Consider the following 166,133-nt stretch of genomic DNA (forward strand, 5'->3'; position numbering starts at 1 on the left):
CTGGACCGCGTTGGGATCGCCGGCCGCCGGCGCCGAGAGGCGCAGCGTGGCCGGGAGACGGAACGTCTTCGTCACCGACTTGCAGCCGAGTTCCTGGCCGCTGATCGCCACGCTCGCCACGCCGCTCCAGCGACCGGCAGGCACCGGTACCGGCCGCGGCGACTCGGACGGGGTCGTGGTGGGCCGTACCGACTCGGGCGGGGGGCCGGGGGCCAGCGCGCCCTGCTGGGAGTTCTGGTCGACGGTCACCGAGGTGGACGGCCATACCGTCGGCGCCTGCTGGTTCGGCCCCTTCTCCGCGAGCAACGGCCCGCGCTGGTCGCGCATGGCGCCGATCTGCCACCCGGTGAACGTCAGCACGGCGGCGAACACGACGGAGACCAGGACGATCCCGCCCCCGGTGCTCTTGCTCGAACCCAGCTTCCACTCACCCAGCACGCCCGTAATGGTACATAACCACCATTACGGGCGCACTGCGGTGAGTCATCGCCTGGCGACCGCCACCCGGATCGGGGAACCCTCCCCCACCTCCGCGGAGTGCACGACGGCCACGTCGCCCAGCGGGCCGTAGACGACCTCGGACGCCAGCACCTCGGCCACCACGAACTCCTCGTGCGCCTTGACCGCCGCCACGACCTCGTCCGGAGCCTCGAGCCGGAGCGTGATCCGGTCCGACACGTCCAGCCCGGCATCCTTGCGGGCTTGCTGCACGGCCCGGACGACGTCCCTGGCCACGCCTTCGGCCACCAGCGACGGCGTCAGGTCCGGGTCGAGCACGACGACACCGACGTTCCCGGGCAGCGCCGCCGACCGGTCCGGCTCCGCGGGCACCAGCTTCAGGTCGTACTCGCCCTCGTGGAGCGGCACCCCACCGGCGACCACGGTCCCGCCGGACGACGACCAGTCGCCCGACTTCACCGCCTTGATCACCCGCTGCACGTCCTTGCCCAACCGCGGCCCCAGTGCCCGGGGCACCACGTTCAGCACGGTCGAGCAGGCCAGGTCGACGTCCGGCTGGAGCAGCACCTCCTTGACGTTCACCTCGTCCGCGAGCAAGTCCCGGAACGGCTCCAGCGCCGCCGCGTCCGGAACCGCGACGGTCAGCGACGCCAGCGGCAGCCGCACCCGCAGCTTCTTCGCCTTCCGCAGCGAGAGCGCCGCCGAGGCCACGTCTCGCACCCGGTCCATGGCGGCCACCAGTTCGGCGTCCGCCGGAAGCTCCGACGCGGCCGGCCAGTCGCACAGGTGCACCGACCGTCCGCCGGTCAGCCCCTGCCAGACCTCCTCGGTCAGCATCGGCAGCAACGGCGCCGTCAGCCGGGTCACGGTTTCCAGGACCGTGTAGAGCGTGTCGAACGCGTCCGGGTCGCCGGCCCAGAACCGGTCGCGCGACCGGCGGATGTACCAGTTCGACAGCGTGTCGAAGAAGCTCCTGACACCCGCGCAGGCGCCGGAGATGTCGTAGACGTCCATGGCCCCGGTGGTGTCCGCGACCAGGTCGTGCAGCTTGGCCAGGATGTACCGGTCGAGGACGTTCTCCGAGTCGGTCCGGGGCTTCGCCTCGTACGCCGAGGCGTTCGCGTACAGCGTGAAGAAGTAGTACGCGTTCCACAGCGGGTTCAGCACCTGGCGGACGCTGTCCCGGATCCCGCTCTCGGTGACGACCAGGTCACCGCCGCGCAGGATCGGCGACGACATCAGGAACCAGCGCATCGCGTCGGCACCGTAGAGGTCGAACATCTCGTAGACGTCCGGGTAGTTCCGGCGCGACTTGCTCATCTTCGTGCCGTCGTTGCCCAGCACGATGCCGTGCGAGACGCAGGTCCGGAACGCCGGCCGGTCGAACAGCGCGGTGGCCAGCACGTGCAGCGTGTAGAACCAGCCGCGGGTCTGCCCGATGTACTCGACGATGAAGTCGCCCGGGTAGTGGTTCTCGAACCACTCGGTGTTCTCGAACGGATAGTGCACCTGGGCGAACGGCATCGAGCCCGACTCGAACCAGCAGTCGAGCACCTCCGGCACGCGCCGCATGGTGGAGCGTCCGGTCGGGTCGTCCGGGTTCGGCCGGGTCAGGTCGTCGACGTACGGCCGGTGCAGGTCGGTGGGGCGGACGCCGAAGTCTCGCTCCAACTCGTCCAGCGAGCCGTACACGTCGACCCGCGGGTACTGCGGGTCGTCGGACTTCCAAACCGGGATCGGTGCACCCCAGAACCGGCTCCGGCTGATCGACCAGTCCCTGGCGTTCCCGATCCACTTGCCGAACGAGCCCTCCTTGACGTGGCCGGGCACCCAGGTGATCTGCTGGTTCAGTTCGACCATCCGGTCGCGGAACTTCGTGACCTGCACGAACCAGCTCGACACGGCCTTGTAGACCAGCGGCGTGTCACAGCGCCAGCAGTGCGGGTACGGGTGCTCGTAGGAGTCTTGACGCACGAGTACGTCGCCGCGTTCGCGCAGGTCACGCACGATCGGCTTGTTCGACTCGAACACCTGCAGGCCCTCGTACGGCGGCACCAGCGTCGTGAAGCGGGTGTGCTCGTCGACCGTGACGATCGTCGGGATGCCGTTGGCGTTGCAGGCGTTCTGGTCGTCCTCGCCGAAAGCCGGCGCCATGTGCACGACGCCGGTGCCGTCCTCGGTCGTGACGAAGTCGCCGGAGAGCACGCGCCAGGCGTTCCCGACGTCGTCCCGGCCGACGAGGAAGTCGAACAGCGGGGTGTACCTGCGCCCCACCAGCTCGGCCCCGGTCACGGTGCCCACCTGCTCGTAGCCCTCGAGTTCCTTCTCGTAGGCGCCCAGGCGGGAGGCACCGACGATCACGGTCTCGGTGCCGTCGGAGAGCTTCGCGTACTCGATGTCGGGCCCGACCGCGACCGCCAGGTTGCTCGGCAGCGTCCACGGCGTCGTCGTCCAGACCCACAGCTTCTCGCCGGTCTCGAGCGCGAACGCGACCGTGACCGCCGGGTCCTGCCGGGCCCGGTAGACGTCGTCCATCCGGGTCTCGGTGTTCGACAGCGGGGTCTCGCAGCGCCAGCAGTACGGCAGCACCTTGAAGCCCTCGTAGACCAGGCCCTTGTCGAACAGGGTCTTGAAGGCCCAGAGGACGCTCTCGGTGTAGTCGATGTCGAGCGTCTTGTAGTCGTTCTCGAAGTCGACCCAGCGGGCCTGGCGGGTGACGTACCGCTCCCACTCGCTGGTGTAGCGGAGCACCGAGGCCCGGCAGGCCTCGTTGAACTTCGCCACACCCAGGTCGAGCACCTCGGCCTTGGTCGTGATGCCCAGCTGACGCTCGGCCTCGACCTCGGCGGGCAGCCCGTGGGTGTCCCAGCCGAACCGGCGCTCGACGTGCTTGCCCTGCATCGTCCGGTAACGCGGGACCAGGTCCTTCACGTAGCCGGTGAGGAGGTGCCCGTAGTGCGGCAGGCCGTTCGCGAACGGCGGGCCGTCGTAGAAGACGTACTCGTTGGCGCCGTTCTCGCCGGCCGGGCGGGCGTCGATGCTCGCCGGGAAGGTGGCGTCGTCGCTCCAGTGGTCGAGCACCCGCTGCTCGAGTTCGGGGAACGACGCGGCAGCCGGTACCGGCTTCTTCGGGTCGTTCTGCGGATACGCCATGGTCGGACGCTTCCCTTCGCACACGGTCGCTTGTACGTGTGCGAGGACGAGCTGCAGTAGCCCGCGGTACCACCTCGCTTGACCCCCGGAGGAGCCCGCTCGTTCACGGCTGTGACGGGCCTACCCGTCCGGTTCTACTGAGCCGCTCGCGCGACCGTTCTTCCGGAGGCTCGCCGGTGATGGCCGGGTCGATGCCTGTGCACCCAGCGTAGCGCGCGGCGCCCGTTCCTCCGAACCAATACGCGGCCGGCCGGATCCGGCCGCGGCAGCAGTGCCGACGCCGCCGGGGAGTGAGACGCGACACAACTGGTCGGCGCGGAACGGGCCCCGGGAACGTGCCCCGGCCTACCGGTTGCGGAAGCCCGGCAACTCCGCACATAGACTGGGGTCCGGAACGACGGAATCGGCCGGCGCGATTGTCGGTTGGGTGTGAAGGCACGCAAAGTGGCGAGCCATCGACGCGAGAGGTTTCGTCACCGCGCGAACGGCACCACGTCGGTGCCGTGCGGCCGCTGCCCGCCAGCCGGGACCTGCGCGGCCACGCCGTCGTCTGGAAGGACTTCGTTGCTCTCACCCGAGCAGTCGCACGCCCCTGCCCGTACCGCCCCCCGCCGTCGGCGTCCGCGCCGTTCGGCTGCCGAGACCCAGGCCGGGACCGCGCAGCCCACCGTTCCCCAGCAGTCCGCCGCGCGTTCGCAGCGCCCCGCCACCGCCCAGCCGGCGGTCGCGGAGGTCGCCGCGCCGGCCGACGACCGGTCCTTCGCCGAGCTCGGCGTACCCGAGGTACTGCTCTCGGCGCTGGACGCGCAGGGAGTCCGGGATCCGTTCCCGATCCAGTCCGCGACGCTGCCCGACACGCTGACCGGCCGGGACGTCCTCGGCCGGGGGCGCACCGGCAGCGGTAAGACGCTCGCCTTCGTGCTGCCGATCGTCACCCGCCTGGCGGCCGCGCCCGCGCGGCGCGCCGCCGGACGTCCCCGCGCGCTCGTCCTGGTGCCGACCCGCGAGCTGGCCACCCAGGTCCACGCGGTCCTGCGTCCCTTGGCCGACGCGACCGGGCTGACCACGACGACGATCTTCGGCGGCGTCGGCCACGGCAAGCAGATCAGCGCGCTGGCGGCCGGTATCGACGTCCTCGTCGCCTGCCCCGGGCGGCTCGAGGAGCTGATCCGGATGGGTCACTGCGACCTCGGCGGCGTCGAGATCACCGTGCTGGACGAGGCCGACCACATGGCCGACCTCGGCTTCCTGCCCTCGGTCAAGCGTCTGCTCGACCGGACTCCGCCCGGCGGCCAGCGGATGCTGTTCTCCGCGACGCTCGACAACGGCGTGGACGTCCTGGTCAAGCGGTACCTCAGCCGGCCGGTGACCCACTCGGTCGACCCGGCGGTGGCACCGGTCTCCACGATGGTGCACCACGTGTTCCTGGTCGCCGCCGACGCCAAGGCCGACGTCGTCCGGGCGCTCGCCTCGGGGCGGGAGCGGTCCGTGCTGTTCACCCGCACGAAGAGCGGCGCGCGCAGGCTGGCCCGGTCGCTGACCGCGGCCGGGGTGCCTGCGGTGGACCTGCACGGCAACCTCGCGCAGAACGCGCGCGAGCGGAACCTGGCGGCGTTCTCGTCCGGTGACGTGACCGTGCTGGTCGCGACCGACATCGCGGCGCGCGGCGTGCACGTGGACGACGTGACGCTGGTCGTGCACGTGGATCCGCCGGCCGAGCACAAGGCCTACCTGCACCGGTCCGGGCGGACGGCCAGGGCGGGCGCGGCCGGCGCGGTGGTCACGATCGCGACGCCCGAGCAGCGCGCGGACGTGCAGTTGCTGGCCCGGAAGGCCGCGATCTCGCCGACCGTGACGCCGGTGCGGCACGACTCCGCCGAGATCCTGGCCCTGACCGGCCCGCCGGCCGACTACGTGACTCCGCCCGAGCCGGCCACGCCGGTCCGGGCCAATGCCGGGGCCGGAGGCCGCCGCTCGCGCGGTGCCGCCGCTCCGGGCCGCGGCACCGCGGCTGCCGGTGCGGCGACCGGTGGCCGCCGTGGTGCGGACCCGGCCGCCTCGGCCGGGCGCGGCGACGCCGGGCGCGGATCCGGTGGCCGGGGATCCGGTGGCAGCCGGGGCCGGGCGGGCGGGCGCTCCGCAGGCGCCGGTTCGCCGGGGCGTGGCTCGGGCCGCTCCGGCGGGGCCGTCTACTCGTCCAACAGCGACGGCACCAGCGGCTACACCAGTGGCGGCGCGGCCGCCCACAGCGAGCGCAGCGGCGGCGGACGCCGTCGCCGGGGCCCCCACCGCGCGGCCTAGCGACCGCACCGCGAAGCGTGGAGATTCCGCCGGGGCCGACCCGCCCGAATCTCCACGCTTCCGCGGCGATCGGCTGGCAGAACCCAGGTCCTGGTGCCACAGTGGCGGATAACGAATCGGCATCGGACGAAGGTCTATGGTGGATACAGGCGATCTGGCTCCGGAGTTCGAGCTGCCCGATCAGGAAGGCGCTCCGCGTCGGCTCACGACGCTGCTCGCCGAGGGTGGCCCGGTAGTTCTGTTCTTCTATCCGGCCGCGATGAGCCCCGGCTGCACCGCCGAGAGCTGCCACTTCCGCGACCTCGCCAAGGAGTTCGCCGCCGTCGGCGCGCAGCGCATCGGCATCAGCAACGACCGGGTCGACGTCCAGCACGAGTTCGCCGACCGGCACGGGCTCGACTATCCGCTGCTCTCCGATCTGGGCGGCACCGTCGCGGCGGAGTACGGCGTCAAGCGGCGGCTCGGTCCGCTGGCGGTGAAGCGCCACACGTTCGTCATCGACGTCGACCGCCGCCTGCTCGCGGTGATTCGGAGCGAACTCCGCATGTCCGTCCACGCCGACAAGGCCCTCGAGGTACTCCGGCAGCGTTCCTGACCGGTTGCCCGTCCGGTCCGGCGGGAACGAGATTCGGGTCACTCGCCGCGCCGTTCCGGTGCGGTAACCGGCCTGGTCAGGCTGCGGCGAACGGGCCGCTCCCGAAATGCCCCCGGATCCTCATGCTCCCCTCATGGAGAGCGGCCAATGATGTTGGCTGTGAGTCTTCCCAGGAAAGCCCGGAACCGCGATCTGTACCTCGACGCCCTGCGAACGGCGGCGATCGTCCGGGTCGTGACCTACCACACGTTCGGTGGGTCGTGGCTGAGCTGGGTGTTCCCGGCCATGGGCATGATGTTCGCGCTCGCCGGCGGCCTGATGGTGCGCTCGCTCGACAAGCAGCCGCCGCTCACCGTGATCCGCAACCGGTTCCGCCGGTTGCTGCCCGCGCTCTGGCTGTTCGGCCTGGTCATGATTCCGGTGATGATCTGGCAGGGCGGGGCGGTCAGCGGCTGGACCGACCCGAACACCGGCTCGCCGGTTCCGATCTGGAAGCTGGTCTTCTGGGTCGTACCGGTCCTCAACCCGCCGGGCAACGAGTTCGGCGCGGACGCGACCGTCGTCCTCTGGTACCTCAAGACGTACCTCTGGCTCGTCGCACTCTCACCGCTCCTGCTCAAGGCGTTCCGCAAGTACCCCCTCCCCACGCTGGTCGCCCCGCTGACGATCGTCGTCCTGCAGTCGTTCAACGTGCTTCCCGGCCCGGGCGCGGGCGAGATCTGGGATCTCCTGTCGGTGCTGGGCATGTTCGCTCCGTGCTGGATGCTCGGATTCGCGCACCGCACCGGCAAGCTGGCGAAGATCCCGGCACCGGCGCTGCTGGGCATCGCCGCCGCGTGTGGCGTCGCCGGCGCGGCCTGGGCGTTCACGCACCCGGTCGAGGGCGACCCGGCCTCGACCTACGACCTCAACGGCATCCCGCTGGGCGACGTGCTGTGGTCGTTCGCGTTCATCCTGCCGCTGCTGCGGTTCGCGCCGGACGCGAGCTGGATCGGCCGGACACCGTTCCTGGGCCGGTTCGTCGCGCTGGTGAACGCCCGGGCGGTCACGATCTACCTCTGGCACAACGTGATGATCGACCTGTCGTTCCCGATCGACGACTGGCTGGCCGCGCGCGTGCCGGCGCTGTCGAACGTCGTCGAGAACCAGTTCTGGGACTTCGTCGTCATCTGGGTGCTGGTGGCGATCGCGGTCGTGCTGTTCGGCTGGGTCGAGGACTTCGCCGCCCGGCGGAAGCCGCGGCTGTTCCCGGTCGGACCGTCGGCGGCCGAGCGTCGCGCGGAGTACGAGGCCGAGAAGGCGGAGGCCGCGGCCGACGCGGCCGGGGACCGGTCGGAGGAGCCGACGGCTCCGGTGCCGGTCGGCTCGGGCAGTTACGCCCAGCCGACGATGGCCGGCCACGATCCGTACGCGGCCGGCCACCGCTACGAGGAGCACACCTACGGCGCCCCGGCGGGGCGCGAGCAGGACCCCTACGCGGGCCGGCCCTACGACGACGGCGGCTACGGGAGCCCGCAGCCGGGCGCACCGGGCGCACCGCACCGCGGAGCGCCCCACAGCGGAGCGCCCTATGACGAAGCGCCCTACGGCGGGGCACAGAACGACGGCGGCCGGTACGGGGACAACCGCCACCGCGGCGTCCACCACCCGGACGACCGCTACCCGGACGACCGTTACCAGAACGACCGCTACCCGAACGACCGTTACCCCGACGACCGCTACGGGCGGGAGGCGTACGGCGATCCGCGCAACGGCGGGAACGCTTACACCCCGGGCACGTACGGACGCGAGCCGTACCCGCCGGACCCCCGGCGGCCCGAGGGCCGTCACTCCGGTGGTCCCGACGGCCGCCGGGATCAGGGCGGGGCCCCGCGAGGTGGCTACGACCACCCGACCCAGGACTACTCCGCGTCCTACCGCCCGCACCCCGACGACCCGGACCAGCCCAACGGCACGGTTTACGGCGAGCGCCCCCGGCACGCCGCACCGTACGACCGCGAGACACCGCCCTATCGCGGACAGTGAGCGTCGTCTCCTGAAGTGAACAAAGCGCAGAGAAAAGAAGGGCCTTATCCGATTTCCGGATAAGGCCCTTCTGGGTCGTGGATCGAAACGCTTCCGAAACACTAAGTAGGATGTTCATTACTACCAGTTTGTTGCGCGCTCAACCAGCCTACGAGTAGCCGTAATCGACTCACCTAGTCGGGTCGAGTTCTGCACGACACACCGTTTGCACGGGAGCCAGGCCCCCGGACGACGGGCCGCCTGGGTCAGAATTACTACATGTCTTTGTCGGCGTCAGCGACACCGAACGGCACGAGACAGAAGGGGCGAGACAGATATCTCGACACACTCAGGGCATTAGCCCTCTTCCGGGTGGTCGCGTATCACGCGTCCCCGGTGATGTGGTTCAAGTGGCTTCCGTCGATGGGCATCATGTTCGCCCTCGCCGGCTCGCTCATGGTTCGTTCGATGGACAAGTCCGTCCACCGCACGATCGTCAACCGCTTCCGACGGCTCCTACCGGTCCTATGGGTATTCGGCGCTATCTGGCTACCAGTGATGATGTGGCACGACGGCCCGCCCAGTCAATGGACGAACGCCGACGGAAGTAGCGTCCCGGCCTGGCAGCTCGTGTTCTGGCTGGTACCGGCCGGAAACCCGGTCGGCAGCGCCTGGGGCGTCATCGGCTGGGGCGTCCTCTGGTACATCAAGACGTACCTGCTGTTCGTCGCGCTCTCCCCCCTTCTGCTCCCGGTGTTCCGCCGGCTGCCGTGGGTCACGATGGCGGTTCCGTTCGTGCTGCTGGCCCTGATCGAGACCAACGCGCTGCCGGTCCGGGACTGGTGGGGCTCCTCGATCAGCGACGCGCTGACCTACCTCGGCTGCTGGCTCATCGGGTTCGCCCGCGCCGAAGGCATGCTCGAACGGATGAGGCTGCGGACGCTGCTGACGGTCGGCGGCGTGGTCGCACTGGCCGGCGTGGCGTGGCTGCTCGGGCCCGGCAACAACGATGCCGCCGCCCTCGGCGAGAGCCCGTACTCGCTACTGAACAGCAATCTGGCCATTGGCCTTTATTACTTCGGCACCGTATTCGTCCTGATGAGATTCTCGTTCCGGATGGAATGGCTCGCCCGGCTCCCCGCCCTCGACCGGACGATCACCGTGCTCAACGCCCGCGCGGTGACGATCTTCCTGTGGCACGGCGTCGCGCTGGCACTCGCCGTGATCGCGCTCCGGCAGATCGGCGTCTACCAGGCCTACCTCTGGTTCCCGTTCGCCTGGGTGCTGATCGGCGGGTTCGTGCTGGCCTTCGGCTGGGTCGAGGACGTCGCCGCGCGCCGGAAGCCGCAACTGCTGCCGGGCCGGGCTCCGCGCCCGTCGCCGGCAGTGGCCGCCGACGCCGCCCTGCTCGCGATCGAACCGGCCGTACCCGAGGCGAGCCCGACGTCGCCCGCCCCTCCGACGTCCCCGGCGTCCTCGTCGAGCCGCCCGGACGATTCGGACGGAGAACGCGGGGCGCCCTAGGGTCGGCAGCCCGTTACGGCGCAGATAGCGCGGCCCGGTGTTCGAATTCGAACACCGGGCCGCGTCGCGTCTCGACCGGAACGGTCAGCGTCTCGACCGGAACGGTCAGGGGAACCAGATCTTGATCTCACGGGACGCCGACTCGGCCGAGTCGGACGCGTGCGCCAGGTTCTGCTGGTTGGAGAGCGAGTAGTCGCCGCGGATCGTGCCGCCGGCGGCCTTGCGCCCGTCGGTGGCGCCGAGGAGCGTCCGCACGACCGAGATCGCCTGGTCGCCGCTGAGCACCAGCGCGACCAGCGGGCCGGACGTGATGAAGTCGCGCAGGCCCGGGTACCAGGGCTGCTCCACGTGCTCGGCGTAGTGCTCGTCGGCGTGCGCGGCGTCGATCGTCCGCAGGTCCAGCGCTTCGATCGAGAGTCCCTTGCGCTCGAACCGGCCGAGCACCTCCCCGACCAGGCCGCGGCGAACGGCGTCGGGCTTGATCAAGACGAGCGTGCGCTCGGACACAGGTATTAACCCCTCGTTCGGCGGAGGCGTAGCTCCACCCCGCGGACAGCAAAAGGAGCCTACCCGGCGGTGACCCCGCTCTCATACGCCCCCACCCGGGGAGCCATTTGGCCAGCTAAAACACTGTTTACCCGGACAACTAAGAACGGTTTTCGAGACCCGGACGCGCACTGCCGAAATTCGTGTTCCCGGACCTCACACAATCCTCATCTCTCTCACGGAATATATGTTCGTGTCCGTGACTGCGCCCGCACCTGCTCCAAAGGCCGCTTCGCCCAAGGGTCGAGACCGTTATCTCGACACGCTGCGCGCGCTCGCGATCTTCCGGGTGGTCACCTACCACGCGTTCGGATTCGCCTGGTTCCCCTGGATGCCGGCCATGGGCGTGATGTTCGCGCTCGGCGGCACGCTAATGGTGCGTTCCATCGATAAATCGCCGAAACAGGCGGTTATAAGTCGATTCCGGCGTCTACTGCCGGTGCTATGGGTCTTCGCGGCGATCTGGATCCCGCTGATGATCTGGCACGACGGCGCACCGTCGAATTGGGCCTACGGCGAGAACTCCGATTCCCCGCTCTGGCAGCTGGTGTTCTGGCTGCTCCCGGTCGGTGACCCTCCGGGCAGCGACTGGGGACAGGTCGCCTGGGGCGTGCTCTGGTACCTGAAGACGTACCTCTGGTTCGTCGCGCTGTCTCCGTTGCTGCTGAAGCCGTTCCGCAAGGTGCCGTGGCTCGTACTGGCCCTCCCGTTCGCGCTGCTGGGCCTGGCCGAGATCAGCGTGCTTCCCCTGGACGACTGGTGGGGCAGCACGGCGAACGACGTCCTGGTCTACCTGGGTTGCTGGCTGATCGGGTTCGCGCACGCCGAGGGGCTGATCAAGAAGCTCCCGATGCCGGCGCTGATCGGGATCGGCGTCGTCATCGCCGGGTCGGGCGTCGCCTGGCTGATCGGACCGGCGCACGAGCAGATCGTCGAGGCGGGCCGGAGCACGTTCTTCCTCGAGGGCAGCTCGCTGTCGCTGGCGCTGTACTCGTTCGGCGTCGTCTTCATCCTGATGCGGTTCTCGTCACGGATGGAGTGGCTGAACAAGGCGCCGGTGGTCGACCGGATCATCACGATCTTCAACTCCCGCGCGGTCACGATCTACCTCTGGCACAACGCCGCGCTGGCGCTCGCGATGGGCCTGGCCGACCGGGTCGAGATCTACCCCTGGTACTTCTGGTTCCCGATCACCTGGGTGCTGGTCGGTGGGTTCGTGCTGCTCTTCGGCTGGATCGAGGACGTGGCCGCGAAGCGCAAGCCGGAGTTGCTGCCGGGTAAGCGGAAAGCCCCCGCGATCTCGCTGCAGCCCGGCTCGGCTTCCCCGGCACCGGCGTCACCGTCGGAGCAGCCGGCGGGCCGCGCCTCGCCCGCGCCGACCTCACCCGGTCAGCCGCCCGTCGCCCCGGCCGGGGCCGGTGCGCCGGTCCCACCCGGCCCGTACCCGCCGGCCGGCCCCTACGCCCCCGCCGCCGCCGGTTACGGCGATCCCCGCTACGGCGGTTCCCAGCCCCAATACGGCGGTCCCCAGACCCAGTACGGCGACCCCCAGTACGGCGACCCGCGGTACGGCGACCCGCGGTACGGCGACCCCCGGTACGGGGATCCGCGCTACGGCACGCCTCCGTCGGATCAGCGGTACGCGAACGTGTCCCAGCACGACCCGTACCGCCCCCCGCCCCGCTACGACGAGCCCCGGCACGACCAGCCCCGCTACGACGAGCCCCGCTACGACGAACAGCGCTACGACGATCCCCGGTACCGGCAGCCGGACCAGCGGCAGCAGGACCAGCGGCGTCCCGAGTCAGGTGGCGGCACCGTCTACGGACGACCGTCGGCCGCACCAGAAGCTCAGCACCCCTACAACGGCGACAATACGGACGATCACCCCGGTTACCGACGGTAACCAAAAATACCAGGTAAGATGCGCAGGCAGTTGTTTGGCGTTTCCTGCGAGAGCGCTGAGTAACTGTAGTGAACAAGACACATCGCGCGCTCATCTAACTCACCGAATCAACCCTGCGCGCCCGATCAGAAGGCGATCATGGTCCGGTGACCGCACAAACCACGCCCGCGCGCGCCGCAACCGGAGGGCGTGATCGTTACTTCGACGTCCTCCGGACCGCCTGCATCGTGTGGGTGGTCGTTTACCACATCTTCTCCGACCAGTCCTGGTTAGGGTTCTGGCCGGCGATGGGGTTACTTTTCGCCATTTCCGGCTCACTCATGGTCCGCTCGCTCGACCGGGGTGCGCTCAAAACGATCAAGAACCGCCTCCAGCGGCTGCTGCCGGTCCTCTGGCTGGCCGGCCTCATCGGCGTTCCGCTGATGTTCTGGCAAGGCTGGTCCGGTGACGAGCGTCCGCCGCTGTGGCGGCTGATCTTCTGGATCTTCCCACTGTCCGACCCGCCGGGGTCGCCGTGGGCCGAGTCGCTGACCGAGCCGCTCTGGTACATGCGCAGCATCGTCTGGTTCATCCTGCTGTCGCCGGTGCTGCTGATCCTGTTCCGCTGGTACCCGAAGACGATGATCCTGATCCCGCTCGGGGTGATGGTCGCGTTCGGCGTCGGGAAGATCGGCTTCGGCTGGAGCGGTGAGCTCGGCGAGGGCGTGCTCACCGACGGCTTCACGTTCCTCTCGCTCTGGTTGCTCGGCTTCGCCCATCGCGAGGGCATGCTCAAGAAGATCCCGGTCTGGGCCGTGGTAGCGATGGGCCTGGTACTGGCCGGCGTCGCGACCTACTGGGCGCTGACCCACCAGGAAGAGGGCAGCTACGACTTCAACCTGATCCCGGCCGGTCAGGCGATCTACTCGTTCGGCATCGTCCTGATCCTGCTGCGCTTCGCGCCGAAGTTCAGCTGGGTCGGCGAGCACAAGGTGCTCAACCGGCTGATCACGATCATCAACGGCCGCGCGATGGTGATCTACCTGTGGCACAACGTCGCGATCGAGCTGAGCTACCCGCTCGGCGACAAGATCAACGTCTGGGGCATGGGCGAGAAGATCGGGCTGGGAAACCACGGCGAGGCCGTCGGTACCGCGATCTGCGCGGTCATCGCCGTCCTGCTGACGATCGTCGGCATGCTGGCGTTCGGGTGGATCGAAGACGTGGCCGCTCAGCGGCGTCCGCAGCTGCTTCCGAAGGACCTCGGGAAGAAGAACGCCGCGGCGGAGCCCGCCGCGCCTGCGGGTGACGGCGGCCAGGGCGACGGCCCGGGCGACGGAAGCCCGGCCCCGACGAGCCCGGCGCCCGCGCCGACGCCGGGGATGAACGACAGCACGGTCACGTTCGCCGCGGTGCAGGACCCGAACGGCTCCTACCCCGACCGCCGTCCGGGCTGGCCCGACGAGCGCTACCAGCCGGCCGCGTACGGCTCCCCCGCCGTCCCCCAGCAGCCCGGCGCCTACGGCTCCCCCGCCGTTTCCCCGCAGCCCGGCACCTACGGTTCCCCCGCTGTCCCCTCGCAGCCCGGCACGTACGGCTCCCCGGCCGTCCCTCAGCAGCCAGGCGCCTACGGCTCGCCCGCGGTCCCCGCGCAGCCGGTCGCGTACGGCTCTCCCGCCGTTTCCCGGCCGCCGGACGGCAACCGCTACGAGCGCGGGTACGACGAGCGCGGCCGCGACGACCGGGCCCACGGCGACCGAGCCAGCGGCGATCGGGGTCAGAACGACCGCCGGTACGACGATCGCGGGTACGACGAGCGCGGCCGCGACGACCGTCGCTACCAGCCCGGTTACAACGAGCCTCGGCACGATGACCGGCGTCCGGATCCGCGGTACGCCCCGTCCAACTACGACGACCGCCAGGCGGACGCCTACCGCGCCGCACCGCACGACGGTGGACGAGCTCCCGACCCGCGCCGGGCCGCACCGGCCGACCGGCGGCCCAACGGCGGCGCCGCGGTACCGCCCGGCCGCCAGTACGGCGCACCGCGTCGCGCGTCGGACCGGGACGACAACATGGCCTGGAACGCCTACTCCGACGACCAGCCGCCGCCCGGCAACGTCAGCTCGTTCGAGCAAGACCGCCGCCGCTGACCCGGCCGGTGCCGGCCCGGTCAGCGGCCGGTGCAGGCCCTGGTCAGCGGCCGGTGCTAGCCCCGGTCAGCCGGTAGCGAGAAGTCGAAGACCGCGCCTCCACCGGGACGCTCGCCCACGCTGAGCGAGCCGCCGTGCAGATCGGCGGCCCACAGCGTGATCGACAGCCCGAGCCCGATCGAGCCCCCACGGCTCTGGAACCGGCCGAACAGCGCCGACGCGACCGCCGGATCCACGCCGGGGCCCCGGTCGCTGACCGAAATCCGGCCCGGCCGGACCACGGTGACGTCCACCGACGCCGGGACGCCCGGCCGGTGACCGTGCCGCAGCGCGTTCTCCACCAGGTTCGAGACCGCCCGGGTGATCAGGTGCGCATCGGCCCGCACCGTGCACTCCTCGGCCTCGAACGTGACCTGCGCCTGGGCGCCGGGGCCGCCCACCGGGTCGGCCAGCTGCTCGACGATGCTCTCGACCAGCAGATCGAGCCGGAGCAGCTCCTTGTTCAGGTGGTGGACGCCGGCGTTCAGCCGGGCCCGGGTGAGCAGGTCGTCGATGATGTCGCCCATCCGCGCGGACAGCGTCACCGCACGAGGCAACAGGTCCGACCGCTGCGACGGGTCGGCCAGCGCCGCCTCGGCGAGCGTCCGCAGCGTCGCCACCGGCGTCCGGAGGTCGTGCGCGGCGTCGGCGAGGAACGCCTCCTGCCGTTCCAGCGCGTCCACCGCCGGGCGCATGCTGCGGCCGGAGAGTGCGTGCCCGGCCAGGGCGGCCAGCGTCACGAGCGTCACGCAGCCCAGGAGGAGCGCGGCGACGAGCTTGTCGTGCTCCTCCCGCCCGTCGGCCGGGTCGCCGACCACGATCACCGCGCCGGCGACCGCGCCCTCGTCGCCGTACACCGGCGCGGCCAGGATCCGGATCGGCTGCCCCTCGTCGGACTCGCCGTTCTCGCGGACGATCGTGCCCGCGTCGACGGCGAGCTCGGCGATGCCGTTCAACCGCCCGGCCCGGACCGGGATCACCGGGGCGCTGCTGGCGAACACCTGGCGTCGTGGCGGGTTGCCCAGCAGCACGGTCAGCTGCGGCGATCCGGTCGCCACCTCGTCCTGGCGGATGTCCTGGAGCTGGATCCCGTCGTCGGTGAAGTACAGCAGCGCGACCGCGGTCCGCGCGCGGGTCTCCATCGCGTTGTCGAGCCGGGTGTCACGCAGGTGGTTGTCGGTGTTGATCGCCAGCGCGGCCAGCGCGACCAGCCCGCACCCGGCGACCACCGTGTACAGGATCGTCAGCCGCCAGCGCAGCGCCCGCAGCGAACGCCGGACGCCGACACCGACCGCTCCCTTACCGGCGCGGCGCAGCTTCCCCCGGCGCGACGAGCGCTTCCCGGCGGCTCGCGACGACGCAACGGCAGGAGTCGTCGCCACGGTCAGCCGTAGGCCCGCTCGGCGGCGCTCGCGGCCGGATCGAGCGCCAGCACGTAACCGGCGCCCCGGATGGTGTGGATCAGCTGGGGGCCACCGAGCTTGCGCCGCAGCTGGCCCACCAGGACGTCGACCACGTTGGACATCGGCTCGGCCATCGCGTCCCAGCAGTGCTCGATGAGCGTGGTGCGGCTGACGACGTCCCCGGCGTGGGTCGCGAGCAGTTCGAGCACCGCGAACTCCTTGGCGGTGAGCGTGAGCAGCACGCCGTTGCGCCGCACCTGCCGTCGCGGCACGTCGATCTCCAGCCCGGCCACCGTCAGCACCGGTGCCGCCGGCGGCCCGGTGGCCAGCGAGCGGCGGCCGAGGCTCAGCACCCGGGCGACCAGCTCGGCGACCGCGAACGGCTTGACCAGGTAGTCGTCACCGCCGTGCTCGAATCCGGCGACCCGGTCGGCGACGCTGTCGCGCGCGGTCAGGAACAGCACCGGGGTGGTCCAGCCGGACCGCCGGCGTGCGGCCACGTAGTCGACGCTGTCACCGGCGGGCAACATCCGGTCGAATACCACGCAGGCGTACGCGTTGATCAGCACCGCCTCGTCGGCCGGCGGAATGTCGTCCACCAGGTCGACGGCCAGGCCCGCGCCGCGGAGCGCAGCCGCGACGGCGTATCCCAGGTCGGCGTCGTCTTCGACCACGAGCACCTTCACGCGGACACTCTCCCACGCAGGGTCGGCGGAGAACGCCGAAGGGCCGGTCTGCCCGAGACCGGCCCTTCGAAGAGACGTCAGCCGGGCGTGGTTCCCGGGGCCGTGAGGCCCGTGCGGTGCAGCTTGTGCCAACGCAGGCGGGCGCCGGTGAGCGCGGTGACGACCGACTGGATCATGACCGCGTACATCAGCTGCCGGTAGACGAACTGCTGCGCCGGGAGCGACCAGAGCGGCCCGAGTTTCTCCTTGTCGAGCTTGAACGCGAACACCGCCAGGAAGAACTGGAGTGCCAGCATCCCGGCCCAGGCGCCGGCCGAGAGCGCCGCGTCGTACGCGACCAGGCCGTACAGCGCGAACACGTCGATCAGTGGCGCGAACAGCGGCAGGCCGACCTGGAAGATGCCGAGGAAGACCAGGCCGAAGCGACCGAACCGGCCGGACGGGCCGCGCTCGAACACCGCCTTGCGGTGCTTCCACATCGCCTGCATCGTGCCGTAACTCCAGCGGTACCGCTGCTTCCACAGCTGCGCGATCGTCGAGGGAGCCTCGGTCCAGGCCCGGGCCTTCTCCTCGTAGACGACCTTCCAGCCGGCCCGTCCCATCGCGATCGTCAGGTCGGTGTCTTCGGCCAGCGTCTCGTGCGAGACCCCGCCGACGTCGTTGAGCGCCTCCCGGCGGAACGCGCCGATCGCACCCGGGATCGTCGGCATGCACTGGAGGATGTCGTACATCCGCCGGTCGAGGTTGAAGCCGATCACGTACTCGATGTGCTGCCAGCGCGCGACGATGCTCTGCCGGTTACCGACCTTCACGTTGCCGGCCACACCGCCGACCCGCGGGTCGGCGAACGGCTGCACGAGCTCGTAGACCGAGTCGGGCTCGAAGATCGTGTCGCCGTCGACCATGACGATCACGTCGGCGCGGGCCCAGGCCGTGCCGATGTTCAACGCCGCCGGTTTACCCCCGTTGGGGACCCGGACCACCCGCACGTTGGCGAAGCCCAGCCCCTCGGCGATCTCCGCGGTGTTGTCGGAGGACCCGTCGTCGACCACGATCACTTCGACCATTGGATAATTGCTGGTCGCCAGTGATCTCACGGCGGCGGCGATGCCCTCCTTCTCGTTGTAGGCGGGCACCACGACCGAAACCGGTTCCAGGAACTCCGGACCCCAGCGGAACGTCTTTTTTCGTCGTTTCCGGGCGTGGACGGTCGCCAGCACGAGCATCAGGATCAGGCGGCCGAGCGTCAGCACACCGACGACCGTCAGCAGGCCCACCAGGCCCTTGACGAAGTAGCCCGAGGCCTGGACGACCCAGATCATCGCCTTGCCGCGCCAGATCTCGGCCGACGTGGCCGGCTGCATCGCCGAGAAGTTCGCTCCGGTTTGCTGGTTCCAGCCCTTGGAGCGCCGGAGACCCTCGCTGATGGTGACGAAGTTGTAGCCCTCTTGTTTGGCGAACTGGGGCAGCATCACCTTGAGGGCCGCCACGGTCTGGGCCCGGTTACCACCGGCGTCGTGGAACAGCGCGACCTCGCCCTTGCTCGGGCTCGGGCGGGTCTTCTTGATGATCGCCGGGATGCCGGGCTTGGCCCAGTCTTCACTGTCTTTGTCGTTGACGACGTTGAGGTAACCGAGACGTCCGGCCTCCTCCACGATCGGCCAGTAGACGTTGTCGATCGCGTCCGGCTCCGACGAGTACGGGAACCGCAGCAGTGACGTCGTGACCCCGGCCGCGCCGACGATCGCCATCTGGGTCTGGGAGTACTGCAGCTGCCGCTCCCAGGCGCTCATCTCGGACATCTCGGGGTGGGTGAAGCTGTGGATGCCGACCTCGTGCCCCTCGTCGACCATCCGCTTGATCAGACCGGGATATTTGGTGACGTTCGAGCCCAGCACGAAGAACGTCGCGTGGACGTGGTTCTTCTTCAGGACGTCGAGGACCTGGGGCGTCCACTTCGGGTCGGGGCCGTCGTCGAACGTCAGCGCGATGTCTTTGGGACGCAGCGAGTACGACACCGGGTCGTCGTGCGTCGTGTCGATGATCGGGCCACCGTTTGTGACGTTGTCCGGAACCTCGTCCGAGTTACCGGACAGGTGGACGTTCTGCGGAGTGGCGATCTGGGCCTGCACGTACGCCTGCACCATCAGCACCGCGACGAGCACCAGGAGCAGGAAGCCGACGAACAGGAACCGCGGGCGCGGCGGAACCTTGCGGGCCGGATCGGGCGCGCCCTCCCCACCGCCACCACCGCCACCACCGGCGTTCGGGGGCGGGTTCGGCGGACCACCGGGGCTGCCGAACGTCGGCGGCGCCGTCGGCTTCGACGGCGGGCGCTGCTGCGGGAACTGCGGCGTTCCCCCGGCCGGCTGACCCGGCTGGGGGAACCGCTGCGGCGTGTGCGTCGGCTGGGGGTACTGCGTCGGCTGAGGGACGCGACCGTAGTGCCCAGGCTGCATGGTCAGCTCTCTGTACTCGAACTCGGGGACGTGCCGTCGGCCGGCGGCGGGTCGTTCTCGGCGCCACCACCGCCGGCGCCCGGCGCGGTGCTGCCGCTACCGGCGCCGGTACCGCCGGCGACGGGCGTCGTGTTGCTCTCCTGCGGGACGACGGGCGGCGACTGGCTGACCGGCGGCGGGTCGTTCACCGGCGGCGGGCTGCTGGACGGAGGCGCAGGCGGCGACGATGACGGCGGCGCGGGAGGCGAGGACGACGGGGGCGCCGGCGGCGTGGTGGTCGGTCCGCCGGTGACCGGAGGCGCCGGCGGAGTCTTGCCCGACGCGCTCGGGGACGGCGTGCCCGGCTTGACGCTGACGCTGGTGCCGGGAGCAGGAGTCGACGTGCTGCCGATCTTCAGTTTGCCGTCGTCGCCGCGGGTGAGCTGGCCATCACTGGCGGGGGAGACCGACGTGTTCGGTTCGGCCGCCCGCTCGAGCGGGGCGGTCGACGGAACACCGGGGAGCGGCAGTAACGAGTTCGGCGTGAGAGGCCCACCGACGAAGCTGAGACCGAGCATGGCGGAGTACGCGACCGCGATACCGCCTCCGATGAACCCGAGTGTCCGAAACCGCCGACCGCGTTTGCCGGTCGAGTCGACGAAAACCGGAACAGAGACGATGTCTTCAGGTAAGACCTCGACCTGCTGTGTATCGGAATTCAGCCCTGATTCCACGTGTGCACCTTAAGCGATATCTCAAAGACGTCAACGAAACCGACAAGAGAGACTTCGGACCCACTTCGAGGCTTTTCCGGCGGACAGTTCCGTTCTAATCGGATATTGGGGACAGTAATGTTAAGAGGAAGTCACCAACCCGACATAGAACCTCAACTGTTCGACCGAGCAGACCTCGGCGATACAGCTCCGCCGCAGGTCAGCGCCTTAAAGAAGCACGTATCGCGAGGCGGATCGGTTCGCGCTTTCCGGCAGGAAAATCACCTGGAGTAGCGGCGAGATAGCCCACGCGTCACGCGACCTACCTCACGCCTTATAGACGTTATGGAGACCGTTCACGTTGCGACGTCCGGCGGAATTTCTTGACTGAGTGTAATGAACGACAGACAGCTACCCGGTAGATACCAGAAGCTACCGGGCGCCCCGAAGAATCGTTTTACGGACATTCAGTACATAGAGCCATACAGCAAGAAAGATCAGTCCGACGACCGCGAGCATCCAGTGCACCAGGCCGCTCACGATGAGCAGCACCTGCAGTGCGACCGTCCCGGTCCAGACCCACCCGTGCTTGAGCAGCCCGGCGGCGGCCAGACACAGCACCGCGAGACCCAAGGCCAGACCGGTCGCGAGGCCCGCGCGTTCGGGGAGCAGCATCCGCAGGGGCTGAACCGCCAGCAGCAGCACCAGGAACTCCAGCAGCAGCGTGGCGGCGCCGACCCCGCGCACCGCCGCACCGGGGTTCTTCAGGCCGGACGGCGGCGGTTCGGGTGCGCTCATCGTGCCAGCAGCTTCCTCGCGTCGGCGGCCGTGACGACCGAACCGGTCACGACCACACCGGCGCCCGCCAGTGGCGTGTCGCCGTCGTCGTCCTCCTCGGCGATCGTCACCGCGGACTCGATCGCGTCGTCCATCCGGGCGACGACGTCGACCCGGTCGGGGCCGAAGATCTCGACCGCCGCCGCGGCCAGGGCGTCGACCGACAGGGCCCGGGGCGACGAGTTCTGCGTGACGACGAGCGCGTCCGCGACCGGCTCGAGGATCTCGAGCATCCCGCGGTGATCCTTGTCGTCGAGGACCGCGACGACCGCGACCAGCTTGCGGAACACGAACGCCTCCGCCATCGCCTGCACGGTGGCCGTCATCCCGGCCGGGTTGTGGGCCGCGTCCACCAGAACCGTCGGCGACGTCCGCAGACGCTCCAGGCGACCGGGCGAGGTCACCGCGGCGAATCCCTCGCGCACCGCCTCGGCGTCCAGCTGACGCCCCGGCTCGGCTCCCAGGAACGCCTCGACGGCCGCCAGTGCCAGCACCGCGTTCTGGGCCTGGTGCGCCCCGTACAGCGGCAGGAAGATCTCTTCGTACTCCCCGGCCAGGCCCTTCAGCCGGAGCTGCTGGCCACCCACCGCGATCGCGCGCTCGAGAACGCCGAACTCCACGCCTTCCCTGGCCACCGACGCGCCGACCGAGGCCGCCCGCGACAGCAACGGCTCGATCGCCTCGGCCGGCTGCACCGCGGTGAGGACGTTCGCGCCCTCGTGGATGATGCCGGCCTTCTCGGTCGCGATGCTCGCGATCGTGCCGCCGAGCAGCGCGGCGTGGTCGAGGCTGATCGGCGTGATCACCGCGACGCCCGCCTCCACGACGTTCGTCGCGTCCCACTGGCCGCCCAGCCCGACCTCGACCACGGCGACGTCGACGGGTGCGTCGGCGAACGCGGCGAACCCCATCGCGGTGACGAACTCGAAGTAGGTGACCGGGTCGCCACTGCCGCCGGTCGACAGTTCGGCCTGTTTGTCGAGCAGGTCGGCCATCGGCGCGACCTCGTCGTAGGCGGCGGCGAACTTGCCGGCCGGGATCGGGGCGCCGTCCAGCGAGATCCGCTCGGTCACCGACTCCAGGTGCGGGCTGGTGTACCGGCCCACCCGCAGGCCGTGGGCCTTGAGCAGGCTGTCGATCATCCGGGACGTGGACGTCTTGCCGTTGGTGCCGGTCAGGTGGATCGCCGGGTAGGCCCGCTGGGGGTTGCCCAGCAGGTCGAGCAGCGCGACGATCCGGTCCCGGCCGGGCACCATCCGGCCGGGCCCACGCGCGTTCAGACCGGCTTCGGCCCTGGCGAGTTCGGCGGCGTCTTCCGCGGCCCGGTCGTTGGCCATCAGGCTGAGGGCAATGCGGCGAGCTGGGTCTGCAGACGGGCCAGATCGGCCTCCGCGGCCGTCAGCCGCTCCCGAACCTTCGCGACGACCGCGTCCGGTGCCTTGGCCAGGAACGCCTCGTTGCCGAGCTTGCCGGAGTTCTGCGCCCGTTCCTTCTCGGCTGCGGCCAGATCCTTCTCCAGCCGGCGACGCTCGGCCGCGACGTCGATCGTCCCCGACGTGTCGAACTCGACGGTCAGCTCGGCTCCGACCTGCACCGAGCCGGTCGTCGTGAACGTGTCGTCGGCGGCCTCCAGCCGGGTCAGCGACCGGATCAGCGACTCGTGCGGCGCCAGCCCCAGTGCGGCCAGCCCGTCGAGCCGGGCCGGCACCCGCTGGGTCGGGCGCAGGCCCTGGTCGGACCGGAAGCGCCGGACCTCGGTCACCACCCGCTGGAGGGACTCGATCTCGGCCTCCGCCGCCGGGTCGTGCCGGGACGCGTCGGCCTTCGGCCACTCGGCCACGACCACCGACTCCTGCCCGGTCAGCTCGGTCCAGAGCGCCTCGGTGACGAACGGCGTCACCGGGTGCAGGACGCGCAGCAGGCGGTCGAGCACGTGCCCGAGCACGGCCCGGGTGGTGTCGGCCTGGTCGCCGGACAGTTCGGACTTCGCCAGCTCGACGTACCAGTCGCACACCTCGTCCCAGGCGAAGTGGTAGAGCAGGTCGGTGAGCTTCGCGAACTCGTACCGCTCGTAGTGGTCGTCGACCTCGGCCAGCACCGTGTTCAGGCGGGAGAGGATCCACCGGTCGGCGGTGGAGAGCTCGTTGGGCAGCGGCGCGGCGGCGTCGGCCCCGTTGAGCAGCGCGAACCTCGTCGCGTTCCAGAGCTTGTTGCAGAAGTTGCGGGCACCGGCCACCCACTCCTCGCTGGACGCCTGGTCGGAGCCCGGGTTGGCGCCGCGCGCGAGCATGAACCGCAGCGCGTCCGACCCGTAGGCGTCCATCCACTCCAGCGGGTCGACGGTGTTGCCGCGCGACTTCGACATCTTCTTGCCGTACTTGTCGCGGACCAGGCCGTGCAGCGCCACCACGTCGAACGGCTGCTTGCCGTCCATCGCGTACAGACCGAACAGCATCATCCGGGCGACCCAGAAGAAGATGATGTCGTAGCCGGTCACCAGCACGCTGGTCGGATAGAACTTCTGCAGGTCGGCGGTCTGGTCGGGCCAGCCGAGCGTCGAGAACGGCCACAACCCGGACGAGAACCAGGTGTCGAGCACGTCGGCGTCTTGCGTCCACTCCGGACCCGGGGGCTGCTCGTCCGGGCCGACGCACCGCACGTCGCCCTCGGGCGAGTACCAGACCGGGATGCGGTGCCCCCACCAGAGCTGGCGGGAGATGCACCAGTCGTGCATGTTGTCGACCCAGTCGAAGTACCGCTTGGCCAGCTCCGGCGGGTGGATCGTCACCCGGCCGTCGCGCACGGCGTCGCCGGCTTCCCGGGCGAGCGTCTCGACCTTCACGAACCACTGCAGCGAGAGCCGGGGCTCGACCACCGTGTCGCAGCGCGAGCAGTGCCCCACCGCGTGCAGGTAAGGACGCTTCTCGGCGACGATCCGGCCGTCTTCGCGCAGCGCGCGCACCACGGCCGGGCGGGCCTCGAACCGGTCCATCCCGAGGAACGGACCGTGCGCGGTGATCACGGCCTTCTCGTCCAGCACCGTGATGTTCGGCAGGCCGTGCCGCTGGCCGATCTCGAAGTCGTTCGGGTCGTGGGCGGGCGTCACCTTCACCGCACCGGTGCCGAAGCTCGGGTCGACGTGCGCGTCGGCCACGATCGGGATGCGCCGGCCGGTGAGCGGCAGCTCCACTTCGGTGCCGATCAGGTGCTGGTAGCGCTCGTCGTCCGGGTGCACGGCCACCGCGGTGTCACCGAGCATCGTCTCGGCCCGGGTGGTCGCCACGACGATCGAGTTCTCGCCGTCTCCGTACCGGATGCTGACGAGCTCGCCCTCGTCGTCGGAGTGCTCCACCTCGATGTCGGAGAGCGCGGTCTGGCAGCGCGGGCACCAGTTGATGATGCGCTCGGCCCGGTAGATCAAGCCGTCGTCGTAGAGGCGCTTGAAGATCGTCTGCACGGCCCTGGACAGGCCTTCGTCCATCGTGAACCGCGACCGCGACCAGTCGACGCCGTCGCCGAGGCGGCGCATCTGGCCGGTGATCTTGCCGCCGGACTCTTCCTTCCACTGCCAGACCCGGCGGACGAACTCGTCGCGGCCCAGGTCGTGGCGACTCTTGCCCTCGTTCTTGGCCAGCTCGCGCTCGACCACGTTCTGGGTCGCGATACCGGCGTGATCCATGCCCGGCAGCCACAGCACCTCGTACCCCTGCATGCGGCGGCGGCGGGTCAGCGCGTCCATCAGCGTGTGGTCGAGCGCGTGACCGAGGTGCAGCGTGCCGGTCACGTTGGGCGGCGGGATCACGATCGAATACGGCGGCTTGTCGCTGGACGAATCCGGGGTGAAGTAGCCCGCCTCGACCCACCGCTCGTAGAGCGGTCCCTCTACCTCAGCAGGCGTGTACTTGGTCGACAGCTCTGTCGACGGCGTCTGCGGTGCCTGGGTATCGGGCTGTGTGGTCACGCTGTGAATCCTAGTTCGGGCGGCGAGCGCGTTAGCACCCGGTGTTGCGCCGTGGCAGGGTAGGGGGGGCATGCAATTCCGATTCGGGCGGCGGGTGGGGGGCGAAGCGGGACGGTGGACTTGGTTGACCCGTTCTGGGGCTCGCTGCTCGGCCTGCTGGTGCTGGCGGCGGTCATCGCGGCCGGTATCCGGATGCGCGGCCCGGGTCAGGCACCGATGCGCCGGGCGATGCTCACCGTCGGCGGCGGCATCGTCGCCGTCTTCCTGATCGGGATCGCGGCCGAAGGCTGCGCCGGTCCGTCCACGGGCGCACCGGGCACGGCCGTCGTCCAACCGTAAGCGTCCGTGAAGCGCGACAATCCCCGCGTGCGATGTGAATTACTCCGTGGAGCGATCGGTCTGTCGGCGTTCGCCCCCGCCGCTGCCGCGTGGCTCCGCCACGATCCGGTCCGCCACAACCACCTCGCCACGGTCGTCAGCCAGCGCGCCGACGGCATGCTCCCGACCGAGCCGGATTCCGTCTGGGCCCTGATCCGGCGTGCGCCCGGCATCCCGCCGGACTGGGTCGCGACCTGGACCCCGCCGCACCTGCCGCTCGTTCCCGAGTTGGACGCCCCGGCCGCCGACGCGTTGGTGGACGCACTGCTCGAGGCCGGTGAGGAGCTGCCGGGTGTCACCGGGATGTCGCCGGGGCCGAGCGCGGTCGCCGAGGCGTGGGCGGCCCGCACCGGGGGGACGGTCCGGCCGGGCACGGCCACGAAGCTGCTCGTCCTGGACGCGCTCGTGCCGCCGGACGGCGTCCCGGGGCAGCTGATCCGAGCCGACTGGAGCTACCGGCCCTGGCTGATCCGAGCGGTCCTGGGTTTCGAGCGGGACACCCCGTCCGACGAACCGGCCCCGTTCACCGAGGCGGACGCCGCCCGCACCGTCGACCAGTTGCTCGCGGCCGGGCTGGCCTGGCTGTGGGAGGTCCGCGGCGAGCCGGTCGCGCTCGTCTCGTTCCGTGGACCGGCGGGTGGCATCTACCGGATCGGGATGGTCTACACGCCGCCGAAGCAGCGTCGGCACGGTTACGCGGCTGCGGCGACGGCCGAGCTGAGCCAGCACCTGCTCGACATCGGCGCCGGAGGTGTCGTCCTGTTCACCGACGCGGCCAACCCGACGTCGAACGGCGTCTACGAACGGATCGGTTACCGAGCCGTCGCCACCGGCGAGACCTGGACCTTTATCCCGTCCTGATCCGGCAGCCGCCGGTTGGCCAGGCTGGGCAGCTCGGCCCGCAGCGTCTCGACGCGGTCGAGGTCGAGGTCGAGGGTGACGACACCGACGACGTCCGGAGCCTGCGCGACCACCGTGCCCCAGGGGTCGACGACCATGCTGCGGCCGAAGCAGGTCCGCCCCGGCTCGTGGTCACCGATCTGACCGGCCGCGACGACGTAACACTGGTTCTCGATCGCCCGGGCCCTGAGCAGAACCTCCCAGTGGTCCCGCCCGGTGTGGGCCATGAACGCCGCCGGAACGACGAGCACCCGGGCCCCGGCGACGGCCAGCGCGCGGTAGAGCTCGGGGAAGCGCAGGTCGTAGCAGATCGAGAGGCCGACCGGGACGCCCTCGACGTCCGCGACCACGAGCTCCTCCCCCGGCGCGATCGTCTTCGACTCGGCGTAGGACACCCGGCCGGGGATCTCGACGTCGTAGAGGTGGATCTTGCGGTAGAGGGCGATGCGCTCGCCGGACCGGTCGAACACCAGGCTGGTGTTGTAGGCCCGCTCGCCGTCTCCGGCGCGCTCGCGGAACGAACCGGCGAGCACGTTGAGGTTCAGGTCCCGGGCCGCGGCCGCGAAAAACTGGGCGAATTCTCCGTCGGCCGCTTCGGGTTCCGGCTCGCCCCGGCGCCGGCCGAGGTAGTCGACGAACTCCGGCAACACCGCGAAGTCGGCGCCGCCCTTTGCGGCCTGTTCGAGCAAGCGCCGCGCTTCCGCGAGGTTCGCCGCCCGGTCGTCCTGCGAGTTGATCTGGCACACCGCTACGCGCATGGGTACCAGTGTTATCCCGTGGCGGCCAGGAGGGCCAGGGCCGTTCCGGCCAGGCCCAGGCCGAGGAGCTGCCAGCCGCGGACCTTTTCGTGATCGAGCACCAGCGCGAGCACGACCGTGCTGGCCGGGTAGAGCGACGCCACCGGTGCGACGATCGCCAGCTGACCGGCGTTGTTGGCCACCACGTAGAGGACGTTGGCGATCGTGTCGAACGCACCGGCCGCCACCGCGAACGGCAGCGCGGCCCGCGCCACGGTCAGCCGCTCCCGCCCTACCAGACTCGCCCCGAGCAGCGCGACCAGCGCGGCCGCGTGCGCGACGACCAATGGCCACTGCCCGGCCCCGGCGTCGACCCGGTCCAGCAGGACGAAGAACAGCCCGAACCCGAGCCCGGAAACGGCGGCCAGCCCCACCAGCGCGGGGGTGACGATCGCGCTGGTGTCCGCAGGCCGGCCCCCGCCGGCACTCACCAGCGCGATCGCCACGATCGCGACCCCCACGCCGGCCAGCGGCAGGGCGCCGGGCGAACCGTCCACCACCAGCCCGACGACGACCGGCAGCACCGCCGACGCGGCGGCGGCGACCGGAGCGACCACGGCCATCGCCCCTACCGACATCGCCCGGTAGAACAGCACCACGGCCCCGACGCCGGCCAGCCCGGCCAATGCGGACCAGCCCACGTCACGGACGCTCAGCCCGTGCCCGGCGCCGAGGAGCAGCGCGAGGACGAGCAGCAGCGGGAACCCGCACAGCTTGGCCACGAACGACACCGCGACGGCCGGCGCCCGCTTGCCGGCGGAGCCACCGCAGTAGTCCGCCACACCGAAGACCAGCGCGGAGCATCCGGCCAGCAGCGCGGGGATCAACGGGGGCTCCAACCGGTAGCGTTCAACGAGGTCACGTTCCCCGTTGTATCACTTCATTGACCGGAGAGGCCAATATATTGACCGCCGCTCGTGATGACGCGCGCCCGGCGATCGCCTCACTCGTAGGCGGCCGCGTCCGGAGCCTGCGCACCGCGCGCCACTGGTCACTGGACGAGCTGGCCGGCCGGTCCGGCGTCAGCAAGGGCATGGTCGTGCAGATCGAGGGCGGCCGGACCAACCCGAGCATCGGCACGCTGGTCCGCATCGCCGACGCGTTCGGCGTCACGGTGGCCCGTCTCGTCGAGGAGCAGCGCCCGCCCGAGGTGCGGGTGAATTCGCCCGAGGACTACAGCCTGCTCTGGGAAGGTCCGTCGGGCGGCCGGGCGACGCTGCTCGCGGGTATCGACGATCCGGAGTTCGTCGAGTTCTGGGAGTGGGTGCTGGAGCCGGGCGAGGAGCAGATCTCCGACGACCACGCGGCCGGCACCCGCGAGATCGCCCACGTGCTGGCCGGGACGCTCACGCTGGTCGTGGGCGCGGCCGAGTTCCGGGTCGAAGCCGGACACACCGCGGTCTACCCGGGTGACGTCCCGCACCGGTACCGGAACGTCGGCGCCGAGCGGACCCGCGTCCACATGGTCGTCACGATGCCACCGGGCGAGTTCGACCGCCGCTCCCCCCGGCGCTGAGCCACGTGCCGCGCCCGTCGATCGGGTTCGACCTGGTGTCGTGGTCGGCCGAGGTCAATTCCGACACCGCGGCCTGGGTCGACGAGATCGATCGCCTGCGGTCCGTCGGCGTGGATCGGGTGACGCTCGTGCCCTACCGGTTCGTCTCGGCCGAGACCGGACGATTGAGCGCGCAGAGCGCCTACGGTCTGAACACCGGTCCGAGCGACGCCGTGCTGGCGGCGGCGATCCGGCGCGCGCTCGCGCACGGCCTGGACGTCGGCCTGATGCCGCTTCTCGAGCTCGATCAGCCGGAGGGGATCGGACGTCAGTGGCGCGGCACGCTGACGCTCTCCGGAGAACCCGCGGACGAATTCTTCTTGGGCTACGGCGAGTACCTGGCCGGGCTGGTCCGCCTGGCGCCACCGGGCGGCCCGCTCCGGATGAGCATCGGCTCCGAGTTGCGTGGCCTGACCTCCGATCGGGCGCTGGCTCCGCGCTGGCGGGCGTTGATCGCCGGGTTGCGGCCGACGAGTCCCCTCAACTACTGCGCCAACTGGGACGAGTTCGACCGCGTCCCGTTCTGGGACGACCTGGACGGCATCTCGGTGAACGCCTACTTCCCGCTGGCGTCGCCCCGCGCCGCGGAGGGCGTCGGAAACCCGAGCGCCGCCACGTTGAGGAAGGGCTGGGGTCCTCACCTGCGGACGCTGCGCGCGTTGGCCGAGTCCCGGCGCCGCCCGCTCACGATCAGCGAGTGGGGAACGGTCCCGTACGACCTCACGTCGACCGCCCCGTGGAACTGGCGCCCTACCGAAACGCCTGATCCGGCCGAGCAATTCAACGCCTACGATGCGACCTTGCGGGCGATCACCGACCAGGGGGCCTGGCTCGCGGCCTGCGATTTCTGGCACTGGCGCATGCCGGGCTCGGAAGGCAGCGCCTACGCGGTCGGCCCACCGGACGCCGTCGTCGACTTGATCCGTGCCTACGTGCGAGGTGAGGGCTGAATGCCCGGCCATGACGTGTTTCTGAGCCACAGCGCCTGGGACAAAGAGATGGCGCGGCGGCTGAAGACCGATCTGGAGGTCTACGGCTACACGGTCTGGCTCGACGAGTCGGAACTCGTGGTGGGCAGCTCGCTCTCGCCGGCGATCCAGGCCGCGATCCGGGGCTGCCGGTTCCTGGCCGCGCTGTACTCGGTGAACACGATCGAGTCGGTCTGGGTCGGGCGAGAGCGACGGCTGGCGGCCGACGCCGGGATTCCGGTCATCCCGATCGCGCTGGACGCGGCCGATCCGGCGCTGATCGACAGCGGATCGTTCTACGTCGACCTGACCCGGCCCGACGACCAGCACGCTTACCACCGGGCGTTCCACGACCTCTTACGGCGGTTGGGCGCACCCACCGAAGTGCCGTCGCGCCTGCAGGTCTACTCGGACGGGTTGTGCCGCGGCTGGCTGAATTCGTCGTGGCAGGCGTCCTGCCGGGAGCGGGTGTCCTACGACGGCCGATCCGTGGCCTTTCGGGCCGAGCTGCGGCCGTTCGGCGGAATCGCATTCGTGTTCCGCAGCGGAATCAGCACCGCGCCGTTCAGCAGCCTGCGGTTCTCCCTGCACGGCGGCGACCCCGGCGGACACAAGATGAAGGTGTTCGTCAACGACCGGATCGGAAACGGCATCCGGAATCCGGTCGCGCTCGACCCACTGCCCAGCGGTCAGTGGTGTGACTACACGCTCTCGCTCGAGGAACTCGACGCCGAGAACACGATCATCTTCAAGGTGAACTGGTCGCACGAGCAGGACGAGCTGAGCGGCCCGCTGCATCTCGCGGACGTCGAGTTCGTCAGCGGGAGCTGAGACGTCCCCAGGCCAGGACCGCGCAGAGCGCGAACCCCACCGCGTTCAGGATCCCGTGCGTTGCCGCCATCCAGGTCAGGCTCAATGCGGGGACGCCGACCGCGTTCCCCAGCGCCCAGTCCAGGGCCAGCACCATCGTGACGACGAGCACGGCGGCGGAGGTCGCCAAAAGCACGCGGGTGACCCGGTCCGGCGTCGCGGAGCGGGCGTGCCAGGTCAGTGCACCGACCACCCACATCCCGAGCGTGAGCACGGCCGCTCCGGCCAGCTCGACGTAGTCACCGAGGAAGAATCCGGCGAGCACCAGCAGGGTCCCGACCGGCACGGTGAGCGCCGCCGCGGACGCCGCCCGCCCGGCGTCCGGGAGCCGGCCGACCAGCCCGGCGACGAGGGCGGCGGCGAACCCGGCGAAGTGGAAGTGGGCCACGGTGAGCAGCAGGATCTTCGGCCCGAACCCGAGTAGCTCCCAGCCGCCCCGCTCCGCCACCAGCGAGATCCCCGCCACCGCGGGTGTGACCAGCGCGGTCGCCGCCGCCACCTCGGCCGGCCGCAGCACGCTACCCCCGCCCGCAGCGGTCAGGCGGCGGGCGGCGGTCGCGGCGAGGGCCACGGTGGCGGCCGCGTAGAGCACCGCGATCGCGGCGGCCGGCGGACCGGCCGGTAACAGCAGCGCGACTACCCCGGCGGCCGCGGCCGGCCGCCACCACCGGCGCACGCCGCCCAATCCGGGCGCCTCGAGCAGGCGCAACCCGAGCGGCACGATTACGAGCATTCCGAGCGCGATCACCGGCACCACGATCCAGCGCAGCATCGCCGACCTCCTGATTGAGCGACTGCTCAAACGGTACTCCCCGCTTGAGCAGTCGCTCAACTCCCGGTCAGCCGATCTTCACCAACCGGCCGTTCTGCCAGCGCCAGACCTCGTCGGACGGTCCGTCCCTCCCGGCCGGCGTCCGCCTCACGAACATCACGTCGACGCCGTTCTCCCCCGGCCCGATCCGGCACCGCAGATCCGCGAGTTGTGGCGCGGTCACCGCCCCGAGCAGGCGTGGTCCGCCCTTCTCGTTCTCGGTGTAGACCACGATCGCCGCCCCGGACTCGCTGGTGGCCAGACCGCACCGGACGAGAACCGCCGCCTCGTCGACGCCGTCACCGGTCAGGTCGCCGTACGACGGCTGCACCCCGGCCGGCAGGATTTCGTAGCGCAGGGCTCCGTACGTCGGGTTCTGCCCGGTGGCGACTCCGCCGGAGAACCGCAGCCGCTTTTCCACGCAGACGGTGGCCCACTGCGGCAGGTTCAGGATCGCGTTCTTCCAGTCGGTCGCCCGCAGTGACGTGATTTTCCCCGGCGATGGCGATCCCGACGACGATCGCCGGCCCGACGGCGACGACCCGGGAGAACCGGACGGCGACGAGGACGCGGGCGGCGAGTTCGACGGCGTCGGCAGCACCGTCGGCGACGGGCCGGCCGGCGGGATCGGCCGGAGCGTGTCCGGCTCCGACGCCCCCCACGCCGCAAGGCCCCCGGCGGCCAGCATCACCGCCGCGGCGGCCGCGACCACCGCCCGCCGGCGGGTCCGGCGGTGACGGCCGGTCGCCTCGGCCGCATCCGGCCCCGGGCCGTCGAACGACCCGGCCGGATCCTCCCGCAGGTCGGCGAAGAGCGCCGACAGCCGGTCCGGTTCAGTCATCGGTCCTCCTCCCACTCACTACGCCCGGCACCTGCCGCACTGCTCCGGAAATCGGTTCCTCCGGCCAGGTCGACGTCGTTCCCGCCCAGTTGTTCGGCCAGCGCCGCCCGCCCGCGGTGCAGCCAGGACTTGACGGTTCCGACCGCCACCGATTCCTGGGCCGCGATGTCGGCCACCGACAGATCGGCCAGGTAGTGCAGGACGATGGCCCGCCGTAACCTCGGCGACAGCGTCGCCAGCGCTGTGACCAGCGTCAGGTGCTCGACATCGGGCGGCTCGACGTGCTGTTCGCGCTGCCGGTACCGGTGCGCCAGCGCGGTGCGGGCCCGCCGCCATCGGCTGACGGCCAGACGCCAGGCCACCCGCCGCACCCAGGCGAGCGGCTCGTCGTAGCGGGAGACCGTCGACCAGCGCATCCAGGCGCGGGTGAACGCCTCCTGGACCAGGTCCTGCGCCTCCGCGCGGTCACCGTGGTACGCGTACAGCTGTTTGCAGAGCACCGGGAAGTGCTCCGCGTAGAACTGCTGGAAGTCGCGTCCGGGATCGGTCACGGCCCTCCTCCCCGTCGCCGGCCCGCGTGCCGGTTCGCCCGTTCACACGCCTGGGGAGACCGGGAGGTTGCAGCCTGCCCCGGTGTACGGGCACACGACGACGAAGCCCCGCCCGGAGATCCGGGCGGGGCTTCGGCTTACCGGCTCAGGCCGACTTTTCCCGGCGCTCGCGCTTGGGGACGTCCCTGGGGACGATCGTCGGAAGCACCTTCTCGAGCACGACCTCACGGCTGATCACCACGCGGGCGACATCGGGCCGGGAGGGGATCTCGTACATGACCGACATCAGGACCTCCTCCATGATCGCGCGGAGGCCGCGGGCACCGGTGCCCCGCAGGATCGCCTGATCGGCGATCGCCTCGAGCGCGTCGTGGGTGAAGTCGAGCTCGACGCCGTCGAGCTCGAACAGCCGCTGGTACTGCTTCACCAGCGCGTTCCGCGGCTCGGTCAGGATCTGCATCAGCGCACGCCGGTCGAGGTTGCGCACCGTCGTGATGACCGGGAGGCGGCCCACGAACTCCGGGATCATCCCGAACTTCAGCAGGTCTTCCGGCATGACGTCGGCGAACACGTCGTCGGTGGTGCGCTCGGACGCGGAGATGATGTTCGCGGCGAAGCCCAGGCCGTTCTTGCCGACCCGGTTCTCGATGATCTTCTCGAGCCCCGCGAACGCCCCACCGACGATGAACAGCACGTTGGTGGTGTCGATCTGGATGAACTCCTGGTGCGGGTGCTTGCGACCGCCCTGCGGCGGGACGCTCGCGGTCGTCCCTTCCAGGATCTTCAGCAGCGCCTGCTGGACGCCCTCGCCCGAGACATCGCGGGTGATCGACGGGTTCTCGCTCTTGCGGGCGATCTTGTCGACCTCGTCGATGTAGATGATGCCGGTCTCGGCCCGCTTGACGTCGTAGTCCGCGGCCTGGATCAGCTTCAGCAGGATGTTCTCGACATCCTCACCGACGTAGCCGGCCTCGGTCAGCGCCGTGGCGTCCGCGATCGCGAACGGGACGTTGAGCAGCTTCGCGAGCGTCTGCGCCAGGTGCGTCTTGCCGCATCCGGTCGGGCCGATCAGCAGAATGTTCGACTTGGCCAGCTCGACGGGCTCGGGACCGGAGTTGCGGTGCCCCGCGGTCTCGGCCTGAATGCGCTTGTAGTGGTTGTAGACCGCTACCGCCAGCGCCTTCTTGGCCGAGTCCTGCCCCACGACGTATTGGTCGAGGAACTCGCAGATCTCGATCGGCTTGGGGAGCTCGTCCCACTTCAGCTCGGAGGACTCGGAGAGCTCCTCCTCGATGATTTCGTTGCACAGGTCGATGCACTCATCACAGATGTACACCCCTGGGCCCGCGATGAGCTTCTTGACCTGCTTCTGCGACTTTCCACAGAAAGAGCACTTCAGCAGGTCTCCGCCGTCACCGATCCGTGCCACGAACGACCATCTCCCTGTCCTCGCCGGACCGCCGGCCGACTGACTCCTCGACGGTACATGCTCCGCGCCCTCGCTGAAGCCTGGTCGTGAGGGCGCGTCGCCTTACTTCGTCGCTCAACCCGCCGCGACCGGAAGCTTCTTGCGGCTCTCGAGCACCTGGTCGATGAGGCCGTACTCCTTGGCCTCCGCCGCCGTCAGAATCTTGTCGCGCTCGATGTCCTTGCGGACCTTCTCGATCGACTGACCGGAGTGCGAGGAAAGCATTTGTTCCAACTGCGTGCGCATGCGCAAGATCTCACGCGCCTGGATCTCGATGTCGGAGCCCTGGCCGCCACCCTCGCTGTACGGCTGGTGGATCAGCACCCGGGCGTTCGGCAGCGCCAGACGCTTGCCGGGCGAGCCGGCCGCGAGCAGCACGGCCGCGGCGGACGCCGCCTGGCCCATGCACACCGTCTGGATGTCGCACCGGACGAACCGCATGGTGTCGTAGATGGCCGTCAGCGCGGTGAACGAACCACCCGGCGAGTTGATGTAGATCCAGATGTCGCGATCCGGGTCCATCGACTCGAGGCAGAGCAGCTGAGCCATGACGTCGTTCGCGCTGGCGTCGTCGATCTGCACGCCGAGGAAGATGATGCGCTCCTCGAACAGCTTGTTGTACGGGTTCATCTCCTTGATGCCGTACGACGTGCGCTCGACGAACGACGGCAGGACGTAGCGGCCCTGTGGTGCGGTATCGCGGTTGTACAACCCGGAGCCCGGGAAGCTTAGGTCACTCATCGTCTGGTTCCTCCGGACGTGAAAGGCGCGTGGAACGGGCGGTCGGCTGACTCACGCTCAGTGAGCGCCGGTGGTCGCCGCCACGTCGGAAGTCGTAGGCAGTACCTGGTCGATGAGGCCGTACTCCTGAGCCTCGTCGGCCGTGAACCAGCGGTCGCGGTCGGAGTCGGCCTCGATCTGCTCGACCGTCTGGCCGGTGTGGTAGGCGATCCGCTCCTGCATCAGCCGCTTCGTGTACAGCATCTGCTCGGCCTGGATCGCGATGTCGCTGGCCGAACCGCCGATGCCGCCGGAGGGCTGGTGCATCATCACGCGGGTGTGCGGGAGCGCGTACCGCTTGCCGCGGGCGCCTGCGCACAGGATGAACTGCCCCATCGACGCGGCCAGGCCGAGGCCGTAGGTCGCGACGTCGTTCGGGATGAACTGCATCGTGTCGTAGATCGCCATACCCGACGAGACGCTGCCGCCCGGCGAGTTGACGTAGAGCGCGATGTCGCGCGTGGGGTCTTCCGCGGAGAGGAGCAGCAGCTGGGCGCAGATGCGGTTGGCCATCTCGTCGTCGAACTGCTGACCGAGGAAGATGATGCGCTCCTTGAGGAGCCGGTTGAACACCGAGTCATCGAAGCCCATCCCGCTTCCGCTCGGCCCTCGGCCGACGGGTCCTGCCGGTGTGTGCAACTGGGTCACGATGCCTGCCTTCGAATTTTCGAGCACGGGTTACGAGCACTGGCGCTGCTGGTGAGCGTCCGAAGATCCGCTCCGTACGCCCGACACTAACGCGGGCCCGAGGCCCCTGACGGGGCCTCGGGGGGGTGTTCGCTGTGAGCGCACGATTGCCGACCGGAAGGCTGAGCCGTCAGGCCTGCGCCGGTGCGGCGTCGGTGTCGTCAGCGGCCTCGGCGTCGGCCTCGTCGAGCTCCGCCTGCGGCGGCGTGATCTCTTCCTGCAGGGCCTTCAAGTCGATCGGGTTGCCCGCCGAGTCGACGATCTTGGCCGACTCGGTGACCAGGCCCAGCGCCTTGCCGCGACGCAGGTCGGCCACCACGATCGGCAGCTCGCCGCCCTGCACGAGCTGGTCGGCGAACTGCTGCGGGTTCACGCCCGACTGCTGCGCCCGGCGGACGACCTCGCTGGTGAGCTCACCGTCGTCGATGCCGACCTCTTCGGCGTCGGCGATCGCGTCCAGGACGAGCTGCGAGCGGACGGCCTGCGCGCAGTCTTTGTCGAGCTGCTCGTCGAACTCTTCCTGGGTCTGGCCCTCGTTCTCGAGGTACTGCTCGATCGTCAGGCCGGCGTTCTCGAGCGCGTGGCTGAGCTGGTGCTTGCGGTACTCGATCTCGTCCTGGAGAACCTTCTCCGGCATCGGGACCTCGACCGCGTCGAGGAGGGCCTCGAGCGTCTTGTCGCGGGCCGCGACGGCCTGCTCCAGCTTCTTGACCCGCCCGAGCCGGGTGCGGACGTCGTCGCGCAGCTCGTCGAGCGTGTCGAACTCCGACGCGGTCTGGGCGAACTCGTCGTCCAGCTCGGGGAGCTCCTTCTCCTTCACCGTGCGGATCGTGACCTTGACGTCCGCGTCCTGGCCCGCGTGCTCGCCGCCGGCCAGCGTGGTGGTGAACGAGACCTCTTCGCCGGCCGAGTGACCCTCGATCGCGGCGTCGGTGCCCTCGAGCAGCTGGCCGCTGCCGACCTCGTAGGAGACGTTCTCGGCCGAGCCGCCCTCGATGTCGACGCCGTCGATCGTGGCGTGCAGGTCGAGCTGGACGAAGTCGCCCGGCTGCACCGCGCGCTCGACGCCCTTGAGCGTGGAGAACCGCTGGCGCAGGCTGTCGACCTGGCTGTCGATGTCTTCGTCGCCGACCACGGCCTCGTCGACCGTGACCTCGAGCGTGGAGAAGTCGGGGATCGTGAGCTCGGGCCGGACGTCGACCTCGGCGGTGAACGAAACCTTCTCGCCGTCGGCCAGCTCGGTCACCTCGACCTCGGGACGGCCGATGACCTTGATGTCGTGCTCACGCACCGCGCTGGAGTAGTGCGTGGGGATCGCGTTGTTGAGCGTCTCCTCGAGCACGGCGGCCCGGCCGATGCGCTGGTCGATCAGGCGCGGCGGGACCTTGCCCTTCCGGAAGCCCGGGATCGAGACCTGGTTCGCGATCGAGCGGTACGCCTCGTCGAGGTTGGGCTTCAGCTCCTCGAAGGGCACCTCGACGGCGAGCCGCACCCTGGTGGGGCTCAGGGTCTCGACGGTGCTCTTCACGTGTGTGCTCCTCAGCGCTGCAGGTGTAGTGGGATGTTCGATCTCCGTGAGATAGAGCACCCAGTCTATGCGACTGCCCGGCTCGCCGAGAGGCGGGCCGCGTGGCGGTCACGGCCGGCGGACGATCAGCCCGGCTGACGAATATTCCCTGGCCGGACGCCCGGGGCGAGCGCCGGGCCCCGGGGCGGGTACCCGGCGGTACGAGACCCGCTCCGGGAGGTGGTGGTTCGCCGCTGGACCGTGTCCGGCGGTGGTGCCGAGGGCGGCGTGGATACAGATGGCCGGGACCGCCGGAGCGGGGTCGGCCGACCGACCGGATCAGCCCTCGCGGACCCGGGTCGTCCATCATCGACGGTCCGGCGAGGCCGGGGACGGGGATCCGGCGAGGCCGGGGACGGCCTTGTCGCCGAGGCCCAGCATGATGAACAGCGCTAGCAGGATCACGGTGCTGCGGACCGGCCGGCCGGACTCCGTCGAAAGGGGATCGATGTCGGAGACGGTGGGTTCGGGAATCGTCTACGGGGAGACGTTCGGAGCTCGGCGGGTCGAGTTCGGGATCGTCGACGGGCTGGCGATGTTCGAGGGTGACATCGTGCTCGGGCCCGCTTCTTCGGTGGCCGCGCGCTCGGCGGTGGCAATTGGGGGCCAGTCGTTCCGCTGGCCGGACGGAGTGATTCCGTACGAGATCTCACCGTCGTTGCCGTCGGCTCAGCGGGACGCGGTGGCCGCGGCCGTGGAGCACTGGAACTCGTCGACCCGGTTGTCGGTGGTGCCGCGGACCTCGGAGGCGGACTACGTGCGGTTCGTGCCCGGGAGCGGGTGCTCGTCGTCGGTCGGGCGGCAGGGCGGGGTGCAGGACCTGAACCTGGGGACCGGGTGCCAGTTCGGGCAAGCGGCGCACGAGCTCGGACACGTGGCCGGGTTGTGGCACGAGCAGAGCCGGGAGGACCGCGACCGGTTCGTGCGGATCGTGTGGGAGAACATCGATCCGGCGCTGCGGCACAACTTCGACCAGCACGTCACCGACGGGGACGACGTCGGGGCCTACGACTACGGATCGATGATGCATTACCCGGCGGTCTCGTTCTCGATCGACGGTCAGCCGACGATCGTGCCGCTGGAAGCCGGGGTCTCGATCGGGCAGCGGGAAGCGCTGTCGGCGCTGGACCGGGCGGCGATCCGGGTGCTGTACCCGGCGCTGGAACCGTCGTTCACCTCGACCTGGGCGACGACGTCCGGGGTGCTGTTCCGGCTGCGGGATCGCTGGCAGCTGGGGACGCTCGAGCCGGGCGCACTGACCTGGTCGGTCGTGGGATCGGGCCCGGCGGCGGTGGCGGTCGGAGACTTCGACGGGGACGGGGTCTGCGAAGTGCTGTCGGCCTCGGGGGCGCTGGGACGGGTGGAGGACGGGGTGCTGCGCTGGTCGGGTGCGGGCCCGGTGCGGCCGGGGACGCTGATCGCCGTGGACGTGGACGGGGACGGGCGGGACGAACTGCTGGTCTCGGACGCCGGCGAGTGGTGGTGCGGGTCGCTGTCGGGTCCGGCGTTCTCGTGGGCCCCGGTCGGAGCGTCGTCGCCGGGGACGCGCGCGGCCGGGATGCCCACCGGGTTGCTGGTGACCGGTGACGAGGAGACCGTGCGCGGGACGCTCGAGGACGGCACTCTGGCGTGGGAGTGGGTCGGCGATCCGGCGCCGGAAGGGCGGCTGATCCCGGGCCTGTTCGTCGTCGGGACGGACGAGCTGTGGGCCGGCTCGTTCGATTCCTCGGACACGCTGACCTGGGAGTCGCTCGGCCCCGCGCCGGGTGAGATGGTCTGCGGGCTGCCGGACGGCCGGGCGCTGTCTTACGGCTCGCTGGAGGCGTCGTGGCGGCTGTACTCCCCCGGCGCCGGGTGGTCGTTCGCGGGGACGTTCGAGGCGTGATGCCGCGCCGCCGCTGACCCGGGGCGTCAAGGAACCGTCAAGGAAACCGCTGCGGCCGTTAGGGCGGTGTCAACGACGGCGGAAGCGGTGTTTCGGCGGCGTTCACTTCCGGTGCGGGCATCGAGACCGGTGTCCGTGACCTACCGGACCTGGAGTGTCCCCATGCTTGACCTGGCCTTCGTGGCCCTCGTCGTCGCGTTCTTCGCGCTCGCGGCACTCGTCGCACGAGGGGTGGAACGGCTGTGACCGCCGAGAACGTGGTGGGCTTGATCGCCTCGGTGCTGCTGATCGGCTACCTGCTGGTCGCGCTCGTCCTTCCGGAGAAGTTCTGATGAGCGACGTCGCAGCCGGACTGCTCCAGATCCTGGCGCTGGTCGTCGCGCTCGGATTCGGCTGGAAGTACCTCGGCGACTACATGGCCCGGGTGTACGAGTCCCCCGGACACGGCCGGGTCGAGCGTCTGCTCTACCGGACGGTCGGGGTCGACCCGGACGCCGACCAGCGGTGGCCGGTGTACCTCCGCAGCGTGCTGGCGTTCTCCGCGGTCAGCGTGCTGGGCCTCTACCTGCTGCAGCGGCTCCAAGGCCACCTGCCGCTGTCGGTCGGTTTCGCGGGCATCGACCCGGCGCTGGCGTTCAACACCGCGGCGAGCTTCGTCTCGAACACGAACTGGCAGGCCTACTCCGGCGAGGCCGCGATGGGCCACCTCGTCCAGATGGCCGGTCTGGCGGTGCAGAACTTCGCGTCGGCGGCGGTCGGCATGACCGTGGCGGTCGCGCTGATCCGCGGGTTCACGCGCAAGAGCACCGAGCGGCTCGGCAACTTCTGGGTCGACCTGTTCCGCGGGTCGTTCCGGATCCTGCTGCCGATCGCGGTGATCGCCACGATCGTGCTGGTCGCGTCCGGTGTCGTCCAGAACCTGGCTTCACCGCACGAGGTGAGCACGCTCGCCGGGGGCACGCAGTCGGTGACCGGCGGCCCGGTCGCCTCCCAGGAGGCCATCAAGGAGCTCGGCACCAACGGCGGCGGCTTCTACAACGCGAACTCCGCGCACCCGTTCGAGAACCCGAACGCGTTCACGAACTGGTTCGAGATCTTCCTGCTCCTGCTGATCCCGGTCGCGCTCACCCGGACGTTCGGCCGCATGATCGGCGACCGTCGCCAGGGCCTGGCGATCCTGGGCGTCATGACGACGATTTTCGCCGGCATGCTGGCGATCGTCTGGTCCTTCGAGGCGCGCCACCCCGGGCTGGCGTCGCAGGTGGCCGGCTCGGCCATGGAGGGCAAGGAGACCCGCTTCGGTGTGCCCGGTTCGGCACTGTTCGCGGTGGCCACGACCGGCACGTCCACCGGCGCGGTGAACTCGTTCCACGACTCGTACTCCGCGCTCGGCGGCGGCGCGATCCTGCTGAACATGCTGCTCGGCGAAATCGCGCCCGGCGGCGTCGGCTCCGGCCTCTACGGCATTCTGATCATGGCGATCCTGGCCGTGTTCATCGCCGGATTGATGGTCGGACGCACACCCGAGTACCTGGGCAAGAAGATCCAGAGCCGGGAGATCAAGCTCGTCTCGCTCTACATCCTGGCCACCCCGATGGCCGTGCTGGTCGGCACCGGGCTCGCGATGGCGTTCGGGTCCACGCGCGGCTCCATGCTGAACGACGGACCGCACGGCTTCTCCGAGGTGTTCTACGCGTTCGCCTCCGGCGGCAACAACAACGGCAGCGCGTTCGCCGGCCTGTCGGCGAACACGCCGTTCTACAACACCGCGATCGGTCTGGCGATGCTGATCGGCCGCTTCCTGCCGATGGTCTTCGTTCTCGCGCTGGCCGGCTCCCTGGCTCGGCAGCAACCGGTGCCGGTGACCGCCGGGACGCTACCCACCCACAAGGCGCTGTTCGTCGGCCTCCTGGTCGGCGTGATTCTCATCGTCACCGGTCTCACCTACTTCCCCGCTCTTTCTCTCGGCCCGCTCGCGGAGGGGCTCTAAGCCATGACTCTCGTCCAGGAACCCCCGGTTCAACTCCCTCCGTCGCAACCTCGCCGGGTCCACAGCGGGCTGCTCGACCCGAAGCTGCTGCTCACCTCGCTGCCCGAGGCGGTGAAGAAGCTCGACCCCCGGGTCATGGTGCGCACGCCGGTGATGTTCGTCGTCGAGATCGGCTCGGTCATCTCCACGGTCTTCGCGATCATCGACCCGAGCGTGTTCTCGATCGTCGTCGCGGTCTGGCTCTGGCTCACCGTGATCTTCGCGAACCTCGCCGAAGCCGTCGCCGAGGGCCGCGGCAAGGCGCAGGCCGACACCCTGCGCCGCACCAAGACCGAGACCGTCGCGCGCAAGCTGCTCGAAGACGGCACCGACGTCGAGGTGCCGGCGACTTCGCTGGTCCCCGGCGACCTGGTGGTCGTCGAAGCCGGACAGTTCATCCCCGGTGACGGTGACGTCGTCGAAGGTGTCGCGAGCGTCGACGAGTCGGCGATCACCGGTGAGTCCGCGCCGGTGATCCGGGAGTCCGGAGGCGACCGCAGTTCGGTCACCGGCGGCACCCGGGTGCTGTCCGACCGGATCGTCGTGAAGATCACCGCGAAGGCCGGCGAGAGCTTCATCGATCGGATGATCGCGCTGGTCGAGGGCGCGTCCCGGCAGAAGACGCCGAACGAGATCGCGCTGAACATCCTGCTCGCGAGCCTCACGATCGTGTTCCTGCTCGCGGTGGCCACCCTGCAGCCGTTCGCCGCCTACGCGGGCGCCGAGCAGCCGCTGATCATCCTGGTCGCCCTGGTCGTCTGTCTCATTCCGACGACGATCGGCGCGCTGCTCTCCGCGATCGGTATCGCGGGCATGGACCGGCTCGTCCAGCGCAACGTGCTCGCGATGTCCGGCCGCGCGGTCGAGGCCGCGGGTGACGTCACTACGTTGCTGTTGGACAAGACCGGGACGATCACCCTGGGCAACCGGGAAGCGACCGAGTTCATCCCGGTCGGGGAGGTGGCGCCGCGGGAGATCGCGGCGGCCGCCCAGCTCTCCAGCCTCGCCGACGAGACACCCGAGGGCCGGTCGATCGTGGTGCTGGCGAAGGAGGAGTACGCCCTTCGGGGAACGACCGTCGCCGACGCCGCCTTCGTCCCGTTCAGCGCGGAGACCCGGATGTCCGGTGTGGACCTGTACCCGGCGGGCGAGCGCGAACGGCCCGAGCGGCTGATCCGCAAGGGCGCGGCGTCGGCCGTGATGAAGTGGGTCCGCGACAACGGCGGCCACCCGACCGACGAGGTCGGACCGACCGTGGACGCGATCAGCGCCTCCGGCGGCACCCCGCTGGTGGTCGCGGAGAAGGTCGGCGACTCCCCAGCCCGGGCACTGGGCGTCATCCGTCTGAAGGACGTCGTCAAGAGCGGCATGCGTGAGCGGTTCGACGAACTGCGCCGCATGGGCATCCGCACCGTGATGATCACCGGCGACAACCCGCTCACCGCGAAGGCCATCGCCGAGGAGGCCGGTGTCGACGACTTCCTCGCCGAAGCCACCCCGGAAGACAAGATGCGGCTCATCAAGTCCGAGCAGGAGGGCGGCAAGCTCGTCGCGATGACCGGCGACGGCACGAACGACGCCCCGGCGCTGGCCGCCGCGGACGTCGGCGTCGCGATGAACTCCGGAACCTCGGCCGCCAAAGAGGCCGGCAACATGGTCGACCTCGACTCCAACCCGACGAAGCTCATCGAGATCGTCGAGATCGGCAAACAGTTGCTGATCACCCGGGGCGCGCTGACCACGTTCTCGATCGCCAACGACGTCGCGAAGTACTTCGCGATCATCCCGGCGATGTTCGTGGTCGCGTATCCCAGCCTCGACGCGCTGAACATCATGCGGCTGCACTCGCCGGAGTCCGCGATCGTGTCCGCGGTCATCTTCAACGCGCTCGTGATCATCGCGCTGATCCCGCTGGCGTTGCGCGGAGTGCGGTACACGCCCTCGTCCGCGTCGGCGATGTTGCGCCGCAACCTGCTCGTCTACGGCGTGGGCGGGCTGATCGTCCCGTTCATCGGGATCAAACTCATCGACCTCGTCGTCCAGTTCATTCCCGGCCTCTCCTGAACCCGGCCGCCCGGGGCCGCACGGCCCCGGGCACCACGCTCGAAAGAAGAAACCCGTCATGGCATCACGAGCACCGGCCGCGGTCCGGCAGTACGGCGCCGCCCTCCGGGCACTCCTCCTCTTCACCGTCGTCCTCGGCCTGGCCTACCCCCTGCTGATGACCGGCATCTCCCAGGTCGCGTTCCCGCACCAGGCCAACGGGTCGATGACCGGGCACGGGTCCAGCCTGCTCGGTCAGTCCTTCGCCGACGCCGACGGCAACCCGCTCGAGCAGTGGTTCCAGCCCCGCCCCTCGGCCGGCGGCTACGACCCGCTCGCCTCCGGCGCCTCCAACCTCGGCCCCAACGCCGAGGACCAGGTCAAGGCCGTCGAGAAGCGCCGGGTCCAGGTCGCCGAGTTCGACGGCGTGGCACCGGCCGACGTGGCACCGGACGCGCTCACCGCATCCGGCAGCGGCCTCGACCCGCACATCAGCCCCCGGTACGCCCGGGAGCAGATCAACCGCGTGGCCGCCGCGCGCGGGCTGCCGGTCGGCGAGGTGCGCAAGCTGGTCGACGACCACACCCAGGGACGGATCCTCGGCTTCCTCGGCGAAGACCGGGTCAACGTCCTGGAACTGAACAGCGCGCTGGACAAGCTCTGATCGTGGGCAGCCCCGGGACGTTGCGGATCTACCTCGGGGCTGCCCCCGGCGTGGGCAAGACCTACAAGATGCTCGAAGAGGGACGCCGCCGGGCCGAACGCGGCGCGGACGTCGTCATCGGCTTCGTCGAAACCCACGGACGCGCCGAGACGGCCGCCCAGATCCGCGGCCTGGAGGTCGTTCCCCGGCGAACCCTCACCTACCGTGACGTCCCTTTCGACGAGATGGATCTCGACGCCGTGCTCGCCCGGCGCCCGGAGATCGCGCTGGTCGACGAACTGGCCCACACCAACGTCCCGGGCAGCAGGCACGAGAAGCGCTGGCAGGACGTCCGGGCGCTGCTCGACGCCGGCATCCACGTCTTGTCGACGGTGAACGTCCAGCACCTGGAGTCGCTCAACGACGTCGTCGAGGCCATCACCGGCGTCCCGCAACGCGAAACCATCCCGGACGCCGTCGTGCGCGCCGCCGACCAGGTCGAGCTCGTCGACATGGCCCCCGACGCCCTGCGCCGCCGGATGGCCCACGGCAACATCTACCAGGCCGACAAGATCGACGCCGCGCTCGGCAACTACTTCCGCGTCGGCAACCTCACCGCGCTCCGCGAGCTCGCGCTGCTGTGGACGGCCGACAAGGTCGACGAAGCGCTGCGCAAGTACCGCGACGAACACGACATCGACAGCGTCTGGGAGGCCCGCGAACGGGTCGTCGTGGCGGTCACCGGCGGCCCCGAAGGCGACACGCTCATCCGCCGGGCCGCCCGCATCGCCGCGCGGTCGCAACAGGGCGAACTGCTCGCCGTGCACATCTCGCGCAGTGACGGGCTGACCGGCGCCGATCCCGTGCGCCTGGAGAAGCAGCGGGACCTGACCGAAAGTCTCGGTGGCACGTTCCACGCCGTGGTCGGCGACGACGTGCCCACCGCCCTGCTCGACTTCGCCCGCGGGGCCAACGCCACCCAGCTCGTCCTCGGCACCAGCCGGCGCCCCCGCTGGCAACGAGCCGTCTCCGAGGGCATCGGCACCCGGGTCATCACCGAATCCGGCCGCATCGACGTCCACATGGTGACGCACTCGCAGGCCGGCGGGGTCTGGAAACCCCGGCTGCCGAAGCTCACCGGCGGCCTCACCGCCCGCCGGCGCTGGTACGGGTTCGCGCTGGCGCTTCTCGGGCTGCCGCTGCTCACGCTGGTGCTGAAACTCGCCGAGGGCCACCTCGACCTGTCCAGCGAACTGTTGCTCTACCTGGGCTTCATCGTCCTCGTCGCGCTCGTCGGCGGCGGCTACCCGGCGGTGTTCGCCGCGGCTGCCGGCACGCTGCTGGTGAACTGGTTCTTCACCCCACCCGTGCGCACGTTCACGATCGCCGAGTTCGACAACCTCGTCGCGCTGGGAGTGTTCGTCCTGGTCGCTCTGTCGGTCGCGTGGGTGGTCGATGTCTCCGCCCGGCGGCGCAGGCAGGCGTCCCGGGCCCAGGCGGAGGCCGAGATGCTGTCGGCGTTGAGCCGTGGGGTGCTGGCCGGCGGCCGGGCCCTGCCGAGCCTCCTCGAACAGGTCCGGGACGCCTTCGGTCAAGAGTCGGTGAGCCTGCTCGAACGGGTCGGCAGCCGGTGGGAGGTGGTGGGATGCGTCGGCGGGCCGCCCTGTCTCGCCCTGGACGAAGGTGACGCCGACATGGCCGTCACCGACACCCTCCACCTCGTCCTGCGCGGACGACGGCTACCGGCTTCCGACCGGCGGGTGCTTGCCGCGTTCGCGGCCCAGGCCGCGGTCGTCCTGCGGCAGTCCCGCCTCAGCGCCCAGGCCGCCGAAGCGGCCGACCTCGCCGAAGGCAACCGCATGCGCACCGCGCTGCTCGCCGCGGTCAGCCACGACCTCCGCACGCCGCTGGCGTCGATCAAAGCGTCGGTGACCGCGCTGCGCTCCCCCTCCGTCACCCTCGATGACGACGACGTCGACGAACTGCACGCGACCATCGACGAATCCGCCGACCAGCTCAACGCGCTCATCGACAACCTGCTCGACATGAGCCGCCTGCAAACCGGCGCGGTGAACCCGCTGCGGCGCCTGATCAGCCTCGACGAGGTCGTGCCCGGCGCCGTCGCGGGCGCGGACCGCCTCACGCCCGCACGGCACCCCGAGGTCGCCGTCAACATCTCCGAGTCCCTGCCGCCCGTCCTCGCCGACCCCGGGCTACTCGAACGGGCGCTCGCCAACCTCGTCAGCAACGCCGTCCGGCACGGCGGCGGGAGACCGATGGCCATTCGCGCCAGCGCCCTCGCCGACCGCGTCGAGATCCGCGTCGTCGACACCGGGCCGGGCGTGCCCGAAGCCGACCGCGACCGCATCTTCGGCGCCTTCCAGCGCCTCGGCGACCGGCCCGACGGTAACGGCGTCGGGCTCGGCCTCGCCGTCGCCCGGGGTTTCATCGAGACGATGGGCGGCACGCTCGAACCCGAAGACACCCCCGGCGGAGGCCTGACCATGGTCGTCTCCCTCCCCACGAAGAACCCGCCCGCGGAGGGCCGATAGCCCTCATCGGCAGGTGGGGCGCACGAGGTCCTCCGGAGTCGGGTCGTTGATGGCCCGCTGCCCGCCGGTCCGCAGGTCGACGCCGGGCTGCCCGGACGACGTCGACCCCAGCGCCACATAACCGTTCCGGGGGGTCACTACCGCCAGCACCACGCCGGCGGGCGAGTCCGGACGGCTGGTATCGAACAGATCGACCGGGGTGTGCACGATCTGCCGGCCGGAGCGATCGCCTCCTGGCGCGTCCACTTGCACCTGGAACTGGAGTGCTGAGGCGGTCGGCCGGGAGTCGCCGCCGCCGTATCGCACGAGTACCAGCACCAGTTCGCACGACTCGGGAACGTCCGGCAGCTCACGGCCGCCTTCCCAGCCGACGTCGCTGAGGCCGGCCGGCTTCACCCCGACCGCGACCCGGGACACCAGCACGTCATACGTCCGGCCCCCGACGAAACCCAGGTCCGGCGAGACGTCGACGAGCGGCACTCGGGCCAGCCGGCCGAATTCGGCGACGTCGCCGCCGCGGCAGCACGTGAGCACGAGCATCGGCGGCGAGGACGACGACGTGCGGTCGCGAGGCAGCGCGAACAGCGCGAAGCCGCCGAGCACCACGAGTAGGACGGCGACGCCGGCCGCGGCTCGCGTCCCTCGGCTGTTCCACTTCACGGTCCGCAGGCTGCCGGGGCCCGATATACGGGCGCTACACAGCCGGCCCTGGTGGCTCCGCGGCGCGGCGTCCCGTCCACCGGAAACGCAACCAAGGGTTGCGCCTCGACGTGGTGTTCGCTACGGTCGTCGCAACCAAAGGTTGCAGGAAGTCGTCGATCGGAGAGGAGCAACCAGGTGGACGACGATCAGCCCGCCCGGGCGGCGGCTCCGCTGACGGCGGTCGAATCAGCGTGGGACGCCCGGCTGGAACGGATCAAGCGCATCGCCGAGGCGATCCGGTGCCCACGACAGCACTGACGGAAGGAACGCCATGGAGTACGGAAGCATCGAGCGTGAGCTGCACATCGACGCCACCCCCGAGGTGGTCTACGAGGTGATCAGCTCCCCGGAGCACCTGCGCGAGTGGTGGCCGGACGACGTCGACCTCGACCCGGTCCCCGGCGCCACCGGCTCGATCACCTTCGGCGACCCGGCCTCGCCGGACGCGAAGGTCGAGGAGCTCACGATCGTGGACGCCGACCCGCCCCGGCGGTTCTCGTTCCGCTGGGTCTACGACCAGGGACCGGCCACCGAGGCGAACTCCCTCCTGGTCACCTTCGACCTCACTCCGAACGAGGGCGGCACCCGGCTGCGTTTCACCGAGACCGGTTTCCGGGAGATCGGGTGGGAGGCCGCCGTGCTGGAGGAGGCCTACCTCGACCACGTCCGCGGCTGGGACCACTTCCTGCCGCGCCTGGTCACGTGTGCCGACCGCCTGGTCGCACAGCGGTGACGACCCAGATCGACGACGACCTCTGGTCGGCGATCGGCGACCCCACCCGGCGGCGGATGCTCGACCTCCTTCTGGCTGAGGACGGCGGCACCGCGACCACGCTCAGCCGGCAGTTGCCGGTCACCCGGCAGGCGGTGGCCAAACACCTCACCGTGCTGGACGCCGTCGGCCTGGTGCGGATGACGTCGGCCGGGCGGGAGCGCCGCTACGAGATCGACCAGGCGCAGTTCGCCCGGGCCGTCGCCCAGCTGACCGCCGTCGGCGCGACCTGGGACGCCCGGCTCGGACGCATCAAGCGTCTCGCCGAACGAATTCAGCGCGACGTTCAGCAGTAGTTACCCGGAAGGAATCTCCGATGACCACAGTGCACACCGAGCGGGGCTACTCCACGTCGTACACCGTCGAGCAGCCGGCGGAGGACGTCTACGCCGCCGTTCTCGACGTCCGGGGCTGGTGGACCGGTCGGATCGACGGGCCCACCGACGAACTGGAGGGCGAATTCACCTACCGGCACCCACCGCAGCACTACAGCCGTCAGCGCGTCGTGGAGCTAACTCCGGGACGCCGCGTGGTGTGGCGCGTCACCGACAGCCGCCTCGCGTTCGTCTCCGAGCCGGGCGAGTGGACCGGCAGCGAGATCGTGTTCGACATCGCGTCCGTGGCCGACGGCACCGAACTGCGCTTCACCCACCTCGGGCTGGTGCCGGACGTGGAGTGCTTCGACGCGTGCTCCACGGCCTGGCTGCATTACGTCAACGGCAGCCTGCGCAGCCTGATCACCACCGGAACGGGTCTGCCGGATCCCTGGTGAGGCTCAGTGGCCCGGCGCGGCCTCGCCGTGGTGGGTGGGTCCGTCTTCGGAGTTGGCCTGATTCAGCCGCAAAGCCTCCTGCAACTGATCCTCCAACACCAGGATCCGGCACGCGGCATCCAACGCCACGCCCTGATCAACAAGCTCCCGAGCCCGCGCCGCCAGCCGCAACTGCGACCGCGAAAAACGCCGATGCCCACCCGCCGAACGCATCGGCGTAATCAACTTCAATTCACCCAAACTACGCAAAAAACCCTGCGACGTACCGAGAATCTCCGCCGCACGACCCATCGTGTACGCCGGAAAATCCTCATCACCGAACATGTCCCCGGAATCTCCGGCCATGCCACCTCCACGTCTGGGCCCCGGCGCTACAAGCGCCGGGGCCCAGGAAAAACGGGTCAAATAACACACCATCTACCGACTAAGAACGTCGGCCTACTTATCCGCGCCCTACAACGGGGCGTGAGGATCGCGTCAGCGTGACCGGAGACCACCTCTCGTTCGATGGAAACAACGGTGTCCGCCCTCGACCGATGGCGGGCGATCCAACGGTGTCAGACCCCTTTCCTCTCGACTGTGCTGAACTCTGATCCCTCGGCGCCCGCGGCCTCACGCGACTTCACCGGCCCGGACGCCCATCCCTGCACGGTTGGGGTCGCCTCCGAGACGAATCCAGGCTTCCCCACTTGCCGCACGTGCTTTCTTTCTGCGTTCTCTTCTCTCGACGTCAGGAACATTAACCGGCGAGCGGGAGCATGTCTAGTCTCGTCGCCATAGATTTTCTCCGCGCCGGATCGAGATCCGGGTCCGGGTCAGCTCGACGCCGGACTCCTGTGCTCTTCCGGCGCGACGCTGTTCGCGGTGACGGCCGTCGTCGCCGGGCGGACTCGACACCGCAGGCGCCCGGCCCGCGGTCGCGGTCGGCGGTCGCGGTCGCGGTCGAAACCGAGAAGACAGCGCTGAGACGATCAAGCGATGGACACGGAAGAGCCGGTGAAATGGGCGCCCGGACTCCGGCTGTCGGCGGACACCGGTCCCGCGGCATGGATCGAGACGGCCCTGGCCGCAGCCCGGCCGGGCACCGTGGCGGCGATGGTGCCGACGGTGTTCGCCGCCTACGCCCGGGTGCTACCGCCGACGTACGCACCGGACGACGAGGGCCGCTTCCGATGGTCCGAGATCGCGGCCGGCCGAGGCGTCGCCCTCACGGCCGAAACCCGCTTCGACGACCTGGTCGCCGGCGACGGGCGCTGGGGCCGGCCCTCGGACGGCGGACTCGACGCGCGAGAGACGACTCTGCTGGCCACGGTGCTCTCGGACTTCACCGACGCCTCGGACGAGGCGTTCTTCTGCCTCTGGGAAGGCCTGGGCCTGGAAGAGACCGAAGCACTCAAGGATCGCGCGACCCGCGTCCGGACTCCGCACCGCGCCTACCACCTGCTCACCGGCCCGGTGTCCGCGGCGGCGGTACTGCCGGGTTCGGTCGAATGGAGATGCGCCGGCCTGTGGTGGCCCGCCGATCGGGCCTGGCTCGTCGCGACCGACATCGACGGCTACCTGACCTACGTCGGCGGCAGCTCCGAGGCGATTCGGGCCCTCAGGACCCACCCCGCTCTCGACGTCGTCGGCGTCGAGAGCGCGACACCGCTCGATCCCAGCTACGGCTGATCCCGCCCGATCCCGACTTCGAGGCGGCACGCGCGTCGGGTCTGGTCACGCCCGCAGATGCCTCGTTCGGGTGGCGCATCCGTCCGCGGCCAACGCCCCGGTGGCGAGAGCGGCCGCCAGCAACGTTCGGCGCGAGTAATTATTCGTCATCATGATTAAAAAAATCCACTGCAGGTGTGAACGACACGACCTCTCTCGGAAATCGGGGCCCTGGACGGCCCACCGTGGCCGCCACCAGGCGGCAGCAGATCGTCAGCGCCTTCCTCGCGCTGGTCGGAGAGAAAGGGCTCGCGACGGTGAGCCTGGACGACATCGCGAGCGCCTCCGGGGTACAGCGCTCCGTCATGCGCCACTACGTGGGCAACCGCGCGCAGCTCGTGCGCGCGGCAGCGGCGGACCTCGTGGCGCGCTACACCGAGTTGATCAGGACCGCGGTCGGGGAGGAGCCGAGCGCGCAGGAAGCCATCCGCTATCTGTTCAGCCGGCAGTGGGTGGCCGCGAACGAGGTCGAAGGCCGCGCCTTCGACGAACTCTTCCACGAAGCCATGCGCGACCCGGACCTCCGTCTACAGCTACGCGACGCCTACGGCCTTCTGGTGGACGAGCTAGCCGCGGCCATCCGGCGAACCCGCCCCGCCGCGCCCGCGGACGAAATCGCGTACCAGATCGTCTGTCTGGCCGAACACAGCTCCACCATGCAGCAACTGGGATTTGCTCCCGAACAAGCAGCGGCCGCGGAAGCGCTCGCCCTGCGGCTCATCGGCTAGCAAGTACTGGGTCGTGGGGGGGACGAGCTACGGCTCCCCGAGCTCGACGGGCCGGTACACCCCGGCGATGCGATCCACATTGACTGACGCTCGCTCAGTAACTAGGTTCGCAACCCCTGGCACCGACCGATCCTCAGAGCCGCGCACCACCCCGGGGCCAGGAGACGGTTCCGCTGCCGCGCAGTGGCAGATGCACCTGATCGTCCGAGTTGAGCAACCGCACCACGGCGACGCGTCAGCACGCGGGCCGCGGAGGAGGTCAACGATGATCAAACGGTTAGTGGTAATGCTCGTCGTGGTGGTCACGATCGGCGCGGTCGCGAGCCCCGCTCGTGCGCAGACGCACTACACCGGCACGTTGACGAGCGGCGCGACTTGGGTCGCGGACGTCCCGGCCGGCTGGAACGGGACGATGATCCTCTACAGCCACGGCTTCGGGCCCCTCACCGCCCAGAACGCCCCCGACGACGAGACCCGTTCGGCGCTGCTCGCGGAAGGGTACGGACTCGTCGGATCGTCCTACTCCGGCCGGTCCTGGTGGGCCCTCTCGAGCGCGCTCGACGACCAGTTCGGCGCGCTCGCCGCGATCGAGAAGAGAGTCGGTGACGCCCGCCGCACCATCGCCTGGGGCACCTCGATGGGTGGACTGATCAGCGCGCTGCAAGCGGAGCGGGGCGCCGGGCGCATCGACGGCAGCCTCACCACGTGCGGGCTGGTCGGTGGCGCACTCAACCTCGGCAACTATCAACTCGACGGCGAGTGGGCACTGGTCCGGCTGCTCGACGCCAAGGCCCGGCTCGTCGACTACCCGACGTCCGCGGCCGGCACCGCCGCCGCGACAGCGCTCAGCTCGGCGATCACCGCCGCGCAGCGCACGCCCGCCGGCCGGGCCCGCGTCTCGCTGGCCGCGGCGCTGTTCAACACACCCGGATGGTTCACCGGCGCCACGCCACCCGCTCCGACCGACTACTCCGGTCAGCAAGCACAGCAGGCCGCTGAACTCAGCCAGTTCGTGCTCGGCTTCATCGTCCCCGGCCGCTACCAGATCGAACTGGCCGCCGGCGGCAACAGCTCGTACAACGCGGGCGTGAACTATGCCGCTCTGCTGCACGGGAACCCTCGCGAACAGCAGGTCCGCACCCTCTACCGCCACGCCGGACTCGACCTCTCCGCCGACCTCGCGACGCTCACCCGAGACGCCACTGTCATGGCCGACCCCCACGCCGTCGCGACGCTACGCCGCACCTCGGTGCCGACCGGGCATCTCCGCGTGCCGGAGCTGAGCATCCACACCACGGCAGACCAGCTCATCCCGGTCGAACACGAAAACTGGTACGCGCGGACCGTCGCACACGCCGACAAGACCCGGCTGCTACGGCAAGGCTACGTACGCGCGACCGGGCACTGCGCGTTCCGTCCCGCCGAGACCATCGGCGCCCTGCACGTCCTGGAGAAACGGATACAGACCGGCCGTTGGGCGCCGACCACCGCGGCCGCGCTGAACCGCGCCGCACGCGCGACCACCCTCGGCGAGGGACGCTACGTGTCGTTCCGTCCCGCACCGCTCACTGGGGCGCGCCGCTGACCGAACGCCACAGTCCAGATCGGGTCGGCCCGGGCCCCGATGCAGCTGATCCACCTCCCGGCGTCAGGAGATCGCGGCCAGCACGTCGACGCGCGCGGCCCGGAGAGCGGGCCACACCGACGCGACGACGCCCGCGAACGCGGCCAGGCCGAGGTAGCCGGCGAGCTGCGGCCAGGGTACGGCCAGCGTAGTCACGCCCTGGCCGGCGAGCGCCCGGACCGTGGCCGCACCCAGCCCGGCGCCGACCAGCACCCCGAGCAGGGCGCCCAAGGCCGAAACGAGCGTGGCCTCCACCATCACCATCCCGATGGTCTGGTCACGGCGGAGCCCGACCGCCCGCAGCAGGCCGAGCTCGCGACCCCGCTCCAGGATCGAGAGAGCCACGGTGTTCACCACGCCGAGCACCGCGATCAGGATGGCCAGCGCCAGCAGGAGCTGGACCGTGCCGAGAACGGCGCCGGCCTTGGCGTTCTGCTGTGCGCTGTACTCGTGCCGGTCGAACACCCCGGCCTCCGGGTTCGCGGCGAGCAACGCGGCGAGGCCGGTGCGGGCCGCGGCGACGTCGGCCCCGGGGCGCAGCGTGACGAACGCCTGGGTCGGCTGAGCGACGCGGAAGCCCGGCGCGGTCGAGGCCGGCAGCAACCAGCCGTTGACCAGGTCGGTGTCGGTGTAGACGCCGGCCAGGGTGAACCGGCGGACACCACCCCGGGGTAGCTGGACGCTGACCGGATCGCCGATCCGCAGGCCGGTGCCCGCGACGGTGCGCTGGTCGGCCACGACCTGGTGGTCGCCGAGCGTCCCGAGCCGGCCCTGCGCGGCCGTGAGGCTCAGCGCGTCGCGCAGGGCCGGCAGGTCGGTGACCGCCTCGACGTAGGCCCGCTGCCCGTCGACGAGGCCCGCACCCTCGTACAGACCGGTCACCCCGGCCACCGACGGGAGCGTGGACGCCTTGGTCAGCACGGCGGGATCGAACGGTGCCCTGGTGTTGCCGCCCGACGCTCCGGTCACGATCAGCTCGGCCGTGATCTGACGGTCGACCAGCCGGCCGACGCTTCGGGTGGCGGACACGATCACGGTCGAGACCCCGGCCACCAGCGCGACGGTGACCATCAGGGCGGCCGCGGTGATCGCGGTCCGGCGGGGATTGCGGCGCGCGTTGTGCCGGGCCAGCCGGCCGGGCACCGACCAGCCCACCGCCCGGCCGAGCAGGCCGACCGCGGGCCGGGTGATCTGCGGGGTGAGCAGCGCCGTCCCGAGCAGCGTCAGCAGGACACCGGCGAAGATCAGCGCCAGCGAGTTCTCGCCGGGCCGGGCCAGGCCACCGCCCAGCAGGCCGGCCGCGGCCACGGTCGTCAGCGCGCCGGCCACCGTCAGCCGGGTCAGCGGGCGGTCCGGAGTCGCCGCCTCGCGCATCGCCGCGATCGGGAGCACCTTCGACGCGGCCACCGCCGGGATCAACGCCGCGGCCACCGTAACGACCAGGCCCACCGCGAACGAGCCGGCGACGGCGGAGGCGGGCACCCCCACCTGGACGGAGTCCAGCCCCCTCCTGGCGCCGTATCCGTAGGCCAGACCCGCGCCGACCGCGATCCCGGCGACCAGCCCGGCCACCGAGGCGAAGAGCCCGACCACCGAGGCCTCCACCACGAGCGAACCGACGAGCTGCCGACGGCCCGCGCTCAGCGCCCGGAACAGCGCCAGCTCCCCGGTCCGCTGCGCGACGAGGATCGAGAACGTGTTCAGCACCAGGAACGCGCCCACGAACAGCGAGACGCCCGCGAAGCCGAGCAGCAGCGAGCTGAGGAACCCCATCGTCTGCTGATACTTCGCCGCGGACTCCCGGCCCAGCTCGGCGCCGGTGCGCACGGTGTACGCCGGGCCGAGCGTGGTGGCGAGCCGTTCGCGGAGGGAAGCCACGGAGACCCCCCTCGCCGCGGTCACCGACACGGACGAGTAGGAGCCCGGTTCCCCGACCATCAGCGCCTGCGCGACCGGCCGGCTGAACGCGACGATCTGTGTACCGTTTCCGCCGCCGTCCGGCGTGAAGAGCCCGACCACCGTGAAGACGCGCCGCGGCCGGAGCGTCAGCACACCGGCCCGGTCCCCCACCTGGATCCCGGCGGCGCGGGCCAGCGCCGCGTCGAGGGCCATCTCGGAGTCCGCCCGCGGTCCCCGGCCCGCCGCGAGCCGAACGCGGCCGGCCTCCGACGGCCAGTCGACCCCGAGCCGCGGCATCCCGGAGGACGCCACCACCTTGCCGTGCACGCCGATCAACCGCGCACCGTCGACCGACACCACCCCGACCGCCCGCGCCACCCCCGGCACGGCCCCGATCCGCGCGACGGCCGATGCCGGCACCGGCCCCGCTCCGAGCGGCCCCCGCACGCCGACCGACACGTCGGGCTGCCCCGGCAGACCGGCGAAACGGGCTTCGGCCGAGCGACCCAGCGTGTCGGTGAGGACGAACGACCCGGACACGAACATGACCCCGAGCACCACCGCGAGCCCCGACAGCACCAACCGGCGCCGTCGCCCCAGCAGCCCCTTGAACGTCGCGCGCAGCATCTGAGTCCCTTGTGTACCAACGGTCAGCAACACGCTCATCCTCGGTGCGGCGGGGCCGGACGGCGTCCGCCCCCGGGTGGAGACCCCACCCAGGGGTCGACCGGAGCCGCCCTCAGGGATCCCCCTGACCGACTGCTGCCCGGACCTCCCGCCGGCGCGTCAGCGGGCGGCCTCCCTCAACGCGTCGACGAGAACGCCGATCGTCACGTCCACCTGGTTGAGGACGACGTCGTTGAGCACCTCGAAGTCGGGACGGAGCGCGTCCGCGACCGACCGGGCGTGCGCAGGAGCGCTCCACCAGCTCCGCCACTCCCCGGCGGCGAGGCTGCGCAGGGCGGCGTAGACCCCGAAGCCGCACGCCCGGCGGGAGCACCGCACGCCCGGCGGGAGCACTCCGAGGAGACGTTGAGCCACTTTGTGCCCGCCGGTGGCGAACGAGTGGGCGCGCTCGGTGCCCGCGGTGCCCGCGCGACCGTCTTCGCGCGCTCAGGACGCGCCTGCGCCCGGGTGGATCTCCGCCAGGTCCGCTCCCGGCCGTCGTCATCCGCCGAAGGAGCCCCCATCGCGGGGCGCTGGTCATCGCTCCAGCGCGACAACCAGCCGTCGACCAGCCAAAACACGGTCGGGGTGGCGGGATTTGAACCCACGGCCCCTCGCTCCCAAACCGCCGGGCGCTTCCGACCTACGCGCCCTGCCGGGTTTGCCGCAGCTCAGACGAGGTCGGAGCCGCGGTGCCCTTGAGTCCGCCAAAAGCCACGCCCCCGCCCTGCCCCCGCCGGAGGCGCTGGATAACGCAGCGACCCGACCAACGTGATATCGTGATATCACCGATCAGGTCGGAGGTACGACATGCCCAACATCCTCATCCGGGACTTGACCCAAGAGGCCGTCGACCGCATCGACACAGCGGCCTCCAACCTCGGGCTCTCCCGCAACGAGTACCTTCGCCGCAAGTTCGAGGAAGACATCGCCTCCGCGGGCAAGCAGGCAGTCACCGCCGACGACTGGCACCGCTCCGCCGAGGTGTTCGCCGATCTCGCCGATCCAGCCGTGATGGATGCTGCGTGGCGGTAACGAGCTGGTTGATCGACAAGTCCGCCTACGTCCGGCTGCAACTCGACCAGGCCGCCAACCGTGATGAATGGAGCGCGCGGATAAGCCGCGGGCTCGTTCGGCTCTCCACGATCACCCGACTCGAGCTCGGTTTCTCTGCGCGTTCTGGGGAAGCCGCCCACGCGCAGTTTGCCCTTCCGCCGCTGTCGTTGATGCCGATTGAGCACCTGACGCCCGCGATCGAAGACCGGGCCTTCGAGGTACAGATGCTGCTGGCCGACCGCGGCCAGCACCGCGCCCCGTCGATCCCTGATCTCTTGATCGCAGCGACCGCCGAGAAGGCAGGGTTGACGGTCCTCGCCGTCGACAAGGACTTCGATCTCATCGCCACCATCACCAACCAACGTGTCGAAACCCTGAGCGGCTGAACCAGGCTTGCCTGCTCGCCAGCCAGCAGCACTTCGATTCCGCTTCTGGACCGATGAACTGTTTAGCCCCGGGTTTCATAGAGGGCCATCGCCGACGAAGGCACATTGACCTTGATCCCGACTATCCGCACCACCGGCCGCACGGCACGGCGGGTCCTAGCCGCACACAGCAACGTACTCGTGCGGGGCGTCGAGGCAGGACGTTACCTCGGCTTTGGAGATAATCCGGTCGAGGCGTTCGGTGAGTTCGCCGGGGTCGGGTTGCAGCTGTTCGCACAGGTGGAGGTGGACCCGGCGCACCCTTTCACCCATCTCCTCCGGGACGCCGTCGTAGTGTTCCCAGTCGTCGAACAAGTGGGCGGCCAACCCATCCCAGAGGCCTGCGGCGTACTCGGCCAGGAGCATGGCCGGTATCGACGCCGGCCGCTCGGCGACGGTCTCCAGTTCGCCGATGAGCTTTTCACCCGCGGTCACGACATCGTGCATGTCCCACCTGCCGGTGATCGCCTCGGCGGCGATGGCGCTCAGGCTGCGTCGTAATTGATCTGCGTCGGCCTGAGTCAGTGGGCCCAGCTCACCGGCCTCCACCAGCAGCCGGGTCCGCAGCCGGGGGTCGGCCGCGGCGAAGGTCGCCACCAATACCGCCAACCGACGACGAGACAGCTTCTCGGCGACCTCGGTGAGCTCGCGAACCTGAGGAGCGAGTACCGCCGCTGACGGTGGGACTGCCGCCGATGACCAGGCGAAGCCGCCGCGCAACGCGCGCAGGGCCACGGCCACCGCGTGGATGCACAGGTCCTCACGGCCGGCGAAAGAGTCGGCGCGCTCCACGTCGCACTCGCACTCGGTGCTCAGGCAACCATCGACCACACCGACCCACACGTCCACGCCGCGACCCCGCCCCGCCCGGACGCTGGCCGTCGCGCCCCCACCTGCCTCGCTGACCTCGCCGACCGCAGCGGAAGACAACAACTGCTCCGCCGCCGCGAACGCCTCAGCATCGACCGCACTGGCTACCATGCTCTCGTTCAAGCGCACCGCCACCGGGACATTCAAGCGCATCGAGCACACGGCCTAGCACCCACCGCGTTTGCGAGCGGGAGGTCTGCCGAGGCAGCAACGCAAGAGGACATCAGAATGTTGCCGGGCGCAGAATTCCGTGCGCGAGGTCGCAGGCCGCCATCGGCGGATGAACGCACATGATCCGCACCTACCCGCCGTACGACGCCTGGATGCCCACCCCACCGCAACTACGGCGCGCGGGCACTCCAAGAGACGGCGGACGCGATTCAGCGGGCCCAGCGGCGGTATGCCTCGATCCAGTCCGAGCCGGCCGGTGGGGGGTCGGGGAGCGGAAGGTCGAGCACACCGATCGTCTGCCGATCCGCACCGCGCGAGCAGAGCCCTCTCTGCCAGGTTGGTGTGAGACACCTCGTGTGAACAGGGTGTTCCTCCCTCTCTGCCAGGTTGGTGTGAGACACCTCGTGTGAACAGGGTGTTCCTGGCCGGAGGCTGATCGGAGATCCTGTGTCTGTGTCCACCTCCTCTGGCAAGCGCCCGGGCCCGGCCGGTCCGGGCGATCCGGATCCAGCGCCCCGGCCGACCCGTCCGGTGTTCAAACCCGAATACAAGCTGGCGATCGTCGCGGAATACGAGAGCGCTCAGAACGGGGAGAAAGGCGCGATCCTGCGCCGGGAAGGCCTGTATTCCTCTCATGTCATTGAATGGGCGCGTGCCCGCGACGCCGGTCTGCTGACTGGCCGACCGCCCGAACCTTCCTCGAACACAACAAAAGATTCGGGTAAGCCAGCACCGCGATCGCAGCGCAACGCCGAAGCCCTCGAACTGGAAAAGCTTCGCCGGCAGAACGAAAAACTGCGTTCTGACCTTTCCAAGACCCGGATGGCGCTCGACATCATGGGAAAAGCGCACGCGCTCTTGGAAGAACTCTCCGAGAGCGACCCCGGCGAGCCCGGCGATCGGCCGTCGAAGAAGTCCTGACCGACGCCTTCACCGAACTGCGCGAGGCGGGTGTCTCGGTGCAGAAGACGTGCGCGTTGACCGGAATCGCCCGCGCCACCCACTACCGGCGGGCCGAACGTATGGGGCCGCGTCACGGGCGGTGGCCGGCTCGGACCCCGCCGCCGTCCACGCTCAGCACCGGTGAACGTGCCGCGGTCCTCGAGCTGCTCAACAGCCCCGCCTACCAGGACCTGGCCATTCCGCAGGTGTGGGCCCGTGAGCTGGACGAAGGCCGCTACTGGTGTTCGCTGTCCACGATGTACCGGATCGCGCGAACGGCCGGGCAGAGCCGGGAACGCCGCGCTCAGGCGACCCATCCGGCCCGGGTCCGCCCGGAGCTGGTCGCTCACGGCCCGAATGAAGTCTGGACCTGGGACATCACCGCGCTGAAAGGACCGAGCAGAGGAATTTGGTACAAGTGTTACGTCATCATGGATATCTACTCCCGGTATGTGACCGGGTGGCTGGTCGCCGCCGCTGAAGACGCGGTCGTCGCGAAAGATTTCCTCGCCACCGCGATCACCGCCAACGCCACCGCCCCGCACACCATCCACGCCGACCGTGGCGGAGCGATGAACTCCAAACCCGTCTCCGCACTGATGACCGACCTCGGAGTCTTACGGTCGCATTCCCGGCCCCGGGTCTCCAACGACAACCCTTACTCCGAAGCGCAGTTCAAGACCATGAAATACGTGCCCGACCTCCCCGAACGATTCGGATCATTAGCGGACGCCCGAACCTTCTGCGACGGGTTCTTCACCGCCTACAACCACGAACACCGGCACTCCGGAATCGGAATGCACACCCCGGCCTCAGTCCACTACGGCACCGCGCAAACCATTCACGACCTGCGTCAGCACACCCTCGACCGCGCCCACGCCGCTCACCCCGAACGATTCGCCCGACGGCCACAACCACCCAAACCACCCACCGTCGCGTGGATCAACCAACCCCTCGAACCCGCTACCGCGACCTCACGGGCACCAACCGTCTCAATTTGACTTGACAACTACCGGATCGCGTCGAGTTGGCTCGGTGGTTGCGTGCGCCGTCGTTGCGCGCGGGGCTGGCGCAGATCGTGTTAGTTGGCCGCTGACGGGATCGGCACGAACGAGATCGTGACGCGTGTCGGGGTATCCAAGCCGACGGTGATCGCGTGGAAGAAGCGGTATGCCGCCGAGGGCATCGCGGGGCTGGCCGACCGGCCGAAACCGGGCCGGCCTGCGCAGACCGACGAAACGGCCGTAGTGCTGGCGACCTTGGAGCCACCACCGGAAGCCCCCGGGGTGACGCACTGGTCCAGCCGCTCCTCGGCGAACAGCTCGGGATCTCCAACGTGTGGATCTCGCGGATCTGGCGCAAGTGGGGCTTACAGCCCTGGCGGCGAGAGACGTTCAAGTTCAGTAACGACCCGCAGCTGGAAGCCAAGGTCCGCGACGTCGTCGGGTTGTACCTGAACCCTCCGGAGAAGGCCGTAGTGCTCTCGATCGACGAGAAGTCCCGGATCCAGGCCCTCGACCGGACCGCGCCGATCCTGCCGATGCCCCCGGGCCTGCCGGAGAAAGCCACCCATGACTACGTCCGCAACGGCACCACCACACTGTTCGCCGCCCTCAAGGTCGCGACCGGGAAAGTCACCGACGCCTGCTACCCCCGCCACCGGCACGAAGAGTTCCTGAAGTTCTTGAAGCAGGTAGCGAAGGCCTACCCGCAGGTGAAGCTGCACCTGGTCGTCGACAACTACGCCACCCACAAACACCCCGACGTGCAGAAATGGCTGGCTCGTAACCCCCGGATCACCATGCACTTCACCCCGACCTCCGGGTCCTGGCTGAACATGGTCGAGATCTTCTTCGGGATCATCACCCGCCAGGCCATCTGCCGCGGCACCTTCACCAGCGTCAAAGACCTCATCACCGCGATCGAGAACTTCATCGACGGCTGGAACGACCGCTGTCAGCCCTTCACCTGGACCAAAACCGCCGACCAGATCCTGACCAAAGCCACCAGCGGTCAACGTTCATCGTTCACGCGACACTAGAGTACCTATACAGATATGGGCGGAATAAAGATAAAGCTCGCCCGAGCATCGCTATTTGCTGGCGGCACAAGGACGATATCAAAGTGGCCGTCGTGCTCGACAGGAGCGACCGAACGATCCACCTGAGCCTCCGGAAAGTGAATCCTTCGGTATCCGAGTAGGACAGATATCCCATTTGCAACTATCGACAGCGGCTGGTCGACAATTATCTGGAAGACTTCGTCCGTCGGCTCGTCCGACGCGTGAGCGAGGAATGATGTCCACTGGATCGGCAATGACCCGTCGCGCAGGAGGGCCGCGATCTCAATGAGCGTCCGCACTTCGCGCATGTCGATCTGGCTCAGATCCGGCACCTGAAGCTGAACAGTCGTGTAGTTCTGGATGACTGCGAGAGATGATACAACAGCCAGCACGGCTTCCAGATCATCGATTTGTTCTGCCTCGTCAGGTATCGGTTCGCCCGCGTGATAGACCGGGCCGTATGGCGATGCAAACCGCAAAAGGTTAGGCGCTCGAAAATTACTCAACAGTTTGAGGCCAGGCAATACAACCTCTGGCACCTTGCCAGTTAGCTCCTTCATGCCAATCGTAAAGCTAAGTCGTTCGGTTTCCAAATCCGTCAAAAGTTCGATCGAAAAGACACGTTCCTCGTGGACTCCGTAAGCTCGGACTCCCCTACCGCTCAAACCTTGAGAAACCGGCTCCATGTCAAGCATTGCCGCAGCTATCACATGCCCAGACGGATCAATTACTTGCATCCTTAGGCGATAGGCATCCTCCGGACGAGAGACCGGGGTAATCGAAGCCGATCCGCCGCTCAGGTCAAACTCAAAGCCGCCCGGGAACCGGGCAATACCGGACAGCACACCCTGCCCTTGAGTTCTGAGCGGCTGACCATACTTATCAAACGCATCGATTTTGCGTTCGAGATCACTGCCTGGGTCCGCCAGAATGGAAATCTGGATCGGAATCGGTCGTTCTATCACCGACTGCTTACACCGAGCGAAAATCTTAACAGTCACACACCGCTGCGGGGTGGACTTTTGCACTGCGGCGACCAGCCAAGGCTCCTCCGCTACGTCCGGCCTATCATGGCTGACCGCTATATCGTATCGATAATGCGGATCATCTCGATTGATAGCTTCATGGATAGCCATAAGGCCCGGTACCGCGTCGCTCGGTCCGTAGGGCTCCGCACCTAGCGATCGGTCTATGCTATCTCTCTGACGGAGAATCTCGATCAGAGCGGTCATACTCCGATCGAGCCGGTCCTTACCGTCCTTCAGATAGTAGTCAATGACTTCCGGATACTTGCTAGCGAGGCCCTCCAGGAACGCCAGGCCCCGCCATTCGCAACGAAAGGTAGCACCGACCTCAGTCGCCGTATCGGCCAGCCAGTCAAGATAGTCATTCGTTCGACTAAGTGGCATGGTGGCGTACCAATTCCGGATTCGATACTTTTGATCTGTCGCAAAGCTAACCAACCGCTTGAGTGACGACTTGACCTGACCCTTTTGGTCTGTCGTCAGATTCGTTGCAAACTTCTTGACCTGGTATACATCGATGAAGCGGTCATCCTGCTCAATCGGGATGAGCACATCAATGCCGCCGTCGCCCTGCGTGGGCCGGATGAGTTGGGCACTGGGATTCTCGCGACAAAGCAAGATCCCGATCAAGTGCTCCATCGCCCCACCATCGAGGAGCGACCACTCGACTCGGCTCAACCTACGTCGCCTCCCTAATCCTGACTTGCTGTAGCCCATTGCGATTACGCGGCACGCAGAACTAGTACAAGGGTCACACCATCATCGTCGGTCCGGGAGATCTTCCAGCTGCTTCACAATTCGCTTCCAGAGCTCCACAAAGAATTCTTCTTTTGTGAAGGTCCGACTCTGTCCGGTGCCGTTGCCGAGGATGGACAAGTCCATCATGTCGAGCTTTGCCGCACCTGCGTCCTTGTCAAAGTACGGCTCGGCCCAGCCGTTGATGCCCCCACCGCCAAGGCGATTCTGGTCAAGTGCAAACTCCAGCTTGTCGTCACCCATGTTGCCGCCGCGGTTGATGTCGAGCGCGTAGACCGTCTGGCCTGAACGCTCAATGCGGATTATCAATTTCCGTTCCAGCTTTTCGACCGTACCCACAAAACCGTGCGCATTGAGTTGCGCTACCGCACGCTCGAATTGAGCAGCGAGGAAGTCAAAGACCACCCGCAGCTCCTTATACTTGCTGAAAGACTGTGGTACGACATTTGGCATAGGAAGCGCCAACACCTCGTTGACAACTTCCACGATCTCCCGAGCCGGCTGCGCCGCACCAGCACCGCCGAGCCGCTGCTGCATCTGCTGCGCCAACTGCTCGGGTGAGTAGTCGTCCGCCTTCAGATAGTGGATGTGCGGGTGCAGCAGCTCCACCGGCACCTCGACGTTTCCGATCAACACAGGGAGGATATATCCATCGCCCTGCTTGACCGCGGTCATCATGGCAGCCTGGAACTCGTCGGTCGGAATCGGCTTGGTTAGATACTCGGTCGAGATGAACGGCACGAAGTACTTCGTCCGCGACCCGTAGACCTTACGCTGCTCAACGATGAAGTTCTTGCCCCACCACTCATTATTCATGTCACGGTCGTAGAAGACCTTAAGGCCCAAGGCCTCACAAGCGTTCCTGGTGGCCTCTACATACTGACGATGCTCGCCAGCAAACGAAAACGCAAAGTCATAGAGATCGTCGTCGGCCATGTGCAAATACTACAATGGGGCTGCCCAACAACCGAGTGAGGCCACCCCCGACCGATGGACAGCATGTAATTCCGCGGCTCAATACCTCTGATGCGGAGCCGGTGCCAGCGCCGGATCGGCACCCCGAGCCGAAGACCACGCAGGCATCCGAGGCTCGCGGGCATCAATGAGGTCGAGCAGGCCGCCGGCGCTGTGGACGGTCGTTAGCATCACCCGGCGGCGCGCAAAGTGATCCCACGTCGGGATCACGTGTCCTGTATCTCTTGGCGATTCGGGTGCCCGGTTACGACACGCTCTGCCAGCAGCTCCGGACCCGGTTCGACGCCCGGATCTCCGCCCACAGCCCCGCTAGCCCGCCGCATCCGGACACTGACGTGCTGTTGGTGCCCTACAACTTCCGGCGGTCGATGCGCCAGACCGCGGGCCGGCTCGACGAGGCAGTGGGCCACCAGCTGGCCCTCTACCCGGCAGGCGAGCGTCCGCAGCGGGTGATCGTGGTCGCGCACTCGACGGGCGGGCTGGTCGCCCGGTACTGGATCGGGCAGCTCGGCGGCGCCCGCTGATGCCGGGCATTGCTGACGATCGGCACGCCGCACCGGGGAGCACCGAAGGCGTTGGACTGGCTGGCCAACGGCGTGCACCTCCGCCGCTGGGTAGAGCCCCGCGCCATCCGGATACTACGCAGCTTGGCCCTCGATGTATGAACTGCTGCCGCAGTACCCGGCTATTCAGGACGGCGCGACCGGTCAGCTATTGGAGCCGACGGAATGGCCCGGCACCTACGTCCGCGCCGGTGGCACGCTCGCCGCCTCGGCCGCGATGGCCGGCGCTGGCGCGATCCGCCGCGGACTCGCCACCGCCGACGTCGAGGTCCACGAGACCTCCCGGATCGAGGTCACCGAGATCGCCCAGCTACTCAACCGCTATCGCCCGAGCACGCTCCACGTCGCCGCCCACGCATCCATCGGGCAGGTCTGCCTCTCACTCGACGGCGACCTGGCTGGGTCCTGCTGGCCGACCTCCAGCAAGCGATCGTCCGCGCCGCGTGCATGCCCGGGCTCGTCGTCCTCAATTTCTGCGACTCCGCGCCGCTCGCCCGGCGAATGCTCCCCCACATTCCGGCCACCGTCGGCTGGACCGGCCTCATCGACGACGCCCAAGCCGAAACCTTCGCCGCGCAGTTCTACCGGCACCTCGGCGCGGCACGCGCACTCCATACCGCCATGGACGACACCACTATCACCGTGACCGCCCGCTACCCCCAACTCCACAAGCCCGTAGCATTCGGCGCCCGGCACACCCTGATCTTCCCGACGACCGGCTAAGCCGGCGACGATCCGACACGTCAACTGCGCTATTAGCCCCGCGCCGACGCCTGATACTTCTCCACGACCTCGCCCGGGATCCGCCCACGCTCACTGACCTCGAGCCCGTTCGCCTTGGCCCACTCCCGGATCGCCTGGTTCTGCTCACGGTTCGCCGCCGAGGACTTCGACTCCGCCGCGCCCCGCGCTCGCGCCGGCTGCGCGGCCCGACCGGCCTTCCGCGCAGCACCCACGTACCGCGCCAACTCCTCGCGCAGCGCACCCGCGTTCTCCGCCGACAGATCTATCTCGTACGCGCTGCCGTCCACAGCGAAGCTGATCGTCTCCGCCGCCACACCGCCGTCGATGTCATCGACGAGAAGAACCTCGACCTTGCGCGCCATCTGAACCTCAATTACTCGTATGCCCGGAACGTGTCGGCGCAGTGTATTCACGCCGGTCTCGATCAGAGCGAGCGGGCGGCCGCGACGATCCCTCAGTTACCCACTCACCACGGAGATGCGGCCAGGCGCGAGGTGCTCATCAGGCCTCGAGACCCGAGATTCGGCCACTCCGGTCCACCCCCGCACACGGAAGTCCGCGTGGATCCTGCTAACAAATTGCTAACACGAGCCCTCCGGGCGGCCTGGTCAGCGCGTTCCACAACGCGCTGACCAGCACAAACACTGTCGGGGTGGCGGGATTTGAACCCACGGCCCCTCGCTCCCAAAGCGAGTGCGCTACCAAACTGCGCCACACCCCGCGGCACTGCCGGTCAGTCTAGGCGGTGACAACTCGAGACGGTTAGTCGGTGGCAGACTCGGCCGCCGATGCCGTTAAGATGGGCGAGCGATGCCCCGCGGGTGTAGCTCAATGGTAGAGCCCCAGTCTTCCAAACTGGCTACGCGAGTTCGATTCTCGTCACCCGCTCCACACCCGGAAGCCCAGGCCAGACGGCCTGGGCTTCTGTTCGTACCCGCGTCGAACCGGCCCGGGTACGCACCCGTGTACCCAGGAGTCGTCCGAGGAGAAGGGGCCTCCCGCAGTGTCGTCGTTACGTGACCGGGCCCGGGCCGTCCCGCCCGCGGAGTGGCTCCTGCTCGGCGGACTCGTGCTGCTGGCCGCCCTGATCCGCTACGCCTGCCGGAGCTACTACACGTCCGACCTGGTGGTCTTCGGTCAGTGGTACGACCAGCTGCAGGAGCACGGATTCCACCGGAACGTCGGCAACTACAACGCCCCGTTCCTGTACCTGCTCGAGATCGCCAGCTGGCTGCCCGGCGCGACGCTGATGAAGATCAAGCTGGTGCTCGTCGCGTTCGACGTGCTGCTGATCTTCTTCGTGTTCCGCACGGTGGCGCTGTTCCGGCCGGGTAAGCCGGCGATCGCGGCCGCGCTGATCGCGGCATTCACGCCCACGGTCGTCGTCAACGCGTCGATGTACGGCCAGTGCGACTCGATCTGGGCCGCGTTCTGCCTCGGCGGCCTCTACTACCTGATCAGGGACAAACCGTGGGCCGCGATGGCCCTGTTCGCGACCGCGTACGCGTTCAAGCCGCAGGCGATCTTCCTCTTTCCGGTGATCCTGCTCGCGGTGCTCGCGGGCAAGGCCAAGGCCAGAACCCTCCTCGCGCTCCCGCTCACCTACCTGCTGCTCGACCTGCCCGCCGTCTTGCTCGGCCGCAACCCGGTCGAGCTGCTGACCCTCTACGCCGACCAGCTCGACGAACCCTCCGCGCTCCGCCGCGGGGCGCCGAACGTCTACCAGTACCTCCGCGTGACGGTCGGTCTCGACGTCCTCAAGAACCTGGGCTACCTCTTCGCGGCCGCGCTGGTCCTCGGCGTCTGCTACGTCCTGATCGCCAGCCGGGCCAGGCTCGACGCCACCCGTCTGGTGACCGCCGGGGCGTTTTTCGCGATCGCGATCCCGTGGCTGCTCCCCGGAATGCACGAGCGGTACTTCTACCTCGCGGACGTCCTCACGCTCGTGCTCGCGTTCTACCGCCCGCGGCTCTGGTTCCTCCCGCTCGTCGTGCAAGCCGCGAGCTTCCTGGCCTACCTGCCGTTCCTGTTCCGCACCGGCCCGGTAGGCCCGCTGCTCGATCCGCGGCTGCTCGCCACGCTGATGCTCGCCGCGCTCGTCCTCACCGGTTACTCCCTTCTTTCCGACGTCACTCAGCGCACCACCGTGGGCGAGGTAGCCGAGCCGACTAGCGTCCGAAGCAGAGAAGCAGTGCGGAAAGACCGGCGGGACGGCCTCGATCCGTTCGAGGAGCCACCGGAAACGAAGCCGGAAAAGAAGGTGGGTCACACAACTGTCGGCTCCCCGACCTGAACCTTCGAGCGGAACCGGCCGTGACGCATTTGGCGACGCGGAGAGGCCGCGGTGGCAGTGACTAAGGGGCATTCGGACATGACGCTTGTGACGGGAACGCACGAGCCACCGACAACGGTGGGGGACGAGCCTCCTACCTCCGTGCCCCCTGCCTCCGGGTCCGGGTCTCCGCGGCCGAACCGTCCGCTCTGGCGGCGAATCCTGTCCTGGACGCTGACCGGCCTCGCGCTGGTGCTGGTCTACGGGGCTCTGCTGTTCCCGAACCGGGTGTTCCTGCTCGACAAGCCGGGCGCGTTCACGCGGATCCCGGTGGAGGGCGTGGTCGGCGCCGCCGTGCTGCTGGTGCTGCCCGGCCGGCTCCGCTCGATCGTGGCCACGGTGGCGGGTGTGCTGCTCGGGCTGATCACGATCTTCAAGTGCCTCGACATGGGCTTCTTCGAGGTGCTGGCGCGGCCGTTCAACGTCATCTTCGACTGGAGCTTCTTCGGCAACGGGTACGACTTCGTCAACGGCGAGTACGGCAAGGCCGCGGCGATCGGCGCGACGGTCGGCGTCCTGGTGCTGATCGTCGCGGTGCTGACGCTCATGACGCTGGCCGTGCGGCGGCTGGCCTCGGCGCTGGCAGGCTTCGAGCCGCACTCGACGAAGCTGGTCGCGGCGGCGGCGGTCGTCTGGTTCGTGGCGGCCGGCTTTGGCACCGTGATCCCGGGCCTGCCGCAGAACAGCAACCTGACCGCGCCGTTCGCCTACAACACGCTCAAGGGCGTGCCGGTCGCGCTGGCCGACCACCGCGAGTTCGCCCGCGAGCTGAACCAGGACGCGTTCGCGGGTCAACCGCTCCTCGCCGGGCTCAAGGGCAAGGACGTCACGTTCACGTTCATCGAGAGCTACGGGCGCAGCGCGGTCGAGATGCCGGACTACGCGCCGCAGGTCGACGCGGTCCTCGACCAGGGCACCGCGGAACTGAAGCAGGCCGGGTTCTCGGTGCGCAGCGGCTGGCTCACGTCGCCGACGTACGGCGGTGGCAGCTGGCTGGCGCACTCCACGCTCTACTCCGGACTGTGGATCAACAACGAGGCCCGCTACCGCAGCCTGGTCGGCAGCGACCGGCTGACACTCACCGGCGCCTTCAAGAAGGGCGACTGGCGCTCGGTCGGGGTCATGCCGGGGCTGACCGGTTACTGGCCCGAGGGCAAGTTCTACGGCTTCGACAAGATCTACGACGCCCGGAACCTGGGATACGGCGGCCCGAAGTTCTCCTGGGCCTCGACTCCGGACCAGTGGCTCTACTCGGCGCTGCAGAAGAACGAGTTGGCCAAGACCGGCGACCGGCCGGTGATGGCCGAGATCGAGACGACCACGAGCCACGCGCCGTGGTCGTACACGCCGAAGCTGGTCGACTGGGACCGGCTCGGCGACGGCACGTCGACCCGGGGCGCCAACCCGAACTACGTGCAGGGCAGCACCGCCCAGGTCCGGGAGAAGTACCGGAAGACGATCGAGTACTCGCTGAAGACGTTCGTCTCGTACGTCCACGAGTACCTCGACGAGAACCAGGTGATCGTCATGCTCGGCGACCACCAGCCGATCTCGCTGGTCAGCGGCCAGAACGCGAGCCACGACGTGCCGATCACGATCATCGCGAAGGACCCGAAGGTCGCCGAGAAGATCGCGTCCTGGGGCTGGACCGACTCGCTGAACCCGGGCCGGAACGGCCCGGTCTGGAAGATGGACGCCTTCCGCGACAAGTTCCTCACCGCGTTCAGCTCGTAGGCTTCCTCACCGCCTTCAGCTCGTGGGCCAGATTTCGGAACACCCGGAAATGGGAGGACGTTGCGTCGAGCGGGTATCAAGGAATCGCCGTCTCGACCATCTCGGAGGTGTCACATGGCTCGCACCGGAAGTGGGTCCCTGCGGCGTAAGACGCGTCTCGCCGCCGCGGCGAAGGTTGCCCGCGAAGCGTCCCGGCCCGGCTCGCCGTCGATCGGGTCGCGCATCGGCGCGATCCCGCGGATGATCTCCGCGTCGGCGTCCGGCCGCTACCCGGGTCTGTCCCGGCTGAAGCTGGCACTGCTGGGCGTCGGTGTCGCGTACGTGGTGTCGCCGATCGACGCGGTGCCGGAGGCGTTCCTGTTCGTCCTCGGGCTGGCCGACGACGTCGCGGTCGCGGTGTACCTGGCGGGCGCGCTCTTCGCCGAGACCGACAACTTCCTCGAGTGGGAGCGCATGACCGCGCCGCCCACGATCAACGGCCAGGCCTACTGAGCCGACCGCATCGGCCGGCGGACCCTACTCGACCTGCTCGAACACCCGAGCGACGACGGGACCGCCGGCCGCGCACGTCCGCACCTCCGCCGTGGACCAGCCCGCCCGCACCGTGACGAGCGCACCCTCCATCCGCACCCGCGTGACGCCCTCGCCGAGCACCGATACGCCCAGCGGAGCGAACGCGTCGAGCGCGTAGTCTCCCGACGCCATCCGCGCGTAGTGCTGAGCGGCCTGCACGGCGGGGGCGAACGTCGAGCGGCCGCGCAGGTACTCGGGCACGACCCGGCCGGCGTGGTACGCGTCGGCGACCGCTACGGCGGAGATCGGGTCCAGCGTGCCGTAGTAGAACCCGTGCGGCAGCAGCACGACGTTCGCCGCGAACCGGTCACCGCCGACGTGTGAGCATTCCCAGGTCGTCCCCGGGCGGGCCGCCTCGAGTGCCGCGGCGACCGGCCGGCCCTCGATAGCACAGCACGTGTCGTGCCTCCCGTGCGCGCACACCAGCGCCACCGGAGGACCCGAGGACCCCGATGCCGCCAACGGCACCGACAGCAACTCGTCGTAGTCCGAGAACGACGACCACCACACGCCTTCGACGCCCGGCCGGGCGTCCACGAACGCGTACGAGAGGGAAGCGGACGCCACCTGCCGCCCGGGACGGCGGATCAGTACCGCCCGCACTCCGGCCGCGGTCGCCCGTTGCGCGATCCGGGTCAGCACCTCGGACGCCTCGAACGCACGCCGAGGCCACGGGCCGGGGTGCTCGACGAGCAACCACCGCTCGCCCGGAGCGGCCGTACCGAAAATCTGGTCACCGCGCGCCCGGGCCGCCACCGCACAGCGAAACGTCACCCGGGCACGCACAACCCTTCGCGCAACAGGCGACGGACGAGCACCACCTGGTCGTCCGCGTCGAGATCGGGCAGTTCTGCGACCCGCACCGGCGCACCGGTCAGCAGCGTCTTCACGGCGGCGGTGGTGATCGGCGGCAGCGTCAGCGTCCGATCGGGCAGCCTGAGTACCGACCCGTCCCAGACGCAGCGCAGGTGGCGGCGCAGCCGCACGACGCTGTCGGGCCCGAGCCCGGCGACGAACGCGGCCTGCGCCAGCGGTGCGACCGGCTCCGGACGGCTCTGCGGCCAGACCCTCTTGCGGACCTCGTCCGCGACGACGGCCGGGTCGGCCTCCCGCAGCCACGACGACAACGCGTCCACCACCGACGACAGCCCGAGGCCGGTCGGATCGGCGAGATCGACTCCGAGCGGCAGCGACTCACGCAGCGCGGGGACGTCGGCTGCCAGCGCCGCCAGCGCTTCGACCAGCGCGTGCTTGGTCGTCGGGTGCACGCCGACGGTGAGGTGCACCGAGGTCTCCCCCAGCGCCTGCGCCGAGTGCAGCCAGCCCCGCGGCAGGTAGAGCGAGTCGCCCGGCCGCATCACGGTGTTGATGACCGGCGCCTCGGTGGCCCGTTCGGCCACGGCATCGGCGTGCGAGGTCCACGGCTGCGTCCGCAGCGGCGACGCGATGACCGGCTCGTGGATCAGCCACCGCTTCTCACCGGCCACCTGCAGCACGAACACGTCGTGGACGTCGTAGTGCGCGGCGAAGCCCTGGTTCTGCGGCGGCGTCACGTACGCGTTGATCTGGACCGGGTGACCGAGGTCGGTGGCGAGTTGCTGTCCGAAGTCGACCAGCGGCGGCCAGGTGCGGTGCAGCGCCTGCAGGACGATCGTCGCGCCGTCGGCGAACAGCCGGGCGACCCGCTCGTCGACGACCTGGTCGGCGATCTCGGCTCCGGCTCCGGCGCCGCTGGTGTAGCGGCTCGGATCGACGACCGACCCGTTCTTGGCCAGCCGGATGAACGGCGTCCGGAGCCCGCGGCGGGTGAGTAGTTCGTCGACCGCACCGGTACCGAACAGATCGGCGAAGTCGCCTCCGGTGCTCAGGCGCGGTGACGTTCCCCAGTCCGGCCCGGTGAAGCCGGGGGCGCAGCGTGCCAGCGCCGGACGACCGGCGGTGAAGCCGGTCGTCCTGAGCGCGAATTCAGCGGTCACAGGCGGGATGCGCCACCATCTGCGCCACCGTCGGCACCGCCGTCGTGGCCGCCCTGGTTGGCGCCGCCGTCCGCGGGGCCTTCGGCACCACCGTCGGCACCGCCATCAGCGCCACCGTCGTGACCGCCGGGGTTCGCCCCGCCGTCGGCCGGGCCTTCAGCGCCACCGTCGGCGCCACCGTCGGCACCGCCGTCGTGACCGCCCGGGTTCGCGCCGCCGTCCGCAGGGCCTTCTCCTCCGCCGGGTCCGGAGGTGACGATGTCGTCGTCGTTGAGCGCCATAGGGCGTTCCTCTCTGTACGGGGCCGGCCTTGCTGCCGGCCGGACGTCGAGGCATATGCCCAGCTCCACGGCCCCCAAACAGCGCGCGTCGGTTAAGCCGCCGGCGCCACGGACGGCGCGCCGTCGAACGGCACCGGAGGCTCGGCCTCGAGCTCCAGCAGCCATCGCAACGCGTGTTCGACGCCGTTCACGTAGTGAGGATCGGTGCGTCCCGGCTTCAGCGCGAGCGTCGGCCCGGCCAGCAGGACGTCACACATCTTGATCTGGGCGGCGATCGTGTCGGGATCAGCCGGGCCGGTACCGGGGCCGACCGGGGCGGCGCTCACCGTGCCGATGGCCCAGTCGAGCGCGGCGCCGGCGCCGCGCAGAAACGAAGTGAATTCAAGGGGCCGCTGGTTGGTCGAGTAAGCCGTCAGGGCCCTGCGTTCGCTTTTGACGATGACGTGGTCCCGCATTCAGAAATTTCCTCTTCTTCCGGGGCGAGCCGTGAACACTCACCTCACGTGCTGACACATGGCTACCCATGAGTCTCTCCGAGAGAACGTCGGTCAGGTTTCGTATATGTCACATCCGCATCCGTACCGTTCAAGAGTCTCCGTTTCGCGAGGTTCCGCAGTCCGTCAGCTATAGGCAACCACCCCGGGGTGCCGGGTATATGACAAAACGGCACACTAGGAACGAACGGTTGACCCCGCGCAGCCTCGCGCGCGGGCTGGAGGAGGAGGTGCGCGATCCGCGCTCAGATCGAGCTCGAAGCCGTCGCCCGCAGCCCTCGGCTGGCCCGCCGGTTCGTCTCCGACACGCTCGGGCGCCATGCCGACTCCGACCTCGTCGACGCCGCCGAACTGCTGGTCACAGAGCTGGTGACCAACGCCGTGGTGCACGCCCGGTCGCGCGCGCGGGTCCTGATCATCACTACCGGCGACCGGTCGGACGTCCGGATCGAGGTGCACGACGACGCGTTCGAACCGCCCCGGCTGGGAGCGTTCGACCCCGATGCGGTGTCCGGTCGCGGCCTCGCTCTGGTGGACGCGATGGCCGAGCGCTGGGGCGTGGAGCCGGATGGCCCGGCTCGTCCCGGAAAGCGTATTTGGTTCGAGCTGCGGGTCAGGACTCCCGAGCCGGTGTGCCAATAGTCACTTCTGGCAGACCGGGCACCAAAAAAGGTTCCGCCCCTCGACCACCGCGGTCAGAATCGGCGTCCCGCAGATCCGGCACGGCAGGCCCGCACGGTGGTAGACGTACCGCCCGGCACCGCGGTTGCGCCGAGTCGCTCGCGGCTCCCTGGGGAACCCCGGACGCAGCGTGACGATCCGCCCCAGCCGCACCCCGTCGGTCATCAGCAGCACGAGGTCGTCCCAGACCGAGCGCCACTCGTCCGCCCCCAGGTCCCGGCCGGGACGGTACGGGTCGATCCCGTGCCGGAACAGCACCTCCGCCCGGTAGACGTTGCCGATCCCGGCCACTACGTCCTGCCGCATCAGCAGCGCGCCGATCGACGTCCGGCTGCGACCGATGCGCTGCCAGGCGACGTCCGGATCGGCGTCCTTGCGGAGCGGGTCCGGCCCGAGGCGCGCCAGCAACGCGTCCCGCTCCGGGTCGTCCAGGACCTCGCAGGCCGTCGGGCCGCGGAGCTCGGCCCACGCCGGTGCCACCACTCCGTGACGCGGCCGGCCGCCGCTGAGCAACAGGCGGATCTGCCCGCGGTTCGCGGGCGGCTCTCCGCCTCCGTCGGCGAACGTTCCGTACAGACCCAGGTGGACGTGGAGCCAGCGGTCACCGTAGTCGTGGAACAGGTGCTTGCCGTGGGCGTCGGTGCCGCGCAGCACGAGCCCGTCCAGTGCCGCCGCACCGGCCTCGAAGCGCCCCTGCGGACTCGACGCCCGCACGGGCGCACCGGCGAACAGGCGCTTGTGCCGTCGGGCCAGGCGGTGGATCGTATGACCTTCGGGCACGCTCTCGGGCTCTCCTCGATCGGGGTCGCGACCATGGCGGAAGATCTCCATCGTCGCCGGGAACGGCGGCGGCGCAACTCGGCGGAGGCCGAAGAGGCTCCGGTGCGCCGCGTCCCCGACGGGCCCGAGGCCGACAAGGTGCTCCGGAGCCTGGTCGGTGCCGGGCCGTCACAGCTGCGTCCGGACGCGGCGATGCGCGCCCGCGACGCGTCCCGCCCCACGGACGAAGACATCGCGGACGCCGAGCAGAACCTGGTCATCGTCCGGCGTCAGTACGTCCCGACCGAGACACTCCCGCCCGGAATCCGACCAGCCCCCACCCGCCCCGATCCCTGACCCGAGGCGCCCCGGAGCCGCGGCCTCGCCCGACGAGGCGAACCGCGTTCCGGCCAGTGAGCGGCCCGCTACGGGAGAGGGGGGAGGGTTCCGGTTTTTTCGAATTCGGTCAGGATCGCGATGCGGCGGGCGTGCCGCTCCTCGCCGCTGAACTTCGTCTCGAGGAAGGCGTCGACGATCGCGGTGGCGTCCTCGGCCGAGTGCATCCGGGCCCCGATGCCGACCACGTTCGCGTCGTTGTGCAGCCGGGTCAGCTGCGCGGTCTCGATGTTCCAGGCCAGCGCCGCGCGGACCCCGGCGACCTTGTTGGCCGAGATCTGCTCACCGTTGCCGGACCCGCCGATGACGACGCCGAGGCTGCCCGGGTCGGCCACCACCTTCGCTGCCGCGGCCAGGCAGAAGGCCGGGTAGTCGTCTTCCGGGTCGTACGTGTGCGGGCCGACGTCGACGACGTCGTGGCCGGCCTGCGTGAGGTGCTCGACGAGGTGCTGCTTCAGCTCGAATCCGGCGTGGTCGGAGCCAAGGTAGACGCGCATGCCTGGCATCCTCTCAGGCCTGTACTACCGGGAACGCGATCGGGTCGAGCACGTCCTTGACCGCGATCGCCACCTGGTCGACCGCGAGGGTCGCGGCGTCGTACACCGCGAGCCGGCGGAAGAAACCGTGCGGCACCCCCAGGTAGCGGGTCGTCACGACCGGCACACCGGCGGCCGCCAGCGCCTCGCCGTACGCCTCCGCGCCGTCACGCAGGACGTCGTACTCGGCGGTGACGATCAGCGTGGGCGGCATCCCGGCCAGGTCTTTCGTCCTGGCCGGGGCGATGTCCTGGTTGTCGGGGTCGGCGCCGTCGAGCCACTTGTTCCAGGCCCACGCCATCTCGCCGACCGAGAGGCCGTGCTCGGTGCCGGTCTGCGGGTCCGGACCCAGCGGCGGCTCCGCGAACGGCTCCACCGGCGGGTAGATCAGCGCCTGGAAGTCGAAGCCCGCGTGGGCGTCGCGCGCCCGGCGGGCCAGGATCGCCGCCAGCGTCCCGCCCGCGGAGTCCCCCACGACCGCCGTCCGGCTGACGTCCAGACCGAGGTCGTCGGCGTGGTCGCGCACCCAGGCGAGCGCGTGCACGGCGTCCTCGACCTGGGCGGGCCAGGGATACTCCGGCGCGAGCCGGTAGTCGATCGCGACGACGGCGCAGTGCGAGCGGTGGGCCAGCCGACGGCAGGCCTGGTCGTGGGTGACCAGGCTGCCACCCACCCACCCTCCGCCGTGCAGGTAGAACATCACCGGCGTGCCGCGGCCACCGCGCGGGTTGTAGAGCCGGATCGGGACGCCGTCCGCCTCCAGGTCCACGACGATCGCGACCGGGACCGGCGGGCCGCCGAGCGCGAGCGCGCTGTCGTTCTCGGCCGCGCGCGTGGCCGCGATGTCGGCGGCGGTCGGCTCCGGCACCGGGCCCTGGGGAATGGTCTCGCTGGCGAGGTCTGCAACAGCTTGTGGGTGCAGGTTCATCGCGACGACGCCTCCGGTTGAAAGTCTGCGTGAACATCGGCGAGCACCAGCCCGGTGCGCGCCTTCGGCGTGAACCAGGTGCTCTTGCGCGGCATCACGGCCCGGTCGAGGTTCACCTCGACGAAGTCCGCGACGGTCACCGGCGCGAGCAGCACTGCCAGCGCCGCTCGCCCGGCGTCCACCTGGGCGGCCAGCCAGCCGGCCGGGTAGTCGCCGCCGATGTAGGAGATGGAGGGGTCATCGGGGGTGAGTCCGAGCACCTGCCGGATCAGCAGCTGCTCGACGATCGTGTGGTCGAGCCGGTCGGCGGTGGTGCCGACGGCGCGGGGCAGCGTGACCTCGTACGTCTGTCCGTCCGCGTACAGGACGACAGTGCCCCGCGCCGGGGTGGCCGGGCGTCCGTCCACGGCCTGAACACCAGCGCCCGCGGCCCGCAGCCCGTCCAGCACCTGGCTCAGGTCGGCGGTGCGCAGCAGACGCTGGTACGGCTGGATGCTCGCCGACTCGGCCGGCGCCACCACGGCGAGGAACCGGGTCAGCCCGGCCTGCTGCGCGGCGAGGCTGCGGTGGTTCCCGTCCGCGACGACGAGCTCGCCGACGTCGGCGGCCTCGAGAACCCGGTCGCGGTCCTCGCCCGGCCCGAGCAGCCAGACCGCGTGGGTCAGACCGTGCTGGTCGACGTCGGTGACGTCCGGCCGGCCGAGGTCGAGCTTCTCGAGTTCTTCCCGGAGCGACCCTTCCGCCTGTACCAGCAGAACCGGGCTGGTCAGCGTGCCGAGCGTCCGGATCAGCGCGGTGCGCTCGGCGACCTTGGACGCGAAGACTTCCTCGTTCCGGATCACCCGCCCGGGCTCACCCGGCCCGGACGCGATCTCGGCCGTGTCGACGAGGCAGAAGAGGGCGAGGAAGTCGGCCCCGATCCGGTAGACGGCAATCGCGTCGGTGAACGGCTGTAGCGCACCACGATCGATCATCCCGGCCAGTCGCGCGGACGCGACGGGCAGCGCACCAGCGAAGTCGAGTCCGTCGGCGACCGCTTCCGGCGTGCGGTGCGGCATCTCCACCCCGAGCATCGATTCGGGGTGGTCGGTGACCAGCGCGGTGATTTCCGCGTCGTCGGCGAACTCGTCGTAGTTCTGTGCGCCAGTTTTCCCGGTCGAAACCCATCCGACCGGTATCGGGTGAAGTGCACTCATCGCGACCACGCTACCGCGCTGAACAGCAGGGATCGGGTCGTGGGACGCGGCGCGTCGTCCGCCACAGGTTTCTCCTCGGTAGGCGTGGGTTCGGCGCGTGCGGGGGACGTGCGCTATGGCTTACCCCGACATCCACGCGGTTCAACCTGGGGAGGATTCCGATGGGTGGCAGGTCTAGCGTCGCGCCCCGTACAGCGCCGGTGCTCTATTCAGCCCGTACCGGGCAGGCCCTGCGTCAGCTCGTCGGCGATCTGATCGCGGTCGGGTTGATCTGGTGGGCGGTCCGGCTACAGGGTTGGGTGGATCGGCAGATTTCGAAATTGGCCGCACCCGGCGAAACGTTGCAGTCGGCAGGTAGCGGGTTCAGCGACGGGTTGTCGAGCGCCGGGGACAAGGTCGGCCGGATTCCCGGGGTCGGCGGCGGTCTGCGGGAACCGTTCGACAAGGCGGCCGGTGCCGGCGATCAGGTGGCGGAGGCCGGGAAGACGCTGCACGACACCGTCGAGCAGGCCGCCCTGGTCACCGGTCTGGTGGCGGCGGCGATCCCGCTGCTGATCGTGCTCTGGTGGGTGCTGCGCCGGTCGCGGTGGGTGCGGGAGGCCACCGCGGCCCGGCGCTTGGTGCGTGGCGGTGCGGACGCGTCGTTCTTCGCCCTGCGGGCCCTGGCCCACGCCCCGCTGTCGGACGTCATCCGAGTGGCCCGCCGCCTGGAAGTCGACCCCGGCGAAGCCTGGCGAGCCGGCCACCCCGAAGCCCTGGAAGCCCTGTCCCGCCTAGAACTCACCCGCCTAGGCCTGCGCTGAGCTCCCCGCTCTGACCTGGGCCCGCTACACCCGCCTACGCCTCCGCGAGCCCCCCGGTCCTGACCTGGAGCCCGCTACTCCCCGTAGCTGACCCGCCTACGCCTCGGCGAGGCCCCCGGTCCTGACCTGGAGCCCGCTGAGAACGGCGCTGACATCCGCGCCACTCGACGCCTCGTACACGCTCGTACTCAAGTCGTGTGGCGCGGCTGTCAGCGCCGTTCTCAGCGGGGCCGCCCACCTAAGAAAAGATGGGGCCTGCGGTTCGGGTTCGCTTGAGTTCGTAGAAGCCGGGCACCGAGGCGACCAGCACCGCGCCGTCCCACAGGCGGGCGGCGGCCTCGCCCTTCGGGGCGGGCGTCACGACCGGACCGAAGAACGCGATCGTCTCGTCGTCCGGACCCGGCACGTGGATCACCGGCGTACCCACGTCCATGCCGACCAGATCCATGCCCTCGTGGTGCGACTTCTTCAGCGCGTCGTCGTACTCGGTCGACGTCGCCGCCTCCGCGAGCTCGACCGGCAGCCCGACCTCGCGCAGCGCGTCGGTGAGCAGCGCCGGGTCGTCGAGCCCGACCTTCTGCAGGTGGATCCGGTTGCCGAGCGCGGTGTACAGCGGCAGCACGATCTCGTTGCCGTGCGCCTGTTCAGCGGCGATGACGACCCGTACCGGCCCCCACGCCTTCTTCATCATCTCGGCGTACTCCTCGGGCAGGTCCCGGCCCTCGTTGAGCACCGCCAGGCTCATCACGTGGAACGTGATGTCCAGCGGGCGGACCGTGGCTGCCTCCAGCACCCACCGTGACGTCATCCAGGCCCACGGACACAGCGGGTCGAACCAGAACCCGACCGGCGTCCTCTGCTCACTCATCGGTGCCTCCTCATTCGGCGCTCGGACCTCATCCGGTGGCAGCACGGACGGCCGCTCCAGAATTCCCACCGGCCCCGCACCGGGTTACCCGCAATCCCCGTGGGTAGGGTCGACCGAGCCCTCTGAGAACTGCGTAAACGCCAGGTACCAACGGGGCTGATCAGCCGATCAGCGGACCCACGCCTCGACTTCCTCGCGTGGGAGACTGGTCGGAACGGAGTACCAAACCGGAGCGGCGAAGGAGTACCCGACAGTTGGCCGGTACCAATCTGACCCTCGGCGAAGCCAGGGCACGCGGAGATCTACTCGACGTCGCGTCGTACCACATCACGCTGGACCTGACCGACGGCGCGGGTAAGCCGGGCGTCGACACGTTCCGCTCGGTCACCGAGGTGAGGTTCAGCGCCCGCACTCCCGGCGCCTCCACGTTCATCGACCTGATCGCGGCGGGCGTCCGCCGGGCCACGCTCAACGGCGCGGAGCTGGACGTCACGAGCTACGACCCCGAGGCCGGCCTGCCCCTCGAGGATCTCGGGGCCGAGAACGTGCTGGTCGTGGACGCGGACTGCAGCTACATGAACACCGGCGAGGGCCTGCACCGGTTCGTCGACCCGGTCGACGACGAGGTCTACCTCTACTCGCAGTTCGAGACCGGCGACGCCAAGCGCGTCTACGCGTGTTTCGACCAGCCCGACCTCAAGGCGACGTTCACGCTCGAGGTCACGGCGCCGGAACACTGGGAAGTCGTCTCGAACGGCGTGCCCGACCGCCAGGGCCCGGTGACGAAGTTCCCCCCGACCCCGCGGATGTCCACGTACATCACCGCGCTCGTCGCCGGTCCGTACCACAAGGTCACCGACCAGCACGACGACATCCCGCTCGGGCTCTTCTGCCGTCAGTCGCTGAAAGACTTCCTCGACCCGGACGAGATCTTCGAGATCACCAAGCAGGGCTTCGACTTCTTCCACGAGCACTTCGGCGTCCGCTACCCGTTCGGGAAGTACGACCAGCTCATCGTCCCGGAGTTCAACGCGGGCGCGATGGAGAACGCCGGCTGCGTCACGATCACCGAGAGCTACATCTTCCGCGGCAAGGTGACCGACTACGTCCGGGAGAACCGGGCCAACACGATCCTGCACGAGATGGCCCACATGTGGTTCGGCGATCTCGTCACGATGCGCTGGTGGGACGACCTCTGGTTGAACGAGTCGTTCGCCGAGTGGGCCGCGCACTGGGCCGCCGCCGGTGGCACCCGCTTCACCGACTCGTGGGCCGCGTTCTGCACCGACCGCAAGGGCTGGGGCTACCGGCAGGACCAGCTGTCGTCCACCCACCCGATCGCCTGCGAGATCCCCGACATGCAGGCCGTCGAGGTCAACTTCGACGGCATCACGTACGCGAAAGGCGCGAGCGTCCTCAAGCAGCTCGTGGCCTACGTCGGCGAGGACGACTTCGTCTCCGGGCTGCGGAGCTACTTCAAGGCCCACGCGTTCGGCAACACGACGCTGGCCGACCTGCTGACCGCGCTCACCGAGGCCAGCGGCCGCGACCTGTCGAACTGGTCGGCGCAGTGGCTGGAGACCGCGGGCGTCAACACGCTGCGCCCGTCGTTCACGCTCGCGCCCGACGGCACGTACGCGTCGTTCGCGGTCGTCCAGGAGGCGCCGCCGGAGCACGGCACGCTGCGGTCGCACCGGATCGCGATCGGCCTCTACGACTTGTCGGGGTCGACCGGCGAGCTGGTCCGCCGCCGCCGGGTCGAGACCGACATCCACGGTGCCCGTACCGAGGTCGCCGAGCTGACCGGCGAGCAGCCGCCGGCCGTCGTCCTGCTCAACGACGACGACCTGACCTACGCGAAGATCCGGCTCGACGAGCAGTCGCTGGCCACGGTCGTGGACCACATCGGCGGCTTCACCGAGGCACTCCCCCGCTCGCTGCTGTGGGCGACCGCGTGGGACATGTGCCGCGACGCCGAGCTGGCCGCCCGCGACTACATCCGCCTGGTGCTCAACGGGCTGGCCGCCGAGTCCACGATCAGCGTGGTCGAGACGCAGCTCCGGCAGGCCAGGGCGGCGCTCTCGTCGTACGCCGACCCGGCGTGGGCGGTCGAGGGGTACTCGCTCGTGGCCGACGCCGCGTACGAGCGTCTGCGGTCGGCCGAGCCGGGCTCCGACGTCCAGCTCGTCTGGGCCCGGACGTTCGCCGGCACGGCCCGCACCGAGGCCCACCTGTCCTACCTGCGCGCGCTGCTCGACGGCACCGAGCAGGTGCCCGGCCTCCAGGTCGACACCGAGCTGCGCTGGGACTTCCTGCAGTCGCTGGTCGGAATGGGCGCCGCGGGCGAGGCCGAGATCGCCGCCGAGCTCGAGCGCGACCCCACCGACCAGGGCAGCAAGGAGGCCGCCACGGCCCGTTCCCTGGTGCCGACGGCGGACGCGAAGGCGAAGGCCTGGCACCTCGCGACCGAAGACGACCAGCTGCCCAACCAGCTCGGTCTCGCGGTGATCAGGGGCTTCGGTCACCCGAACCAGATCGCGCTGCTGCAGCCCTACACCGAGAAGTTCTTCGAGGTGGTGGGTGAGGTCTGGGCCCGTCGCACGTCCGAGGTGGCGCAGAACGTCGCGGTGCTCCTGTACCCGGCCTGGGAGGTCACCCAGGAGACCGTCGACCGCACCGACGCCTGGCTCGCCGGAGATCATCCGCCGGCGCTGCACCGCCTGGTGGCGGAGGGCCGCGACCGCCTGGTCCGCGCTCTGAAGGCGCGCGACCGCGACCGCGCGGCTTCGTAGGTTCTTTACGCCTGCACGGCGAAGGCCGGCCCCTTCCGGGACCGGCCTTCGCCGGTTTCGGCCGAACCGTCCCGCCGCGCCGTAGTCGGTTGCGCGCCCACCCTCCGGTTTCCGGGGGTGTGCCGGGCGCGCGAGTTACTTGCGCGCGCGGTCGGCCAGCATCCGCAGGCCCTCGACGATGCCGCCGGCCAGATCGCCGCCCTGGAACGACGCGCGCATGCTCATGCCGGCGAGCTCGCAGGCTCGGTCGGGGATGCGCTTGGCGGCCCGCAGGCCGGTGACGATCTCGAGCGCACGCTGGTTCGGCGACACCGCGAGCAGCACCGAATCCGACGGGTCGGGCAGCGCGTCGAGCAGCGCCTCGGCGTTGTCGCGCAGCGGCTCTTCGAGCGCCCCCACGTACACGCTGAACGTCAGCCCGGTCTCGCGGTCGGCGGCGGTGAGCGCCTCGTCGATGCGGAACAGCTGCCGCGAGCTGAACGGACCGGCCGCGGCCGCGCCGTTCGCGATCGAGGTGAGCTGGCTGGACGAGAGCTTCGAGGCCGGGATCTCCGACGATTCACCAGGTGCCACGAGCGCCTCCCTTCGGGCCGGAGTTGGGCACGGTCACGGCCTTCCCGTCCGCGACCTGCTCCGGAGCGGCCTGCAGCACACCGCGCGCCGGAGCCTGCTCCAGCGCCGGGTGCTGGCCGTTGACGGACAGCGCGGTGGGCGGGGCCGCGAGGAACCACACCGGGGTGAACTCGAACGGCATCCCGGGGCGGTAGCGCGGGGTGCGGTTGCCGCCGGCGCCGAGCGTCAGCAACGCCAGGACGCCCGCCACCGCCAGGGGGACAACGACGAAGACGAGCGTGGTCTCCAGCACGGACATCGGGAGCTTCTCACTCTCTCGATCGAGCGAGCGGACGTGTGGACGCCGCTTACGGTAGCGGAGGACCGACGTGCCGCATGTCAAAGGGTGTCCGCCGTGGTACCCCGGTTCACCACTTTCGCACGTCCTCCGGCCCACTCCCACCTGCGGTGAGTCAGGATGGGGCGTGCTCAACTCGCCGACCGCGCTGGACGCCGCCGACCCGCTCGCGAGCTTCCGCGATCGTTTCGTCCACGCTGATGAGGAATTGATCTATCTCGACGGTAATTCGCTGGGAAGGCTCCCCCGGACGACCGCCGGCCGGGTCGCCGCCGCGATCACCGAGGAGTGGGGGCGCGGGCTGATCCGGTCCTGGTCGCACTGGATCGACCTGGCTCGCGGGATCGGCGACGAGATCGCGACCGGCGTCGTGTCGGCCCGCCCGGGCGAGGTGCTGGTCGGCGACTCGACCACCGTCAACCTGTACAAGCTGGCCGCGGCCGCGCTGGACGCCCGGCCCGACCGGCGGGTGATCGTCCTCGACGACGACAACTTCCCGACCGACCTCTACGTCCTGCAGGGCCTGGCCGCGGCGCGGGGTCTCTCGCTGCGGACGGTGCACACCGACATCGATGCGGGCCTCGACCTCGACGTGCTGCGGGCCGCGCTGGACGAGGACGTCGCGCTGGTGTGCCTGTCGCACGTCGCGTACCGGTCGGGGGCGCTGGCCGACATGGGCGCGGTCACCGACGCCGTCCACGCGGTGGGCGCGCTGATGCTGTGGGACCTCTCGCACGCGGCCGGCAGCGTCGAGGTGCCGCTGGATTCCTCCGGCGCCGACCTGGCCGTCGGGTGCACGTACAAGTACCTCAACGGCGGGCCGGGCGCGCCCGCGTTCGTCTACGTCCGGCGGGAGCTCCAGGCGTCGTTGCGGCAGCCGATCTGGGGCTGGTTCGGGCAGCGGGACCAGTTCGCGATGGGTCCGGAGTACCGGCCGGTGGACGGCATCGAGCGGTTCGCGGTGGGGACGCCGCCGGTGCTGGGGTTGTACGGGGTCCAGGAGGGGATCCGGCCGGTGATCGAGGCCGGCATCGGCGCGATCCGGGCCAAGGGGATCGCGCTGACGTCGTACGCGATCGAGTGGCACGACGAGTGGCTCGCGCCGCTGGGTTTCCGGGTCGCGTCGCCGCGGGACGCCTCGCGGCGGGGCGGGCACGTGAGCCTCCACCACGAGGACGCCTGGCGGATCTGCCAGGCGCTGATCGCCCGGCAGGTCGTCCCCGACTACCGGACACCGTCCCGCCTGCGCCTGGGCTTTTCGCCGCTCACGACGAGCTTCCAGGACGTCCACGACGGCCTGTCGCGGCTCCGCGACCTGGTCGTCGCGGGCGAGCACCGCACCTACGACGCGACCCCCGGCCGAGTCACCTGACGCCGGTCACCGGAACGCGGCGGCGTTCGTGGAACGCGGCGGCGTTCGTAGCGGCCCGGACGGCGAAGCCGCGGGGCTCGCGGCCGAGGATCCGACCGACGGCCGGGCTCACGCGCTGCTCGTCCGGGGTCGGCTCGCCGATCGCGTCCCCGAGCGCCTCGGCCTGCTGGTGGGGCGTGATCGCGGCCGGCCCGGTCAGGTCGTAGGCACGCCGTTCGTGGCCGTCCTCGGTGAGAACCGCGGCCGCGACCGCGGCGACGTCGGCCGGGTCGACGACCGGCAGGGCCACGTCCGCGAACGGCGCGGCGACGACCCGCTCGGCGCGGACCGACGGCACCCAGGCGTACGCGTTGGAGATCCCGCGGGCGGAGAGCGGCCGACGTCGCCGGTGGCACCGGTGAGAACGATCATGCCCGCGGTGGAGCGGGCCCGCGGGGAGTACGACGCCCGTCAGAACGGCCAGATGCTGTCCCAGAGGTTCGACCACCAGTCGCTGATCATCCCTCCGACGTCGGAGAAGTTGCCGGTCGCCCTGGTCAGGAACACGGTGGCGCAGAGCAGGATGAACGTGCCGGTGGCGATGTTCTGCAGAAGCGTGCTGCGCCGCGAGCCGCGGTCGAGCGTGCTGCGGATCAGGTGGCTGCCCAGGCGCATGAGCCACCAGACAGCGAACGCGCCGGCGACGACGAGGATCAGCGCGGTGATCGGTTCGCCGGTGTCGGCGCCGCTGATGATCGCGACCGTCGCGAGCCAGAGCAGCCAGGCCGCGGCCGCGATGACCACCGCGAACGTCGTGTAGGCCTTGCCCTTGCGACGGGTCGGGCCGCTCTGCTGCTGCGGCGCCGGAGCCTGCTGGCCGCCACCCTGGCCGTAGGGGTCGTTGCTCTGGCCGTAGGGGTCGCTGCCACCCCGCGGCGCGGAAGGCTGCTGCGGCGGGTAAGGGTAGTCGTCCGGGCTCGGCTGACGCGGGCCGACCTTGGCCACGCCGCTGGGGATCTTCGGACCGCCGGGGGCCGGCGGGCCGGACTGCGGAGCCGCGGGGGGCCCGGAGCGCGGGGCGGGCGGGGCCGACGACGGGGCGCCGGGGTAGTCGGGCAGCGGTGCCGTGGCGTTGGGCCGGCTTGGCGCCGAGCCACCCCCGGCGAGGTACTCGGGCATCGGGGCGGTCGCGTCCGGCCGGGGCGACCGGCCCGCCGACGCGGACGCGAGGTACTCCGGCATCGGCGCGGTGCCGTCGGGGCGCGACGGCCGCGCGGCCGCCCGGCCCCACTCGGGCGCGGACGGGGAGGAGTCGGCGGCGGCGCCCCAGACCGGCGCGGCCGGCGGTGCGCCGGCCGCGGAGGCCGCGGCACCGACGGCCGCGGCTCCACCGACGGCGGCGGCTCCGACTCGGGCGGCGCCTCGGGCCGCCGGAGCCGAGCCGCGGGCGGGCTGGGCCGAGCCGCCGGGCTGGACCGAGCCGCGGGCGGGCTGGGCCTGCTCGACGCGGGTCGGGGTGGCCACCCGCGTGGGCACCGCACCGGCGTGCCAGTCGACGTGATTGCTCGCCGGCGGGACGGCCGCGGCCAGACGGCCGAGGGTGGCGACCCAGCCGAGCAGTTCGGCGCTGCGCGGACGGTTCTCGGGGTCGTCGTCGAGCGGTGCGAGCAGGTGGGCGGCGAGTGCGGGGTTGGCGTCCAGCAAGGGGTGACGGCGCAAGGCACCCGGTGCCACCAGAGCACCGTCGTAATGGGAGGTGGCCCGGTCGGCGCGGGGCAGCCAGCCGGTCACCAGGTGGTAGGCGACCGAACCGAAACCGTGCACGTCGTACGACGGACCGACGACGCCGGTGAACGCCTCCGGGCCGGCCGACTCCGGCGTGTGCGCGATCGTCGTGATGTGCATCGGGTCGTGGTAGCGGGCCGCGGTGAAGTCGATCAGGCGGATCTCGCCGGTCGGCAGCACCAGGACGTTCGCGGGCTTCACGTCCATGTGCAGTACCGGCGTGTCGCCGCGGTCGGCCGGCTGGTGCAGGAGCGCGATCGACTTGGCCAGCGTGGTCAGCACCGTGACGCCGTCGAGGCGGGGGACGCTCTCGCCACCGGCCTGCTTCGCGACGTGCTGGAGCAGCGTGTGGCCGGGCAGGTAGTCGAGGACCTGGTACGGGATGCGGCGGTCGGTGTCGGCGCCGAGCACGGACGTGGCGTCGGGCCGGACCGGCGGGGCGCCGTAGAAGCCGTCGACCCGCAGGCAGATGCCGGGGACGTCGCGGGTGTTGAGGTCCATCAGGACCGCGTCGCCCTTGTCCCAGGAGCGCATCTGGTCGAGGACCGGGCGGCGGTGGTCGGCGCGGAACACCTTGACGGTCACCGGCGCGGAGCGGACGCCGCTCGAGAGCCGGACCCCGCGGAACACGTCGGCCTGACCGCCGGAGCCCAATCGGCCGGTCAGACGGTAGCGCTGACGGCCTTCGGGAAGCGGTCCGTCAGGTCCGCAGACCAGGTCGACGGTCTCGGCTCCCGCAGTCGTCATATCGCCGTCCTCTAGTTCGCCAGGAACCCCCAAGGTACCCGTGCGCCCCTAAGGACTGGCCCCGTTCGTCGCCGAGCCGTCAACCTCAGGGATAACCCTGAGAGCCCCCGGGCGTAGCTCTGACCGGGAGCCGGCTCGGCGTCGTTCTCAGCTGGCCGCGCTCTCCGGCATGTCGAGCCAGGTGCGCCACAGGGGATCCGGGGTGCGGTGGCCCAGGACCCGCCAGGCGACGCCGGTCGGGGCCTGGGGGCGGCGGCGGAGGCGCCAGCCGAGCTCGGCCAGCGTGCGGTCGGCCTTGATGTGGTTGCACCGCGTGCACGCCGCGACGACGTTCTCCCACACGTGACGGCCACCGCGGCTACGGGGGATCACGTGGTCGATCGTCGTCGCCGACGTCGTGCAGTAGGCGCAGCGACCGGCGTCCCGGGCGAACACCGCCCGGCGGGTCAGCGACACCTGGCCGCGGAACGGGACCTTCACGAAGCGGGTGAGCCGCACCACTGCGGGCGCGATCACGATCGTGGTCGTGGAACGAAGAAGGCCGTCCCCCTCGGTGACCGGGACGGCCTTGTCGGTGAGTACCAATACGGCGGCACGCCGTACTGGTACCACGCACAATGGTTCGTACGTGGCGTTGAGTACCAGCGATACGGCTGTACCGGGCATCGGATCACCTCCGCTGCGGCAATGATCGCTCACCGGCGCCCGTTCTGCACGCATGATCTGGGAGGTACTACGATCCCAAGTTCGTCACACTCGAACCCAGGGACCAGTTCGTCCTAGTCCGTCCCGAGGGGGGTGGACCCGCGTCCGAGCGGCATACGGTACGAAGAGCACGTGAGTCTCCGTATTGCCGCCGCCGTCCCCTCCTGGTTCGAGGAGTGGCCCAGTTTCCTGCGCGACGACGTGACCCCTGGCTGCGCCGCGGGCAAAGACAACGAGGGTTCGGTCTGCAAATGGGTGTGGGACTCAACCGGTAGCCGCTGGCTCTCGAACGCGGTCGAGTGGCTGCTGGCCAAGCCCCTGCTGGTGCTGCTGATCGTCGTCATCGCGCTGCTGATCCGCTGGTTCCTCTACCGCATCATCAACGGCGTCACGTCGGTCGGGAGCGTCGACAGCGGCACCGACAAGGACGGCAAGCCGAAGAAGAAGCCGCGGATCCTCCGGCCGTTCCGCGAGAAAGCGTCCTCGGCGCTGCTGGCCAGCGGCCTGATGAGCGAACGGCGGGCGCAACGGGCGAGCACGCTCGGCTCGGTGCTCCGCAGCGTGACGTCGATCATCATCTTCGTCGTCGCCGGCTCGTCGGTACTGGGGCTGTTCGACATCAACCTGGCGCCGCTGGTCGCGAGCGCCGGTATCGCCGGTGTGGCACTCGGTTTCGGGGCGCAGTCGCTGGTCCGGGACTACCTGTCGGGGATCTTCATGATCCTGGAAGACCAGTACGGCGTCGGCGACATCGTCGATCTGGGCGAGGCCGGCGGCACCGTCGAGACGATCGGTCTGCGCGTGACGACGGTCCGGGACGTCCGCGGGGTGGTCTGGTACATCCGCAACGGCGAGATCCTGCGGGTCGGCAACAAGAGCCAGGGGTGGGCGCAGGTCGTCATCGACGTACCGATGCCGTTCGGTACCGATCTCGACAAGGCGCACGAGGTGCTCACCGAGTCCGCGGCCCAGCTCACCGAGGAAGACGCGTTCAAGGACGATCTGCTGGCGCCGCCGGAGGTGCTGGGCGTGGAACAGCTGACGCAGACCGGCCTGATGCTGCGGGTCACGGTCCGGACGACGACCGCGGCGCAGTGGCGGGTGGCCCGCGAGCTGCGGGCCCGGATCAGCGCCGATCTCGATGCCGCCGGCATCACGTCCGGCATCACGCCGATGCCGGCCCCGCCGGCCTGACCACCAGCCCGGGGCGGCGAGCTTCGGCGCCGGCGGCCGGCCGCAGCGCGAGTCTCCCCGAGCCGGGCGCGGAGGGAGCTCTGAGCGACCGGCGGACCGTCGGAGGCGAGTGGCAGGATGGAGGTATGACTGCTCCAGGCCCGTCCGTCGACTTCTACGAGGCGGTCGGCGGGGGCGAGACGTTCCGGACGCTGGTGGCGGCGTTCTACCGTGGCGTCGCCGTCGACCCGGTGTTGCGGCCGCTGTATCCGGAGGAAGACCTCGGGCCGGCCGAGGAGCGGTTCCGCCTGTTCCTGCAGCAGTACTGGGGCGGCCCGCGCACGTACTCCGAGCAGCGCGGGCACCCGCGCCTACGGATGCGGCACGCCCCGTTCCGGGTCGGGATCCCCGAGCGTGACGCCTGGCTGCGCTGCATGCGCAACGCGATGGACGAGGTCGCGCTCGCACCGGAGTACGACGCCGCGATGTGGGAGTACTTCGTCCGCGCGGCCGACTTCATGGTGAACCACCTCGAAGATCTCCAGCAGGGACGCGCGCCGCAGCTTTGAGCCGAGCCTGCCGGGGTAGTCAACGTGACGCCCATTCAGGTTGCCCCTTGCGGGCCGATGAACCGCTCGGCAGCATGGGGTTCTCTGAAACGATTCGGTAACCCTGGGGGTCGATCTTGGCTGGCACGTGGTGGCGCGACGCGGTCTTCTACCAGGTCTACGTCCGAAGTTTCGCCGACTCCAACGGTGACGGCGTGGGCGACCTGGCCGGTATCCGATCCCGGTTGCCCTACCTGGCCGAACTCGGCGTCGACGCTCTGTGGCTGAACCCGTTCTACCGGTCCCCGATGGCCGACCACGGGTACGACGTGGCCGACCCACGTGGCGTCGACCCGGTCTTCGGCACGCTCGCCGACTTCGACGCGATGATCGCCGACGCCCACGAGCTCGGCATCAAGGTCACCGTCGACCTGGTCCCGAACCACAGTTCCGACCAGCACGAGTGGTTCAAGGCCGCGCTGGCGTCCCCGCCGGGCAGCCACGAGCGGGAGCGTTACATCTTCCGGGAAGGCCGCGGCCCGGACGGCGCCGAACCGCCGAACAACTGGACGTCGGTCTTCGGCGGTCCGGCCTGGCACCGGGTGATCGAGGCCGACGGCCGGCCCGGGCAGTGGTACCTGCACCTGTTCGCGCCCGAGCAGCCCGACCTGAACTGGGACAATCCCGAGGTCATGGCCGACCTCGAGAAGACGCTCCGGTTCTGGCTCGACCGCGGCGCCGACGGCTTCCGCATCGACGTCGCCCACGGGCTGGCCAAGCCGCCCGGCCTGCCGGACATGCCGGCCGAAGCCGACACCCTGGACGGCGCCAGCCAGCCGCGGTTCGACTTCGACGGCGTCCACGAGATCCACCGGCGCATCCGCAAGATCCTCGACGAGTACCCGGACGCGATGGCGGTCGGCGAGATCTGGGTCCAGGACGTCGAGCGGCTCAAGCTCTACCTGCGCGCCGACGAGTTGCACCTGGCCTTCAACTTCGTGCTCGTGCAGGCCCGCTGGCGCGCCGACGAGCTCCACAAGGCGATCGACGACTCGCTCGACACCGTGCGCGGCACGCCCGCGCCGCCGTGCTGGGTGTGGTCGAACCACGACATCGTGCGGCACGTCTCGCGGTTCGGCGAAGGCCTCGTCGGTGAGCGTCGCGCCCGGGCGGCCGCGATGCTCACGTTCGCGCTTCCGGGCGTCGTCTACGTGTACTACGGCGACGAGGTCGGCCTGCCGAACGTCGAACTGCCGGACGAGGTGCTGCAGGATCCGACCTGGGAGCGGTCCGGGCACACGGTCCGCGGACGGGACGCCTGCCGGATCCCGATGCCCTGGACGCCCGGCGAGCCGCCGTACGGGTTCTCGCCCGAGCCGGTCGACACCTGGCTCCCGCAGCCGGCCGGGTGGTCACCGCTGGCGGTGTCGTCCCAGGCCGGGGTCGAGGGCTCGAACCACACGCTCTACCGGGAGGCGATCGCGCTCCGGAAGACGCACGAGGCGTTCTCCGGCGACATGACCTGGCTCGAGGCGCCGCCCGGGTGCCTCGCGTTCGCGCGCGACGGCGGGCTGGTCTGCCTGGTCAACCTCACCAACCACCCGGTGGCGGTTCCGCCCGACCGCACCGTGCTGCTCTCCAGCGTCCCGCTGGTCGACGGCAAGCTCCCCGGCGACGCGACGGTGTGGCTGATCTGAGCTGCTCCTATCGCTGGACGAGCGTGACCGTGAACCAGTCCTCCCGGTCTCCGGACAGGGTCGCGGACACCAGCAATCCCGCGCGCTCGCACATCTCGCCGAACTCAGCGACCTGGTAATAGGTGAACCACCGTGGATGCGGAAATCTCGGCGTGGTCCGCCAGCCCTCCCCCCGTCCGAGCTTCATGCTGACGAACGCCCTTCCGTCCGGGGTCAGTACGCGCCGGATCTCCTCCAACGCCGGTTGGCAACACCGCCGTGGAAGGTGAAGTAGTACGCCGCTGGCGATGAGCGCGCTGAAGGATCCCGATCGGAACGGGATCCTCAGCGCGTCGCCGCATACCGGGCTGCCTGCCCGGTCCGCGAAGCGCGACCGCAGGATCCCGATCGACGCGTCGCACGACAGGACCCGGCGCCCGGCTTCCACGGCGAGCCTCGAATCTCGCCCCGAACCCGCGCCCAGGTCGAGGACCCGTCCCGAGGGGGCCGCGGCGAGGAAACCCCGCACCTCGTCTTCGAGCCCGGGGAACGACGAATAGCTACTGGTGCCGCGCACGTATTCGTCGGCATGCCGGGTGTACGTGCTGCGGACGACCCGGCAGATCGAGTCGCAGCTGTCGTCAGGGCTGCGCATCCGGTACGAGCGAACTGATGTCGGACTGCTGGTGGCGCCAGGCGACGCCCGGAAGGGGACGCGTCGAACCTCCGGAAACGACGACGGCCCGATCACCCGTCACTGCCTCACCGATGACGTCGAACGCCAGGCCTTCGCGGTCGAACTCGTCCCGGCAAGACCCGATCAACGCTGGATCGACGGTGAAGGCGAGCTGGAAGTCCGAGGAGGCGCTCATGGCTAACGCCAGCGGCTCGACACCCAGTAGCTCGGCAACCTCGGCGACCGCCGGATCGATCGGCACTCGATCCCCCTGAACGCGGAACCCGACACCGCTGGCCCGGACGAGTTGCTCGATCGTCGCTTTCAATCCGTCGGACGTGTCCTGACACGCGGTCGCATACGGACGCCGCGAGAGCACGCGTCCCTCCGCGATCCGCACTCTGGGTCGCCTCCATCCGTCCAGCAGACGCGCCTCGGTGGCCGGATCCAGGGCCCATCCGTTCGCGGCCCGCTTCGGGAAGTAGGCGACCGCGGCTCCGAGCAGGCCACACGCCCCGGTCACGCACAAGAGATCACCCGGGCGGGCCCCCGAACGCAGAAGGACGCGCTGCGGGCTCGCCACCCCGATGGCGGTGCCGGACAGGATGAGCCGCTCGGCCGATCCGATGTCCCCGCCCACGTTCAAGGTTCCGTAGTCGGTGCAGGCCTGGTGGATCCCGGCCATCACCGTCCGGAAGCCCTCGTCGTCCAGTGCGCTCGGATACCGGACCACGCTGAGCACCCCGATCGGGGTCGCGCCCATCGCGGCGATGTCGCTCAGATTCGCGGCCACCAGGTAGTACCCGATGTCGTAGTCCGTCAGATAGCCGAGTTCGTGGAGGACGAATTTCGGGCCGCGGACGTAGTCCGACCCGACGACGAGGGTAACGGGCGCGCCGATGTCGTACACAGCGCAGTCGTCCCGTCGGTCCGCTCCGACGGTGAGAACCACCTGGCTCGCCTCGTCAGCGACGGCCGAACCCGATTGCCCCGAGAGAAAGGTGCGGACGAGGGCCTCCACCCGAGCGGGCTCGTCGGAGTATGCGCCGGCGGCGGTCATCCCCGGTTCCCCGGAAGCCCTCGCAGCACACGGGAGAACACGGCGTCGGGCGGCAACCCGGTGGAGTCGATCTCCAGTGCCCCGGGCCTCGCCTTGATCGCCGCTCTGGTCGCCTGATCACGCGGTGTCTCCGGTCCGACGGCGATCGAACGGGCCGGGTAGGTCGCGTACTGCGCACGGCGTCGTTCCCGTCGGATCGGGAGGCTCGCCGTCAGGTAGATCCAGAGAGCGTCACCGGGAAGCAGGGTGAGGGCGACGTCACGCCCGACCACGACGATCCGCGGATGATCGGCGACCGCGTCGCGATGCAGCCGGAGAATCTCGTCCCGCCATCGCTCGTCCGCGGCGACCTTTTTCAGATCGGCATCGAGCGAGGCGTCCCAGATGTCGCCGGTGATGTCGCGCCCGTCGTAGAGGATGGCTTCGTGCTCGGTGACGCCGGCGGGGTCGGGTGGGCTCATCGGCCGGTGCTCGATGAACGAGCGCCAGTCGTCGGTCGGCTGGACCACATCCTTGGCCAAGGCGTAGGCCAACGCCCGGAAGGTAAGACCCGTGTCCAGGAACGCTGCACCCAGGTGAGCGGCGAGCGCGCTTCCCAGCGTCGTCTTCCCGCTGGCCGTCGGGCCGTCAATAGAGATCGACAGGGGCTGCATCAGAGCCCTTTCGGTTGTCGGGATCCAACGCCGGGGCCGGTCAGGCCGCGAGCTCGCACCATCGTGGTGCGCAGGTCTTCCTTTCGAACCACCATCGAGTAGTCCCACAACGGATCCTCGATACCGAGCTGCCGTCCGGCGATCGACCGGAGGTACTGGCTGCGCATTTTCCGGCCGACGCCGTAGACGGAGCCGATCGATCCGTCTGAACAAAAGAAGTAGGACGACCCGGCGTAGCGGGCCAGATCAGAGATCTGGTCCAGCCGCGTGGGCACGAGTCCGTCCTCGACGAGGAAGGCGTTGATTCGATGCACGGGTACGGGCAACAGGTGCCAATGTGCATGCGTGACGCACGCCGATGTTTCCATCTCGGACGACGAACCGTGCTCCAGGATGGCCAGTTGGCCGAAGGTCGCCCGATAGCGCGGCAGGACACGGTCGAGAAGCTCCGACAACTCGTCGCCATGGCTCACCACCAATGACGAGAAGCTCAGGCGATGCTCGAGCGGAACAACGAGCAAGTGACCCACGCACAACGGGGAAAGATCAGCGAGGATCCGGAACGACGGTGTGCCACCGAGATCCCGACTCGGCGGGTCTCCCTCGTAAGTCAAAGTAAAACTCGTATCAGACGAGCCCCGCAACTCGTCACAGAGATCAGCCCCCACACACTGGACGGCATCCGGCATGGCCCCTCCCCACCCGCCCGACTTTCGCGACAATTTACCGTCCGGCCGGAGATCCGAAAAGGACCTGCACCGGCCGATATTCAAATCCCTCTGTTACCGACGTCTAGAAAGCACCCGTCAAGAGCATCGTGATGCCGTTCGGCCCCACGACTGCTCACATCCGACACGGAATCCGACTGAGGACTCTGCACCCCAAGCAGCACAGGAGGTCCATCAACCGAGTGGCCCATGCGCGTCCCGGCGAACGATCCGAGGGCATCATCCACATCGACGACCACCGGAACATGCACCAATTAGTTAGCATCCGAGAATGCGCCCTCGGACCGCGCAAACAGTCGATCGACTCGTCCTGCTCGTCGCCACCGTCGGCCTCGCGGCCCGCCAATACGGAGCGCCCAGCCGGGCGTTCTGGGATGACATCCCGATCGATCAGGGTTACGTCGTCATCACCTTGACGTTGACGATAGGCCTGTTCGGCGCGCTGACTCCCTTCCACACGGTTTCGCTGCGCCGACAAGCGAAACGGAAGGACCTGCTTCGCCAGCAGATCCTCAGTCACTTCGGACGGCTGATCGCGATCGCTCTCCGGTCGAACGCCGGGATCGATCCCGGTGACCTGGGACTCCACGTGTGGCGGGTCGGGCGCATGATCCGCCCACCGTGGCGGCCCCGACTGATACGCCTCGCGACCTATCGGCTCGGAAGCACCCCCGCTACACGCACCTTCAAGCCCACCAGGGGCATGGGCGTCGTCGGCCTCTCCTGGAAGCGAAACGAGGAGACATCAGTAGATGTGACGGCACTGTCGGCCAGGCTGACCAACTCGAAAGCTTTCGCCGACTACCGAGCCCAGCAAGGCGATGATGCCGTGATGGGCCTGAGTTGGGAGGACTTCAACCGGGTCAAACATCGGGGCGCGGTCTTCGCGAGCCCGATCCGCGACGGTGGCGGAGAATTCGTCGGCTGCGTCAGCGTCGACGCCAGCCACGGATATTCATCGCTCGACACACCGGAACTCTGGCACGAGATCAACGCATTGTGCGCGGAGATCGGCGACGAGAACTTGCCTTACCTCTGACTGCTTCTCTCCCCGCCGGCTGCCGTGGCGGCGAACACCTGGGTAGACGCCGCCGGGGAGGCCCAATCATCCGCGTTCCACCGGTCTGGCACGACCTTGCGTACCCCGCCACGCGGATCGGCGACGTCGCGCAGGTAGCGCGGAATCAGATGAATATGCAGATGATCGATAGTACGCCCGGCGGCGCGGCCTTCGTTGATCCCGATGGTGAAGCCGTCCGGCGCGAATTCTGTTGCGAGCACATCGCGTACCGCGAGGACCAGGCGGTGGGCATCCACGAGTTCTCGCTCGGTCAAGTCGAAATAAGAAACGACATGGCGCTTCGGCACGACCTCGACATGGCCGTCCGACGCCGGAAAGTTGTCGTACCGTGCATAGCACGTTTCGTTCTCGACAACGATCCGGTGCAGCTCCGCGTCATCTCGTTTGCAGAAGATGCAGTCCGGCGACATTCCTCGGCTTCCCGTTCTCGATGACACTTGCCCCACCGGGGCTATTTTCGCAGGCCACGGAAGTGAAGTGTTGGCTATCGCCCGGAACTGGACTGATCCAGAATAGCGGATTCCGTCCGGGCCGTTGGTCCTGCAACGGCCACACGCCGTCGCAGGTCGATCGAGTTCCACCCGATAGAGGTTTCGTGAGGAAACGGGAACGTTCCGCCATCGGACAAACAGGCCTGACTAGCCGGAACCCGTCTCGTCTGCATTACAGCACGGTACACGCGGGTACAGGAGCCACACCAGCGCTTGTCGAACACTGTGGATATCACACAAAGACTCGTGGGCTGACGACTTCTGGCCCCGCTAAACACTCCGGCCCTACAGCGTCGCAACGCTGGCCAGTGGTTTCCGCCGATAGACGATCCCGTGTTCGGCCGCCAGGCGTAGCCACGGGCCGACGACCGCGACCGTGACATCGCGCTCACCCAGGAACGCCATCCGGGCCAGGGCGACCAGTAGCCGGAACGGGACCGTGGTCTCGTGCACGTCCCCGACGACGCGGAGCGTCTCGTGATCGAGCAACAGTTCGCCCGCTTCGGGGTTGCGCTGGAAGGCCTCTTGGCCTGCGGCGATCAGACCTCGCACGACGTCGACGGGCACGGTGTCGAGGGGGTGCCACCCGCGGTCGGGCGGTAGAGAGCCGCGCCAGTCGGCGTCCCGGCGCCGGGGCAACGTCACCGTGCCGCCGGCGCCGACCGGCACCGCCTCCAGCAACGCCGAGGCTCCGAGCGTCACGTCGTCCGGCCAGGTGCCGGCCACCGTGCGCGCCGCGAGGACGTCGAACGGCAACTGCGCCCAGAGCGTCAGGTGCGACGCCCCGGCCGGGCGCACCCGCACCAGCGCCCCAGGGTCGAGCCGCACGATCCGCCCGAGGAACACGGCCACGTCCCGCCGTTGATCGGCCGGGACGTGCGCGGAGCTCATGACCCGAGCCAGGCGTCGAGGAACTCCCGTTCCTCGGGCGCGAGCCGGCGCGGGCGCCCCGACGGCAGGGAGACCGGACTCAACCGGCTCACTCCCCGGGCCGCCGGCGAGCCCGCGTGATCGAACAGTTCGTAGCCGACGCCGAAGCTGGCGTGGCGCACCTCGGTGACCCAGCACGCGATCGCGATCGGCTCCCGCGCGTACGTCACCGGCCGCAGGTAGTCGATCTCGTGCCGGATGATCACGCAGCCGTCGAGAAGCCCGGACAGCGCCTCTCCCCCGTCGAGGATCAGGGCCGTCCGGGCTTCTTCGAACAGCGTCAGGAACCGGGCGTTGTTGACGTGACCGAACGCGTCCATGTCCGACCAGCGGACCTGGCACTCCTTGACGTACCGCGGCACCCGTCTACTCCGTCCCGGGCGGGCGTGGCGAACACGCAGCCGAACCCGACGACATCAGTCGCGGGTGAGCTTCCGGTACGTGACCCGGTGCGGGCGGGCCGCCTCGGCGCCGAGCCGGTCGACCTTGTTCTTCTCGTACGACTCGAAGTTGCCCTCGAACCAGTACCACTGCGAGTCACCCTCGTAGGCGAGGATGTGCGTCGCCACCCGGTCGAGGAACCACCGGTCGTGCGTGATGACCACGGCACAGCCGGGGAACTCCAGCAGCGCGTTCTCCAGCGACGAAAGCGTCTCGACGTCGAGGTCGTTGGTCGGCTCGTCCAGGAGCAGCAGGTTGCCGCCCTGCTTGAGGGTCAACGCCAGGTTGAGCCGGTTGCGCTCACCGCCGGACAGCACGCCGGCCGGCTTCTGCTGGTCGGGACCCTTGAAACCGAACGCACTGACGTACGCGCGGGAGGGCATCTCGACCTTGCCGACCTGGATGTAGTCGAGCCCGTCGGACACGACCTCCCACAGCGTCTTCTTCGGGTCGATGCCGCCACGGCCCTGATCGACGTACGAGATCTGCACGGTCTCGCCGATCTTGACCGCGCCGCTGTCGGGCTTCTCCTCGCCCATCAGCGTGCGGAACAGCGTGGTCTTACCGGCGCCGTTCGGGCCGATGATGCCGACGATGCCGTTGCGGGGAAGCGTGAAGCTGAGGTTGTCGATCAGGACCCGCTCGCCGAAACCCTTGGTGAGCTTGTCGGTCTCGATGACGACCTGGCCCAGACGCGGGCCCGGCGGAATCTGGATCTCTTCGAAGTCGAGCTTGCGGTGCCGGTCAGCCTCGGCCGCCATCTCTTCGTACCGGGCCAGACGCGACTTGCTCTTGGCCTGGCGGGCCTTCGCGTTCGACCGGACCCACTCGAGCTCTTCCTTGAGCCGCTTGGCGCGCTTGGCGTCCTTCTGGCCCTCGACCTTCATCCGCTCGGCCTTCTTCTCCAGGTAAGTGGAGTAGTTGCCTTCGTACGGGTAGGTCCGGCCGCGGTCGATCTCGAGGATCCACTCGGCCACGTTGTCGAGGAAGTACCGGTCGTGGGTGACGGCCAGGACGGCGCCGGCGTACTTGGAGAGGTGCTGCTCCAGCCACAGGACGCTCTCCGCGTCCAGATGGTTCGTGGGCTCGTCGAGCAGCAGCAGGTCAGGCGCCTGCAACAGCAGCTTGCACAGAGCGACGCGGCGCCGCTCGCCACCGGAGAGCACCCGGACGTCGGCGTCGCCCGGAGGGCAGCGCAGCGCGTCCATCGCCTGCTCGATCTGGGAGTCGAGCTCCCAGGCGTTGGCGGCCTCGATCTTGTCCATCAGCTCGGCCTGCTCGGCCAGCAGCTTGTCGAAGTCGGCGTCGGGCTCGCCCATCGCCTCGTTGACCGCGTCGTACCGCTTGAGCACCGCGCGGATCTCGGCGACGCCCTCTTCGACGTTCTCCCGGACGTTGAGGTCTTCGCTCAGCGGCGGCTCCTGCAAGAGGATGCCGACCGTCGCGCCGGGGGCCAGCAGAGCGTCGCCGTTCGAGGCGGTCTCCAGCCCGGCCATGATCTTGAGGACGGTCGACTTGCCGGCGCCGTTGGGACCGACGACGCCGATCTTCGCGCCCGGCAGGAACGACAACGTGACGTCGTCGAGAATCACTTTGTCGCCGTGCGCTTTGCGCACCTTGCGCATCGTGTAAATGTACTGGGCCATCAGGGGGTCGTTCCTCCGCGGATCGCGTACGTCCTTTCATCCTCCCAGGTCTGATCGATGCGGCGAAATCGCCGTCCCCAGGACGGATACACGGGAAGAGCGCTCCGCCACGTCCCCGTATTCCGGCGGACGCGACGGAGCGCCGGGCCCACGGTGCTGGACCCGGCGCTCCGGGGTCAGCCCTTCAGTCCTCCGGCCAGCAGACCCCGCACGAAATACCTCTGCAGCGAGAGGAACACGATCAGCGGGATCGCCAGTGAGATGAACGCACCCGCGGTGAGCCGTTCCCACCGGTCACCGCGCGAACCGGCCATCTCCGCCAGCCGCACCGTCAGCGGCGCGACCTCCTTCGTCCCCCCGGTGAACGTGAGCGCGACCAGCAGGTCGTTCCACACCCACAGGAATTCGAAGATGCCGAACGAGGCCAGCGCCGGAGTGATCAGCGGAAGCATCAGCTTCCGGAAGATCGCCCCGTGGCCGGCACCGTCGACGCGGGCCGCCTCCACCATCTCCTTGGGAATCTCGGAGATGAAGTTGTGCAGCAGGAACGTCCCCAGCGGCAGACCGAACGCGGTGTGCGCCAGCCAGACCGTCGCGAACGAACCGGTGAGGTTCAGATCGGGCACGATCGTCAACGAGCCGATGTGCGCACCGTTGGAGAACAACTGGAGCAGCGGGATCAGCGCCATCTGCAGCGGCACGATCTGCAGCGCGAAGATCCCGATGAAGACCCAGTGCCTGCCCTTGAAGTCGATCCAGGCCAGTGCGTACGCCGCCATCGCGGCCAGCGTCAGCGTGAAGATCGTCGCCGGGACCGCGATCACGATCGAGTTGACGAAATAGCTGGCCAGCTGCGTGGACGACGTACCGAACAGCACGTTCTGGTAGTTCTCCAACGTGAACGACGGGTTCGTGAACGCCGTCCACCACCCGGTCGTCTTGATCTCGCGCTCGGGCCGGAACGACGAGAGGAACAGACCGAACGTCGGGATCGTCCAGAGCACCGCGATCAGCAGCGAGACGACCGACGCCGTCCGGGACGTCATCCGCTTCTTGACCCGGGCCGCCATCGGCTCGACCAGGGGTACCGCCGAGGGCTGCGAACCCGACGCGGTGGCAATAGCGGTCATCGGGTCTCCTCCCGCTGACGAAGAATCCGGATTTGATACACGACCAAGGGAATCACCAGGACGAACAGGAACACCGCCAGCGCGGCACCGCGGCCGGGCTCCCGGAAGCGGAACGCCTGGGTGTACATCTCGTTCGCGATGACGCTGGTGTCGAAGTTACCCCCGGTCATCGTCCGGACGATGTCGAAGACCTTCAGCACCGCGATCGTGATCGTCGACAGCACGACGATCACCGAGGCGCGGATCGACGGCAGAGTGACCTTCCAGAACATGCTCCAGGCGTTGACACCGTCGATGCGGGCGGCCTCGATGATGTCGGTCGGGATGCCCTTGATCGCCGCCGAGAGCACCACCATCGCGAACCCGGCCTGGATCCAGACCATGACGACGAGCAGCAGCAGCGTGTTCACCGGTGGATCGAGCAGCAGCTGTTTGGGCTCGCCGCCGAACCACACGATGATCTGGTTGATCAGACCGATCTGGTCCGAGCCGCCACCCCGGTAGGCGTACATGAACTTCCAGATGATGCCTGCACCGACGAACGAGATCGCCATCGGCATGAACACCAGCGACTTCGATAGCGCCTCGGTACGGGCCTCGTTGATCAGGATCGCGTAGATGAGGCCGACGCCGGTCGACAGGATCGGCGTGAGCACCACCCAGATGACCGTGTTCCGGATCGTGGTGAGCGCTTCGTCCTCGCTGAACAGCCAGCCGTAGTTGTCGAACCCGACGAAGTCACCGGCCGCGTTCGTGAACGACAGCACGGTGGTACGCACGGCCGGGATCAGCAGGCCGACCGTGAGCATGAAGACGGCCGGCAGCAGGAAGAGCGCCAGTTGGTACCGGTCGTGACCGCGCTTGGGCGCCCGGTCGACCACGATGAGAAGAAGCCCGATGACCGCGCCGAAGACGGCGACGACCAGCAGGGCGTTGAACAGTTTTGGGCCCCAGTCGATGAAGTTGTCCACGGCCCCACTCCTTCCTCCGATGCAAGGAAGACCCGGGAGGCGGCATCACACCGTCTCCCGGGCCAAAGGTCGGAATCAACCGACCCCGTGGATTACTTCGGCCAGCTCTTCTCGACCGAGTCGAGGGCCGACTTCGTGGTGCCGCCGTTGAGCCAAGCGACCATCGCCTTCCAGAACGAACCCGCGCCGACCGAACCCGGCATCTGGTCCGAGCCGTCGAAACGGAAGACCGCCTTCGGGTCACGCAGGATCTCAACCGAGAGCTTGTCGATCGGGCTCTTCAGGTTGTTGACGTCCAGGCCCTTGTTGGCGCTGATCCAGCCGCCGTCGCCGATCTTGGCCCGGCTGTTCGCCCACTCCGGCGTGGAGAGGTACTCCTGCACGGCCTGGACCGCGGGCTTGTCCGAGAACGCGCCGACGAACTCACCGGCACCGAGCACCGGCTTGCCCTTCGAGGCGTCGATCGGCGGCAGGTAGAACGCGTAGACGTCCCCGTCCTGGGAGACCTTCGTGCCTTCCGGCCACTGAGCCCCGTAGAAGGACGCCTGGCGGTGCAGCGTGCACTTGTTCTCGAGGATGGGCAGGCCGCCCTCCTGGAACGAGGTCGTCACGATGCTCTTGGAGTCGCCGTAGCCGCCGTTGACGTACTTCGGGTTCTTCAGGATCTTGCCGACCTCGTCCAAGCCGGCCGAGATCTGGGGCGAGTTGAACGGGATCTCGTGCTTGACCCACTTGTCGTAGTCCTCCGGCGTACCGGTACGCAGCAGGACGTCCTCGAGCCAGTCGGTGGCCGGCCAGCCGGTCGCGTCTCCCGACTCGATGCCCGCGCACCACGGCTTCTCACCGGTGGCGGCGATCTTGTCGGAGAGGGCGATCATCTCGGCCCACGTGGTGGGGATCGTGTAGCCCTTGTCCTTGAACGTCTTGGGCGAGTACCAGACGAAGGACTTCACGTTCGCGCCCAGCGGGGCGGCGTAGAACTTGCCGTCGACCGTGCCGTAGTTGATCCAGTCGGCGGAGTAGTTCGCCTTGGCCGACGTCTCGACCGCGGCCGGCGCGGGCTTGACCTTGCCGGCCTTGGCCAGCGAGGCCAGCAGGCCGGGCTGCGGGAAGAATGCCAGGTCGGGGGCGTTGCCACCGTCGACCCGGACGTTCAGCTGGGCCTCGAACTCACCAGAGCCCTCGTGCTCGATGGTGATGCCCGTGCAGTCCTCGAACTGCTTCCAGGACTCTTCCAGCCGGTCCGCTTCGACGTCACGGATCGACGAGTACGCCGTCACGGTCGCGTCGCTGTCCTGCGCCCACTTCTTGTAGGGCGCGCACTCGGCGGAGTCCTTGTCCGCCCCCGACGAGCCGCTCGTGCTGCAGCTTGCGAGGAGGAGCACCGCTCCCACCGTCGCGACGGCCTGTGTTAAGGCTCGTCGGCGCGGCACACCAAACACCATCGTCTGTTACCTCCTTCTCGGCGAGGGACGGCGTAACGCACAGCGAGCCGCTCCACCGGCTGCCGTGTGACCTACGCCTCGAATTCCCCCGGGCGGTGGAACGATGAAAGCGCTTTCGTAACTCGAGCGCAACATCCTCGGAGATCAAACAGGTAACGATCGGGAAGCGACGGAACCCTGGCCCCGGAAACGGGGGGTTCGGGTGGTCCGTGAACTGAATCGTGAGAGGTTCGCGACGCGGGAGAGCGGGTAACCGACCGTCCGCTACCGGACTCCGGGGGCACAGCCGTACAGAACGTGACTGATCCCTCCCGGAGGGTCATCGGTAAGGCTCGTGGCTCTGGTTTGACCATGTACGAAGCCCGATAGGATGACGCTCGTACGGACAACCCGAGGGGGTTTCGCCCGTGTCGGACCGCAGCTCGTTCGTCGTCGTCGCCAACCGATTGCCCGTCGATCGCGAGGTCAGAGACGACGGATCCGTCAATTGGAAGCCCAGTCCCGGTGGCCTGGTCACCGCGCTCGAGCCGGTGATGCGAAAGCGGGAGGGTGTCTGGGTCGGGTGGTCCGGCGACGCCGGCGACGCGCCGGAGCCGTTCGAGGCCGGTGGCATCCAGATCCACCCGGTACCGCTCTCGGCCCGCGAGGTCGACTCGTACTACGAGGGCTTCTCCAACGCCACGCTCTGGCCGCTCTACCACGACGTCATCGCCGAGCCCGAGTACCACCGCAGCTGGTGGGACGATTACGTCACCGTGAACCGGCGGTTCGCCGACGCGGCTGCCGAGGCGGCGCCGGAGGGTGCCGTCGTCTGGGTGCAGGACTACCAGCTCCAGCTGGTGCCGCAGATGCTCCGCGAGCGGCGACCCGACCTGCGGATCGGCTTCTTCCTGCACATCCCGTTCCCGCCGCAGGAGCTGTTCATGCAGCTGCCCTGGCGGACGCAGGTGGTCCGGGGGCTGCTGGGCGCCGACCTGATCGGGTTCCAGCTGCCCGGCGGCGCCGCGAACTTCGTGCGTCTGGCGCGCCGGCTGCTCGACCTCAAGCCCCGCGGCAGCGAGGTCGACTTCGAGGGCCGCACGGTCCGCGCCCGGGCGTTCCCGATCTCGATCGACTTCGCCCGCATCGACGCGATCGCCCGTGAGGACCGCATCGCCAAGCGCGCGGCGGAGATCCGCGACGAGCTCGGCAACCCGAAGACGGTCCTGCTCGGCGTCGACCGGCTCGACTACACCAAGGGCATCGGCACCCGGCTCAAGACGTTCCACGAGCTGCTGCAAGACGGCACGCTCGCGGTTCCGGACGTGGCGCTGGTCCAGGTCGCGACGCCCAGCCGCGAGCGGGTCGAGCACTACAAGGTGCTGCGCGACGAGATCGAGCTCCAGGTCGGACGCATCAACGGCGACTACGGCATGGTCGGCCAGCCCGCGGTGCACTACCTGCACCAGTCGTTCAGCCGCGAGGAGCTGACCGCGTTCTACCGGGCGGCCGACGTCATGCTGGTGACGCCGCTGCGTGACGGCATGAACCTTGTCGCCAAGGAGTACGTCACGGCCCGCGTCGACCACGGCGGCACGCTGGTACTCAGCGAGTTCACCGGTGCCGCGGCCGAGTTGCGTCAGGCCTACCTGGTCAACCCGCACGACATCGACGGGGTCAAAGACAAGGTGATCCAGGCGATCAACGCCGACCCGGCCGACGCCCGGCGGCGGATGCGCCGGATGCGCCGCCAGGTCGCCGAACACGACGTCTCCCGGTGGGCCAGCGACTTCCTCCACGCCCTGGGAATCGACGCGTGAACGACGATCTCCGCGCCGCGGTCGGCCGGCTCGCCGCCGCCGGGACGCTTCTGGTCTCCACCGACTACGACGGCGTGCTGGCACCGATCGTCAACGACCCGGCGAGGGCGTTCCCGCTACCGGCCTCGGTGGACGCGTTGCAGGAACTCGCCGCGCTGCCCTCGACCTCGGTCGCGCTGCTCTCCGGCCGCGCGCTCGTCGACCTCTCCCGACTGTCCGGGCTGGCCGGCGAGGCACTCCTGGTCGGAACGCACGGGGTCGAGTTCGACGACGGTTTCGCGATCCCGCCCGAGGCCGAAGCGCTCCGCGCGCGCCTGCTCGCCGAGCTGCGGCCGATGGTGGCGGCCGTCCCGGGCGCCGCACTGGAAGAAAAGATCGCGAGCGTCGCGGTGCACGTCCGGAACGCCGATCCGGACGCCGGGGAGAAGCTGCTGATCCAGGTGGCGGACGCTCTGGGCCGCGAGCCCGGCGTGCAGTCCACAGCGGGCAAGAAGGTGCTCGAACTGGCCGTCGTCGAGACCAGCAAGGGCACCGCGCTCGACGTCCTGCGCGACCGCACCGCCGCCGACGTCGTGCTGTTCGCCGGCGACGACGTGACCGACGAGAAGGCGTTCGCGGTGCTGCGCCCCGGTGACGTCGGCATCAAGGTGGGGCCGGGCGACACCGCGGCCGGGTACCGGGTCGACGACCCCGAGCAGATGGCCGGGGTGTTCGCGCTGCTGGCCGAGGAGCGCCGCCTCAACGTCGGGACCTGACACGACCGTCGCCCCGCTCCACCGAAGTGGAGCGGGGCGACGGTTGGGTCGCTCCTGGTATGCCGGGTGGCGGTCCGGCCTCAACCCAGGGTCAGCGTCCCGGCTGACTCAGTAGCCCCAGTACGTGTACGGGTAGCCGTTCCAGCCGTAGCTGTACGGGCTGTACCAGTAGAAGTCCGGCTCGTCGTAGTAGTAGTACGACCCGCCGTAGTAGTAGTCACCGGCCCACGGGTACCGCAGCCAGTCCGGGTAGCGGCAACCGTACGAACGGTAGCCACCACGACGTCCGTCGCAGTACCGGTAGTGGTGGCGGCGGTTCGTCTGCACGCCCGCCTTGGTGGCGGCCGGCGCGGCGGCCGTGGCCTGGGCCGGGGCAGCAACCTGAACCACTGCCTTGGCTTCTGTCGTGGTCGTCGCGGACGCGGGCGTCGCGAAGGTGGCCAGGCTGGCGGTCGCGACGCCTGCGAGAAGTGCACCGCGAACGAACTTGGTGAACAAGGCGAAAGACCTCCTTTCGAGTGAACGGCATTTATCGATGTGCGCAGCGAAAAGCTCGCTCAACTGCGAATAGAGATTCGCGCCAAAGGAGCTGCCACCGTTGGGGTCCACTCCGGATCGGACGTCGAACGGCGGCTTCCGCACTGCGCGAGCGATCTGTCCGCCGGTCGCCACCACACTGGAGGGCGGCGCGACCGGGTTCGTGCTACCTAGAGTATGCACCGCCGAATCGGACAAAGCAACGTAAAACACCCGTGCGGCCATTGCCGCCTATCGGCCGGGGAATGCACCGGAAGAAGCCGGTGCCGGGTCAGCGGAAAAGCTTCATGATTTCCCGGAATCAAACGGCAAAAACATTTTGTTCAGGCGTTCACCGATTGCCACGACCTCGCCGACGACACAGATCGCCGGATGCGACAGCCCGGCCGCGAGCGCGTCGGCCGCCACCGTGCCGAGCGTCGCCGTCACCTGCCGCTGCGAGCCGGTGGTGCCCTCCTGGATCACGGCGGCGGGCGTCACGGCCGGGCGTCCGTGGGCGATCAGTGCGGCCGTGATGGCCGGCAACCGTTCGACGCCCATCAGGATCACGAGCGTGCCCTTGAGGCGGGCGAGCGCGGCCCAGTCGACGAGCGAGCGCGGGTCCTCGGGTGCCACGTGCCCCGAGACCACGACGAGCTCGTGGGCGATCCCCCGGTGCGTGACCGGGATCCACGCCGACGACGGCACCGCCACCGCGGACGTCACGCCCGGCACCACCTCGACCGGCACCCCGGCCGCGAGGCAGGCCTCCAGTTCCTCGCTCCCCCGCCCGAACACGAACGGGTCGCCACCCTTGAGCCGCACCACGAACTGCCCGGCGACCGCGCGGGAGACCAGCGTCTCGTTGATCGCCTCCTGCGCCATCGCTCGGCCGTAGGGCACCTTGGACGCGTCCACGACCTCGACGTGCGAGGGCAGCTCGTCCAGCAGCAGCTGGGGCGCCAGCCGGTCGGCCACCACGACGTCGGCCTGGGAGAGCAGCCGCCGGCCCCGGACCGTGATCAGTTCCGGATCACCGGGTCCGGCACCCACCAGCGCGACGCCGGGCACCGGGCCGCGGCCGCGCCGGGGTGCGGCGTCCAGGGAACCGTCGGAGAGACGCTCGACCAGCGCGTCCCGGAGCAGGGCGGCCCGGCGGGGGTCGCGATCGGCGTGGACGGCGACCGTGAGCTGCCCGTGCCTGCCGACCGCGGGCGTCCAGGCGCTCGAGACCGTGCCGTCGTCCGCGCGGGTGCAGAACGTGTGTGCGGCCTCGGCGGCGTCGGCGATCCGGGCGTTGACGTCGGCGTCGTCGGTGGCGGCCAGCACGTACCAGGCGCCGTCGACGTCGCCGTCGGTGTACGGGCGCGGCTGCCAGGTCAGGCGTCCGGCCGCGGCCAGTGCGTCCAGCGCCGGGGTGACGTCCGGCGCGACCAGCGTGATCACGGCACCGGCGTCGAGCAGGCCGGACACGCGTCGCTGGGCCACGGTTCCGCCACCGACGACGAGGACCCGCCGGCCCGCGAGACGTAGACCGACCGGGTACGTCACTGCTTCTCCGTCACGCCGGCCGAGTCGAACGTCGCGACGTCGCGCAGCGCCCGTACCGCGGCCTGGACGATCGGCAGCGCGAGCACCGCGCCGGTGCCCTCGCCGAGCCGGAGCGAGAGGTCCACCAGCGGGGTGAGGCCCAGGTGGGTGAGGGCCACGCCGTGGCCGGGTTCGGTCGAGCGGTGCCCGGCGACCATCGCGTCGAGGCCGGCGGGCGCGAGCGCCGCGGCCACCAGTGCGGCCGACCCGGCGATCACACCGTCGAGGACGACCGGAACCCGGCGGGCCGCGGCGCCGAGCACGAACCCGGCGATCGCCGCGTGCTCCAGCCCGCCGATCGCGGCGAGCGTGCCGATCGGGTCGGCCACGCCGGGCGCGGCCGAGCCGCTGGGGGTCGCCGGGCCGCCGGGCGTCGCCGGGCCCTCGGGCGTCGTTGCGAGGCCGTGCGCGGCCAGCGCGCGGCGGACGACGTCGGTCTTGCGGGCCAGGGTCTCGGCGTCGATTCCGGTGCCGGCTCCGGTCACCGCCGCGGGGTCGGCACCGGTGAACGCGGCGATCAGGGCCGCCGACGCGGTGGTGTTCGCGATCCCCATGTCGCCGGTGAGCAGCGCCCGGTTCCCGGCGTCGACCAGGTCGTTCGCCACCGCGATGCCGACCTCCAGCGCGGCCACGGCCTCGTCGCGGGTCATCGCCGCCTCGACCGTCATGTCCCGGGTGCCCCGCCGAACGTTCCGGTCGAGGAAGCGAGGGCCGCCCCCGGCCGACGGCAGCGGAGCCGCGACGCCGACGTCCACGACCGTCACCGACGCGCCGATCTGCGCGGCGAACGCGTTGACGACCGCCCCCTCGGCCAGGAAGTTCGCGACCATCTGGCCGGTGACCTCCTGCGGCCACGGCGTCACGCCCTGGGCGTGCACCCCGTGATCACCGGCGAACACCGCGACCGCGGCCGGCTCCGGCACCGGCGGCGGGCACTCGCCGGCCAGACCCGCGAGGCGGACCGAGAGATCCTCCAGCACCCCCAGCGACCCGGCCGGTTTGGTCATCCGAGCCTGCCGGTCACGGGCCTGCGCGGCGGCATCGGCCTCCGCCGGGCGGATCGCCGCGAGCGTCTCGGTCAACAGGCTCATGCCTTTATCGTGCACTGCCGGGGCCGGGGCCTGCTCCCGCCCCTCCCCGGCGTGATCTCAGCTACTCCGATGTGCGGCCACCGCGACCGTCGCGACCGCCGACCGGCGCTTCTCCACGACGAGCGTCCCGGTCTGCCGTCCGACCGCGTCCAGCATCGCCGCGGCCTCCGCCACGCTGGACGTCCCCGCGACCTCACCGACCAACGCGGACGGCGTGGGCACGAGGACCTGGGCGAGCCGCGCCGCAGGCCAGGTCACGACCCGCCAGCCGCGGTCGGCGGCCACCGTCCGGATGCCCTCCTCGTAGCCCTTCGTGTCGACGGTGGCGAGGTGGGCCACCGCGTCGGGGCTGATCCGGGCCTCGGCGAGCGCGCTGTCGACGAGCGCGCCGACCTCGGCGGCCGACGCTCCCCGTCGCGCTCCGACGCCGACGACGTAGACCGTTAACGCACTCACTGGGCTCCGCTCCGCACACCGGTCCGCCGCGCCGGGACCAGGACCGACGACAGGTACGGCGCGGTGTTGCCGTCGGCGGACGCCAGCGGGCGGACCACCTCGCCGGGCAGCCCGAGCCGGGCGCCGTAGAGGGCGCCGTGCAGCCGGCCGGCTCGCCGAACCGCTTCCTTCACGCCGATCAGGTGCCGCCCGCTCTTGTAGACGACGACGCTGCCCGGCCGGTCGAGCGCGTCCGAGAGTCCGCCGACGCCCTCGCCGAGCGGCAGCAGCGTCAGCGGTTCGCCGCCCTCCACCAGCGGCACCCGGCAGCGGCTGGCCAGGTCCTGCGCCGCGGTCACCCCGGGCACGGTCTCGACCGTGACCTCGGGCAGGTACGAGCGCACCGCGGACGCCAGCGCGGTGAAGGACGAGTAGACGTTCGGGTCGCCGATCGTGGCGAAGACCGCCGAGCCGTGCGGGCCGATCCCGTGCAGGTAGCGCGCCACCGCCTCGGCCGCGGCGTCCGGCTCGTCCGGGTGCGACGGTGGCGCGAACACCAGCCGCTCGATCCGGTCGTGGTCGACGTGCGTGCGCACGGTGATCTCCGCGTACCCGGTCTCGTCGGCGGACAGCACCGGCACGTACACCCGGTTCGCGGCCCGCATCAACCGCACCGCCTTGACCGTGACCAGCTCCGGGTCACCCGGTCCTACCCCGACGCCGATCAGCTTCATCCGTTGCTCCTCCCAGCCCGGCTCGACCCTGGCCGGTGAGCTTTCATGATCCGTCGGGATCCTTTGCGGGCGCCGGACCGTCGCTCTGCGACACGCGGGTAGAACTTTCCGTTTCGTCCTTCTTATCGCTCTCGTCGTCGTCCGGCTTCGCGTCGGCCGGCTGCTCCACCGCCTCGGCTTCCACCTCGACCGGTTCGGTCGGCGCGTCGCTCGCCGCGACCGGCACGGCCGGTTCGGTCGGCGCATCGCTCGCCGCGTCGGCGGTCCGCGCGTCCTCGACCAGCGTGGGCGACGCTGCGGCGGCCGGCGCAGCGTCCACCAGCGTGGGCGACGATTCGGCGGCCGGCGCGAGGGCCACCAGCGTAGGCGACGCTGCGGCGGCGGGCGCAGCGTCCACCAAGGTCGGAGACGGCGTTGCACGGCGCTGCAGACGGGCGGCGGCGTCGACCAGCCGGCGCGCGATGCCGGGGTGGGCGGCCCAGTGCAGGTGCAGGTAGGAGGCGTGGACGCCGCCCTGCACGAACCCCTCCGGCGGACGCCCCTGCCACTGCCACGCCGGACGCGCGCCCGACCGGGGCTCGATCTGGGTCCGGTGGAAGACGTGCCCGTGGACGCGGGTGCCCTCGGGCAGCAGGACGGAGTCGGAGATCGCCACCGCACTGCGGTAGCCGAGCGTGAGGCTCGCGGTCATGCCGGCCTCGGCGTCGAGGACGCCACACATCGGCTTGCCGTCGAGCGACTTCGTCAGCCAGAGCAGACCGGCGCACTCGGCCGCGATCGGACCCCCGGCGGCGGCCAGTTCCCGGACCGCCTTCTTCATCGGCTCGTTCGCGGCCAGACCCTCGGCGTGGACCTCCGGGAACCCGCCCCCCACGATCAGGCCGGCGGTCCCTTCCGGCAGCGCGGAGTCGTGCAGCGGGTCGAACGGCGCGACGACGGCACCGGTCGCCTCGAGCAACTCGACGGTCTCCGCGTAACCGAACGTGAACGCGGCCCCGGAGGCGATCGCGATCACCGGACGCTCCGACACCGCGCCACCGACCGCATCGGACGGCGACCACGGCTCGGCCGACACCGGCGGAGCCGACCGCGCGAGCCAGAGCAGGCGGTCGAGGTCGACGCCCTCCGCGACCGCGACGCCCATCTTCGTGACGGCCTCGGTCGCTTCCGGGCTGCGCTCGGCGACCGGCACCAGCCCGAGGTGGCGGGACGGCGTCGAGATCGAGTCCTTGCGGCGCAGCGCTCCGAACACCGGCGTGCCGATCTCGTCGAGCGCCTCGCGCAGGATCTGCTCGTGGCGTTCGGACCCGACCCGGTTGAGGATCACCCCGGCCAGCCACACCGACGGCTCGTAGGTCCGGAAGCCGTGGACCAGCGCCGCGACGCTCCGGCCCTGCGCGGACGCGTCGACGACGAGGACGACCGGCGCGCGCAGAGCCGCCGCCACCTGCGCGGTGGAACCCAGGTCACCGTGCCCGACCGCGCCGTCGTACAGGCCCATCACGCCCTCGACGATGGCCAGGTCGGCACCGGCGGCGCCGTGCGCGAACAGCGGACCGACGAGCTGCGTCCCGACCAGGTAGGGGTCGAGGTTGCGGCCGGGCCGGTCGGACGCGAGCGCGTGGTAGCCGGGGTCGATGTAGTCCGGACCGACCTTGTGCGGGCTCACCCGCAGGCCACGGGCCTTGTACGCGGCCAGCAGGCCGGTCGCGACGGTGGTCTTGCCGTGACCGGACGCCGGAGCGCCGATGACGAGCCGGGGGACGACGGTCACCACTCGATTCCCTTCTGGCCTTTCTGCCCGGCGTCCATCGGGTGCTTCACCTTGGTCATCTCGGTGACCAGGTCAGCGGCTTCGAGGAGGGACGGATGGGCATCACGGCCGGTGATCACGACGTGTTGGCTGCCGGGGCGGTTCCCCAGCGTCTCCACCACATCATCGACGTCGACCCAACCCCACTTCATGGGGTATGTGAACTCATCCAGGACATAAAGGCCGTAGGACTCGTTGCTGAAGTCCCGTTTGATCTGTTCCCAACCCTCGGCGGCGTCGCGAGCGTGGTCCTGCTCGGTGCCGGGACGCTGGATCCAGGACCAGCCCTCGCCCATCTTGTGCCAGGTCACCGGGGCACCCTTGCCGCTCTGGGCGTGGTACTCGCCCAGCGCGGTGAGGGCGTCCTCCTCGCCGACCCGCCACTTCGCACTCTTCACGAACTGGAAGACGCCGATCGGCCAGCCGGCGTTCCAGCCCCGGAGCGCGAGCCCGAACGCGGCCGTCGACTTGCCCTTCCCCGGGCCGGTGTGGACGGCCAGGATCGGACGCCGTCGGCGCTGACGAGTGGTGAGGCCGTCGTTCGGGACCGTGGTGGGTTTTCCCTGTGGCATCAGGCTGCTCCTCGGGCGATCTGGGTGAGCCCCTCGGCCGAGAGCTCGCTGAGCCGCAGTGCGGGGGCGCCGAGATGGGCCGCCAGGTCGGCCGCCAGGCCCAGGCGGATCGGCCCGTCCTCACAGTCGACGACGACCGCGGCGGTGTGGTCGGCGGCCAGGTACGCGGCGGCTCGCCGCGCTTGTCCCCGGGGGTCCGGCCCGTAGGTGGCGCGGCCGTCGGTGACGACGACGAGCAGCGGGCGACGGTGCGGGTTGCGCCTTCTCTCCAGCCGGATGACCTCGGCGGACTTCGCGAGGCCGGCGGCGAGCGGGGTGCGGCCGCCGGTCGGGAGCTCGTCGAGGCGGCGGGCCGCGATCTCGACGCTGCCGGTGGGCGGAAGTACGAGCGTCGCTCCGTCCCGGCGAAACGTCACCAGGCCGACGGTGTCGCGGCGCTGGTAGGCGTCCAGGAGCAGGGAGAGCACCGCGCCCTTGACCGCGGACATGCGCGTGCGCGCGGCCATCGAGCCGGAGGCGTCGACGCAGAACAGGATCGTGTTCGACTCGCGGCCGCGGCGGACAGCGGCGCGGAGATCTTGCTTCTCCAGCACGAGACCGGCGGTGCGGCCGCGGGATCGCTGGTGCGGCGCCGCAGCGAGCAGGGTCGCGATGAGATGCACGTCCTGCACCGGCCCGTCCGGCCGGGTGGAACGCACGACCCGGCCCCGGCGGGATTCGGCGAGAGACCGCCGTCCGGTGGCGTCCGACCGGGAGCGCCCCACGCCGGGGACGGTCAGTAACCGGGTGCGGTACGGCGCCGTCGCCGCGACCGCGGCCTGCTCGGCGGACGCGCCCGGGAGCCGGGGCCGGTCGGCCGACCGCGGACCGGACGCTTCCCCGGTCGGCGGCGGCGCGGGGGCTTCGACGCTGTCCACGCCGGGTGGCGGATGGTCCGCGTCGCGGCCGTCGACCGGCGTACCGGCCTCGGCCGGACCGCTGTCGGGGTCGCTGCCGTCGGGGCCGCTGCCGTCGGGCCCGCTGCCGTCGTCGGGGCCGGGGCCGTTGGGGCCGTTGGGGTCGGTGCCGTCGGGGTCGGTGCCGTCGGGGTCGGGGTCGGGGTCGGTCGGGTCGGGGTCGGTCGGGTCGGGGTCGTCGGCCGCGGCTTCCTGGAGGGCCTTCTCCAGCCGGTCCTGGTCCAGGCCGGGGGCGTCGAACGGGTTCCGGCGGCGGCGGTGCGGCAACGCCAGCTCGGCGGCTCGGCGGATGTCGTCGTCGGTGACGTGGTCGCGTCCGTGCCAGGCCGCCAGTGCGACCGCCGTCCGGGCCGTGACCAGGTCGGCCCGGAGCCCGTCCACGTCGAACGCGGCGCACACCCCGGTGATCCGGCGCAGGGCGGCGTCGCTCAGAACGACGTCCGCCAACCGGGACCGGGCCTCGACGATCCGCGTCGCGAGCGAGGCGTCGGATCCGGCCCAGCGGGCCGCGAACCCCTCCGGATCGGCCTCGTAGTCCAGGCGTCGCCGCACGACCTCGGCCCGCTCCGCCGGAACCCGGCTCGCGGTCACCTCGACGGTGAGCCCGAACCGGTCGAGCAGCTGCGGACGCAGCTCGCCCTCCTCCGGGTTCATCGTGCCGACCAGCAGGAACCGGGCCGCGTGCCGCACCGAGACCCCGTCGCGCTCGACGTACGCGCGCCCCATCCCGGCCGCGTCGAGCAGCGTGTCGACCAGATGGTCGGCGAGCAGGTTGACCTCGTCGACGTACAGGACGCCCCGGTGCGCCGCCGCGAGCAGCCCCGGCTGGTAGGCCCGGACGCCCTCGGTCAGCGCCCGCTCCAGGTCGAGGGCGCCCACCAACCGGTCTTCGGTGGCGCCCACCGGGAGTTCCACCAGCCGGGCCGGCCGCGTCTCGGCGAGCCCGCCGGAGTGGGGGTCGTCGGAGTGAGGGCCGACGGAGTGAGGGCCGATGGAGTGGGGGCCGATGGAGTGGGGAGCGCCGGAGTGGGGAGCGCCGGAGTGCGGGCCGTCCGGGCACTGGGGATCGGGCGAGGCCGGGTCGCACGCGAACCGGCACCCGGCCACGACCGCCACCGGCGGCAGCAGCGCGTGCAGCGCGCGGACGACCGTCGACTTCGCGGTGCCCTTCTCACCCCGCGCGAGCACACCGCCGATCGCGGGCGAGACGGCGTTGAGCGTCAACGCCAGACGAAGGTCATCGAGCCCGACAACAGCGGAGAACGGGTACGGCGGCGTCACTCCCGGAACTCTGACTTATCCCCCAGCCCGCGTCAAAGGTGCCCCCCGCGGCGGAGACGCGCGTCACCCGCGGCGGAGACGCGCGTGACCCGCGGCGCGGCGGCGCGCCGTGGCGCGGCGGAGGGACGCGGCACGCCGTGGCGCGCGGCGGAGGGACGCGGCACGCCGTCGCGCGGCGGAGGGACGCGGCACGCCGTCGCGCGGCGGAGGGACGCGGCGCGCCGTGGCGCGCGGCGGAGGGGTGCGGCGCGGCGCGGCGGAGGGGTGCGGCGCGGCGCGGCGCGCGGTGGCCGGGGGCGGCGGCCGGGGTTCAGAGTCTGAGCGCGGCGGCGTCGTGCCGGGCCGCGCGCAGCTCAGCCATCACCTCGTCGTCGGTGAGCTGCGGAAAGCTCCGGTAGAAGTACCCGACCGCGCGGAACTCCGGCGGAGCGCAGACGCAGAGCACCTCGTCCGCCTCGGCCCGCAGGATCGCCACCGCCTGGGGTGCACACACCGGGGCGGCGAACACCAGGTGTCCCGGCGACTCCGCACGCAGTCTGCGCAGCGCCGCGCGGGCGGTCGCCCCGGTCGCGAGCCCGTCGTCGACCACGATCACCGTGCGTCCGGCCACGGTCGGAGCCGGCCGGTCGTCCCGGTACAGCTGGGTCCGGCGCCGGGCCTCCTCGCGCTCGCGCTCGACATCGTCCGCGAGGTCCGCCAGCCGGATCCCGACCTGGGCGAGCAGCGCCTCGTCGAACAGCGCCGGGCCGTCGACGGTGACCGCGCCGACTCCCAGTTCGCGGTGCCACGGAACCCCGATCTTGCGCGCGACCACCACGTCCAGCTCTCCGTGCACGGCGGCGGCGACCTGACGCGCGATCGGGACACCACCGCGCGGCAGCCCGAGCACGAGGGGAACCTCGTGCGGGTCGCGCCGCTCTCCCAGACTCTCCGCGACCAGACGCTCCGCGACGGCGGCGGCCAGCGCGCTGCCGGCTTCCGCGCGGTCCGTGTAGAACACCGACATGTCTCACCTCCGAGGCCGATAACTCCGGTTATTTCCGTTTACCCATTGCGGGGTACCTCACACCCGGCCACGTCGGCGTCCGGAGTTCCGGGCCGTTCAGCCCGAGTTCCCGGACGATCTTTACGCTGGTACCCATGGCCATGGCGACCGCGGCGCACACTTGGACCACCGACGTCCTCGGAGCTCCGTACGAGCAGCTCACGATCCCGCTCGGCACCGACGACCAGGGCGAAGTCGTCGCCACGCTGGTCCGGCGCCGAGCTCGGAACCCCACCGGGCGCGCGGTGCTGCACGTCCACGGCTTCGTCGACTACTTCTTCCAGACGCACCTGGCCGACCGGCTGGTCGAATCCGGGTTCGACTTCTACGCGCTGGATCTGCGCAAGTACGGGCGCAGCCTGCGTCCGCACCAGACGCCCTACTTCTGCCGCAGCCTGACCGAGTACTTCGCGGACCTGGACGCGGCGCTCGAGATCATCCGCGCCGACTCGAACGAGACCGTCCTCGTCCATGCGCACTCGACCGGAGGCCTGATCGCCCCGTTGTGGGCGCACCGTCACCGCCGTGAGCGGCTGATCGACGCACTCGCGCTGAACAGCCCGTTCTTCGACATGAACCAGCCCCGGCTGGTGCGCAACGCGATCGACTGGGTCGGCGCACCGGTCGGCGCGTTCCGCCCGTACCAGGCACTGCCCGCGCCGTCGTCGAACTTCTACGGGCGCAGCCTGCACCGAGATCACTCCGGCGAGTGGGACTACGACCTGGCCTGGAAGCCGATGTCCGGGGTGGCGATCCACGCCGGCTGGCTCCGCGCGATCCGGGCCGGGCACCGCCGCATCGATGCCGGTCTGGCGATCGAGGTCCCGGTCTTCGTCGCGTGCTCGACGGCCACGTTCCGGTCGTCGGTGTGGGACGAATCGGTGCTGAGGACCGACGCCGTGCTCGACGTCGAGCACATCGCGTCGCGGGCCCATCGGCTGGGCAGTCAGGTCACCCTGGTGCGGATCGAGAACGGGGTGCACGACCTCGCACTCTCCGCGGAACCGGTGCGCGAGCGGTATCTGGCCGAACTTCTACGCTGGGTAGAGACTTACGTTTGAGCGGGAGTAGCGTCGGGGCGTGTACCGCTTCCTGCTGAGCCCGAAGTGGGTCGCCTCGTTCCTGTTGTGCGCCCTGGCCGCTCTGGTCTGCGTACGGCTGGCGCACTGGCAGCTCCACCGGCTCGAGCAGAAGCGCGCGATCAACGCGGAGATCACCGCGGCGCGGAGCGCGTCGCCCGTGCCGGTGGGTCAGGCGCTCGAGACGTCGTCCGCGCCCGGCAAGCGTCGCGAATACACGAAGGTGCAGGTCACCGGGGAGTACGACCCCGCGGCCGAGGTGCTGGTCCGCAACCGGACGCTGAACGCGACGCTCGGCTACTACGTGCTGACCCCGCTGCGGACCACCAACGGCCCGGTGTTGTGGGTCGTCCGCGGCTGGGTCGAAGCCTCCTCGGCGGGTGCCACCGCGGTCCCGGCGTACGGTCCGGCGCCGAGCGGAACCGTGACGCTGATCGGCCGGGTCCGGGCTCCGGAGAGCGGGTCGACCGGCGCGGTGCAGCTCAGCGGTCATCGGCTGATCACCCGGATCACGCCGGACTCCCTGCAGACCGACGGCAGCGCCTACGACGCCTACGTCGAGATCGTCTCGTCGACGCCGTCGTCGTCCGACGCGTCGCTGACCGCGCTTCCCGCGCCCGACGATCTCGACGAGGGTCCACACCTGGCGTACGCCGTTCAGTGGTACCTGTTCGCGGTCATGTTCCTGGTCGGGTACGTGGTGTACGCCCGCAACTACGCCCGTCGGGACGACGCCCCGCCCGCCGCCGCGGTTCCGCACTCCGGTGCGCCTGAGGGGCCGCCGGCCGCGGCGGCGTCGGAGGCGGAGGCGGAAGGGGTGGCGGGCGCGGCCTCGGACGGGCCCCCGGGCACAGCCCTGGACCGGCCGCCGGGCACGGCCCCGGAGGCGGGTCGCAGTGGGGTGCCAGCCGGGGCCCCCGACACGGTACAAAGTGGGGCGCCGGAGGCGGTACAAACTGGGGCGCCGGAGGCGGCGCAACCTGAGAAATCAGGGGCTGCGCAGCCCTAGGCTGCCTCCATGGCGCCGACGCTCGACGGTTTCACTCAGTTTGCGTTCACCCATCACGGCATCACCCACCCGGTGTACCGCGCCGGCAGCGGTCCGGCCGTGATCGTCATCGACGAGCTCCCCGGGATCACGCCGAGAGTTGAGGAGTTCGCCCGCCGGGTGATCGACATCGGCTGCACCGTGTACCTCCCGTCGCTGTTCGGGATCCCCGGTCTGCCGAAACAGAGCAACAAGGCGATGCTGACGTCGATCCGGCAGGTGTGCGTGTCGAGAGAGTTCACCAGACTCGCGCTGCGCAAGGTGTCGCCCGTGACCGTCTGGCTGCGGGCGCTGGCCAAGCAGGCGCACGAGGAGTGCGGTGGCCCCGGCGTCGGCGCGGTAGGCATGTGCTTCACCGGCGGATTCGCCCTCGCGATGGCGGTCGATCGGCGCATGCTCGCGCCGGTGATGTCGCAGCCCTCGCTGCCGTTTCCCTTCGGTGCGGCCCGCAAGTCCGACGTCGGCCTGGACACCGCGTCGCTCGCAAGGGTGAAGGAGCGGTGCGTGGACGAAGGCCTGTGCGTGCTCGGCGTCAGGTTCACCGAAGATCCGATGTCGCCGGGCGAGCGGTTCGCCCGCCTGCGGCGGGAACTCGGTGACGGGTTCCTCGGAATCGAAGTCCCGTCGTCGTCGGTATCGGACAGTGACGCCCCGGGAGGCAAGCCGCACTCGGTACTGACCGAGGACCTGCGCGACGAGCCCGGCCACCCGACGAAGGATGCCTTGGAGAAGGTGCTGGATCACCTCCGTAAACGTCTGCTCATCTGACCCCGGCCTGCCGTGAGGGGCCGACTGCGAGGGGGCGCGAGGTCGGCCGAGCGGCTGCCTGGTTCCTGGTGGGGTGTGGGCTGGTGGGTGCCGAGCGGCGGGCTGGGGGCCCGCCGCCCGCTCGTGGTCGACGCCGGGATCAGCGCCCGCTGTTCCCGTTCTCGTGCATCACGTCGCCGGCCGTCCGGGCATCCCAGACGAGCGTGGGACCGGCCCGGAACGTCGTGGGCTGATCGTCCGGGTCGTCGTAGCCCTCGCGGGGGTCACGCGGCCCCCGCTCCCGAGGGTCGCCACCGAATGGGGCGCGGCCCCGCGGGTCGCCCTCGAAGGGGCCGCCGTCTCGCGGGTCGCGCGGGTCACCCCCGAACGGCCCACCCTCACGCGGGTCCCGCGGGTCACCCCCGAACGGCCCACCCTCACGCGAGTTCCGCGGGTCACCCCCGAACGGCCCACCCTCACGCGGACCGCGAGGGTCAGCGCCATCGCGCGGGGCGCGCGGGTCGCCGCCGCGCGGGGCTCGGGGGTCGCCGTCCCGGGGATCGCCGCTGAAAGGTCCGATGTCGCGCGGATCTCCGCCGAACGCGCCGCCGTCCCGCGGACCGCGCGAGCCGCCACCGAATCCACCGCGGTCGCCGCCGAACGGTTCGCTGTCGCGTGGGTCCCGGAGGTCACCGCCGAACGGATCATCGCGAGGATCACGGAGGTCGCCGAAGAACGGTCCGTCGTCACGAGGATCGCGCGAGTCCCGGTCGAACGGATCGCGAGGCGCCCGCTCCCGGCCGTCGCGCGAGCCGGTCGGTTCCATCGGCCACTCCGGACTACCCGGCCACGCCGGTGCCGATGGCGACCCGTACGGCTCCCCGAATCCGCCCGGCCCACCAGCAATGGGACCTCCCGGAATCGGACCACCCGAACTGCCCTGACCACTCGACCGAGGCCCGCCTGGACCACCGGGACCGCCACTGGGACCGCTGAAGCCGGGACCACCCGGACCACCCGAGCCAGGACCACCAGGACCACCAGGACCACCAGGGCCGGGACCACCTGGACCACCTGGACCACCAGAGACGGGACCACCCGGACCACCGCGACCGCCGGAGCCGCCCGGACCGCCGGAGCCCGGACCGCCGGAGCCCAGACCGCCGGAGCCCAGACCGCCGGAGCCCGGACCGCCGGAGCTGCCCGGACCACTCGGGGCACCCCGACCACCGGAACTACCCAGCCCCTCGGGACCACCCAGGCCATCGGGACCAACCGGCCCACCATGACCAGTCAGACCACCCGGACCGCCCGGAGCACCCAGCGCACCGGCTCCGCCCGGACCGAAGTCACCGGGCATCTGACCGGCACCGCCCGGGCCGAAGTCACCGGGCATCTGACCGGGGCCACCGGGCCGCGGAACCCCGGACACCGGAGGCGCAGAGACCGGACCACCGGGCACGGGCTCACCGAACGGCCCCGGTACGGCCGACAACGGCCGTCCCGGCATCGGATCGCCGAACGCACCCGTACCACCCGGTCCGCCAGGCATCGGGCCACCGGGCAGTGGGCCACCGGGCGTCGGACCACCAGGCATCGGGCCGCCGGAACCGCCGAAACCCCCGGGCCCCTCCGGTCCACCGAACGCCCCGGGTCCACCGCGACCACCAGGCTCGCCTACACCACCACGCCCCGGCGCACCGGGACCGCCGAAGAAGCCGGCTCCGTCCGGGCCACCGAACTCGCCCGATCCGCCACGACCGGGACCGCCGGGAGAGCCCGGCCCGTCGAAGTCGTTCGGTCCACCGCGACCCGGACCACCGAACTCGCCGGGGCCGCCGCGTCCACCGGGGCCGAAGTCACCAGGCACCGGACCGGGGCCCCCGGGGCGCGGAGCGCCCGACACCGGAGGCGCGGAGACCGGGCCACCCGGCACCGGCCGCGAGCCGCCGGACACCGGACCGTTCTGCATCGGACCACCGGACGCCGAACCACCGGACCCCGGCCCACCGGGCATCGGACCACCAGGCGGGGGACCGCCCGGAACCGGCCCCGGCCCACCCAGACCCGATCCACCCGGACCAGATCCACCGGGCCCGGGCCGCCGGTCGTCGTACCCGCGACGACGGTCGTCCCACTCCGCCGGCGGAGGCGGCGGCACTTCCCACTCGCTCCCGCCGAACCCGTCCGGCCGACGGAACGGTCCCTCTTCACGCGGGCCGCCGAACTCGCTCGCCTGCGGCACCGGCCCACTCGGGTTGGGCCCGAACGCCGCCGGGCTACCCGGCACTCCCGCCCCGGGTCCCTCCGGACCGCCAGGACCGTTCGCCCTGCCGGGCCCACCGAACCCGTTCGGCCCGTCGGGGCTGCCGCCAAATCCGCTGGGGCCGTCTGGCCCGCCACCGAACCGGTTCGGGCCACCAGGCCCGCCGCCCGGCCCGGCCGATCCACCACCGGGTCCACCGGGCCCACTAGAGCCACCGCGACCGCTTGGCCCACCAGGGCCACCAGGACCCCCACGGCCACCGCGGCCGTTCGGGCCACCAGGCCCACCAGCACCGCCCGGCACCGCGGCCGGGCCACCCGGTCCGCCGAAGCCGCCCGGGCCGTCACCAAATCCGTTCGGGCCGCCACCGAAGCCGCCCGGGGCGTCACCGAGACCACCGGGGTCACCCGCAGCGTTCGGCCCGGGAGCCCCGAACGGACGCTCGGCGGGCGGCGAGAACGGGGAGTCCCCACCCGGGAACGGCGGCATCGCGTGCGGACCGGTCACGCTGACCCGGCCGGTGTTGGCCGGACGCCCGTCCCGGGGCCGGCGCAACGGGATCTCGCTCGTCGAGTCGTCATCGTCGAACGGCTGCCGTGACGCGGGCGCACCGGAGCGCGACGCACCAGAGCCCAAGGCACCAGAGCCCGACGCCGAGGGACCACCGGCCGGCCCGCCGCCCGGGCCATCGGCAACCGGCGAGAGTTCACCGGTCGGACGCTCGAATGCCCAACTGCTGCCGGGCGGTCGCGGCCCCTGCGGCTCGCGTCCCTGACCGGGACGCCGCTCGGACGGATCCGGCCCGGCAGTCGGCGGCTGTCCGGGACGACCGTCCGCGAACTCGCGGAACTGGTCCGGACCCCGGCGAGGGTCAGCGCTCGGCTCGGGTCGATCACCGAACCCACGACGCCCGTCACGCCCCGCCGCCTCGAACGCCCCGCCATCACGCGGACCGCCTTCACGCGGACCGCCTTCACGCGGACCGCCATCACGCGGACCGCCATCACGCGGGCCACCGGCGCGAGGACCGTCGGAAGGGCCGCCATCCCTCGGCCCACCGTCGAGCGAACCGCCGTCCAGCAGGCCGCCCCCACGAGGACCACCGGCGCGAGGACCGTCGGGCGGACCGCCGTCGCGCGCACCGAACGGCTGCGGCCCGCTGTCGTGAAGTCCCAGCTCACGCGGTCCGCCGTCCGGGAGACCGCCGAACTCGCGCGGGCCGTCGTGCGGGGCACTGTCGCGCGGCGGGACCGGGGCGTCCGGACCGGTCGCGAACAGGCGACGCGGTCCGTCGGTGGAACGCTCGCCACCGGACGGCGCCGGGCGACGCGGCTGCCCGAGCCGGACACCCTGCGGTTCGGCCGGTGCGTCCGCGGCCGGCTGGCCGTGCCGACCCGTCGGCTGCAGAGGCGGGAACGGCTCCTCGTCGACGCCGGTCAGCGTCGCGATCGGATCGTTCAGCGGATCGATCGCCCGGACCTCGCTCGGCCGCTCGGACAGCGTGTCGTCGTCGATCGCCGAGTGCGACCCGGCCGCACCCAGTCGCCGCACCGAGGGGTCCTCGCCCGAGCGCCGTCCGCCCTCGGACCTTCCGGCGTCGAGACGTCCGGGCTCGAAGCGCACCGCGTCCGGACGACTACCGTCATGACGCCCGGCCCCATCGCGCCCAAGGGGCCCGTCCGGAAAACCAGGAGGTCCGTCCGGAAAACCAGGAGGCCCGTCCGGAAAACCAGGAGGCCCGTCCGGAAAACCGGGAGGGCCGTCGGGAAGACGGGTGCCTTCGGAGTGGGCAGGCGTTTCCCGGCCCGGGCCCTCACTACGCGTCGGTGCTCCAGGACGGACCGGGATCTCGCCTCGCGCGCCCGGCCGGTCGGGTGTCTCGCCGCCGACGACGCTCAGGCCCGCGGCTTCCGCTCCGGCCCGCCGGGCGGCACGACCGCCACGGGCGGCCGGGGTTCCCGACGGACGGTCCGACCCCTCGGTCGGGGCCGAGGCCCCGGACTCCGCAGCGACGGACGACGATCCGCCCGGAACACTCGCCGACGCCGCTGGACGGGTGACCGGCGGCGGACCAGCGGCAATGCCTGCCGACGGCGAACCCGCCGAACGGGGGGCGGGCGACGGAGCAACGCCCACCGGCGACGACTCCGCCGGACGAGTACCGGGGGACGACGATCCCGCCACCGCACTCGACGCGGCGGGGCTCTTCGACGCGGCCGACTCAGTGGTCGGCTTCCGCTGGCTCACCGGCGCCCCGCTCAGCGGCGAAGGCTCACGGGGCGGCGGGTCCAACGGCGAGCGGCGGCGCACCGGCGCGGTCGATGCGGCCACGGGCTGCGGGTCGAGCGGCGAGCGGCGCGGCGCGGGAGTCGGCGGGAGCGGCGAGGGCATGACCGGTGCGGTCACCGGCTCCACCGCAGACACGGCCGAAGCAGCCGGCTTGACGTCCGAGGTCGAAGGAGCGGTCGAGGCGGGCCGCCCGATCGGCATAGCGCCGGCGACCGGCGCGGAGGACGGTCTCGCCTCAGCCGACAGAGTCCCGGGGACCGGGATCTTCCCCGCCACCGGCAAGCCGCTCGCCACCGACCCGCTCGCCACCGACGCGCTTCCGGGCTCGGACGCCAACGGTGGAGCGGGCTCGAGCAGCGACGCGCTCGGGAACGGCACCGCCGAGAACGGGCGGCTCTCGGCCACGTCGGTCTCGCTGCGTCCCGAAGACGTCAGCCCGAACGACAGGGCCTGGTCACTGATGTCGAGCAACAACCCGCCGGTCGACGACCGCCACACACCCAGCGTGGCCACGGTCAGCGGCAAGCCATTCTCGACCAGGAGCTTAAACGTCGCGCCGGTACGGTCGGCCACTTCGCCGGCGACCAGCACGAGCTTGGGGTTCGGCGCGAGCTTGCTGATGCCCTCGTCGTCTGCGAACCGCTTCCAGTCGTTCCAGAAAACCTCTTCGCCGCGCCAGTAGAGAGAGGCCAGCTCCTCCAGGCTCGCAGCGCGCGCCCACCCGAAGTACTCGAGGCATTCGGCGAGCTCATTCCGGTCGATCCGCTGCCGCGCGTGAACAACCACGAGCCGCCCGTCACCATCAACAGCGAGGAGCGTAGGGTGACCCCCACCACTCAGCGTCGGTCGCTGTTGAATCCGGAGTAATCGGGAGCCGTAAACGGGATCAGGATCACGCCACAACGCGTCCTCGATCTGCCGGTCGAAGTTCCCGACCGCTTGGTCCAGACGCTGAAGCGGGACCAGGCCATCGGGTCCGACCTCGAAGAGCGGCATGAAATCCTAACCTCCTACATCGGGCCGACACCGACGAACGCCCGAGGGTGAATCGTCGCGCCGCACCTTCGCAGCCTGCCACACTCCCGGGAATCATGGTGCTCCCGGTGCAATGAATGGCTGCCCGGCTGGTGCTCCCTCACCGATCAGTCTGATCAGTGCACCGGTATCCAGATGTTGCTCGATCAGATCAGCCAGAACGTCCAAAGCCTGGGCTCTGACCTGCAGGTATTCCGTATCGGACGGAACCACGAAGCCTGACATCCTACGTTGGCGCGCAACGTCGGCGAGCAGCGTCCGGCGGAAGCCGTCGGACTCCAGGACCCCGTGCCAGTGAGTGCCGTAAACCACGCCGGACCCCTCCGACCAGCGGACCCCCTCGCCGTCACCGGAGGCGGTCGTGATCCAGCTCGGCACACCCCGTGCACGGCCGGTCACCTGACCGTAATGAATTTCGTAACCCGACACCGGCACGCCGTCACTGGTCCCGTTCGGACGCCCGAGCGTCTTCTCGGCCGCGAACGTGACCTCGATCGGCACGAGCCCCAGCCCCTCGACCGTGCCCGCGCCACTCTCGACGGTGTCGACGATCGTCCGCGACAGCATCTGGAACCCACCGCAGATGCCGACGACCGGCCGGCCCGCCGCGGAGTGCGCCCGGATCGCGTCGGCCAAGCCGGTCTGCCGGAGCCAGGCCAGGTCGTCGACGGTCTCCCGCGTCCCGGGGATGACGACCAGGTCGGCGTCGGTCAGCGCGCCCGGGTGCTTCACCAGCCGCACCTGCACGCCGGGCTCCGCCGCCAAGGCGTCCAGATCGGTCACGTTCGACATCCGCGGCAGACGCGGAACCGCCACCCGGAGCCACGCCGAGCCCAGCGGCGGCGCGCCCCGGCCGATGACCCCGTCGGGGGCGTAGGAAAGAGAGTCTTCGGCGTCCAGCCAGAGACCGTCCGCCCAGGGCAGCGTGCCCAGCACCGGCCGGCCGGTGAGCGCGGTCAGCTGCTCGAGACCGGGCGCGAGCAGCCGGGCGTCGCCGCGGAACTTGTTGATGACGAACCCGCAGATCAACGCCTGATCTTCGGCCGAGAGCAGGGCGAGCGTGCCGAACAGCGACGCGAACACACCGCCGCGGTCGATGTCGCCGACCACGATCGTCGGAAGCCGGGCCGGCTGCGCCAGCCCCATGTTCGCGATGTCGGTCGAGCGCAGGTTGATCTCGGTCGGGCTGCCGGCCCCCTCGCAGATCACGACGTCGTACTCCTGCCGGAGTTCAGCGAGCGCCTCCAGCACGATGCCGTGCAGCTTCGGCTTGACCTCCCGATAGGACAGTGCGCTCACGTCGCCGGCCGCGCGTCCCTGCACCACCAGGTGCGACCGGCGGTCGCTGCCCGGCTTCAACAGAACCGGATTGAAACGGACGCTCGGCGCGAGGCCGCACGCCTCCGCCTGGAGGGCCTGCGCACGGCCGATCTCCCCGCCGTCGGGGGTGACGACCGCGTTGTTGCTCATGTTCTGCGCTTTGAACGGCGCCACGCGGACGCCCTGGCGCGCGAGCCAGCGGCAGAGCCCCGCGGTGACCAGGCTCTTTCCGGCATCGGAGCTGGCCCCGGCGACCAGCAGCGCACCTTTCATCGCGCACCGCGCCCAGTAGTGGGCCCAGTAGGGCCAGTAGCGCGCCCAGTAAGTGAGGTGGTGGCGCGCAGAGCCGGTGCGGCGGCCCCGAGGATCGCCGCGGCCGAGCCGATCAACAGCGAGAGGCGCGCCGCCGGCGGGATGTCGTCGGGACCGACCTCACGGCCGTCGCCGAGCACCGGACGCTCGTCGACCGTGCCGCCGTAGACGTTGCGGCCCCCGAGCCGGACGCCGAGGGCGCCCGCGGCCGCGGCCTCGCACTGGCCGGCGTTCGGACTCGGGTGCGCACCACCGTCACGCCGCCAGGTGCGCCACGACTCGGCGGCAGCCCCCGGACGCACTGCCGGTGCGACGCCGACGGTGAGCAGAGCGGTGAGCCTCGACGGCACCAGGTTGACCACGTCGTCGAGACGGGCGGATGCCCAGCCGAAACGCTCGTAGCGCGCCGAACGGTGACCGACCATCGCGTCCAGGGTGTTGACCGCGCGGTAGCCGACCAGGCCCGGAACCCCGGCGACGGCGCCCCAGAACAGCGGTGCGACGACCGCGTCGGCGGTGTTCTCGGCCACCGACTCGACGACCGCCCGGGACAGCGCCGGTGCCTGGAGACCGGACGGGTCGCGCCCGCACAGGTGCGGGAGCCGGCCCCGGGCGCCCGGCAGGTCGTCGTCGGCCAGCAGTTGATGCACGGCACCGGCCTCGCGCCGCAGTGACGCACCGCCGAGGACCGACCACGTCGCGACCGCGGTGGTGAGCGCGCGCAGCACCGGGCGCCGCCGGGTCAGCCGATCGGCCGCGACGGCGGCGGCCACCGGAGCGCCGGCCGCGAGCGCGGCGAACAAGACGCCCCGCGTGCGGCTCGGCGCGTACAGCCGCCGCTCGAGCCCGGACGCGAAGCGCCCGAACCCCGCGACCGGGTGGCCGCGGCGCGGGTCGGGGACCACGTGATCCAGGACGGCGCCGAGGGCCATCCCGGCCGCGGTGGCGAGGAGATCGATGCGGTTTCGAGCGGGCACGGCACGAGATTAACCAGGAGGTGTGACACGACCGGTGGCCGTCCACAGGGTGGCTGGTTGTCCACAGATCGAGGTCCGGCCCCTGCCGCCGGACGGGCCCGTACCCGACCGTGAAGGGGCGTCCGACCGGGCGTCACGACTGGCGAAAGGTCAGAGATGAACGAGACAACCACGACGATCGTCGGGAACGTCGTCGATAGCCCGAGCAAGCGCGTCCTCGATTCGGGCATCAGCGTCACGTCGTTCCGGGTGGCGTCCACCTCGCGGCGGTACGACCGGGTGACGAACGGCTGGGCCGACGGGGAGTCCCTGTACCTGAAGGTGACGTGCTGGCGCAATCTGGCCGAGAACACCGCGGCGAGCATCGTGAAGGGCGATCCGGTGATCGTGCACGGCCGGCTGTTCACCCGCCTGTACGAGGTGGCGGAGTCACGGCGGGCCGCATACGAGCTCGAGGCCACCGCTGTCGGCTTCGATCTCAACCGCGGCAGCGCTCGGTTCAAGCGGAGCGTGTCCTCGCGGGCGTCGACCGTCGACGAGGTGGGGCCTGACGGCCTGCCGACCGGCGGGGCAGTCGACGCGCACCTGGAGACCGGCATCGCGACCGAGGCGCCGGTCGAGGACTCCGAGCACGACGACGCCGTCGACGACGCGGTGAGGGAGCACGGCGACACCACGGTCGACGAGTCCGAGCCGGTCACCGAGACCACGCAGGACGCCGGGGCGGGCACCGCGGAAGCCGCGGCCCCACCAGCGAACGAGGCTGCGCCGGCGAACGGAGTCACGCGCAAGACCGCGGCCCCACCGGCGAGCGGAGCCACGCCGGAGACCGAGGCCCCGCAGGCGACCGGCGCGACGTCGGCGACCGGCGCGACGCCGGAGAGCGGGACCACACCGGAGAGCGGGGCCACGAGCGCCAGCGGCTTCCGGATGCCCGGACGCCGCCGCGGCCCGACTCCGGCGCTCGCCTGAGCGTCCCGAACCGGCGGCCCGGCCGGAGCCCGGCCGGCCGGGCCGCCCCTGACCCGTCCACCGGGTGACGGTGATGGTCGGTGCGCCCCAGGGGAAACGCTCAGCCTGGCCGACCGGGTCGAGCCGTTGCGGCCGGTCCACGACTAACGGGCCACCGCGGTCGGCCTACCGCGCGCACACCTCAGAACCCCGCACGGCCCGCGCCCCGCACGGCCCGCACCCACACCGCCGGCGCCCCACAGGGCCCCGGTCACCGCACCCCGGTCACTGCACCCCGGTCACCGCACCCCGGTCACCGCACCCCGGTCACCGCACCCCGGTCACCGCACCCCGGTCACCGCACCCGGGTCACCGCACCCCGGTCACCGCTAGATCCGGGCGGCCCGGTGGACCACCGGGCGGACGCCTACCTCAGGCTCGGACGCCGGCAGCTCCGGCTCGTACGGCAGCGGCACCCGGGTCACGAGCAGGTCGCCGGTGTACCGCGTCCGCCCCTCCAGCCCCAGCCGGTGCAGCATCGCCCGCAGCGCCTTGTTCTCCGGCCCGCCGAACGAGACCGCCTCGCGATACCCCAGCTCGTACGCCACGTGCAGCGCGTGCCGCACCAGCATCGCCCCGAGCCCCCGCCGGCGATGGTCTTCCCGCACCAGCACCCCGACGTCGGCCACCGGGCTGTGCCCGACCACCTGCGCTACCCCGACCAGCCGGAACCCGGTGAACGCGACGATCGTGCAGGTGCCCGGCACCGACCCCAGGCACGACTCCGGATCGGTCAGCGCCGGCGGCGGCGAGCCGGGATAGCGGTCACGCAGCGATCCGGGCGTCGCCCGCCGGTGCAGCTCCGCCACGGCGGCGGAGTCGCACGCACGAGCCGGCCGCAGAGCCACGACCGCCCCACCACGCAGTGCGGCGTGCGCGACCGTCCGAGTGGACGGGAAAGGACCCGGGTGCACGACGTCACCTCCGCGTACCGATGCGGGTTGACGCCAGCCTCCGTGGTCACTGTTTCCACAACGTCACAACTGGGTGATATCACTCGGTCGGCACGGCCCGGGTCAGCAACGCCTCGATCGCGGTGCCGCGCGGCAGCGTGCCGTACGCGTACCCGCCCTCGCCGCCGAGCCGGGCGCCGCAGAACGCGCTCGCCACCTCTTCGGGCGCGTGCCTCACCAGCAACGAACCCTGCAGCACCAGCGCGAACCGCTCCACGAGCCGCCGGGCCCGGTACTCCCACTCGTGCGTGTCGGCGAGCTCGTTCTTCAGCGACGTCCAGGCCGCGTCGAGGCGGCTGTCGGCCCCGAGCGCCAGCTCCACCTCCTCGGCGTAGGCGGCGAACGTGTCCGGCGAACGCCCCAGCGCGCGCAGGACGTCGAGCGCGTTGACGTTGCCCGAGCCCTCCCAGATGCCGTTCAGCGGCGCCTCCCGGTACAGCCGGGGCATCCCGCTCTCTTCGACGTACCCGTTGCCGCCGAGGCACTCCAACGCCTCGGCCACGAACCCGGGCTGGCGCTTGCAGACCCAGTACTTGCCGATCGCGGTGGCCAGGCGGCTGAACGCCCGCTCCTGGTCGTTGCCCAGAGACGCCCGGTCGGCGGCACCGGCCAGCCGTAGCGCCAGCGTCGTCGCCGCCTCCGATTCGAGTACCAGGTCGGCCAGCACGTTGCCCATCAGCGGCTGGTCGACGAGCCGCCGGCCGAACGCCGAGCGGTGCCGGGTGTGGTGCACAGCCTGGACGAGCGCCGCCCGCATCCCGGCCGCCGAACCGACCACGTTGTCGAGCCGGGTGAGCGACACCATCTCGATGATCGTCCGGACGCCACGCCCCTCCGCCCCGACCGGCCAGGCCACGGTGTCGTCGAACTCCGGCTCCGAGCTCGCGTTGCTGCGGTTGCCGAGCTTGTCCTTCAGCCGCTGGATACGGAACACGTTGCGGGTGCCGTCGGGCAGCACCCGCGGCACCAGGAAGCACGACAGACCGCCGGGCGCCTGCGCCAGCACGAGAAAGAGGTCGTTCATCGGCGCGCTGGTGAACCATTTGTGCCCGCGCAGCCGCCAGGTGCCGTCACCGGCGTCGCGCGCGACCGTCGTGTTCGTCCGGACGTCCGAACCGCCCTGTTTCTCGGTCATGCCCATCCCGGCGAGCAGGCCGCGCTTGGCTGACGGCGCGCGCAGCCCGAAGTCGTAAACCCGGCTCGTGAGCAGCGGTTCGTATTCGGCCGCCAGCGAGGGCGTCGACCGCAGCGCCGGAATCACCGCGTACGTCATCACCAGCGGGCACAGGTGCCCGGCCTCGACCTGGCCCTGGATCAGCACGCCCGCCGCCCGTGCGACGTGTGCGCCGACCCGCTCGTCGGCCCACGGCGCCGCGCCCAGGCCGGCCCCGACCGACACCTCCATCAACCGGTGCCAGGACGGGTGGAAGTCGACCTCGTCCACGCGGTTGCCGTAGCGGTCGTGGGTGCGCAGCACCGGCTCGTACCGGTTCGCCTCGTCGGCCCAGGTCTGCGCCTCGGCACCACCGGCGAACCGGCCCAGCTCGTGCAGCTCGGGCAGGTACCAGGACGCACCCTCCCGGACGAGGGCGGCCAGCAGCGCCGGGTCGTTCGCCGCGTCGTACCCGACCAACGGCGGCGGCTGATTGGTCACCTCGTGCGTCGGGCCCCCCGCCGCTGGGACTACCGCCTCGTGCGTCGGGCCCCCCGCCACCGGCACAACCACCTCGGGCGTCGGGCCGCTCTCCTCCGGCACAACCGCCTCGGGCGTCGGGCCACCCTTCACCGGCACAACTACCTCGGACATGCGGCCTCCAGAACAGTTGCTCCGGCGCAACGGAGCGCGAGCGCGGTGAGTTCGTCGACGAGCGACCGGGCGACCACACCGTCGACCGGGGCCGAGAGCTGGCCGACCAATACCTCGGCGACACCGCCGGTGAGCGCGGCCGCGGTGACCGTCGCGTCCTGCGGAACCATCTCGCCGGTGCGGACGCCCTCGACGATCAGCGCGGCGAACACCTCGTGGTAACGCCGCCGGTAGGCGAGCCGCTCGGTGACGACCAGCGGATCGGCCGGCTCGGCGATCAGCGCGTAGGCGAGCTGGCGCCCGACGATGGCCCGCTGGGCGAACAGCCCCACGCCCTGCACGAGCCGCTCCGGCGCCGGCCCCGGGCCGGCCAGCACGGTGGCCAGGACGTCGATCTCGCGCTGGGTGGCGCGCCGGAACACCTCGGCGGCCAGCGCACCCTTGTTCGGGAAGTGCTGGTAGACCGCACCGGTCGAGATCTCGGCCGCGGCGGCGACCGCCGCGACCGTGGCACCGGTCCAGCCCCGGGACGCGACGATGCGCGTCGCCTCGACCACCAGCCGTTCGCGCACCGCGGCGAGGCGGCGCGCTACCTGGGGCGGCTGGCGATACGGCACGAAAGTAGTGAACCAGAGTTCAGAGCTTCAGGAAACCTGTGAATTCTGTTGCCAGACCGGTGTCTACGCATCGTAGAATTTGCGACATGATCCCGCCCCTGTCCGGTGCCGGCGCCGAGGCCGTCGATCGGGCGCTCGAACTGCTCCGGATCAGTCTCCTCGCGGCCGCCGCGACGCGCAGGCCCGCGGCCGGTTCGCCCCGCGAACACTGCCGCAGCACCGGCACCCCGCGCCACCCGCGGGGCACCGGTACGGCCGCTTAGGGCCGGGCCACCCGGGCCACTTCCAGCGTCCGGACGACCTGGTCGACGAAACCGTACTCACGCGCCTCGTCAGCGGTGAACCATCGGTCGCGGTCGGAGTCCTCCTCGATCCGCTCGAGCGGCTGCCCGGTGTGCCTCGCGGTCAACGACGCCATCGTCTTCTTCGTGTGCAGCATCTGCTCGGCCTGGATCCGGATCTCGGTCTCGGTGCCACCGAACCCTCCGTGCGGCTGGTGCATGACGATCCGCGAGTGCGGCAGCGCGTACCGCTTGCCGTGCGTCCCGGCGCACAGCAGGAATTGCCCCATCGACGCCGCGAACCCGAGCGCGACCGTACAGACGTCGTTGCTGACCCACTGCATCGTGTCGTAGATCCCCATTCCGGCCGTGACCGAGCCGCCGGGCGAGTTGATGTAGAGCCAGATGTCGCGCGACGAATCCTCGGCGTTCAGCAGCAGCAATTGCGCACACACCGCATTAGCAGATTCGTCGGTCACCTCGGTGCCCAGAAAAATGATCCGGTCACGCAACAGGCGTGAATACACCTGCTCGTCCAGGCCCGAGCCGCAGCCACCCGCCGGCGCCGACGAATATTCGCTCCTGATCACCGGGCCCGACACCGACGCCCAGGGCGGCATCGTATCCGCCGCCCGACGCTTCTGCCCGGGCGTCCAACTGATTGTTTTTCGCATTACCCGACGCTATGCGGTCACCACTGGAGCGAACAGAAATGTTCGCTCTGAGCAATTTCGCGGAAAGCGTCTACGCCTACAGCAATATTCCTGCGGCGTTCACGTGGGGCGACTCCGCCGGTGGGCACCTCCGTCCGTAAACTTCGAACAGGCTCGCGACGGAAGGGACCGGGAGATGTCAGATTTCCTCTATCTCACGTCGATGGAGCCGCGCTCCGGCAAGTCGGCCGTGGCCCTCGGGCTGCTCGACCTGCTCGCCGCGGACGTCCGGCGGCTCGCGGTGTTCCGCCCGGTCGTGCCCGACACCGGCCGGCCCGACCCGATCGTCGAGCTGGCCCGTTCGCGCTACGAGCTGGATCTGCCGGAGAGCGACGCGGTCGCGTTCACGTACGCGAGCGCGGCGGAGATGTCCGGCAGCCCGGAGAAGCTGATCTCCGCGATCGTCGATCACGCCGCCCGGCTCCGCGAGCGCTACGACTTCGTGCTCTGTGTCGGCACCGACTTCACCGGACCGTCGCCGGCCGTGGAGCTCGACCTCAACGCCGAGCTGGCGGCGAACCTCGGCGCACCGGTGCTGCAGGTCCTCTCGGGCCATCAGAAGACACCCGACGCGGTGGCCACCGCACTCCGCGAAGGCTCCGCGGTCCTGAAGACGCACGGCTGCGACATCTTGGCCACGATCGTCAACCGGGCCGCGCCCGGCCTCGAGAACCTCGAATGCGCCGATCCCCCGGTCTACGTCCTGCCCGAGCTGCCGATCCTGGGCGCGCTCACGGTCGCCGAGGTCGTCGCCGCGCTCGACGGAACGGTGCTCTCCGGCGACGGACCGGCGCTGCAGCGCGAGGTCGACTCGTATCTCGCCGGTTCCGGTTACCTCCAGACCGTGCTGCCGCTGCTCAGGGACGGCACGCTGCTGGTCTCCTCCGGCGATCGCCTCGACCTCGCGGTCGGCGTCGCGGCGGCCGCGATCAGCCCGGAACTGCCGACGCCGGCCGGCATCGTGCTCACGGTCGGGCACGTCCCCGACGAGCGCGGCCTCGCGCTGCTCGAGCCGTCGGGCCTGCCGGTCATCGCGACGAAGTCCGACACTTACACCACGCTGCACAAGCTCGAAGGCCTCACCGGTCAGCTCCGAGCCGACAGCGCCCGCAAGGTCGCCGCCGCGCTGGGGGCGTTCGCCGACCACGTCGACGTCGAGACGCTGCGCAAACGCATCCAGCTCGCCAAGCCCGACGTCGTCACCCCACTGATGTTCTCGGCGCAGCTGATCGCGCACGCACGCGCCGACAAGCGGACGATCGTCCTCCCGGAAGGCACCGACGACCGCATCCTGCTGGCCACCGAGGAACTCACCCACCGGGGTGTGGCCGAGCTCGTTCTGCTCGGCGACGCCGACGAGATCAGGACCAAGGCCACCCACCTCGGCGCCGACCTGTCCGGCGTCCGGATCATCGACCCGCTGACCTCACCGCTGCGGGAGCAGTTCGCCCGGTCCTATGCGGAACTGCGGGCCCACCGGGGCGTCACGCCGGAGATGGCGTACGACATCGTCGCCGACGTGTCGTACTTCGGCACGATGCTCGTGCACTCCGGCGAGGTCGACGGCATGGTCTCCGGCGCCGCGCACACCACCGCCCACACGATCCGGCCCGCGCTCGAGGTGATCCGGACGCTGCCCGGCGTCTCGCTCGTCTCCAGCGCGTTCCTCATGTGCCTGCCGACGAAAGTCCTGGTCTTCGCCGACTGCGCCGTAGTACCCGATCCGGACGCCGCCCAGCTCGCCGACATCGCGTCGTGCGCCGCCGAGACCGCGGTCAAGTTCGGCGTCGAACCGCGAGTGGCGATGGTGTCGTACTCCACCGGCGGCTCCGGGTCCGGCGTCGACGTCGACAAGGTGCGTGCGGCCACCGAGCTCCTCAAGGCGAAGAACCCCGGGCTCCCCCTCGCCGGCCCGATCCAGTACGACGCCGCGGTCGACCCGGTCGTCGGGGCGGCGAAGCTCCCCGGCAATCCGGTCGCCGGCCACGCGACCGTGCTGATCTTCCCCGACCTGAACACCGGGAACACCACGTACAAGGCGGTGCAGCGCGCGGCGTCGGCGATCGCGGTCGGGCCGGTGCTGCAGGGGCTCCGGCGTCCGGTGAACGACCTGTCCCGGGGCTGCACGGTCGCCGACATCGTCAACACGGTCGCCATCACCGCAGTCCAAGCCCAGGGAGCCCGATGAAGCCGGTGCTGGTCGTCAACGCGGGCTCGTCCTCGCTGAAGTACCAGCTGATCGAGCCGGGTTCGCCGCCCAGCGCCAAGGGGCTGATCGAGGAGATCGGCTCCGCGCAGGCCCGCCTCCGCCACGACGGCGAAGACCGGGGCACCCGCCCGGCCGAGGACCACGAAGCGGCCCTGGCCTGGATGCTCGAAGCACTCGGCGACACGTTGGACGATCTGCTGGCGGTCGGGCACCGGGTCGTCCACGGCGGCACCCGGTTCACCGAGCCCACGGTCGTCGACCGGGACGTCGAAGCGGCGATCGAACAGCTCTCCCCGCTGGCTCCGCTGCACAACCCGGCGAATCTGGCCGGCATCCGGGCGCTGACCACGCTGCTGCCGACGACTCCGCAGGTCGCGGTGTTCGACACCGCGTTCCACGCGACGATCCCGGCGGTCGCGGCGACCTACGCGCTGCCGCGCGAGCTCGCCGAGGCCCACGGCGTCCGGCGGTACGGCTTCCACGGCACGAGTTGCCAGTACGTCACCGGCCAGGTGGACGCCGAGAACCTGATCATCTGTCATCTCGGCAACGGCGCCTCGATCACGGCGGTCGAGAACAACCGGAGCGTCGACACGTCGATGGGGCTGTCTCCGCTGGAGGGGCTGGTGATGGGCACCCGCAGCGGCGACCTCGACCCGGCCGTCCCGTTCCACCTGATGCGGGCCGGGCTCTCGGCGGCCGAGGTCGAAGACATCCTGACCAAACGGAGCGGCCTGCGCGGGCTGGCCGGCGCGTCCGACATGCGCGAGGTCCGGGAGCGCCAGGACGAGCCGCACGCGCGGCTCGCGCTCGACGTCTACGCCTACCGGATCCGCAAGTACATCGGCGCCTACCTCGCCGCCGTGCCCGGTATGCAGGCCCTGGTGTTCACCGCCGGGGTCGGCGAGAACGACCACCGGCTGCGCCAGGAGATCTGCGCGCCGCTCGCGCATCTCGGGATCGCGCTGAACGCCGACGCCAACGAGGCCGCAGTGGGCCGGTCGGAACCGGCCACGATCGGCACCGGCCCGATCGAGGTGCTGGTCGTCCCCACGAACGAGGAGGCCGAGATCGCGGCCCAGGCCGCCGCGATCGTGGGTTAGTCGAGTTCGTTCAGCCGGTACTCGGCTCCCCGCACCCGCTGCGCGGCCAGCTGCGCCGACTTCCGCGCCGCCTCGGCGGCCCGGCGTGCCCCTCTCAGCTCGTGCTCCGCGGCCTCCGCCGCCGCCTCCGCGTCGTCGAGGTCGACCTTGATCTGGTCGACGCGATCCCGGGCGTCGTGGTGCCGCTGTTCGGCCTCGTCCGCCACCGACGCCGCCGAGTCCCGCTGTTCCTCGGCGTCCACCAGCGACGCGCGGGCACGGTCGAGCACCTCCTGCGCTTCCTCGCGGGCCTTCTGCAGCTGTTCGGCCCGCTCCTTCCGCTTCTCTGCCAGGTCGTCCTTCGGTGCCGGCGCCGCGGCCGGAGCCGGCTTCGGTGTCGCCGATCCCAGCGGTCCGAAGCCCGCGTACTGCAATCCGCTCACGAGCCGCCCGGTCCGCACGGCGTCGGCCGCGTCCGGATCGCCGAGCGCCGCGTGCAGCGTCTGCTCCAGCTCCCGGGCGACCGTGTCGGTGACCGCCACGCCCCGCTCGTGTCCGAGCGACCTCGCCTCCTGCGCCACCGCATAGACCAGCCGGTGCCGCTGCTGGGTCAGCTCCCGCAGCTGGTCGGCGCTGACCGACGCCTGCAGTTCGCGCAGCTTCTCCCCCAGTGCCAGCAGCGGCTCGATCTGGTCGCCCCTGGTCCGCACCATCTGATTGGTCAGCCACGCGGACATCGAGGGCTTGCGCAGCGATTTGATCTGCGCGGCCAGGTCGCGGTCGCCGGCGGCGCGAGCTGCTTTCTCCCGTGCCGTCTTGACCGCCGTGAACTGCCCAGGGTCGAGGCCGTACAGCTCGTCGGCCACCTCGTCGAGATCCACGTCGAAGACGATGCCACGGCACGGGTCCGGCAACCGGGCCACTCCCCGGGAAGCCCCGCGACGGTGCCGCGGTAGCCGCTGACCACGGCCGGTTCCACCGTCCGGTCGAGGAGGAACTCAGCCGTGCGACACGCTGTATACAAAGGACTCGCGAACTCCGGTTCCCGAGTCTTGACCAGCGCCGATGTGCTATTTCGCGCCGCAGCGTGTAGCGTTCGACGTCGGGTCAACCGCAGCTGTAGCCGAACTTCAGGAGGTGGTCGTCGTGTCGTCGAACGATCCCTCCAGTAGTCATACCCGGCACGCGCTGCGCTGCGAGAGCGTCGGGAAGACACTGAGACCCTCTCGCTGATTCACGCCTCGCGGTTTTCCGTGTAGCGCAGCCGTGCCGGGACGAGCTCTCGTTCGCCTACCGAGCCGCGCTAGGGGATTCCCATGAGCAAGGTCACTGTTCCGTTCTGCGCCGTCCTCGCACTCGCCTGGATCGTCGCAGTCACGGTTATCAACGCTTCCGCGCACTGACAGTAGTCACCCGGTGGACCATTTGGGGCACGCCATCGTTCGCAAATCGGTCGGTAACCTGATGGAGAAGCACTACTCGGGCTGTCCGTCAGTATCAGTCGACGCGGTTGGCGGGAGACGCGTCGGGAGTGTCCCCCCAGATCCCCGGGCATGGCTCTGACCTGCAGGTTACTCTGCTCTGCGAGGTAGCGGGTTCAGGGCGGGGCCGTCGACGAATCCTGCTCCCGCGCCATGCCCTCGTAGCTCAGCGGATAGAGCAGGTGCCTTCTAAGCACTTGGTCGCAGGTTCGATTCCTGCCGAGGGCACCCTATCGCTCCAGAGGCACCAGCTGAATACTCTCCGTAGCACCGCTGCTGCACCCCCGCTGATGCGTACGGCCGGGGTGGACCTGGCGGCCGAGGCCGCCAACACGGCGATCGCCGTACTCGGCTGGTCGTCTGCCGGAGCGTCCGTGCACCAGGTTCTCGCCGACGTTCCGGACGACGTACTGGTGGACGTCGTCCGAGGCGCCGACAAGACCGGGATCGATTGCCCGCTCGGCTGGCCCGACGAATTCGTGACGTTCCTGGCGGCCTACGCCGGCGGGACGTTCACCCCGCCGGGCGACGTCAGCGGCAAGGACTGGCGCCGGAAATTGGTATACCGCCGCACCGACGAGGTCGTCCGGGCCCGGTTGCGGATGATTCCGCTGAGCGTCGCCGCCGATCGCATCGCGCACCCGGCACTGCGCTGCGCCACCGTTCTCACCCGGCTCGCCGCGCTCGGCGTCCCGGTCGACCGGGACGGGTCGGGCGTGGTCGTCGAGGCCTACCCGGCGGGATCGCTGAACCGCTGGGGCCTGCCGTACCGCCGCTACAAGGGCCCCAAGAACGCCGACGCCCGCCACGCGCTGATCGACCGGCTGCTCGAACGAGCACCCTGGCTCGACCTGGGCCGCTTCGAAGCCCTCTGCCGGGCGTCCGACCACGCCCTGGACGCCGTGATCGCGTCGCTGACGGCCCGGGCCGCCGCGCTCGGCCTGGTCGAGCCGCCCGCCCCCGACGACGCCGCAGCCGCGGCCTCCGAAGGCTGGATCGCCGTCCCCACCGGCGATCTCGGAGCGCTCGTCAGAGCGTGAACTCGGCCCAGACGATCTTGCCGGTGCCCCGGGGCTCGGAGCCCCAGGTCGCGGCGAGGCGGGCCACCACGTCCAGCCCCCGGCCGCCGGTACTGGTCGCGGCCGCCCGCACGACCCGCGGCGGCGTCGGCGAATCGTCCTCGACGACGAGCCGGATCCGATCCGGGTACCGGAACAACGTCAGCTCCACGAGCCCCTCGCCGTGCCGGATCGCGTTCGTGGCCAGCTCGGACGCGGACAGCACGGCCCGGTCGACGACCTCCGGCCCGGCGTCCCACCCGGTCAGCGTCCGGACGACGAACGACCGGGCCCGCCCGATGACACCCGGCGCACCGCGCGGAATCGAGTGCCGGGCCTCGTCCGTACGGCTCTCCTCGCCGAGATCCCGGCGCGCCACCACGACGGCGACGTCGTCCAACCGGTGCCCGGCCGGACCGACCGGCTCCACGACCCGGTCGGCGAGGAGCTCGGCGTTGTCGCCGGCACCGGCCGCGGCCCGCTCGGCGAGTTCGCGCAGCCCGACGTCGATCGAGAGTCCGGGCGCCTCCACCAGCCCGTCGGTGACCAGCACCACGGCGTCACCCGGGCCGATGTGGACCGGCACCGCCAGGTACTCGGCCGACTGGACGCCGAGGATCAGCCCACCGGCGTCCGTCACCATCTCGACCCGCCCGTCGGCCCGGACGATCAGCGGCGGCGGATGCCCGGCCCTGACCACGACACCGTTACCGGTCTCCGGGTCGATCGTGATGTAACAACAGGTCGCCAGCAGCCGCGTCTCCAGATCGACGAGCAGGCGGTTCGTACGCGCGATGACCTCTTCGGGCCGGTGCCCCTCGGAGGCGTACGCCCGCACCGCGATACGCAGTTGCCCCATCACCGCGGCCGCGTGCGCGGTGTGCCCCTCGACGTCACCCACCACCAGACCGACTTCGCCGGACGGCAACGCGATGACGTCGTACCAGTCGCCGCCGACCTGCAGCCCGTCGGTGCTCGGCAGGTAGCGGCACGCGGTGGAGACGCCGGGGATGCCGTCGGTCCGCCGCGGCAGCATCACGCGCTGCAGACCGGCGACGAGCTCGTGTTCGGCGTCGTAGAGCCGGGCCCGTTCGAACGACTGCCCGGCCAGGCCCCCGAGCGCCACCAGCAGCGTCCGGTCGTCGGGCGTGAACGGCTGCGGCTTGTCCCACCCCACCACTAGGCCGCCCACCGGACGGCGGCCGGCGATCATCGGCAGATAGGCCCAGGCCTCACCATCGGCCTCGGCGCCTTCCGGCCACCGGTCGCCGTACGCGTTCGTGTCGCCGGCGAAGATCGGGATCCGGGTCCGCACGGCCTCGGCCAGCGGCCGGGGGTCGTCGAGCGAGGCGCCGTCGAAGTCGAGGATCACGTGGTCGTCGTGCCCGACCGTGTCCTTCACCCGCATCCGGTCGCCCTCGACCACGACGACGCCCAGCGCGGACGCCCCGATCGCGGCCCGCAACGTGTCGGTGAGGACGTTCGTGACGTCCCGGAGCGTCAGCGCCTCGGCCAGTGCGCCGGTGACCACGTTGATGAGCTGGGACCGCTCCCATTCGGCGTGGGAGTCGTCCTGCTGCCGCTGCCAGGACTCCTGCCGCTCGGTGAAGTCGGCGGCGACCCCGATGAGACGTTCAGGGCTGCCGTCGGTGTCGCAGAAGACCCGTCCGCGCGCGTCCACCCAACGCTCGGTGCCGTCCGGGCGGACCACGCGGTACTCGGCCTCGTAGCCACCGCACTCGGCGACGGCCCGCTCGACGAGGTGCTGCACCCGGTCGCGGTCGTCCGGGTGCAGCGCGTCGTAGAACGTGGTGATCCGGCGGTCGAACGTGGCCGGATCGAAACCGAACAGCCGGCAGAGCCGGTCGTCCCAGATGAGCTCGCCGCTGTCGAGGTGCCAGTCGAACGAGCCGACACCGGACGCCTCCAGCGCCAGCTCGAGCCGGCCGAGCAAGAGGTCACGGGAGTCCGCTCCGGGAACGGGAAGCCCCGACGGAACCGGGGATTCCATCAGCGCAGTCCTCCCTGTCCCGACGCCGTCCGGCCTCGACGTAGATCAAGTAACCCCAGTATGTGGGGGCCACACGTCGATCGCCCGTCGAGAATCGGGCCGCGTCACGCGCGGTCGGCTACTGCAGGTACGACTCGACCTCGCTCGTCGGGCGCGCGGCCGCGTCGTCCGGGTTCTGGCCCGCGGACTGCTTGGCACGCCGCTGGCGCAGCAGGTCCCAGCACTGGTCGAGCTCCTCTTCGACCTGCTTGAGCCGCTCGTGCTCCTCGGCCGCGCTGAGCTCACCGGCGGCCAGGCGCTGCCGCAGCGAGTGCTCCTCCGCCACCAGTTCGTCGACCCGCCCGATGATCTGCTTCTCGTCCGCCACGTCTGCTCCCTGTCGTCCGGTGCTTGTCGTCCGGTCCTGTCGTCCGGTGCTTGGCACGAACCGTAGCCCGCCGTGCGTCGGAAGCGACCGCTCGGCGGTGCACACGACGGAGCCCTCCGACCGATCGGTCGGAGGGCTCCGGACGTACTACCTCAGGCGGCGACGACGCCCTCGCTCGCGGCGAGCTCGCGCAGCTGGTGCAGCGCGGCGTTCTCGAGCTGGCGGACGCGCTCGCGGGACAGGCCCAGCGTGCCGGCGATCTCGGTGAGCGACTGCTGCCGCCCGTCCTCGAGGCCGTACCGGGCGCGGACGATCCGCGCGGACCGCGGGTCGAGCCGGTCGATCATCTGACCGAGACCGTCACGCTGGATCGCCGCGATCACGACGTCCTCGGGTGACGGCTCGTCACCGTCGGCGACCAGGTCGGACAGCGAGGTCTCGCCGTCTTCGCCGACCGGGGTGTCGAGCGAAACGGTCTCGCGGGCCCAGCGGATCAGCTCTTCGACCCGGTGCGGCTCGACGTCGAGCGCCTTGCCGAGTTCGGCGATCTCCGGGTCGCGCCCCAGCTCACGGGTGAGGTCGCGCCGGACGTTACGCATCCGGTTGATTTCCTCCACGAGGTGGACGGGAAGCCGCACCGTCCGGGCCTGCTGCGCGATGGCCCGGCTGATCGCCTGCCGGATCCACCACGTGGCGTACGTGGAGAACTTGTATCCACGCTGGTAGTCGAACTTCTCGACCGCACGGACCAGGCCGGAGTTACCCTCCTGCACCAGGTCCAGCAGCGGCATCGCACTGCGCGTGTAGCGCCGGGCGATCGAGACCACCAGCCGGAGGTTGGCCAGAATGAACGCGTCCTTGGCCCGGCGGCCATCGGCCACGAGCCGGTTGAGCTCGGAACGCGTGATGTAATCGGGGAACGTTCCTTCGTCGAGCCAGTGCTCGGCGAGGAGGCCGGCCTCGACCTGCTTCGCCAGCTCCACCTCCTGCGCGGCGTTCAGCAGCGGAGTGCGGCTGATCTCGTGCAGGTATGTGCCGACGAGGTCGCGGTCCGGCACCGCGGAGTCGTCCGCCTCAACGACCCGGGTAGTCGGCTCCACAACGTCCGTCGTCATCGTCTCCCCAATCCCTCTTTGTGCCTCACACGTACGTAACCCTCAACGGCGTTCACCCGGCGTAGATTCCGGTTTCGAAGGGTGATCCGCGCAACGTCGCTTCCCGGCAGCCATCCGCTGGTGTGTGCCCACCGATCGGGCGGGTAACCTGCGGTTGTGAGTTCCCGGATCGATCTGTGACCAACGCCTCGTCACCAATCGGCCCGGAGCAGGTCAAATCAGCCTTCGGACGATTTGCCACCGGTGTCGTCGTGCTCAGCATCCGTGACGGTCGGCCGCCGGTTTCGGCGCCTCCCGGCCCAGATCCTGGTGATCCCGACGAGGACTTCGACGACCCCGCCGACGATCTCGCCGTCACCCTGACAGCGTTCATGACGGTCTCGTTGTTCCCGCCGATCGTGGTTATCGCGATCGATCTTTCCGGCTACCTGGCCGAGGTTCTGCACAGGCGGGCCCACTGGGGCCTTTCGGTGCTGTCGGGGAGCCAGGCGTCGCTGGCCGGCCGGTTCGCGGCGGCCGGGCGTCCGAGCGCACGGCTGCTGCTGGCCGACGAGGAGCACCACCGGGGGGCGTCGACCGGAGCGCTGCTGCTCGATCGCGCCGCCGCGACGCTGGAGTGCGTCACGATTTCCCGTCAGGAGGTGGGCGATCACCTGCTGGTGACCGCGTCGGTGGTGAGCGCGTCCACTGGGCCCGCGGGCAACCCGCTGGTCCGGTTCGACCGCGCCTACCGATCGTTCACCCACCGCGATTGACGCCCGGGGCTCCGGGTACTGCAACCGCATGGATCGCAGCGACAAACACGGGCCACGGGTGGACGACGAACTGAAGCACGAGACCGAGGGTCTGGTGCGCGGGGGGCATTCGACCCGGAGCGAGGAGTGGCGCGACCCGGAGCCGTCGGGCGAGGACCAGCCCGACGCCGACTTCGCCCCGAACTCGACGCTGGTCGGCGGTGTTCCGGCGGGGCTGACCCCGGAGGGGGTCGAAGAGCGCTCCGAGCTGGCGGCTCACCTGGGCCGGCACATCTACCCCGCCTACCGCGACCAGATCATCGACCGGCTGATGGAGGAGAACGCTCCCGCCCGGCTGGTCACCCTGGTCGGCGACCTGCCCGCCGACGTGCAGTACGAGAACGCGGGCGAGCTGGCCTCGGCACTGGGCCTGGGGCACGAATCAGAGCGGTTCTGAGCCCCCGATCAGCACGGCGGAGTTCACCAGCGCCACGTGGCTGAACGCCTGCGGGGTGTTGCCCAGGTGCCGTTTCGCGACCGGGTCGTACTCCTCGGCCAGCAGACCCGTGTCACTGGCCAGTGCGACGAGGCGATCGACCAGCGCGACCGCCTCGTCGCGACGCCCGATCAGGTACAGCGCGTCGGCCAGCCAGAAGCTGCAGGCCAGGAACGCGCCCTCGGCGCCGGGCAGGCCGTCGACGGCCTCGGTCTCGGGCCGGTACCGCAGCACGAAACCGTCGACTTGGAGTTCCCGTTGCACGGCTTCGACCGTGCCCACCACGCGCGGGTCGTCGGGTGGCAGGAACCCGAGCTTCGGGATCAGCAGCAGCGACGCATCCAGGCCGGTGGAGCCGTAGTACTGGGTGAACGTGTTCCGGCTGCGGTCGAAGCCCTGGTCGCAGACCTCGGCGTGGATCGCGTCGCGGGTCACGCGCCAGCTCGCGGTGTCGCCGTCCTGCCCGAATTTCTCGGCCAGGCGGATCATCCGGTCGAACGCCACCCAGCACAGCACCTTGGAGTGCACGAAGTGCTGCCGCTCGCCCCGCACCTCCCACAGCCCGTTGTCCGGGCCGCGCCAGGCCGTCCCGAGGTGGTCGAGCAGGCGTTTCTGCAAGCTCCAGGCGTCGTCGTCCGGCGCGATGCCGGCTTCGCGGGACAGGTACAGGACGTCGAGGATCTCGCCCCAGACGTCGAGCTGGAGCTGCTCGCTGGCGGCGTTGCCGATCCGGACCGGCGCCGACTTCTCGTAGCCCTCGAGCCACGGAGCTTCCCACTCGTCGATCCGTCTGCGGCCCTTGATCGAGTACATGATCTGCAGCTCGGCCGGGTCGCCGGCGACCGCGCGCAGCAGCCAGCCCCGCCAGGCCAGCGCTTCTTCCTCGTAGCCGTTGGCCAGCAGCGCCTGGAGCGTGAAGCTCGCGTCGCGGAGCCAGCAGTAGCGGTAATCCCAGTTCCTCGGTCCGCCGATCTGCTCGGGCAGTGAGGTGGTGGCGGCCGCGACGATGCCGCCGGTCGGGTCGTAGGTCAGCGCCTTGAGCGTGATCAGCGAGCGGCGGACCGCGTCGGCCCAGCGGCCCTGGTAGCTGCACTGCTCGATCCATCCGCGCCAGTACGCCTCGGTGTTGTTCACCTGCTCGATGGCGTCCACCTGACGGCCGTTGTTCTGCCACGACTCCCGCCAGGTGAGAACGAACGGGACGTACTCCCCCGCGTGCACGGTGAACTCGCCCACCGTCGAGAAGTTCTCGCCGTGCAGCGGGACGCTGCTGCGCAGCCAGACCGCGTCCGGCCCGGCGACGGCTTCGAACTCCCCGTCGACGTGGCGCACCCAGGGAACGACGCGGCCGTAGTCGAAACGCAACCGCATGACGCTCCGCATCGGCACTGCTCCGGTGACGCCTTCCACGACGCGGACGAGATCCACCGCGTCGTCGCGGAGCGGCATCGTGTCGATCACCCGGACCGTGCCCTCCGGCGTCTCCCAGGTCGTCTCCAGGACGAGCGTGTCTTTCCGGTAGCGACGCCCGGTGCAGACCCCGCCGGCCACCGGGGCGATCTGCCAGTGGCCGTTCTCCTCGTCGCCGAGGATCGCGGCGAAGCAGGCGGCCGAGTCGAAGCGGGGCAGGCAGAGCCAGTCGATCGAGCCGTCGGCGCCGATCAGTGCCGCGGTGTGCAGATCACCGATGACGGCGTAATCCTCGATCCGGCCAGTCATGCCTGTTTTCTCCATTTCGTAGAATTCCTGCCGACGGACACGGCGTCCCTCCTTCGTTGGACGTTAGGCGCAGAGGGGGCGTGCGTCCTGGCGCGGCGGAGTGACCGCGTCGAATCCGCTGACGATCGCGCTCGGCGGGCTGCTCGCATTTCGGACGGCGCAGGACAGTTAGCGGCCGGCAACCTGGTCTTGTGCGCTGTTGTTCATCGGGGTGGATAGGCTGCCGTGCGTGACTGAGCGTTTGGTGTGGGTCGACTGCGAGATGACCGGGCTGGAACTGGGGCACGATGCCCTGATCGAGGTCGCGGCGCTCGTCACCGACTCCGACCTGAACATCCTCGGTGAGGGTATCGACGTGGTGATCCACACGTCCGACGCCGCACTCGACGGGATGCTGGACGTCGTCCGCGACATGCACGCGAAGTCGGGCCTCACCGACGAGGTGCGCGCGTCGACGGTCTCCCTGGCCGAGGCCGAAGACCGGGTGCTGGAATACATCACCAGTTACGTGAAGGACCCGAAGTCCGCGCCGCTGTGCGGGAACTCGATCGCGACCGACCGGGGCTTCCTGGCCCGGGACATGCCGCGTCTCGACAACTACCTGCACTACCGGATGGTCGACGTCTCGTCGATCAAGGAGCTGTGCCGGCGCTGGTACCCGCGGGTGTACTTCGGGCAGCCCGCGAAGGGCCTGGCCCACCGCGCGCTGGCCGACATCCGGGAGAGCATCCGGGAGCTCCAGTACTACCGCCGCGCCGTTTTCGTCCCCCCGCCCGGGCCGGACGTGGAGCAGGCGCGCGCGATCGCCGCGTCCCTGTCGGACCTTCCCGGCGCGAAGTGACGGGTATCTGATTCCCCCGAGGTCGAGGCGCCCCTCCGGGGACCGCTATGATGGGTGAGCCGCGCGGGTAATCGAGCGCGCGCATGGTGGCTGTAGCTCAGTTGGCAGAGCACCGGGTTGTGGTCCCGGGTGTCGTGGGTTCAAATCCCATCAGTCACCCCATGCAAGCGAAAAGGGCCGGTCCGCATAGCGGACCGGCCCTTTTCGCCGGGGTCAGAGGGCGCTACCGGCCTTGTACTGGTCCCAGGAGAGCTCCCAGTCGGTCCAGCCGTCGCCGGGCGTGACCCGGTGGGTGGTGCCGATGATCTCGATCGGGTCGCCCTTGAGCGTCAGGTCGTAGAACCAGGCCGCGTTGCCGTTCGAGGCATTGACACACCCGTGCGAAACGTTCGTGTTGCCCTGCTGCCCGGTCGACCAGGGCGCCGCGTGGACGAACTCGCCGCCCCAGGTGAACCGGACGTCGTAGTAGACCTTCTCGCGGTACCCGCCGGGAGAGTCCGCGGGCACCCCGAACGTGCCGGAGTCGAACGTCTTCTCGTAGGCCTTCTCCATCGCGACCATCCGGCCGGACGACGTCGGCGTGCTGGCCTTACCGAGGCTGATCGGGAACTTCCGGAGCAGCTTGCCGTCGCGGTAGACGTACATCGTCTTGTCTTTGTTCGTCACCTTGCTGATGACGCTCCGGCCCACCGTGAAGCTGGCGAAGCGGTCGCGCTTGCCGTAGTTGCCGTTGCCCATCGGCAGGCCGCCGATGGCGAGGCGCACCGAGACCTTGGTACCGGACGGCCAGTACGCCTTGGGCCGGTAGTGGACCTCGCCGGCCGAGAACCAGTGCCAGGAGCCCTCGACCGCCGGCGTGCTCGTCACGAACAGCCGCTTCTCGACGGCGGCCCGCTGCGACTTGGGGATGTTCCGGGTGAACTCGACCACGATCGGCAGGCCGACGCCGACCGTGTCGCCGTCATTGACGTAGAGGTCGGCGCCGGTGATCGCGCCCGGCTGCGCCATCGTGCTGAAGCTCGTCGTCACGGTCTTGCTCGTGCCGCCCGGCTGCGTCGCCGTGGCGGTCACCTTGTACGTGGTGCCGTAGGCGAGCTGGTTGCTCGGCACCCACGTCGTCTTGTCGGTGGCGACGTTGCCCTTGACCGGCTTGCCGCCCTTGTCCGTCACCGTGACGCTTTCGAGCGCGCCGTTCGTGGTGAACGTCAGCACGGAGCTCGTGAGGACCTTGGTGGCCTTGTCAGCGGGCGCGGTGAGCGAGAGCGTGGTCGGCGCGGCCGGGGCTTCGCTCTTCTCGGTGTTGCCGGCCGGTGAGAACTTGCCGGTCGGGACGTCGCCCCCGCTGTCACACGCGGCCAGTAGGCCGAGCACCAGTAGCACAGCGCCGGCCCGGCGCCACAGCGCGTACTTGTCACCAGTGGTGCGGACTACCCGCATCGAAACCCCGCTCGTCGGCTGAACACCCGGCACATCGTGCCGTAAACCCTCACGACACTGTGAATCACCTGTACACGATGTTGTCAATGCCTACGCCGTAATGAGGTGGTCGGTTCACCGCCGGACGGGGGCCCGGCCGATCGGCGGACGAACCGATTTCAGACCTGACGCGGTGGCTGCTATCGTTGCTTCTCGTCAGCCGGGGAGGCTCAGCCTTCCGGGTACGGACGGGCGCCAATAGCTCAATAGGCAGAGCAGCTGACTCTTAATCAGCGGGTTCGGGGTTCAAGTCCCTGTTGGCGCACTCTTTCTCTTTCTCCCGCAGGTGTCAGAGGCTTGGAGCCTCTCTCTGCACGGTGGTCGCCACTTCTGGGGCCCTCGCGACTGGGCGCGCCGCCTGTCGGCTTCCCAGGCAAGCCGGGCTGACCGTCGCGGGACCGAGGCATCCGTTCCTCACCGGACAGCGGATCCACAGCCGGGCCCCTTCGGGGCAGGACAGGCGCATCGGCCTCGCCTACGCGATGGCTTCGCACCGTCGCCGGACCCGACGCGCTACGCGGCCGGAGCGGGCCGCCGTCCCGCCCGGCCGGGCCAGCAATCGCGGGCTCTCGGCCTTCCGATCCACTGGCCCGGGGTTTGAGACGTCGGCGGCGCACCATTTGTTGGCGGTCCCGACAAAAGGGTGGCTTGCGACCCGAACCCGTGCGACAGGTCGGGCGCCACCAGGGTGATGACCCTCGCGGGCAGTCGCGGTGAACGTCCTCACCCCCCCGCCGTGCGAACCAAAGGATCGAGGTCGACGCGCGGGACTTCGCACCCGGTCAACGCGGCCGGGAACGAGCCGCCTACCCGCGCGCGGTGCGCCGTGAGGCCACGCGCCGGGTCTTCAGGACGGGCCGACTCCGTGGCGTAGGGCGACGAACAGGGCCTCCATGCGCGCCTGGCGGGTGGCTACCACGACCTCGTGGGGCTCTCCGGCCATGACGGTCCGGACGGTTTCGATGAACGCGGCGGCGTAGCCGGCCAGGAAGAACGCGGCCAGGAGCGTGGCGTCGCCCTCGAACGCCGGATCATTCTCGAGCTCCGTCGCCAGCGTCTGCTGGAGTTCGGACGCGATCTCCCTGCTTCGGGCGATCAGCGCGGGCGAGGCCGCGACCGTGCGGAAGAACGGGACGGCCCGGGGGTCCACGCCGGAGAGGGCGTGCCGGGCGCCGGTCAGACCGTCGGCCGTTTCCTGCAGGGACGTCAGGACGTCAATGCCCGGGGGGCGGCCTCGGACCGCGGCCCGGAGGAGCTCGTGGGCGTCCACCGAGCGGTCCAGGAGCAGGTCTTCCTTGCGGGGGAAGTGCTTGAAGACCGTGACGCTCGAGACGCCGGCGGCCTTCGCGACCTCGGCGACCGTCACCTCGTCGAAGCCGCGCTCGAGGAACAGCCGGGTCGCGATCCCCGAGATGCGCCGACGCGTCTCCGGTCCGCCGCGCTCTCCGGTTCTGGGCATCCGACCTCACTCCCTTGCGTCACTAAACTTAGTGACTTAGCTTAGTGGCATGCTCACCACAGCGACACGCTCACCCCGATCCTTGCGGGAGGCGTGGGTAGCCCTGGCGGGGCTCTCCGCGGTCTTCCTGTTCGAGATGCTCGACAACTCGATTCTGAACGTCGCCCTCCCCACGATCGGACGCGAGCTGCACGCGTCCACGACCGCGTTGCAGTGGGTCACCGGCGCCTACGCGGTCGTGTTCGGCGGCCTGATGCTCGTGTTCGGCGCGGTCGCCGATCGCTACGGCCGACGCCGGATCATGGTCATCGGCCTGGTCCTGCTGGGCGTCGCCAGCCTGGCGACCGCCTTCGTGACCACGACCGAGCAGCTCATCACGGTGCGCGCGGCCATGGGGGTCGCGGCCGCGATGACCACCCCGGGCTCGATGGCTCTGGCCTTCCGGCTGTTCGCGGAGGACGGCCTGCGGGTCCGGGCGATCAACATCATCTCGACCGTCGGCCTGGTCGGGCTCGCGATCGGCCCGACGGCGGGCGGCTTCGTGCTCGCGGTCGCACCGTGGCAGGTGCTGCTGCTGGTGAACGTGCCGATCGCCGTGCTCGCGATCGTCGGCATCCGGTTCGGAGTCGCGGCCGACGACCCGGCCGACCTGCACCGGGATCCGGTGGACTTCGCCGGCGCGGCGCTGGGCACGACGACGATCGTGCTCGCTCTCGTCGCGCCGACGCTCTTCGTCGACGAAGGCACCGGAGCGTGGGAACCGTGGGCGTCCACCGCGGCGGCCGTCGTGGCGGCGGTCCTCTTCGTGGTCCGCGAGCGCACGGTGTCGCACCCGCTCCTCGACCTGAAGCTCATCGCTCACCCGCTGGTCTCGAGCGGCCTCGCGTTCAAGGCCGCGGCCGGCCTCGCCATCGCCGGGCTCGGCTATCTGGCGACGCTGCAGCTGCAGCTCGACTGGGGCTGGTCGCCCGCGCTCGCCTCGATCGGGATGCTCCCGCAGGTGCTCGTGCTCATCGCGGGCGGCCTGTTCGTCAGTCCGTTCGTGCGGCGGGTCGGGCTCGAGCGAGCGGCCTGGCTCAGCTCCGGGGCGGTCGTCGCCGGGCTCGCGGTGTACGGCGTGATGAGCCGGTTCGGGTACCCGTGGGTCGCGATCGCCCTCGTGCTGGTGGCGGCCGGGCTGCGCGTGGTCGGGGTGGTCGCCGGGGTCAACGTGCTCCGCGGCCTGCCCGAGAACCGCACGACGATCGGCGCGGCGCTCGTCGACACGGCCAGCGAGGTCACGACCGGGGTCGGGATCGCGGCCTCCGGCACGATCCTCGCGGCGCTGTTCACCGGCACCATCGCGACCTCGCACTGGACCGCCCACCAGACCGCCGAGTTCCGGGACGCGATCACGATCGCCGGCCTGACGCTCACCGCGGTCGCGGCGGTGCTGGTGAGCTGGGGCTTCCTTCGTTCGCGCGGGATCGAGAGCTCAGCCCAGGTCGGCTAGGTCCAGCACGAAGCGGTACCGCACGTCGCCCTTCTCCAGTCGGGTGAGCGCCTCCTCGACCCGGGCCGACGGGAGCAACTCGATGTCCGCGGTGATGCCCTGCTCGGCGGCGAACGCCAGCATCTCGGCCGTGCCCCGCCGGCCGCCGGTGCCCGACGAGGTCAGCTTCTTGCGGCCGAACGTCAGGTTCATGAGCTGCACCGGCACCTCACGCGGATATCCGACGACACACAGCGTTCCGTCGAGCCCCAACAGGCTCAGGAGCGGCGCGAGGTCGTGCGGCCCGGGGATCGTGTCCAGGATCAGGTCGAACCGGCCGAACGCCTCCGCGAACCGTTCCTCGGTCACGAAGCCGGTAGCGCCGAGTGAGACGGCGTCCGCGGCCTTGCCGGGACTCCGGCTGAGCACCGTGACCTCGGCACCGAGTGCGGCCGCGAGCTTCACGCCGAGATGGCCCAGACCGCCCAGGCCGGCGACCGCGACCCGGCTGCCCGGTCCGACACCGGCGGCGCGAAGCGGCTCCCACATCGTGATGCCCGCGCACATCAGCGGCGCGGCCGCAGCCGGCTCGAGACCCTCCGGCAGCCGGTAGGCGAAATCGGACCGCAGGACGTACTCCCGGCTGTAGCCGCCCTTCGTGGTCGTGCCGTCGATCCGGTCCGTCCCGCCGTAGGTGCTGACCGCACCCCGAAGGCAGTAGTTCTCCTGTCCGGCACGGCACATGTCGCAGACACCGCACGAGTCGACGCAGGTGCCGACCGCGACGCGGTCACCGGGTGCGAACTCCGTGACCGCGGAGCCGACCGCGGTGACCGTGCCGGTGAACTCGTGGCCGGGGACGAGCCCGTCGGTGGGCTTGCCGACCAGACCGTGGATCGCGTGCAGGTCGCTGTGGCAGACGCCGCAGTAGTCGACGCGCACCGCGAGGTCGTCGTCGCGCAGGTCGCGGCGCTCGATCGGGACTCGCTCGAGTGCGGTGGAGTTGCCGGTGCTCTGCCAGCCGGTGGTGAGGCGCATGAGGTGCTCCAAACAGACTAGTTGGTCTGTTCGGAGGCTAGCCGGGTCGCGCGACGAAAACAAACTAACTGGTCTGTCTGTAAGATGACCGCGTGCTTCCGACCACCTCCAAGGGCACCGCGACCAGGCGGCGCATCCTCGATGCCGCTACCGGTGAGTTCGCCGAGCGAGGGATCGCCGGTGCGCGGATCGATCGGATCACCGCGGCGGCGCGCACCAACAAGGCTCAGCTCTACGGGTATTTCGGCAGCAAGGACGGGCTGTTCGACGCGGTGGTCACGGACTGCATCGAGCACAGCACCACCGAGATCCCGTTCGACGCCGACGATCTGCCCGGGTGGGCGGTCGCGGTCTACGACGGGAACCTGCGCAACCCTCACCTCGTGCGTCTGCTCACCTGGTCACGCCTCGAGCGACGCACGACCGGGCTGCTGATCCGGGACTTCGAGGCGACTCCGAAGCTCGCGGCCATCGCGACGAGACAGGCGGGCGGGCGGCTGCGCGCCGGTGACCCCGCCGACCTGCTGGTGATGGTGCTCGGGATGGCGTGCGCCTGGTCGCCGTCGAGCAGCGCCTACACCGCGAGCTTCGAGGAACCTTCCGGAGACCACGAGCGGCGCCGGGAATTCCTGCGGGAGAGCGTGGAGCGCGCCGTCGCACCGTGACGGCGCGCCGGTCACGTCCGGGGTGAGCCGCTCGTCCTGGCGGCAGATCCGCGCCATCAGGGAGGTCCGGTGTCTGCCGCTCATGTCGTGATCACGCTCGTCGCCGCGTTCCTCAACGGCTCCGCCGCCGTCACCTAAGCTCGTCGGCTGGGCGGTGTTCTTCGCGGTCGCGACGGCCGCTCTGACGACCGGATTGGCGGTCTGACCGGCGTCGCGGCGCGGATCGCGTTGCCGCTGGCATCCGGGCGCGCCTGAGGGTCTACATAGGAGTGCGCTATAGCGGCGCGGGTGTCCTCACGAGACACTGCTGTGGATACGTTCAACACCGCCAGGTATCGGCGGGACCACCCCCGAGGGGCCAATATTTGTCTCGCGCGGCCCCGTCCGCCCGGAACCGGCGGGGTCGCGCCTTACTCGAGCACTTCATCAGCGAACGCCGAAGCGGCGCGGAGGATCTCCTCCGCGCCGCTTCGGCGTGAATGGGGTGCACCGCCGGCTTCCCCGGCCGGCGGTGCACCCTCAGGCCACCTGAGTCGGCCGCCGGAACTCGCGGACGACGCGGGCCGCCACAGACCGCGTCGTCCGGTTCATCCGGCACCGGCTCGCGGATCCGCTCCTCGACGAAGGCCCACCCGGTCGAGGGGGATCCGCGAACCTCCGGCCGACTCAGGCGAGTGTGCAGTCCGAGACGATCTGCGGGGTGACCTGGTCGACCTGACCCAGAGCCGCTTCGAGGTCGTCCGCACCGAGGGCCTGGGCGATCGTCAGGCCGGTGTTGACGATGATCGCGACCCGCTGGACGGCCAGGGCGCCGAGTGCGTTCGCCTGCGCGTCGGCGTCGTTTTCGGCGGCTACCGCGTCGTTCGCGGCGGCCTCGACGGCGGCGAGCTTCTCGGTGTTGGCGTCGACGGTGGCCTGGGCGTCGGCCGGGACGTCGTCCAGGTTGACGTGGTCGGCCAGGTTGCCGCACTGGATCGCACCGGCACCCGCGTCAGCGTCGGCCGACTCGTTCGCGTCGGCGGATTCCGTCGCGTCGGGGTCGTCCGCAGCCGCGGCGTCGTCGGTCGCGGCGTCGTCGGTCGCGCTGGCGTCGTCCGAAGCAGCAGCATCGTCCGCAGCAGCAGCATCGTCCGCAGCCGCAGCGTCATCCGTAGCAGCAGCGTCAGCAGAAGCGGCATCGTCCGTCGCGGACGGGTCGTCGGTGGCCGCGGCGTCGTCGGCACCCTGGACCGCACAGGTCGAGAGCGTCGCATCGTCCAGGTCCACCTTCACGCCGGCGTCGGTGATCGTCTTCTCGATGCGCTGGATCACCGTGACCCGGTCGGCCGCCAGAGCTTCGAGGATCGCCGCCTGGTCGGCGTCGGCCCCATCCGCACCAGCCGCGTCGTCGGCCGCGGCGTCGTCCGCAGCAGCACCCTTGTCAGCAGCAGCGGCATCGTCGGCAGCAGCGTCATCCGCAGCCGCAGCGTCGTCCGCCGCGGCGCCCTTGTCCGCAGCCGCACCCTTGTCAGCTGCCGCGCCCTTGTCCGCAGCCGCACCCTTGTCAGCCGCCGCGCCCTTGTCAGCAGCGGCCGCATCCTCGGCGGCAGCGTCGTCCGCCGCAGCGGCATCGTCCGCAGCCGCGTCGTCCGCAGCGGCGCCCATGTCGACGGCCGCGCGGTCGGCGGCGTCCCGCTTGCCCTTGTGCGCCTTCTTGGCCTGGTGCGCCTTGTGCACCCACGAGAACTTGTGCTTCGAGTGCTTCGAACCACCCTTGTCCTTCTCGGCCGCGCCCGCGTCCGCCGCCGGCGCGACCTGCTGCTGCGCCTGGGCGATCTGCGACTCCAGCAGAGCCACGTCACCGGCTACCGCCTCGACCGCATCCGCGGGTACCGCGGTCAGCTCACTCGCGACGTCCGGGCAGACGACCTGCTCGACCGCCGCCGACTCAGCCGGCGCGTCTCCCCGCATGTTCGCCGACGAGACGCCGACCATCGCTGCCGCGGTCAATGCAATCGCGGTGCCACCAACGGCTGCCCCGATCGCCCAGCCGGACCGTCCTGCTCGTTTTCGCATTCGGCTCTCCCTATAGATGCACCCGGAAGGGGCTTCGTGCGCCCACGCCATTCACCACGGGGCCGTTCCGGAAGAGGTTCAGCAATTCCGAATTAACGAATAAGGGGTCGCCGGAACCACAAAAGAAATGAGTCAGTCGTATTCACAAAAAAGGGAGCACCGCCAGCGGGGTAACTGGCGATGCTCCCTTGGTGGCCTGAGTCCGGTTAACCGGGATCGGTATTACGCGGACCGCCACAGACCGCGTAACCGCACTCCGAACTCAGGCGAGCTTGCAGACCGACAACGCGGCGACGTCCAACTGGGGCCGCTCGGCGTGCCGACCGATCGAGATCTGGATACGGTCGATGGTGCTGGCTCGTTTGCCGGCGAGAGGGCCGAGGATCGCGTTCTGAACGAAGTTGGGACCTCCTTCACCAGCAGATGTCACGAGTCGGTTGTCGGCCTCGTTGATCTGCGTCTGCAGTAACGCCAGATTGCGCTCCACCTCCGCCTGTGCCTGGGCCGGGATCGCCGGCAGCTCGCTCTCCACGTCCGGGCACGAGATCTGCTGACCAGCAGCCTCGCTCCCGTTGTCCGCATCGCCTGCAGCCGGTGCTGAAGTTTCCGGCGCCGCGGGCGCCGTGGTCTCGGGCGCCGGTGCGGCGCCACCGTCCTTGTCGACGACACAGACCGACAGCTCGTCGGCAGGCAGGTCCGGCTTCGTGCCCTGGCGGCCGATCGAAATCGCGATCCGGTCGATCGTGGACTTTCGCTTGTCCGCGAGCGGGCCGAGGATCGCGTTCTGCACGAAGTTCTTTCCGCCTTGCCCGACCGTGGTCTCCAATCGGTTCTGCGCTTCCGAAATCTGCGTCTGCAGCAACGTCAGATTGCGGTCGACCTCGGCTTGCGCCGACGCCGGAATATCTGCGGGCAGCTGACTCTCGACGTCCGGGCAGGTAATCGTGCCGACCGACGACGAAGACGCCTCAGGCCGTTCACTCGCCGACGAGACACCCACCATCGCCGCGCCGGTCAGCGCGAGCGCGACACCACCGACAACCACGCCCAAAGTCCATCCTGACCGACCTTGTCGTCGCATTGCTTTCTCCTGAGTCCGGCGCACCCGGGTGGGCTTCGGAGGTGCCCACGCTTTCCAGAACGGCGCACCACGGCGGACGGTTCAGCACCCGGGAGGGAGAATTCAGAACATGCTCCGAACCTCCCGTGCCGCCGCACTCCTCGCGCTGGTCGTCGCCGTGCTGACGATCACTGCCGCCCCGGCGCAGGCCCACGGCGCCGACGCGAAGCCCGGCGCGAGCGATTACCGGTCGGCGATCACCGCGATCACCCCCGAGACCGAAGGCCTCACGATCCGCGTCGTCGAGAACGGCGCGCGTCTGGAGCTCCGCAACCACACCGATCAGGACGTCGTGGTCAGCGGGTACTCCGGCGAGCCCTACCTGAAGGTCACGCCGGCGGGCGTCTTCACGAACACCCGCTCACCGGCGACCTGGATCAACGCGACCGCCGACGGCACGAGCAAGGCACCGGCCTCCGCGCACGTCGACACCGCGGCCGAGCCGCAGTGGCAGAAGGTGGCCTCGACGCCGAAGATCCGCTGGCACGACCAGCGCAACCGCTGGGTGAGCGGCAGCCCGCCGCCGATCGTCGCCGCCGATCCCTCCTCGGCCCACCGGATCTCGACCTGGAAGATCGACCTGCTGGTCGCCGGTACCGCGACCGTCGTCACCGGCACGCTCGACTACGAGGCCCCACCGGCCACCCCGCTGTGGTGGGCCGGGGCCGGGCTCGTGGCCGCGGGCCTGTTCGCCCTCACCTACTTCCGGGGCGGACGTCCGGCCGCGCGCCGGATCGTGGCGGCGGCCCTGGGGGTGGCCGCGCTGGCCGAACTCACCGACGCCGTGGGCCGGACGCTCGTCGAGGGCGCGACCGGGATCGGGGTGCTGACCGCCCTGCTCACCGGGCAGGGCGTCGGGGTGCTGGTCGGGGTGGCGGCGCTGTCCGCCGCGGTGCTCGCGCTGGGGGGTGCGGACGCGGGGCCGTTCGCGGTCGCGTTCGCCGGCGCGTGCCTGGCGCTGCTGGGCGGGCTGCCCGACTACGACGTGTTCGCCCACGCCGTTGCGCCGGTGCCGTGGCCAGGGCCGGTCGCGCGGGTGTTGGCTGTCCTCGTCCTGGGCGGGAGCGTCGGCGCGGCGCTCAGCGCGTGGTGGTGGCTCCTGCGGGCGCGCCGGGCCGCGGCTGCACGAGCCGCGGCGTGACGACCGGGCGGCACGTCTCAACCAACGGAACCGTTGACCGATGGGAGGCTGAGGACCGCGAACAGGAGACGGTGTCGAGGTGAGCAGGCGCAACGCGGGAGCACCGGGTGCGGTCTACCGCGACCCGATGCTGTTCGGCGTCCTCGCGTTCGGCCTCCTCGTGGTCACCTGGCTGCTCGTCGACCCCGGGCACCCGACCTGGCGTACCCAGCTGGGCTGGGTCGCGCAGATGGCGTTCGACGTGTCCTTCACCGGCGTGGTGTTCCGGATCGCCCGCCGGCCGGCTTTGCCCCCGGCAGTGCGCCGGTTCTACCGAGTGATGACGTTCGCCGCCGCCTGTTTCGCGTTCGGTGACGTCTCGCAGGTCGTCGTGACCGTCGTCGACCCGGGGCCGGCCGCGGTGAACGGCGGGCCGGTGCAGATGGCCGCGTTCATCGTCGGGGCGCTCGCCGCGGTCGTCGTGCTGATGTTCTATCCGACCGCTATCGGCCGGGGCCGGGAACGGCTGCGGTTCTGGCTGGATGCGGCGACGGTGCTGGTCGGAGGCGCCGCGCTGGCCTGGGCGCTGGCCGCAGGACCCGACGTCGACGGAGCGACCGGGCTGATCGCGGCCGGTCTGGTGCTGCTCGCCACGTTCGCGGCGACCAAACTGCTGTACAGCCCGACCGCACCGCTGAGCCGGACGGCCGCGCTGCCCTGCGTGGCGGCCGCCGCGCTGCAGGGCGTCGGAATCTTCCTCACCGGCGTGCTGCAGACCGGGCAACACCTCGGGGTCGCGCTCTCGCTGCAGGTGCTGGCGACGCTGTCGATCCTCTGCGGCTTCCGGATGCAGGAGCTCGAGGTACAGCACGGCCGCCCGTGGCCGGTCCGGGACGTCCGGCGCTCGCGCAACGCGTTGCCGTACATCGCGACGATCGCCGCGGTGCTCACGCTCGGCGTGGTGCTGCCCGCGAGCGCCGGGCCCAAGGCCTGGGGCGTTCTGCTGGCCGTGCTGGTGATCAGCCTGCTCGTGACCGTGCGGCAGGTGGACGCGTTCTCGCAGCTCGGCGAGAACGAGCGGTGGTACCGGTCGCTGCTGCAGCACTCGACCGACATCACGCTGGTGCTGAACGCCGACGGGCGGATCCGGTTCGCGAGCCCGGCCGTCGAGCGCGTGCTGGGGATCCCGTTCTCGCAGGTGGTGGGCAAGCCGCTGGACGAACTGGTGCACCCGGACGACCGGGACGCGGCCCGGGCGGCGTTCGCCGAGCTGTCGTCCCGCCCGGGCGGGACGACCACGGTCTCGGCCCGGTACCGGCATGCGGACGGCGGCTGGCGCTGGCTGGACGGTGCGAGCACGAACCTGCTCGAAACGCCGGGCGTCAACGGGGTCGTGTGCAACGCCCGTGACGTCACCGAGGCCCGGCGTTTCCGCGACCAGCTGCAGCACGAAGCCACGCACGACCCGCTCACCGGTCTGCCGAACCGGGCCCTGTTCACCGAGCGCCTGAACGCGGCCGCCGCCGGGCAGTGCGCGCTGCTCCTCGTCGATCTGGACGACTTCAAGCCGGTCAACGACGTTTACGGTCACCCGGCCGGCGACGACGTGCTGGTCGAGGTGGCGGCGCGGCTGCGCAGCAGCAGCCGCGCCGGAGACACCCCGGCGCGGCTGGGCGGGGACGAGTTCGCGGTGGTGCTGCCGCGGGCGACGCGGGCCGACGCGGAGGTGGTCGTGGAGCGGTTCCGGGACCTGCTGCGGGAACCGATCGACGCCGCCGGGCATCGGCTGACGATCGGATCGAGCGTCGGGATCGGGGTCGGCCGCGGGCTGGGCTCGGAGGCGCTGCTGAGCGTCGCCGACCAGGCGATGTACGAGGTGAAGAAGTCCGCACGGGGCACCCGGGTGTCACGGTAGGAGCAGGCAACTGTCGCCGAACTCGTGCCAGCGGTAGTGCTCGGCGACCGCGGCCCGGTAGGCCGACTGGACCAGGTCCGGGCCGGCGACCGCCTCGAGCAGCAGCAGGTGCGACGCGTCCGGCGTGTGCCACCCGGTGACCAGGCCGGTCACGACCCGGGCCGGATGATCGGGCCCGATCACGAGGTCGGTCCAGCCCTCGGCCGCGGTCACCCGGCCGGAGGAATCGACGGCGCTCTCCAGCGCGCGGGTGACCGTCGTACCGACCGCGACGATCCGGCCGCCGGTCCGGCGGGCCAGTTCGACCTGGCGCGCGGTGGTCTCCGGCACCCGGAACCGTTCGGTCTGCGGTGGTTCTCCGGTCTCCTGGGACGAGACCCCGGTGTGCAACCGCACCGGGGCGACGCCGACGCCTCGGGTGACCAGGTCGGTCACCAGGCGATCACTGAACGGACGCCCGGCGCTGGCCATCTCGGCGCTGCCCGGATCGCGGGCGAACACCGGCTGGTAGTCGGTCAGGGGCCAGCGTCCGCGCAGGTAGCCGTAGGTGATCGGACGACCGTGGCGGCTCAGCCAGGCTTCGACCGGGCCTTCCAGCGCGACGTCGGCGGACCAGAGCCGGACGCCGTCGGCGTGGGCGCCGGCGGGCTCGCGGAGCCGGAGCCAGGCGCCGTCCGGCAACGCGACGCGTTCGCCCACCGCGGCGGAGAGGACCGGCCCGGAGGCGTCCGGAGCCCGCAGTTCGACGATCCAGGCGCTCGCCGACCGGGCCGGGGACGAGAAGTGGACGACGACCGGGGTGCCGTCGGCGCGACGGGCGTCGACCGCGGCCGGCAGCGTCGCCGAGGTGTTCACCACGACCAGGTCACCGGGCGCCAGGAAGTCGGGCAGGGCGGCGAACCGGGTGGAGGTCAGCCCGTGCGGCGAGGCGACGAGCAGCCGCACCCCGTCCCGGGCCAGACCGGACGCTTCCGGCGGCGAGGTCGCCTCGGCGTCCGGGGGCAGACTGAACACCGTCCGGGGGCTCCTCACGCTCCCGCCCCGGTCAGCAGGTCCGACGCCCGGTACCGCCCGCTCGGCGGACGCTCACCGATCAGCCGCAGCAGCGCGGGCACCACCGTCTCCGGTTCCGGACGGTCGGAGATGTCGTCTCCCGGGAACGCCTCCTGGTGCATCGCGGTCCGCATGTCCCCCGGGTCGAACGCGTACACCCGGACGTCGGAGCACTCGACCGCGAGCACCGCGCTGAGGTGGTCGAGCGCCGCCTTGCTGGCGCCGTAGCCGCCCCAGTTCGGGTACGCCTCGACGGCGGCGTCCGAGCTGAGGTTGACGACCGTGCCCCGGGCGTCGACGAGCGAGGGCAGCAGGAGCTGGGTCAGGCCGAGCGGGGCGAGGACGTTGACCGCGAGGACGCCTGCGAAGGCGTCCAGCCGGTACTCCGGCAGTGTCGGCATCGGGCCGAGTGCGCTCGCGTTGTTGACCAGCAGGTCCAGCGAGCCGAGCGGGCCGGCGACGCGGGCGAGCACCGCGCGGTGCTGGGGGTCGGAGACGTCGCCGGGCACGGCCAGGACCTGGGTTCCGGGGCCGCCGCGGCTCCGGAGTTCGGCGACGGTCCGGTCGAGGGCGATCGGGTCGCGGCCGTCGACGACGAGGTCCCAGCCGAGGGATGCGAGCGCGAGCGCGCTGGCGCGGCCGAAGCCGCGGGACGCGCCGGTGATGAGTGCGTTGGGCATGCCGGTACGGTAAAAAGTGAAGTTGACTTCAGGTCAAGCTTTTGGAGGACCGTTGTCCGACCTCTTGACGATGGGCGAGGTGTCGCACCGCAGTGGGCACGCCCCCTCGGCGCTGCGGTACTACGAGCGGGTCGGGTTGCTCGACACGACCAGAACCACCGGGAATCAACGGCGGTACCACCGGTCGGTGCTGCGGCGGCTGGCGTTCATCCGGGCGGCGCGGCACGTCGGGCTGAGCCTGGAGGAGATCCGGGACGCGCTGGCGGCGCTGCCCGCCGGGCGCACGCCGACGCGGGCCGACTGGACGCGGCTGTCGCGGAACTGGCGGAGCCGGCTGGACGATCAGATCACCGCGCTGATGGCACTGCGGGACGGGCTGGACTCGTGCATCGGGTGCGGGTGCCTCTCGCTGCAGCGCTGCCGGCTGTCCAACCCGGACGACCGGGCCGCACCGGCCGGCCCAGGAGCCGTCTACCTCCCGAGAATCCTCCGCGAGCCCCTCGAGTCCGAGGCCTGAACCCCGTCTGCTGGGCCGGTGTGCTGAGCCCCGAGGCGTGAACGCCGAGCCGGCGCCGAAGGGCGGCCCCACCGGAGGGCGGGGCCGCCCTTACCCCTCCACGGCGGGCTCTACTTCGCCAGGAACCGCACCAGCGCCTGGTTCCACTCGTCGGCGTGGCTCACGTTGACGCCGTGGGGCCCGCCGGCGATCAGGTGCACTGAGCCCTGGGGCACGGCCTGAAGTGTGCGCTGACCGGAGCCCTCGTACGGCACGGTCGCGTCCGCGTCGCCGTGAAGCACCAGCGCGGGCACCGACACTTTCGGGAGATCCTCCCGGAAATCGGTGTTCCCCCACGACGTCATGCTCTCCAGCGCCGCGGTCTTGCTGGCCTGAGCGGTCAGCGCCAGCGCTTCCTGACGCTGCGCCTCGGTCACCGCCAGTACCCCGTTCGCCGAGAAGAAGTCGGTGATGAACCGGTCGTAGAACTTGTCCTGGTTCGCCGCCAGCCCGCTGCTGAGTTTCAGCGCCTCGGAGCGCGGCAGCGGCCCGTCCGGGTTGTCGGACGTCTTGGCCAGGTACGGCGGCACCGCCGACGCGAACACCACGCTGTGCACCCGCTCCGACCCGTACTTCGTGAAGTACCGCGCGACCTCTCCCCCACCCATCGAGAACCCGACGAGCGTGACGTCGCGCAGATCCAGCGCCTCGAGCACCGTGTGGAGGTCTTCGGTGAGCGTGTCGTACCCGTAGCCGGTCAGCGTCTTGTCGCTGCGCCCGAACCCGCGCCGGTCGTACGTCACGGCCCGGTACCCGGCCGCGGTCACCGCCGGGACGTTCCCCGCGAACGCCTCCCCGGACAACGGCCAGCCGTGCAGCAGCACCACCGGACGACCCGGTCCGCCGTAATCGTCGACGTGGAGCTTGGTGTCCTTGAAAATCCCGTGGTGCGCGGTCACGTCAGCCATGGGCGGTGAGGTACCCGGGAAACACCCGTGCATGCGCCCGCCGATCGGGGGCGTGCGAGAGTCCTCGCGTGCGGCACATCTCGTTCACCACGGACTACGGCCTGTCCGATGCGTTCGTCGCGGTCTGCCACGGCGTCGCACTGCGCGCGGCGCCGGGCGTCCGCATCATCGACGTCACCCACCTCGTGCCGTTGGCCGACGTTCGACGCGGAGCGTCGGTTCTGGCCGACGCGGTGCCGTACCTGCCGGAGGGGACCGTGCACGTCGGGGTCGTCGATCCCGGGGTGGGCACGGCCCGGCGGGCGATCGCGGCCGAGACGGCGGGCGGGCTGTTCGTCGGGCCCGACAACGGGTTGCTGCTGCCCGCGGCCGACGCACTCGGCGGAGTGACCGCGGCGGTCGAGTTGCTCGACGAGACGACCGCGCGGACGTTCCACGGCCGCGACCTCTTCATGCCCGCGGCGGCGCGGCTGGCGACCGGTGCCCGGCTCGCCGAGCTCGGGCCGGCGGTGGATCCGGGGTCGCTCACCCGCCTGGCGGTGTTCAGCACCGAGGCCGGAGAGGCCTGGCTCGAGACCGAGGTCCGGTCCGTCGACCGGTTCGGCTCGCTGCAACTGGCCGCCACGGCGACCGACCTGGCCCCACTCGGCTCTCCCGTCTTTCTTACGGACGCCGATCAGCAGCCGATCGTCGTGCCTCGCGGAGACACGTTCGGCGACGTGCCGCCCGGGGAGCTGATCCTGCTGATCGACTCGACCGGGCGGGCCGCGATCTCGGTGAACCAGGGCAGCGCGGCCGAGCGTCTCGGGCTCGGTGCGGGTGCGGTCGTCCGCCTGGAGTCCTAGCGGGTCTCAGCCACCGACCGGGACCGTGGAGTGCGCCGGAAGCGTCACGGTCATCGTGGTGCCCTCACCCACGGCCGAGACCGCGCTGATCCGTCCGCCGTGGCGCTCGACGATCGTCTTGGCGATCGACAGCCCCAGGCCGGTGCCCTGGATCGCCTCGTCCATCGCGTTCGACGACTTGAAGAACCGGTCGAACAGGCGGTCCTGCTCGTCGTCCGGTACGCCGATGCCGGTGTCGCGGATCGTGACGACGACCTCGTGATCCTGCCGTCGCCCGCTGACCGTGACCGCGCCGCCCTCCGGGGTGAACTTCACCGCGTTCGTGAGCAGGTTGAGAAGCACCCGGTCGAGGTTCCCGGCATCGCCGCGGACGACGCCGAGATCCTCCGGGACGTCGGATTCCAGCGTCAGGCCGCGGCCCGCCGCGAGCGGTGTCACCGTGGCGACGGCCGCGGTGAGCAGCCGGCCGAGGTCGACGTCGTCCTGTTTGATCCGGAAGGCGCCCGCATCGATGCGGGACAGCATCATCAGGTCTTCGACCAGCAGCAACAGGCGCTGGGCGTTGCGGTGAGCGACCTCGACCATCTTCGCCTGCTCGCTCGTGATCGGGCCGACGTCACCGTCCAGCAGCACCTCGAGATACCCGGAGAGGCTGGTCAGCGGCGTCCGGAGCTCGTGCGACACGGTCGAGACCAGGTCGGTGCGGACCTGGTCGATCTCGCGGAGGTGACCGGCCGCCTCGCGCTCGGACGCGACCGCGTCCCGGAGCGCCTGCTCGAGCTTCTTCCGGGCGGTGATGTCGGAGAACGTCACCACCGCGCCCTCGGTCGTGCCGTCCCGGTGCAGCGGCGCCGCCACGTACTCGACCGGCACCGACGAGCCGTCGCGACGCCAGAAGACCTCGGTGTCGACGCGGTTGGTGCTGCCCTCCCGGATCGTCCGGTGGATCGGGCAGTCCTCGACCGGGTAGAACGCCCCGTCCGCGCGCCGGTGGTGCATGACCTCGTGCGCGTGCCGCCCGAGGAGCTCGTCGACGGTCCAGCCGAGCGACTGGGCGGCGTGCGCGTTGACGAACGTGATGCGCCCGTCCAGGTCGAGGCCGTAGATGCCCTCCCCGGAACAGTCGACGTACTGCTTGAACCGGTTCGCCAGGCGGGCCCGCTCGCGCTCCAGCCGGTGCGCCTCGGTGAGGTCGAACGCGATGCCGATGTGCCCCTGGACGGTGCCGTCGTCGCCACGCAGGGACGTGACGGTGAGGAGGACCGGGACCTTGTAGCCGTCGGCCCGGAGGTAGGTCCACTCGCGGGTGCTCGGCAGACCGTCGCCGAGCAGCGTGGGGAACACGTCTTCCCGGCCGTCGACGCCCAGCTCCCAGGCCACCGCGGTCAGCTCGTCGGGGTCGTGCAGCACGCTGAGGACGTTCTTGCCGATCACCTCCTCGGCCCGGTAGCCGAGCATGCGGTGCGCACCCTCGTTGAAGACCGTGAGGACGCCGGACTCGTCGCAGCCGATGATCGCGCACTCGGTGGCGCCCCGCAGGACGCCTTCGAGCAGGTCGTTCGTCCGGCGGATCTCGACCTCGGCGCGGCGCCGCTCGGTGACGTCGCGGAGGATCGCGGTGGCGAACACCCCACGCGGGCTGTCCCAGGTCGAGACCGACGCCTCGACGTGCAGCACGGTGCCGTCGGCGCGGGTGGCGTCGAGCTCGAGGGTGGGGTCGGGGTGCGGGCCGGGCAGGTCCGTGCGCTTGATCAGCGCGTCCAGGCCACCGGGGAGGACCCGGTCGAGCGGCGCGCCGAGGATCGCCGCGGGTTCGAGGCCGAACATGTGGGCGGCGCCGCGGTTCCAGGCCGTCACGTTGCCCTGGGCGTCGACCGTGACGATCGCGTCGGTGGCGGTGTCGGTGACCGAGCGGAGCTCGGCGGTCATCGAGACCGCGAGCGCGCGGGCCAGGTCTCGGCCCGCGGTCAGCGCGAGGAGCAGCGCGCCGCAGAGCAGCGCGAGAGCAGCACCGCCGAGCGCGAGCGCGAGCGGCCCGTACCGGGCGACCGGGCCGAGGTCGGGCCGGGCGTCGAACCGGACCAGCCACCGCCGCCCCTCCATCGAGAGCGTGACGCTCTCGGAACCGGCCGGTGCGGCCCGCCGGCCGTACAACGCGACGCCGGAGTCCTGCAGCCAGAGGTGGCCGGCATCCGGGCCCAGCGCGGCGCGGATCAGGTCGCCCAGGCGGAACGCGGCGTAGACGACCCCGGTGAACGCCGCCCGGCGCTCGCCGACCGTGGCCGGCGTGGTCGCCGTCGAGTAGACCGGCACCATCATCAGCGCGCCGCGCTGCCGGCCGGTCTCCTGCACCAGCGTCACCGGCGCGGTGAGCCGGGGAACGCCCTGGTCACGGGCCGCGAGCACGGCGGCGCGGCGCCGGGGTTCACTGAGGAAGTCGAACCCGAGCGCGGCCTGGTTGCCGCCGACCGGGTCGAGGTAGGTGATCGGCAGGGTTTCCCCGGCGGACTCGGGGTGGATCCGCAACCGCGGGTAGCCGAGGCCCACCCGGGCCGCGTCGGCCTCCGCCCCCGCCGTGAACACCGCCGACCGCCCGGGGGCCACCAGCTGCGCCGCACCGATCACCTGGATCCCGGGGTACCGGTCGCGCACCGCGGCCGCGTCCGCGAACCGGCGGTAGTCGGTCCGGCCCGGCCAGCCGTCGGTCCGGATCCAGGCCGCGACCCCGCGCAGCGCTTCCACGTAGTGATCGACCTGGCGTTCGAGCTTGCCGGCGGCGGCCGCGGTCTGGGAGCGGGCCTCCTGGTCACGGGTGCGGTTGCTCAGGTGCGCGGCGAACAGCGACGAGGCCACCGCGACCGCGAGGACGACCCCGGACGTGAGCACGGCAGCGCGCCAGCGGCCGACGCGTAGTCGCGTCCGCAGGCCACGCCCCTCCTCCATACGGGCACAATACCCGCATATACGGGCATAAGTTGTTTAGGCCGGACGGCTTACCGAAGGGGCGATCCATACCCCTTGACGTGAGAAGTCGCGAATTGGAACTCTGGACCCGACACCCACCAACCTGCGTTGGGAGCGATGTCCGATGCTGATCAACAATGTTCTTCGCAGCAAGTCCAGTGGTGACTCGGTGGCGACCGTCCGTCCGGAGGAAACCGTCCGCGGGCTGCTGGCTCAGCTCGCGGAGCACAACTTCGGGGCGCTCGTCGTCTCGAACGACGGCGAGACGATCGCCGGGATCGTGTCCGAACGCGACATCGTGCGGCGGTTGCACGAGCACGGCGCCGCGCTCCTGGAACAGACCGTCTCGTCGATCATGACCGTCGACGTCTACACGTGCCGGAGCACCGACGACGTCGCACGCGTCCGCCAGACGATGACCGACCGGCGCATCCGGCACCTCCCGGTGGTCGACGAGGGCCGGCTCGTCGGCCTGGTGAGCATCGGCGACGTGGTGAAGTCGACGATCGCCGAGCTGGAGACGGAGAAAGAGCAGCTAGTCGGCTACATCACGAGCTAGGACGGGGCGGCCGCGGCGGTGGCGCTTCGATTCGTACATGGCGACGTCGGCGCGGTCGATCAGGACGTCCGCGTCGACGTCGGTGGCTGACCAGGCTGGCTTCGGCGTCAGCTCGGTACCGGCCGGTTCAGCGGCGTCTGGACGGCGTCCGCGAGCCGCTGGGCCACGCCGGCGGCGTCGTCCCGGCCGCGCTCGTCGTTGATCTCCTTGAAGTGATCGATGTCGAAGAACACCACGGAGGTCCCCGACTCCCCGGTGGCCAGCGCTTCCCCGAGCGCGTCGAGGATCGCGGCCCGGTTGAGGCACTGCGTCAGCGCGTCGTAGGTCGCCCGGCGGCGCAGTTCGTCCCGCAGCCGGGCGTCCTCGGTGACGTCGGTGACGCTCACGACGGCGCCGGTCACGTCGTCCGAAGGGCCGTGGATCGGCCGGAGCCGCAGATGGCAGCGGCGGGCCCGGCGCGTCCAGACCTCCAGGTCGACGGCCTCGCCGTCGAGCACGGCGGTGAGCGCGGCGGTGAGCGCGGCCTCCAGCGCCGGACGGTCGACCGGCAGGACCGAGCTCAGTTGCGCGTCGACCGTGGTGGCGCGGGGCGAACCGAGCAGCGCGATCGCCCGGACGTCGAGCACCTCGGCCGGCTCCCAGCCGAGGATGCGCGTGAACGCGGGATCCACCTCGACGAACCGGGAGGTCGAGTCCTTCCGTACCGCCGCACGTCGGGGCTGGTAATGACGGGTGACCGAAGGTCCGTCGCTGCGGCGGGCGGAGCCGGCCAGCACCCCGATCATCACGCCGTGCGACTCGGACACGTCGACGAGATGCAGCCGGGTGTCGGCGTCCGGGTCGTCGACGAGGTTGATGTCGGTGCTGGCCGCGCCGTGTTCCTTGGCCCGGCGCCAGGCGTCGATCACCCGCACCATGTCGGGCTGCGCGATGATCTCCAGCGGCGAGACGTGGCCACTCAGCGTGCGGTGGGTCGGGCCGAGTTCGATCGAGTCCGGCAACGGGACGAGCAGGCCGTTCTCGGCGAGGGGCCACGACCTCGGCGTCCGACGCCTGTTCGAGCAGGTAGCGGAGAACACCGGCCCGGGCGGCGGCATCGAGCGGGTCGCCGCCGTCCGTCGTCATGCCAGCCCCATCGGCACGCGGGCTACCCGCCTGAGACGCGCGAAAGGCGCGCCGGTGACCGGCGCGCCTTTCGCGGTGGTGCGAGGTCAGGCGATCGTGACCTTCGTGCGGAGCGTGGGGCAGAGGTTCTTGGTGGCGGCGTTCAGGACGCTGAGGGCGGCCTGGCGAGGCTTGGTCGGGTTCTGCTCGGCGACCAGCCACTGCGTGACGTCCATCATGACCCGGGCCTGGTCGTAGTCGGCCAGCTCGCCGCAGGTCTCCTCACCGAGCTGCACCATCTTCGGCTGGTAGCCGACCACGTGGTAGACCTCGTTCGAGAGCGAGACCAGGTACTTGGTGTAGCGCAGGTCGGGGTCGTCGCAGTTCCGTCCCGCGTAGTAGGTCTTCGGCAGCGACGGGTCCGGTACGCAGGTGTTGGTGACCGTCGCCATGAACGGGCGGACGGTGGCGGCCGGGTCGGCGGTGGTGGCCGTCGCGCCGGGGGTGGCGGTTCCGGTGGCCGTGGTGCTGGTGCCGGCGGTGGTGCTGCCGGTGCCGGCGCTGGTGGTTGCGGTCGGTGCTGTGGTCGGTTTGGCGGTCGGCTCGGCGGCCTTGGCCGGCGATCCGCCGGTCAGCGCGCCGAACGCGGTCTTCAGGCCCTTCGGCGCGGCGATCTCGGCCGCGCTGGCACCCCAGACGACCAGGCCGACGATGGCAGCGACGGCCAGTAGCCGCAATCCGAAATTGACTCGGTATCCCATGACGTTTTCCCCTCCGATGACGTGCTCACCGGAACAGACCGCCGAAGACCCGTCCTGATACGCGTGTGACCGGCGCCACTCAGTCCGTCAGCAGCATCCGCCCGCCGACGAGCAGCGCGATCGCGGCCAGCACCAGGTGCAGGAACGCCCAGATCGTCGCCGGGACCCAGGTGATCTTGCGCAGGATCGTGTGGTCGGACCGCACCGAGAGCGTCCTCACGTCCTCGAACCCGACCACGAGCAGCGACCAGACGAGGAGGTACGCCACCGCCGTCTGGATCCACACCGAGGCCGACCACGCCACGATCAGCAGGAGTCCGGCGAGGGTGGCCATCGCGAACAGCCCGTACGGGTTCACGGTCTTCCACAGCAGTGCGCCCAGCAGCACGATCGTCAGCCAGAGCGCCGCCACCGGGTGGTCGTGATCGAGGAAGGCCGCCCCGAGCAGCCCGAACGACGACGGGCCGACGTATCCGACGAACCCGGTCAGCAGGCTGCCGAACCAGTCGGCCTTGACCAGCGTCTCGCCGCTACGGCTGTTGATCGTGACGCTGACCACGGTGCCGGTCCAGTCGCCCATCATCGCGTGGGCACCCTCGTGGCCGGCGAGCATCAGCCACCGGAGGAGAACCGAGGTGCCGACCAGGCCGACCGCCACCAGCGCGGTACACACGATCAGCCAGAGCGGCGCGGCGGGCTGTGGCTGCGCGATGTGGGTCATTACCTCTTCGAGGTGTGACGGTGGTGCTGCAACGGACGTCCCCATGGCTGCCCCCCGGGCACGGCGTGCCCGGCCTCGGCGGCCGGTTCCCCCACGCCAGGGGGACGAGGCTCTACCTGCCCCGCTGCCTCCGCGACCCCCGAACGGTGCTCATGACCACTCGCGTTCGCTCGGTCACCGGGAGTCAGAGGCGCTGGGCCGACAACCGGGCGCTTGATGGCCGAGAGAAGGACATTCCGCGCCGTGGTGAGCAGCGCGGGTCTGATCGGCGTAGTGCCGTCCGCGGCCCGCGGCGATCGGAGTGGTGCCGTCCGCGGCCCGCGGCGAATCGCGAGCGGCACCGGACCAGCCCGGAAGGCCCGCAGCACGGGCACGCAGCACGGAGGCGCGGAGCACGGGGGCGCGCACCACAGCCGCGCGGGGCGGAGGCGCGGAGGCGCGGAGGCGCGGAGGCGCGGAGGCGCGGAGGCGCGGAGGCGCGGAGGCGCGGAGGCGCGGAGGCGCGGAGGCGCGGAGGCGCGGAGGCGC

146 protein-coding genes, 5 tRNA genes and 3 pseudogenes (1 of these 154 only partly in view) are annotated in these 166,133 nt (G+C 70.5%); 68 read left to right on the forward strand and 86 right to left on the reverse strand.

Translation table 11 applies throughout. The annotated features are described in order from the left end of the window. Positions 1-438, reverse strand: the 5' portion of a protein-coding gene (locus ACIBZJ_RS14015; RefSeq protein WP_395929281.1) for a hypothetical protein. 384 nt of this gene lie to the left of the window's left edge; 438 of the gene's 822 nt are visible here — the first part of the coding sequence; the start codon lies at positions 436-438; its stop codon lies beyond the left edge, outside the window. A 45-nt stretch (positions 439-483) separates the two neighbouring features. After that, positions 484-3,612, reverse strand: coding sequence for an isoleucine--tRNA ligase (ileS, locus tag ACIBZJ_RS14020; protein ID WP_395929283.1), 3,129 nt, complete (start codon positions 3,610-3,612; stop codon positions 484-486). A 564-nt stretch (positions 3,613-4,176) separates the two neighbouring features. Between ileS and ACIBZJ_RS14025 the strand changes: the two genes are divergently transcribed. From ACIBZJ_RS14025 to ACIBZJ_RS14040, 4 genes are all read left to right on the forward strand, one after another. Further along, entirely contained in the window at positions 4,177-5,913 is a 1,737-nt protein-coding gene (locus tag ACIBZJ_RS14025) for a DEAD/DEAH box helicase (RefSeq protein ID WP_395929285.1), read from the forward strand. Between the two features lie 136 nt (positions 5,914-6,049). Next, positions 6,050-6,508 carry a peroxiredoxin gene (locus tag ACIBZJ_RS14030; protein ID WP_395929287.1) on the forward strand — a complete coding sequence of 153 codons (459 nt, stop codon included), beginning with the start codon at positions 6,050-6,052 and terminating at the stop codon, positions 6,506-6,508. A gap of 159 nt (positions 6,509-6,667) precedes the next feature. Then, complete coding sequence (locus ACIBZJ_RS14035; protein ID WP_395929289.1) at positions 6,668-8,533, forward strand: acyltransferase family protein; 1,866 nt, start codon at positions 6,668-6,670, stop codon at positions 8,531-8,533. Positions 8,534-8,791: 258 nt separating this feature from the next. Continuing rightward, complete coding sequence (locus ACIBZJ_RS14040; protein ID WP_395929290.1) at positions 8,792-10,036, forward strand: acyltransferase family protein; 1,245 nt, start codon at positions 8,792-8,794, stop codon at positions 10,034-10,036. 105 nt (positions 10,037-10,141) lie between these two features. On the opposite strand, the gene ndk is transcribed toward ACIBZJ_RS14040, so the two are convergent. Then, complete coding sequence (gene ndk / locus ACIBZJ_RS14045; protein WP_395929291.1) at positions 10,142-10,543, reverse strand: nucleoside-diphosphate kinase; 402 nt, start codon at positions 10,541-10,543, stop codon at positions 10,142-10,144. A gap of 238 nt (positions 10,544-10,781) precedes the next feature. Here ndk and ACIBZJ_RS14050 point away from each other — a divergent pair, with 238 nt between their 5' ends. Both ACIBZJ_RS14050 and ACIBZJ_RS14055 read left to right on the forward strand, forming a co-directional pair. Further along, positions 10,782-12,488 (forward strand): acyltransferase family protein, encoded by a 1,707-nt coding sequence (locus tag ACIBZJ_RS14050; RefSeq protein ID WP_395929292.1) that lies wholly within the window; start codon positions 10,782-10,784, stop codon positions 12,486-12,488. A gap of 146 nt (positions 12,489-12,634) precedes the next feature. Then, on the forward strand, positions 12,635-14,620 hold the full coding sequence (locus ACIBZJ_RS14055) for an acyltransferase family protein (protein WP_395929293.1): 1,986 nt from the start codon (positions 12,635-12,637) through the stop codon (positions 14,618-14,620). 56 nt (positions 14,621-14,676) lie between these two features. Here the strand turns inward: ACIBZJ_RS14055 and ACIBZJ_RS14060 are convergent, their stop codons facing one another. The 7 genes from ACIBZJ_RS14060 to ACIBZJ_RS14090 all read right to left on the reverse strand — a co-directional run bounded on the left by ACIBZJ_RS14060 (position 14,677) and on the right by ACIBZJ_RS14090 (position 24,697). Continuing rightward, entirely contained in the window at positions 14,677-16,041 is a 1,365-nt protein-coding gene (locus tag ACIBZJ_RS14060; RefSeq protein WP_395929294.1) for a sensor histidine kinase, read from the reverse strand. 2 nt (positions 16,042-16,043) lie between these two features. Continuing rightward, positions 16,044-16,742, reverse strand: a complete 699-nt coding sequence (locus tag ACIBZJ_RS14065; RefSeq protein WP_395930208.1) for a winged helix-turn-helix domain-containing protein — start codon at positions 16,740-16,742, stop codon at positions 16,044-16,046. A gap of 83 nt (positions 16,743-16,825) precedes the next feature. After that, the gene (locus ACIBZJ_RS14070; protein WP_395929295.1) at positions 16,826-19,207 is read right to left on the reverse strand and encodes a glycosyltransferase; all 2,382 of its coding nucleotides are present in this window, start codon (positions 19,205-19,207) and stop codon (positions 16,826-16,828) included. 2 nt (positions 19,208-19,209) lie between these two features. Then, the gene (locus tag ACIBZJ_RS14075) at positions 19,210-19,920 is read right to left on the reverse strand and encodes a hypothetical protein (protein ID WP_395929296.1); all 711 of its coding nucleotides are present in this window, start codon (positions 19,918-19,920) and stop codon (positions 19,210-19,212) included. A gap of 411 nt (positions 19,921-20,331) precedes the next feature. Then, a complete protein-coding gene (locus ACIBZJ_RS14080) occupies positions 20,332-20,697 on the reverse strand; it encodes a DUF4233 domain-containing protein (RefSeq protein WP_395929297.1) in 366 nt (121 codons plus the stop codon). Then, positions 20,694-22,073, reverse strand: coding sequence for a bifunctional folylpolyglutamate synthase/dihydrofolate synthase (locus ACIBZJ_RS14085; RefSeq protein WP_395929299.1), 1,380 nt, complete (start codon positions 22,071-22,073; stop codon positions 20,694-20,696). The genes ACIBZJ_RS14080 and ACIBZJ_RS14085 overlap by 4 nt, the downstream gene beginning before the upstream one ends. After that, on the reverse strand, positions 22,073-24,697 hold the full coding sequence (locus ACIBZJ_RS14090; RefSeq protein WP_395929301.1) for a valine--tRNA ligase: 2,625 nt from the start codon (positions 24,695-24,697) through the stop codon (positions 22,073-22,075). Before ACIBZJ_RS14090 ends, ACIBZJ_RS14085 begins: the two co-directional genes overlap by 1 nt. Positions 24,698-24,811: 114 nt before the next feature. Here ACIBZJ_RS14090 and ACIBZJ_RS14095 point away from each other — a divergent pair, with 114 nt between their 5' ends. Both ACIBZJ_RS14095 and ACIBZJ_RS14100 read left to right on the forward strand, forming a co-directional pair. Beyond that, positions 24,812-25,036: a hypothetical protein gene (locus tag ACIBZJ_RS14095; protein ID WP_395929303.1), complete on the forward strand. Its 225-nt coding sequence runs from the start codon at positions 24,812-24,814 to the stop codon at positions 25,034-25,036. A 27-nt stretch (positions 25,037-25,063) separates the two neighbouring features. Further along, the gene (locus ACIBZJ_RS14100; RefSeq protein ID WP_395929305.1) at positions 25,064-25,936 is read left to right on the forward strand and encodes a GNAT family N-acetyltransferase; all 873 of its coding nucleotides are present in this window, start codon (positions 25,064-25,066) and stop codon (positions 25,934-25,936) included. Here ACIBZJ_RS14100 and ACIBZJ_RS14105 read toward each other — a convergent pair. Together ACIBZJ_RS14105 and ACIBZJ_RS14110 are read right to left on the reverse strand one after the other, a co-directional pair. After that, positions 25,888-26,733, reverse strand: coding sequence for a carbon-nitrogen hydrolase family protein (locus tag ACIBZJ_RS14105; protein WP_395929307.1), 846 nt, complete (start codon positions 26,731-26,733; stop codon positions 25,888-25,890). The two genes, ACIBZJ_RS14100 and ACIBZJ_RS14105, sit on opposite strands and share 49 nt — an antisense overlap. Before the next feature lie 11 nt (positions 26,734-26,744). Further along, positions 26,745-27,599 carry an EamA/RhaT family transporter gene (locus tag ACIBZJ_RS14110; protein WP_395929309.1) on the reverse strand — a complete coding sequence of 285 codons (855 nt, stop codon included), beginning with the start codon at positions 27,597-27,599 and terminating at the stop codon, positions 26,745-26,747. A gap of 77 nt (positions 27,600-27,676) precedes the next feature. Here ACIBZJ_RS14110 and ACIBZJ_RS14115 point away from each other — a divergent pair, with 77 nt between their 5' ends. From ACIBZJ_RS14115 to ACIBZJ_RS14125, 3 genes are read left to right on the forward strand one after another with little or no spacing between them, the layout of a single operon-like run. Continuing rightward, complete coding sequence (locus tag ACIBZJ_RS14115; protein ID WP_395929311.1) at positions 27,677-28,288, forward strand: helix-turn-helix domain-containing protein; 612 nt, start codon at positions 27,677-27,679, stop codon at positions 28,286-28,288. A 5-nt stretch (positions 28,289-28,293) separates the two neighbouring features. Then, positions 28,294-29,277 (forward strand): glycoside hydrolase family 113, encoded by a 984-nt coding sequence (locus ACIBZJ_RS14120; RefSeq protein ID WP_395929313.1) that lies wholly within the window; start codon positions 28,294-28,296, stop codon positions 29,275-29,277. Then, positions 29,278-30,126 carry a toll/interleukin-1 receptor domain-containing protein gene (locus ACIBZJ_RS14125; protein ID WP_395929315.1) on the forward strand — a complete coding sequence of 283 codons (849 nt, stop codon included), beginning with the start codon at positions 29,278-29,280 and terminating at the stop codon, positions 30,124-30,126. Here the strand turns inward: ACIBZJ_RS14125 and ACIBZJ_RS14130 are convergent. The 7 genes from ACIBZJ_RS14130 to tig all read right to left on the reverse strand — a co-directional run bounded on the left by ACIBZJ_RS14130 (position 30,113) and on the right by tig (position 36,831). Next, positions 30,113-30,934 (reverse strand): YndJ family protein, encoded by an 822-nt coding sequence (locus tag ACIBZJ_RS14130; RefSeq protein ID WP_395930210.1) that lies wholly within the window; start codon positions 30,932-30,934, stop codon positions 30,113-30,115. The two genes, ACIBZJ_RS14125 and ACIBZJ_RS14130, sit on opposite strands and share 14 nt — an antisense overlap. 70 nt (positions 30,935-31,004) lie before the next feature. Further along, complete coding sequence (locus ACIBZJ_RS14135; protein WP_395929317.1) at positions 31,005-31,817, reverse strand: hypothetical protein; 813 nt, start codon at positions 31,815-31,817, stop codon at positions 31,005-31,007. Then, complete coding sequence (locus tag ACIBZJ_RS14140) at positions 31,814-32,368, reverse strand: SigE family RNA polymerase sigma factor (RefSeq protein ID WP_395929319.1); 555 nt, start codon at positions 32,366-32,368, stop codon at positions 31,814-31,816. The genes ACIBZJ_RS14135 and ACIBZJ_RS14140 overlap by 4 nt, the downstream gene beginning before the upstream one ends. Positions 32,369-32,513: 145 nt before the next feature. After that, positions 32,514-33,797, reverse strand: coding sequence for an ATP-dependent Clp protease ATP-binding subunit ClpX (gene clpX, locus ACIBZJ_RS14145; protein WP_395929321.1), 1,284 nt, complete (start codon positions 33,795-33,797; stop codon positions 32,514-32,516). Positions 33,798-33,911: 114 nt separating this feature from the next. Then, a complete protein-coding gene (locus ACIBZJ_RS14150; RefSeq protein WP_395929323.1) occupies positions 33,912-34,577 on the reverse strand; it encodes an ATP-dependent Clp protease proteolytic subunit in 666 nt (221 codons plus the stop codon). Between the two features lie 57 nt (positions 34,578-34,634). After that, positions 34,635-35,207: an ATP-dependent Clp protease proteolytic subunit gene (locus ACIBZJ_RS14155; protein ID WP_395929325.1), complete on the reverse strand. Its 573-nt coding sequence runs from the start codon at positions 35,205-35,207 to the stop codon at positions 34,635-34,637. Positions 35,208-35,433: 226 nt separating this feature from the next. Further along, positions 35,434-36,831 carry a trigger factor gene (gene tig, locus ACIBZJ_RS14160; RefSeq protein WP_395929327.1) on the reverse strand — a complete coding sequence of 466 codons (1,398 nt, stop codon included), beginning with the start codon at positions 36,829-36,831 and terminating at the stop codon, positions 35,434-35,436. Between the two features lie 487 nt (positions 36,832-37,318). Between tig and ACIBZJ_RS14165 the strand changes: the two genes are divergently transcribed. The 6 genes from ACIBZJ_RS14165 (at position 37,319) to ACIBZJ_RS14190 (ending at position 46,022) form a co-directional block, all read left to right on the forward strand. Beyond that, positions 37,319-38,755 carry a M12 family metallopeptidase gene (locus ACIBZJ_RS14165; protein ID WP_395929329.1) on the forward strand — a complete coding sequence of 479 codons (1,437 nt, stop codon included), beginning with the start codon at positions 37,319-37,321 and terminating at the stop codon, positions 38,753-38,755. A 242-nt stretch (positions 38,756-38,997) separates the two neighbouring features. Next, positions 38,998-39,087: a potassium-transporting ATPase subunit F gene (locus tag ACIBZJ_RS14170; protein ID WP_395929331.1), complete on the forward strand. Its 90-nt coding sequence runs from the start codon at positions 38,998-39,000 to the stop codon at positions 39,085-39,087. Next, positions 39,087-40,745 (forward strand): potassium-transporting ATPase subunit KdpA, encoded by a 1,659-nt coding sequence (kdpA, locus tag ACIBZJ_RS14175; protein ID WP_395929333.1) that lies wholly within the window; start codon positions 39,087-39,089, stop codon positions 40,743-40,745. Before ACIBZJ_RS14170 ends, kdpA begins: the two co-directional genes overlap by 1 nt. Positions 40,746-40,748: 3 nt before the next feature. Beyond that, positions 40,749-42,848, forward strand: coding sequence for a potassium-transporting ATPase subunit KdpB (gene kdpB / locus ACIBZJ_RS14180; protein ID WP_395929335.1), 2,100 nt, complete (start codon positions 40,749-40,751; stop codon positions 42,846-42,848). Between the two features lie 58 nt (positions 42,849-42,906). Beyond that, complete coding sequence (kdpC, locus tag ACIBZJ_RS14185; protein ID WP_395929337.1) at positions 42,907-43,491, forward strand: potassium-transporting ATPase subunit KdpC; 585 nt, start codon at positions 42,907-42,909, stop codon at positions 43,489-43,491. A gap of 2 nt (positions 43,492-43,493) precedes the next feature. Further along, positions 43,494-46,022, forward strand: a complete 2,529-nt coding sequence (locus ACIBZJ_RS14190; protein ID WP_395929340.1) for an ATP-binding protein — start codon at positions 43,494-43,496, stop codon at positions 46,020-46,022. Positions 46,023-46,025: 3 nt separating this feature from the next. On the opposite strand, the gene ACIBZJ_RS14195 is transcribed toward ACIBZJ_RS14190, so the two are convergent. Continuing rightward, positions 46,026-46,682 carry a hypothetical protein gene (locus tag ACIBZJ_RS14195; RefSeq protein ID WP_395929342.1) on the reverse strand — a complete coding sequence of 219 codons (657 nt, stop codon included), beginning with the start codon at positions 46,680-46,682 and terminating at the stop codon, positions 46,026-46,028. A gap of 162 nt (positions 46,683-46,844) precedes the next feature. Between ACIBZJ_RS14195 and ACIBZJ_RS14200 the strand changes: the two are divergent. The 4 genes and pseudogenes from ACIBZJ_RS14200 to ACIBZJ_RS14215 form a co-directional block, all read left to right on the forward strand. Continuing rightward, positions 46,845-46,982: pseudogene (locus ACIBZJ_RS14200) on the forward strand (transcriptional regulator); the annotation flags it as partial. A gap of 13 nt (positions 46,983-46,995) precedes the next feature. After that, positions 46,996-47,457 (forward strand): SRPBCC family protein, encoded by a 462-nt coding sequence (locus ACIBZJ_RS14205; protein WP_395929344.1) that lies wholly within the window; start codon positions 46,996-46,998, stop codon positions 47,455-47,457. Next, positions 47,454-47,792, forward strand: a complete 339-nt coding sequence (locus tag ACIBZJ_RS14210; protein ID WP_395929346.1) for an ArsR/SmtB family transcription factor — start codon at positions 47,454-47,456, stop codon at positions 47,790-47,792. The genes ACIBZJ_RS14205 and ACIBZJ_RS14210 overlap by 4 nt, the downstream gene beginning before the upstream one ends. A gap of 20 nt (positions 47,793-47,812) precedes the next feature. Further along, positions 47,813-48,268, forward strand: coding sequence for an SRPBCC domain-containing protein (locus ACIBZJ_RS14215; RefSeq protein ID WP_395929348.1), 456 nt, complete (start codon positions 47,813-47,815; stop codon positions 48,266-48,268). Between the two features lie 3 nt (positions 48,269-48,271). On the opposite strand, the gene ACIBZJ_RS14220 is transcribed toward ACIBZJ_RS14215, so the two are convergent. Then, on the reverse strand, positions 48,272-48,613 hold the full coding sequence (locus ACIBZJ_RS14220) for a MerR family transcriptional regulator (RefSeq protein WP_395929350.1): 342 nt from the start codon (positions 48,611-48,613) through the stop codon (positions 48,272-48,274). 633 nt (positions 48,614-49,246) lie between these two features. On the opposite strand from ACIBZJ_RS14220, the gene ACIBZJ_RS14225 reads away from it, so the two are divergent. The 3 genes from ACIBZJ_RS14225 (at position 49,247) to ACIBZJ_RS14235 (ending at position 52,291) form a co-directional block, all read left to right on the forward strand. Next, entirely contained in the window at positions 49,247-49,939 is a 693-nt protein-coding gene (locus ACIBZJ_RS14225) for a hypothetical protein (RefSeq protein WP_395929352.1), read from the forward strand. Positions 49,940-50,115: 176 nt separating this feature from the next. Beyond that, the gene (locus ACIBZJ_RS14230; RefSeq protein ID WP_395929354.1) at positions 50,116-50,706 is read left to right on the forward strand and encodes a TetR/AcrR family transcriptional regulator; all 591 of its coding nucleotides are present in this window, start codon (positions 50,116-50,118) and stop codon (positions 50,704-50,706) included. Positions 50,707-50,971: 265 nt separating this feature from the next. Continuing rightward, positions 50,972-52,291 (forward strand): alpha/beta hydrolase, encoded by a 1,320-nt coding sequence (locus tag ACIBZJ_RS14235; RefSeq protein ID WP_395929356.1) that lies wholly within the window; start codon positions 50,972-50,974, stop codon positions 52,289-52,291. 63 nt (positions 52,292-52,354) lie between these two features. On the opposite strand, the gene ACIBZJ_RS14240 is transcribed toward ACIBZJ_RS14235, so the two are convergent. Both ACIBZJ_RS14240 and ACIBZJ_RS14245 read right to left on the reverse strand, forming a co-directional pair. After that, positions 52,355-54,856, reverse strand: coding sequence for an ABC transporter permease (locus tag ACIBZJ_RS14240; RefSeq protein WP_395929358.1), 2,502 nt, complete (start codon positions 54,854-54,856; stop codon positions 52,355-52,357). Between the two features lie 159 nt (positions 54,857-55,015). Then, on the reverse strand, positions 55,016-55,270 hold the full coding sequence (locus ACIBZJ_RS14245; RefSeq protein ID WP_395929360.1) for a hypothetical protein: 255 nt from the start codon (positions 55,268-55,270) through the stop codon (positions 55,016-55,018). Positions 55,271-55,705: 435 nt separating this feature from the next. Here ACIBZJ_RS14245 and ACIBZJ_RS14250 point away from each other — a divergent pair, with 435 nt between their 5' ends. Continuing rightward, the gene (locus ACIBZJ_RS14250; protein WP_395929362.1) at positions 55,706-55,930 is read left to right on the forward strand and encodes a hypothetical protein; all 225 of its coding nucleotides are present in this window, start codon (positions 55,706-55,708) and stop codon (positions 55,928-55,930) included. After that, complete coding sequence (locus ACIBZJ_RS14255; protein WP_395929364.1) at positions 55,921-56,337, forward strand: PIN domain nuclease; 417 nt, start codon at positions 55,921-55,923, stop codon at positions 56,335-56,337. The genes ACIBZJ_RS14250 and ACIBZJ_RS14255 overlap by 10 nt, the downstream gene beginning before the upstream one ends. A 156-nt stretch (positions 56,338-56,493) precedes the next feature. On the opposite strand, the gene ACIBZJ_RS14260 is transcribed toward ACIBZJ_RS14255, so the two are convergent. Further along, on the reverse strand, positions 56,494-57,381 hold the full coding sequence (locus ACIBZJ_RS14260; RefSeq protein ID WP_395929366.1) for a hypothetical protein: 888 nt from the start codon (positions 57,379-57,381) through the stop codon (positions 56,494-56,496). A 489-nt stretch (positions 57,382-57,870) separates the two neighbouring features. On the opposite strand from ACIBZJ_RS14260, the gene ACIBZJ_RS14265 reads away from it, so the two are divergent. The 3 genes and pseudogenes from ACIBZJ_RS14265 (at position 57,871) to ACIBZJ_RS14275 (ending at position 60,400) form a co-directional block, all read left to right on the forward strand. Continuing rightward, a complete protein-coding gene (locus ACIBZJ_RS14265) occupies positions 57,871-58,338 on the forward strand; it encodes a transposase (protein WP_395929368.1) in 468 nt (155 codons plus the stop codon). Further along, entirely contained in the window at positions 58,335-59,360 is a 1,026-nt protein-coding gene (locus ACIBZJ_RS14270) for a transposase (protein WP_395930212.1), read from the forward strand. Before ACIBZJ_RS14265 ends, ACIBZJ_RS14270 begins: the two co-directional genes overlap by 4 nt. A gap of 26 nt (positions 59,361-59,386) precedes the next feature. Further along, positions 59,387-60,400: pseudogene (locus tag ACIBZJ_RS14275) on the forward strand (IS630 family transposase). Positions 60,401-60,405: 5 nt separating this feature from the next. On the opposite strand, the gene ACIBZJ_RS14280 reads toward ACIBZJ_RS14275, so the two are convergent. Together ACIBZJ_RS14280 and ACIBZJ_RS14285 are read right to left on the reverse strand one after the other, a co-directional pair. Beyond that, on the reverse strand, positions 60,406-62,085 hold the full coding sequence (locus ACIBZJ_RS14280; protein WP_395929370.1) for a hypothetical protein: 1,680 nt from the start codon (positions 62,083-62,085) through the stop codon (positions 60,406-60,408). Between the two features lie 120 nt (positions 62,086-62,205). Then, the gene (locus ACIBZJ_RS14285) at positions 62,206-63,138 is read right to left on the reverse strand and encodes a TIR domain-containing protein (protein ID WP_395929372.1); all 933 of its coding nucleotides are present in this window, start codon (positions 63,136-63,138) and stop codon (positions 62,206-62,208) included. Positions 63,139-63,401: 263 nt separating this feature from the next. Between ACIBZJ_RS14285 and ACIBZJ_RS14290 the strand changes: the two genes are divergently transcribed. Then, a complete protein-coding gene (locus tag ACIBZJ_RS14290) occupies positions 63,402-63,701 on the forward strand; it encodes an esterase/lipase family protein (protein ID WP_395929374.1) in 300 nt (99 codons plus the stop codon). A 486-nt stretch (positions 63,702-64,187) separates the two neighbouring features. Beyond that, a complete protein-coding gene (locus ACIBZJ_RS14295) occupies positions 64,188-64,463 on the forward strand; it encodes a hypothetical protein (protein WP_395929376.1) in 276 nt (91 codons plus the stop codon). A 32-nt stretch (positions 64,464-64,495) separates the two neighbouring features. Here the strand turns inward: ACIBZJ_RS14295 and ACIBZJ_RS14300 are convergent, their stop codons facing one another. After that, on the reverse strand, positions 64,496-64,846 hold the full coding sequence (locus tag ACIBZJ_RS14300; RefSeq protein ID WP_395929378.1) for an Lsr2 family protein: 351 nt from the start codon (positions 64,844-64,846) through the stop codon (positions 64,496-64,498). A 285-nt stretch (positions 64,847-65,131) separates the two neighbouring features. Continuing rightward, positions 65,132-65,205 (reverse strand) — tRNA-Pro (locus ACIBZJ_RS14305). Positions 65,206-65,301: 96 nt separating this feature from the next. Here ACIBZJ_RS14305 and ACIBZJ_RS14310 point away from each other — a divergent pair. The 4 genes from ACIBZJ_RS14310 to ACIBZJ_RS14325 all read left to right on the forward strand — a co-directional run bounded on the left by ACIBZJ_RS14310 (position 65,302) and on the right by ACIBZJ_RS14325 (position 69,042). Further along, positions 65,302-65,375, forward strand: a tRNA-Gly gene (locus ACIBZJ_RS14310). Between the two features lie 112 nt (positions 65,376-65,487). After that, a complete protein-coding gene (locus tag ACIBZJ_RS14315; protein WP_395929380.1) occupies positions 65,488-66,777 on the forward strand; it encodes a hypothetical protein in 1,290 nt (429 codons plus the stop codon). Between the two features lie 141 nt (positions 66,778-66,918). Then, a complete protein-coding gene (locus ACIBZJ_RS14320; RefSeq protein ID WP_395929382.1) occupies positions 66,919-68,550 on the forward strand; it encodes a sulfatase in 1,632 nt (543 codons plus the stop codon). Between the two features lie 114 nt (positions 68,551-68,664). Then, positions 68,665-69,042 carry a YkvA family protein gene (locus ACIBZJ_RS14325; protein WP_395929384.1) on the forward strand — a complete coding sequence of 126 codons (378 nt, stop codon included), beginning with the start codon at positions 68,665-68,667 and terminating at the stop codon, positions 69,040-69,042. A 24-nt stretch (positions 69,043-69,066) separates the two neighbouring features. Here the strand turns inward: ACIBZJ_RS14325 and ACIBZJ_RS14330 are convergent, their stop codons facing one another. The 4 genes from ACIBZJ_RS14330 to ACIBZJ_RS14345 all read right to left on the reverse strand — a co-directional run bounded on the left by ACIBZJ_RS14330 (position 69,067) and on the right by ACIBZJ_RS14345 (position 71,835). After that, the gene (locus ACIBZJ_RS14330) at positions 69,067-69,897 is read right to left on the reverse strand and encodes a sucrase ferredoxin (RefSeq protein ID WP_395929386.1); all 831 of its coding nucleotides are present in this window, start codon (positions 69,895-69,897) and stop codon (positions 69,067-69,069) included. After that, a complete protein-coding gene (locus tag ACIBZJ_RS14335; RefSeq protein ID WP_395929388.1) occupies positions 69,894-71,099 on the reverse strand; it encodes a cupin domain-containing protein in 1,206 nt (401 codons plus the stop codon). Before ACIBZJ_RS14335 ends, ACIBZJ_RS14330 begins: the two co-directional genes overlap by 4 nt. Beyond that, complete coding sequence (locus tag ACIBZJ_RS14340) at positions 71,096-71,380, reverse strand: hypothetical protein (RefSeq protein ID WP_395929390.1); 285 nt, start codon at positions 71,378-71,380, stop codon at positions 71,096-71,098. The genes ACIBZJ_RS14335 and ACIBZJ_RS14340 overlap by 4 nt, the downstream gene beginning before the upstream one ends. A gap of 92 nt (positions 71,381-71,472) precedes the next feature. Further along, positions 71,473-71,835: a hypothetical protein gene (locus ACIBZJ_RS14345; protein ID WP_395929392.1), complete on the reverse strand. Its 363-nt coding sequence runs from the start codon at positions 71,833-71,835 to the stop codon at positions 71,473-71,475. Positions 71,836-72,156: 321 nt separating this feature from the next. Here ACIBZJ_RS14345 and ACIBZJ_RS14350 point away from each other — a divergent pair, with 321 nt between their 5' ends. Beyond that, complete coding sequence (locus ACIBZJ_RS14350; RefSeq protein WP_395930214.1) at positions 72,157-72,516, forward strand: ATP-binding protein; 360 nt, start codon at positions 72,157-72,159, stop codon at positions 72,514-72,516. On the opposite strand, the gene ACIBZJ_RS14355 is transcribed toward ACIBZJ_RS14350, so the two are convergent. Beyond that, entirely contained in the window at positions 72,517-73,335 is an 819-nt protein-coding gene (locus tag ACIBZJ_RS14355; RefSeq protein ID WP_395929394.1) for an Fpg/Nei family DNA glycosylase, read from the reverse strand. It lies immediately after the preceding gene. Between ACIBZJ_RS14355 and ACIBZJ_RS14360 the strand changes: the two genes are divergently transcribed. Further along, complete coding sequence (locus ACIBZJ_RS14360) at positions 73,321-73,671, forward strand: hypothetical protein (RefSeq protein WP_395929396.1); 351 nt, start codon at positions 73,321-73,323, stop codon at positions 73,669-73,671. The two genes, ACIBZJ_RS14355 and ACIBZJ_RS14360, sit on opposite strands and share 15 nt — an antisense overlap. Positions 73,672-73,739: 68 nt before the next feature. Here ACIBZJ_RS14360 and ACIBZJ_RS14365 read toward each other — a convergent pair whose 3' ends face one another. Genes ACIBZJ_RS14365 through ACIBZJ_RS14375 form a run of 3 tightly spaced genes read right to left on the reverse strand, consistent with a single transcriptional unit; the run spans position 73,740 to position 76,370 of the window. Next, positions 73,740-74,207, reverse strand: a complete 468-nt coding sequence (locus tag ACIBZJ_RS14365) for a ribose-5-phosphate isomerase (RefSeq protein ID WP_395929398.1) — start codon at positions 74,205-74,207, stop codon at positions 73,740-73,742. Positions 74,208-74,220: 13 nt separating this feature from the next. Then, positions 74,221-75,174 carry an alpha/beta hydrolase gene (locus ACIBZJ_RS14370; RefSeq protein ID WP_395929400.1) on the reverse strand — a complete coding sequence of 318 codons (954 nt, stop codon included), beginning with the start codon at positions 75,172-75,174 and terminating at the stop codon, positions 74,221-74,223. Then, positions 75,171-76,370, reverse strand: coding sequence for a DUF1015 family protein (locus ACIBZJ_RS14375; protein ID WP_395929402.1), 1,200 nt, complete (start codon positions 76,368-76,370; stop codon positions 75,171-75,173). Before ACIBZJ_RS14375 ends, ACIBZJ_RS14370 begins: the two co-directional genes overlap by 4 nt. A gap of 200 nt (positions 76,371-76,570) precedes the next feature. On the opposite strand from ACIBZJ_RS14375, the gene ACIBZJ_RS14380 reads away from it, so the two are divergent. After that, positions 76,571-77,173, forward strand: coding sequence for a hypothetical protein (locus ACIBZJ_RS14380; protein WP_395929404.1), 603 nt, complete (start codon positions 76,571-76,573; stop codon positions 77,171-77,173). Positions 77,174-77,411: 238 nt separating this feature from the next. On the opposite strand, the gene ACIBZJ_RS14385 is transcribed toward ACIBZJ_RS14380, so the two are convergent. After that, on the reverse strand, positions 77,412-78,041 hold the full coding sequence (locus ACIBZJ_RS14385; protein ID WP_395929406.1) for a disulfide bond formation protein DsbA: 630 nt from the start codon (positions 78,039-78,041) through the stop codon (positions 77,412-77,414). 254 nt (positions 78,042-78,295) lie between these two features. On the opposite strand from ACIBZJ_RS14385, the gene pepN reads away from it, so the two are divergent. Then, positions 78,296-80,833: an aminopeptidase N gene (pepN, locus tag ACIBZJ_RS14390; RefSeq protein WP_395929408.1), complete on the forward strand. Its 2,538-nt coding sequence runs from the start codon at positions 78,296-78,298 to the stop codon at positions 80,831-80,833. Between the two features lie 135 nt (positions 80,834-80,968). Here the strand turns inward: pepN and ACIBZJ_RS14395 are convergent, their stop codons facing one another. Both ACIBZJ_RS14395 and ACIBZJ_RS14400 read right to left on the reverse strand, forming a co-directional pair. Next, positions 80,969-81,343 carry a DUF5130 family protein gene (locus ACIBZJ_RS14395; protein ID WP_395930216.1) on the reverse strand — a complete coding sequence of 125 codons (375 nt, stop codon included), beginning with the start codon at positions 81,341-81,343 and terminating at the stop codon, positions 80,969-80,971. A 49-nt stretch (positions 81,344-81,392) separates the two neighbouring features. Continuing rightward, positions 81,393-81,704 (reverse strand): hypothetical protein, encoded by a 312-nt coding sequence (locus tag ACIBZJ_RS14400; protein ID WP_395929411.1) that lies wholly within the window; start codon positions 81,702-81,704, stop codon positions 81,393-81,395. A 166-nt stretch (positions 81,705-81,870) separates the two neighbouring features. Here ACIBZJ_RS14400 and kynU point away from each other — a divergent pair, with 166 nt between their 5' ends. Next, a complete protein-coding gene (gene kynU / locus ACIBZJ_RS14405; protein ID WP_395929413.1) occupies positions 81,871-83,115 on the forward strand; it encodes a kynureninase in 1,245 nt (414 codons plus the stop codon). Here kynU and ACIBZJ_RS14410 read toward each other — a convergent pair. The 3 genes from ACIBZJ_RS14410 to ACIBZJ_RS14420 all read right to left on the reverse strand — a co-directional run bounded on the left by ACIBZJ_RS14410 (position 83,108) and on the right by ACIBZJ_RS14420 (position 86,292). Beyond that, positions 83,108-83,452 carry a hypothetical protein gene (locus tag ACIBZJ_RS14410; protein ID WP_395929415.1) on the reverse strand — a complete coding sequence of 115 codons (345 nt, stop codon included), beginning with the start codon at positions 83,450-83,452 and terminating at the stop codon, positions 83,108-83,110. The genes kynU and ACIBZJ_RS14410 overlap by 8 nt on opposite strands. A gap of 113 nt (positions 83,453-83,565) precedes the next feature. Beyond that, positions 83,566-85,626: a serine/threonine protein kinase gene (locus ACIBZJ_RS14415; RefSeq protein WP_395929417.1), complete on the reverse strand. Its 2,061-nt coding sequence runs from the start codon at positions 85,624-85,626 to the stop codon at positions 83,566-83,568. 147 nt (positions 85,627-85,773) lie between these two features. Next, positions 85,774-86,292 (reverse strand): HNH endonuclease, encoded by a 519-nt coding sequence (locus tag ACIBZJ_RS14420; RefSeq protein WP_395929420.1) that lies wholly within the window; start codon positions 86,290-86,292, stop codon positions 85,774-85,776. A 171-nt stretch (positions 86,293-86,463) separates the two neighbouring features. Between ACIBZJ_RS14420 and ACIBZJ_RS14425 the strand changes: the two genes are divergently transcribed. From ACIBZJ_RS14425 to ACIBZJ_RS14435, 3 genes are all read left to right on the forward strand, one after another. Further along, entirely contained in the window at positions 86,464-87,525 is a 1,062-nt protein-coding gene (locus ACIBZJ_RS14425) for a mechanosensitive ion channel family protein (protein WP_395929422.1), read from the forward strand. Positions 87,526-87,650: 125 nt separating this feature from the next. Beyond that, positions 87,651-88,073, forward strand: coding sequence for a globin (locus tag ACIBZJ_RS14430; RefSeq protein WP_395929424.1), 423 nt, complete (start codon positions 87,651-87,653; stop codon positions 88,071-88,073). Between the two features lie 116 nt (positions 88,074-88,189). Further along, positions 88,190-89,749 (forward strand): glycoside hydrolase family 13 protein, encoded by a 1,560-nt coding sequence (locus ACIBZJ_RS14435; protein WP_395929426.1) that lies wholly within the window; start codon positions 88,190-88,192, stop codon positions 89,747-89,749. A 7-nt stretch (positions 89,750-89,756) separates the two neighbouring features. On the opposite strand, the gene ACIBZJ_RS14440 is transcribed toward ACIBZJ_RS14435, so the two are convergent. The 4 genes from ACIBZJ_RS14440 to ACIBZJ_RS14455 form a co-directional block, all read right to left on the reverse strand. Beyond that, positions 89,757-90,383 (reverse strand): class I SAM-dependent methyltransferase, encoded by a 627-nt coding sequence (locus ACIBZJ_RS14440; protein ID WP_395929428.1) that lies wholly within the window; start codon positions 90,381-90,383, stop codon positions 89,757-89,759. Beyond that, positions 90,370-91,356: a thiamine-phosphate kinase gene (gene thiL / locus ACIBZJ_RS14445; RefSeq protein WP_395929430.1), complete on the reverse strand. Its 987-nt coding sequence runs from the start codon at positions 91,354-91,356 to the stop codon at positions 90,370-90,372. The genes ACIBZJ_RS14440 and thiL overlap by 14 nt, the downstream gene beginning before the upstream one ends. Positions 91,357-91,460: 104 nt before the next feature. After that, positions 91,461-92,117, reverse strand: coding sequence for a (d)CMP kinase (locus ACIBZJ_RS14450; protein ID WP_395929432.1), 657 nt, complete (start codon positions 92,115-92,117; stop codon positions 91,461-91,463). Next, positions 92,117-92,806, reverse strand: coding sequence for a hypothetical protein (locus tag ACIBZJ_RS14455; protein WP_395929434.1), 690 nt, complete (start codon positions 92,804-92,806; stop codon positions 92,117-92,119). The genes ACIBZJ_RS14450 and ACIBZJ_RS14455 overlap by 1 nt, the downstream gene beginning before the upstream one ends. Before the next feature lie 310 nt (positions 92,807-93,116). On the opposite strand from ACIBZJ_RS14455, the gene ACIBZJ_RS14460 reads away from it, so the two are divergent. Continuing rightward, positions 93,117-93,884, forward strand: coding sequence for a hypothetical protein (locus tag ACIBZJ_RS14460; RefSeq protein WP_395929436.1), 768 nt, complete (start codon positions 93,117-93,119; stop codon positions 93,882-93,884). Here ACIBZJ_RS14460 and ACIBZJ_RS14465 read toward each other — a convergent pair. The 7 genes from ACIBZJ_RS14465 to ACIBZJ_RS14495 form a co-directional block, all read right to left on the reverse strand. Continuing rightward, positions 93,875-94,336 (reverse strand): HIT family protein, encoded by a 462-nt coding sequence (locus tag ACIBZJ_RS14465; RefSeq protein WP_395929438.1) that lies wholly within the window; start codon positions 94,334-94,336, stop codon positions 93,875-93,877. The genes ACIBZJ_RS14460 and ACIBZJ_RS14465 overlap by 10 nt on opposite strands. A 366-nt stretch (positions 94,337-94,702) precedes the next feature. Continuing rightward, entirely contained in the window at positions 94,703-95,308 is a 606-nt protein-coding gene (locus ACIBZJ_RS14470) for a hypothetical protein (RefSeq protein WP_395929440.1), read from the reverse strand. Continuing rightward, complete coding sequence (locus ACIBZJ_RS14475) at positions 95,305-95,709, reverse strand: acyl-CoA thioesterase (protein WP_395929442.1); 405 nt, start codon at positions 95,707-95,709, stop codon at positions 95,305-95,307. Before ACIBZJ_RS14475 ends, ACIBZJ_RS14470 begins: the two co-directional genes overlap by 4 nt. A 54-nt stretch (positions 95,710-95,763) precedes the next feature. Next, complete coding sequence (gene ettA, locus ACIBZJ_RS14480) at positions 95,764-97,434, reverse strand: energy-dependent translational throttle protein EttA (protein ID WP_395929444.1); 1,671 nt, start codon at positions 97,432-97,434, stop codon at positions 95,764-95,766. Positions 97,435-97,610: 176 nt separating this feature from the next. Beyond that, positions 97,611-98,564 (reverse strand): carbohydrate ABC transporter permease, encoded by a 954-nt coding sequence (locus tag ACIBZJ_RS14485; protein ID WP_395929446.1) that lies wholly within the window; start codon positions 98,562-98,564, stop codon positions 97,611-97,613. Next, positions 98,561-99,535: a carbohydrate ABC transporter permease gene (locus tag ACIBZJ_RS14490; RefSeq protein WP_395929448.1), complete on the reverse strand. Its 975-nt coding sequence runs from the start codon at positions 99,533-99,535 to the stop codon at positions 98,561-98,563. The genes ACIBZJ_RS14485 and ACIBZJ_RS14490 overlap by 4 nt, the downstream gene beginning before the upstream one ends. A 92-nt stretch (positions 99,536-99,627) precedes the next feature. Then, the gene (locus ACIBZJ_RS14495; RefSeq protein WP_395929450.1) at positions 99,628-100,980 is read right to left on the reverse strand and encodes an ABC transporter substrate-binding protein; all 1,353 of its coding nucleotides are present in this window, start codon (positions 100,978-100,980) and stop codon (positions 99,628-99,630) included. Between the two features lie 407 nt (positions 100,981-101,387). On the opposite strand from ACIBZJ_RS14495, the gene ACIBZJ_RS14500 reads away from it, so the two are divergent. Then, entirely contained in the window at positions 101,388-102,779 is a 1,392-nt protein-coding gene (locus ACIBZJ_RS14500) for a trehalose-6-phosphate synthase (protein WP_395929453.1), read from the forward strand. After that, positions 102,776-103,534, forward strand: a complete 759-nt coding sequence (gene otsB / locus ACIBZJ_RS14505; protein ID WP_395929455.1) for a trehalose-phosphatase — start codon at positions 102,776-102,778, stop codon at positions 103,532-103,534. The genes ACIBZJ_RS14500 and otsB overlap by 4 nt, the downstream gene beginning before the upstream one ends. Positions 103,535-103,642: 108 nt before the next feature. On the opposite strand, the gene ACIBZJ_RS14510 is transcribed toward otsB, so the two are convergent. The 9 genes and pseudogenes from ACIBZJ_RS14510 to ACIBZJ_RS14550 all read right to left on the reverse strand — a co-directional run bounded on the left by ACIBZJ_RS14510 (position 103,643) and on the right by ACIBZJ_RS14550 (position 113,528). Beyond that, positions 103,643-104,032: a hypothetical protein gene (locus ACIBZJ_RS14510; RefSeq protein ID WP_395929457.1), complete on the reverse strand. Its 390-nt coding sequence runs from the start codon at positions 104,030-104,032 to the stop codon at positions 103,643-103,645. Between the two features lie 324 nt (positions 104,033-104,356). Then, complete coding sequence (gene cobA, locus ACIBZJ_RS14515) at positions 104,357-105,601, reverse strand: uroporphyrinogen-III C-methyltransferase (protein WP_395929459.1); 1,245 nt, start codon at positions 105,599-105,601, stop codon at positions 104,357-104,359. Next, the gene (locus ACIBZJ_RS14520; RefSeq protein ID WP_395930218.1) at positions 105,598-106,725 is read right to left on the reverse strand and encodes a nicotinate-nucleotide--dimethylbenzimidazole phosphoribosyltransferase; all 1,128 of its coding nucleotides are present in this window, start codon (positions 106,723-106,725) and stop codon (positions 105,598-105,600) included. Before ACIBZJ_RS14520 ends, cobA begins: the two co-directional genes overlap by 4 nt. A 63-nt stretch (positions 106,726-106,788) precedes the next feature. Then, the gene (locus tag ACIBZJ_RS14525; RefSeq protein ID WP_395929461.1) at positions 106,789-107,187 is read right to left on the reverse strand and encodes a cobalamin biosynthesis protein; all 399 of its coding nucleotides are present in this window, start codon (positions 107,185-107,187) and stop codon (positions 106,789-106,791) included. Beyond that, on the reverse strand, positions 107,184-107,900 hold the full coding sequence (cobI, locus tag ACIBZJ_RS14530; protein WP_395929463.1) for a precorrin-2 C(20)-methyltransferase: 717 nt from the start codon (positions 107,898-107,900) through the stop codon (positions 107,184-107,186). The genes ACIBZJ_RS14525 and cobI overlap by 4 nt, the downstream gene beginning before the upstream one ends. A gap of 433 nt (positions 107,901-108,333) precedes the next feature. After that, positions 108,334-109,674 (reverse strand): annotated as a pseudogene (locus ACIBZJ_RS14535) (cobyrinate a,c-diamide synthase); the annotation flags it as partial. After that, positions 109,671-110,285, reverse strand: coding sequence for a cob(I)yrinic acid a,c-diamide adenosyltransferase (gene cobO / locus ACIBZJ_RS14540; protein WP_395929465.1), 615 nt, complete (start codon positions 110,283-110,285; stop codon positions 109,671-109,673). The pseudogene ACIBZJ_RS14535 and the gene cobO, both read right to left, overlap by 4 nt. Next, on the reverse strand, positions 110,285-112,522 hold the full coding sequence (locus tag ACIBZJ_RS14545) for a putative cobaltochelatase (RefSeq protein ID WP_395929467.1): 2,238 nt from the start codon (positions 112,520-112,522) through the stop codon (positions 110,285-110,287). The genes cobO and ACIBZJ_RS14545 overlap by 1 nt, the downstream gene beginning before the upstream one ends. 310 nt (positions 112,523-112,832) lie before the next feature. Further along, on the reverse strand, positions 112,833-113,528 hold the full coding sequence (locus ACIBZJ_RS14550) for a phosphoribosyltransferase (protein WP_395929469.1): 696 nt from the start codon (positions 113,526-113,528) through the stop codon (positions 112,833-112,835). Positions 113,529-113,662: 134 nt separating this feature from the next. On the opposite strand from ACIBZJ_RS14550, the gene ACIBZJ_RS14555 reads away from it, so the two are divergent. Genes ACIBZJ_RS14555 through ACIBZJ_RS14565 form a run of 3 tightly spaced genes read left to right on the forward strand, consistent with a single transcriptional unit; the run spans position 113,663 to position 116,462 of the window. Next, the gene (locus ACIBZJ_RS14555; RefSeq protein ID WP_395929471.1) at positions 113,663-114,628 is read left to right on the forward strand and encodes an alpha/beta hydrolase; all 966 of its coding nucleotides are present in this window, start codon (positions 113,663-113,665) and stop codon (positions 114,626-114,628) included. A 19-nt stretch (positions 114,629-114,647) separates the two neighbouring features. Further along, entirely contained in the window at positions 114,648-115,655 is a 1,008-nt protein-coding gene (locus ACIBZJ_RS14560; protein WP_395929473.1) for an SURF1 family protein, read from the forward strand. 9 nt (positions 115,656-115,664) lie between these two features. Continuing rightward, positions 115,665-116,462, forward strand: a complete 798-nt coding sequence (locus ACIBZJ_RS14565; protein ID WP_395929475.1) for a dienelactone hydrolase family protein — start codon at positions 115,665-115,667, stop codon at positions 116,460-116,462. Positions 116,463-116,601: 139 nt separating this feature from the next. On the opposite strand, the gene ACIBZJ_RS14570 is transcribed toward ACIBZJ_RS14565, so the two are convergent. Then, on the reverse strand, positions 116,602-117,267 hold the full coding sequence (locus tag ACIBZJ_RS14570) for a hypothetical protein (RefSeq protein WP_395929477.1): 666 nt from the start codon (positions 117,265-117,267) through the stop codon (positions 116,602-116,604). Between the two features lie 3,520 nt (positions 117,268-120,787). Here ACIBZJ_RS14570 and ACIBZJ_RS14575 point away from each other — a divergent pair. Continuing rightward, on the forward strand, positions 120,788-121,678 hold the full coding sequence (locus ACIBZJ_RS14575; protein ID WP_395929479.1) for a hypothetical protein: 891 nt from the start codon (positions 120,788-120,790) through the stop codon (positions 121,676-121,678). A 407-nt stretch (positions 121,679-122,085) separates the two neighbouring features. Here ACIBZJ_RS14575 and ACIBZJ_RS14580 read toward each other — a convergent pair whose 3' ends face one another. Both ACIBZJ_RS14580 and ACIBZJ_RS14585 read right to left on the reverse strand, forming a co-directional pair. After that, a complete protein-coding gene (locus tag ACIBZJ_RS14580; RefSeq protein WP_395929481.1) occupies positions 122,086-123,624 on the reverse strand; it encodes a cobyric acid synthase in 1,539 nt (512 codons plus the stop codon). After that, positions 123,621-124,595 (reverse strand): cobalamin biosynthesis protein, encoded by a 975-nt coding sequence (locus tag ACIBZJ_RS14585; RefSeq protein ID WP_395930220.1) that lies wholly within the window; start codon positions 124,593-124,595, stop codon positions 123,621-123,623. Before ACIBZJ_RS14585 ends, ACIBZJ_RS14580 begins: the two co-directional genes overlap by 4 nt. Positions 124,596-124,796: 201 nt before the next feature. Between ACIBZJ_RS14585 and ACIBZJ_RS14590 the strand changes: the two genes are divergently transcribed. Next, complete coding sequence (locus ACIBZJ_RS14590; protein WP_395929483.1) at positions 124,797-125,612, forward strand: single-stranded DNA-binding protein; 816 nt, start codon at positions 124,797-124,799, stop codon at positions 125,610-125,612. 368 nt (positions 125,613-125,980) lie between these two features. Here ACIBZJ_RS14590 and ACIBZJ_RS14595 read toward each other — a convergent pair whose 3' ends face one another. The 3 genes from ACIBZJ_RS14595 to ACIBZJ_RS14605 form a co-directional block, all read right to left on the reverse strand. Further along, the gene (locus ACIBZJ_RS14595; protein WP_395929485.1) at positions 125,981-126,565 is read right to left on the reverse strand and encodes a GNAT family N-acetyltransferase; all 585 of its coding nucleotides are present in this window, start codon (positions 126,563-126,565) and stop codon (positions 125,981-125,983) included. 79 nt (positions 126,566-126,644) lie between these two features. Continuing rightward, complete coding sequence (locus ACIBZJ_RS14600) at positions 126,645-128,411, reverse strand: acyl-CoA dehydrogenase family protein (RefSeq protein ID WP_395929487.1); 1,767 nt, start codon at positions 128,409-128,411, stop codon at positions 126,645-126,647. Next, positions 128,399-129,028, reverse strand: coding sequence for a TetR/AcrR family transcriptional regulator (locus ACIBZJ_RS14605; RefSeq protein WP_395929489.1), 630 nt, complete (start codon positions 129,026-129,028; stop codon positions 128,399-128,401). The genes ACIBZJ_RS14600 and ACIBZJ_RS14605 overlap by 13 nt, the downstream gene beginning before the upstream one ends. Positions 129,029-129,114: 86 nt before the next feature. On the opposite strand from ACIBZJ_RS14605, the gene ACIBZJ_RS14610 reads away from it, so the two are divergent. Beyond that, positions 129,115-129,291, forward strand: coding sequence for a hypothetical protein (locus tag ACIBZJ_RS14610; RefSeq protein WP_395929491.1), 177 nt, complete (start codon positions 129,115-129,117; stop codon positions 129,289-129,291). Here the strand turns inward: ACIBZJ_RS14610 and ACIBZJ_RS14615 are convergent. After that, the gene (locus tag ACIBZJ_RS14615) at positions 129,288-129,929 is read right to left on the reverse strand and encodes an ATP-dependent Clp protease proteolytic subunit (RefSeq protein ID WP_395930222.1); all 642 of its coding nucleotides are present in this window, start codon (positions 129,927-129,929) and stop codon (positions 129,288-129,290) included. The two genes, ACIBZJ_RS14610 and ACIBZJ_RS14615, sit on opposite strands and share 4 nt — an antisense overlap. 229 nt (positions 129,930-130,158) lie before the next feature. Between ACIBZJ_RS14615 and pta the strand changes: the two genes are divergently transcribed. Continuing rightward, positions 130,159-132,210: a phosphate acetyltransferase gene (gene pta / locus ACIBZJ_RS14620; protein ID WP_395929493.1), complete on the forward strand. Its 2,052-nt coding sequence runs from the start codon at positions 130,159-130,161 to the stop codon at positions 132,208-132,210. Further along, the gene (locus tag ACIBZJ_RS14625) at positions 132,207-133,334 is read left to right on the forward strand and encodes an acetate/propionate family kinase (protein ID WP_395929495.1); all 1,128 of its coding nucleotides are present in this window, start codon (positions 132,207-132,209) and stop codon (positions 133,332-133,334) included. Before pta ends, ACIBZJ_RS14625 begins: the two co-directional genes overlap by 4 nt. Here ACIBZJ_RS14625 and ACIBZJ_RS14630 read toward each other — a convergent pair. After that, positions 133,331-134,194 (reverse strand): hypothetical protein, encoded by an 864-nt coding sequence (locus ACIBZJ_RS14630; protein ID WP_395929497.1) that lies wholly within the window; start codon positions 134,192-134,194, stop codon positions 133,331-133,333. The genes ACIBZJ_RS14625 and ACIBZJ_RS14630 overlap by 4 nt on opposite strands. A 755-nt stretch (positions 134,195-134,949) precedes the next feature. On the opposite strand from ACIBZJ_RS14630, the gene ACIBZJ_RS14635 reads away from it, so the two are divergent. After that, positions 134,950-135,022 (forward strand) — tRNA-Arg (locus ACIBZJ_RS14635). A gap of 62 nt (positions 135,023-135,084) precedes the next feature. Then, the gene (locus ACIBZJ_RS14640; protein ID WP_395929499.1) at positions 135,085-135,834 is read left to right on the forward strand and encodes a DUF429 domain-containing protein; all 750 of its coding nucleotides are present in this window, start codon (positions 135,085-135,087) and stop codon (positions 135,832-135,834) included. Here ACIBZJ_RS14640 and ACIBZJ_RS14645 read toward each other — a convergent pair. From ACIBZJ_RS14645 to ACIBZJ_RS14655, 3 genes are all read right to left on the reverse strand, one after another. Then, positions 135,824-137,863 carry a SpoIIE family protein phosphatase gene (locus tag ACIBZJ_RS14645; RefSeq protein ID WP_395929501.1) on the reverse strand — a complete coding sequence of 680 codons (2,040 nt, stop codon included), beginning with the start codon at positions 137,861-137,863 and terminating at the stop codon, positions 135,824-135,826. The genes ACIBZJ_RS14640 and ACIBZJ_RS14645 overlap by 11 nt on opposite strands. A 118-nt stretch (positions 137,864-137,981) precedes the next feature. Beyond that, complete coding sequence (locus ACIBZJ_RS14650; protein WP_395929503.1) at positions 137,982-138,230, reverse strand: DUF2630 family protein; 249 nt, start codon at positions 138,228-138,230, stop codon at positions 137,982-137,984. A 152-nt stretch (positions 138,231-138,382) separates the two neighbouring features. Continuing rightward, positions 138,383-139,345, reverse strand: coding sequence for an RNA polymerase sigma factor RpoD/SigA (locus ACIBZJ_RS14655; protein ID WP_395929506.1), 963 nt, complete (start codon positions 139,343-139,345; stop codon positions 138,383-138,385). A 176-nt stretch (positions 139,346-139,521) separates the two neighbouring features. On the opposite strand from ACIBZJ_RS14655, the gene ACIBZJ_RS14660 reads away from it, so the two are divergent. Next, positions 139,522-140,100 carry a flavin reductase family protein gene (locus tag ACIBZJ_RS14660; RefSeq protein ID WP_395929509.1) on the forward strand — a complete coding sequence of 193 codons (579 nt, stop codon included), beginning with the start codon at positions 139,522-139,524 and terminating at the stop codon, positions 140,098-140,100. 28 nt (positions 140,101-140,128) lie between these two features. Continuing rightward, positions 140,129-140,536: a DUF2795 domain-containing protein gene (locus tag ACIBZJ_RS14665; protein WP_395929511.1), complete on the forward strand. Its 408-nt coding sequence runs from the start codon at positions 140,129-140,131 to the stop codon at positions 140,534-140,536. Here the strand turns inward: ACIBZJ_RS14665 and ACIBZJ_RS14670 are convergent. Next, positions 140,522-142,294 carry a glycoside hydrolase family 15 protein gene (locus tag ACIBZJ_RS14670; protein WP_395929513.1) on the reverse strand — a complete coding sequence of 591 codons (1,773 nt, stop codon included), beginning with the start codon at positions 142,292-142,294 and terminating at the stop codon, positions 140,522-140,524. The two genes, ACIBZJ_RS14665 and ACIBZJ_RS14670, sit on opposite strands and share 15 nt — an antisense overlap. Before the next feature lie 229 nt (positions 142,295-142,523). Here ACIBZJ_RS14670 and orn point away from each other — a divergent pair, with 229 nt between their 5' ends. Both orn and ACIBZJ_RS14680 read left to right on the forward strand, forming a co-directional pair. Then, positions 142,524-143,135 (forward strand): oligoribonuclease, encoded by a 612-nt coding sequence (gene orn / locus ACIBZJ_RS14675; RefSeq protein WP_395929515.1) that lies wholly within the window; start codon positions 142,524-142,526, stop codon positions 143,133-143,135. Positions 143,136-143,221: 86 nt separating this feature from the next. Then, positions 143,222-143,297: transfer RNA gene (locus ACIBZJ_RS14680), tRNA-His, on the forward strand. Positions 143,298-143,348: 51 nt separating this feature from the next. On the opposite strand, the gene ACIBZJ_RS14685 is transcribed toward ACIBZJ_RS14680, so the two are convergent. Continuing rightward, positions 143,349-144,572 (reverse strand): Ig-like domain-containing protein, encoded by a 1,224-nt coding sequence (locus ACIBZJ_RS14685; RefSeq protein ID WP_395929517.1) that lies wholly within the window; start codon positions 144,570-144,572, stop codon positions 143,349-143,351. A 231-nt stretch (positions 144,573-144,803) separates the two neighbouring features. Between ACIBZJ_RS14685 and ACIBZJ_RS14690 the strand changes: the two genes are divergently transcribed. Further along, positions 144,804-144,876, forward strand: a tRNA-Lys gene (locus tag ACIBZJ_RS14690). 582 nt (positions 144,877-145,458) lie between these two features. Here the strand turns inward: ACIBZJ_RS14690 and ACIBZJ_RS14695 are convergent. Then, positions 145,459-146,070: a TetR/AcrR family transcriptional regulator gene (locus ACIBZJ_RS14695; protein WP_395929519.1), complete on the reverse strand. Its 612-nt coding sequence runs from the start codon at positions 146,068-146,070 to the stop codon at positions 145,459-145,461. A 49-nt stretch (positions 146,071-146,119) separates the two neighbouring features. On the opposite strand from ACIBZJ_RS14695, the gene ACIBZJ_RS14700 reads away from it, so the two are divergent. Further along, positions 146,120-147,562 carry an MFS transporter gene (locus ACIBZJ_RS14700; protein WP_395929522.1) on the forward strand — a complete coding sequence of 481 codons (1,443 nt, stop codon included), beginning with the start codon at positions 146,120-146,122 and terminating at the stop codon, positions 147,560-147,562. Here ACIBZJ_RS14700 and ACIBZJ_RS14705 read toward each other — a convergent pair. Continuing rightward, positions 147,545-148,579, reverse strand: a complete 1,035-nt coding sequence (locus tag ACIBZJ_RS14705) for an NAD(P)-dependent alcohol dehydrogenase (protein ID WP_395929524.1) — start codon at positions 148,577-148,579, stop codon at positions 147,545-147,547. The two genes, ACIBZJ_RS14700 and ACIBZJ_RS14705, sit on opposite strands and share 18 nt — an antisense overlap. Positions 148,580-148,671: 92 nt before the next feature. Here ACIBZJ_RS14705 and ACIBZJ_RS14710 point away from each other — a divergent pair, with 92 nt between their 5' ends. Then, entirely contained in the window at positions 148,672-149,244 is a 573-nt protein-coding gene (locus tag ACIBZJ_RS14710) for a TetR family transcriptional regulator (protein WP_395929526.1), read from the forward strand. A gap of 666 nt (positions 149,245-149,910) precedes the next feature. Here ACIBZJ_RS14710 and ACIBZJ_RS14715 read toward each other — a convergent pair. Then, a complete protein-coding gene (locus tag ACIBZJ_RS14715) occupies positions 149,911-151,299 on the reverse strand; it encodes a hypothetical protein (RefSeq protein ID WP_395929528.1) in 1,389 nt (462 codons plus the stop codon). A gap of 262 nt (positions 151,300-151,561) precedes the next feature. Beyond that, positions 151,562-152,380 carry a hypothetical protein gene (locus tag ACIBZJ_RS14720; RefSeq protein ID WP_395929530.1) on the reverse strand — a complete coding sequence of 273 codons (819 nt, stop codon included), beginning with the start codon at positions 152,378-152,380 and terminating at the stop codon, positions 151,562-151,564. Between the two features lie 109 nt (positions 152,381-152,489). On the opposite strand from ACIBZJ_RS14720, the gene ACIBZJ_RS14725 reads away from it, so the two are divergent. Both ACIBZJ_RS14725 and ACIBZJ_RS14730 read left to right on the forward strand, forming a co-directional pair. Further along, the gene (locus ACIBZJ_RS14725; protein WP_395929532.1) at positions 152,490-153,560 is read left to right on the forward strand and encodes a hypothetical protein; all 1,071 of its coding nucleotides are present in this window, start codon (positions 152,490-152,492) and stop codon (positions 153,558-153,560) included. A gap of 79 nt (positions 153,561-153,639) precedes the next feature. Further along, positions 153,640-155,454, forward strand: a complete 1,815-nt coding sequence (locus ACIBZJ_RS14730; RefSeq protein ID WP_395929534.1) for a diguanylate cyclase domain-containing protein — start codon at positions 153,640-153,642, stop codon at positions 155,452-155,454. Here the strand turns inward: ACIBZJ_RS14730 and ACIBZJ_RS14735 are convergent. Beyond that, positions 155,446-156,468 carry an S-adenosylmethionine:tRNA ribosyltransferase-isomerase gene (locus tag ACIBZJ_RS14735; RefSeq protein ID WP_395929536.1) on the reverse strand — a complete coding sequence of 341 codons (1,023 nt, stop codon included), beginning with the start codon at positions 156,466-156,468 and terminating at the stop codon, positions 155,446-155,448. The two genes, ACIBZJ_RS14730 and ACIBZJ_RS14735, sit on opposite strands and share 9 nt — an antisense overlap. Positions 156,469-156,482: 14 nt before the next feature. After that, the gene (locus ACIBZJ_RS14740; protein ID WP_395929538.1) at positions 156,483-157,187 is read right to left on the reverse strand and encodes an SDR family NAD(P)-dependent oxidoreductase; all 705 of its coding nucleotides are present in this window, start codon (positions 157,185-157,187) and stop codon (positions 156,483-156,485) included. A gap of 70 nt (positions 157,188-157,257) precedes the next feature. Here ACIBZJ_RS14740 and soxR point away from each other — a divergent pair, with 70 nt between their 5' ends. Then, positions 157,258-157,704 (forward strand): redox-sensitive transcriptional activator SoxR, encoded by a 447-nt coding sequence (soxR, locus tag ACIBZJ_RS14745; protein ID WP_395930224.1) that lies wholly within the window; start codon positions 157,258-157,260, stop codon positions 157,702-157,704. A 110-nt stretch (positions 157,705-157,814) separates the two neighbouring features. On the opposite strand, the gene ACIBZJ_RS14750 is transcribed toward soxR, so the two are convergent. After that, complete coding sequence (locus ACIBZJ_RS14750) at positions 157,815-158,651, reverse strand: alpha/beta fold hydrolase (RefSeq protein ID WP_395929541.1); 837 nt, start codon at positions 158,649-158,651, stop codon at positions 157,815-157,817. A gap of 68 nt (positions 158,652-158,719) precedes the next feature. Between ACIBZJ_RS14750 and ACIBZJ_RS14755 the strand changes: the two genes are divergently transcribed. After that, positions 158,720-159,496 carry an S-adenosyl-l-methionine hydroxide adenosyltransferase family protein gene (locus tag ACIBZJ_RS14755; RefSeq protein ID WP_395929543.1) on the forward strand — a complete coding sequence of 259 codons (777 nt, stop codon included), beginning with the start codon at positions 158,720-158,722 and terminating at the stop codon, positions 159,494-159,496. A 6-nt stretch (positions 159,497-159,502) separates the two neighbouring features. On the opposite strand, the gene ACIBZJ_RS14760 is transcribed toward ACIBZJ_RS14755, so the two are convergent. Next, a complete protein-coding gene (locus ACIBZJ_RS14760; protein ID WP_395929545.1) occupies positions 159,503-162,439 on the reverse strand; it encodes a PAS domain S-box protein in 2,937 nt (978 codons plus the stop codon). 145 nt (positions 162,440-162,584) lie between these two features. Here ACIBZJ_RS14760 and ACIBZJ_RS14765 point away from each other — a divergent pair, with 145 nt between their 5' ends. After that, entirely contained in the window at positions 162,585-163,019 is a 435-nt protein-coding gene (locus ACIBZJ_RS14765) for a CBS domain-containing protein (protein WP_395929547.1), read from the forward strand. Between the two features lie 107 nt (positions 163,020-163,126). Here ACIBZJ_RS14765 and ACIBZJ_RS14770 read toward each other — a convergent pair whose 3' ends face one another. The 3 genes from ACIBZJ_RS14770 to ACIBZJ_RS14780 form a co-directional block, all read right to left on the reverse strand. Then, positions 163,127-164,020, reverse strand: coding sequence for a diguanylate cyclase domain-containing protein (locus ACIBZJ_RS14770; RefSeq protein ID WP_395929549.1), 894 nt, complete (start codon positions 164,018-164,020; stop codon positions 163,127-163,129). Positions 164,021-164,230: 210 nt separating this feature from the next. After that, a complete protein-coding gene (locus ACIBZJ_RS14775) occupies positions 164,231-164,884 on the reverse strand; it encodes a DUF732 domain-containing protein (protein WP_395929551.1) in 654 nt (217 codons plus the stop codon). Between the two features lie 79 nt (positions 164,885-164,963). Continuing rightward, positions 164,964-165,605, reverse strand: a complete 642-nt coding sequence (locus tag ACIBZJ_RS14780) for a M50 family metallopeptidase (RefSeq protein WP_395929553.1) — start codon at positions 165,603-165,605, stop codon at positions 164,964-164,966. Positions 165,606-166,133: the final 528 nt, after the last annotated feature.

Origin of the sequence: Cryptosporangium sp. NPDC051539 (assembly GCF_044454545.1) — a bacterium.
Classification (GTDB): domain Bacteria; phylum Actinomycetota; class Actinomycetes; order Mycobacteriales; family Cryptosporangiaceae; genus Cryptosporangium.

What these genes read in the sequence shown, in the direction of transcription:
- ACIBZJ_RS14610 (WP_395929491.1), top strand. Translation starts at nt 129,115, where the DNA reads ATGATCCCGCCCCTGTCCGGTGCCGGCGCCGAGGCCGTCGATCGGGCG.
- ACIBZJ_RS14070 (WP_395929295.1), bottom strand. Translation starts at nt 19,207, where the DNA reads ATGCAGCCTGGGCACTACGGTCGCGTCCCTCAGCCGACGCAGTACCCC.
- ACIBZJ_RS14550 (WP_395929469.1), bottom strand. Translation starts at nt 113,528, where the DNA reads ATGTCGGTGTTCTACACGGACCGCGCGGAAGCCGGCAGCGCGCTGGCC.
- kdpB (WP_395929335.1), top strand. Translation starts at nt 40,749, where the DNA reads ATGACTCTCGTCCAGGAACCCCCGGTTCAACTCCCTCCGTCGCAACCT.
- kdpA (WP_395929333.1), top strand. Translation starts at nt 39,087, where the DNA reads ATGAGCGACGTCGCAGCCGGACTGCTCCAGATCCTGGCGCTGGTCGTC.
- ACIBZJ_RS14370 (WP_395929400.1), bottom strand. Translation starts at nt 75,174, where the DNA reads ATGAACCTGCACCCACAAGCTGTTGCAGACCTCGCCAGCGAGACCATT.
- ACIBZJ_RS14385 (WP_395929406.1), bottom strand. Translation starts at nt 78,041, where the DNA reads ATGAGTGAGCAGAGGACGCCGGTCGGGTTCTGGTTCGACCCGCTGTGT.
- ACIBZJ_RS14450 (WP_395929432.1), bottom strand. Translation starts at nt 92,117, where the DNA reads ATGCAGCCCCTGTCGATCTCTATTGACGGCCCGACGGCCAGCGGGAAG.
- ACIBZJ_RS14125 (WP_395929315.1), top strand. Translation starts at nt 29,278, where the DNA reads ATGCCCGGCCATGACGTGTTTCTGAGCCACAGCGCCTGGGACAAAGAG.
- ACIBZJ_RS14555 (WP_395929471.1), top strand. Translation starts at nt 113,663, where the DNA reads ATGGCCATGGCGACCGCGGCGCACACTTGGACCACCGACGTCCTCGGA.
- ettA (WP_395929444.1), bottom strand. Translation starts at nt 97,434, where the DNA reads ATGGCCCAGTACATTTACACGATGCGCAAGGTGCGCAAAGCGCACGGC.
- ACIBZJ_RS14720 (WP_395929530.1), bottom strand. Translation starts at nt 152,380, where the DNA reads ATGCGACGACAAGGTCGGTCAGGATGGACTTTGGGCGTGGTTGTCGGT.
- ACIBZJ_RS14640 (WP_395929499.1), top strand. Translation starts at nt 135,085, where the DNA reads ATGCGTACGGCCGGGGTGGACCTGGCGGCCGAGGCCGCCAACACGGCG.
- ACIBZJ_RS14600 (WP_395929487.1), bottom strand. Translation starts at nt 128,411, where the DNA reads ATGTCCGAGGTAGTTGTGCCGGTGAAGGGTGGCCCGACGCCCGAGGCG.
- ACIBZJ_RS14765 (WP_395929547.1), top strand. Translation starts at nt 162,585, where the DNA reads ATGCTGATCAACAATGTTCTTCGCAGCAAGTCCAGTGGTGACTCGGTG.
- ACIBZJ_RS14695 (WP_395929519.1), bottom strand. Translation starts at nt 146,070, where the DNA reads ATGCCCAGAACCGGAGAGCGCGGCGGACCGGAGACGCGTCGGCGCATC.
- ACIBZJ_RS14615 (WP_395930222.1), bottom strand. Translation starts at nt 129,929, where the DNA reads ATGCCGCCCTGGGCGTCGGTGTCGGGCCCGGTGATCAGGAGCGAATAT.
- ACIBZJ_RS14625 (WP_395929495.1), top strand. Translation starts at nt 132,207, where the DNA reads ATGAAGCCGGTGCTGGTCGTCAACGCGGGCTCGTCCTCGCTGAAGTAC.
- ACIBZJ_RS14715 (WP_395929528.1), bottom strand. Translation starts at nt 151,299, where the DNA reads ATGCGAAAACGAGCAGGACGGTCCGGCTGGGCGATCGGGGCAGCCGTT.
- ACIBZJ_RS14430 (WP_395929424.1), top strand. Translation starts at nt 87,651, where the DNA reads ATGACTGCTCCAGGCCCGTCCGTCGACTTCTACGAGGCGGTCGGCGGG.
- ACIBZJ_RS14665 (WP_395929511.1), top strand. Translation starts at nt 140,129, where the DNA reads ATGGATCGCAGCGACAAACACGGGCCACGGGTGGACGACGAACTGAAG.
- ACIBZJ_RS14360 (WP_395929396.1), top strand. Translation starts at nt 73,321, where the DNA reads ATGACCTTCGGGCACGCTCTCGGGCTCTCCTCGATCGGGGTCGCGACC.
- ACIBZJ_RS14040 (WP_395929290.1), top strand. Translation starts at nt 8,792, where the DNA reads ATGTCTTTGTCGGCGTCAGCGACACCGAACGGCACGAGACAGAAGGGG.
- ACIBZJ_RS14655 (WP_395929506.1), bottom strand. Translation starts at nt 139,345, where the DNA reads ATGACGACGGACGTTGTGGAGCCGACTACCCGGGTCGTTGAGGCGGAC.
- soxR (WP_395930224.1), top strand. Translation starts at nt 157,258, where the DNA reads ATGGGCGAGGTGTCGCACCGCAGTGGGCACGCCCCCTCGGCGCTGCGG.
- ACIBZJ_RS14030 (WP_395929287.1), top strand. Translation starts at nt 6,050, where the DNA reads ATGGTGGATACAGGCGATCTGGCTCCGGAGTTCGAGCTGCCCGATCAG.
- ACIBZJ_RS14565 (WP_395929475.1), top strand. Translation starts at nt 115,665, where the DNA reads ATGGCGCCGACGCTCGACGGTTTCACTCAGTTTGCGTTCACCCATCAC.
- ACIBZJ_RS14570 (WP_395929477.1), bottom strand. Translation starts at nt 117,267, where the DNA reads ATGGAACCGACCGGCTCGCGCGACGGCCGGGAGCGGGCGCCTCGCGAT.
- ACIBZJ_RS14080 (WP_395929297.1), bottom strand. Translation starts at nt 20,697, where the DNA reads ATGAGCGCACCCGAACCGCCGCCGTCCGGCCTGAAGAACCCCGGTGCG.
- ileS (WP_395929283.1), bottom strand. Translation starts at nt 3,612, where the DNA reads ATGGCGTATCCGCAGAACGACCCGAAGAAGCCGGTACCGGCTGCCGCG.
- ACIBZJ_RS14460 (WP_395929436.1), top strand. Translation starts at nt 93,117, where the DNA reads ATGCGCCCTCGGACCGCGCAAACAGTCGATCGACTCGTCCTGCTCGTC.
- ACIBZJ_RS14700 (WP_395929522.1), top strand. Translation starts at nt 146,120, where the DNA reads ATGCTCACCACAGCGACACGCTCACCCCGATCCTTGCGGGAGGCGTGG.
- ACIBZJ_RS14220 (WP_395929350.1), bottom strand. Translation starts at nt 48,613, where the DNA reads ATGGCCGGAGATTCCGGGGACATGTTCGGTGATGAGGATTTTCCGGCG.
- ACIBZJ_RS14345 (WP_395929392.1), bottom strand. Translation starts at nt 71,835, where the DNA reads ATGCGGGACCACGTCATCGTCAAAAGCGAACGCAGGGCCCTGACGGCT.
- ACIBZJ_RS14455 (WP_395929434.1), bottom strand. Translation starts at nt 92,806, where the DNA reads ATGCCGGATGCCGTCCAGTGTGTGGGGGCTGATCTCTGTGACGAGTTG.
- ACIBZJ_RS14150 (WP_395929323.1), bottom strand. Translation starts at nt 34,577, where the DNA reads ATGAGTGACCTAAGCTTCCCGGGCTCCGGGTTGTACAACCGCGATACC.
- ACIBZJ_RS14325 (WP_395929384.1), top strand. Translation starts at nt 68,665, where the DNA reads ATGGCTCGCACCGGAAGTGGGTCCCTGCGGCGTAAGACGCGTCTCGCC.
- ACIBZJ_RS14375 (WP_395929402.1), bottom strand. Translation starts at nt 76,370, where the DNA reads ATGAGTGCACTTCACCCGATACCGGTCGGATGGGTTTCGACCGGGAAA.
- ACIBZJ_RS14240 (WP_395929358.1), bottom strand. Translation starts at nt 54,856, where the DNA reads ATGCTGCGCGCGACGTTCAAGGGGCTGCTGGGGCGACGGCGCCGGTTG.
- ACIBZJ_RS14205 (WP_395929344.1), top strand. Translation starts at nt 46,996, where the DNA reads ATGGAGTACGGAAGCATCGAGCGTGAGCTGCACATCGACGCCACCCCC.
- ACIBZJ_RS14725 (WP_395929532.1), top strand. Translation starts at nt 152,490, where the DNA reads ATGCTCCGAACCTCCCGTGCCGCCGCACTCCTCGCGCTGGTCGTCGCC.
- ACIBZJ_RS14750 (WP_395929541.1), bottom strand. Translation starts at nt 158,651, where the DNA reads ATGGCTGACGTGACCGCGCACCACGGGATTTTCAAGGACACCAAGCTC.
- ACIBZJ_RS14105 (WP_395929307.1), bottom strand. Translation starts at nt 26,733, where the DNA reads ATGCGCGTAGCGGTGTGCCAGATCAACTCGCAGGACGACCGGGCGGCG.
- ACIBZJ_RS14340 (WP_395929390.1), bottom strand. Translation starts at nt 71,380, where the DNA reads ATGGCGCTCAACGACGACGACATCGTCACCTCCGGACCCGGCGGAGGA.
- ACIBZJ_RS14645 (WP_395929501.1), bottom strand. Translation starts at nt 137,863, where the DNA reads ATGGAATCCCCGGTTCCGTCGGGGCTTCCCGTTCCCGGAGCGGACTCC.
- ACIBZJ_RS14300 (WP_395929378.1), bottom strand. Translation starts at nt 64,846, where the DNA reads ATGGCGCGCAAGGTCGAGGTTCTTCTCGTCGATGACATCGACGGCGGT.
- ACIBZJ_RS14685 (WP_395929517.1), bottom strand. Translation starts at nt 144,572, where the DNA reads ATGCGGGTAGTCCGCACCACTGGTGACAAGTACGCGCTGTGGCGCCGG.
- ACIBZJ_RS14740 (WP_395929538.1), bottom strand. Translation starts at nt 157,187, where the DNA reads ATGCCCAACGCACTCATCACCGGCGCGTCCCGCGGCTTCGGCCGCGCC.
- ACIBZJ_RS14135 (WP_395929317.1), bottom strand. Translation starts at nt 31,817, where the DNA reads ATGACTGAACCGGACCGGCTGTCGGCGCTCTTCGCCGACCTGCGGGAG.
- cobI (WP_395929463.1), bottom strand. Translation starts at nt 107,900, where the DNA reads ATGAAGCTGATCGGCGTCGGGGTAGGACCGGGTGACCCGGAGCTGGTC.
- ACIBZJ_RS14465 (WP_395929438.1), bottom strand. Translation starts at nt 94,336, where the DNA reads ATGTCGCCGGACTGCATCTTCTGCAAACGAGATGACGCGGAGCTGCAC.
- ACIBZJ_RS14495 (WP_395929450.1), bottom strand. Translation starts at nt 100,980, where the DNA reads ATGGTGTTTGGTGTGCCGCGCCGACGAGCCTTAACACAGGCCGTCGCG.
- ACIBZJ_RS14280 (WP_395929370.1), bottom strand. Translation starts at nt 62,085, where the DNA reads ATGGAGCACTTGATCGGGATCTTGCTTTGTCGCGAGAATCCCAGTGCC.
- ACIBZJ_RS14295 (WP_395929376.1), top strand. Translation starts at nt 64,188, where the DNA reads ATGCCCGGGCTCGTCGTCCTCAATTTCTGCGACTCCGCGCCGCTCGCC.
- ACIBZJ_RS14590 (WP_395929483.1), top strand. Translation starts at nt 124,797, where the DNA reads ATGAACGAGACAACCACGACGATCGTCGGGAACGTCGTCGATAGCCCG.
- ACIBZJ_RS14250 (WP_395929362.1), top strand. Translation starts at nt 55,706, where the DNA reads ATGCCCAACATCCTCATCCGGGACTTGACCCAAGAGGCCGTCGACCGC.
- ACIBZJ_RS14085 (WP_395929299.1), bottom strand. Translation starts at nt 22,073, where the DNA reads ATGGCCAACGACCGGGCCGCGGAAGACGCCGCCGAACTCGCCAGGGCC.
- pta (WP_395929493.1), top strand. Translation starts at nt 130,159, where the DNA reads ATGTCAGATTTCCTCTATCTCACGTCGATGGAGCCGCGCTCCGGCAAG.
- ACIBZJ_RS14215 (WP_395929348.1), top strand. Translation starts at nt 47,813, where the DNA reads ATGACCACAGTGCACACCGAGCGGGGCTACTCCACGTCGTACACCGTC.
- ACIBZJ_RS14470 (WP_395929440.1), bottom strand. Translation starts at nt 95,308, where the DNA reads ATGAGCTCCGCGCACGTCCCGGCCGATCAACGGCGGGACGTGGCCGTG.
- cobO (WP_395929465.1), bottom strand. Translation starts at nt 110,285, where the DNA reads ATGCCACAGGGAAAACCCACCACGGTCCCGAACGACGGCCTCACCACT.
- ACIBZJ_RS14780 (WP_395929553.1), bottom strand. Translation starts at nt 165,605, where the DNA reads ATGACCCACATCGCGCAGCCACAGCCCGCCGCGCCGCTCTGGCTGATC.
- ACIBZJ_RS14580 (WP_395929481.1), bottom strand. Translation starts at nt 123,624, where the DNA reads ATGAAAGGTGCGCTGCTGGTCGCCGGGGCCAGCTCCGATGCCGGAAAG.
- ACIBZJ_RS14705 (WP_395929524.1), bottom strand. Translation starts at nt 148,579, where the DNA reads ATGCGCCTCACCACCGGCTGGCAGAGCACCGGCAACTCCACCGCACTC.
- ACIBZJ_RS14155 (WP_395929325.1), bottom strand. Translation starts at nt 35,207, where the DNA reads ATGGGCTTCGATGACTCGGTGTTCAACCGGCTCCTCAAGGAGCGCATC.
- ACIBZJ_RS14400 (WP_395929411.1), bottom strand. Translation starts at nt 81,704, where the DNA reads ATGTCCGTGCTGGAGACCACGCTCGTCTTCGTCGTTGTCCCCCTGGCG.
- ACIBZJ_RS14365 (WP_395929398.1), bottom strand. Translation starts at nt 74,207, where the DNA reads ATGCGCGTCTACCTTGGCTCCGACCACGCCGGATTCGAGCTGAAGCAG.
- ACIBZJ_RS14775 (WP_395929551.1), bottom strand. Translation starts at nt 164,884, where the DNA reads ATGGGATACCGAGTCAATTTCGGATTGCGGCTACTGGCCGTCGCTGCC.
- ACIBZJ_RS14165 (WP_395929329.1), top strand. Translation starts at nt 37,319, where the DNA reads ATGTCGGAGACGGTGGGTTCGGGAATCGTCTACGGGGAGACGTTCGGA.
- ACIBZJ_RS14225 (WP_395929352.1), top strand. Translation starts at nt 49,247, where the DNA reads ATGGACACGGAAGAGCCGGTGAAATGGGCGCCCGGACTCCGGCTGTCG.
- ACIBZJ_RS14670 (WP_395929513.1), bottom strand. Translation starts at nt 142,294, where the DNA reads ATGACTGGCCGGATCGAGGATTACGCCGTCATCGGTGATCTGCACACC.
- ACIBZJ_RS14440 (WP_395929428.1), bottom strand. Translation starts at nt 90,383, where the DNA reads ATGCGCAGCCCTGACGACAGCTGCGACTCGATCTGCCGGGTCGTCCGC.
- ACIBZJ_RS14235 (WP_395929356.1), top strand. Translation starts at nt 50,972, where the DNA reads ATGATCAAACGGTTAGTGGTAATGCTCGTCGTGGTGGTCACGATCGGC.
- ACIBZJ_RS14575 (WP_395929479.1), top strand. Translation starts at nt 120,788, where the DNA reads ATGCCTGCCGACGGCGAACCCGCCGAACGGGGGGCGGGCGACGGAGCA.
- ACIBZJ_RS14485 (WP_395929446.1), bottom strand. Translation starts at nt 98,564, where the DNA reads ATGACCGCTATTGCCACCGCGTCGGGTTCGCAGCCCTCGGCGGTACCC.
- ACIBZJ_RS14420 (WP_395929420.1), bottom strand. Translation starts at nt 86,292, where the DNA reads ATGCCCGGTACAGCCGTATCGCTGGTACTCAACGCCACGTACGAACCA.
- ACIBZJ_RS14585 (WP_395930220.1), bottom strand. Translation starts at nt 124,595, where the DNA reads ATGGCCCTCGGCGCCGTCCTGGATCACGTGGTCCCCGACCCGCGCCGC.
- ACIBZJ_RS14760 (WP_395929545.1), bottom strand. Translation starts at nt 162,439, where the DNA reads ATGGAGGAGGGGCGTGGCCTGCGGACGCGACTACGCGTCGGCCGCTGG.
- ACIBZJ_RS14285 (WP_395929372.1), bottom strand. Translation starts at nt 63,138, where the DNA reads ATGGCCGACGACGATCTCTATGACTTTGCGTTTTCGTTTGCTGGCGAG.
- kdpC (WP_395929337.1), top strand. Translation starts at nt 42,907, where the DNA reads ATGGCATCACGAGCACCGGCCGCGGTCCGGCAGTACGGCGCCGCCCTC.
- ACIBZJ_RS14415 (WP_395929417.1), bottom strand. Translation starts at nt 85,626, where the DNA reads ATGACGACTGCGGGAGCCGAGACCGTCGACCTGGTCTGCGGACCTGAC.